Genomic DNA, 225323 nt, shown 5'->3' on the forward strand with positions numbered 1-225323 from the left:
CCGAGACGCTCGACCTGCTGCACTTCCGGCGGCTCGTGGAACGGGCCGGCAGTTCCGGTGACGAGTTGGAGCTCTGCACCCTGCGCCGGGCACTCGCGCTGTGGCAGGGTCCCCCGCTCGCCAACGTCCCCTCCGACCTGCTCCATCGCGACGAGGTACCACGGCTCGCGGAAGAGCGTCTGCGGGTGCTGGAACGGGTCTGCGACATCGAACTGGATCATGGTCGCTGCCGCGAGACGCTCGTAAATCTTTGGGAGGTTACGCGCGTATACCCGGGCCATGAAAGGTTCGCCGAGCAGCTCATGCTGGCGCTCTACCGCACCGGCCGGCAGAGCGAGGCCCTGGCGGAGTGCCGCCGCATCAAGGGGTACCTGCGGGACGAACTCGGTGTCGGCCCACGGGCCGGACTCCAGCGGCTCGAACTCGCGATCCTGCGCGGCGACGACCTCGGCGGCATCGATACGGGCCGCGCACCCGGGTCGCTCGCCCCGGACACTCCGGCCGGCGCCTCCCCGTCCGGGGGACACGCGGGTACCCACGCCGTGGAGCCGGTCCTCCCCGACGAGCGGGCAGGCGGCGCCGCGGCCGGGCCCGCGCCGCTCCCCACGGTGCCCTGCTTCACCGGACGCGAGCGTGAGGTCGACTTGCTCGCGCAGTTGTTGACGACCCGTCGGGAGCCGACGGACCGCGCGCCCCTCGCGGTGCTGTCGGGGGCTCCCGGCATCGGCAAGACCGCGCTCGCCCTGCACACCGCCCACACGGTCGCCGCCCACTACCCCGGCGGCTGTGTACTGCTCCCGCTCACCCGGCCCGACGGCACCCCCCAGCCCGTGCGCGAGGTCACCGATCAGCTGCGCCGGTCCCTCGCCGCACCGGCCACCGGGCGCGGCCGGGCCCTGCTGATCCTGGACGACGTCGTCCACCCCGACCAGGTACGCCCGCTGCTGACCGCCGACGCGGGGGTCGCCGCCATCGTCACCAGCCGGATGGGCCTCGCCGCACTCGTCGCCACGCACGGCGGCACCGTCCACCGGCTGGGCACCCTCGAACCGGGGGAGTCCGTCGCTCTGCTCACGGCGGTGCTCGGCCGGGAACGGGTCGAGGCCGAGCCCTCGGCCGCCCGGCTGCTCGCCTCCGTGTGCGGGCACCACCCGCTCGCCCTGCGCATCGCCGCCGCCCGCCTGCTCACCCGGCCCCGGCTGCCCCTGGCCGACTGCGCGGACTGGCTGCGCCGCGATCTGCCCGCCCGGCTCACCCTGGCGGACGACCCCCGCATGTCGGTGCCGCTGACCCTGGACGAGGCGCTGGAACGGCTGCCCCCGGCGCTCGCCGAGGCGCACCTGCGGCTCGGAGCAGGAGCACCGGGCCCGCTGACCGCCATGGGAGCGGCCGACGCACTCGGCGTCCCGGAGGAGGCGGCGGAGGAGGTGATGGAGCGGCTCCTGGACGCCGGGCTCCTGGAGGAGGGCCGGTCCGGCGCCTTCTGGATGCACGATCTGCTCCGGGCGCATGCCCGGCGCGCCGCGGCACCCGGCACGAGAGACGCGCCGACGGCCCCGGCACGCACGCCCCGGCGTGCGGAGATCCCCTCGGCGGGCGGCGCCGCGGTGCTGCGCTGACGCGGACCGGCCCGCGCAAGGGCGGCATCCCGCCCCGCTCCACCCGCCACGAGCCCGGTCCCCGCACCCGTCGGGCGCCCGGGACCCGTGTGCCCGGCACCACAACCGAAGACGTCCCGACCCCGGGCCGCTCCCGCCCCCGAACACGAGGTGTGACGCACGCATGGCAACCACAACGCCGTACGCACAGACCGCCGGAACCCGGCCGCGAGTCCGGCGCGACGTCCTGTTCACCGAGACACCCGACGGGGTGATCTTCCACAACGCTGACGGCGGGTTCCAGCTCACCGCCAAGTCCGGTTACCGGTTCGCCACCCTCCTGGTGCCGTACCTGGACGGCAGCAGGACCGTGGAGGAGATCTGCCAAGGCTTCGGGGAGCGCCAGAAGACGATGGTGGGCGAACTCGTCACGGCGCTCTACGCGCGTGGCTTCGCGCGTCCGGTGCCGCCCCCGGCGGAGGAGCCGGCAGGCGGCCCGGCCGTCCCGCCGGCCGTCACCTCCCGCTTCGCCGAGCAGATCGCCTACATCGACCACTACGCCGACGACGCCGACGCCCGGTTCGCCCGCTACCGGGCCACCAGGGTCGCGGTCCTCGGCGACGGCCCGGTGGCCCGCTGGTGCGTGCTGTCCCTGATACGCAACGGCTGTGCCGCCGTGGCGGTCGCGCCCGGGCTGCTGGGCGGCTCCGGAGGCGCTCCGTCCGGGGAATTCGCGACGGCCGTCCGCGAGGCGGCCGAACTCACCGGCCTGGGCTGCCCCGTGGAGCTGGCGGCGCTGCCGGACACCACGGCCGGAGCGGCAGGCTGGAGGGCATACGAGGGGTACGACGTCGTGGTGGCCGCCGCCGGCCCCGACGCACCCGCGACCGTGCTCGCCCTCCTGCGGGAAGGCGTCCCCGAGGGCCGGACGCTGCTGCCCGCCTGGACGTTCGGGCCCCGGGCCGTGGTCGGCCCGGTGATGACGGCCGGGTCGACGGGCTGCTGGTCGTGCGCCGCCCTGCGTCTCGGCGCCGCCGGCGGCCCTGCCGGGGCGGCTGCCGACGTGTGGAGCGGGCTCGCCCTGGGCACCGGCACGACGGGTGCCCAGCCGGCCGGGCCGCTCGCGGCGATGCTCGGCAACCTGCTGGGATACGAGGTGTTCCGACTGGTCACCGACGCGCTTGTGGCCGAGACCCGGAACAAGCTGCTCGTCCAGGACATGGCGTCGTTCGACGTCGCCTCGGAGCCCCTGCTGCCCCACCCCCGCTGCCCCTTCTGCGCTCACGCCCCGGCATCCCCGGAGCCGGTCGACCTGTCCTCCGCCCCGGCGCGTCCGGCCTTCCTGCCCACGGTGGCCACCGCCCCGGACGACGACGCCGCCCAGGGCCCGCTGGCCGAACTGGACCGCCGCTCCGCACTGGTCGCCCCGCACGCCGGGATCTTCACCCGCTATGCGGACGAGCCCCTGACACAGACCCCGTTGAAGGCCGGCTCCGTCGCCCTCGGCCTGGGCCCTCACGGCCTTCGCACCGTGACCGCCTTCGACGTCCACCACACCGCCGGAGCCCGGCTGCGCGCGCTGAACGCCGCGGCTGCCGTCTACGCCGAACACGTGGTGCCGGCGACGCCCGCGGTGGACGACACGGTGCCCGCCGTGGACCCGGCGGCCCTCACCATCGCCTCCGGAACCGACCCCGGCGCCCCCGTCGCATGGACCTCCGCCACCTCGCTCGTCACCAAGGAGCAGGTGCGTGTCCCCGCGGGGGCCGTGCGCCCCTTCGGCCGCGACAACGCCGACCTGAGCTTCGAACCCACCCGGGCGGGCGCCGGAGCCGGGGCCGACCTGCCGGAGGCGGCCGGCTGCGGGCTGCTCTCCGCGCTCGCCCACGACGCCCTGGTCCGGGCCGTCAGACAGGCGGGTGAGGTGGCCGTGATTCCGCACGAGGCGCTCGGCGACGACCCCGAGGCGAGGTTCCTCCTCCGCTCCGCCGCTCACCTGGGGCCGGCCGTGGAGCTCCTCGACCTCGGCGAAACCGGCCACTCGGGCGCCCATGTCGTCCTGGCCCGGACAGCGGGACCCGCCCGATGGGCCGTAGGCGCCGCCCTCGACCGCGCGGGCGCCGTCATCGACGCCGTCCGGGACCTGCTCGGCGAGGCGCAGTACGAGGCCGACGCCGAGGGCGGGGCCACTCCCGACACCGGTGACCCCCTGCTGTGCGACCTGGACGCGGCCCTGATCGCGGTCACGCGTTCCGAACCGGCGCCGCCCGGCCCGGCCACGGACTGGACGCGCGTCCTGGACCGCCTGCGCGCCGCCGGCCGGGACGCCCTGGTCGTGCCCACCCACGCGGCCGACCTGCCCACCGCCGGCATCTTCACCGTGCGCGTCCTGCTCACCCGGGCTGTCACCGATGCGGGCTGACACCTCCGCGCCGGCGGAGGCCCCCGGCGCTGACACCTCCGCGCCTGCGGAGACACCCGGGCTCGGGCGTCCCGAAACCACCGCACGTGCCGAATCCGCGCGCCGCTTCGCCGAGGCGCTGAACGGTGCCCTCCGCGAGGTCGCCCCCATCGCGCCCGCCGTGGCGGTGGTTCCGCTCGGTGTCCGCGACGCGTACACCGCGGAGGACGACCCCCCGGTGCGACGGGGAGATGTGCCCGTGCATCTGTACGGACGGCAGGTGCTCGTCGGCCCCTGGCCCCGCGAGGGCAGGGCGGCCGGCTGCGGGACGTGTCTGGCCCGCCGGTGGCAGGGCGTACGGTCGGTGCCGCTGCGCGAGGGGCTCGAACTGCGCAGCGGCACACGGTCGGTGGGAGCGTGGCCGTACGCCACACCGTTCGCCGCGGCTGCCGTCGCCGGGCTCCTGGCCGGCCTCGCGTTCGCGGACCCGGATCCGGGTCCGTACCCCAGGGTGCACCTGGTGGACCTGGACGGCATGACCGTGCGCAGCCACCCCCTGGTGCCCGACCCGGAGTGCCCCGACTGCGGGACGCCCGGGCCGGACACCGCCGAGGGTGCCGCGCTCACCCCCCAGCCCGCCCCCAAGTACCGTCACGGCGCCTTCCGGGTACGGCGGATCGAGGACTATCCGCTGCCCCTGGACGCCTACGCCAATCCGTACTGGGGAGCGCTCGGCCCCTCCGTCGTCTGCGACGTGGCCTCCACCACCACCTCCGCCACCGTCGGCTGCTTCTCCACCCGGTCCGGGGAGTACCTGCGCGAGACCTTCTGGGGCGGCCACGCGGGCACTTTCGCGCACAGTCAGCGCATCGGCGTGCTGGAGGGACTGGAGCGCTACGCCGGGATGCGGGCCCGGGCCAGGACCACCCGGCTCACCGCGGCCCTGGACGACCTCGGCCCCGACGCGGTCGACCCCCGCGAAACCGGCCTGTACTCCGAGGAGTTCCACCGTGCCAACCCCCGCGTCCGCCCCTTCGCCCCGGACCGGGAGATCCCCTGGGTGTGGGGCTGGTCCCTGCGTGACGCCAAGCCGCGCCCCGTCCCGGAGATCCTGGCCTACTACCACGCCCCCGGCCTGGAGAACCGCTTCGTCCAGGAGAGCTCCAACGGCTGCGCCTCCGGCGGCAGTACGGAGGAGGCGGCCTACTTCGGCCTGATGGAGGTCGTCGAGCGCGACGCCTTCCTGATCGCCTGGTACGGGCAGGTACCGCTCCGGGAGATCGACCCCGCCACCAGTGCCCGCCCCGCCACCCGGCACATGACGGACCGGCTGGCCATGTACGGGTACCGGGCCCGCTTCTTCGACACCCGGATCAGCTTCCCCGTCCCCGTCGTCACCGCCGTCGCCGAGCGCTTCGACGGGGGAGTCGGCCGGATGTGCTTCGGGGCCGGCGCGGGGCTCGACCCGGAGTCCGCGCTGGACTCCGCGCTCTGCGAGATCGCGACCGACTCGGTCAACCTGGTCGGCCGCACCCGGCGCGACGAGTCCCGGCTGCGCGCCATGGCGGCCGACTTCGACCGCGTCACCACCCTGCACGACCACCCGCTCGCCTACGGCGTCCCGGAGATGGGGCGGCACGCGGACTTCCTGCTGCGCCAGGAATCCCCGCAACCCGCACTCGCCGTCGCCGACCTGGTGTGGCCGGACGCCGACGGGGCCCCCGCGTCCATGGACCTGCGAGAGGACCTGCTGCGTGCGGTCGGCGCCGTCGCCGCCGCCGGATACGACGTCGTCGTGGTCGACCAGACCCTGCCCGAACAGCGCGCGGTCGGTCTGCACACGGTGAAGGTCCTGGTGCCCGGCCTCATCCCCATCGACTTCGGCTGGTCCCGGCAGCGCGCCCGGCACATGCCCCGGATGAGCACCGTCCTCGGGCCCGCCGGCCTCAATCCCGCCCCGCATCCGTTCCCGTGACGGCCCGTCCGCACCGCACGCCGATTCGAAAGGGGGCAGGCCCCATGGGGTACGCCCACGAGTACGCCGACGCCGTCCTGCACCGGGGCCGCGTCCCGATGGAACCCGCGGACTTCGTGCCCGACTGGTCCGACGGGCCACGCAAGGGCAAGTTCTATCCGGGCGTGCGGCCCTGCGCCCTGCCCGACGGCGACGGCCTTCCCGACGCGCCCGTGGCCCGCGGCCTGCTTCCGGCCCGCACGCCCGCGCCGGAACCCGAGGCACCCGGCCCGGCAGGCTTCGACCTGCCGCTGCTCTCCGCCATGCTCAAGGACTCCTACGGTCTGACCGGCCGCCGCCTCGGCATCCAGGCCAACAGCGACCTGTCCGGCCTGCCCTTCTACACCCACGCCAACTGGTCGCGGGGCACGGCGGGCGGTGGCGGCCTCTATCCGGTCAGCGTCTACTGGGCCGCCGGCCCGTCCGGCCCGCTGACCCCCGGCATCCACTACTACGACGTCCACCGGCACGCCGTGCAGCGGCTGCTGACCGGTGACGTCTCGGCCCGGATCCGTGAGGCGCTCGGTCCGGACGCACCCGCCGACGCGCTGGAGACCGACCAGTACCTGGTCCTCGGCGTCAAGTACTGGCAGAACACGTTCAAGTACAACAGCTTCTCCTACCACGTGGTCTCCACCGATCTCGGCACGCTCGTGCAGACCTGGCGGATCTGGGCCGGCGCCCGAGGGCTGCGGACCGCACCGGTCCTGTGGTTCGACGAGCCCCGGCTGAACGGGCTGCTCGGCACCGCGGGGGAGGAGGAGGCCGTCTTCGCCGTCGTCCCGCTGCGCTGGGGCGGCACGTCGGGGGCCATGGCGGCGGTCGCGGCTCCCGGGCCCGACCCCGCGGTCCGGCACAGGGACGTCGAACGGTCGCGGACCGTCCTCGACTTCCCGACCGTGCGGGCCATGCACGAGGCGACCACCAGCCACGCGGCGGTGCGTCCCGCTCCCGGCGCGCTCGCCCCGGCCGCCGCCCTCCCGGTGCCCGCCGGGGGCACCCGCGTCGCCCTGCCCGCCGCGTCCTTCCCCGACGTACCCGTGCGCCGCGCACTGCGCGAGCGGCGCAGCAGCTTCGGCCGCTTCGACGCGGCCCGGCCGCTCACCCCCGCCCAGCTCTCGTCCGTCCTGGCGGCCTGCGCGGCGACCTCGCTGGAGAGCGACGCCGACCCCGGCGGTGCCGTGCGGCAGGCGCGGCTCTACGCCTTCGTCAACCACGTGGAGGGCATCGAGCCGGGCGCGTACGCCTACGACCCGGACACGGCCGAACTGAGGCTCGTCGAGGCCGGCCACCAGGGGGCCTTCCTCCAGGAGAACTACTTCCTGGCCAACTACAACCTGGAGCAGGCGGGTGCCGTCCTCGTGCCCACCGTCCGGACCACCGCCGTCCTGGACGCGGTCGGGGACCGCGGCTACCGGCTCGCCGTCGGCACGGCGGGCGCCGTGGCCCAGACGTTCTACGTCGCCGCGGCGGCCCTCGGGATCGGCGCGGGCGTGGCGCTGGGCTTCGACAACGTCTCCTTCATCGAGAAGCTCGGCCTGACCGGAGGCGACGAGGCCCCCCTGCTGATCATGCCGATGGGAAACGAACGGCCCCGGCCCGCCGGCTTCCGCCACGAGATCGCCTGACGGGGAGACCTGATGACCCTCATGACGTCCGACACCACCTCCCCCGGGACCGCCCGGTGGGAGCCCGGCCGGCGTTTCGTGCTCCGGGCCGCCGGACTGCCCGTGGAGGCCGTCCGCGGACTGCGCTGCCCCCGCACCCGCCGGTGGGCCGACGAGATCCTCACCCGGGAGGAACGCCTCGCCCGCGAGGGGGCAGCTCTGAGCGACCTCCTGCACGGGCTGGTCCCGGCCGCCGACGCGGTGGGCGGCACCGCCCGCCGGGCCCTGCTCGCCCTTCGGCGGCAGGTGTACAACAACCGTCTGCCCGCCGACTCCACGGCCGCCGTACGCCTGGTCACCGGCCTCGACCCGGCTGCCGGCGACCGCGCCTCGGCGTGGCTCGCCGAGCGGGCGCGCCACGCCGGACGGCTGGAACAGGGAGCGGCGGTGCTGGCCGACGAAATGCAGTGTGCCCGCGCCGAGTTGCGTAACCATCTGTCCCACGACCACTTCCGCAAGGGGCTGTTGCTCGCCTCGCCCGCTCTGGACGCCCGCATCGACGGCTACCTGAACGACACGCGGGCCGAACCCGGCGGGCGGATGCGGAAGATCGAGCGGTCCGCGCTCACCTACCTCTACCGCACCGCCTGCAAGACAAGCCCCTTCTCCACGCTCACCGCCGTGGCCGCCGGAACCTTCGACGGGGACCCGTCGGACACCACCACAGCCCTGCGGATCGGTGAGGAGTGGACCAGTCACGTCCGTCTCAGCGTCGTCGCCCTGAACCGGATCGCCGATCTGATCCTGGCCGACCCGGAGCGCCGCCAGGACCTGCCCGTCGTGCTCTCCCCGGGCTGGGCCCGCGACGCGGACCGTGTGCGCTACGTACGGCAGTGGGTGACCGCCGGGGACGACAGCGCCGCCGTGACCTTCGACGCCGTGCGGGACAGGCTGTTCTACCTGCGCACCAGCGGCACCCTGGACCGGCTGCTCAGCTTCTTCGCCGGCCGCGACGGGCTGCGCCACCGCGACCTGGTCGACTGGCTCCACGCCGAGCACGGTGCCGAGCGCCCCGAGTGCGAGCGGTATGCCACGGCCCTGCACCAGCTCGGCATGGTCCGGGTGCCGGGGCTGCGCACCGACGTGCACAGCACGGACCCGCTGCGCTCCTTCCGGGCGGCCCTGACGCGGCTCGGCGTGGCCTGGGCCGACTCCGCCGCCGCCGGCCTGGACGGCCCGGCAGCGTGCCTCGCGGCGTACCCGGCCGCCGACGTCCGCACCCGCCGGACGTTGCTGCGCACCCTGCGCGAAGGCCTCCTCCAGGTGCAGAGCGATCTCGGTGCCGCCGAACCGTCCCTCCCGCAGACCCTGTTGTACGAGGACGTCAGCGCGGGCGGCGACCTGGTCTGTGCGCCGGGCCTGCTGGCCGGGGAGACCGGGCGGGCCCTGCGGGCGGTCGAGGGCATCCTGCCGCTGTTCGACATCACCCTGCCCCAGCGCATCACCCTGCGCGGCTTCTTCACGGCCCGCTACGGGCGCGGCGGACGCTGCGACGACCTGCTCGGACTGGTCCACGACTTCCATGAGGACTTCTTCGACCAGTACATCTCGTTCACCTCCAAGCGCACCGCCTTCGACGACGACGGCGCCTACGTCCCGGAGGAGAACTGGCTCGGCCAGAGCGCGCTGCGGACCCTGGACGACGCCCGCCGCGACTTCGTGGCCGGCATGGGGAAGCTGTGGGAGGGGAAGGGGGCGGCGGACGAGGTGCAGCTGCCGGACGGCCTCCTCGCCCCGGTGGCCGGCCGTCTCTCCGCCCTGACCGCCGACTTCACGCCGCAGAGCCACCACATCCAGGTGTCGGGCCCCGTCCCCGGCCACCCGGACGGCCCCCTGGTCGTCCTCAACCGCTCGTACGGCGGGCTCGCCTTCCCCTTCAGCCGCTTCACCCACGTCTACGACAGCCCGGACGATCCCGCCGAGCCCGGCCTCTCCGCCCGGCTCCGGGGAGAGCTGCGCGAACGGCAGCCCCAGGGCGCGGTGTTCGCCGAGGTGACGGGCGGGACGGTCACCAGCAACCTGAATCTGCACGGCCGTATGACGGACTATCAGATCGTGTGCCCGGGAGAGACGTCCACCGTCCCCGAGGCCGACCGGCTCGACCTCGACGATCTCTACCTCGTCCACGACGACGCGGCCGACCGCCTCGTGCTGCGCTCGCGCCGGCTGGACCGCGAGGTCATTCCCGTCTACCTCGGCTACCTCGTCCCGGTCGCCCTGCCCGAGATCCCCCGCACGCTGCTGCTGATGTCGCCCAGCACCATGACGCCGAGCGACGTCTGGGGCGGGGTGCCGGAGGGCCCCGCGGTGGAAGGCGTCACCCGCCGACCGCGCGTGGCCCACGGAGACGTGGTCGTCAGCCGCCGCAGCTGGACGGCCGACGCCGCCACCCTCCCGGTCCGCCGACCCGAGGCGGACGAGGCGCTGTGGTACCTGGACTGGCAGCGCTGGCGCCGCCGCCACGGACTGCCCGGCCAGGTCTTCGCCACCGTCCTCGGGGCCGGCCGCCGCGCCCCGGGCGCCAAGCCCCTGTACGTGGACTTCGACAGCCCCCTCTCCCTGACCGCCTTCGACGCCCTCGTGGACCGGGCACCGGGTGCCGCGGTGATCCTGCGCGAGATGCTGCCCACCGAGGACGGGCTGCACCTGACCTCCGCGCACGGCCGCCACGTGGCCGAACTGGCCGTGGAGACCTTCACCTCCCGCCCCTCCCGCCCCTCCCACACCGAGGACGGCCCCGCATGCCCGAACTGACCGCCCCCCGTTCAGCCGTCCCAGGCCCGGCCGCCGAACCGCCGGGGGAGTGGATCGCACTCCACGTCTTCTACGCCGCCAGCCCCCAGCCGATGCTGGTCAACTGCGTGCGCCCGCTGGTGGACCGGCTGACCGCCGACGGACTTCTCGCGGGTCACTTCTTCATCAACTACTGGCTGGAGGGCCCGCACGTCCGCCTCCGGCTGCGCCCGGCCCGCGCCGAGGCCGCTCCCGAGGTCAGGCGCCGGGCGGAGGAGGCACTCACCGGCTTCCTCCGCAGCCGCCCCGCCCTGTACGAGGTCGACTCCGGCTTCCTGAAGGACTTCTACAACGCGCTGTTCGACATCGAGTTCCCCGGCGGGGACCGCGACCGCTTCATGGGCGCGGACGGCCGGATGAACCTGCGGCCGAACAACTCGTTCACGTACGAGCCCTACGCCCCCGAGTACGCGAAGTACGGCGGCCCGGCCGGCGTCGAGCTCGCCGAATGGCACTTCCGGCACTCCAGCGACCTGGTCATCGACGCCTTCCGCACCATGAACCTGCACCTGCGGACGGTGCTGCTCGGCACCTCCGCCCAGCTGATGATGGTGATGGCGGGCTGCTTCCTGCCCGAGGAGGACCGCCTCGCGGACTACCTGGACGGCTACTACGCCTTCTGGCACCGCGCGTTCCCCGGCACCGGCTTCATCGGCTCCGCGGAGTACGAGGCCACGTACGCGCGGATGGCTCCCCAGCTGGGACGCCGGTTCGCCGAGATCCGGGCCGCCGTCCGGAGCGGCGAAACGGGGCGGCTGCCGCGCTTCCTGCGCGGCTGGGCGGAACACTGCCTCGAACTGCGGGGCCGCATCGAGGACCTCACCGCCCGGGGAGACCTTGCCTTCCCGGTCCAGGAGGGACCGGCCCGGGAGGACGCCGGGCAGGAGCGCGCAGAGCCCGAGGGCACCCTTCCGCTGGAGGTGGTCACCCACGTGCCCGCCGTGCTGCCCCGGCTCCTGTCCCCCTACATGCACATGACCAACAACAGGCTCCACGTGACGATCCGCGACGAGGCATACCTCTCCTTCATGCTCGGCCAGGTCCTGCGCGAGCCCGTCCCGGCGGTCGCACCGAAGGCGGCCGGAGCATGAGCGGCACTCCCGGTGCGCCGGTACCCGCTGCGCAGAGCGCCGCCCGGGCCTATCGTCCCCTGCTGCGGGCCGGTGTCCGGATCGGACCGCCCCTGCTGCGCGGTCCCCGCACCGTGTACCTCATCCGGCACCCCGCCACCGGAGCCGTGTCCGAGGTCGGGACGAGGGAGCACTTCGTGATCTCCCGGCTCGACGGCACCAGGAACCTGGACGACCTGGCCCCCGCATACGCCGCTCGCTTCGGCCGCCGCCTCGCCGAGGAGAGCTGGAACCGGCTCCTTGGCCTCCTCGGCGCGCGCGGCCTGCTGGACGGCGCCCCCGACCCGCCGGCGCCCGCATCCGCCCCCGCTCCTGCCGACACCCTCTGGCGCGGCACACGCCGCATGGTCGCCGACGCCGACGCGGCCACCGCCCGGCTGCACCGGGCACTGCGCCCCCTGCTGCATCGCGCGATCCAGCTGCCGCTGCTGGCCGCCGTGCTGGCCATGGTGCTGGTCCTCGCGCTTCACACGGGAGAACTCGGCGACGGAGCAGCCGAGTTGATACGGCAACCCGTCGTCCTGGGTGCCGTCGCGCTGTTCCTGTGGTTCAGCATCACCGTCCACGAACTGGCCCACGGCGTCGCCGCCCAGCACTTCGGCGGGCACGTCGCGGAGATCGGCCTGCGGTGGCGGTTCCCGGCCGCGATGCTGTACTGCACCGTCGACGACTACCTCTTCATCCCCGGGCGCCGCGCCAAACTCGTGATCGCCGGGGCCGGCGCGTACGTCAACCTGGCCCTGCTGCTGCCGTTCGCCCTGTGGTGGTCCGCGCTCCCCGGCGGCGACCCGGCCCGGCCCCTGCTCGCCGGACTGCTGCTGCTCGGCAGCGTCCAGGCGCTGAGCAACCTCGTCCCGCTCCCCCCGCTGGACGGCTACCGCATGCTGGGCCACCTCCTCGGCACCGCCCACCTGGCCCCCGAGGCACGCGCCTACCTGGCGCTGCGCCGGACGGGCTCCGAGGCGGCCTCCGCCTATCCCCGCCGCGCCCGGCTGATCTACACGGCGTACGGCATCGGGTCGGTCCTCCTGCTCCTGCTCGCCGTGGCCGGCACCTGCGCGGTGGCGCTCGTGCTGCTCGCCTGACCCGCCCGCGCGACCGCCCGCGAACCGAAGGAACCACGCACCACATGAGTGAGGAAGAGGCCATGCGACCCACACCCGCCACCGTCCACGTGCAGGGGGTCTCCAAACGGTACGGGGACCGGCAGGCCGTCGACGACGTGTCCCTCGACATCGGCCGGGGCGAGTTCTTCGGCCTCCTCGGCCCCAACGGAGCAGGAAAATCCACCCTGGTGGAGATCATGGAAGGACTGCGCCACGCCGACACGGGCTCCGTCTCCCTCTTCGGCCAGTCCCCATGGCCCCGCAACACCGCCCTGCTGCCCCGCATCGGCATACAGACCCAGTCCTCGGCCTTCTTCGTGCGGCAGACCGCCCGCGAGCACCTGCGCACCGTCGCCGCGCTCTACGGAGCGTCGCGGGAGGCGGCCGGGGCGGCCCTCGACTCCGTGGGGCTCACCGGGCAGGGCGACGTCCAGGTGGAGAAGCTCTCCGGCGGCCAGCGCCAGCGCCTCGCCATCGCCTCCGCGCTGGTGCACGGTCCCGAACTGATCTTCCTGGACGAACCGACCGCCGCACTCGACCCGCAGGCCCGGCGTGACCTCTGGGACGTGCTGCGCGCCCTGAAGGCACAAGGCCGCACCATCGTCTACACCACGCACCACCTGGACGAGGCGGAGGAACTCTGCGACCGCATCGCCATCCTCGTCGACGGCCGGATCGTCGTCACCGACAGTCCGCACAACCTCGTCGACGCCTCCCGGGCCCCGAGCCGGCTGCTGCTGCCGCTCGGCCGGCTGGACGAGCGCGAGGCGGCGGCCGTCGCCGGCGTCGACCGGGTCACCGTCCAGGGCGGCTCCCTGGTCCTGGAGACCCGCACCACCGGCCGGGTGCTCAGCGCCCTCGACCGGCTCACGGGTCTGGACGGGGTGCAGACCCGCACCCCCAGCCTGGAGGACGTCTACCTCGACCTCACGGCGGGAATCGTCCGGAGCCCGCACACATCCCGCCGCACCCCCGAGACCACCCCGGAGCGCCAGGCATGAGCGCCTACGCCGCACTGACCGCAGCGGGCTACCGCGCCCAGGTCCGCGACAGGACCACCCTGTTCTTCACGTTCGCCTTCCCGCTCCTCTTCCTCGTCGTCTTCGGCCTGATCTTCCGGGGCCGGGCCGTCGAGCAGAGCGGCCTGTCCTACATGTCGTACACGGCCGCCGGGGTCCTGTCCTGGGGTGTCGCCAACGCCGCCGTGTTCGGCATCGCGTTCACCCTGATGCAGTGGCGCTCCGACGACATCCTGCGGCTGATCCGGATGTCCCCGACCCCTCTGTCCGCCGTGATCGGCTCCCGCTACGTCCTCGCCCTGGCGGTGGGCCTGGTGCAGTCGCTGCTGTTCGTCGGGGTGGCGAAGCTCCCGCTGTTCGGTCTCGAACCCGCCTCCGGATGGCCGTTGCTGATCCCGGTGATGGTGCTCGGCATCACCACCTTCCTGCTGCTCGGTGTGATCATCGGCTCGTTCGCCGACACACCCGAGTCGGTCGCGGCTGTGGCCAACTTCCTGATGCTGCCCATGGCGTTCCTGTCGGGATCGTTCTTCCCGCTGGACGCCATGCCCACCTGGCTGCAGAAGATCTCCCTGGTCATGCCCCTGCGCTATCTCAACGACGCGGTGTCCCACGCGCTGACGGGCCGGGGCGACGGCTCCGACGTCGCCGTCGGCTGCGCCGGACTCGCGGTCTTCGCGCTCGTCCTCGGCGTCATCGCCGTCAGGACGTTCCGCTGGACGAGGTCCTCGTGAGTGCCCCCGCGCGGCCCCTGAGCCGGCCGATGGAGAAGGCCCGCGACGCGCTCCACGCGGCACTGAACGACCGCCTCGGCCGGGACGTCGCCGTCGTCCCGGTCGGAGCCACCGACGCGGCGGCCACGCTCGGCCACCGCGGCGCCGCCGACCCCTGGGCGCCCCTGCGGGCAGCCGCGCGCGTCCACCTCACCGCCTCCGCCGTGCTGATAGGCCCCTGGGGCGGCGACGGCACCGCCCCCGCGTGCGGACGCTGCCTCGCCCTGCGGTGGCAGCGGCTCCGCAGCCGTTCCGAACGTGACGCCCTGGAGACGGGCGGCCCGGACGGCCCCCGTCCGGTGGGTGCCTGGCCCCTGTTCAGCGGGCACACGTACGACGCCGTCGCCGCCCTGTGCGCCGCGCTGCTGGACGACGGCCCGGCCCCGGCACCACCCGCCTCCGATGCCGCCGACCGAGCCCTTCCGCAGGTGTCCAGACTCGACCTGATGACGCTTCAGGTGCGGACGTATCCGCTCCTGGCCGATCCCCTCTGCCCGGACTGCGCGCCGTGTCCCACCCCGGAGCGTCCGCGCCCGCTCACCCTGGAGACCCGCCTCAAACCGGACCCCGGCACCTACCGGCTGCGGGCCGCCTCCTCCTACCCGATCCCGGAGACGGCCCTCGCCAACCCGGTCTGCGGCGCCCTCGGCGGCGGCACCTGGCTGAACGTCACCTCCCCGACCACCGCCCCGGTCGCCGGCAGTGTCTTCGTACGCGGCTACGCCGGGCTCAACGACGTGACCTGGAGCGGCCAGGAGAACGCCTTCTCCACCAGCCGCAGACTGGCCTTCCTGGAAGGCTTGGAGCGCTACGCCGGAACTCACCGGAGAGGCCGCGCCACGCCCGTCACCGGCTCCTGGAACGACCTCAAGGCCGACGCCGTGGACCCCGCGGACTGCGGGTTCTACGATCCGCGGACGTACCGCGACGACCCCCTGGTCGACCCCTTCGACCCGGATCGGGCCATCCCCTGGGAGTGGGGCTGGTCCCTGCGCGACGACCGCCCGGTCCTCGTCCCCTCCCGCCTCGTCTACTACAGCGCCGGACTGGCGGCCGACAACTTCGTCTTCGAGTGCTCCAACGGCTGTGCGATCGGCGGCTGCCTGGAGGAGGCGCTGCTCGGCGGCCTGCTCGAACTCGTGGAACGGGACGCGTTCCTGAACGCCTGGTACGGGGACGCCCGTCTCACCGGGATCGACCTGGCGACCGTCGGCGGCCGTACCGCCGCCGCCATGGCCGAACGAGCCGCGCTCCAGGGCTACGACGTCCACGTCCTGGACAACCGGATCGACCTGGAGATCCCGGTCGCCACCGCCGTCGCCGTACGCCGCGACGGCGGCCCCGGGACCCTGTCCTTCGCGGCGGCTGCCTCGCTCGACCCCCGGTCCGCCGTCGAGGGCGCCCTCTCGGAGGTCCTCACCTACATCCCGCACCTGGCCCGCCAGACCGAGGAGCGCCGCGGTGAACTGGAGGCCATGGCCGACGACTTCCACCTCGTCCGCCACCTCAAGGACCACGCCCAGCTGTACGGGCTGCCCCGGATGGCCGCCCACGCACGCAGCTACCTGGAACCGACGGCGGTACGCCCCTTCGACGACGTCTACCGGCGCTGGGAGACCTCGCGGCGCCCTCGCACCCGCGATCTGCGCGACGACGTGCGCGCGGTCGTGGACGAACTCGTGGGGGCCGGTCACGACGTGATCGCGGTCGACCAGACCACCCCGGAGCAGGCGGGCATGGGCCTGCGCACCGTCAGCACCCTGGTGCCCGGACTCCTGCCGATCGACTTCGGCTGGAACCGTCAGCGCGCCCCGCTGATGCCCCGGCTGCGCACGGCGCTGAGGCGCGGCGGGCACCGAACGACGGACCTGACGGACGCCGAGATCCGCAGGGTGCCGCATCCGTTCCCGTGAACCCGGGCGAACACGGCGAAGCCCGGGATCCGTCGAGCGGGCGGATCCCGGGCTTCTCCTGCGACCTGACGTCCGGTCAGGCGGAGCAGGAGGTGGTGCTGGTGGTGGAGCTGCACGTCGACGTGGAGCTGGTGCTGGTCGAACCGGCGAGCACGACCTCGCTCGCGTCCGAGTAGTCGGAGATCTCGAAGGTCTCGGCCTCGAGCTCCAGGATCTCGTCGGCGAGGGTGCTCAGGTCCTTGTCCATGGGTGTCTCCTCCGGATCGGGGCCCTCCGGGATGGGGAAGGCCGCCTGCCTGGTGTGCGACCCCATTCCACCGCCGGCCGCTCACCGTTCGGCATGCCCCGCACTCACACATCGCTGGCACGCGACGCCAGCGCCCGCAGCGCACCGCCCCGGAGGATCCCCGTGACCGCGAACCACCCCGCCCTCACCCACCTCGCGCCGGTGGTCCGCCCGGCACTCACCCTGTACCTGGACGTCCACCGCACACCGGAACTCTCGGGCCGGGAGAGCCGCACGGCCGGCCTCTTCGCGGACCGGCTCACCGCCACCGGGTTCGAGGTACTGCGCGGCATGGGCGGCCACGGGGTCGTGGGCCTCCTGCGCAACGGCGAGGGCCCGCGGGTGTATCTGCGCACCGAGCTGGACGCCCTGCCCCTGGCCGAGCGGACCGGTCTGCCGTACGCCAGCGGGAACGGAGCCATGCACGCCTGCGGCCACGACCTTCACCTGGCCGCCGCGACGGGCGCGGCCGATCTGCTGGCCCGTACCACCGCCCACTGGAGCGGCACCCTGGTCGTCGTCGGCCAGCCGGCCGAGGAGACGCTCACGGGCGCCCGCGCGATGCTCGCGGACGGACTGTACGCACGCTGCGGCCGCCCGGACATCGTGCTCGCCCAGCACGCGGCGCCCCTGCCCGCCGGAATGATCGCCCACGGCGGCCCGCACACCCCGATGGCAGCGGCGAGCGCCGCGCTGAGCGTGGTCCTGCACGGGCGGGGCGGCCACGCCGCGACCCCGCACCTCACGGTCGACCCGGTGGTCACGGCGGCGGCCGTGATCAGCCGTCTGCAGACGATCGCGTCCCGCGAGACCGCCCCGTCGGACCGGCTCACGCTCACCGTCGGCACCGTGCGGGCGGGCACCGCGGTCAACGTCGTCCCGGACACGGCGGAACTCGGCATCGGCCTGCGCGCGCTCACCGACGCGACCCTGGACCGGGCGCTGGGGGCCCTGGACCGCATCGTGCGGGCCGAGTGCGCTGCCTCCGCGTGCCCGCGCGACCCGGACCTGACCACCCTGTCCCGCTCCCCGGCCCTCCGGGTCGACCCGGACGCCACGCAGGCGATCCGGTCCGCGCACACGACCCTGTACGGCCCGGAACGCGTCGCGACCTGGCCCTCCTCCATGGCTGCCGAGGACTTCCCCTTCTACGGGGACGCGGGGCTGGCCGTACACGGTGAAGCCGGAATCCCCCTGTCCTACTGGATGCTGGGTACGACCGGCCGCCGGCAGTGGGCGGACTCACCGGCCCACGTGCCGCCCAACCACTCACCGCGATTCGCCCCCGACGTCCGCACCGCCCTGCCGGCGGCGATCACGGCGCTGACCGCGGCGGCGCTGAACCGGCTGGGCGACGCGCGGCAATGAACCTGATCGGCGACGTTCCGCGCACCGGCCGGGACACAGCGTGAGACGGCCCCCCCGGCGGCGACGGCGACATCGCCGCCGACACGGGAACGCGCGACACGGTGGTCAGGTCTGCGGGCGACGTAAGCGTCCGCCCTACGCTGGCGAGGCAGAAGCCCGCCGGACGCACCCTTCGCCGCGGACACCCGGCGCGTCGGGAAGAGGCCACCGGCGGTGCACCGGCCACCGAAGTCAGGACTCGCCCTCCCCGTGCCCACCCCTCCCAGCCGCCGTGCCGCGCTCTCAGCACTGGCCGGCCTCGTGGCCCTCCCTCTGTCGGCGTGCGATCCGCCCGCGCCGGCCGCCGCACCGCCCTTCCCGTCCGGGACCGGGTCCTCACGGTCCGAACCACACGCACACCGTGCCGTACGCGCCTTCCGGGAGCTGGAGCGGAACTTCGGCGCGCGGCTGGGCCTGTACGCGATCGCCACAGGAAGCGGCCGCACCGTCACGCACCGCCCCGACCAGCGCTTCGCCTACGCCTCGACCTGCAAGGCACTCCTGGCGGGCGCACTGCTCAGGGCCCGTTCGCTCCAGCAGCTCGACCGGCGGGTGCGCTACGGTCCCGGTGACCTCGTCGCCAACTCCCCGGTCACCGAACGGCACCTGCACACCGGTCTCAGCTTGCGGGCGCTGTGCGACGCGGCTGTCCGCCACAGTGACAACACCGCGGCCAATCTCCTCTTCCGGGAACTCGGCGGCCCCGCCGGCCTGCAGAGCGCACTGGCCGCCCTCGGCGACCGGACAACCCGGTGCGACCGTTACGAGACCGCCCTCAGCGAGGCGGCACCCGGAGATCCCCGCGACACCAGCACACCGCGCGCCCTCGCCGCCGGACTGCGCGCCTACGCGCTCGGTGACGTCCGCGGCGATGTCCTCGGCGCGGACAAACGGGCGGTGCTGACCGACTGGCTCAGGCGCAACACGACGGGCGACGCGCTGATCCGCGCCGGCGCCCCGGACGGCTGGGCGGTGGGCGACAAGACGGGCACGGGCGGCTACGGCACGCGCAACGACATCGCCGTCGTCTGGCCTCCGGACTCGCCACCGGTCACCATCGCCGTGCTCTCCCGGCGGGCCACCCGTGAAGCGGAGCCGCAGGACGCGCTCATCGCGGAAGCGGCCCGCGTCGCGCTCACGGAGCTCGCCGCGCAAGGGCTGTGACCGGGGAATCCGCGGCCCGTGCCGTCAGAAGGCGCGGTCCGCCGCTTCGGCGGGCGCCGCCGGCGGCAACCTCGTCGCCGGCGGGGTGGACATGTCGCGCTGTGGGGACGCCGGCGCTCGTCACGCATGCGGCCGAACGAGCACCCGCCTAGGCTAAAGGTAGTCAAATCACCCCAAAGGGCCCGAGCGGAGGCGCATGAGTGATGGCGAAGATCCTGTTCATAGTGAGCGGAGCGACGTACTGGGTGCTCAAGGACGGCACGAGGTACGCCACCGGATACTGGGCCGAGGAGTTTGCCAGCCCGTACAAGGAGCTGACGGATGCCGGCCATGAGGTAGTGGTCGCGACACCGGGCGGCGTGACCCCGAACGTCGACATGATGAGCCTGCGTCCGTCCATGACGGGCGGCGAGCAGGTGTCCCTCGACCTGGAGGCCATCATCCGCGACGCCGAGGCGATGCGCCGGCCGCTCCAGCTGTCCGACGTCCGGCTCGAGGACTACGACGCGGTGTACCTGCCGGGCGGTCACGGTCCGATGTCGGACCTCGCGTACGACGCGGACGCGGGGCGGCTCCTGACCGCGCAGCTCGCCTCCGGCAACCCCCTCTTCATCGTGTGCCACGCTCCCGCGGCGCTGCTGGCCACGAGGATCCACGGTGTGTCCCCCTTCAAGGGGTACAAGGTCACGGGATTCTCCGACGAGGAGGAGGAGGGCGTCGGCCTGGCCTCCAAGGCGCCGTGGCTGCTGGAGACGGAGCTCAAGGAGAAGATCGGCGTCCAGTACAGCCGTGGACCGATGTGGGAGCCGTACATGGTGGAGGACCGCAACCTGGTCACCGGGCAGAACCCGGCCTCCGCCTCCGTGCTGGGGGAGCGGATGCTGAGGATTCTCGGCTGATCACCTCGGCGGCGGCGGAGCGCGCGCCTCGTCAGTGCCCCGCGCTCTGCCCGCCGTCGACGTGCGAGATCTCACCGGTGACGAACGGTGCCTGCTCGAGGTACAGCACGGCCCGGACCACGTCGTCCACCTCACCCATTCGGCGGACCGGGTGGCGCGCCGCCTGGAAGCCGTCGGGATCGGTCGGGTGCATGGGGGTCCGGATGACACCGAGTGCGACCGTGTTCACCCGGATCCCCCGGGTGGCGTACTCGATCGCCAGCGACTTCGTGACGCCGTTGAGGCCCCCCTTGGTCAGTGACGCGAGCGCCGAGGGGACCTCGACGTCCGCGTTGTCGACGAGGCTGGTCGAAACGTTCACGATGTGGCCGCCGTCGTCACGGGAGAGCATCGCGGCGATCACGCTGCGCGACACCTCGAAGAAGCCGCGCACGTTCGCCCCGGTCACCAGCTCGTAGTCCGCGTCGGTGTACTCGGTGAACGGCTTCGACACGAAGACCCCGGCGCAGTTGACCAGTGTGTCGATGCGCCCGAACCGGTCGACGGTAGCCTCGACCAGCCGCGCGCCGGTACCCGGCTCAGCCACGTCGGCGGCCAGGGCGAGCACTCCGGGGTCGCTCGACGTCGGGGCGGAACGGCCGCCGGTCGCGGTCACCGCGTATCCCATCGCGCGGTAGGCCTTCACCAGGGCGGCTCCGATGCCCCCTGACGCACCCGTGATGATGGCGACTTTCCGTGTGGCGTTCATCAAGCACTCCTGTCGATTCCGAACTCCACGACCGCGACCGTGAGTTCGACATGCCTCGGAGATCAGGCCCGGGACTGCCAGGCCACGATAAGTCCGCCGGTCGGCGTCCGCACGGCGGGGAGTGAGCCGGGACGACGGGGGGTGCCGGGCGCAGGTGGGCGCGATGGCGCTTCGAGTGGTGGTCGCCGGGGTTCCGTGCCGGCGCGGGCGGTGGAGCCGCTGCCCCGGACCGTCGTGGAGCCGCGCGATCCTGCGACGGCGGGGGAGCGCCGGTCGCCGCCGCTCCCGACGGCATCGAGCCGGGACCTCACCCCAATGGCCGGGCCTTCCGCCGAGAGACGGACAGTTACTCGCTGCACCGGAAAGGGATCCACACCCCGTGGGGCGTGGATCCCTTTCCGGTCTGCGGGGGCGGTGCGGTGTCAGGCGTGACGGGAGTGCCGGTTGCCCGTGATGACCCGGTACAGGGCCAGGAGGATGATCGAGCCGACGATGGCGGCTATCCAGGTGGAGAGATCGAAGAACCCGTCGATGGAGTCGACACCGAATACGGCCTTGCCGAGCCAGCCGCCGAGGAGCCCTCCCGCGATGCCGATGAGCATCGTGATGATGATGCCGCCGGGGTCCTTGCCCGGCATCAGCGCCTTGGCGATGAGGCCGGCGAGCAGTCCGATGATGATCCAGGCGAGGATGCCCATGATGCGTCTCCTACCTCTCGTACAAAGGTTGTGTCAACGCACCGTCTTTACCGCTTCGGCGTTTCCAAACACATCGTTCACAACCGCCTGCCGCGTACGCGACGGGTCTCTCGTCTGCGCCCGTCAGTGGAACTGACCCACCTCGTAGTCCCCGGCGGGCTGCCTCGCGATGATGTTCAGCCGGTTCGCCGTGTTCATGAAGGAGATCAGGACGACCAGCGCAGTGAGCTGGTCCTCGTCGTAGTGCTTCGCGCCTCGCGCCCAGACCTCGTCGCTGATCCCGCCGGGCGCGTCCGTGATCCGGGTTCCCTGCTCCGCCAGTTCCAGGGCGGCGCGCTCGGCCTCGGTGAAGACCGTGGCCTCCCGCCATGCCGCCACCAGATGCAGCCGCACCGAGGTCTCGCCGGCCGCGGTGGCCTCCTTGGTGTGCATGTCGATGCAGACGGCGCAGCCGTTGATCTGACTCACGCGCAGTGCCACGAGCTCCTGCGTCGTGGCCGGCAGCCGCGATTCCTTGAGCGCCTTGCCGGCTGACATCAGGTGCTTGAGGGCCTTGGCGGCGACCGGGTCGGCGAAGTAGTTCAGTCGCGTGTCCATCGGGTTCTCCTCCGTGCTCGTCGGTGGCTTCCACACCCTGGGACGAGACAGCCCGACGTCCTGTGACACGGATGCGTGCACCTGCCGATGAGCTGCGAGGACATGCGCTCGATCTTCGCTCCCGTCACCGGCCGTCCGTCAGGCCATCCGTCACCGGCCGCCCGCCACCGAGGGAGCGGGCAACCGGTGGCGGCATCGGGCGGGCGGGTCAGCAGAACCAGCCGTTCTGCACCCAGCCGCGGCGGTTGATGTCCCCGTAGGCGAATCCGTACACCCAATCTCCGCCACCCTGCTCGACCAGGAACGTCTGGCCCCGGCACAGCGTGCCCATCCATGCCCCGTGGGGGGCGGTGACCCGCACGAAGAGGTCCTGGGCGCAGACCGTTTCACGCTGTCCCACCGTGCCGTCGGCGGAAGCTGCCGGGCTCACCGTCATGGCTGTCACCGCGGCCGTCAGGGCCAGGGTCAGGGCACCGAGCCTGCTCGTGCGGGTCATCGAGAAGTCCTCTCGTCGTCGAGGCGTCCGGTCACCAGGATCCGTACCCACCGAGGCATTCCTGCCGGACGAAGCCCCAGTCGTTGGGCCCGAAGTCGAACGTGGCGGCCCATCCGTTGTAGACGGGGTGGGCGCCACGGGTGTGCCCGACCTTGTCGCCACGCGGCAGGATCCGTTTCAGGGTGGCAGGTCCGGACGAACTGTCGTAGTTCGCGTAGAAACTCGCACTGTCACAGACGATGACCGCGTGTTCGGGCACCGTCGGTTCCGCGTGTGCGGTACCGGAGGTCACGAGGGTGAAGGCAACGGCGGCGGACAGGGCGAAGCCGAAGGTGCGAGGCGTGTCCATGACATACATCATGAACCGTGATCGCCACCGCGTCGAGACGGCCGCCTGCTGGGTGACTCGACGTCAGGCGGGCGTGGCCGCCTGACGAACTCGGGCCGGTCGCGGCGACCAGTGGTGAAGGGCTCGACCCTGGAGGCCAGGTCCTTTGACCACGCCGCACGCGCTCCGAAGCGGCTCGGGACGAATCCCGGTGCGCCGAACTGCGCCGAACTCCGTAGGGGCGTCGGGCGAGAAGTGCGACCAGCTGAATTCTTCCGGCCTCCATCGGGCCGCCTTCGTGAACTCGGCTGTCTCTCAGGTGGTCGGCCTGCGCCCGATCAGGTTGATTCTCCGCCCGGTGTGTGCGGCGTGATCTCCCTCGCACCACCTGAGGTAGAGCCTGGTGCCTCGCCACATTCGTTGCGCACTTCCTGAGAGGGAGCCCCATGCTTCGTCGTATTGCGATCACCCTTGCCACCGTCGCCGCCGCCGGGTTCGTGGCTGCAGCGCCCGCGGCCGCCAATGACTGGGAGGGCGTGACCGAAGGCGCCGGCTACCAGAAGATCGAGGGCGCTCGCGAGGCCGGGGAGTACCTGAACCTCGGTGGCCCGTACGGGATCACCTACGGCAAGGAGAAGAGGGCGCACTTCGAGGGCGAGGGCGGCTACTACTACACCCAGTACCTGCACGGAAGCTGACCTGCACGGAAGCTGACCGGCTGACCCGGTACTCGCAGGCGTCCGGACAGGGCCAAGGCCCTTGTCGCACCGCCGCGGTCCCGAGGTTGTCTGACCGGCGGCCGAACCGCCAGGCCCGGACCCGTGGGCGCATGCCCGGGGTCCGGGCCTTCGGCATGCGTGCGATCGGAAATCTGACCGACGTGAGGAAGCGGTTCCGCTCGCATTTCCTCCGCCTGCGCGCGTATCCGGCGCACCGCGCACAATGGAGGGGGGCCACCGGTGCACAGGCACGCGGGTGAAGCCCTCGGAATCGAATACGTGCAGGCTGAAACATCGCCGTCGCACGTGTGTGAGGCGCACCGCTATGGACACCACCACAAGGGCAACTCTCGTGGCCGCGCTCGCGGCCGGATACATCATCGGCAGGACAGGGCAGGGGAAACTCGCTCTGGGTCTTGTCGCCCTCGCCACCGGCAAATCACTCGACCCGAAAAGTCTCATCGAGGCGGGGGCGCGGAAACTCGGCGAGAATCCGCAGTTCGCTCAGCTCGGCGAACAAGTGCGGGAGGAGCTGCTCACCCCCGGGCGAGGAGCGCTTTCCGAGGCGACCGGTCGAGGTGTGTCGTCCCTGAGCGAGAACCTGCAACAGCGGCTGCTCGCCCTGACCGGCGCGCCGGACGACGAGTATGCCGACGACGAGGACGAGTACACCGACGAGGAGGAGGACGAGTACACCGACGAGGAGGAGGACGGGTACACCGACGAGGAGCAGGACGGGTACACCGACGAGGAGCAGGACGGGTACACCGACGAGGAGCAGGACGAGGAACCGCCGGACGAGCGCCCGCGTCGCCGTCGGACGACGAGGGTGACCCCTGAGCAGCCCACCGACAGGAAACCCGGGCCGAAGAACCCTCCTGCGAAGAGGGCAATGGCTCGGAAGGCGGCGCAAAGGAAGCCGGGGCCCCGAAACCCCCCTGCCAGGAAGGCCATGAGGCGCAAGGCGGCGGACGACCGGGCGGCCGGGAGGACGTCGCCGGGCAGGCGAGGAGCGGGCCGGACAACCCGCGGCCGGAGTGGGTGACCCGAGACGACCGTCGCTGCGCGGGAGGCACCCGGAACGGCCCTGACGGATCCGACCGCACGGCCGCGCGGCGCCGTCGAGCGCGCGTCGCTCCGCAGTCGAAAATGTTCGGCCGTCATGCAACCGATCCCCCGCCCGGACGGTCGTAGTTGGCGTCAGAACCTCTCGGAAGCAGAACCTCTCGGACGGGGGAATCCGGGGGCCGCGGGGTTCCGATACGGAGGGGGAGTGGAGCAGACGGGTCGCACGACCGGGTTGCTCGAAAGCCGAAGCCCCCTGCGCGGTGCGCGCTCAGCCCTCTGCCGCCGGCCTCCGCCCGGGCAGCAGTGACGCGTCCGCAACGACAGAGCGAGGAAGCAGCCTGTACCTGCACAGTCCCCGTGACGGTGCGGTTCGGGCCTGCTCCCGGGGTCTGCTGTCCAGGGAGGCGGAGCCCGAGCATCGACCGGCAGCTCGAGCAGGAGGACTGCCGAACTGGGGGAGACGTCCTTGCTGCGTATCCACTTCACGTCCGGCGACCTGACCCGCATCCAGGTGGCGAGCACACCCGACCCCCTGTGGGAGATCGTCTTCAGCCTCCAGCGGCTCCAGACCTCGCAGGGCCGCTGGGCCTACGCCGACTGGCACCACAGCACCCGCGCCACGCTCGCGGGCACCCGGCTCGGCGCGGCCGTACGCCGCTTGCTCACGCCGATGCTGCCCAGGGCTCCCTATCTGCCCGACTTCCTCACTCCGCACGAGTCCGCGCACGGACTGGAGCCGGGACTCGCCGCGATCCTCGACACCCCGCCCGCCCGGGTCGCCCACGAGATGGACCTGCTGGCCAGGAGAAGCGGCGCCCCGGACTGGGCGCCCAGGATCGTCGAACGCGACAGCCGGGAGGAACTGGTCCGGGTACTGCGGGCGTACCACGAAGCCGTCGTCGCGCCCCATCACGACCGCATGTGCGAGTCGCTCGCGGGCGAGCGAGGGCTGGCCGCACGCGCGACCCTCGACACCGGCGTCGGCGGACTGCTCGCGGGCCTCTCGCCCTCCATGCGATGGCGCCCGCCCGTGCTGCACGTCGACTACGTCGAGGACCGCGACCTCCATCTCGAAGGCCGCGGACTGCGTCTGGTGCCCTCCCACTTCTGCTGGAAGCTGCCGATGTCCCTGGCCGACGGCGCCCTGAGGCCCGTACTGGTCTACCCCGTGCACGGCGCCAGGCCTCCCGAGCCGGCCCGCCCCGATCTCGCCCTGTGCGCGCTGCTGGGCAGGACCAGGGCCACCGCGCTGCGCACACTCGCCCTCGGCGCGACGACCTCGGAGCTCGCCCGGTCCCTCGGCGTGACTCCCGCCACGGCCACGCACCACACCACGATCCTCCGTGACGCCGGGCTGATCACGAGCCGCCGCGTGCAGAACACCGTCCTGCACGTCCTCACGCCCCTCGGCGCGGCGATGCTCCGCGGGCCCGCTCCGGCGCCGTGCGCGGAGACCTCCGGTCGTCGGTAGTCGGCCCCGCCACGGTCCACAAAGGAATCTGCTGCCTCAGCGGACCCAGCCGTCACCACAGCCCCACGGGAACTGGGCATTCCACCGCCTGGCTCGGCACTTTCGACCCTCCTCGAAGGTCGTGGTGGGGGCGGGGCCGCGATGCGAGTGTTTCCCGCGACACCACACGGGCCCCGGCGCACGCCGAGCGCCCGTCACGATCCGACAGGGGAGACAGACATGCTGAAGAGGCCAGGCATCAACCGCACCGTCGCCGCCGGAGCACTCGCGCTCGTCACCGCCGCGACCGGTGTGGCACTCGCCCCCGTCGCGTCGGCCTCCGCGCAGGCCTGCGTCGCCTCGTCGCTGACCACCGGCGGCCCCAACGGCGTCGGCACGGTCCGCAACAAGTCCGCCAGCAGCACCTGCGGCGACCTCAACCTGACGTACTCCTACAACAACGCGGCCCCGATCTACGACTTCTACGCGGGCCGCCTGCGCCGCTCCAACGGAACCTGGCTCACCTGTGCCGCCGGGTACGTCTACGCCGAGGACGGCTCCCACAGCCTGAACGACTCCGACTACTGGCTGTGCACCGACGTCGGCGACAACACGCCGTTCACCGTGGCCAGCTACAACGGCGGCGGCGACACGGTCACGATCACTCACTGACCCACTGACCCACTGACTTACTCATCCCGAGCTCCCGGGGTGCCGCCGGTGCACGGACACCTGCGGCACCCCGGGGGCGTCGCCTCCCAGAAGGGACGGACGTGCCTCACAGGTCCCTCGCGCGTGCCGCCGTCGCTGCGGCAACCGCGCTGCTCACCGCCGCGTGCAGTACGGCCGTCGGCGCGTCCGACGGACAACAGTCCGTCGCGGAGGCGCCCGGGCGCCTCACTCAAGCCCTGCCGGACGACCCCGTGCGCATGGTCCTGCCCACGACCGGCGCCGAAACACGTTGGACCCAGGGTCTGAACGTGTTCGGGCAACAGCTCGCCCGGGCTGCCGCCGCCGAGTGTGCCCGTGCCGGCGGATTCCGGCTGACCGAGGAAGTCCCGGTGGCGTTCATCCCGTTCGGCGACCTGCCTGATCTCGGCTTTCTCGGCCGGCACGGGTTCGGGCGCAGCGCCGAGGTCCCCACGGGTCCGCGGGCATCCGCCTCGGCCCGCGCGGGCGGAGCCACCGAGACACACCGCTGCCGGGCGGTGGGAGCGACCGCCGCCGAGCAGGTGGCGAAGCGCTACCAGCCCCTGCAGAAGGCGTGGTTCGGCGCGCTGGACAATGCGGTGAAGGGGGACTCCGCCGCCCGGCGCGCACTGCGCGACCTGCCGGGCTGTCTCGCGCGTGAGGGGTACGCCGCAGCCGACCAGAGGGCCTTCTTCGCACTGGTCGACCGCCGTCTGATGAGCACCCCCGCAGCCGACCTGGCCCGTGTGAACACCGGACTCGGTGGCGCCTACGCCCACTGCATGCGCCCCGTCGAGGCCGTCCGCGAACCGGTCCGCCGGAAGGTCCGGGAGCGCTTCCTGACCGACCACGCGGCCGAGGTCCGTGGCCTTCGCACCGCACTCTTCCCCGCCCTCCACCGCGCGGGAGAACGCTACGGCGTGCCGCTCGTCTTTCCGGCACCCTGACCCGTGGCACGGCGAGCGACGCCTCCGGCCAGCACACTCCTGACCTCCCGCTGCCCGGTCAGCTCATCGGACGAAGACGAGGACGAGGACGAGGACGAGGGCGAGGGCGAGGGCGAGGGCGAGGGCGAGGGCGAGCACGTTGCGCGACGAAGGTGTGACGGGGCGGCGGGCTCGGTGGGCTCGCCCAGGTGACGGGCAGCCGTTCGCCAGGCGGCCGTCACCGCGGTGCGCGCCGTCGATGTCCGGAGAACGCGGCCTCCGGTCAGTTCGAGCGGCGCACCGATGTGCACATGAAGGTCCGGACGGCGCAGCGGCGCTGTGACCAGGCCGCCGAGCTGCTTGAGCGTACTGCCCGAGACGACTCGGCGGGCGCCGGCCTGGCCCACGGGCACCACGGGAGCGCCGGTGCGCTCGGCGAGCCGGGCCAGGCCGCTTCGGAAGGGCCCTGGTGCCGCTTCCGCGACGTCCTCGCGGCGGGGCAGGCCGCCCTCGGCGTAGATGAGGACGAGCCGTCCCCGCTCCAGGGCCTCTGCCGCGGCGTCCAGCGAAGCGGCGGCGCGGCGTTCCCCGCGGACGACGGGGATGTGTCCTTCGCGTGCGAGCGCGCGACCCAGGAGCGGGATGCGCCACAGACCCGCGGCAGCCATGACGACCGGCTCGGCTCCGAGGCGGCGCAGGGCCGCGACCACGATGGCGGGGTCGGCGAGAGAGGTGTGGTTGGCGGCGATGATGCTGCCCGGCGCGAGGTGGGCGCCGGGGTCGGAGGTCACCGACAGGCGGCCGACGACCGGCACCAGGACGTCGGCGATACGGCTGAGCATGAGTGGCCCCCGGGTCTCGGTAGTGTTGGTCACCATCGTCCTGGGCTGGCGCCGGTCGGTCATGAGTCCTGCTACTCATCCCGGCCGGGTTGCCGAGTACGGGATGTGCACGACGTGGGACATGTGATGTCACCTCCTCGCTCCGGACGGGCGGGGCCGATCGGAAGGTGTGCCGAAGATGACCGGGCAACGTGACCGTTGGGCGGAACTGACCGGCGGACAGGCCGGGGAGGAGTACGCCCGGCGTTTCGCCCGGCTCGCGGAATCCGGTCAGGACGTGCACGGCGAGGCCGCCTTCTGCGACGCGCTGCTGAAACCCGGCTCGCGGGTACTCGACGCCGGATGCGGCACCGGTCGCATCGCGATCAGGCTCGCCGAGCTGGGTCACCACTGCACGGGTGTGGACCTCGATCCGTCGATGCTCGCCGTCGCCCGCCGCCGCGCACCCGGACAGGACTGGCTTCTCGGTGATCTGGCCCGCCTGGACGCCCTGGAGCTGAAGCCGGGATTCGACCTCGTGCTCGCCGCCGGCAACGTCATCCCCCTGCTGGCCCCCGGCACCGAATCAGCCGTGATCCGGCAACTGGCGGCCGCCTTGAGGCCCGGTGGTCTGCTGGTCACAGGCATGGGGCTGGATGCCGCGCACCTGCCGCTGCCCGAGCCCCCGGTGACGATCGAAGAGGTCGACCGCTGGTGCTCCGAGGCCGGACTCACCCTGCGCCGGCGCTGCGCGACCTGGGACGGCGATCCCTACCACCCGGACTGCGGCTATGCCGTCAGCGTGCATGTGCGTCCCGCCGTGTGAAGGGCCGGAGGATCCTGTTCCCTCAGGTGGCGCGGTCCTTCGCGGGCAGCAGCGCCAGTACCGCGACGACCGCCCTGTGGTCCGTACCCGGCACGGTGCGCTCGCCCACGGAGACCCCCGCGAGGTCGGGGCCGTGCAGGACGTGGTCCAACTGGATGAGAGGCGGCACGAATCCGAGGCCGACGGGCCACGTGCGGCTCCATCCGCGGCCGAGTTCGGCATGGACGTCGGTGAGCCCGGCCGCGAGCAGGGCCCGCATCGAGGCGTGATCGAGGGAGGCGTTGAAGTCGCCCAGGAACACGGTGTCCGGGCCGCTTCGCCGGGCCACGGCGGTCAGAGCAGACATGTCCCGAGCCCAGCGCTCTGTGTCCCCCAACGGGTAGTAGGTGTGAACGGCGACGAGCCGCGTCCTCCGCCCGCCCACCGAGACCTCGGCGGTGGTCTGGGGCCACGCGGTATCGACGTGTGTCGTGCCGCCGTCCGACAGCGGGTACCGCGAATAGATCGAGGAGTCGTACTCGGGGTGGAGTTCCCGGTACGGCATCAACTCGTCCAGTCCTGCCCTGCGGAGAGCCCTCACGCCCGCGGAAGGCATCTGCTCCACGGCCAGCACATCGATCCGCTCGGTGCGGACCAACTCGACCACCGCGCGGGCATCAGCGCCGCCGCCGTCCGCGTTGAGGGTGGCGACACGCAACTCCGTTGAATCCGGGGGCACGTCCCGGTACTCGGATATGAACCGTGGTGCCAGCAACGCCACGTGCGCGATGACGAGGGCTGCGGAGACGACCACGACCCATCGGGACCGAAGCGCCGGAACCATCGCCGTCACGCCCAGCACGACCACGCCGAGGACGGTCGTGCAGGGAAAGAAGACCATCGGCACTGCGAGCGGTGTGGTCGCATCGAGCCCCGTCAGCCGTACGAGGAGCAGGGCAGCGGGTGCGCCGAGCGCGATGGCACAGGCCGCCGTGCCGAATGACCGTCCGCGTCGGCCGGGTGGACGACGTCGATTCGATCCGGGCGGTGTGTCGGCAGGCGCGCCCGTCATACGTCCCCGTTCCTGCGCCGTGGGCGGCGAGTTGATCGTGATCGTTGGTTCGAGTACGGGGACGTCCGCACGGCGCGCATGGTTCCGTGGTCGAGCCGCGCGCCGCACGCGCAGGTCCACGGGACCGGGCCGGTCGCCCGGACGGTCCTGGCAGGCGGTGGCCGGGGCGGTAGCGCGGCGCCGGGCCGCGACGGCGCCGACCCTCAGCACGTGTGCCCGGCCGGGAAGTCCGGCCGGGCACACACCCTTCATCCGGTCGGCGGGACTGCCCGCAGACCTGGTCCCGCTACTCGGCCCGCAGAGCGAAGTCGGCCGTTGTCCGGCCGCCGCCGACGGTCTTCACCTCCTGGCTGCTGGAGGCGTAACCGACGTTCGCCGCCGTGACCAGCGTCTTGTCCGCGGAGCTCTTCACCCACACGTGGTAAACGCCCTCGGCGTTCGTGGTGGTGGTGACGAGTTCCTTGCCGCCACGGGACAGGCTGATCTTCGCGCCGGCGAGCTTGGTGCGACTTCCCGCGGTGACCGTGCCCGTGATCTCCGTGTACGAAGCGGGAGCGGTCGCCTTCAGAGTGACCGGCACCGGTGCGTTGCGGTAGGGCGAGTCGTCGATCATCGACAGGGTGGCGGCGTAGCCGCCCGGAGCGGTGAGCGTCCGGGCGTCGCCCGTGACGCGCACCCGGGTGGAGCGGCCCGGCGCCAGGGTCACCTTCGCCGTACTCGTGGACAGCCAGTGGACGTCGTCACCGGCGCACTGGTCGGTCCCGGTCAGGACGGCGGCACCTGTGGTGGTGGTTCCCGTCGGCGTGTCCTGGCCGCCGATGTCGACGAGTCCGCAGCCGGTGCTGTGTCCTCCCCGGTTCGTCCAGCGGGGCGTCTCGGGCAGGGCCGTCCAGGCATTCGTGACCGGGTCGTACTCGACGGTGCGGGGTCGCTTGGGGGCGCTGTCCCCCCAGATGTGACCTCCGACGACCTGCAGTCTGCCGCCGGTCGCCGAATAGGACGCCCCCGCCGTCCCGTAGGGCATGTCGGCGATCCGACGCCATACGTCCGCCGCGGGGCTGTAGGTGAAGGCGCGGGCCGTCATCTCGATGTGGGGACCGCTGTCGGTCTGCACGACGGAGCCGCCGGCCGAGCACACGAGAGCGTTCACCACGCCACCGCACCCGCCGTGCGTGAGCGCGATCGGATAGTCAGCGATCCGGCTCCACTTGTCGCGAGCGGCGTCGTAGCTGTAGGAGGCCTTCGTGTCGTCGAGCGAGCTGTCCTTCCCGCCTATGTAGTAGAGCTTCCCGTCGAGAACCGCGGCCGAACCGGAGCCGGACGCCTCCGGAAGGTCTGCCACCCGGGACCAGCTGTTGCTCCGAGGGTGGTACGCGTAGGTGGTCGACGAGGGGACGGACAGACCTCCGGCACCGAAGTGGTAGCCGCCGACGACGTAGAGCGTGCCGTCGAGGAACGCCCCTGTGGCGTCCGTGCGCGGTTCTGGAAGCGGCGCGATGCGCGACCAGGACCCGGCACCGGGAGCCAGGACGTACCCGCTCGGATAGATGGTCGAGCCGGAGTAGCCGCCCACCGAGTAGATGCTGCCCTCGTAGGAGCTGATGACGTTGTCCTTGACCGCCTTCGGGTGACCGGGAAGGTCGCGCCACGCGGCGCCCTCGGGTGTGGTCCTCGCCTTCGCGGCGGCGTTCCCGCTCTGCTCCCAGACGGCGACCGTGAGCGGCGCGCGCCCGGTGTTGGTGAGCGTGATGTCCTGACCGGCCTTGCCGTTCAGGGCCGCGCTCAGTCCCACCGTTCCGGGGGTCACCTTCAGATGCCCTGCGTTCAGAGCGGGGTTGTACTCACTCACCTTGCCGGAAGCGGGGACCCTGCCGACGCCTGTGGTGTAGCGAGGTGCCGAGGTGCTGATCGAGCCGCGTCCGGCATGCGGGCTGTACAGCCAGTAGGAGCCGTCGGACCCGTTGTCACCCGGAAGCCTCGCGCTGACGGCGGTGCGGTACGGGTCAGACTTCGGAGCCCAGGTAGCGGTCACTTCGGCACCGTTGAGGGGGCGCTGGGTGTTCGCGTCCCTGACGACGCCGGTGATCAGCCCGCCGCCGAGTCGTCGGCACTTGCCGACCCCCACGTTGTCGAGCTGGACCTGGGACCAGCCCTTGCCCTTGAAGCGGAAGCGCAGCCGGACTTCGCTGTGGCCGAGGGCCGAAGCGAGCGGAACGGTCACGTGGTGCGGCAGCACGATCGGGCTGGCCTCGTTGAACACGCTCTTCCACGTCTGACCGTCGTCGACGCTGACGGCGGCGTCGAAGGTGGCGCCGTTCTCGAACGCGTCGTACATGGTCGTGTCGAAGTGGAGGTCGGCGTCGGTGCTCCCGCTCAGATCGAACACCGGTGAGGTCAGGGAGGTGTCCTCAACGGCGTCCATGTCCCCGTCGATTCCCGGAGACGCCGTCGCGAAGCCGCCCGCGCCGCCGGTCTGGTTGGCCGTGGCGGGCTGGTCGAACCGCCAGCCGGCGGCGGTGCCGTCGGCGTTCGAGACGCTCCACCCGTTGCGGGGTCCCGCGCTCCAGCCCTCGAAGGCGGCCTGCGTGGAGTAGCCGTAGCCGGGCGCCACACATGACGTCATGTCGGCCTTGACGGAGATGTCGTGCCGCACGTCCTTCGTGCCGAGCGCGACCCTTGCGTCGGACGGCTTCTCGTAGCCGGGATAGACCGGCGTGGCGTGCAGGGTGTACATGGTTCCGCTCGGCAGATCCGCAGAGTAGACGCCGGTCCTGGGGTCGGTGTAGAACACCCCGTCCGGCACCTCGTCGAACGTGATCTTCGCGTGGAGCGGCCAGCCCTGACCGGAGCCGTCGACGATCTTGCCGGACACTCTCCGCGTGGGGAGCTTCACGAGTGCGAGGTCGGCCTTGGCGGTCTTGCCCGCGGCGACGAGGGCGGTGCCCGTGGCGGTCTTGTGTCCGAAGAGGGACGCGGACGCCTTGTACGTCCCGGGCGAGACGTTGAGCCGGTACACGCCGTCGCTGTCGGTCTTCGTGGAGTAGACGAGCCGTCCGGCGCCGTCGGCCAGCGTCACGCGTCGACCCGACAGCGGCTTGTGCGCCCCGTCGGTGACCTTGCCGCTCAGCGCGCCGGTCGGTCCCTGGCGGAAGGCCGCGGTTCCGTTGGGCGTGCCGAGACCGGTGGGACCGTCGTAACCCACGGCGCCGTTGCACAGATAGGCGGGGGAGCAGGAGCCGTTCGAACCCGACGTGATGTCGTTGAGGCGGGGGTTCGCATAGGGGTAGCCGGCGGGCCGGGTCCCTTCCGCCACCGGACCGGCCAGTGCGTAGGTCGCCGCGATGATCGGAGCCGCGGCGCTGGTGCCGCCGTACTGACTCCAGCCCCCGCCGTACTCACCGTACGTGTTGTAGACGGCCACGCCGGTCTCCGGGTCGGCGACCGCCGAGACGTCGGAGACCGAACGCCGGTCGCAACCGGTGTCCTTCTGGTAGGCGGGCTTCGGCGCGAAGGCGGAGCAGCCCGATCCGGTACCTGTCCAGACCGTCTCGTTCCAGCCGCGCGCGGTGGACCCGTCCCGTACCAGGGAGGTACCGCCGACGGACGTGACAGTGGAGGCGGAAGCGGGGAACGTGACACCGTGGCCGCTGTCACCACTGCTTGCGACCACTGCCACCCCGGGGTGGTCGTAGTACTGCTCCGCGAGGTCCGTGAACTCGGCGGCCTCGCCGGTGCCCGACGTCGCGGAGTAGGGCAGTCCGTAGCTGTTGGACACGTAGGTCGCACCCAGCTCGACCGCGGTGTTCACGCTCGCACCGAGGTCGGTGTACCTGGAGCTGTCGGCCACGACAAGGATGATCTTGGCCTTCGGCGCGACGGCCGACACCATGTCCAGGTCGAGGGCGATCTCCGAGGCCCACCCGCTCTCGGGCGAGGGGTAATCGCCCTGGTCGCCGCGCTGGTTGACCTTGACGAACTGGCCTTCTTCGAGAGGCGGAAGGCCGAACTGCTCCCGGTACAGGGCGAGGTCGGCGGCGGCCTTCGGATTGTCGTAGGCCGCGACGACGGCGATGGTCGCGCCGGCGCCGCCACCGGCGGGCAGGTTGTAGGCGCTCAGCAGGTCACCGGGCGCCAGACCCGCGGGAGTGTCGGAGGCCGCGCGGAGCCCCTTCCCGCCGTGCACGTCCTTGACCCGCATCGCGAAGCAGACCGCCTCGTCCGCCGACTTCGGGACGTCGCAGGCCGCGTCCACGTTGGCCGGCGTCCGGTCGGCCGAGGCGGCCGCCATCTTCCGCGCGCGCTTCTGGTCGGCGATCATTTTGTCGATCTTGGCCCGGTCGCCGGGGGACAGCGAACTTCCGGCATGTGCTGCCGGGCCGGCGCCCAGGGCGGGCGTCGGAGCTGCGGCGAGGATCCCGAGACAGGCGGCGGCTATCAGCGCCGGCAGGGCGCGAGAACGCCCACGTCTTTCCATGAACAAGTTGACCCTTCGAATCCAGGCGGGGCGGATCGAGCCGTTTCCGGAAGGCTCCCGGCGTGTGGCACCACTCGGTCGCGGTGCCAACCCGTCTCGCGGCTTCGAAGGCGCTCGTCCAGCCGGACGAGCTTCCTGCGCGCGAACACTCCTCGGTGCGACGTTGTCCCGGCGCCCCGTACGAACGTGTTGCCAGCCGTGAGTATGCAGGTCATGTCAGCACACTTGATAGAGCAAGCATGGCAATGATCGCGTAATGGCTGGAAAGCTCCCTGTGGCGCGGAAGTTGCTAGTGATCGGTGACATGGTGTCACGTCAAGTGCTGCCAAATACGGAGATTGTTCATCGATTGATATACGCAACGTAATCGACGAGGGGCGAGTTTCAGCCGAAGTGATCATGGCTAGATGACACCAACCAGCAGAAGATGTCACTCTGTGCCCGTTTCAAAGCCATGTGGTTTCCCTACACACGCCATCCGGGCGGTACACAGGCACATGGCGATCTGCCCGGACCGCCCCGGCCACCCTCGTCGGAGGCCGCAGAGAGAGTGATACGTGCGCACACCCAGATTCACCGCAGGCGCCCTCATATCGGGAATGGCTGTGATCGCCGTCAGCCTTCCCGTCGGCCCGGCCTCGGCCGACGGCCACACCGCTGTGACGGCAGGACGGACGGACGCCCGCCCCGCAGCCGCTCCCGCACCCCGTGCGGGAGCGCTGCCGGCCGCGCTGTCCTCGACCGAGCGGGCGGCTCTGCTGACCCGCGCGCGGTCCCAAAGGGCCGACACGGCTTCCCAGTTGCGCCTCGGGGCCAAGGAGCAACTGGTCGTCAAGTCGGTCGGCAAGGACCGGGACGGAACCACCCACACGCATTACGAACGCACGTATTCCGGAATGCCGGTCCTCGGTGGTGACCTGATCGTCCACCGGAACCCGGGCGGCGCCGTCACCGGCACCGACATGGCCACCAGGACCTCGATCGCGGCGACCGGGACAAAGGCCGTCAAGACCGCTGCCTCGGCCAGGCGTTACGCACTGTGGGCCGCGAGGAAGGACGGTGTCGTCCGCCCGTCCGCAGCCACGCCCCGCGCCGTCGTCTGGGCGGCGAAGGGGAAGCCGAAGCTCGCCTGGGAGTCGGTGGTCGAGGGGACGCAGCACGACGGCACCCCGAGCCGTCTGCACGTGATCACCGACGCCGCGACCGGCGCCGAGATACGCCACTACCAGGACATCCAGACCGGCACGGGCCACAGCCAGTACAGTGGCCAGGTCGACCTGACCACGACACCCTCGGGGCAGACGTTCACCTTGAGCGACGCCAGTCGTGGCGGCCATGAGACGTTCGACCTGAACCACGGTGACACCCTCAATCAGTACCGCGACGACGACGACGTCTGGGGAGACGGCAACGGCGCCAGTGTGCAGACCGCCGGTGTCGACGCCGCCTACGGCGCCCAGAAGACCTGGGACTTCTACAAGGACACGTTCGGGCGCCGGGGGATCCGTGACGACGGTGTCGGTGCGACCTCCCGCACCCACTTCGGCACCTCGTACGCCAACGCCTTCTGGGACGACGACTGCTTCTGCATGACCTACGGCGACGGGGAGAACGACTCCCGTCCGCTGACCGAACTGGACGTGGCGGGCCACGAGATGACCCACGGCGTCACCTCCAACACCGCCGGCCTGATCTACGAGGGAGAGTCCGGCGGTCTGAACGAGGCCACCTCGGACATCCTGGGTACCGGGGTGGAGTTCTACGCCGACAACCAGGCCGACGTCGGCGACTACCTGATCGGCGAGAACCTCTTCGGCAATGGCTCGCCACTGCGCTACATGGACAGGCCGAGCAAGGACGGGGCGTCATACGACAACTGGACCAGCGGTCTTGAGCACGAAGACGTGCATTTCTCCTCCGGTCCCGCCAACCACTTCTTCTATCTGCTGGCCGAGGGCAGCGGCGAGAAGACGATCAACGGCGTGACCTACAACAGTCCCACAGCCGACGGTCTCCCCGTGCCCGGCATCGGGCGGGAGAACGCCCTCAAGCTCTGGTACAAGGCGCTCACCGAGCGCTTCACGTCCACCACCGGTTACGCCGCCGCCCGCGTGCAGTCGCTCCAGGCCGCGGCCGACCTCTGGGGCGAGGGCAGCGCCACCTACGCCACCGTCGCCGACACCTGGGCGGCGGTCGGCGTCGGCAGCCGTCCCAACGGCGCCTACGTCACCAACCCCGGTGACCAGCACGGTGTGGTCGGCACTCCCGTCTCGCTGCAGCCGCGTACGGGCAGCACCAACCCCGGCGTGACCCACTCTGCGACCGGTCTCCCGACCGGCCTGTCGATCAACGCCACCACCGGGCTGATCTCGGGCACCCCGAGCAAGGCGGGGACCTTCCACGCGATCGTGACCGTGCGCGACTCGAAGAACACCGTGGCCAACGCGCGCTTCACCTGGACCGTCCAGCCCCAGGGCAGCGGCTGCGGTGTGAGCCAGCTGTTCGCGAACCCCGGCTTCGAGAGCGGGGCCACGGCCTGGTCGCAGAGCTCCGGCGTGATCGACGACAGTTCCGAGACCCCGGCCCGCACCGGCCGTTACAAGGCGTGGCTCGGTGGCTACGGCACCACCCACACCGACACGCTGTCCCAGAAGGTCACCGTCCCGGCCTCCTGCACCTTCGCCACTCTTTCCTTCCACCTCTTCGTCACGACGGACGAGGCCCCGAAGTCGGCCGCATACGACAAGCTGACCGTCAAGGCGGGCACTTCCACCCTGGGCACATGGTCCAACCTGGACAAGAGCACCGGATACGTCCAGCGGACGGTCGACCTGACCCCGTACGTGGGCAAGACCGTCACCCTCACCTTCACGGGCACCGAGGACTCCGTCTCCCAGACCACCTTCCTGATCGACGACACCACGGTCAGCGCCATCTGAGCCGTGTTCCGACCGGAGGCCCGGGGCGACGTGACGTCGTCCCGGGCCTCCGGTGTGCCGGAAGCCCGGGTGACCGCGCGATCCGCCCGCCGGTCCCGACCGTTGTCGTTACGTCAGAGCACGGCGAGCCGGTCCACCAGCAGCTCCGTCCTGGCCTCGGCGTCGCCCGCCGGCAGCCGTCCTTCCCGGGTCAGGGTCGCCAGCCCGTGCAGGGCCGCCCAGAACACCTCGGTGAACAGCCCGGGGTGCACGCCGTCCCCGGCGACCTCTTCGAGGCACTCCATCAGCGCGGCAAAGGCGTCCTTCAAGGGCTCCGGGGTGTCCTCCCGTGCGAACGCAAGGCCGCCGTCGAGCTGGAACATGGCGTCGTAAACCGCCGGGTTGGAGACGGCGAAGCCGAGGTATGCGCGGGCGAGGGCGATGACCCGGGCGCGCGCGCCGTCCGCGACGGAGACCGCGGCCCGCAGGCTCGCCGCCAGCTCGGCGGCGCCCTCCAGGGCGACGGCGCCGATGATCTCGCGCTTGCCGCGGAAGTGGCTGTAGAGCACGGGCTGGCTGTATTCGATGCGCTCGGCGAGCCGACGGGTGGTGACCGCGTCCCAGCCCTGCTGCTCGGCGAGTTCGCGGGCCGTCGTCACGATGAGCCGCTCACGGCCCGCCCGTTCGCGCTCCTTGCGTTCCTGTAGCGACATGATCCGATCCTAGCACTGCTAGACAACCGAGCGACGGAAGTGCTAGCGTTGACCCGTCATCTAGCGGCACTAGATTCCGGGAAGGTCATCATGCTCGATGCACTCGAGGTCTTCACCACCGTGGTCGTCGGTCTCATGGTGGGGGTGGAGTTCTCCGTCGCCTTCGTCATCAACCGGATCCTCGACGCGCTCCCCGGCGACAGCGGCCAGCTCGGGCGAGCCCACGGGGGCCGCATGCTCGGCGCCGTGATGCCGGTCTGGTACATCGGCTCGCTCGTCCTCGTCGGGGTCTGGGCCGTCGTGGAACGGCACCAGAGCGGCACCGGTCTCGTCGTGACCGCCGGGGCACTGCTCGCCGTCAGTGTGATCATGTCGATTCTGCTGCTCGTCCCGATCAACAACCGGGGCAGGACGTGGACCCCCGACAACCGGCCCGCCGACTGGGAGCAGCAGATGGGCCGCTGGGACCGCCTCCACTACGTCCGCGTCGCCGTCGTCGTCGCCGCCTTCACCTTCCTGGTCGCCGCTCTCGTGTGACCGGGTCCGAGGCGAGGGCTCACTCTCGCTGATCTCGGCCCGGCATGCGTGCGGGTTCGTGCGCGAGGCCATGTCGCACCGGGACCCGTGCGGTGCGGGTGCCGCACCTGCGAGGGTGCCCGTCGTGCGACATCGGACATCCCCGCGACAGTGCCGGGTCCCGCCGGGCGGCGCGAACGAAGCGCGGTGTCCGGGGCCGGCCGATCACCCTGGGGCGGTCCTCCCGAGCGGAGCGGACTCCATCAGTCGGTGTGATGCCCGGACGAGACAGGGCGAGGTGCCCGGCGTGCCATCGCGCCGACCGACGCACGGATACGCGAACCGGTCCGATTCGTGATGTTCTGTCCTGAGTGTTGCGCGGATGCGGCGCGGCGGCACAGGTCAACCGGTCCCCTGCGAAGGAAGACGTCGATGAGCGAACCGTCGATCCCCCACCCGCCCGGCGGGACGCAGAGCGGCAGACCGGGCGACCCGCGGACCGGAACCTTCGAATCCGAGGCGGACGAACCCGATCCGCACCGCTGGTGGGCGCTGGCCGTCATCGCGACGGCGCAGCTGATGGTGGTGCTCGACGCGACGATCGTCAACATCGCCCTCCCCTCCGCACAGCGCGCTCTGGGCATCAGTAACGGGAACCGACAGTGGGTGATCACCGCGTACACCCTGGCATTCGGCGGTCTCCTGCTGCTGGGCGGAAGGGTCGCCGACCTCGTGGGCCGCAGGCGTACGTTCATCATCGGGCTCATCGGCTTCGCCGGCGCCTCGGCGATCGGCGGTGCGTCCGGTGGGCAGGAGATGCTCTACCTCTCCCGTGCTCTCCAGGGAGTGTTCGCCGCGCTCCTGGCACCCTCCGCGCTCTCCCTGCTCACCACGACCTTCCCCGCCGGCAAGGAACGCGCCCAGGCCTTCGGCATCTTCAGCGCCATCGCGGGCGGCGGCTCGGCCATCGGGCTGCTCCTCGGTGGCATCCTCACCGAATGGCTCAGTTGGCGGTGGTGTCTGTACGTGAACGTGCCCATCGCCGTCCTCACCGTCATCGGCGCACTGACGCTGCTCAGGGACCGCAGGGGAACCACGGGCGCGCATCTCGACATCCTGGGCGCGTTCCTCGGAAGCGGGGGCCTCGTCGCGATCGTGTACGGATTCAGCCGGGCCGAGGCGCTGGGATGGACTTCCACGGAGGTCCTCACCGTGTTGAGCATCGGCGTCGCGCTGCTCGTCACGTTCGCCTGGTGGCAGACGAAGTCGTCCGGCCCACTGCTGCCCCTGCGGATCGTCCGGGACCGCAACCGCGGCGGCTCGATGATCGTGATGGCGATGACGACGATCGGCCTGTTCGGGGCGTTCCTCTTCCTCACCTACTTCCTGCAGAACATCCTCGGGTACTCACCGCTCAGTGCCGGTCTGGCGTTCCTGCCGCTGTCCGCCGGGATCATCATCGGCTCCACCCAGATCTCCGCCCGGCTGCTCCCGCTGGTGGCGCCACGCCTGCTGCTGGTGCCCGGTCTGCTGCTGAGCGCCGGCGGCATGTTCTCGCTGACGTTCCTCGACATCGACTCCACGTACGCCGGGCACATTCTGCCGGGCACCATCCTGCTGGGCTTCGGGCTCGGACTGACCTTCCTGCCCATCATCTCGACGGCCACGAGCGGGGTTCCGGCGAAGGACTCCGGCGTCACGTCGGCCACCGTCAACACCGCCCAGCAGGTGGGCGGTTCCATCGGCACCTCTCTCCTGAACACGATCGCGACCACGGTGACGGCCGCGTATCTGACCAGTCACCTCGCCGCAGCGGCCCGCGAGGGCGGCCTGACCCCGGCCGAGCGGACGACGATCGTGAACACCGGCACCGTCCACGGCTTCACGGTGGCCATCGCCTGGGCTGCGATCATTCTTCTCGCCGCCGCACTCCTCGGTGCGGTCATGATCAACGGCAAGTCGCCCAGAGCCCGCGCGGCGGAGGAGGAGCCCGCACTTCGAGGCATGCCGGGGGCGTAGCGGAACGGTCCGTCGCACCGCGGGTGCGGAGCGCCGCGCGGCGATCGCCCGATCCCGGCCGGGCGATCGCGCGATTCCCCGCGTCCGGCTGGACGGGCTGGACAGGGGAGGGCGGCGGATGAACCGGCCCCGTGCGGCGAGTATCCCGGCGGGCGGGAATCCGTGCACACCGCTGTACGGGGTGGGGAGGAGCCGTCAGCCTGCGTCGGTCAGTGCTCTGCGCGCGGCGGTGAGGATGTCCTCTGACAGCGGCGAGCCCTCAGTCGCCCGGGCCAGGACGAGCGCGCCGAACATCGTGCACAGCCGGGCGATGCCGTCCTGGTCATCAGTGGCGAGCTGCTCGGCGAACGCCCCCACCCCCTCGGTGAAGACGCGGCCCGCCTCGCGGTCCTCGGGTTCGCGGGCCATGTCGATCGCGAGAGCGGCGACGGGGCACCCCTCCGCCGGATTGTCGCGGTGCTCGACGGAGAGGTAGTTGTCGATCAAGGCCCGCTGTGCGGCGTCACGCTTACCGGCCTGCTGCTCCACCGTGTCCTGCTGGATCCGGGTGAACTCGTTGAAGGCGTGGGCGGTGGCCTCGTTGATCAGTGCTTCCTTCGAGACGAACTGCTTGTAGAAACCGCCGTGGGTCAGGCCGGACGCCTTCATGAGGTCGGCGACGCTGACCTGGGTCCCGTGCTCCCGGAACAGCCGTGAGGCGGTTTCCACGACTCGTCGACGGTTCTCCTCGGCCTGCGCCTGCGATACGCGGCCCATGAGCCACCTCCGTTCGGATGTCGATTGGCATCTATCGTAGACCAGTGTTTAGATTGTGAATGTAATCTAATTTCCCGGGCGGACGGATCGGTCCGCAGGACAAGGAACCGACATGGAACTCAAGAACGCAGTCGTCGTCGTCACCGGTGCCAACCGCGGCCTCGGGCGCCACCTGGCCGCCCAGCTCGTGGAGCGCGGCGCGAAGGTGTACGGGACGGCCCGCCGCCCCGAGACGATCGATGTCCCTGGCGTCATCCCCCTGCGAGTGGACGTCACGGACGAGCGATCCGTTCAGGCGGCGGCCCGCGCCGCGGCCGACGCGACGTTGTTGATCAACAATGCCGGCATGTCCACCGGTGCCTCGCTGGCTGCGGGTGACCTGGATGCCGTCCGGCTGGAGATGGAGACGAACTTCTTCGGCCCGCTCGCCGCGACCAGGGCTTTCGCCCCCGTCATCGAGGGCAACGGCGGAGGCGCCGTGCTCAATGTCCTGTCGGTGCTGTCCTGGCTGCACCCCGCAGCCCTCGGGTCCTACGCCGCGACCAAGGCGGCGGCATGGGCGCTGACCAACGCGACCCGGCAGGAGCTGGAGCCCCGTGGCATCGCCGTCTCGGCGTTGCACGTCGCCTACATGGACACCGACATGGCCGCAGACGTGCCCGCCGACCGGAAGACCGACCCCGCGGGTGTGGCCAGGCAGGCTCTGGACGGCATCGAAGCAGGCCTGTCCGAGATCTTGGCGGACGAGACGACCCGCGCCGTCAAGGGGAACCTGTCCGCGTCGCTGAATGCGACTGCCTGACACATATCGGCCCCGCCCTCGCGCTGGTCACCCCGGGTGGCAGCCGGGATTCGAGGTGGGTGGACGGCCCCGCTCTACAGGGTGCGCCCTTCTCGCACCGCTGCGCCGACCCCGTCCTGCCGGCGGGGTCGGCGTCGCGCCGGGCCTCGGGGAGGCGCGGTGTGGACGCCGAAGGGGGTGATGCGAGGGCTCGTGGGCCGTTGTGTCGGTTCTCGGTCGGGGGGTGGGTGGTGGTGTCCGTGTGGGAGGGGTGGGGTGACGGCTGTCACATGTTGTGTGGGTGTTTGGGGGGAATGGCGGGGAGGGGTGGAAGGTTGACAGGTAAACCAAATGCAATCCCTCTGAAGGAGTTCGTCATGGGTCTGTTCAACCGTAAGAGCGCTGCCACCTCGACCGCTGCGCCTGCCGCTCCTGCGGCTGTGGCGGTGTCGTCGGGTGAGAGTCTGTCGCATCTGTCGGGTGACTGGGTGATCGATTCGACGCACAGCGAGATCGGGTTCTCGTTGAAGTATGCGAAGGTCACGACGATGCGTGGGCGTTTCACGGAGTATGACGGGCGGCTGCACCTGGATGCTGCGACGCCGTCGGCGTCGACTGCGGAGGTCGTGATCAAGATTGCGAGCATCGACACGGCGCTGGCGGGTCGGGACGAGCATCTTCTGAACGGTGACTTCTTCGCGGTGGAGGAGTTCCCGGAGATGACGTTCCGCAGCACGGGTGCGGAGCAGGTCGATGAGGACACGTTCCGGATGAACGGTGATCTGACGATCAAGGGTGTGAGCCGTCCGGTGGCGCTGGATCTGACGCTGAACGGTGAGGTCGTGGACCCGATGGGCACGGTTCGTGTCGGGTTCGAGGGTTCCGCGACGATCAACCGCAGTGACTGGGGTCTGACGTACAACGCTGCTCTGGAGGGTGGCGGTGTCCTGATCAGTGACAAGGTGAAGCTGACCTTCGACATCTCCGCGGTCCGTCCGGCCTGAACCGGCCGCCGTCCGGCCTGAACCGGCCGCCGTCCGGCCTGAACCGGCCGCCGTCCGGCCTGAGCCGGCCGCCGTATCCATCGGCCCGGAGACCACAGCCGGGCCGTGCTCCCCGAGGGTGGTGGCACCCACCACCACCCCAGGAAACCGCCGCTACCCGCTGCCCAGCAGAGGACCTACCCGGCTCGGGCGGCGGGAACTGCTTGCGAGAGTTGCCGGATCGTTCAGACGTCGTGTCAGAACCGGCGATCTGTGACGATCCATGGCGTGCGCCGACAGTGACGGGGTTCCACGAATAGAGCCACCCCGTGACCGGCTCCGCCTGAGGGCGGCTCTACGCCCTCCTCCATTCCTCAGCGACATCGCGACTGCGCCGGTGCGGAGCTCCACATGTGAGGGACCGCCCGCCGACTCCCGCCTCGCCCGAGGCACTGCGGCCGAGCTGTCACGCGACCAGGCGCAGCCAGGCCGCCGCGAGCGCGGCGTGACCAGCCGGCGTCGGGTGCACGCCGTCCGCAGCCCAGTACTCCGGCCCGGTCGTCGCGGCGAGTTCGGCGAACATGTCGTCGGCGGCGAGCAGATGCGCGCCGTACGTGCGGGCGAGCTTGCGCACGACCTGGATCTTCGGGTCCAGGTCGGTGCGCCACTGCTTTCGCTCGTCGTCTCCGATGAGCGCGTAACCGGCGCCGGCCTCGACGACACCGTGGATCGGCAGAAGGAACGGCTCGATGAGGATCAGTTGCGTGCCCGCCTCGGCGAGGGGTGCGAGCAGGCGGTCATAGCCCGCTTCGAACTCCTCCGCGGGAATCACGCGCCCCTTCGGGTCCAGCGTCTGCCAACCCATGTCGTTGACACCGACGAGGATCGACACCACGTCCGGGCGTGCGTCCAGTACGTCTGTCTGCCAGCGGGCTTCGAGGTCCATCACCCTGTGGCCCCCGATCCCGGTGTTCAGCCAGGTCACGGGCCGGTCCGGGTGCTTGAGTCCCCATTCTCCCGCGACGCGCAGCGGGTAACCGAACCCGAGGCCGTCCTCGCTCTCCAGTCGTTGGCAGTCGGTGATCGAATCGCCGGTGAACATCACGGTGCTTCCCGGTCGGACGGTGATGGTCATGTGCGCTCCTTGAACTCGGCTGAGGAAGATGACCTGTCGAAAAGTGCCAGTCCCCACCGACATCGGACCTGCAGTCCCCCGACATGGCGCCGACACCGCGGCACCCCGTGATGCGACCTTGCGGGCACCCGGCTCCACCGACCGGTACACGAACCACGGAGCGTCACAGATCACCGGTGACGGCGGGCGCCTGTGCCTGCTCGACCGACTCCCCGAATCGACCGAGTCCACGAACTGCCCCCGATGCCGCTGGCGTTGACCGGTCGCGTTGCCGTCGGCCTCACGCCGCTCACAGCAAGCCGGGCCGCGCCGGACGAGGACGCGTGGCAGGATGCAGCCCCGGGACCGGAGTTGCGGCGGTGCGCTTCGGCTACCGTGCGGGTGGGCCGGTGCAAGCACGACGCTATGCGGGGAAACAACTTTGAACGTCGGTGTGCAGCGCGGCGCGATCGCCACCGTGCAGGTGCTGGGTCTCGCCGTGTGGTTCTCGATGTCGGCTGTCGTGCCGAGTCTGCGGAACGAATGGGGGCTCACTTCCGGCGGCGCCGTATGGCTGACCGCCTCCGTGCAGTTCGGGTTCGTCGCGGGGGCACTCACGTCGACCCTCCTGAACCTGGCGGACCGGATTCCGGCTCCACGTCTGCTGTCCGCCTGCGCCGCCGCGGCAGCCGCCTGCACCGTCGTGCTGGCCGCAGCCGTCCACGGTCTCGCGCTCGCCGTCCCGCTCCGCTTCCTGACCGGAGTCTTCCTGGCCGGGGTCTACCCCGTGGGCATGAAGCTCATGGCCTCCTGGGCCGGACGCTCGGGCCGCGGGCTCACCATGGGCATCCTGATCGCCGCGCTCACTCTCGGCTCCACCCTTCCCCACCTCATCGCCGGGGTGGGTTCGCTGCCGTGGCGCGGTGTCCTGCTCGCTGCGGCGGCAGCCGGTCTGCTGGGCTCCGCGATCTGCCTCCTCCTCGTCCGGCCCGGTCCCCACGTGGCGCCTGCAACCACCATCCGCAACGCCCGGTACGCGCTGACGATGTTCACCGAGCGCGGGCCGCGCCTGACGAACCTCGGCTACTTCGGGCACATGTGGGAGCTGTACGCCCTGTGGACCTGGATCCCCTCGTTCCTCCTGGCCACCGGGACCGCCGAGGAACTGCCCGGCTCGGTCGAGATCGCGGTGTTCCTCACCATGGGCATCGGCGGAGTGATCGGCTGTCTGCTCGGCGGCTGGGGCGCCGACCGGTACGGCCGCCCGCCCGCAGCCTTGGTCGCGCTCCTGGTCAGCGGTGGGTGCTGTCTGCTCTCCCCGTTCCTCTTCCACTCCTCGCCGGTGGTCCTCCTGGCCTTCTGCACGGTCTGGGGCGCCGCGGTGATCGCTGACTCAGGGGTCTTCTCGACGACCCTCAGCGAAGTCGCGGATCAGCGTTACGTGGGAACCGCGCTCACCGCCCAGACGGCGATCGGGTTCGCCCTCACCGTCGTCACCATCCAGCTCACCCCCCTCCTGGCCGAAGCCCTCGACTGGCAGTACGCCTTCCTCCTGCTCGCGCCCGGTCCTCTCGCCGGTGCCCTCGCGATGCGCGCTCTGCGCAGCGGCGTCGCGTCCACCGCACCATCGCCGTGAACGAAGCAGTTCCTGTGTCGCTGTCGCTGTCGCTGTCGCTGTCGCTGTCGCTGTCGCGTTTCCTGTAGCCCGCTCGTGTCACCGCGTTCCGATCCGGCGCGGCCCGGTGCAGGCCGACTTCGACGTCCCGGGCATGCGGCGGCCCGTACAGCATGGACAGCCTCCACGTGCTGGATGTCAGGGAATGTTCATGTCGTGCCTCCCCGGTGACCATGCGAGGCGCGGCGCGGGGACATGAACCGCACATTCACTGGGAGTGACCTGTCCACAACCAGTTTCAAAGGAAGTCACCCTGTGCCTTTCCCTCTTGACCCCGGCCTTCGCCGAGCGCGACCGGCGGTGCGGCGCAGCGCCGTCGTCCTCGCCCTGGCGACCTCGCTCAGCATCGGCGCGGGAATGATGACGACCGCTCAGGCGCTCAGCCCCGATCTGCCGAGGCCGGTTCCCGCGCCCGTGCCCGAGCGGGGCCACGGCCTGATACCCAGCACGCCCGGCCAGTCGATCGTGACCGACGAGACCCGCACCCCCGTCGCCCCCGGCCTCGACCTCACCCGGTTCGACCGCTTCGGCTCCGGGGGATGGGTCCGGGGGCAGGTGCTGGTCGCCGACCTCGGCGAGAGCCGCCTCCGGGTGGACCACATCTCCTCCGGTACGGTCACCGGCAAGTCCCAGGTGACCGAACAGGCCGCCAGGACCGGGGCGATCGCCGCGGTCAACGGCGACTACTTCGACATGAACGACACCGAGGCTCCCATCGGGGCGGCTGTGTCCCGCAAGGGCGGCCTGGTCAACTCGGCGACCGAGGGCCGTACCCAGTCCGTCGCCATCGGGGCGGACGGGCTCGGCAGACTGGCCCAGGTGTTCCTCGAGGGAGAGGTCACAGTCCCGGGAGCCGAGCCACTGAAGCTCTCCGGCGTCAACTCCCCGCAACTCACGGCCGGTGGGCTCGGCCTGTTCACCGACGCGTGGGGTCCGGCCCCGCGCACCAAGCCGGTGGCCGGTGCGGATCGCGTCACCGAAGTCAGGCTGCGCGGCGGCAGGGTCACCGAGGTGCGCCCCTCGGCCGGCGCGGATCCGGTCCCGGCGGGAACCAGCGTGCTGCTCGGCCGCGAGGCCGGTGCCGACACCCTGGCTCGCCTGCGGGTGGGTGACGCCGTGTCCGTCGCGTACCGGCCGAGAGCCGACTTCGGGAAGGTGGCCGTCGCGGTCGGCGGCGGACAGGTGCTGGTCGACAACGGCACCGTCCGGCGCTTCACCGAGGGCGATACGGTCACGGCGACGTCCCGCACGGCCGTCGGCTTCTCCGCGGACGGCCGGACGATGTACCTGGTCGCCATCGACGGCAAGCAGACCGACAGCCGGGGCATGGACCTCAACGAACTCGGCGACCTCATGAAGGGCCTCGGTGCCGCCAACGCCCTGAACATGGACGGCGGCGGTTCGACCACGATGGCCGCCCGGCTTCCAGGCGAAACCGCCACGGGCCTGATAAGCAGCCCGTCGGACGGTTCGGAGCGCCAGGTCGCCAACGGCCTCGGCCTGTTCGCCGCTCCCGGCTCCGGCACGGTCCGCGGCTTCCGAGTCCGGCCCGCACTCACGGCAGACGGCTCCGACAAGCTGTTCCCCCACCTGCACCGCACCGTACGCGCGCTCGCCCACGACGAGACGTACGCTCCGCTGCCGGTGGGCCGAGTGAGGTGGAAGGACTCCGGAAAGGTGTCGATCACGCCTTCCGGGGGCGGAACCGCCCTGGTCACCGGACGGCGTCCAGGCGTCACCCGCGTGGAGGCATCCGGCGACCACGGAGCTGCGGGAGGGACCGCCCTGACCGTACTCGCCCCCGCCGTGCGCATCGCGCCGAGCAGGAGCGTGGTCGCCCTCGACGGCATCCAGGACACCGCCCCGCTCACCATCACCGGATACGACGCCCTCGGGGACTCCGCCCCGATCGACGCCTCCGACGTCAAGATCACCGGTGGCGACGGTGTGGTGTCCCTGCAACCCTCCGGCGACGCGACCTTCACCCTGCGAGGCCTCAAGGACGCGGCGTCGACCACCCTGCACCTCACCGTGGGCACGCTGACGACCCAGGTGGCCGTCACGGTGGGCCTGGCCGAGAACACGGTCGCCGACCTCGCCGACGCAGACTCCTGGACATCGGCCGACGACCGCGCCCCCGGCGGATCGGTCGCCCCGGCCCCCGGGCACGACGGCACACCCGGACTGCGCCTGAGCTACGACTTCACCAAGTCGACGGCCACCCGCGGGCAGTACGCGGTGCCGCCGCAGGCGATTCCGCTCCCGGGACAGCCGCAGGCGGTCACGATGTGGATCAACGGCGACGGCAACGGCGCCTGGCCACGCCTGCAGTACCGCACGGCCGCCGGCGTGACCGCCAACCTCGACGGGCCCGTGATCACCTGGACCGGCTGGCGGAAGGTCGAGTTCCCCGTGCCCGTCGGCACTCCCTACCCCCTGACGCTGCAGCGCGTGCGTCTGCTGGAGACCAGCGCCGCCCGCTCCTACACGGGTGAGGTGACCATCAGCGATCTGCGCGTCAAGGTCGCACCCGATGTGGAACTGCCCGCCGGTCCGAAGATCACCGACCCCGTGGTGGTCACCGACGGCACCGTCGACGGGAGGCCCCTGCGGGTCGCGGTGATGTCGGACGCCCAGTTCGTCGCTCGCGACCCGAACAGTCCGCTCGTCGAGGCCGCGCGCCGCACGCTCGCCGAGATAGCCAGGGCCGAGCCCGACATGCTGGTCATCAACGGTGACTTCGTCGACGAAGGATCGCCGGCCGACTTCGCGCTCGCCCGCACTCTGCTCGACGAGTTCGACGGACTGACCGGCGGGAAGGTCCCGTGGCACTACGTTCCGGGCAACCACGAGGCGATGGGCCCCGGGTCCACCGTCAACTTCAGGGCCGCCTTCGGCGACACCACCTCCGTGTTCGACGCCGAGCACACCCGCTTCATCACCCTCGACACCTCCAGCGGCACCCTGCGCGGCGGCGGGTTCGCCCAACTCCAGCTTCTGCACGACCAGTTGGAGGCGGCCCGGAGTGACCGCTCAGTGAGCGGCGTCGTGGTCTTCGAGCACCACCCCACCCAGGACCCGCTGCCGGACAAGGCCAGCCAACTCGGAGACCGCAAGGAAGCGGAACTGGTCGAGAAGTGGCTGGCCGACTTCCGGGTCGAAGCCCACAAGTCCGCTGCCTTCATCAGTGGCCATGTGGGGGCGTTCGCGGCTACCACGGTCGACGGTGTGCCCTATCTCGTGAACGGCAACTCCGGTAAGAATCCGGCCAGTACGCCCGACAACGGAGGCTTCACCGGCTGGACGATGCTGGGCATCGACCCGCGGAAGGGGCGCGTCGACGACCGGTTCGATGTCCCCGCGCGCGACTCCCAGCGGTGGCTCCGGGCCGAGATGCACGCACGTACCGACTCCGTGAACCTGACCGCTCCCGACCGGCTCGCGGCGGGTGACCGGGCTCATGCGGCGGCCACCCTCACTCAGGACGGCACTCGCACGGTTCCGGTCGCCTGGCCGGTCGGGGCGGACTGGTCCGGAATCCGCGCCGAGATCAGCGGTTCGACCCCTGAAGCGGTCACGCCACGGGGAGCTGCGCCCGTTATCTCCTACGAGCCCGCCACCGGCCTGATCACCGCACTGCGTCCGGGCACTGCGGTGCTGCGTGTGACGGTCAACGGCGTCACCGCCCAGAGGACCATCACGGTGCCTCGCCGCTGAAGCGCACGGCGCCGGGTCAGGCGAGACGCGGCGCCGCCGCGGGGGAGGGCCGTGTGTCTCATCGCAGGGCGTCGACCAGCAGGCCGGCGGCCACCGCCGCTCCGTCGGTACGCATCCGGCTTCCCAGAGCCTCCGCCCGCGCCCGGGTCTCCGGTGCCAGGGCCGCCTTGAACGCGACGTCCAGCGATGCGGCAGTGAGAGTCGGGCCGTCCAGTGTCGCACCGAGGTCCAGGTCTGCCACCCGCCCGGCCCAGTACGGATTGTCGGACAGCTGGAGAGGTATCACCACCTGCGGCGCGCCCGCCCGGGCCGCCGTCAACGTCGTACCCGCGCCGCCGTGGTGCACCACGGCGGCCACCCTGGTGAACAGACGCTGGTGGTTGGCCTCGGCGACGGCGAAGCAGTCGTCCCGGTCGCCGTGCGCGGCCAGGTCCGCCCGTCCGGACAGGAGTACGCGGTGTCCCCGCCCACGGATCGCCTCGGTGGCCATGCGGACGACGTCCGCTGACGGACGCATGCTGCCGAACCCCACGTAGACGGGCGGCGCGCCCGCGTCCAGGAAGGCCGTCAGGTCGTCCGGGAGCGGGCGTTCGTCCGGCAGGGTCCACGCACCCGTGTGCACGACGTCGAGGCCCGGCGTGGGCCGCCACGGTCCAAGCACCGGATCGGCCGCCAGCCACGGCCGGCCGGTGAGGACATGGTCGCGGACGTTGTCCACCGGCGGCAGACCGATCGCCGCCCGGTGGCTGTCGAGCGTCTCGCTGAACTGCGCGTTCACATGGCCGGCGTCCAGCTCCCACAGCGTCCCGTTGTCGTGTGCCTCCGGCTCCGGCCAGCCCGGCCGCGGGGGAGGCGCATGATGCGCGGAGGGCAGGTGTACCGCCGCGTAGCTGGCGTACACGTAGCGGATGCCCGCTGCCTCGGCCACGGACCGCGCGCCGATCTGGGCCAGCCCGGCGGCCACCAACGCGTCACAGCCGTCGGCCGCCGCGGGGAGGACGTCGAACTGCGCGGCGACCATCTCGGTTCTGTACCGGGACAGGTCCGCCGCCGACGGCAGACTCGTACCGCGCATCAACTCTCCCACCGGCGGTCCGAGCGGCACGAGTCGCACCCCGATCTCCGCGAGCCGGTCGGCGAACTCCTCGTCCGGCGGGGCACACATCCGCACCTCCGCACCGAGCTCCCGCAGTCGCACCGCGAGTGCCATCAGCGGCTGGACATCGCCACGCGTTCCGTATGTGGACAACAACACCCGCATTGCGCGCCCTCTTTCGCTACGTCATCCCAGGCGTTGGAGGCCCTGCCGGCCCACGTCGTGGGCACGGCGGCCCTCCGACGGTGATGCGTCGGTCGTCACGACTGTGCGGCAGCAGTGTAGGCCGCGTGTGTTGCTGAAGGGCCAGGTGTCGACACACCGTCAGACCGGTGGACCGCCTAGCCGGGTCCGAGTCACTGCGCGGACGAAATCAGCCCGCCGGATTCGGAGTTGTCCGCGTCCGACATGGGTAGGCCGCTCCTGTCCTTGCCCCACCGTGGCGGTGGTGCCCGCATCGCACCCGGGCCAACCCACCCGATCCGCAGTAGGGTTGCACGTCGTCGACGCGTCGGTGCACCTCCGGCGACCTGACGCCGAAGGCCCGGGCGGTCGCCGCAGCGTGTTTCCAGCGGCGGCGGTCTCAGCGACGACGGTGTGTGCCGCGCTGTCTCAGGGGTCGAAAGTGTGGCCTCGGACCGCCGGTGTCCGGCAAGGCGTGCAAGGTTTTCGATCGCCGACACAGACGGAGAACTACCCAATGCCTGGTTCGTCCGTGCCCGTCCCTGATGTTTCGGTCATCCTGCCGTGCGCGGGATTCGGAACACGTTTCGGGGCGCCCTACCCGAAGGAGCTGCACTGTCTGGCTCCCGGGGTCACCATTCTGGACCGCAGCCTGGAAGCAGTGGTCGAGCTCGCGAAGAGCGGCCTTCATGTGCGCCTCGTCGTCGTCTTCGGCACACACAAGCTCGACACGGTGCGCTATCTCACACGCTACTCCGAAACCTTCCAGATGGTCTTCGTCCACCAGGACGACTCGATCGAGCCGGGTCTCGACGGAGCGGTCAGGTCGGCTCTGCCGATGACGCAGGGGCCAGTGGCTCTCGTACTGCCCGACATCGTTCTCACCGGGCCCGACACGGCCGGCAGCCTCGTCGCCGCACTGCGACACACCGAGGTGACGGGGTGGAGCGTGGTGGCGGCCGAGGAGCACGATCCCGGCACGCTGCGGCAGATGGGTGCGCTCGCCCTCTCCGAAGCGGGCGGAGTCATGACGGTGGCTGTGGCCACCGACAAGCCGAGGGATCCTTCGGGCTTCAACGCCTTCTGGGGCATGGTCGCGGTCACCGAGGCCGAGGCGCACCGGCTTCCCGATGTGGTGGGCAGCGGAGTGGCCAGTCCGCTGACCGGGGCGGTCGCTCACATGGTGGAGGGAATCGTCAACCACAACACCCTCGCGGACTGACACCCTCACCGCCGCACCGACGCGGATCGAGCCGCCCCGCTCCCTGAGCGGATACGCGTGCGGCGTCGCGCGGAGCCCGCCGGGTCTCCGTGCGACGCCGCACGCGCGTTCGTTCGTGTCGTCAGCCCTTCACGGGCCCGCCGTTGATGGCCACGCGCCGGCCGTAGCGGGCGTAGGGGTAGTAGTCGTACGTGGCGTGGTGCTGCACGCAGCGGTTGTCCCAGAGCACGAGAGTGCCCGGTGTCCATCGGACGCGGCAGTGCAGGACGGGCGTGCGGGCGATGGTGTCGAAGAGCATCCCGAGCAGGGCCCGGCTCTCCTGGTCGGAGAGCTGGGGGACGCGACTGGTGTACGCCTTGTTGACGTAGAGCAGCTTTCGGTCGGTCTCGGGGTGCCGGGCGACGAGCGGATGCTCGCTCCGGGGGATGACGTAGTCCGCGGGCGGGGTGTAACCCGCCAGTGCGTGGGCGCCGTCGTGTACGGCCGTGAGCTGGTCCAGCAGGGAGCGCATGGCGGGGGAGAGCAGGTCGTAGGCCAGGTGCATGTTGGCGAAGAGGGTGTCTCCACCGCAGCCCGGCTCGGGGATCTCGGTGATGTAGAGCATCGACCCGAGCGACGGTTCGGCGTCGGCGGTGCCGTCGGCGTGCCAGCCGTTCCCCGCCACGTTGGCCGCCGCCGACGTGGTGCGGATCTCCAGGATGTAGGGGTCGCCCTCCTCGGGCGGCGGGTTCACCGGTCGCAGCTCACCGAAGGCGCCGGCGAACCGCTTGTGGTCCTCGACGGTGATCTCCTGATCGCGGAAGACCAGGACGTGGTGATCGCGGAACGCGGTGCGTATCTCGTCCAGTTGCTCCGCGGGCAGCTCCTTCGACAGGTCGACGCCCGAGACCTCCGCGCCCAGCACGGGGGTGATCCGCTCCACCGTGAGCGTGCGGTACGGGTGCACGGGACGTGTGGTCACCGCTTCCAGCGCTTCGCGTTCGTATGACTCCATGGGACATCCTCCAGAGGGGTTCAGAGGCCTCGGCCGAGCATTTCGGCGAGGGTGGTGCGGCGGCCCGGGGCGAGGTCGCCGTGGATCTCGTGGGGCGGGACGGGGCAGGCGCTCACCGGGCGCGCCCCGGCTGTTGGCCGTGGTGCACGCCGGTGACCGGTTCCGTCAGCATCGCTGCGACGGCCTCGGCCACGGTGCCCACGTGCGGTGCCGCGACGATGCCGTAGTGGTCGGTGGGCAGTGACCGGCGAACGGCGGAGTGGGGCAGGCACGCGCTCCACTGACGGTCCGTCTCCTCCTTGTCCTCGGGTGCGGGCAAACCCGCCGTGGACCGTTCGGCCAGCCACAGGGAGGTGGGAGTGACCGACAGCGGCCGCACGCGGTGCTCGGCCAGGCTGTGCAGGTTCGCCCGGCAGCAGCGGGCCAGACCCTCGGCGTACGCCTGGACGCGCTCGGCCGGCACCGATGCCGAGCCGGAACCGAGCTCCGCGGCGAACAGCTTCTCGAGGTCGTCCTTGTCGTAGGAAGCGACCAGCCCGGCTGCCCGCGGCGGCGGCGGGTCCAGCAGGTGGAGCGCTTCGAAGGGCCGCCCGTCGGACTCGGCCAGGCCGGCCATCTCCATGGCCACCCGGGCGCCGAAGGACCAACCGGCCAGGTGGACCGAGTGGTCCGGGCCTCCGAAGCGGTCGCGCAGCGCCGCCTCGTAGTGACGGGCGCGTTCGGCGAGTGACCACGGGGGCAGCGTGGCGTCCCGGAGTGCCGGATCGGCGATCAGGCACACGGTCGGCTCGGGTCCCAGGGCTGCGACCAGCGACCGGTAGGCCTGGATGTCCCCGCCCACGGGGTGCACCAGGCACAGGACGGCCGAGCTCGTCCCCTCCTGCCAGACGTCGAGGGCGACCCGCGGGCCGGTGCCCGTGGCGGCCACGTCGACGGGACCCGCGGAGCTGACGGCCGCCTCGACGTGTTTGAGGATCTCGGTCAGGCTGACCCGGTAGCTGAAGGAGGACAGGTCGAACGCGACGCCGTAGTCGTCCTCGATCTGGGCGATGAGCGTGATCAGGGTGAGCGAGTCGGCTCCGAGGTCGTAAAGGGAGTCGTCCGGGTCCAGTTCGTCGACGCCGAGCAGGTCCTGGATCAGGCGGGTCATGGTGTCGGCCCGCTCCGCGGCACCGTCCGGGCCGGGCGAGTCCGTCGCGCCTTCCGCGCGGATCTCCTCGTCGGCACGCGAGCCGAGCGGCTCCGCCGGATCGCCGCCGGACGGGGCGTAGAACGCGCGGGAGACCTCGATGCCGGTCGTGGAGACGAGGAGCTGCGGCAGCTGCAGGGCGAGGGCGTGCCCGAAGACCGCCTTGCCCTCCTCGACCGTCATGCCGACCTCCAGGTGGGCCCGGTGGCGGCTGTCCGGGTTCGGGACCCGGGTCGCCATGCCGGTCTCGCTCCAGATGTCCCAGTCGATGCCGATCCTGACCGTCCTCTCGGTCTCCGCGGCGCGGTGGTGGGCGAAGGCGTCGAGGAGGCTCGCGCCGGCCGCGTAGTCGCTCTGGCCGACACCGCCGAGCAGAGCGGACATCGAGGAGCAGTAGACCGCGATCTCCGGCCGCATGGTCTCGATCAGGTGTTCCAGGACGAGCGCGCCCGTCTCCCTGGCCTTGGCGGCCTCGCGCATCGCCTGGGCGTCGCGTCGTACGAGCAGCCCTCCGTATCCGAGGCCGGCGGCATGGACCACGCTGTCCAGCCGCTGAGTGCGGCGCGCCACGGCCGCCACCACTTCGTGCACGGTCATGACCGCCAGATCGGCCGGGAGGAGGCCCACACGGTCGGCCCATGGTTTCAGCTCCCCGGGCAGCCGTGGATTCCTCGACAGCAGCAGGACCCGGCCGCCGGTGTGCTCCAGCAGCCAGGCGGCGATGGCGCGGCCTATACCACCCGTGCCGCCCAGTACCAGGTGGACCGTCTCCTCACCGGACGGTGCGAGGGGTTCCGGGCCGGACGGTGTTTCCACGGGCGCGGTGTGCTGCCGCCACCAGTAGCCCTCCCGGAGCGCGATCTGCCTGGGCAGCGCCGTACCGCCGGGCCGCCCGGCCCGCCGTGTTCCGGCGAGGAGCGAGGCCACCTGTCCGCCCCACCGGGTGAGGTCGTGATCGGGGAGATCCAGCCAGTGGCCGTCCAGGACGGCCTCCTGGGCGCCGACCTCGACCGGCCCGGCCAGGAGTGCCAGTTCAGGCCTGCGGACCGTGCCGGCCACGGGCCGCGCGCCATGGGACAGCCACCACACGCGTGGCGAACCGGTCCGCCCGGACAGCGCCTCGGCCAGGGCCGCGCCGGTGTCCAGACAGGCGTGCCGGGCCCGTCGCAGCGCGCCGGCACCGACCGGTCCCGTCACGTCCAGGGGCAGCGCGTGCACCCATTCCGTGTCGTCCAGGGCCAGGGTGCCGTCCGCGGACAGCGCGTCGAGGAGCAGGCCCAGGGAGGCCGCGTCGGCCGGGTCGGCGTCGAAGAGGTCTGGTCCCCTGCGTGCGAACCCGTCGGACGGACGCACCCGTACCACGCGTGACGCCACGTCCCGGAACGGTGCGAGCGCTTCCTGCGGAGTGCTCTCGAAGGCCACGACGACCACGACGGACGCACGGTCGGCCCGCGCGGCGCTGCCCGCGACGGCGGCACGGCGGAGCCTCACCCAGTGCGGCTGGTGCAGCCACTCGGCCCCGGGCAGCCGCCGGGGCGCCGCGGCCGCGGTCCGGGGCGTGCGGTCGAAGTCGTACTCCGCGAGCGCGAAGGAAGGGGGCGGGAAGTCCCAGGGGGCCGGGGCGGGGCCCGTCCGCCAGTCGACGGAAGCCCCCGCCGTCCACGCATCGGCGAGTGCGCGCGCCGTGCGGCCGGCGGAGGAGACCATGGGGGCGTCCGGGTCCGCGGCGCCGTGCGCGACCTCGCCCGCGGCCACCGCGCGAAGCCACCGTACGGCGGACGGAGCGTCCGTGAGGGGTGACGCGACCCGAAGGGCACGGACCGCCCGCCCGGTCTGCAGATGGCGCAGCACCGACGCGTAGCGTTCGGGCCGCAGATGCAGGTAGTCGGCGATCCGCGCCGCGTCGGCTGCCAGCGCCTCCGCGCTGGACGCGGACAGCACCAGGCACAGGGGCGTCGCGCCCGTCACGGCCGAGCCGTTCCGGGTGTCCTGCTCCACGATGACATGGGCGTTGGTGCCGCCGATCCCGAAACTGCTCACCGCGGCCACCCGTTCGCGGCCCGCCGGCCAGGGGAGGGCGCGTTCCGGGACGAAGAAGGGGGTCGGGTCGGAGCCGATCTCCGGGTTGAAGGCGCGGAAGTTGAGGTTCGGCGGGACGGTGCCGTGGTGCACGGCGAGGACGGCCCGCACGAGGCCCACCACACCGGCCGCCGCTCCCATGTGGCCCAGCTGGCTCTTGACGGAGCTGAGGGCGCAACGCCCGGACTCGTCCACGCCGAACGCCTGGCGCAGCGCGCTGACTTCGATCGGGTCACCCAGCCGGGTGCCGGTCCCGTGGGCCTCCACGTAGCCGAGGTCCGCGCCGGTCCGGCCGGCCCTGGCCAGCGCGGTCCGGATCACCTCGCGCTGCCCGGCCAGCGAAGGTGCTGTGTAACTCATCTTCGCCGCGCCGTCGTTGTTGATCGCGGAGCCCTTGATGACCCCGTATACGGTGTCGCCGTCCCGATGCGCCCGCCGCAGGGGCTTGAGGACCACGACGCCGACGCCGCTCGCGCCGATCGTCCCGGTCGCGTCGTCGCTGAAGGGGCGGCAGTCGCCGTCCGCGGAGAAGATGTGCTGCGGGCGGTAGCGGTAGCCGCCGCTGAGGCCCGGGTCGACGAGTACGCCTCCGGCGAGCATCACGTCGGCGTCTCCCTGCCGGAGCATGCCGGCCGCGAGATGCACGGCCACGAGTGAACTGGAGCACGCCGTCTGCGCGCTGAAGGCGGGGCCGGTCAGTCCGAGGTGGTAGGCCACCTTGGTGGCCAGGAAGTCCTTCTCGTGGTGCAGGGCGAGCTGGAAACCGTCGGGCAGGCGACCGGGGTCGGCTTCGCGGAGCAGGGACTGGAAGTAGGTGTTCTCCCCGGCGCCGGCGACCAGGCCCACACGTTGGGCGGAGGTGTCCGCGACTCCGGCGTGTGCCAGCGCCTGGACGCACGCCATCAGCAGGTGACGTTGCTGAGGGTCCATCAGGCGGGCTTCCTGCGGGCTGATGCCGAAGTGACCCGGGTCGAAGTCGAGCATCCCGTCGAGCGTGCTGTGCGCGCCGATGACCCCCTCCGGGGCGTCGACGCGCCGGATGCCGGTACCGCCGGAGACCACCAGGTCCCAGAACGACGCCAGGTCCGGGGCGCCGGGCAGCCGTACCGCCATACCGACGACCGCGATCGGTTCGCCCGGCTCCGGCGGCGCGGTGGGCCCGGCCGGTGCGGCGGGCGTCATGGTGCCGGGGAGGTCGCGGGCGGAGAGATACCGTGCCAGGGACCGGACGGTGACGTGCTCGAACAGATCCGCCACGCCGAAGCGCAGACCGAGCACTGTGGTGCAGCGGAGGTGGAAGCGCATGAGAGTGAGACTGGAGGCACCCGCGTCGAAGAAGGTCTGGTCCGGTCCGATCGCGGCGCCGGTGACTTCCTCGAAGGCGACAGCGAGAAGTTCCTCCTCGGCGGAGAGTCCGGTGCGGGCCACGGCTGAGCGGCCCAGCTCCTCGCCCGGTGCCCGAAGCGCGGCCCGCCGGTCCAGTTTGCCGCTCGGAGTGCGCGGGAGCTTCCGCAGTCTTCTGAAGCGGTCCACACGGACGTAGGCGGGCAGGAGCGAGGAGAGGTGTGCGGTCAGGTCGTCCGAGGGCGGGCAGTCGTCCCCGAGCTCCAGACAGGCGGTCAACCGGTCGCCTTCGGACACGACGACGGCGTTGACCACCGTCGGATGCCGCAGCAGAGCCGCCTCGACCGAGCCGAGTTCCAGCCGGTGCCCGCTCAGCTTGATCTGCTGGTCGTCCCGGCCCGCGTAGTGCAGCAGGCCCTCGCGGTCGAACCACGCCCGGTCGCCGCTGCGGTAGAACAGGCCCTCACCCGGCACCTCGACGAAGCGTGTGTCGTCGGCGGGTTCGCCGAGGTAGCAGCGGGTGGTCATGGTGCCCCCGATGAGCAGCTCACCGGTGCACGTGGGCGGCACCGGATCGCCCTCGGCGTCCACCACGCGCAGGTCGGCGCCGGCCACCGGGCGGCCGATGGCGGGCCGTTCGGGCCAGCTGCCCGGGTCTCCCTCCAGGCACAGGGCGCTGACGACATGCGTCTCGGTCGGCCCGTAGTGGTTGAACAGGCGGGCGCCGGTCAGTCCGGCGAACCAGCGACGGATGGTGTCGGTGCACACCAGCTGCTCGCCCGCGGTGACCACCTCGCGCAGCCGGGAGGGGAACCGGCCCAGGCGCACCGCGTAGTCCGCGAGCAACTGCAGGGCGACATAGGGCATGAAGATCCGCTCGGTGCCCGCGGACTCCAGCCGCTCCAGCAGCGAGGGCACGTCCTGGCGCCACTCGGGGCGTACGAGCTGGAGGCTGCCGCCCGTGCACAGCGTCCCGAAGATCTCCTGGAAGGACACGTCGAACGCCAGCGCCGAGAACTGCTGGGTCGCCGCCGGTGCGGTCAGGCCGCCGGGGCCGGACTGCCACCTGATCAGGTCGCACAGCGTGCGGTCGGAGATCTGGACGCCCTTGGGCACGCCGGTGGAGCCGGACGTGAACAGGGTGTACAGCGGCCGCGCGCCGTCGTGCGCGCGCCCGTCGTACGCCGTCCCCGGGACCTCACCCGCGCCCGGTCCCGGGACGGCCAGGACGACGGGGTGGCGCACCACGCCGTCGTCGAGCAGCGTGTCCAGGACCGGAGCGCCGTCCCCCGGCACCAGGACGCACAGGGGGTCGGTCCGCTCCACGACGTGGCGCAGCGCTTCGAGCGGGTACGAGGGGTCGAGGGGGACGGCGGTGATGTTCAGCCGCGCCAGGGCCAGCAGGGCCACCACGTGCTCGACGGAGGGTTCCAGGTACAGGGCCGCCCGGCAGGCGCTGCCGTCGGCCGGAATCGGGTGGCGGCCCGCCAGTTCCGAGGCGAGGACCGAGGCGAGGGCATCGAGCGTCGCGTAGTCCAGGACGCTTCCGTCCGCCGCGATGACGGCGGGGGAGTCCGGGATCCGGGCGACCTGCCGGGCGAAGCCCTCGGCGACCGTGGTGAAGCCCGGTTCCCGGGCGGGCCCGCGACCGGGCGCCGGCAGGGACCGCCGGTACGGCGCGATCAGCTGCTGCGGGGTGGAGCGGCCACCGGACGCGAGCGCGTCCACGCACCGCCGGAACAACTCGGCCATCGCCTCGACGGCGTCGTCGCTGAACCGGTCATCGGCGTACTCCCACAGCAGGTCGAGGCCGTCCGGGTGCTCGACCACGGACACCGTCATCGGGCACTTGGCCTCCGCCGGAGCCCACCACAGGGGGCGCTGGACGCAGCCGGGCAGCCGCAGCGCCCCGAAATCGGTGTTCTCCAGGACGAACAGCAGATCGAAGGGGGTGCCGTCACCGACCCCCTCCCAACCGGTCAGCACGTCGGCCAGCGCCACCTCGTGGTGTCGCAGCACCTCACCGGCGGCGGCCGCTGTGCGGGCGAGGTGCGAGCGCAGGTCCTTCCGAGGCGAGACGGTCACGGGCAGCAGCACGGTGTTCGCCATCATGCCGACGCTGTTCTCGAACTCGCGTACCGGGCGGTTGGCGACCGGGGCGGCGATGCGGGGGCGTACCAGGCCGGTCACGCCGTACACGCTCACGGAGAACAGGCTCAGCAGCACCTGGAAGCGGGTCGCTCCGAGTTCGGTGCAGAGCAGGTCGAGCGTGGCCCGCCGGGCGACGTCCAGGGAGGTGTGCAGCAGCCGCGCCCGCGGCGCCGGGGCCGCGTCCCGGACAGGCAGCGCTTCCTGTGCTTCCTCCCGTTCCCGGTAGTGGGCCAGGAGCCGGTCGCGCTGCGCCCCGTAGGCGGGCGTCGCGAACCAGTCGCTCTGCCAGGCGGCGTAGTCGAGCGGGGTCGGAGCCGGTGCCGGTTCCTCGGGCCGGCCGCCCGGGACGCCGGTGGCGTCGGCGTACCGGGCGGACAGGTCCCGCAGGAGGATGCTCAGCGACCAGCCGTCGACGGCGATGTGGTGCAGGTGCAGCAGAAGCGTTCCACCACCCTCATGGGGCAGCCAGCAGGCACGGAGCATCCGCGGGACGGCGAGGTCGAACGGTTCGGCGAAGAAGGTGCCGCCGAAGGCCTCCGCCGCGTCCGCGTCCCCCATCCGGTCCGTATCCGGCTCGTGCCAGGGGTCGTACGGTTCGCCGACGGCCTGGCACAGGCCCTCCGGACCGAGGGCGAAGCCCGTCCGCAGCGCCGCGTGGTCGGTCACGAGGGTCCGCAGCGCGCCGCGGAGGGCGACGACGTCCACGGGCCCGTCCACCCGGAAGGCCTGGTTGACGGAGTACGCCAGGGAGCCCGGCGCCCGGCGCTGCAGGAGCCACAGCCGCTGCTGCTCACTCGTGGCCGGCGCCGAGCGGGCCCCTGCGACGACCGGTGCCGGACAGCCGCTCTCCCCGGACGGGCCGGCCGAGGTGACGGCCCGGGCCACAGCGGCGAGGTCACCGTGGAGGACCACCGCCTGCGCCAGGTCGCGGCCCCACCGCTTCCGGACGGCGAAGCGGAGTCGCAAGGCCTTCAACGAGTCGCCGCCACTGGCGATCCACCGGTCGCCGAGCCCGAGGCCGGTGGTCCCCAGAACCTCCTCCGCGAGCGCGAGGACCTCACGCTCCGTCTCCGTCGTCGCCGGTCCGTCGGTGGCGGCAGGCCGCCAGGGACGTCCGGCCCGCCCGAGCAGCGCGGCCTGGTCGACCTTGCCGTTGGCGTTGAGCGGCAGGTCCTCCACGAGATGGATCCGGTGCGGGCGCATGTAGGCCGGCAGCTGGGCCGCGAGGTGTCCCTCGAACTCCTCGTAGGTCAGCTCCTGTCGCAGGACGACGAACGCCAGCAGCTCGTTCGGCCCCGCCTCGCCCGCACGGCGCGTGCACACGTGTGCCCGTTCGACCGCCGGGTGGGCGAGAACGCGCCGTTCCACCTCGCCGGGTTCGATCCTGAAGCCGCGGACCTTCACCTGGCGGTCGGTGCGTCCGACGTACTCCACCCGGCCGTCCGCGTCGGTGCGCACGAGGTCACCGGTGCGGTAGTACCGCGCCTCGCCGCCGTCGAGCCACGCGAGCCGCACGAAGCGGCGCCCGGTCTCGTCGGGGAGGTTGCGGTAGCCGGCCGCGAGCCCGGCACCGCTCAAAAGGAGTTCGGCGACCTCACCGGGCGCGGCAACCCTCTCCTGGCCCGGCACGACCAGGACGGAGCCGGTCCGCGGAAGGGGCCTGCCGATCGGCACCACGTCCTCGTCGAAGTCCCGGGGTATCGGATGGCACAGGGCGAAGGTGGTGCACTCCGTGGGGCCGTAGATGTTGAACAGACGTGTACCGCTGCCGGGGTTGTCCCGATACCAGCGGCGCATCACGCGCGAGTCGAGCTGCTCACCGCCCACCAGGACCTCGCCGGCCGCGGCGAAGCAGTCCGGCACGGCCGTGACCACGGCGTTGAACAGCGCGGTCGTGATGAAGACGGTGTCCACCCGCTCGCGTCGAAGCGCCGCGGCGAGACTCTCGGGGGTCTGCACCTCCGCGTCACGCAGGACCACACAGCAGCCGCCGGTCAGCAGCGGCACCCAGACCTCGAAACTCAGCGCGTCGAACGCGGGATTCGCGAGACACGAGTAGCGCAGGCCGGGCCCGACGCGGACGTAGCCGGGCTGCGCCAGCCGGATGATCCCGGCGTCGCGGACCTCGACGCCCTTGGGCCGCCCGGTCGTCCCGGAGGTGTAGAACAGGAAGGACACATCGCCGGTGGCGGCGGGTTCCCGCAGCGTGACCGCCGCGTCGGGGAGTTCGGGCAGCAATGTGTCCACGCCGAACGCCCGTACACCCTCCGGGAGTCCGGTGAGGTCCTCGGGGGCGGCGCACACCACGGCGGCCGCGGCGGAATCACGCAGCACGAAGAGACGGCGCTCGCCGGGACTCTGTGTATCCAGCGGCACCACGCGCGCACCCAGCCGAAGGATGCCCAGCATCACGCAGACCAGCTGCCACGAGCGCGGCAGCGCCACCGCGACAGCCTGTCCGGCGGTCACGCCGCGGCGGCCCAACTCCGAGGCCACCGCGGCCGCTGAGGCGTTCAGCGTCGCGTAGTCCAGCCGTACGTCGCCGTCGGCGACCGCGTCCGCCCGCGGTGTGCGCAGAGCCTGGCGGTGCACCCCGAGGGCGATCCCGGCCGGTGTGCTCATGTCCTCCGCCAGGTCGGCGGGGGACGTGTTGAGGGGTTCCATCATGCCTCCGACGTACCAGAAAGTGTCGTGCGCTCCGTCCCGGTCACGCCCGGTCCGGACCCCGGCCGCTCCAGTTCGGCGGCGAGGACGGCGGCGACGCGCGGCAGTTCGCCGCTCTCCAACATGTCCCAGTGGCCGCAGGCCACGGGCTCGACGACGAACTCACCGCTGACGCGCCGCTGCCAGAACGCGCGCATCCGGTCGGCCGCACCGCCCGCGTCCTCGTCCTCCACGGCCGTCGCCTGCAACAGCACGACGCGGGCCGGCGACGCGGGCACGGCGTAGTCGCGCGCCGTCTCGCGGTGGTGGTTGTAGACGGTCAGGTACCGGGCCACCTGGTCGTCGTCGATGCCCGGGTACATGCCGTTGAACCGCACCAGCTTGTCCCGGAACTCGTCCATGCCGACCGGTGCGATCGCGGCACGCCGCGCCGCGTCCTCCGCGCCGTGGGTGTCGAGCAGGACCACACTCACCCTCTCGTGTCCGGCGGCCACCAGGCGACGGCCCATCTCGTACGCGATCAGTCCGCCGTACGAGAGTCCGCACAGCACCAGCACCTCGTCGTCGCGGGGACCGACGAGCCGCAGATACTCCTCGGCCATCGCCTCGACACCGGGCAGGGTGGACTCGCCCGGATTGATGCCGGGCGCCTGGAGGCCCACCACGCCGACGTCGTCGGGCAGTGCCGAGGACAACGGCAGATAGCAGAAGGCCGTGCCGCCGGCGGGATGCACGCACACCAACCGCCGGCGGCCACCTCCGGCGCGGAACTCCACCAGGCTGCCGGCCTCCGCGGACCGTGAGGCATCGGCGCTTTCACCGCGCACCCGCGCGGCGAGCGCCTCGATCGTGGGGTGCAGCATGACGTCCCGGACCGGCAGCGTCACACCGAGTTCCTCCTGGACGGCGGCCGCCATCTTGATCGCCGAGATCGACGTGCCGCCGAGCTCGAAGAAGTTGTCGTCGATCCCGACGTCCGCGTGCAGCAGCACCCCCCGCCAGATCCGGTACAGCGCCATCTCGACGTCGTCGCGGGGCGCGAGCGTGTTGACCCGGCCCGAGTGGGCCCGTGCCACGGCACTCAGCACCTCGGTCCGGTCCACCTTGCCGCTGCGGTTGAGCGGCAGACACGGGAACTCGGCGACCACGACGGGGATCATGTAGTCCGGCAGGCGGTCCCCGAGGGCCACGCGCCACTCGTACGCCGTCCGCGAGGCCTCGGGGTCACAGCCCACTCCGGCGACCAGGCGGGGCCCGCCCGGAGCGTCACGGTCGGCCATGACCACGGCCTCCCGCACGCCGGGGACCGCCAGCAGCGCCGCCTCGATCTCGCCCGGTTCGATGCGGAAGCCGCGCAGCTTGAGCTGGTCGTCACCGCGTCCGGCGTATGCGGCGTTGCCGTCCGGCAGCCAGCGCGCCAGATCGCCGGTGCGGTAGACGCGTTCGCCGGGCAGGAACGGGTCGGGTCCGAAACGCTCGTCGGTGAGGTCGGGCCGGTTCAGGTATCCGCGGGCCAGGCTCGCTCCACCGATGTAGACCTCACCGGGAACCCCGACCGGAACCGGACGCATGCGCCCGTCGAGCAGGTACAGCCGCGTGCCCCGCAGCGGCCGCCCGATGGGGCACGACCGCTCGTACGGCCGCGGGTCGGTGTAGGCGGTGGAATACAGCGTCGCCTCGGTCGGACCGTAGCCGAAGCAGACGCGCAGGCCGGGCAGCAGCTCGCGCATGCGGTGCAGGGCGCTCTCGGGCAGTGACTCCACTCCGGTCAGGAGCTGACGCAGACTCAGCCCGGCCAGTCGTACGGCCGGATCCTCGTCGATCCACAGGACGTAGGACGGAGGCAGGAAGGCCTGGGTCACATTGCGGTCCCGCAGCCAGGCCATCAGGGCCCCGGGGTCACCCCGGATGACGTCCGGGACCATGTGCAGCACCGCTCCGGTGGTCAGCGGCACGAGGAGTTCGTGCACCGACGCGTCGAAACCGATGTTCGACCAGGCGGAGGACGCCTCACCCGGGGCGTCTCCCATGAGTTCACGCCAGTGGTCGAAGAGGTTGACGACGCTGCCGTGCGTCACCGCCACGCCTTTGGGGCGACCGGTCGAGCCCGAGGTGTAGATGACGTAGGCGAGCCGCTCGGGGTCCGCGTCGCAGCTCAGCGACCCGTCGTCCGCCCCCTCGGCCTCCACCGCGGCCAGGGTCTCCCAGAGCTGTCCGTCGCCCCCCGGAGTGTCCACCTGATCGGTCAGTACGAGTACGGGTGCGGCGTCGCTCACCATGGCCCCGAGCCGTTCCGGGGGCTGCCCGGGGTCGAGGGGCAGATAGGCGGCCCCGGCCTTGAGGATGCCGAGCACGCCGACGACGAGCCCCACCGTGCGTCCGGCGTGCAGGCCCACCACACGGTCCGGTCCGGCACCGCGGGCGATCAGCGCACGGGCCAGCCGGCTCGCCCGTCGGTCCAGCGTCGCGTAGTCGGCTTCCTCGTCGCCGGCCACCACCGCGAGCTGACGCGGCCGTTCGCGTACCTGCGCCGCGAACCGCTCCAGCAGACCCGCCGGGGCCGGATCGCCGGGTAGGGCCGTGAGGCGTCCGGTACTGAACGTGGCCAGGATCTCGCGCCGCTCGTCCTCGTCCAGCAGCGTCAGATCGGCGATCTCGGCTTCGGGGCGCTCGGTCATCAGGCGCAGCACGCGCAGGAACTGGCGTACGTGGCGCTCGACGGTCGCACGGTCGAAGAGTGCCACCGAGTAGTCGATCTCCCCGGCGAGGTGGCCGCCCTCGTCGGCCAGGGCGAGGACCATGTCGAACTTCGCCGGGACGTGAGCGGCGTCCTCGCGCAACTCCACCTTCACGTCGGGGAGTTCCAGTTCACTCCGCATGGAGGGGACCCAGGCGAACATGACCTGGAACAGCGCCGTGTACGCAGGGCTTCGCGGTGGGTTGACCAGCTCCACGACCCGCTCGAAAGGCAGGTCGACATGCGTGAGGGCGTCGCGGATGCGCTGGTTGACCTGCGCCAGGACATCGCTGACGCTGGGAGAGCCGGAGAGGTCCGTGCGCAGGGCGAGGGTGTTGACGAAGAAGCCGATCAGGCCCTCGACGTCCCCGCGGCGACGGTTCGACGTAGGGGCACCGACAACGATGTCGTCCTGCCCGGAGAGGAGCGACAGGAACAGAGTCCAGCCGGTCAGGACGGTTGCGTACAGGGAGACACCGCTGTCGGCGGCGAGTGCGCGCAGGGCCCGGGTCAGGTCCTCCTCCACGATCACCGGCACCCGGTCGCCCTCGAAGGCCTGCTCCGGCGGACGGGGACGGTCCGTGGGCAGGGAGAGCACGGCGGGAGCACCGGCCAGCGTGGAGGCCCAGTAGTCGGCGTGCGCGGTGGGCTCCTCGCCGGACATCCAGTCCCACTGCCAGCGGGTGTAGTCGCTGTACTGCCAGGTGAGCTCCGGCAGCGACGCGTCCCGCCCTTGCTGGAGCGCGGTGTACACCAGGCCCAGCTCCCGCAGCAGCAAGGTGCGGGACCAGCCGTCGAAGATTATGTGATGTGCAGTCAGAAGTAGTACGTGGTGGTCGGGTTCGAGTGCGATGAGGCAACCGCGCACCATGGGCTGCTCGCCCGGGCGGAATGGACTGCCTTCCACCTCCTGCCGGATCCGCGCGAAATGCCCGGCCGCATCCGGCAGTCCTGTCAGATCCTCGAACGTCACCGGGAACCCGGTGTCCGGCGGATCGACGACCTGGAGTGCCGAACCCCCGGAGGGCACCAGCCGGGTCCGCAGGGCTTCGTGGCGAGCGGCCAGCAGGTGCAGTGAGTGGAGGAGCAGGTCGCGATCCAGAGGTCCGCGGATATCGAAGGGCATCGGTTCGTTGTACGCGGCACCGGCGGCACCGCCCATGCGCGCCATGACCCACAGGCGCTCCTGCGACAGTGAAAGGGGTGCGGGTAATGCTTCGCTGCCGCGGTGGTGGGTGACGGTGATTCGGGAGGAAGGCATGGATTACCCCTCACTAGAAAAGGGCGCGGTGGAATCTACCTTGTGTTCCGGAAGGGCCGGCATTCCGGAAATCGCGCAGGCGCATGCGCGGTGTACCCGATTTCGAACGATTCAGCGTGGTGCCAGGAATTTCTTCTGTACGCGAAGTGCATGGCGGAGGCTGCGCGTTCCTGTCGCAGCGAAGGTGGGCGACCGTCTGGCGTGACCGATTCCCCTGGTGAGCCGATTTTCGACCGAAATGGCAGGTCGCTGCGGGTCCCGAACGAATTGCTTCACCGGTTGGGCAGCCCTCGGCGTGAGATTTTGGGTGTTGTCATTTCGTACCGAGACTCCATGAAATTGTGTCAGATGCGCGCGAGGGAGGGGCCGGTCGATGAAATGTCTGTTTTCCGACTGTCCGGGTGTCGAGCAATTTCCGCTGATATTAAATGGGTGTCGATTGGATGGTCAACAGTGACCCACGCCACATCGCCCGGGCGCTGGAATCGCGGCGGCGGACGGCGGGTGATTGTTTTCGCCTGTCCGGCATCGGTCCATTAAGTGCGCAATGGATATACATGTCGTTACGTGAAGGGGTGTGAGGTGCTGGTCGCGGCCTCCCGCGTAAGCCCTGCAAGAGGAATAATGCATTCCGTTTGTGGTTTTTTCCAGGGGTCCGCGCCTCGCCCGAGGCGGTATGTAACGAATTGAGGCAGAAAAAGATTCCTGATGCGAAGGCGAAGGCGGTTCCCGCGACGGCGGTGATCGGGCCGGCCCTTGGGGAGAACCGGTGCCGGGACCACTCGCAGCGTCACGCCACGGTGCTCACCGTCGGCGTGGCCCTGCTGTTCGTCGTCGTACTCGGGGGACCCCCCGACTGAAGAACGGAACCGGACGGGTGGAGCGTTCAGCTCGGCATGCTCATGGCGGGCATTGGCTCATGGGCGGTCAGGGGCCGCAGCGGCCTCCGGACGGCCGGTCGGGGCTCGGTGATGGCCCACCCGTCGGATGTGGGTGCCACGACGAAAGCAGTGCGGGCGCCCTGCGCTTGCGCAGGGCGCCCGCACGGGGCAGGGGGCGGGCAAGCCTCCCTGACGGTGCCCGGGCGGACCCGGCCACCGAACTGCTCCGCATAGCGGGTGAGTGACTGCGGGCCCCGGCTGTTGGCGACAGTGATGTCCTCTGTGCCTGCGGCCGTCAGGCGCGTGATCGGCGCCTGTCCGATCGCGCCGGCACCGATGATTCCGACGTGCATGTTCCTTGTCTCCTCCGGGAATGCGTTCCGACTCGTACTGCTGCCTCCGGCTGCGTCCCGGGACCCACGCCGGGTCGACCTCCGTCCGCCGGTCGACGCACCACGGTGTGTGCGGTGTGCTGCGCCGAGTCCGTGTCTGTTCCGGGCCCGCGGGGAGGTCCCCCTCCGCGCACCGGTACTCACGCTCTGGAGGCCGGCCCTGCAAACGGAGCGCCGCTCCAGTGACCGGTTCACACCGTAACGGAGCAGTGCTCCGCCAGTCAACGCCCCGTCCGGGCGCGGTGCCTCCTGACGGTCGGTGACGGTTGGCGCCCTCGGGGGAGCGTCGTGCCGGTGCGCCTCGCGTGCGACCGGCGTGAGGGTCAAGTCGACTGCGTGACAACGCTTTCGGCCAAGCCGGCTGTGGTCGGGTGTGCGGGCGCCCGGGCGTGTGGTGTGGGGATCGGTGGACTCGGCGCTATAGTTGCGGCGTCAAGTAATGGACCCTCTGCGTCTGGGGAGGGCCGCGGGCTGCGGTCAGGAGGAGTGGTGTCAGCCTCCGAACGGCCGGTCAGAAAGCAAGAGGCAAGTTCAGTGAACGTGCGCAAATGGGGAGTAAGTGCCCCGGTCGGGGCCGGCCTCGCGGTGGTCCTGCTGGGTGGCTGCGGCATCCAGACCGACGGAGGCTCTGCCGGAAACGGCGACTCCATCGTCGTCGGGATGTCGGACGAGGTCCTGGCGGTGGATCCGGCCTCGGGGTACGACCCCGGCTCGTGGCTGCTCTTCAACAACGTTTTCCAGTCGCTGCTCAGTTTCCCGCGGGGTGGCTCGACGCCCGAGCCGGAGGCGGCGAAGTCCTGCGTGTTCGAGAGCGGCAACACGGTGTACCGGTGCACGCTCCGTGACGGTCTGACCTTCAGTAACGGCAACAGCCTGACCTCCGAGGACGTCAAGTACTCCTTCGAGCGTGCGATCAGGATCAACGACCCCTCGGGGCCCGCGCCGCTGCTCACCGTGATCAACAAGATCAGTGCTCCGGACCCGGAGGCGGTCGTGTTCCAGCTCAAGGCTCCCGACGCCACTTTCCCCAGCAAGATCGCCTCGGGCGCCGGGTCCATCGTGGACCACAGCGAGTATCCGGCGGACAGCCTCCGCAAGGATGGCAAGGCCGTGGGGTCGGGGCCCTACGAGCTCAAGTCCTTCGGTAAGTCGAAGGCCGTCTTCTCCGTCAACTCCGACTACCGCGGCACGGCGCGGGCGAAGAACTCGGGTATCACCCTGAACTTCTTCCGGGGCGACCAGAAGGGACTGGCGTCGGCGCTGCAGAAGGGCGACGTCGACGTGGCCTACCGTGGGCTGGCCGCGCAGGACATCGCCCAGCTGGAGGAATCCAGCAGCGCGGCCGACAACGGTATCCATGTCGTCGAAGGCTCGAGTGCCGAGGTGCAGCACCTCGTCTTCAACGTGAACGACCCGGTGGCCGGGAACCTCTCGGTGCGCAAGGCCATCGCGTACCTGGTGAACCGCGACGCCCTCGTCAGCGAGGTCTACCACTCGACGGCCACCCCGCTCTACTCGATCGTTCCGGCCGGTATCACGGCCCACAACACCGCGTTCTTCGACGTCTACGGCGGAAGCCCGCAGCCGGCCAAGGCCGAACAGGTGCTGCGCGGCGCGGGCATCACCAAGAAGGTGGAGCTCACGCTGTGGTCCACGCCGAGCCGTTACGGCCCCGCCACCGACAACGAACTGCGGGCGATCGCCCAGCAGCTCAACGGCAGCGGGCTGTTCGCCGCGAAGGTCGAGTCCCTGCCCTTCGAGCAGTACGAGAAGCGGATCGAAGCCGGTGAGCTCGGCATATACGTGAAGGGCTGGGTCCCCGACTATCCCGACCCGGACAACTTCACCCAGCCGTTCTTCGGTAAGGACAACGTCCTGCAGAACGGCTACGCGAGTGGGGACATCGCGAGGCGCATCATCCCCGGCACCGCCGCCCAGGCGGACCGGGGCAGCACCCAGGAGGCCTTTGGCGAGCTCCAGGACAAGGTGGCGGAGGACCTGCCGATCCTGCCGTTGTGGCAGGGCAAGCAGTACGCGGTGGCGAACGACGACGTCTCCGGTCTGGAGTGGACCCTGGACGCCTCGACCGTCTTCCGCTTCTGGGAGATCAGCAAGTTCTCGTAGCACCTGACGGCTCGGCCGGGTCGTCGGCTCGTGTGGAGGTCCAGGAGCCGGGATCCGGGGGCGTCGAAGGGCGAGGGCCGCTGTCCGCGGCGGCCCGGCGCCTTTCCCCGGGCGGCCGCCTGACGCGGTCCGCCCGGGGGTGCGGGCGTGTGACGCCGGTCCGGACCCGTCCGTGTGCCCGCCCGTGGTGCGGGCGTCTTCAGCCCAACAGGACGTCAGCCCAACAGGACGTCGTCATCACCGAGGCGCTTGAGCTCGCGGTAGAGGATCGCCAGGCCGGTGACGACCTTGGCGGTCGAGACCACGGCGTCGACCAGTCGCAGGGTGTCGTTCTCCGCGCGGGCGATCTTGGCCTGCTTGACCACGCCCAGTGCACCGAAGGCGGTGGTGGCGAGCGACACGTAGATCCTGGACCGGGACTTCTTCTTGGCTGCTGCACTCATGGTTGTGAACCTCCTCGGGCAGCGGCTACCCCGAGATCGCCGCACTGATCACCTGGCTCCGCTGCGCCTGTGGGCTGTTGTGTCGGTTCTCGGTCGGGGGGTGGGTGGTGGTGTCCGTGTGGGAGGGGTGGGGTGACGGCTGTCACATGTTGTGTGGGTGTTTGGGGGGAATGGTGGGGAGGGGTGGAAGGTTGACAGGTAAACCAAATGCAATCCCTCTGAAGGAGTTCGTCATGGGTCTGTTCAACCGTAAGAGCGCTGCCACCTCGACCGCTGCGCCTGCTGCTCCTGCGGCTGTGGCGGTGTCGTCGGGTGAGAGTCTGTCGCATCTGTCGGGTGACTGGGTGATCGATTCGACGCACAGCGAGATCGGGTTCTCGTTGAAGTATGCGAAGGTCACGACGATGCGTGGGCGTTTCACGGAGTATGACGGGCGGCTGCACCTGGATGCTGCGACGCCGTCGGCGTCGACTGCGGAGGTCGTGATCAAGATTGCGAGCATCGACACGGCGCTGGCGGGTCGGGATGAGCATCTTCTGAACGGTGACTTCTTCGCGGTGGAGGAGTTCCCGGAGATGACGTTCCGCAGCACGGGTGCGGAGCAGGTCGATGAGGACACGTTCCGGATGAACGGTGATCTGACGATCAAGGGTGTGAGCCGTCCGGTGGCGCTGGATCTGACGCTGAACGGTGAGGTCGTGGACCCGATGGGCACGGTTCGTGTCGGGTTCGAGGGTTCCGCGACGATCAACCGCAGTGACTGGGGTCTGACGTACAACGCTGCTCTGGAGGGTGGCGGTGTCCTGATCAGTGACAAGGTGAAGCTGACCTTCGACATCTCCGCGATCCGTCCGGCCTGAACCGGCCGCCGTCCGGCCTGAGCCGGCTGCCGTCCGGCCTGAGCCGGCTGCCGTATCCATCGGCCCGGAGACCACAGCCGGGCCGTGCTCCCCGAGGGTGGTGGCACCCACCACCACCCCAGGATCGGATCGTGCACCTGGCCGAGCGGCGCACGGTCCCCATCACGTAGTGGCAGAGTGACGGCCGATGTCCCGGACGTCCACCCGAACCTCACCCGCTCTGCCAGGCCCCTTCCAGGGCATCGCCCATGGCTATGGCCCGAATGGTTGCCGCTGTGCAACCATGAACGGACACGAGACCGTCCGTCGACCCGGTGGCGGACTTCGGGTTCTGGGCGTTGCCCCCACCACGGGCATCCAGCTCCCGCCAACGTCGTCCGCCCCGCGGGGGCGCCTCGTCTTTGGGCTCACCACCCCCGGAACGGGGACACGCCCACCATGTACACCACCACCAGGATCGACGGCACGACCGCCCGTATCACCCCTCACGGCGAGATCGACTACGACAGCCTCCCCCCTCTCCGGGCGGCCGCCGCCGCACTGCCGCCCGTTGTGACCGAGGTGATCTGGGATCTGCGCGACACCCACTTCATGGACGTCGCCGGTGTGCACCTGCTCCTCGAACAGCAAGCCGATCCGCTGCGTGAGACGTCAGTGACGAACCTGGCGCGCCAGCCCCTCAGCCTGCTCGGCCTGGCCGAGGAGATCGCCCCCGGCCTCGGCCTTGCACGCCTGCGTTCGACACGGGACTCCGGCATCGCTGTCAGATGATCGGCACCAGCGCCGTCCCTGTCCTCTCGGACAGGGCGGTGGAAGGAGCGCGCGACACACCGCGGCCGTGTCTCCTGCCCTGAAGTGAGCCCGGACAGATGCCTGTTGCGCCCGGCGACATCCACGCTCAGCGGAATGCAGGCCGGGCGCCCGGAAGTCCGAAGGGGCCCCGGGGCGCTCGCGGCCCGCGCGTCATCGTGCTCCGGACGGAAACCGCAGGCGGAGTCCCCTTGCCGAGAAGCCGTCCGGCCTGCTCTTGTGTACCGCAGGCAGGCAGCCCAGGTGGACGGGTACGGCGTTTCGGGAGCGGCATCGGCATGAGCGCAACGGCAGAACAGGGGCGGGAAGTCCCGGACACGGATACCGAGGTCCTGCCTGCCGGGCTGGCCGATGCGGTGCGCGCCACGGCCGAGGAGATCGCGGAACTGCTGCGCAGCGCCTCCGACATGGGCGCTCCCGTGCCGGGTTCGGAGTGGACGGTGGGGGAGGTGGCCGCGCATCTCGCGCAGGCGAACGAACTGATGGCACAGGTGGCCGCCGGGCTGCCCCGCAGTCACGGTGACGGAACTCCGCAGAGCATCGCAGCGGCCAACGAGCAGGCTCTCGCCGCATTCACCGAGCGGGGAGCGGAACCGCTGGCCGCGACGATCGTGACGCAAGCGGACGCGTACGTCGACGCCGTGGCTCAACGCCCCGCGAGCGAGACGCTGATGACGCCCATGGGGCCGATGGACCGGGCTGTCCTCGGCTCGTACCTGCTGACGCACATGCTGGGCCACGGCTACGACCTCGCGCGCGCACTCGGGCGCCCGCACGGGGTGACCCGGGCCAGGGTCGCCCTGACGCTCCCCTTCATGATCGAGGCCATGCCACGCGTGACGGACGCCGCGGCCACGACGGGCCTGCATGCCCGCTACGCGGTCCGGCTGTGGGGCGGCGGACGGTTCGGTGTGACGTTCACCGACGGTGCGGCGACGGTGTCCCAGGAGCATCCGGACAGGCCGGACTGCACGATATCCATCGAGCCGGTCACCTTCCTGCTCATGGCCCTCGGCCGTTGCTCCCCGGTGGGTTCCATGGCCCGGGGACGGGTCTTCGCGTGGGGCCGCAAGCCGTGGTTGGGGCCGCGGTTTCCCCGGTACTTCAAGGCTCCCTAGAACCGGACGGCCCAGCCGCCGCGCCCACCCCGCTGAGCGGACGGGAACGACCTGTGGCCGTCTTGCCCGGCCGGTTTTCGGGCGGCCCGCAGCAGGCGTCACCAGCTGAGCCGCGCCCCCACCGGCAGATGATCGCTGCCTGTCGACGGCAGTACCCACGAGCTCCGGGGCTCCACACCCCGGACGAGGATCTGGTCGATCCGCGCCATCGGGAACGACGCCGGCCAGGTGAAGCCGAAACCCTGCCCGACTGCTTCCTGCGCCGAGCGGAGATGCGCGGTGAGGCCGTCGAACACGCGGTCGTCGGTGGTCCCGTTCATGTCGCCGAGCACCACCACCCGCTCGTTGGGCTCGCCGGCGACGGCCTTGGCGAGCGCTGCGGCGCCGACGTCCCGTGAGTCCGTCCAGAATCCGTGCCGGGGCATCAGCCGAACCGACCCCAGGTGTGCCACGAACACCACCAGCGGCCCCCGGTCCGTGGCCACCGTCGCGCGCAGCGCCCGGGGTGGGTCCACAGGGAGGTCCTGGCCCCCTCTGCTCTCCGCGAGCGGTCCGACGTTACCCCGGAGGACGTTGACCGACCGGGGGTCCGACAGGGGCAGCTTGCTCCACAGACCCACCGTGCCCTGCACCGTGCGGTACGGGTACGACTTCTCCAGCTCCTTCCCGTACGCGACCGTGGCGCGCGGAGTGAGCTCTTCGAGCGCCAGCAGGACCGCCCCGGACGCCGCCAGGTCACGGGCGGTACGTACCGGGTCGGGGTTCTCCGCGCCGACGTTGTGGCTGACCACCGTGAGGTCCCCGCCCGGCGTGGACTTGTCGAGGAGCAGTCCTCCGAACAGGCCCGACCACGCCACGGCCGGCAGCACCAGCGCCGCCGTCGCCGCGGCGGACCTGCGCCACAGGGCCCCCGCGAGTATCACCGGGATGAACAGGCCGAACCACGGCAGCAGCGACTCCACGAGGCTTCCGGCGCCGCCCCGGTCGGTGATCTCCGCATGCAGCAGCATGAGCAGGCCGAGCGCCAGTGCCGACGCGGTGAGCCACGGGCCGCGCTTCCACCGGTCAGGCCTGAACAGACCCCGTATCGCCGGAAGGCCGCGACGGGCTGCCCGGGCACCGGAGCGGGCAACGGATCCGGAGCCCCGGCGGCCGGCGGGGGAGCGGCGCGCCCGGGCCGTGTCCGGGCCGGCGGCGCGCCCACTCGCGTCGCCCTGCGCCGCTGCACCCTCGATGTCTCGTACAGCTTCACTCACTGGTCGTGTCCTTCGGGGAACGGGCCGGGGGTTCGGGCAGTCGGACGACGACCCGGAGTCCGCCGTCGGCCCGTGCGGTGAGGGTGAGGGACGCGTCGTGCACCTCGGCGATCCGCCGGACGATGGCCAGTCCGAGTCCGACCCCCGCGTGGTCGTTGCGTACCCGCCCGGTGGCCCGCTGGAAGGGCTCGGTGAGAGTCGAGACCGACTGGGGGGAGAGCTTCTCGCCGGAGTTCTCGACCGTGAGCACCCCCGTACCGGGGCTCACGTCCGTCCTGACCCACACCCTGCCTCCAGCGGGCAGGTTGTGCACGATCGCGTTGTGTACGAGGTTCGTCGTCAACTGCAGCAGGAGCGCCCGTGAGCCGAAGGCCGGGGCGATCTCCCCGAAGGTCTCGACGGTGACACCGCGCTTCTCGGCGAGCGGGAGCAGCGTCTCGGTGGCCTCTTCCGCGAACAGGGAGAGGTCGACGGTTTCCGGTGTGAATGACCTCCGGTCGGCGCGGCTGAGCACCAGCAGCGCCTCGGTCAGGTCGATGGCCCGGGCGTTGACAGCGTGCAGACGGTCGATGATCTCGCTCAGGTCCCGGGACGGATCCTTGCGGGCCACGTCGAGCAGCGCCTGCGAGACGGCCAGTGGGGTGCGCAGTTCGTGCGAGGCGTTGGCCGCGAACCTCTGCTGTTCGGCCACGTGATCCTCCAGGCGGGCGAGCATGGTGTCGAACGCATCGGCGAGTTCACGGAATTCGTCCTTGCGCCCGGCCAGTCGGATCCGGTGCGAGAGCGAGCCCTTCGTGACCATGCCGGTGGCGTCCGTGATGCGGGTCAGCGGAGCGAGCATGCGGCCGGAGAGAATCCACCCGCCCACGAGACCGAACACCAGCAGGAACGCCAGCACTGCCGCGGCTCTCGGAGCGAAGACGTCGAGGAGGGCGGACCGGACGGGAAAGACACCCCGGAGTTTGTCGTCGGGGTTGATGAGCATCGCGCGGTCGGGGACGTAGCGCAGGAGGAAGACCCACACGGCCGCGAGCAGCAGCAGACCGGCGATCATGAGGAAACCGGCGTAGCTGAGGGTGAGCTTGAAGCGGACGCTGAGCCCGGACCGCCTATCCACGGTTGCCTCCCTCGTCGGCGGGAGCCGGATGCACGTCGATGCGGTACCCGGCGCCGGGCACCGTGGTGATGACCCAGGGTTCGCCGAGGCGTTTGCGCAGGGCCGAGACCGTGATGCGTACGGCGTTGGTGAAGGGGTCGGCGTTCACGTCCCAGGCCCGCTCGAGGAGTTCCTCGGCGCTGACGACACCGCCCTCGGCGGCGACGAGCACTTCGAGCACCGCGAACTGCTTCCGGGTCAGTGCGACGTGCCTGCCGTCGCGGTGGACCTCGCGGCGGAACGGATCGAGTCGCAGGCCCCCTATCTCCCGCACGGGCGGCCTGCTGTGCGCACGCCTGCGGTCGAGTGCTCTGAGTCTGAGCACGAGCTCCTGGAGCTCGAACGGCTTGGTGAGGTAGTCGTCAGCGCCGAGTCCGAACCCTGAGGCCTTGTCGTCGAGCCGGTCGGCGGCGGTGAGCATGAGGATCGGGATGCCGCTGCCCGAGGTCACGATACGTTCGGCGATCTCGTCGCCGGAAGGGCCCGGGATGTCGCGGTCGAGGACGGCGATGTCGTAGGCGTTGGTGTTGAGCAGCTCCCAGGCGGTGTCGCCGTCACCCGCGATGTCGGACGCGATCGCCTCCAGGCGCAGGCCGTCGCGGATGGCTTCGGCCATGTAGGGCTCGTCCTCGACGATCAGCACTCGCATGCCCCGAGGTTACGAGCCGCCACATATCGTCCGCGTATCGAAAGCTCCGGGGGAGTCGCCGGGACAGGCTCCGGGGAGTCGCCGAACCACCGACAAAATATTTTGTCTTGACAATAATTATTGTCCAGGCGACCCTGGAGGAGTGCTGGATGTAGCTGTGATCGAAGAGCCCGCCGCGGCGGTGGCCTCCCTGGACCCGATGCGGTCCCGGATCCTTGCCGCTCTGACCGAGCCCGGGTCCGCCGCCATGCTGGCCGCCCGACTGGGACTGCCTCGGCAGAAGGTCAACTACCACCTGAAGGAGCTGGAGCGTCACGCGCTGGTCGAGCTTGCCGAGGAGCGGCGCAAGGGCAACGTCACCGAGCGGGTGTACCGCGCCACCGCCTCCTCCTACGTGATCTCGCCCAGTGCCCTGGCCGCTGTCAGCCCGGATCCGTCGCGGTCCCCCGACCAGCTCTCCGGCCATTGGCTGCTGGCGCTGGGGGCCAGGCTGGTGCGGGAGGTCGGCACGCTGCTGACCGGAGCCGCCCGGGCCGAGCGGAGGGTCGCGACCTTCGGCATCGACGCCGAGGTGCGCTTCGCGTCCGCGGCGGACCGGGCGGCCTTCGCCGAGGAGCTCACTCGGGTGATGGCCGCCCTGGTCGGCCGTTACCACGACGAATCCGCCCCGGGAGGCCGGCGCAACCGCGTGATCGTCGGCGTGCACCAGATTCCCGATGCCCGTCCGGACACTCCGAAGGCTGGGCCAGGCCCACTGCCGGGAGCAACGGGGGGACAAGAACAAGAACCGTCAGCAGAACAGGAAGAGCGATCATGACGCACCCATTCGAGATCGAGCTGGAGACGACCCTGCCGGTGAGCCCGGACGAGGTCTGGCAGGCCATCGCCACAGGCCCCGGTATCGACTCCTGGTTCATGGGCCGTAACGAGGTAAAGCCCCGGGAGGGAGGTGTCGCATCGATGGACATCGCGGGTCACCGCGAGCAGGCCGTGATCACGGCCTACGAACCCGGCAGACGCCTCGCGACCCGTACCTCTCCCGGCGAGGACGGCCGCTTCATGGCCTTCGAGTACCTGATCGAGGGGCGTGCGCACGGCAGTACCGTTCTCCGCGTGGTCCACAGCGGCCTGCTCGGTGACGACTGGCAGGACGAGTACGACGCGCTGCGCCGCGGCTGGCCCTTCCACCTCCATACGCTCGGCGAATACCTGACCCGTTTCCCCGCGATGGCCGGCTTCCCCGTCTTCGCCATGGCTCCGACGCCGGGCAGGACGGCGCAGGACGTCGGTGCGGCCCTTGTCCGTGGGCTGGGGCTGTCCGCCCCGGTCGCCGTCGGTGCGCGAGCGCACGCCGAGCCGTCCGGCCTGGCGCCCATGGACGGCGAGGTCGTCTGGGCGGACGACGAGCGCTTCGCCGTCCGTACATCTGACGGGATCTACACCTTCCACTTCGGCTCGGGTGCGCTGCTCGTGTTCCATCACCTCTTCGGGCCGGACACTCAGGGGGCCGAGGCCGCCTGGCAGGAGTGGCTGAACGGGCTCATGGCCTGATGGCCGTAGGGAGTTGCCGCTTCTGGTTCGGACTGCGGTGACCGGAGACCAGGGGTGCGTCGCCGGCCCGAGGGGGGCCGGCGGTCACGGCGTGACGGTGACGTCCGGACGGCTCGCCGGTCACCGCACGCCGTGTGTGGCGGACGCCGCACCGGGTTGAGCCCGGAGCCGCCGCCGGTATCGGCATGAAGACGGACCGGCGGCCCGGCCGTGACCGACGGCTGCTGCACAGCGCCCCCGCGGCCTCAGCGGCCGTGAGCGCCCCGGCCGTTGCGGCGGTGGTCGTCTGCGATCCCGCATTCCGCCGGCCGTGGCTCAGGCCCCGCGTGCCCGCAGGATTCCCTCGACCCCCTGCAGGAAACTCTCGGAGATCAGTTCCGGGTCGAAGAGGCAGCCACCGGCCATGGCGCCGTCCCGGAGCATGACGAGGTGCCGGCCGGCTTCGACGGCGGGGGCGTCGCCGACCCGCGCCAGCACTTCGGTGACCGTGTCCAGGAACCACTGGCGGTGGGCCAGGACGGCTCGGTGGATGGGGTGGGCGGGATCGGGGTACTCGGCTGCCGCGTTGAGGAAGGCGCAGCCGCGGAAACCGGGACTCCGAATGCCTTCGGTGATGAACCGGCCGATCGCACGGACCTCGTCGGCTGCTGACCCCTCGCCCGCCCGAGCGGCCTCGACGCCCGCTCGGATTCCCTGGTCGGCTCGATCCAGGTAGGCGAGGACGAGGTCGTCCTTCCCCGCGAAGTGCCGGTACAGCGTGGCTCGGGTGACCTGTGCCTCCGCGATGACCCGGTCGACGCCGACGGAGTGGATCCCCTCCGCGTAGAAGACCCTGGTCGCCGTGTCGAGCAGTCGCGCCCGCGCGGCCGACGTGCTGCCGCCTCCTGTGCCCTCACTCATGCGGTCAGGCTACCGCACGCGTGAGGGAGAACGTTCGGTCTTGACGGCAGGAACCCCGTCCACTTGAATGCCTCACGAGACCGAACGTTCTCCCTCACCTGGGCGGAGTCCTGGTGCGTCCGGTCGGGAGGCGGGCACGAGTCCGCCGCGTCCCGGCCGACCGGCTGCGACACGCCCTGCCCGAAAGGAACTCCCATGGACACCCTCGTCGGCGCCGCTCGTCCCCACGTCCCCGTTGCCCTGCGCAAGCTCTACTTCCTGCGCTTCGCCTTCGCCGCGGTCTGGGCCGCCCTTCTGTTCGCGTCCGCCGGCACGCTGGGCGCGGTCACCTTCACGCTGCTGGTGATCTACCCGCTGTTCGACGTGGCGTGCGCGGTCATCGACATCAGGTCTGCCCGGGCCCGCGGTGCATCGGTGCGAGGCCTGTACGTGAACGTCGTGCTCAGCACCCTCACCGGCATCGGTCTGGCCGTCGCCGCGACCTCCGGTGTCCCCGCGGTCCTGCGGGTCTGGGGTGCCTGGGCGATCACCGCGGGCTTGACCCAACTCGTCGTCGGCGCCGCCCGACGCGCGCTCGGAGGTCAGTGGGCGATGATCGCCAGCGGTTTCATCTCCACACTCGCCGGAGCTTCGTTCATCGCCCAGGCGGGTGGTGACGGTGCCTCTCTGAGCAGCCTGGCCGGATACGCGTTCCTCGGCGGCGTGTTCTTCCTCGTTTCCGCGCTCCGCCTGGGGCGCAGCGGAGCGGGGGTGTGACTTCGTCCCCGTGCAGCCGATCGACGGGAACCGTGTGATCGATTTCGGTGTCTTCGCCGGCATGACCTCGGACCGCGGGAGCCTCCCGGTCCGAGGCATGTCAGGACCGCGCCGGTATCAGCGTCGGGCGTTCAGCTTCCCTGGTCGGACGGCTGGACCGCTGCGTGGTCAGCCGAGGGAAGCAGTGAAAGGCCGATTCAGCGATGAGTAGGAATTCGGGCGCCGCGGCGCATTCCACGTCCACAGCCGGTGTGAGGAACCGGCGCAACACCGAGCTCGCACTGCTGGCGTTGGCGGTTGCCGTTCCCGTCCTCGCCTACGCCAACGCGGGCCTCGCCCTCGACGGCGGACTCCCCGCGGGTCTGCTCGCCTACGGACTCGGAATCGGCCTCCTGGCAGGTGTCGGCCATCTCGTGGTCCGCCGGTTCGCGCCGTTCGCCGACCCGCTCCTGTTACCCCTCGCCGCGCTGCTGAACGGACTCGGCCTCGTGCTGATCTGGCGACTGGACCAGTCCGAACGACTCCAGGCGCGCGGCGAGTTCTTCGAGGCGTCCCCCCGGCAGCTGCTCAACTCGGCACTCGGCATGGCGCTCTTCGTGGCAGTGGTCATCCTCCTGAAGGATCACCGTGTCCTGCAGCGCTACACCTACATCTCCATGGTCCTCTCCATGGTCCTGCTGGTGCTCCCCCTTGTGCCCGGTCTGAGCGCCGACAGCTACGGGGCGAAGATCTGGATCCGGATTCCCGGGCTCGGCACTCTGCAGCCGGGGGAGTTCGTGAAGATCGTCATTGCCGTCTTCTTCGCCGGGTACCTCATGGTGAAGAGGGACGCGATGGCGCTGGCCAGCCGTCGGTTCATGGGCTTGTACCTGCCCCGTGGCCGCGACCTCGGGCCGATTCTCGTGGTCTGGGCGATGTCCGTCCTGATCCTGGTCTTCGAGACCGACCTCGGCACCTCGTTGCTGTTCTTCGGGATGTTCGTCGTCATGGTGTACGTGGCCACCGAGCGGACCAGCTGGATCGTCTTCGGCCTGGGCATGGCCGCGGGTGGCGCGGTGGGGGTCGCCTCCTTCGAGTCGCACGTCCAGCAGCGTGTCCAGGCGTGGCTGGATCCGATGCGTGAATACACCCTCAGCAGGCAGGGACTCGGGGGTCACTCCGAACAGTCCATGGAGGCGTTGTGGGCGTTCGGCTCGGGAGGCGTCCTCGGCACCGGACTGGGCCAGGGCAACTCCGACCTCATCGGATTCGCCGCCAACTCCGACTTCATCCTCGCCACGTTCGCCGAGGAGCTGGGTCTTGCCGGAGTGATGGCGATCCTGCTGGTGTACGGCCTCATCGTGGAGCGGGGGATACGCACGGCGCTGGCCGCGCGCGACCCGTTCGGGAAACTGCTCGCGGCCGGCCTGTCGGGCGCTTTCGGGCTTCAGGTCTTCGTGGTCGCGGGCGGCGTCATGGGCCTGATCCCGCTGACCGGAATGACGTTGCCGTTCGTGGCGTACGGGGGTTCCTCCGTCATCGCCAACTGGGCTCTCGTGGGCATCCTGATCCGGATCAGTGACGCCGCGCGCCGCCCCGCACCGGCTCTGCCGCCGGACCTGGACGCCGAGTCGGCCGAGGCGCCCGCCCCGGAACTGTCCGGCAGGACATGAGGTGATTGCTCCGGCCCGGACCACCCGTGCCCGCTGGGTCTGCTCGGATCGTCCGTGCCCACTCGGTCTGCTCGGACCACCCGGGTCCCCGGACGTCCACACGGCCGCGCCCTCGCCCTCGGCCGGAGAGGGGGGCGGGGGCGGCGGCTTCACGTTGCCGCGGCGGGGCGCGGCGGTGCGGTTCGGCCGGCTATGCGGGCGTCACGGTGAGTACACCGACCATTCCCGCGCCACGATGGGGCTCGCTGCAGAAGTGGTAGTCACCGGGGGGCGCATCACGGGGGACGACGGTTGCCTGGATGTCACCGGGCTTCGTCATGGGCGTGCTGTGGCTGAGGGTCTTGGCGATCCTGCTGTCGCCGTTCGGATTCTTGGCGGGGTCGAAGACGATGTTGTGCGGGGGCTCCGAGTTGCACACCCACTCAATGGTGTCCCCGGGTGCCACGGTCAGTGTCCCGGGCTGGAAGGCGAGCCGGCCCGCGTCCGAGCCGACTTTGACGGTGTAGGTCCTCATGCCTGCTGGAACGAGCGATCCACGTACCTGGTCACGGCCGTGAGCACCACCTCGCGCTCAGGGTGTGCGTCCCGCCGACGTCGCCGTGGGGTCGGGCGGACGCGCGCGGATCGGCCGCACCTCCGCAGCCCGCGGTGGCCGTGGCGCCGTCACAGACGTCTCGCCACGTCCGTCGCGGCCGGTCGCACCGCGTCGGCGAAGGAGGGCGAGTTGGTCCCGGCTGACGAGGAAGGAGAGCGTCGCGGGCAGACACGGACGGTCCCTCGTACGCGCGTTACCCGTGTGCGATCCCCTGCCGATCATGACAAGCTCCATGCATGCCGATCGTCGACGTGTCCTCCGAGGTAGCCATTGCGTACGAGACCTTCGGTGACGTCGGAGACCCGCCTGTCCTGCTCGTGATGGGTTTCGGCGCGCAGATGCTGGCGTGGCACGAGGACTTCTGCCGCGCGCTGGCCGACCGCGGCCGATACGTGATCCGATACGACAACCGCGACAGCGGGCTCTCCACGAAGTTCCACGATCACCCCGTGGACACGCGCGAGTTCATCGCCGCCGTGAGCTCCGGTGACATCCCCGCCGCGCGTGCGATGGCCCCCTACGGGCTTCACGACATGGCCGGTGACGGTCTCGGCCTGCTCACCGCGCTCGGTGTCCGAGGCGCCCACGTGGTCGGCAGCTCGATGGGAGGAATGATCGCCCAGACGATGGCACTCTCCTTCCCGGAGAGAGTGCTCACCCTGACGTCGATGATGTCCTCGACCGGCGAGAGCGAATACGGACAGGCGAGCCCGGAAGCCCAAGCGGTCCTGTCCACACCCAAGCCCGCCGATCGAGAGGGGTACGTCGCCGCCGCCGAGCGGGAACTGGTCTGGTCCTCCAGGCGGTACGGCAGTGCTGCCGTACTCCGTGACCTGGCCGGCCGAAGCTACGACCGCTCCTTCTACCCGGCGGGGGCCGGACGGCAACTCGCCGCGATGATCCTCGGGGGTTCACGCGCGGACGCGCTCCGCGAACTCCGTGTGCCGACACTGGTGATCCACGGCCTGGACGACACCCTCATCGACCCCAGTGGAGGGGAACGGACCGCGGAACTGGTCCCCGGCGCGGAGCTCCTGCTGATGCCTGACATGGGCCACGACCGTCCACGCGAACTCTGGCCCCGGCTCGTCGACGCCCTCGCGGCCCACACCGCCTGAGCCCGGCGCGCCCGGAGAAGCCCAGGCGCTGCCGACCGCGCCGGCCTTTTCACCGGGTGGGATGGCTCTTGGGCGGCTCCCCGGGAATTCCAGCAGGAGGGCCCGGACGTCTGATCGGGCAGGCGCCGTCATGGCCGCACCTCTGTGCCGGCGATCGACCAGCTGCGCCCGGGGATCGACGGGCGGTCACCAGTGCGCGCGTCCTCGGACCTCTCCTCCGGCGCGCCCCGCCTTCTTTCGCACGAAGCCCGCGCGGCGACACGGCAGCCTGGGTCGGACATCCTCGGATCCGGGATGACCGCGTGCTAGAGATAGCGGGCAAAGAGCCCCGATACAGGAGGTATGCGACGATGCGTGCAATTCTGCTCCGTGTGACGGCGACGCTGGGTGCGGCGGCTGCGCTGGCTGTTGGCGGCGCCGGTGCGGCCGGTGCTGATCACGGGCCGGCCGGCAGTGTGGGCAGCTCGGGCTTCGGTAACACCGGCATCGGTAACGCGGGAGTCTTCAACGACGGCATCGGGAACGCGGGCGCTTTCAACGACGGCGTCGGCAATGCCGGAGCCTTCAACGACGGCATCGGCAACGCGGGTGTCGCCAACTGGGGCCTGGGCAATGCGGGCCTGGGCAACACGGGTATCGGCAGCTCGGGCATCGGAAACTCAGGCATCGGCAGCTCCGGTATCGGCAACTGAGACCCTTCGCGCAACGCGCCGAGTCCGACTGCCCTCCCCGTCCGGGCCGGCCGCTCCATGAGCGGCCGGCCCGGACGGGTGCTGTCGGGCCGAGGTTCGCCGGGGAGGGGAACCGAGCGCGGAATCGGCGTCACACCCGGAGCGGTTGTCGGCAGTACCGCTGACGTGGTGTCACCTTGGTGCGGAATTCGGAGGAAGCCCGTCGCGCCGGCCCCCGAAGGACGCCGTACGCGTACGCGTAGGCGTCGGCTCGGTCGGTCGCGCGCCCCACGCCGGTGACCGCGGCGGAGCCGGCCGACGACGTGCCGGGCGCTCCGCACGTGATCTCCGCATCCTTCAGTTTCCGGTCGTTCCGTCGAGGATCTCGCGCAGGATGTCCAGATGGCCGTTGTGGCGGGCCGTCTCCTCGGTGAGGTGGAGCAGGATCCAGCGCAGGTCGACGTGGAGGCCGTCACGGATGGTTCCCTTGGCCTGCTCGTCCAGGCCGTTGTCTGCGACCAGGCCGCGGTAGCGGGCACTCTGTTCGGCGTAATCGTCGAGCAACCGGGTGAGCGGGAAGTCGACGGCGATGCGCATCTCGCGGTCCGGGTCCTCGTCGGTCCAGGGGCCGAGATCCTCCTCGCCGAGGAAGACCACCTGGAACCAGTAGTACTCGACCCAGCGGAGGTGGTTGATCAGTCCGCTCATGGTCATCAGCGGTGAGCCCGGCAGGGGCGCCCTGCGTGCGTTCTCCGCGGAGACTCCTTCGCACTTGGCGCGGGCGGTGTCACGTGCGTAGTCGAGGAACGTGGTGAGCTGGGTGCGCTCGTCCCACGCGGTCGGTGTGTCGTCGATTCTGTTCATTGCGCGAAGCGTCCCCGATCACCGAGCCGGATGTCGAGACGTTTTCGCGGTTCGGGTTCGTCGTCCACTGATCTAACAGGCGCCCGAACGGGGGATCCGGGCGCCGTGGCGAGGTCGCCGACGCGGGCCGGCTCGCGCTCGTGGGCGCCTGCCGCAACCCCGGCGCACGTATGACGCAATAGACTTGATGCCCAATCAAGTCCGTAAGGCTCCTGTCGTATCGCATCCAGAGGAAACGTTATCTTTACCGACACTCCCCTTGACTCGTAAAGCAAATGGCGAGGCAATGGGACGTGAAGGAACCAGACGTTCCTCCTCCGGCCCGCCCATCGGGCGGATCGGGCCCCGCCCGTCGAGGCGGATCGGGCGTGACGAGTCGGGACGGAACGGGGTGACGGGATGCGTGCGTCTGCGGAACACCCGTCATCTTCTGAGCAGTTAATCCCGTCCGCAGATGTGTGCGCAGGCAGGGTCTCCCGGCACTGTGCGCGCCTGGAGAATCCCGGTTCTCCGTCCTCCCCGTGCCCGGTGTGCGCAGTCGGAGTCGGTAGAGGGCCTGCTCCAGCGGTAGTTGAGGGATCTGTCGCACATCGGTTACCTGAACCGCCGCATACCTGAACGGTTTCGAGAGAACCGTCCGCTGATTGCCGACGTGCGCGACGAGTCCGTCCGCACCGGGTCCTGACCGAGCCCGCACGCCCGGAAGAGGAAGCCGTCCGGCCGCCGAAACACCTGGTGTGAGTTCGCATGTCACTGCGACTGCCACCGATCCCAACCGAAGGATTCACCTCGTGATGAGACACGGGCGCCAGCGCGCCCTGACAGCGATTGTCCTGTCGTTCTGCGCCGGTATATGGCTTGCCGTCCAGACCCCGGCCGGAGCAACGGCGCTGACGGCGCAGGCCCGTCAGGCCGCCACCGTCTCGGCGGCGTCAGCACTGCCGGCCGAGCCGGCAGCAGGACAGGGGGAGTCGCGGACGACGGCCGAGGCGGACACCCGGCATACCGTGCAGACGTCGTCGACCGGGCTGATCGCGGGCCCGGCCCCGAAGGGTGCCTCGCGGCAGGCGGCCGGGCAGACCGGCGACTACGAGCCGGCGGGCTGCAACGACCCCACCCCCGAGCAGGGGGAGGCCAGTTGCCTCGCGATGGTGCGGACTTCCAACCACCGGGTGCTGGTCGACGACGAGCCACCGGCCGGCGCGCTGAGCCCGTCGGACATCCAGTCCGCCTACAACCTGCCCGCCACCGGCCAGGGCCAGACCGTCGCCATAGTCGACGCGTACGGATACGCCGCCGCCGAGGCCGACCTCGCGGTGTACCGGAAGCACTACGGGCTGCCCGCCTGCACCGTGGAGAACGGCTGCTTCCGCAAGGTCGACCAGCGCGGGGGCACCGACTACCCGGCTGACGACGTGGACTGGACCCAGGAGACCGCGCTCGATCTGGACGCTGTCTCCGCCGCCTGCCCGGCCTGCAGCATCCTGCTGGTCCAGGCGGACTCGTCCGCGGTCACGGACCTGGGGGACGCGGTCGAGACCGCGGCGTCGCTCGGCGCCAAGTTCGTGTCCAACTCCTACGGTGCGTTCGACACGGACATCGACATCCCGGCAGAGCTGGACGCCAAGTTCGACCGTCCGGGAGTCGTGGTCACCGCCGCGAGCGGTGACACCGGCAACCGGGTCCTCTGGCCGTCGTCCAACCCGAAGGTGGTCGCCGTCGGAGGTACGACGCTGACCTCGGCGCCCGGCAGCGCGCGGGGATGGTCCGAGAGCGTGTGGACCCAGGGCGGCAGCGGCTGCGCGGTGTCCGCGCCGAAGCCGCTGTACCAGAGCGCCCTGAAGACCGGCTGCGAGAAGAGGGCGACCGCTGACATCGCCGCGGACGCGGACCCGAACACCGGGCTGGCGGAGTACAACTCCCTCACCGGCGGCTGGCTCCAGATCGGCGGCACCAGTCTGGCGTCTCCGCTGGTCGCCGCGATGTACGCGCTGGCCGGGACTCCGGCCGAGGGGACCGACGCGGCGACGTACCCCTACGTCCACGCCTCCGGAGAGTTCTTCGACATCACGTCGGGTTCCAACGGCACCTGCGGTGACCTGCTGTGCACCGCCGGCCCCGGCTGGGACGGGCCCACCGGACTCGGTACACCGAACGGTGTCGGAGGTCTCGGCATGGGTCCTCAGGGGACCGTCAGCGGAGAGATCACGAGCAAGTCGGGCGGCACGCCCTTCGCCGGAGTGCCCGTCCTGCTGACGGACTCCGCACACCACCTCGGCTTCCGGACGGTCACGGACAGCGCGGGCCGGTTCCGGACCAGCGTGTCCGCTGGCACGTACGACGTGACCGCATCTGTGTTCGACTACGGGAACAACACGGTCCACGGTCTCACGGTGCCCGCGGGCGGGAAGGCGACGGCCGACCTGGCTCTGACGAAGACACCGCTGCGGACGGTGACCGGCAAGGTCACCGACACGGGCTACGGCTGGCCGCTCTACGCGAAGATCACCGTCGACGGCAAGCCGGGCGGACCGGTGTACACGGACCCCGCCACCGGTGTCTACACCATGGCCCTTCCCGAGAACGGCACGTACACCCTGCACACCGTGCCGGTCTACCCGGGATACGCGGCGAAGGACGCGACGGTTGCGCTCGGCAGGAGCGCCCTGCGCCACGACGTCGCCGTCACCGCTGACAAGACGCTCTGCACCGCGCCCGGGTACGGCTACGCGGCGCAGGCCGACTTCTCCGGGTGGACGACGGCCGCGAAGTACGGCTGGACCGTCACCGAGCGTGGCACGTCCACGACCGGCTGGCAGTTCGGCAAGCTCGGTGCCGCAGCCAACATCACCGGAGGTAGGGGCAGTTACGCGACGGCCAACCCCATGGCCGCCGGCGGACCCGAGGACACGGACCTGATATCACCCCCGTTCGACCTGACCGGAGTCAGCAGCGCGGACCTCAGGTTCGACGTCGGCGTGGCACTCACCGACGGCTCGGCGGCCGACGCCTCCGTCACCACCGACGGCGGAAGGACGTGGCAGAAGGTCTACGAGGGCGTCCACGACACCAGCGGACCCGTCACCGTCCCCCTCACACGGGCGGTCGGACACCGTAAGGTCCAGGTCCGCTTCCACTTCGACGGGGAGGGCCAGTCGCTCTTCCAGCTGTCGAACGTGTCGGTGGGACGGTGCGGAGCGCTCGGCGGCGGGCTCACGGTCGGCCGCATCACCGACGCCAACACCCACAAGGGTGTCAACGGTGCCTCGGTCCGTGACACGTCGGCTCCGGTGACGGACGCCTACGCCACGGGAACGAGCACGTCCTACCCGGAGAACCCGAAGCTGCACGACGGCTTCTACTGGCTGTACAGCCCGAAGGCCGGCAGAAACACGCTCCTCGCGTCAGGCCCCAGGTATGCGGACACGCGTACCTCTGTCAGCCTCTCGCGGTCCGTACACACGTACAACCCGGTCCTCAAGGCAGGCAGGCTGAAGGTGTCGGCCGCCAGGCTTTCGCTGAAGGCTGCCCTCGGGAGCAAGGCGACCCAGGACGTCACGCTCACCAACACCGGGACCGCACCTCTGAAGGTCGACCTCTACGAACAGAGCGCGGACCCGGGCCACGTGCCGTCGACCGGCTTGGACAACTCGTGGAAGGCGCTGCCCGACTACCCGGTGAGGGCCGTCAACACCGTCGTCGCCTCGTACGAGGGCAGGACGTACTCGGTGGGCGGAGTGGGCAACCGGCTCGGCGGCCACGCCGGGCCCGCTCTCATCGCACACAACTACGTCCACGACCCGGCGGTCGGTTCGTGGACACAGATCGCGGACATGCCCGCGCTGCGCAAGGACGCCACCGGCGCCTTCCTGAACGGCGTCCTGTACGTGGTCGGCGGCCTGGACTACTCTGCCGGACCCAGTCCCCGGACGGCGTCCACCACCTACGCCTACCACCCGGCGAGTGACACCTGGACGCGGGTCGCGGACCTGCCGCAGGCCGTCTCCCTCGCCGCCACCGCTGTCCTCGACGGCCACCTGTACGTGATCGGAGGCCAGACGAGCACGGGAGGCACGGCGGCGTCCTACCGCTACGACCCCGCCGCCGACTCCTGGACCCGGATCGCCGACTACCCGATGCCGGTGACGTCCAGCGGTTGTGGTGGCGTCGTCGCAGCGGTCGTCTGCGCGGGCGGGGCGTACCAGCCGCAGACGGCGGCCACGCCCTCGGCGCGCACCTACGCGTACCACCCGCGGACCGGTGTGTGGACCCGCGGTGCCGACATGCCGTACGCCGTTCTGCTCGGCTCGTACGGCTCTGCGAACGGACGACTGCAGGTCGCGGGCGGCCTGAACGTCCCCGGCCCCAACCAGGCACCTCTGACGATGACCAAGGCCGTCCAGTACGACCCGGTGGGTGACGTCTGGACGGACCTGCCGGAAGCTCCCTCGGCGGTCTTCGGCGGGGGCCGGGCCACGGGCTGCGGACTGTCCCAGATCGGGGGCTCGTTCGGGGCGTCGCCCGAAGGATCCGTCGGTTCCCGGGCCCTGCCCGGATTCGACCAGTGCGATGGCGACGACGTGAACTGGTTGTCCAGGAGCCGCACCACGGTGACTCTGGCGCCGGGCCGTACCGCACGCGTCCGGGTCACGGCCGATACTCGGGTGCTCACGGCTCCGGGGTCCTACGCGTCGACCCTGTCCGTGCTCACCGACTCGCCCTATGCCAACGGCCCCGTACCGGTCACCCTCAAGACCACTGCTCCCACGTCATGGGTGCATGTCACCGGTACGGTGAGGGACAGGGCGACCGCGGCCGGCGTACCCGGAGCCACGGTCTCGCTGCACCCCGCGGGCGGGAATCCCGCCACGGTCTCGACCGACAGCCGAGGCGGGTACGAGGCGTGGGTGCGAGGACCGGCGATGAGGATCAGCGTGGTCGCCGACGGATACGCCCGCGCCTCCCGGCAGGTGTGGGCCCGGCCGCAGGGTGTGACAGAGGTCGACTTCACGCTGGAGGCCGCCCGCTGATCCTGGTACCCGCCACGTAATCAGCACTGCCACGTGTCGAAGGAGCCTCCGCCCCAGCCGGACCGATCCGGCGGGGCGGAGGCTCCCACATGCCGGCCTTCACGGTTCCACGTGTCTGGCCGTGGTGGCGCCGCGGATGCCGGGACCCGGGCGACATCATGCACGTGGCATCCCGGACGAATGATCGGCCGGACCGGCCTGGACGCCCGTCTCCCGGACCACGTGAAAGCGAAGCGACCGGGTAGCGCCCGCACACCGGTGCAACGGCTTCACCATGCGCACGTGCTCTTCACTGTTCACCCAGCCCAGGAAGGCCGGGGCGCTCTCCCACTCACTGGTGATGAGCCACTGGGAAGGGTTCTCGATGGACTGGCACAGCTGCTCACTGATGTGGCCGGGGATGGCCTGGACGTGCTTGCGCAGCTCCTCGTACGTCTCGAGGAACTGCTCCTGTGCCCCGTCGTTCACGTCCAGCATGAGGATGACGCGAAGGGCGGAGCCGTCGAAGACGGACTGGGAGACACGGCCCGACGTCCGTGCCGTGTGCGGTTCCGAAGCGGGGCTGGAGATGGTGCTCATCGACCGGAATCTCCTTCAATGGCAGTGTGTGCGTCGGCCGCTCGACGGTGCGACCACGGCCTTGATCCTGCTTCAAGGCCGGGAGCCGCGCGACCGGTCCGCACTGCTCGGGTGACCGGGCCGGACGGCGCTGCCCGCATGCCCGTGATCGAACCGGTCGCGCTCCCCCTCATCGCAGGCCGAGGGGGAGCGGCTCGTCCCGTTGACCGGGCAGCGGGGTCCGCGCTCGCGCCAGCAGAGCGCCGGGTTCCGGATCCGACTGCAGCGCGTGCAGCATGAGCATCCACCATCGCCGTAGCCGGTCGTCCCAATCCAGTCCGCCGGGCACGTCCTCGGCCAGGGCACACACTCCGAAGAAGGCGCACACGAGGGTCACGGCCGTTCCTGACGGCTCGATCCCCTTCGCGAGTTCGCCCCGTCCCTTGGCCTCCGCCAGGAGCCGGGTCACCGCGGGCACCCAGGCATCGAAAGGGGCGGGGACGGCGGCGTCGATGCTGCGGCGTTCCGCCCAGAGTCGTGCTCCCGCCCTGGCCACGGTGTCCTCGCTCAACGCCCTGGCGATGTCGAAGCTCAGTGCCACGAGCTTCTCCAGAGGTGGAGTGCCCGGAGCCGAGTACGGAGCGACGAGTTGCGGCCAGGTGGCGAACTGCTCGCGCACGACGGCCAGTGCCAGTTTCTCCTTGCTGGAGTAATGGAAATAGATGGCTCCGCTGGTCCTTCCCGAGTGCTCGCTTATGTCGTTGACGCTTGTCCCGACGTAGCCCTGTTCGAGGAAAAGATGCGCTGCTGATTCCAGTAGAACCCTGCGGGTCGTGCGTGCCCTGTCCTGCACGTACGTTCTCCTTTCGAGGATATATTCGATAATTTTGCGCAGTCGAGTTGCGCCGCCTTCCGGGGGCTCGGACGAGGCGCGCGAGGATTTTATTATTCTTCGACCGTGTGCCCGGGCGGATGGTTTCGCGCAACCCGCCCGTTCAGTGCACAGAAACGTTCCTGGTGTCGAGGTGGCGAACCGGGCCGGATCGTGTCCTGTCGCCGGGAACGTGCAGCCAGGCAGGGATTCTTGGAACTGGATTCCGTCGGCCGCACACCCTTTCACGCTCTGCGGGCTCGGTGGGGCGGCCGCTGATCCGATCGTGCAGGTGCACTCGAATTGGTGATTGCGGGAATCTTCGCCGCCTAATTAACGTAACGGTCACGATGTTTTCGGAGTCGACGAACGACATCGTGCGGATGCGCCGCAGGGCGAGGCCCAAGAGCGTCCGGCATCCCCGATATCCGCGGTCCGGCCATTGGGTCGCTCCCGCCCTCGCGCGCCCGCGACCCGAACCAATGGCGTCATCACTGAGAACGGCAGAGACATGACAGCCCAACACATTCTCGACTGGTCCCCGTCCGCAATCGTGTTCGACTGCGACGGCACGCTCATGGACACCGAGCGGCATTGGCAGGAGGCCCGCAGTGTCACCTTCCGGGCGTTCGGTCTCAAGCCGCCCGCAGGTTTCGCCGAACGGGCGAAAGGCGTGCACTACGCCGAGTGCGGCACCCTCATGGCCGAGGAGACGGGGAAACCCGACCTCGCCGAGGATCTGACCGACGCACTGCTCAACAACTTCACGGCGCTCGTCCACGAGGAACCGGTAACCATGCCGGGAGCGGCGGCGCTGGTCAGACTGGCCGCCGAGCACCTGCCCCTCGCCGTCGCGAGCAACTGCCCACGCACGATGGTGGAGTCCTGCCTCGACCGTGCCGGGCTGCTCTCCTGCTTCGGCCACGTGGTCGTGGCCGGTGACGACGCACGCCCCAAACCCCAGCCTGACGTGTACCGGATCGCCGCCACGTTGTGCGGCGTTCCCCCACAGGAGGCCCTCGCCGTCGAGGACTCGCTCACCGGAATGGATTCGGCCCGGCGCGCGGGACTGAGAGTGCTGGGTGTCGGGGTCAGACCGACCGGTCCCGAGGGCAGGTACGCCGATCTCTGGGTGGAGAGCCTGGCCGCCCCGGAGCTGACCACCTGGGCGGGCAGCCACATCGGTTCGTAGGGGGCGTCAGTCCCCTGCAGCGTGTACGCGTGCAACCGGCGCGGGAGGCAGCGCTGACGGGCACAATGCGTGCTCGTCAGCGCGGTCACGGAGGGGTTCGCGTCGCGGGGCCCCGGGCGATGGCGCACGGCTTCCGGTGCTTCTGCGACGATGCCGGGGGAAGCAGGCTTCTCGGAGCCTATTCGGAGTTCGGTGGTCTGCGGATGTCGAGAACGTGTCGCCGGCTCCGTCCCCGGAATGTCAGCGGCCACCAGCGGCCGCACCAGGAGGAGGAGAGGCCGGCATGGCGATTCAGCGGATGGACAACGTCGGCATCGTCGTCGAGGACTTGAACGCCGCCATCGCGTTCTTCGAGGAGCTCGGCATGGAGCTGGAGGGGAGGGCCGAGGTCAAGGGCCTGGTCGCCGACCAGTGCACCGGACTCGACGGTGTGCACTGCGACATCGCGATGCTCCGGACCCCGGACGGGCACAGTCGCCTGGAGCTCGCGAAGTACCGGAGCCCCGCGGCGGTCGATGCCGGGCAGCGCGACCGGCCGCACAACATTCTGGGCACGCACCGGGTGATGTTCGCCGTGGACGACATCGAGGACACCGTAACGCGCCTGCGCCCTCACGGCGGCGAACTCGTGGGTGAGATCGCGCGGTTCGAGGACAGCTACCTGCTCTGCTACGTCCGCGGCCCGGAGGGCATCATCGTGGGACTCGCCGAGCAACTGGGCTGAGACCGTGACTCCGAGCCGCGTGGTGCCGCCGGCACGTTCTCCGCGGCACGTGTTCTCAGCGGCCGGCTCGGTCGGGCCGCCTGGTGAAGCGTCGTAGGCCCCTCCGGGTGGGCTTGAGCGGCTCGTCCTCGGGGGCGGCCACGCCCGGAGCCGCGGGAAGCGACGGCGCGGGCGTGGCGGCCCGCTCTCCCGCGTGTCCGACGCCCCGTGCCAGTCGGCTCCGGACAGCCCGTGCCATGGCGTGGTGGGACTCCTCGTGCAACAGCCCTCCTGCGGCCAACCGCTCCCACATGTGGAGCAGTTCCCTTCCACGAGTCGCCACCTGCCCCTCGTCCCGCAGCCGCTGCCACGCCGCGGTGGCGCGGGCGACCTCGGGCGCGGCTCGGCTCAGATCCGTGCTGCAGCGGATGCGCGCGACCGTCAGAGCGAGCACGGTGGAGATCAGGTGGTCGCCGCGCAGATAGGCGATGTACGCCTCGATCGCCCTGGCCTCCAGAGACAGTTCGTCCTCCGCGCCCCGACGGAGCGTCAGGTGCTCCCGCAATGCGCCGGCCAGCACGAACGCCGCGTGCAGCTCCCCGCGTCGGGCGTGCTCGATGATCCGCTCGACGCGGGCGAGCGGAGGAAACGCCTCCTCCTCCGCCATGGTTCGCTCGCGCCCGGGTGGCAGGTCCTCGTCGTCGGCGATGGTCCGGCTGGACCCGTCGGGGTGCACCCGGAGGCGCGCGATCTGCCGCGCGCCGCGGTCGATGACCGTCGCCGCCACCGGTGCGCCGAGGGTGCGGGCGAACATGGCTACGGCATCCAGAATCGCCTCGTTCGGCGGCCGTGTGCCGCCCATCGCCAGCAGGTGGCCATTGACGACTGTCGACCCGTCCTCGGCGACGTACGCGTCGAGGCGAATCAGCGGCGGTGCGCTGACGGCGGGCAGGTTCCTCTTATCGCGGGGTGTCAGTGCGTGAGACACCGTTCAGACTCCGGGTCGCCGGGGGCGGGCAGGGAAGCAGTCGGGAGGTCGATTCGCGGCGTCCGGCCGTGGCAGGTGGGTGACCTCCCCGCCTCGGAGGACGTGTCCACCTCTGTAGCGTCAGCCTAATAGATGATCAGGTACCCGGGTCGCGCCGTTCCGCGAGCTGACGGGATCGGGCCGTCTCCGGGAGCCGGACGACCGGAGGGGAGTCGGGCGGCCTCGCGGCCGGGAGCCCGTCTCCCTCTTCCGATTCCTGGCGGAGAGGCCCTGGATCAACGGACGCTCCCCGGCCTACGGTGGCGCCATGAGCGATCATCAGGAAGTGCCTGTGGCGCCCGTCGGGGCCCATGAACCCCCCTACTACGTCGCTGTCTTCACTGCGGTGAGAACCCACGACCAGAGCGGCTACGGCGAGACTGCCGCACGCATGGAAGAGCTCGTGCGACATGTCCCCGGGTTCCTGGGGATGGACCATGCGCAGACTCCCGGCGGACTCGGCATCACTGTCGGCTATTTCCGCGACCCCGATGCCCTGACGGAGTGGCGGGCCAACAGCGAGCACCGCGCGGCGCAGAAGCGGGGGATCGGCGAGTGGTACGAGAGCTACACGCTGCACGTGGCGAAAGTGGAACGGAGCCACGGGTTCAGGCGGCCGTAGGTTCCGGGAGCGCTGCGCCCGGCTCTTCTCTGCCCGGATGCTGTGGCGCACCGTCGGCGGGAGGTCGATGACGAGGAGTGCCGAGGCCTCACTCGATCAGGGTGTCCGCGATGATGACCGCCAGACCGATGAGCATGTCCATGGCCCCAGCCCGGCACGAAGCCGGCCATCCGTACCCGGCCGTGCGGGCGGCCCAGGCGCCCCAGCCGAACAGGGCGATGGTGTTGAGCAGGAGGGCCGTGTCTGCGGCCATGGCTTCCGACCACCACCCGGCTTCCGCGGCAAGCAGTATCGCCACTGTGGGCAGTACGGCGGCGACCAGCGGCCACTCGGCGAGAACCAGCCGCAGCCTGCCGGGGGTGGGTGCCCCGTCCGCGGACGCGCGCTGGGCGATGACGTGCGCGTATCCATGGGCGGCGCCCGCCGCCAGTGCGGTGAGCAGGACCCACAGCGCGTCCGGTCCGGGATCGGCCTCCTCGCCCGTCCCGTCGAGAGCGGCCACCAGGGCACTGGCCAGCACCAGGCCGTAGATGCCGCTGAACAGCGACTGTTCCGCCGGCCGGCGCAGGAGGGCCGACGACGGCAGAAGACCCCTTGGGCGGGCATGGTCGGCGCGGTCGGGCATGGCATCGCCTCGTGCGGGGGAGAGGGCTGTGTCCGCACATAATCACCCGCGTGACGTCCGCGAGGACGGCGCCACGCGCGAAGGACGTCGGGGTGCCCGGCCAGTACGTGTTCCTTCCCACGGCACCCGGTGCTCCTCGGTCCGGGGGCACCGTCGCGGTGTGCGTGGCTCCAACGCTCCCGCGGCGAGGGCTGGAAGCCCGGCCGGCCCTGGCGGGCCCTGTCCCGTCCCACCTGGCGCCCGGACATCCGAGCCGCGGTCATCTCCAAGGCGCGCATCAACATGCACCGCAAGATGCTGAAACTCGCCGACGCCACCGGCCAGTATCCGGTCGCGATCCTCTACGACTGCGCCGTCTACGCCTGCGACGGACCCAGCCCTCTCGACTTCCTCCCGTACAGGGACGGCCGACAGCTGCCGGGAGGCTTCCGCCTCGGGGTCAGCCCCGGCATGGTCAAGCACGAGGGCACCCAGACCACCCTGTGGGCGGAGGGCGTTCGTGAGGAACACGGCCCGGACGAGAACATCGCCCGGTACATCAAGGACGGCCACGTCAGCCGCACGGACACCGGGGAGTAAAACCGATGGGACAGCTCGCCGACGGGCTCGACAAGGCCGTCCACAAGGCGTTCACCAGGCCGATCCCCACCTCGGCCGGGGCACTCATGCGCTACCTCGTCCGACAGCTGAAGTCCACCAAGGCCGCAGCCCAGGAACTGGGAATCAGCCGGCGTACCGTCGAACGCTACGTCAAGGACCAGATCAGAACCCCTCGCAAAGACCTCGCCGCGCGCCTGGAACAAGAGGTCACCCAGCGATGGCAGCCCCAGATCCGCGCCCGGGCGAAACGCAGGGCCGGGACCACCCACGGCATCATCATCGACACCCGCGCACGCTTCGGCTGCACCGCAGCCCCCGGCTCCACGGACGACGCCCGACTGCGTCACCTCACCGTCGCCCTTCCGCCCGCCTACGCCGCTCGGCTCTTCGATGCCCGCGACCAGGGCGCCACCGACCGGCAGCTCCAGAACATCGCAGCCGAGGCGCTGCAGGAGACCTACTTCAAGGACAACGGCCGCCGCGCCTCCGGACTCCTGGTGGAGTACACCGACGTCGAGCACATCGAGTTCGACCTTTAGCCCGACCGGAGCGCCGCCACCGTCGCCCCGGGCAACGGCTTCGGGGCCTGGAACGTGCCGTGGGACCGGTGGCGGGCGATGAGCGCGCTGCGCTGACCGCCCGCCACCGTCCTCCTGTGGCATGGAAGCGGGAGGACGTCACCACATCCCGGTCACCACATCCCGGTCAGCGGCGCTCCGCCCTGGTGAGCAGCGACACCGCCGTCGTCCCGAGACGGGGCACAGATACCCGCAGGGAGCCGTCGGCCTCGGCGTGCAGCGGTGCGATCACCGCGCCGAGATAGTCGGCGGACATGGCCTCGGAGGCGGGGAAGCCCGGGGTCAGCCGGCAGGTGACCGGTTCCTCCGCGAAGGACTGCAACCGTACGAGCAGACGTCCGGGTTCCGGCACGGTCAGACCGACGACGCGCAGGCGCGGATCGTCGAGATCCAGGAACCCGTAGGAGCTGCGCGGACCGGCTTCGGCCGTCCCCCCGGCCCGCACTGCGAGCAGGGGGCGGCTGCCGACGGCCGCCGTGCGCATGCCGGTCACCTCACCGGTGACGTCCGGTGCGTCGTCCCATCCGACGCTGTAGCGGAAGACGTGGTCAAAAGCCTGCTCGGAGGGGAAGTTGGTGTCCCAGATGTTGTTGTGCACCCAGGAGAACACGGTCGCCGGCTCGTCCTGGGCGAGCGACTGGGGGTAGGGCACATAGGGAATCGCGATCCCGCCCAACTGGATCAGGGGTGCGTCCTGCGTGGCCAGCGCCGCGCTCGTCGTACCTTCCTGGAGGCTGACCCAGCGGCGGACCGCCCGCATGTGCCGGGCCGAACCGGGCACCGTGGGCAGCCCGGTCCCGGTGACTCCGCCGGTGGCCTCCATGCGGACGTGCGGGGAGCTCATCGCGAACGGGAAGGCGAAGAAGGCGCTCTCCTTCGTCAGTGTCGCCGCTTTGTCGATCCGGTTCTCCAGGTCTATCCGGGCGCTCGCCCTCGGCAGATGGACCCGCACGCGCAGCCGCCGGGTGCCGGCCGGGGCGCACTCGTAGACCAGTGTCTCGCCGGTCGCGTCCGAGGTGCGTTCCACCAGCGCGGCCGGAGGCGCGGTCCTGCGAGTGGCCAGCAGGTGCATGGAGTCGTCGGCCGTGGTCTTGCTGGACTGGTGGTTGAAACCGCCCGCTGTGGCGTACTCGTCGTACAGGTATCCGTTGAAGCCGACGGTGGCGTCCTGCCGGACCAGTTCGCGTCCCGTCCGCTTGTCCAGGACCGAGCCGATGCACGCGGACGCCAGGTCGACCCGGACGCGAAGGAACTCGTTCTCCAGCACCGCCGAGTCGTGGGCCGGGGAACCGGCCCGTGCGGGCGGGCCGGCCGCGGGAGTGGCAGCGGGCTCGATGTCCACCCGGACCGTTCCGTGTGCCGGGACGCCCGCCAGCCGGAACAGCAGGAACCGGCCGGCCGCGCGGTGGAGTTCGTTGCTCTGCGGCTCCTGTGCCACCTCCAGCTCCGTGCCGTCGCGGGAGTCCACGACCCGAACCGCGTCCGCGAGCGGCACGGTGCTCTCGGGGAGGAAGAGCCGGACCGTCTCGGAACGTTCCCAGCTGCAGGTGTTGACGACGTAGTAGCCGGCGAGCGTGCCCTCGCGCGGAGCCAGGCACTCTCCCAGCGCCGCAGTCGCGGCGTCCAGCAGGGTGTGCGCCCCGTCGTGGGCCCGCAGCGCCTGGGCGTACTTCCAGTGCCATTGGCGCTCGCCCGAGGCGTGCCCGTGGTCGCCGTGCGTCCAGGGGTCACCCGCACCCCAGGTGTGCTCGTTGAACAGGGACGCGGCTCGGTACACGTCCGGTGCCGCGCGCACGATCTCCGGCCCGCCCGCGGCCCCCAGTATCTCGGCGTAGCCGGCGAGGGTCTGGGCGTCCGCCAGGGCCGCCTGCCCGTCACGGGTGGCGGCCAGCGGCACGGCTCCGGCACCTACACCGTCGACCCACCAGTCGGTCCAGTCGCCCTCGTAGGTTTCGATCCGGTCGCCGAGCCGCTCCTCCGCGTCGACGAAGAAGTCCTCGTTGCGCGAGGTGCGCAGCGCGGGGAAGGCCCACTCCTCGTTCCAGCGGTGGACGGTGTCGGCGATGACGCGGCGCGGCGGCCCGTTGTCGGCGAACTTGCCCAGGACCCGCAGATGCAGGATGTCCCAGGGGTAGGGGTCGCCCTTGAACTCCTCGTCCAGGACGGGGAATCCCGGGATGCCCTTGCCCTCGTGCGGGTACTGGTGGTTCGCCATGGCCGAGAGGTAGTGCGGCAGCAGGTCGTCGACGCGGTCGAAGGATTCGTCGAAGCCGAGGATCGAGCCCTCCATGTACGCAAGGCCGTGAGGTGTGTCGGTACGCCACACCAGGACCTCACGGCCGCTCGGCGCCCGCCAGCGGAACAGACGAGGCAGGTCCTGGCCGCCGACGTGGTGCGGCACCGCGCGTCCGGCCCAGTTGTGCGCGACCGACAGGTAGCGGATGCCGCTGTCCACGAGGACGTCGGGCAGGCCCACGACCTGGCCCGGGACGTCCGTCTGCATGGCCGTGGTGACCTCGATCCCTTCGCGGTCCCGCAACTCTCGTATCGGGCGCAGGAGTTCGTGCAGTTCATCGGTGGAGCAGGTCTCGGTGTGCAGATTGAAGGGCATCGCCGTCAGTTCGATGCGGCCCTCGCGCACCCGGTCCAGGAACTCCGCCACCATTCGCTCAGGGCGGTTCTGCGCCCAGTTCTCGAAGCTGAAGTGGCCTTCCACCGCCCAGCGGAACTTCGACGCGTCGGGCCTGTCGTCGGTCGTCCGGCACAGTTCGAGCAGGGAGTCGAGGTACTTGCGTCCTTCGGCCAGCACGGTTCCCTGCGGATCCGTGTAGCCGATGTCGAGGTGGGCGTGCTGGACCAGGTGCAGTGTCCAGTGGCGCTGCGGGGTGAGCAGGAGTTCGACGCTCTCCCCGTCGGAGAGCTCCGGCAGTTCGATCAGGACGGGTGTGGGAGCGTTCACCTCCGGAACCAGCAGCCTGGTGTCCGTGCCCGGCCCCGCGACGATGTCACAGCGCAGCACGCTGCCGGTGACGGTGGTGACGCGGGCCCGGGTGAGCGTCCTGTCCGCGGTCACGCGGACGGACTGGAGAAGCCCGCCCGCGCCGTCGTGGCGCAGGAGCGGTTCGCAGGAGAGCTGGACCCGGTGTCCGCCGAGGGCACCCTCGGCGGACACCGCGCGCCGGCGCAGGATGTCTCGGGCCATGTTCGAGTCCCACCAGGAGGGACGGGCAAGTTCGGGGCGGGGCATGGGAGAGGTCTCCACTCGTGTGTGGTGCCGGGACGTTCTGCTCGGGGCGGGGGTGGTTCAGGACGGGTCTGAGGCGAGACCGGCGAAGATCTGCACCATCGCGGACTGTTCGAGTGTCTCGGCCGGTGCTGCAGGGGCGTGGTCACCGCCGCCGGAGGGCTGGAAGCGGAAGAGCCCGTCGGACGGTGTCCGGTTCTCCTGCCAGGTCCGGTCGGCGTACGCGGCGGCCGCCGCCCGGTAGGCGGGGTCGGGCCGCTCCTCGTCCAGGATGCGGAGGTTGTCGAAGTAGAAGGCGTTGAAGATCGCCGGCTGGTCGTGCAGCCGGTCGTCCTGCTCCCAGTACGCGAGGGAGCCCTTCGCGTCGTCGACGGCCCGGTCGAGGTAGCGGCGGTCCCCGGTCGCCCGGTAGAGCGTCGTGGCGGTGCCGATCATCGCGCCGGAGTTGTACGACCACAGGGCTTCGTTCACGGTGCCGTCGTCGTCACGGCTGTTGTTGTAGAGGCCCGGTGAGCGCCGCAGGCAGGACCAGTTCCACTCGTACCACCGCTTCGCGCTCTCCAGCACCCGGTCGTCGCGGCCTATGGCATACAGCTCGGCGGCGAGCTGGGCGGAGAGCCCGGTGACGTTGGCGGCCCTCATGGTGTTGCCCGGCGAGTCGACCCAGTGCATGCCGCCCGGGCACGGCTTGGCGGGGTCCTCGTCCCATCCACGGCTGACGACCGCGTAGGTCTCCCGCGCGCGGTCGAGGTAGAGCCGCTTGCCGGTCGCGCGGTACTGGTCGAGGAAGGAGAGCCCGACGACGGCGTTGTCGTCGTAGAAGACGTCACCGCCCTGACCCAGGGGGGCGGGCAGGTAGGAGTCGTATCCGGGCCTGCCGTCACGGGGGTCGAAGTACAGCCGAAGAGCGTCGAAACGCTCGGCGGCATCGCGGGCGTAGCGGGGGCCGACGTGCGGCAGTTCCGACATGTCGACCGTCGCGGCGGCAGCCTCACGCAGCGGCCAGAGGTAGGAGTGGGGGTTCTCCCCCTCCGCGCGGGGTGTCTTCTCCTGGTAGAGGCCGTGCTCCTGCGGGCCCTGGTAGAGGTGCTGCTGCAACGCACCGTAGGCGGCCTCGGCACGGTGGGACCAGGTGGCGGGTGTGGTGTGCGGGGCGGTGCCGGCGGCGGAGGCGGGTCCGGCCCACAGGGCGCCGGAGAGGACGGCGAGGGCCAGCGCGGCGCGTACGGGTGTCTTCACCGTGGTCTGCCTTTCGAGCGGAGTGTGAAGGTGAGGGTGCGGGGTGCCGTCAGCCGTTCAGCTTGAGGCTGCTGACGAAGAAGCGCTGTGCGGAGAAGAACAGGACGACGGTCGGCAGGGAGACCAGCAGGGCACCGCCGAGAACGACCGGCGGCCCCACGTTCGAGTAGTTGCCCTGCAGCTCGGCCAGTGCGGCCATGACCGGACGGATGTTCCTACTGGTGGACAGGGTGATGCCGAACAGCAGGTCGTTCCAGACGGCGACGAACTGGAAGACGAAGGCGGCCACCATGGCGGACCTGGACAGGGGGACGTGAATCTGCCAGAAGACCCTCCACCAGGACGCGCCGTCCATCCTCGCCGCCTCGATGATCTCCGGTGCGAGGGTCAGGGCGAAGTTGCGCATGATGAAGTACGCGAACGGGATGGCGATCGCCACGTAGACCAGGAACAGCCCGAACTGGGCGTCGTAGAGCCCCGTGCCGGCGTAGGCGAGGAACAGGGGGCGCAGGAAGACCTGGAGCGGCAGCAGGGTTCCCGAGTAGATCAGCCAGAACCAGAGGGTCTTGCGCCTGACCGGCATGACGACGGTCGCGAAGGCGGCGGTGGTCGCCACGACGATGGCGACGGCGGCGCTGGTCACGGCGTAGAGAAGGCTGTTGCCCATGGACGGGCCGAGCTCGGCCTTCGTCCACGCTTGCGCCATGTTGTCGAAGAGGCCGAAGCCCTGCGGCCACCAGTGGGGTGTTCCGCCGTAGTCGGCCGCCGGAACGAAGGCGTTGACGAGCAGCAGCCAGGTGGGCAGGGCCCAGACGAGGGAGATGACCGTCAGGGTCACGTTGCGCAGGATCCGGCCGGGTGTGAGCCGTGCCCGCCGGGCACGACGGGGCGCGTCGGGGAAGGTGGGCATGATCAGTTGCCTTTCGGGGTCAGCTGACGCCGCAGATACAGCCAGGAGGTGAGGAGCACGATCACGGTGAGGACGACCGCCACCGCCGCGCCGGCTCCGGGGTGGAGGGCGAGGAACGTCTCCTGGTACATCGAGACCGCGAGGGTCTCCGACTGCCTGCCGGGTCCGCCCTGGGTGAGCACCCAGATCAGGTCGAAGGACTTGAGCCCGTTGACGAGGCTCGTGCCGACGACGATGACCGAGACGGTGCGCAGCTGCGGCAGCACCACGAACCAGAACTTCCGCCAGCCGGCCGCACCGTCCAGGGAGGCCGCCTCGAGGGTCTCGGGCGGGATGGTCTGGAGGCCGACCAGGAACAGGATGACCGCGACGCCCGCCGACTGCCAGGTATTGGCGATGATCATCACGATGGTGTTCCCCGGCCATTCCAGCAGCCAGCCCTGGGCCAGGGAACCCATGCCGAACGCCTTGAGGACCTGGTTCGCGGCGCCGTCGGTGTTGAGGACGAAGTTCCACACCACCGCGACGGCCGAGCCCGACAGGGCGTAGGGAAGCACGACGAGCAGCCGGGCGGCGCGGGACCAGCCGGTGCCCTGGGTCAGTACGGCGATGGCGAGGCCGAGGACGAGCGGGAGCGCGACCGTGCCGGCCACCCACATCAACGTGTTCTCGATCGAGCGGGTCAGCACCGGGTCGTCGAGGAAGAGGGCGTAGTTGTCGAGTCCGGCGAAGCCCGAGACGCGCCGGTCGTCGAAGAGGCTCCGGTAGACGGTCGTGGCGAAAGGGACGAGGAGCAGTGCGCTCACGAGCAGCACGGCGGGGGCGAGGAAGCCGGCGGCCGCGAAACGGTCACGTGTGCGCCGGGCGTCACGCCGCGCCGGTCCGGAGCTGCCGGGGCGGCCGGGCCCCGACGGTGTGCGGGGCCCGGGGGACCGGGCAGGGCGCTGGTCGAGAGAAGAACTCATGCCTCGTCCCTCTCCCATGCCGCCCACTCCTCGGCCGCTCGGCCCGCCATGCTGCGCAGCGTGCTCTCGGGTGATGACGCCCCGGTCATGAAGCTCCCCAGGTCGTCGGTGTTCCCCTGGATGAGGTTCGGCGGACCTGACTCGCCGTAGCGCGGCAGCAGGGTCCAGTGCTCTCGCAGCGCCTGGTCCTTGAGGCCGGCTATCACCGGGTTGCCGGGCCGGGAGCGTGGATTGGCCGAGGCATCCTGGAGGAAGTCGGTCCACACCTTCTGGACCTTCGGGTCGAGCCAGTTCGCGGCGTTGGCCATCGCGGCCTCGTGCGAGGCCGCCTTGCGCGGAACGGCGAGCACTCCGGACTCCGTGATGACGGAGCGACGCGTGGAGGACTGGACCGGCGGCATGACGAAGGCGTCGAAGTCGACACCCGGCTTCATGCCGGTGGCGGCGATTCCCTGCGACTGCCATGACCCGTGCAGGAACATGCCGACGCGACCCGCCTTCAGCGCCGCGGGGCCGTTGTTCTGGTCGAAGTCCGCCGCCGTCATCCAGCCCTTGCGCATGAAGTCCTGCCAGATCTGAAGGGCCTTCCTCGCCTGCGGGTCGGTGTACAGGGCCTTTCCGCTGGTCAGCCGCGTGTAGAAATCCGGGTCCACCTTGCTGACGAGTTCCTGGAACCACTCGTAGGCGGGCCAGTTGCCGTTCTGGGTGGCAACGAACGGGATGACGCCCGCCTTCTTCAGCACTTCGGCGTTGTGCAGCATCTCCTCCCAGGTCCCGGGCGCCCGGAGGCCGTGCTTGCGGAAGACGGCGGTGTTGTAGAAGAGCACGTAGTACGACTCGTAGAGCGGTATCCCGTACACGGAGCCGCGGTAGGACATGGCCTCGCGGGTCTGCGGCGTGATCCAGCCCCTGCGCTCGTAGTCGGCCCAGACGGTGGAGAGGTCGCTGAGTTCTCCGGTGCGGGCCAGTGACTTGAGGAAGTAGCCCGAAGCCCACTTGATCATGTCGGAGGCCTTGGTCGTCTGCAGCGAGATCTGCGTGACCTGCCTGTACGACGTGGGGCTGGGGTTGGACAACGGCCGCAGGGAGTGACCGGTGAGCTTCTTCAGCTCCCGCCCGGCCGCGACGTAGCCCTGGTCCCAGGTGGCGTTGTCGTTGGCGAGCGAGGTGGTGCCGGGCTCGACCGCGGTGCTGTCGCCCCGGGCGCAGCCGGTCAGAGCGGCGGCACCGCCGGCCGCGACGCCCGCCAGGACGCTGCGGCGGCCGAGCGGGTGGGACGACCATCGGGTCGCCCCGCCGATTGATCTCATGGATTCCCTTCCCTCCGGATCCCGGCAGGGATCCCTGGCTCTGGGGTGTGATGGGTGAGGGGCTGTGCGGCCCTCTGCGAGATCGCGCCGCACCGCGCACTTCGGCGGTCCGGATTGCCAGGATGTTAACGACACCATGGGGTCAATACAAGACTCCGTGACGAGATGACGCCTACAAGAGCCGCCTAGCTGCGGCTATGACTGTGTTCCGGGTACACGCCTTGCTCTCCATAAATGTTATCGATACCATCCTGCCGGTCGCCTGATCGTCTGCCCTGGAGGACCTGTGCACTCGGAGCCCCGCCCCTACGAACGCAACCCCCGCTACCCGGCCGCCGGGCCCGTGGCCACCGGCTGGGACGAAGCAGTCGCGACCCTGCCCACCGGGCCGGTCGTGCTCGCCCTGGACGGACCGCCCGCCCTTGACTGGGAACGGACCGCCCGCGAGCTCGCCGCGGCGCTGCGGGCACGCGCCGTCGACGTCTCCGCCCTCGACGTACGGGAGCACTGGTCACCCGCGGCCGTCGAGCGTCTGTGCGTTCCCGACGCCGGGGCGGACGCCTTCTTCCTCCCGCTCGCGGAGTTCACGATGGCCGACCTCTTCGAGGGGCCGCTGACCGTCGAGCGCCCCACCGGCGGCGTCCTGCTCGTGTACGGCCCCGGCGCCGCCCTCTGCGCACCGGATCTGCTCTGGTGGGCGGACCTTCCCAAGCGCTACGCCGAGAGCGCCGTCGCCTCCGGGACACTTCCCGTGGGCGCCAACCTCGGGCGCCCCGGCGTGCCCGGCGAACTCCGCAGCCTCTTCTACACCGACTGGCCGGTCTCCGACCGCCACCGCGACGCGCTCGCCCCCGTCATGGACCGGTGGATCGACGTACAGGACTCCCGGACTCCCGTCTCCCTGGACGGCGAGACGTTCCGCGCCACCCTCGCGGGTCTCGCGCGGCAGCCCGTACGCACCCGTCCCTACTTCAACTCCACTCCCTGGGGCGGCCGGTGGGCCTCGGACAACCTCGGGTTCGAGCCCGTCGACGGCAACACGGCCCTCGGATACGAACTCATCGCGCCCGAAGCGGGAGTCCTCGTCGGTCCCGACGCCGGCACGGTGGTGGAGCTGCCCTTCCAGCTCCTCTGCGTCCTCCACCCGGAACAGTTCCTCGGGACGGAGGTGCACCGGAGCCACGGGACCTCCTTCCCCATCCGCTTCGACTACCTCGACACCGTCGGCGGCGGCGATCTCTCCCTGCACTGCCACCCGCAGGAGCGGTACATGCGGGACACCTTCGGCTGGCCCTACACGCAGCACGAGACCTACTACGTCACCGCGAGCGAACCCGGGTCCCGGGTCCTCCTCGGGCTGCGGCAGAGTACGGACGTGGACATCCTGCGGAAAGAAGTCGAGGCGTCGGCGACGCACGGCACACCTCTGCGCGTCGAGGACCACATCCAGGCCTTCCCCGCCGAACCCGGTCAGCTGTACATGATCCCGGCCGGCACCCCGCACGCCTCCGGTGCGGGGAACCTCGTACTGGAGATCAGCGCCACGCCCTACCTCTACTCACTGCGCCTCTACGACTGGCTGCGCCGCACCGGCTCCGGGGTGCCCAGGCCGCTGTCGCACCGCCACGCCTTCGCGAACCTCGACGCCGGGCGACGCGGGCGTGAGGTCGTCGAGGACCTCGTCCAGCAGCCGCGCGTCAGGCGTGAGGGCACCGGCTGGCGCGAAGAAGTCCTGGGCGCCCTCCCCGAGATGTTCTACGCGGTCCACCGATTCGTACTCGACGGGACGGAAGCGGCCCACGACGACACCGAGGGCCGCTTCCACATCCTCAACGTCGCGGCCGGTGACGGCGTGGTGGTGGAGACAGCCGACGGCCGCCGCCACGACCTGGCGTTCGCCGAGACCCTCACCGTCCCGGCGTCCGTGGGCGGCTATCGGCTCCACCCGGTCGGACCGCACCCCGTGCAGGTCATCAAGTCCCTGGTGACACCGTCGTGACGCGGATCCCCGTGCTGGAGATCGGCGGCACCCACGTCACCGCCGCCCTCGTGGACACGCTCACCGGGCTTCCGGTCGCCGGCTCGGTCGTCCGCAGGCCGGTGGCCGCCGACGCCGCTGCTCCTGAGATCCTCGACTCGTTCGCCGAAGCCGCCCGGGGCACGGCCGTGCCCGGCCCGGCCCACTGGGGCGTAGCCGTACCCGGCCCCTTCGACTACGCCTCCGGCGTCGGCAGATTCCGGGGCATCGGCAAGTTCGAGTCCCTGGACGGCGTGGACGTACGGGCGGAGCTGCTGGCCCGGCTCCCGCACGCCGAGGCCGTCAGTTTCCTCAACGACGCGGACGCCTTCGCCATCGGGGAGCACCACAACGGGGCCGCCGCCCAGCATCGCCGGGCCGTCTGCATCACGCTGGGCACCGGCGTCGGATCGTCCTTCCTGCAGGACGGGCAGCCTGTCACCGAGGGACCCGAGGTACCGCCCGAGGGCCGGGCCCACCGCGTCGACGCCGACGGGCTGCCGCTGGAAGAAGTCGTCTCACGCAAGGCCATACGGGCGCGGTACGCGAGAGCCGCGGGCCTCGGCGAAACCTCGGGGGCCCCGGACGTCCGGACCATCGCGGAGCTCGCCCGCGCGGCGGACCCGAACGCCGCAGCGGCGATCGACGGCTGCTTCACCACGCTGGGACGCGCCCTGGCTCCCTGGTGCGCCGCCTTCCGGCCGGAGGTGATGGTCGTCGGCGGCTCCATGGCGGCGTCCTGGGACCTCATCGGCCCCGCGCTGCGCGCCGGGCTCACCGCCGGGGCCGCAGCCGAAGGACCGCGCGCCGGTGCCGTGGTCGCGGCGATGGCACTGCGAACCGCCCTGCGGCCCGACGACGCACCCCTGACCGGCGCCGCCCGGTGGGTCCTGACGCGCGGTGCGGAACACCGTTCCCCCGCATACGGGCCTGCGCCGGCCGGAGCACCAACGGCCGGAGTCCAGCGCGTGGTTCGCCCGTGAGTGCGGGGCCGTCCCAGCGTCCGGAACGCCTGCCGACCGCCGGGTCGGACGGCGCGACGGGCCGGGCACTCTCTACAATGGCGGCGCCTGCGGCTCGGGCAGCCGACCGGAGGCACAGAACCCCTGAGGGCACGAAGGAAGGAACGGCTGTGGCGCAGCACCGACCGAGCGACGCCGCCATGCCGACGATGCGTGACGTCGCCGCCCGTGCCGATGTCAGCGCGATGACCGTCTCGCGGGTGCTCAAGGACGATCCCCGGGTCAGCGAGACCACCCGGGAACGGGTGCTCAGCGCCGTCGACGCGCTCGGCTACCGCCGCAACGAGACCGCCCGCCGGCTGCGGGTCGGCGGCAGCGGCATGATCGGGCTGGTCGTCACCAACCTGGCCAACCCCTTCTACTCACGGCTGGCGCTCGGTGTGCAGGAGGTCGCCGACGAGCACGGACTGGGGGTCCTGCTGGGCAACACGGGCGAGAAGGCGGACCGGGAGCGCGGACTCGTGGAGGACCTGGCGTCCCGTCAGGTGGACGGCATGATCGTGGTCCCGGCGGGCGGCAGCCACCGTCACCTGACACCTGCCGCGCTTCGCGGTACCCCGATCGTCCTCGCCTCACGGCCGCCGGCGGGAATGGACGCGGACTGCGTGCTGGTGGACGACTTCGGCGGTGCCGAGGCGGCCACCGGCCGTCTGATCGAGGACGGGCACCGGCGCATCGGGTTCCTGGGCAACCCTCCCGCCCTCTACACCGGTGCCGAACGCTTCCGCGGCTACTGGGCCGCGCACGAGGCGGCCGGCCTGGAGCCGGACGACCGCCACATCCGCCGCGGACTGACCGACGTGACGACGGCGCAACGTGCCGCCGACGCCCTGCTGCGCGAGCCGGATGCCCCCACCGCCCTCTTCTGCACCAACAACCGTCTCACCCAGGGCGCCATCCGGGCCGTGCGCACGCTCGAAGTCCCCGTGGCCCTGGCGGGCTTCGACGACTTCGACCTCGCGGACGTCCTCGGGCTCCCGCTGACGATCGCGTCCTACGACGCCGACGAGATCGGCCGCAGAGCGGGCCGGATGCTCATCGACCGGATGAAGGCCGATCCCGCCTCCGGCCTGCCCGCCCGGCGCTCCGTGGTCCCCACCGAAGTCATCCGGTACGGGACCGACCGACCGTAAGTCCCGCACGCCGTCCGCCCGTCCCGGCCGTCGAGCCACCTGACGGACCGCCGGACGGACTCCGCGCAGCTCGCGCGGAACTCTCTATGGAGTCCCCATGCACGACGACCGTACGCTGACCGAACGCAGGCTCGCCCGGGTACTCGACCAGCGCCTCAGGCCCGCGGTCCACACCCTCTCCCTCCCGCTCGAAGTGAGCGTCCACCACGTCGAGGGCGAACCCATCCCCGTGAGCGAGGGAATCGCCGGCCCCTACAAGCCGGTCGCGACCGGTGAGCCCTGGGGCCCCGCCTGGTCCACCAGCTGGTTCAGGATCCGCGGAACCGTCCCCGCCGAGTGGGCGGGACGACGGGTCGAAGCGGTGCTCGACCTCGGCTTCGGCACCACCCAGCCCGGGTTCTCCGCCGAAGGGCTCGTCCACCGTCCCGACGGCACCCCGGTGAAGGCCCTGAACCCGCGCAACACCTGGCTTCTCGTCGCGGAGCACGCCCGGGGAGGCGAGGACTTCGAATTCCACATCGAGGCAGCCGCCAACCCGCTTATCTTCGACTTCGACTCCTCGGGCGATCCGTTCGTTCCCACCCGCGCCGGCGAAGTCGCGCCCTGGTTGCGTGCCGACGGCCGGGCGGCACCCGCCGGTGAACCGCTGTACCGGCTGACGCGCATGGACCTCGCTGTCTTCGACCAGACCGTATGGGAACTCGTTCAGGATCTCGATGTCCTCTCAGGACTCATGCACCAGCTGCCCGAGGACTCCACCCGCCGCAGCCAGATCCGGTACGCGATCAGCGCGGCGCTCGACGCGATCGACCTCCAGGACATCGGAGGCACGGCGGGACGGGCCAGGGCGGTGCTGGCCCCGGCGCTCTCCGCCCCGGCCCACGCCGGCGCCCACCGCATCTCGGCCATCGGCCACGCGCACATCGACACGGCCTGGCTGTGGCCGGTACGCGAGACCGTGCGCAAGGCGGCCCGTACCGTCTCGAACGTGACCGCGCTGATGGACGACCACCCCGACTTCCGGTTCGTCATGTCGCAGGCACAGCAGCTTGCCTGGCTCAAGGAACACCGCCCGGAGGTCTATGCGCGGGTGCTGCAGAAGGTGGCGACCGGGCAGTTCCTCCCGACCGGCAGCCTGTGGGTCGAGCCCGACACCAATCTGTCCGGTGGCGAGTCCCTGGTCCGGCAGTTCGTCCACGGCAAGAGGTTCTACCTCGAGGAGTTCGGTGTCGAGACGCGCGACATGTGGCTCCCCGACACCTTCGGCTACAACGCGGCGCTGCCCCAGCTCATGAAGCTCGCGGGCATCGACTGGTTCCTCACGCAGAAGATCTCCTGGAACACCACGAACGCGTTCCCGCACCACACCTTCTGGTGGGAGGGGATCGACGGTTCCCGCGTCTTCAGTCACTTCCCGCCCGTCGACTCCTACAACGGTGACCTGTCCGGTGCCGACATCGGTCACACCGAACGCAACTTCCGGGACAAGGGGGCGGCCAACCGTTCCCTGGTGCCGTTCGGGTACGGCGACGGCGGAGGCGGCCCCACACGCGAGATGCTGGCGCGAGCCGACCGGCTCGCGAACCTGGAGGGTTCCGCGCGGGTCGAGATGGAAGGACCCGCTGACTTCTTCGCCAAGGCGCACGAGGAATACCCCGACGCGCCGGTCTGGGTCGGAGAGCTCTACCTGGAACTCCACCGCGGCACGCTCACCAGCCAGCTCGCCACCAAGCAGGGGAACCGGCGCAGCGAACACCTGCTGCGAGAGGCGGAACTGTGGTCGGCCACCGCGGCGCTGCGGACCGGGGAACCGTATCCGTACGCCGCGCTCGACCGGATCTGGAAGACGGTCCTCCTGCACCAGTTCCACGACATCCTGCCCGGCTCCTCGATCGCCTGGGTGCACCGTGAGACGGAGGAGGCCCATCGGGAAGTCGCGCGCGAACTCGACGCGATCATCGGGGACGCCCAGCGCGCCCTGGCCGGTCCGGCCGGGCCCGACGGCGGCAGTGTCGTCTTCAACGCCGCCCCGCACAGCCGCGACGGCGTGCCCGCCCTGGCCGCAGCCCCCCGCGCCGCACCCCCGCGGATGACGCCCGTCCGACCGGGACACGACGGCAGCCTGGTCCTGGACAACGGGCTCGTGCGGATCACCGTCGACACGCGTGGACTGATCACATCCGCCTATGATCTGACAGCTGAACGCGAAGCCCTGGCCCCTGGGATGCCGGGCAACCTGCTCCAGCTTCACCAGGACTTCCCCAACCAGTGGGACGCCTGGGACATCGACGCCTTCTACCGCAACACCGTGCGGGACCTGACCCAGGCGGACGAGGTCACGGCACACGACGACGCCGTCGAGATCGTATGGACCTTCAACCGGTCGCGCGTCCGTCAGCTTCTCACCCTGCGGCACGGCGCGCGCCGAGTCGACATCGAGACCACCATCGACTGGCGGGAGCGCGAGAAGATCCTCAAGGCGGCATTCCCCCTGGACATCCGGGCCGCGGCCTCCACCAGCGAGATCCCCTTCGGCCACGTCCAGCGGCCCACCCACTCCAACACCAGCTGGGACGCGGCCCGCTTCGAGATCTGCGCCCACCGCTTCCTGCACATCGAGGAGCGGGGCTGGGGAGCGGCGCTCGTCAACGACTCCACCTACGGCCACGACGTCACCCACGACGTCCGCCCCGACGGCGGCACCACGACCACGGCCAGGCTCTCACTCCTGCGCGCACCCCTCTTCCCCGACCCGGACACCGACCAGGGCGAGCACAGGCTGCGCTACGGTCTGGTGATCGGCGCGGACATCGGGGACGCCGTCCGCGAGGGCTACCACTTCAACCTCGCCGAGCGCGCCGTCGCCGGTACGGCCGTCGTCTCCCCCTTGGCCGAAGTCGACCACGGCGGTGTCGTGATCGAGGCGGTCAAACTCGCGGACGACCGCTCGGGCGACGTGATCGTGCGACTCTACGAGTCCCTCGGCGGGCGGACCGCTACGGTCCTGAAGGCCGGATTCCCGTGCACCACGGCCATGTTGACCGACCTGCTCGAACGGCCCTTGGCGGACGGCCCGTCGCTCTCCGCTGCCGCCGACGGTATTCCACTGGTTCTGCGTCCCTTCCAGATCGTGACCGTGCGACTGACCCCGGAGGCCTAGCACTCCTCGCGCGCACCGCCCGGACGCAGTGCGGGCGGTGGATCCTGCCGGAGCGCTGCCCGTCACCTGCGCCCGGAGCGGCCGCCCGAGGGCCCGCGGGGACAGGAAGTCCCGCGGGCCCCCGTGCGGCGCCACCGCACATTGCCCTATCTGGTGCGGTAGGCGTCGATGATCGTCTGGGTCGTGGTGCCCTTCCGGTCCCTGACCTCCGCCCGGAAGGAGACCGAGCCACCGGCCGGCGGGTTATGCACGGTGATCCGGCCCTTCCGTACCGTGCTGCCGGCCCAGGTCGCACCACCGTCGTACGAGACGGACACCCGGAGGGAGACGTGCCCGGCGCCCGCGGAGGCACCCTCGACCGTGACCGGCACCGCCAGGTCGGTTCCACCGGGCGAGGTCGAGTCGGCGGCGAGCGCGGGGGAGTAGCGCACCGCGCGTGCCGGGAGGGCGACGGCCCGGTCGGTCCGGGACGAGGTGAACGTGTACTCGGCGCTGATCCGCGAGCTCACCTTCTCGCCGCCCAGCTCCTCACTCCGGCCGACGGTGGTGACCAGGCGGTACTCCGCCCTGCCGGGCGGGAGCGTGAAGCTCACGGCGTCCAGGACGTCGTCGGCCGCGGCGTACTTCTCCCCGTCGCGGAAGAGCGTGGTGGACGCGGTCTCCGGGTCGTACCTGCCGCGGCCGGTGTTCCCCGCGCCGTCGGTGAAGGGACTGATCCGGCCCGTCAGCACGTCACCGTCACGGACCAGGCCCGCGCCTTCCCTCGCCGTCGGGCCGAACACCCCGATGTTGACGTCCTGGTGATAGGTCCGGCCCGCGGCGTACTCGCGGAACGGTGTGGTCAGGGTGTTCTGGATCCAGCCGCTGCTCGCGTACTGGGAGCTCCGTCGCCAGCTGTAGCCGCCCATCAGATACGCCCTGGTCTCACCCCGCGCGGGCGACACGTAGGTGTAGCCGGTCGTGGCGCCCCTGGCCGGGATCGTCTCGTTGCGCAGCATGGCGCCCTCGACCGACGAGCCGTGCCTGACGATCAGTTCGGCGAGGTCGGACCGCTTCACGCGCTGGGTGTGGCCGGTGTAGAAGGAGCCCTTTCTGGTGTGCGCGATCTGGTACTCCGCCCCCGGCGCGTTCCACTGCTCGTTCAGATACGACGTCAGCTCACCCGGCGGCACGGGCGGACCGACCTGCTTGGTGCGGTTGCCCAGTTCCCAGTTGCCCAGGCTCAGGTAGAGCGACCGCTCCACCCCGTTCGTCGTGGTGGTCACCGCGATCGCACCCGTGGTGAAGGAGGCCGTGGGGGCGTCCGGCAGGGCGACGTCGATCTCCTTGGCCTCGCGCGCGTCGAAGGTCAGCGTGGTGTCCTCCCGCAGGCGCAGTTTCGGAGCGCTGAACCAGTCATGACCCCGGTAGCGCTCCGCCGGCATGGTGGTGGTGATGGAGTAGTCCCCCTGCGGGAGCCGTATCCTGCCGCTGCCGCCGTCGCCGCTGACGATCTTGAGGAGCATCCCGGTATCGGCGTCGCTCACCCAGGTCGACCACGCGTACAGCCCGGGCCTCTGCCCCTCGCGGCCTATGGCCTTCAGGTCGAGGTCGAACATCGGGGGCTCGTACGTCACCGCGCCCGCCGTGCGGACCGGAGCTCCGGAGCCGGTGGCGGTGACGGCCAGGTCGTAGCCGCCGTAGGAGGAGCCGCCCGCTGAGGTGTGGGCGGTGACCTCGGTGGAAGCGGTGCCGCCGGCGGGGACCGTGAGCCGCGTGGTGCCGAGGGTGAAGAAGCCGGCCGGGGCGGGCACACCGCCGGGGCCGGTACCGGAGACCGCGAGGTCCAGCGTCGCGTCCTCACTGCCGGTGTTCCGGTAGGTGACGGTCCTGGTGATCGGAGCTTCGCCTGCCTCGTGCGGCCAGGCCTGGGTACCGAAGTCCAGCGAGACGGGTTCGGCCAGTACGCTCTGCCGGATCGCCGCGGCGACGTCCACCCGGCCGCCACCGCCTTCCATGACCCGGTAGGCGCCCGGTGCGACCGAGCCGACGAGTGCGGCCTTGAGCTGCCGGCCCGTCCAGTCCGGATGCTGCTGCGCCAGCACGGCCGCGGCTCCCGCGACATGCGGGGTCGCCATGGAGGTGCCGGAGATCTGGAGGTAGCCCGGAGCGGGATGGACGGCCCCGGGGCGGGTGTCGAGCACACTGCCGGGGGAGTTCGCCGCCGCGATGTCGACACCGGGGGCGGTCAGGTCGGGCTTGAGCACACCCTCGTCGAGGCGTGGTCCGCGCGAGGAGAAGTCGGCCAGGGCGTCCGTCCTGTTCACCGCGCCCACGGTGAGGGCGTCGTCCGCCGAGCCGGGCGAGCTGATGGTGGACGCGTCCGGCCCCATGTTGCCGGCGGCGATGACGAAGAGCGCGTCGTCGGACAGCCGGTTCACGGCTTCTTCGAGCGGGTCGAGTCCCGGCGCGTCGTCACCGCCCAACGACATGTTGACGACGGTGGCGCCCTGTTCTACCGCCCACTCCATACCGGCGATGATCCCGGACTCCTCGCCGGAGCCCCTGTCGTCGAGGACCTTCCCACTGATGAGTTCGGCTCCGGGAGCCACACCGCGGTACTTCCCCTGCGACTGCGCACCGGTGCCCGCGGCGATCGAGGCGACATGTGTTCCGTGCCCGTAGTGGTCGAGAGCGTCGGGGGACTCGGTGAAGTCCCGCACCTGCGTCACCTTGGGGCCCACGTCGGGGTGCCCGGTATCGATGCCGGTGTCCAGGACCGCGATCTTGACGCCCTTGCCGTCGTAACCGGCCTGCCAGGCAGTCGGCGCTCCGATCTGCGGGACGCTGATGTCCAGGGAGGGACGCACCAGTCCGTCGAGACCGACCCTCCGCACGCCGGGCGCCAGTAACCGCTGGGTCCCGCCCTCGGCGGTGAGGGAACGCCAGATGCCGGCGGCGCCCTCCTTACCCACGGTGAGCGCGTCGCCGTTGACGCTGTCGAGCGTGGCCCGCACGGTCGCGCCGGAGGCGTCGGCCATCCGGGCGCGGGCCGCCGGACGCGCGCCCGTGTACGTGACGATGAGCGGCAGCCCGTCGCCCGCCAGGCGCCGGTAGGCGGGACGGCTCAGCTCCGTCACGTCGAAGAGCCGCAGGTCCAGCCGCTCGGAGGCGACCAGGCCGGCGATGTCGGTGGGGAGCACGTAGGTGTGCCCCTTCATGTTCTGAATCTGGGTGGGGATCTTCTCCCGTCCCTTGGCGGGGATCAGCCCGGCGTACGTCCCCCCGGCGGTCAGCCGGACCCGGTCGCCGGTGATCAGAGTGATCTCCCGCTCCACCGGCTGCTGGGCCGCGACCCGTGCGTGCCCCGTGGGTGCGTCCGCCGCCGAGGGGGTCGCCCCGGGCAGACCGACGCACAGGCCCAGGAGCGTGGCAGTGGCCACGAGCGCGGGCAGTGGTGCTCTCCGTCGTTTTCGCAATGTCGTCCTCACCCGGTCCGTCGCGGGGAACGCGGTGGGTTCCCCGCTGTGCTGGAGGTGTGCGCAGGCCGTGATCCAGCCGATGCGCGCGTCAAGGTAGGGCGAGATGAACGGGCCGGTCAACGGGCCGATTCCTGCGAAATACATGACAACTGTGGTGGGTGGGACGGGTGAATCCGCTTCCGTGTGACCCGGCCCCACGAACACGGCCCGCGCGACACCCTTTCCGGGGGTCGCGCGGGCCGCGTTCACCTGCGTACGGTGCCGTCCGCATCCGCACGGGAAGCGGTCAGGTGCGGACGGTCAGCAGCTGTCCGTCCACTCGTGCGAGGCGATGTTGTCGTTCACCGACTCGCCGTAGCCGTCCCACCACGACCAGCCGTGGCTGAAGACCTCACGTCCGAGCGTGAGGTCCAGCCACATGTCACCGTTGCCGAGGCACGCGTACACGCCGCTCTGGTCCTCGTTGTAGTACAGGTTGACGTCGTCGTAGTCACCGGCGTACCCCCTGTTCTCCACCGAGGAGACGAGGTTGCGCAGCGGCGGGCAACCAGGGCCCGGATAGTCCCAGTTGCGGTTGGCCCCGCTCCAGGCGCAGTGACCGCCGCTCCGGTAGGGGTGCTCCCAGACGTGGAGTTTGCCGTCGGCTGCGGCCGCGGCGAGGGTGCGGGACTCCTTCGGCGCCGGCTCGGAGGCCTGCGCCGTGGGAATCGCGAACGCGACCGCCACCAGGGCGACCGCACCGGCCAGTGAAGCGAGCTTCCTCATGTCGTGTTCCTCTCGTTGACTGCTTTCGGGTTGATCAGCCGCGGCGGACGATGTCGCGGGCCCGGCTGAGCGCCGCGTGCTCGAGCACGGCGCGATCCTCGACCTCGGTGCGATGGTGTGATTCCAGTTCCTCCTGATGTGCACGGCTCACCTTGCGGACTGCCGCGGCCAGGCCCGATGCCTGTGCACACGCGGCCTCGGCCCGAGCCGTGGCGAACTCACCGGCCCCGGGGCCACGCGTGAAGCGGTCACGTGCCTCCTGAGGCATGTCGTACGGGTGGCCCCGCTCCCGCATGCAGACGGCCCACTGCCGGGTGGCGGGAACGAGCCCGGGGTCGCCGGCGGCCACTGTCATGGCCGACCGGTGCAGGGCGTCGGTGACCTTCTTGGCGCGATACCAGGCGCGGAGATCGGAATACAGCACGCGCTGGGCTTCCGAGGCACAACCCCTGTCGCTGTGCCGGACCTTGCCCATGCCGGGGATGTCGGCTTCCAGCCCTTCCGCGGTCGGTCCGTTGAGCGCCGTGACCGCGGCGGCCTTGCGGTCTTTCGTGAGCCCGTCGAAGTAGCTGCGGTTGGGATCGCCGCCGGCCAATTCGTCCCGGCGTTCCCGGATCGCGCGGCCGTAGCCATTCGCGGCGGCCCACTGCTTGTCGTCGATGACGTACGGGAACAAACGCTCCACGGGCTCGGGGAGTTCTGGGGTGACCCAGAAAGAGAAGCCCTCCTTTCGCATGCAGTCGCGGGTGAGAATCTTCTCCGCCTGGGCCAGTACTTTTCGCTCCGTGACGGTGAGCTCCCGTGGCGGCTGCCCCCGCCGAGGTGCCTCCGATCCGCTCGGTGCGCATGCCGTGGTCCACAGAGTGACCGCGGACAGGAGAGCGGCGAGGACGGGAGTGGACGCCGCACGGCGGGAGCACCGTCGGCGATCAACGCGTGAGGAGCTACCGCTGCTGTTGCCGACGGCCTGCCGCACCGTGCGGTGATGGGCTCTGAGCAGGCGAAGACGCGCGGGCATGCGTGGTGGTCCCCCTCTGTGTCACCATCCCCGGTCCACCCGGGACTCTCGCTTCACGGCGGGAACCGGCAGCACTTCGGCAACCGTCTTCCGACCGGTGACAGAGCACTGCGCTTTCCCCCGTGTGAACCGTCACTCTGATCAGGACGGCCCATTGACTGTCACATGGTCGACGCAGGTATGTCACTCAAGTCGGAGCATGTGATGTCTGCTGATCGATAAGTTGTTGATTATGGCTGCATGTTGAACGGCGAAAGGGTTCATGGGAATGAGAGCACCCCGCTCCAAAGAACCGAGCATTCATCAGCTTCGACTCTATCTCGCATTGAGCGAAGAGCTCCATTTCGGACAAGCCGCCGCGCGTTTGTTCATTACTCAACCGGCGCTGAGTCAGCAGATCAGAGAGCTGGAGAAGCGTCTGGGAGTACGTGTGGTCGAACGGACCAGTAGGGCACTCACGTTGACGGAGGAAGGGCGGGCCCTGCTCCCCGAAGCCCGTGCGGCGGTCGCGGCCGTGGATCGGCTCAGGCGCGTCGCCGACGCACAGCTGCGGCAGACGGCCAGGCGACTCGTCGTCGGAACCATCGGAGCCGAGGCCGCCATGGCACACACCCGTGCCGTCCTTCGTCTGGTCAAGGAGCGCCACCCGACAACGACCCTGGATCTGGTGAACCTCAGTTTCGGCGACCACATGGGTGCGCTGGTTCAACAGGAGGTCGACGTGGTCTTCCTCCGCCCTCCGGTGGCGGACGACATCGAAATGCACCACCTGGCCACCGAACCACGCGTGGCCTGCCTGGCAGCCGACCATCCCTTGGCGGCTCTGCCCCGGCTCACCCTGGCCCAGCTCTCCGGCATCCCGGTGGTCGACGTTCCCGAGCAGGTCCCGAGGATGTGGTGGGACTTCTGGGCGGTCGACCCCCGCCCCGACGGCAGCCGTGTCCGATACGGTCCAGTGGTCACCGACATGGAGTCGTTGCTGCACACGGTGGCCACCGGGGAGGCGATGTGCTTTCTCCCGGCCGCAGCCTGCGAGTACTTCCCGCGCCCTGGGATCAGATACATCGAGGTGACCGACCTCTCACCCTCCACGTCAGCTCTCGCCTGGCTGCGTCGACGGCGTTGCGAATCCACCATCGAGGCCGTCCGGGAGGCCGCGCATGAGGTCACCCTCATGGCCGGCACCGGCACGTGAGCACGCATACGAGCACGATCGGCTCTCGCCCGGGGGCATGGCGACGGCCTGTCGGGAGTGGTGACGCGCACGCCACGGCGGATGCAGACGCGCGGCCGCCCTCTGCGCAACCCCTCTTGCACGGCCTACGAGCGAGGCATCCGCGAAGTGGTGCGCTGTCATGGGCGGGTGGGACTCTGAGCCCGTGCTGATAGAGGGATTCGAGGATGCTCCGGTCGTCGCCGGGGAGGAACTGCTGGAACTGCCGGGGTTCTGGGCGGCCTACCTGATGTGGTTGAGCCAGACGGAGGAGGACGACGACACCACTCCGGACTGGTTCGGTGCCGACGGGGCCGATGCCGACGCGGCCTGGGAGGCGCTGAGCGACGAAGACCGGTGGCCTGTGTTCCGGATACCGTGCGCGGGCAGTCACACCGTGGTGGTCCTCGGCTGCAACTATCCGGAGGACCCGGCGACGGAGTACCTCGTCACCCATCCCGAGTGGGGCCGCCACGGCAGTCTGGCCACCGTGAGCGGCCATCAGGCCGGCCCGGGACTCTCCTGGCAGGAGCTTCACCACATCGCTCACGAGCCGGACCTCGGAGCCCCGGGAGTCCACGCCGCGTACGCCCGCCTTCTCCTCCTGCTCCCCGCTCTCGGTGACTGCGATCTACCCGAGGACGCAGCGGACGTCGTCGGCAACGCCTTGGTGCTCGCGGGAGTCCCCGCGACGCTGTCACCGCATCTCGCGGCAGCACTCCTCACCGACCACCCCTTGTGGGAGCCGGCCGAGTGGACGCTCCCTGCTCTCTCCCCACTCTCCGGCAGCCAGGAACCGTTCCGAGGCATCCTGCACTGCGACGGTTTCATGAGCCCACGGTGCGGGACACATCTCGCTCAGGGCATCACCCGGGAGCAGAGTGACCGACTGGCCCAGTCCCTCGGCACCTGGCCCGTGCCGGCGGCGCGCGCCCTATGTCCGGAAGCAGGTTCCGGGCGTCCTGGGTGACCAGGAGTTCTCGGCCCCGACGGGGCCGCTGCTCCTCTCCACGCCCACGACGTTCCCAGCACGGCTCGTCTCCGTAGCGCCATACGTACGTTGAGGGTGGGTGACACGACGACCGTCTGCACGGGCCGAGTCGGGCACGCCAGTTCGCTCGCGCGCGAGGTGACCGTGCCCTGCTGGATACTGTCAGGCGTGGACTTCACCTCTGGCGGCACGGACGGGCCGCGTCTTGACGCCGCCGCCCTGGCACTGTCCGATCTCGGTCACAACGTATTGGGCTCTCTGACCGGGACCGCAGACGCCCACGGCGCGGCGGAGTTGTTCGTCCGTGCCGGCTGGAGGGTCCGCCGATCGTCCTGGACCGAGTTCCAGGTCGAGAACGAGTGCGCGGAGCTTGAGCTGATCCCCTGTGACCCCGTCCTGATCAGCGGATTCGTGGACCCCGATCGCATCACCGTCCTGCTGGCGGCCCTGCGCCGGATGGGCTTCACCTTCAGCGTCGAGTTCGAGGACCGCGAAGGGCGAGAGCACATCCACCGATCGGCCGACCGGAGTGGCTGACAGTCGCCGGGGCATCGCTCCAGCCTCCACCACGGGTTCCGGTGCCCGCACCACCACGGCGGAGTCCTCGGGTGCGCGAACGCTCCTGGCCCCGGGTGGCACGTACGGGGTGAGACTGTCGTCCGGCAGTCGGAGAGGGATTTTCCGTGACTTCGGAGCACGACGGCACACGGTGACCGTGCCGGTGATGCCCAACTGTCCAGGGCCGTCGAGTACGTCTCGACCAGCGGCGTGAACGCCGCGGGGTCCTCGGCGGCCCTGCACGGCTACTTCGCCCGTCGGGTCCCGGGCGCGGCGGACGATCTGCCGGCCGAGCCGTGGTTGCAGGCATTCGCCGCGCGGCGCACGTTCGACGCCTCGCGCGGATCCGCGCGAGGCCGGCTGCTCGGGGTCGCCCCACGTATGGAGAGTCCCCGGCTCGTACTCGCCGGGGCAGCCTTTCCTCACACACCGAGCCAGTGAATAATGAGCCGACTCAGTACGAAGCCGACAACATACAGCGCGGTCTTCAACACGAGGTGCCTCGCAGTCTCTCCACCCTCAACAGGCTTCACGACCATGAAGATTCCTCACTTTCCCTAAGGTGAGCCCTCCGGGATCGGAGGGCCCCAGCTTGAGGAAAGGCCGAGAGAGAGACTACGGGACGCGATCAGCAGTCGTCGCCCGTACGGGCAAACCACCAGCCGTTGCCCGTACGGCCGAACCACCATCCGTTGCCCAGACGGGCGAACCACCAGTCGTCGTGCGCCCGGCCGCCGACATCCGGGATCGCTCACGGCGGCAGCGAGGGATGCCCGAGGCCTCCCTGAAAGCCGCTGCTCTCCTTGAACGCCCATGGCAGGACCTACGCCGCCAGCCACCCGGAGACCGTGAGGCTCGCGGGCGTAGGCTCTCAAGGATGCGGATAGGCGAGCTTGCCAAGCGCACGGGCGTGAGTCCGCGCTCACTGCGCTACTACGAAGACCAGGGACTGCTGACCAGCGCACGCTCCGACGCGGGGCAGCGTCACTATTCCGATGCCGCGGTCCAGCGCGTGTCGCTCATCCGGCAGCTGTTCGACGCGGGAATGCCCAGCCGGGTGATCGCGACTGTGCTGCCGTGTGTGGACATCCCCGGTGACCTGGGCGTCGCCGAGGAGACGTTCACGGCGATGATGCGCGAGCGCGACCGGATCGACTCCGACATCGCGCACCTGACCGAGACCCGGGACGCACTCGACGTGCTGATCATGGCCAACAGCCGGCACCGGGCGAAGCTTTCCACGGGCCAGGAAGCGGCAGCGCGGTCGACCTGATGCTGTGATGTGCGTCTCAGCCGGTTGCCTCTGACATCAATGTCAGCGGTGAGGATGACGACAGCGCCCGGAACCACCGGGAGGGTCGTACGAGAGGCGGCGGAAGATGGGGCAGGCATGGGGTTTCAGCAGGTACGGCGGGCCCGAGGTGCAGGAGTTCTTCGATCGTCCCGATCCCGGACCCGGTCGCGGTGAGGTGCTGATCCGGGTCGACGTCGCCGGCGTGAATCCCCTCGACCACCTTCTGCGCTCAGGTTTGGTCGACGGGCTCGACGGCGGGCGCCCGTTTCCCCGCGTGCTCGGCATGGAGGCCGCCGGAACCGTGCTCGCCCGGGGCGAGGACGTCAACGGGCTCGAGGTGGGCGACGCGGTCTTCGGCTTCGCACTGACCGGTGGCGGCACCTACGCCGAGACGACTGTGCTGGCCGCACCGAACACCGCGCGCATCCCGGCGGGTCTGTCCGCAACCGCGGCGGCAACGCTGCCGGTGGCCGGGACGACCGCCGTGGACGTGCTCGACCAGCTCGGCCTCCCCGCCGGTGCCACGGTCCTGGTCAACGGGGTCGGGGGAGGGGTCGGCCTCGCCGTCGCCCGGCTGGCCAAGGGGCGGGAACTGCGCGTGATCGGCACCGGGAGCACCGCCAAACGCGAGCACGCCGAGGGCATCGGGGTGCGGTTCATCGACTACACCGCCGAGGACGTCGCCGCCGCGGCACGCGAGCTGGTTCCGGCCGGCTTCGACGGCATCATCGACCTGGTCGGGGGCACCTCACTGCGGACGGTCGCTCCGCTGGCCCGGGACCCCCGCAACGTCATCGCGGTCGGTGATACGTCCGTGACCGACCTCGGTGGGCGTTTCGTCGAGCGTCGCCTCGACCGCGGGAACCTGGAGCGGTCGGCCCGGCTGGCCCTCGACGGAGTCCTCGCACCCGTCATCACCGCGGTCCATCCGCTCTCCGAAGCCCCGGCCGCCCTCGCCGCCGTCGAGAACGGCCATACCTCGGGCAAGGTCGTCATCAAGGTGGCATGAGTTGGGTGCAGCGCCCACGTGCCGCTGCGTGCAGATCGGACGGGTCCCCGGCTGTACGGACCCGGGGCGGCACACAGGCGAACCGACTCGCCGCCACCCTCATGAAGCGCCTCCGGGGTGAGACACGGAGGATGGGCAACCGAGGCGGCACCCGCGAGCCGTCGTCGCCTTCGGTTGCCCGCCCGTCTCGTGACGGCTCACAGAGCGTCATCCTGATGACGAAGGTGAGAGCGTGACTGCCTACGGCGAGACCTTCCGCTCGTCGGCTGTGAGGACGCGGAGTTTCCAAAGCCCGTAGAGAGCCAACAGCGGCTTACCGGCCACCCACTCGCCCGGGCGGTAGTCATCCGCTCTCACAAGCCTCGCAGCAAGATCCGGGCGCTGCCTCCGCAAGTACGCGCGGGCCTTGAGTGCGTGGGCTGGTTGGGACGCGATCTTGATACGGTCGACAGTTTCGAGCAGCGGGATCACGTTGGCGATGTTCTCCCAGGTTGTCGCACTCTCGCCCTCGAGGAGCACCGTGCCTTCGAAACCAAGCACCGACCTCGCATAGTCGGCCATCAGCCGGGCCTCCGAAGCGCTGCCGCTCGTGACTCCACCGCTGAAGATCACGCGAGTGTCATGCGCATCGCCGGCGGCGGCGGAGCGAAGGCCAGCTCGGACTCGCCAGCGGTTGATGTAGTTCGCCGTTGGCTGAGGGTTCCGGTAACCCAACACGACCACGGCCTCGGACGCACCCGTGCTGCGCCCCACGAGAGCCCGAGACCAGCGCCAGTTCAACCACTCACCCCACGCCAGAGCCGCAGCCCCGGCAGTCGCGAGCCCAGTTCCTCGTCGCATGCGGGTGACTCTAGGCCGTGTATCGAAAATGGATCTTGAGTAGTGGATGATCCCGGTTCATGGGGCGTGGAGATCTCACGGACGAGCAGTGGACGGTGCTGGAGCCGTTGTTGCCGAAGGGCACGAGAGCGGGGCGGCCACCTGTTTGGTCTCGGCGGCAGTTGATCGACGGCATAAGGTTCCGGGTTCGGACGGGTGTTCCATGGCGGGACGTCCCCTCCGAGTACGGGCCGTGGGGTCGGGTCTACGACCTGTTCCGCCGGTGGCAGCGGGAAGGCAATTGGCACCGGATCTTTACTCAGCTTCAGTCCCAGGCCGACCTGAAGGGTTCGATTACGTGGGACCTGAGCGTTGACTCCACGGTATGTCGCGCCCATCAGCATGCGGCCGGGGCCCGGAAGCGGGGCGATCTGCAGAAGGAGCCGCCGGGCGGTGTCTTCACTGACCCTCGTGATCACGGACTGGGACGTTCGCGCGGCGGATTCACTACCAAGCTGCACTTGGCCGTCGAGCAGGGCCAGAAACTGATGTCGATCGTGGTCACAGCTGGGCAGCGTGGAGACTCTCCGCAGTTCGAGCCTGTGCTGAAGAGAGTCCGTGTGCCTCGTGCAGGGCCGGGACGGCCACGTGTCCGCCCCGATCGCGTGCGCGCTGACAAGGCGTACGCCTCCCGCGCGAACCGCGCCTACCTACGCCGCCGCGGCATCCGCTGCACCATCCCTGACAAGGCCGACCAGGCGCGCAACCGAAGAAAACGCGGCTCCCGTGGCGGCCAGCCGCCACGTTTCGACCCGGTCGACTACCGTGAGCGCCACGCTGTCGAGTGCGGTATCAACCGCCTCAAGAGACACCGAGCTGTGGCCACGAGGTACGACAAGCTCGCGGTCCGCTACGAGGCGACCGTCCTCATCGCGGCCGTCAACGAGTGGCTGTGACCCTCGGCTGTCACGCGATGGGATCCAGGTTTCATGCCGCAGAACACACAGCCGAAGTCGTCCTCGCGCACGACGTTGCGCTTCTGGGGCGCTTCGCTGCCGGGCCGTAGGGTGCGCCGTCAGGCCGTGAGGTAGACGTTCAGAGAAAGGAATGACCATGGGGGACGTGCAGTTGGCGTGGCAGCGATTGGTGGACTGGCTGGAGACGAATGCACCGACGACTGCGTCGTCGATCCTTGCTCCCGCTCCGCCGGCAGCGATCACTGCGGCTGAGGAGCGCATGGGCATCGGTTTCCCGGTCGAGCTTCGGACGTGGCTCCAGGCATCCGGGGCCGACAATGACCCTGAGGGTGTCACGGAAGGGGTCGTGCCCGGCAACCGCGATTTGCTGGGACTCGCGGCCATGGAGCGGACCTACCACTTCAAGATGGAGATCGAGCGCGACGACCCGTCCGACGAACCGGAGTTTCCCTTCTGGCATGAGCAGTGGATTCCGATCATCTCGGACGATGATGCTTGTTACGGCAAGTTCCTGGATGTGCGTAGCGGTCAGATCGGTTCATTCGGCGATGGGGATGCGCCATCCTTCGGAGTTCACGAGTCACTGACCGCTCTGTTCAGCGAGACGGTCGTCCTCATGGAGCAGATTTCTGCGGGGGTGCAGGGCGCAACTGGACGTGTTCAGGGCGGCAGGCTGATCTGGGACTGATGATCGGCGTACGCACGTAGGCCCACGGTGCCGACCGACATCACGGGCCCACTGCTGTTTCTGCTGTGCTACTGCGGCTTGGCTACGTCGATCCGGTCCTGGTCGCCGTCAATGACTGCACTGCTTTGGATCCCACCGCGATTTGAACCTTCGCCGCACCGTTCGAGATCCACTTCCGATACACGGCCTAGGGCACCGCGGCCGTGGGGCAGCGAACGCGTCGGCGGACGGCAGCCGTTACGAACGACGGCCAGAGAGTCAGACGGTCGCGCTTACGACCTTCGAGTACGTGCGGGGCCGGTGGCGCGGGGTCGTGGCATGTGTGCCTACAGGCGCCACTCCGGCCGGTAGTCCGGGTGGTCGGCGTACGCATGCGCGAGGTGCTGTGCTGCCATGCCGACGGCCATGCGGTGCATGTCGGCAGTGTCGCGATGGGACGCGTCCGCAGTCCCGGCACTCGTCTTGAGCGCCGTGTACTGATTCAGCAGCCCCCGTATGGCCACTACCTCACGCAACACCTGTGCGGGGTCGTGCAGGGCGATGTGCTCGGCGCGGGCGGCGTCTTCGTCGGACCCACCGATCTCCGGACCGGCCGTGACCAGAGGTGCGACATCGTCGTCGAAGGCGGCTGTGGAGTAAACGCCGGTCCCTACGGCCTGCCAGTCCTTACCCGTGACGCCGGCGGCAACAGCGACTGCCTCCCGCTCGTCGAGACGGGCTTGAAGGAAGGCCACCAGACCGGCGGTCATGCCAGACCCCCGGGCCGGAGGACGGATTCGTCGTCGTGCGGGTAGTCCTGATGCTCGACGTAGGGCGCGGCGAGCAGCCGAAGCTGAAATTCGGCGTTCCGGCCGCCCGGTCCCGCAGTTCCCAGGTACGGCACCACGGTGTCGTCGAGCAACGCGAGGCGTGCCTCAGCGGCGGCCACGGAGAAGCGAGCGTGCTTGGCGGCGTCCTCGGGTGCGACGCCGAAGCGTTCGGGCTGCGTGACCACCACGTTGCCGGCGAAGCGAGCCTTTTCCAGCTCCTCGTCGAAACGAGCCCGGACAAAGGTCACCAGATCGGCGGTCATGCGGAGCTCCTAGAAACGTTGAGCCTGGCCCGTGCACGACAGGCCAGCTCCCTGTGGACGGTGACTTCAGGGCCGACACCAGTGTTGTCCGCTGGTGCGTTCCGTCCTTCAGCAGCAGGATACGACCTTCCTCTGGTGGGGTCGGCCCGAACAGGTCGGCGTCGGCGACGGCATCCTGATCATCGGTGACACAGGCTTCGTCAAGAAGGGCATCGTCTCCGCCACTGCGCTACGGGAGTGCCACGCCACCGCCGGCCGAACCATCCGGCCGTGCCGACGCCACCGGCCGGGCGCCGTTGCGGTGCCGCCGGAATCACCGACACCGCCAGGGCTGGCCCTGGCGATGCGTATCGTGCGGCCAACGGCGCCAACGGCGCCAACGGCACCAACGATCGCGGTCGAGCCCGCGATGCTCAGCCCACAGGCTGTCCGACCAGGTGGTCCGAGATCCCCGCCGCATCGGGGTTGTAGTACTCCCTGATGCTCTCGGCCCAGGCCGACACCGACACCTGCTCCGTACCCATCGGCTCGAGGGCGTCGAACAGGGCGTGAATGTTCGGCGTCGCGAAGCCGATGGCGGTCATGGTCGCTACGAACAGCGGCCGCTCGACCAGCCCGTCACCGTTCGGGTCCGCCACAGCCGTGAGCGCCTGGGCGAACTCCGTGAGCGCCGAGTCGAACCGCTCCGGGGCCAGGACGACCGCCCGGAACTCCTCGAAGTCGACCCTGCCATCGCGGTTGTCGTCCAGTTGCTCCGACAGTGCCCCCCAGAACGTCCGGAAAGCAGTCGTCAACGCGCTGCGCCTACCCGCATCCGCTTCGTGCGCCGCCGCGACGACCCTCGACGCCATCAGCTCGAAATCTTCGGCTTCGATGACCCCGTTCCCGTCGGCGTCGAACAACGTGAACACCAACCGAACTCGGTCTACCGCTTCAGCGCGCACGGATACCACACCCTTCTATATGGACTCATTTGGCGCTCCGTACCTTATGGGGGATGACAAGGTGGATCACCCGAACCGCATACCTTTCATACGAATGAGTGGCAGTGGCGTGGAGGTCGAAGGGGTGTCGGATGTGCGCTCAAGGCTCGCCAGGCAGTGCGGTGCTGCTTCCGGCTGACTGACCACTTCTTCGGCCGCCGTCCGCGAACCTGACCGTCTGCAGCGCTGCGGGCTGCCGGAGCACGAGGGCGCGCAACTTTTCGGCCGGGTTCACGCGTCCACCAGGTATGGCGCATCCAGTATCTGAAACCCCCGCCGCTCCGCCCTCCTGGCCGCACTGCGGTCGCGGTGCCACTGCCGGCGATCCGGTCGGCTGCCGGGGTGTTCACATCCCCCGCAACACATCGTGCCTCGCCCACCTGCCGGAGGCCGAGCGCAAGGTGTACCTGACGGGGTTGAGCGCCGGGGCGGACATCGATCTTCGCGGCACCACCTTCCCCGACCGCTTGTTCCACTCCGTCCTCGACGCCCTGCGCGACCAGTCCGCCGGGGGGCTTCCCCGCATCGGCACGGCCCGTTTCGAGGCAGCGGTCTTCGAGGGCACCGCCTGGTTCGAGGAGGCGACCTTCACCGGGTCCGCCCTGTTCACGTCGGCGACCTTCCGCGACGACGCCTGGTTCGAGGTGGCTGTGTTCGAGGACACCGCGTCGTTCGAGAACGTGGCCTTCGAGAAGTACGCCGGGTTCCAGGACGCGGTCTTCGAGAGCACGGCGAGGTTCACCTCGGCGACCGTCGACGGCAAGGCCGGATTCATGAAAGCGGCCTTCGAGGGCGCAGCCGAACTGACGTCGGCGACCTTCAACGACATCGCCTTGTTCGAAGAGGCGGTGTTCCGGGACAGCGTCCGTTTCGAGAGGGCCACCTTCAAGAGCACGGCTTCCTTCGCGGCGGCCGTATTCGAGCGTGACGCCCTGTTCGGAGCAGCGGCCTTCCAGGGCCACACCTGGTTCGACGAGGCGACCCTGAAGGGGGCGCCCGTCACCGCTGCGGCCTTCGAGGGCTACCCCGGTTTCGAGGCACCGGCCTTCCGGTTCGACGCTCACCTCTGAACGGGGCCAGGAGGCCAGGACGCGGATGTCGGTCCGTCGGCGATCCGTGTCCTGGCGACCCGTGCTCCCACGCCCGGGGGACTCTTCCCCGCCCTGCCTCCGGCTCAGCCGGACGTGGAGCGAGCGGCTCTGGATCAGGTGGCCCCCTGCTCAGCCCGTCCGGTCCCCGCCGTCCGCCCATCGCGGTATGTACTCGACGCGGATCACAGCGCACGTGACGGACACCCCGCCCCCGTGCGCCATGATCAGCACATGGTCGCCGGCGGAGACCGCCCTGGTCTCGACGAGATGAGCGAGGCCGACCACCTGGTCGTTGACTGTCATGTGACCCACCTTCCGCCCGAACTCCAGCAACCCTTGATCAATGCTGAGGCCCACCGGGTCGAGAATGCTCCGGAGATGGCTCTTCCGGCCGGTGAAGATGTGTGCGACCCGCGTGATCTCGCTGACGTCCAGATCGGCCTCGGCCATCGCGCGCAGAGCGAGTTCTGTCCGCAGCTCCGCCTGGCGGCCCACGGCCTCGGAGACCGCCTCGTCCTGCACCCGCTCTGCCGCGGAGCGGTTCTCGTCCACCGCGCCGCCGCCGGGAACGGTGACGGGAGGGAACTCCTCGTCGCGGAAGTGCTCCTCGACCTCGGCGGTGGAGCCGCTGACGACCGACAGGACTCTGGCGAACCCCGGCTCCTTGGTCAGCACGACGGCACTCGCGCCGTCGCCGAGCACCCCGTTGTCGAGGGAGGCCCATCGGTTGAAACCCGGAGCGCCCACGTTGTCGGCGCCGGTGACGAGGGCCGCCTTGCGTTCGGGAACGGCCTGGAGATAGCACGCGGCGAGTTCGATCGAGCCGATCAGACCGTTGCACCCCTGCTCGATCCGGTACGCGGGGATGTCCCGGTCCGTGAGGTGCCGCAGGATGTAGTGCTGCGCCGACCAGGCGCCGGGTCCTTGTCTGTACAGACAGGCGTGGATGTGGAGGGCGAGGTCGTGGGGGTGGGTGCCGGCGCGCTCGCGTGCCTGACGCGCCGCCTGCACCGCCATGTCCGGCGCCGTCATGTCCCCCGCCACGGCGGTGCCGGTCCATCCGTGGTGCTCGTGGTCCTCGGCGTCGTAGAGGCCTAGTTCCACCGCCTTCCGGGCGTCCATGACAGGAGGGACGTACACGCCGAGTCCGGCGATGTAGAGGTCGGGGGTCTTCACTTCGAGTTCGGTCCTTCCGGTGCGGGTACGGCCTCGGAGGCCGTACTGGAGTCGGCAACTGCCTGGGCGAGGACACGGACCGAGCTGCCCCGCAGGATCGTGGACATCGGCAGCTTGACGTGAAATCTCCGGTCGATGGCGTTCCTCAACCGCACGGCCATCATCGAATCCATTCCCATCCTGTCCAGGGGACGGTTCAGGTTGAGTCGTTCCGGTGCTGTCCCCAGAATCTCCGAGGTCAGAGCCTTGAGCCCCTCGACGACTTCAGTGCCCACCGCACTCCGCGAGGGCGGCGGCACGGAGGTCGCGGGACGCATCGGTCCGGTGGCCATCGGCACCGCACCGGACTGTTCGTGGTCCGTCCGATGGGCCCGGGGTGAAGCCGCGGGGTGCGACTCCGTGCGCACGCGAGGACGGGGGCCGACCTCGGGGAGCAGGCGAGACTGCCGGCGGGTCTCGGCGAGCACGCGGGGCTGCGAACGGTCGGTTTCCTGCTGAAGCTGCAGTGACGTCAGTTCCCTGAGCAGCGGCACTCGTGCGGAGTCCTCGTAGGTGCGCGACCACGCCATCCAGTCGGCCCGGAGAACGACCGTGTGCGAGGCGTCATCGGCGAGGAGCGAGTCCAGGACGTCGAGCCCTTCGGCGGGCGAGAAACCCGACATGCCGTGGGGGAGGAGCTGTCGTCCGTATTGCTCCTCCTTGCGGGGAACCATGCCGACGCCGTCCCAGTAACCCCAGTTGACGCATGTGGCCGGCGCGCCCTGGGCGCGACGCACGTGGGCCAGAGCGTCCAGGAACGCGTTTCCGGCGGCGTAACCGCCGAGGAAGGGGGCGGACAGGACGGAGTAGCACGAGGAGAACAGGACGAACCGGTCCAGGGGTACGTCGCGCGTGAGCCGGTGAAGGTTCCAGGCCCCCGAGACCTTGGCCCGCAGATGGGCGGAGAGCTGCCCCGCCGTCATGTCACGCACCAGCACGTCGTCGAAGGCACCTGCTGCGTGGAAGATCCCTCGCAGTCCCGGCTTGCCTGCGCCGGTCCGGGCGTCGAGCAGGGCACGCATGGCCCGGTGGTCGGCCACGTCGACGGCCGCGTACTCGACGTCCACGCCTCGCCGGGCGAGATCGCGCAGCACCGCCAGCTGAGCCGCCAGCGGGTGGTCGGGAGCGGCGGTGGCCGGGTCGGGCAGCGGGGTACGACCGGTCAGGAGGAGGGTACGGGCGCCCTGTTCCACGAGCCGGATGGCAAGACGCGCTCCGATGCCCCCGGTGCCGCCCGTGATGAGGTAGGTACCGACGGCGTGCACGGGCGGGGCGGCCGGCGCCGTCCGACGGTCCGGTGCGGCCTTGAGGCATTCGTCGGTGAATGCGAGGACGGTGTCGCCGAGACGTTCCCTCCGGCCGGTCGGGGATACAGCGCTCCCGGCTTTCGGAGCACCGAGTTCTTCATGGGGCAGTGGGGCGAGCATGCCGGTGCCGACCAGGTCGGCAACCGCCCGAAGCACGGCACCGGCTCTGTGCGGGCGATGGCGGATCATCTGGACGACATCGATCGCGTGGAAGGAGCGGTTGGGCACGAGAAGACCCCGGTCCAGGGCGGTGTCACCGCTCGTGCCGGGCTCGATCAGGCCGAGGTAGTGGCCGTGAGGCGCCATCGACGAGAAATCCGCGGGGACGGCTCCGCCCGTCAGCGTGTTCAGGATGGCGTCGTACCCCGCCTCGCCCGTGGCCTCCCGGAGCGTCGAGGAGAAGACGGACGGACGGGAGTCGACGACGTGTCCTATGCCCTGTTCGGCCGGCCACCGCCGTTCCTCCGTGCCCTCGCCCGTTACGTGGACGTCCGCGCCGAGCCACCTGGCCACGTTGACGGCCGCCAGGCCGTTCCCGTCGGTCGCCCCATGGACCAGGACACGGTCGCCCTCGCCGACACGGGCGAGTTCGTGGAACGCGTGGTACGCGGTGAGATACGCCTTGGGCAGGGTGGCCGCCTCGGCAAACGTGATGCCGTTCGGCTTCGGCGCCGTGAGAACCGCCTTGGTGACGACGTGTGTCGCCGTCGCGCCCTCGGCGAGCGCGATGACGTCGTCACCGACGGCCACGCCGTGATCGCCGGCCCCCACGGCGATCACGGTCCCGGAACACGCGGCGCCCGTCGGCCGGTCGCCGGGCAGCAGGGTCCCCGGACGGTCGAGTACGGCGTGGGAGACACGGATGGCGACTTCGTCCCGGGCGAGTTCGGGGAGTGTCGTCGGGGTCAGCCGCGGGTCCTCGCCCGCACCCGGGGACGGGAGCGACAGGCGCGCCACGGCCGACGGCCACGCTTCACTCGTGGATGCCGTCCGGCGGGGCACCAGGCGGGCTACTCGGCGTGAGCCGTCGCGCAGCGCGATCTGGTCCTCGTCGTCGGGGGCGAGAAGGCCGTCGACCAGGGCATCGACGCTCCGGGGGCTGCGGTCCAGATCGACCAGGCGGGTGCACCAATCGGGATGCTCCGCGGCGAGAGTGCGTCCCAGCCCCCACAGGGGCGCCTGGAAGGGGGCGATGTGCCGGTCCTCCGAGGTGACGCGCTGCGCGTTCCGGCTGATCAGCCACAGTCCGGGGCTGTCGGACGGTTCCCGGGCGTCGAGGGCCTGGGTCAGGTGGACGACACTGCCGCAGGACAGCAGTTGGGCTCTCTCGATCTCCTTCCCGGTGGCGTCCAGTCCCGCTTCCGCGTCCAGGGACCACAGGTGCACGATGCCGCGGAGCCGTCCCCGGCCCGCGACTTCGTCGAGTGCTTTGGTGTAGTGCGCGGGGTCCGCGGCGTCGATGCGGATGCGGTCGCCGGAGTCCTGGTAGCTCGCGCCGGTGGTCACGACGACGACGTCCTGCCCGTTGGCCCGGAGCGCTCCGACGGCCGCTCTGCCGACGGGCCCGCTGTCGCTGAGGACCAACCAGGTGCCGCGTACGTCCGGTGCACCAGGAACTTCCCGGCGCGGCAGCGCCTTCCACCGGAGGTCGTACAGCCAGCCCTTCGGGTCGTCGCCGAGGTGTCGTGCTGCGGGGACACCGGATTCGGGAATGCTGGTCGCCGCGTTCTCCTCATGGGCGAGGGCACGACCGCCGAGATACCGCATGCGCGCACCTCGCAGTTGTGCCAGGAGCCGGCCGGACGCGTCACGTACGTCGATGTCGGCGGCGAACGAGTCAGTGCGCCCGGCCGGGGTGAGGCGGACGTGGCTGAACACCTCGGGTCCGGGCCGGTGGTGGGCGCGGTACTCGTCGACTCCTTCGAAGACGAAGACACCCTCCTCGTGCTCCGCCACGTGGGCGCGGGCCGCTGCCATGGCATGACAGCTCGCGTCGAGCAGGGCGGGGTGGAAATGGTGGTCGGAGAGGCCGGTGCGGACCTCTTCCGGGAGCACGAGGCGCGCAAGGGTGTCTGCGCCCCCGCTCCACATCTCCTCCAGGCAACGGAAGGCGCCGTTCCACTGGTTGCCCTGTTCCGCGTGGCGCAGATAGAAGCCGGTGGCGCTCCGGTGTTCCGGAAGGCGGTCACGGAGGGCTGTGAGGTCCGCCGGGGCAGGATCTCCGGGCTCGTGAAGGACGTGTCCTTCCGCCTGCGCGTGCAGGACCCAGGCGGCGTCGCGGGCGGACCTGCTGTGGATCTGGAGCGTCAGCCGCCCGGCGGCGGGGGTGGCGCTCACCCGCAGGGTCGGCGCGGTTCCGTCTTCGTCGAGGCGGAGTGCCTGCTGGTAGTGGACGTCGGCCAGGGTCACGGGTCCGTCGCCGAGAATCCGGCGGACGGCTTCCGTGAGCAGTTCCAGGTGGACGGTGCCGGGCACGACGACGGTGTCCCGGACCCTGTGGCCGGCCAGGTACGGATGGCGGACCAGGTCGAGAGGGCCCTCCCATACACGGGTGTCGCCGTCGGAGGCGGTGAGTTCTCCCAGGAGCGGGTGCGTCGGCGTGGCGCTGGTCCAGGTCGACGGCGCCCGGTCCGCAGAGGCCGGAGCGTTCCGAGAGACCACCGCGCCCGGCGGAGCCACGGTGTCCACGGGAGCCGCCCCGCCCGCGGGAGCCCAGGTGCCCGGTGCCGGTGCCGGTGCCGAGGCGGGCAGGGGCAGCCAGTGCCGGGTGCGCTGCCAGGGGTAGCCGGGCAGCGGAACGTAACGGCCACCGTCGACGAGTGCGGCGAGGTCCAGCGGCACCCCCGCGGTGTGGAGGTACCCGGCCGCCGTCAGCAGGGCGGTGCGTCCGCCCTCACCGCGGCGGAGTGAACCCACGGCCGTCGTGTCGTCCCGTCCCGCCGCCCGGCCGGTCTCCTTGATGCCACTGATCAGTACGGGGTGAGGGCTCATCTCGATGAACACGGTGTCACCCGTACCGATCTGGTCCCGGACCGCTCCGGCGAAGTCGACGGGCTCGCGGATGTTCCGGGCCCAGTAGCCGGCGTCCATGCCCGAACCGTCGACGACCTCTCCGAGGAGGGTGGAGCGGATCGCCACGCGCGCCCGGCGCGGAACCAGGTCCTTCAAGGCTTCCAGCAGGTCGTCACGCAGCGCGTCCATCTGCGGGGAGTGCGAGGCGAAGTCGGTCCTGACCCGGCGGTTCGGGACGCCTCGGGCATCGAGGACCGCGAGGACGCGGCTCAGAGCCCCCGCCTCGCCCGAAAGCAGGGTGGATGTCGGGCTGTTGACGGCGGCGACAGCGACGCTTTCCCCGTGACCGGTGAGAACACGGGCAGCCTCGGCGGCGGGCAGCGCGACGGAGGCCATGGCACCGTGGCCGGCCAGTCGCTTGGCGATCCGGCTTCGCCGGCAGATGACGGCTGCCGCGTCCTCGATACTCAGGGCTCCGGCGATGTACGCCGCCGCCGCTTCACCCATGCTGTGGCCTATGACGACATCCGGTTCGACCCCCCATGAGCGCCACACCTCCGCCAGCGCGATCTCCATCGCCCACAACACGGGCTGAATGACGTCGAGTTCGGCGAGGCGGGCCTCGGATCCCTGCCGCAGCAGTCCGATGACCGACCATCCGGTCTCCGCGCGCACGGCTTCGTCACACATGTGCATGGCGCGGGCGAAGGCGGGCTCGTCGTCGAGGAGTTCGCGTCCCATCCCGATCCACTGGGAGCCCTGCCCGGGGAAGACGAACGCGACCTTGGGGCGCCTGGTGGGATCGGTGTAGGGGGAGAAGGACAGTTCGGGTCCGGGGTCGTCACCCACGAACTCGGTGAGTGCCCGTGCGGCCTGTTCGCGGGAAGTGACCGGCAGGGACAGCCGTACGTCGAGGTGGGAACGGTGCAGAGCGGCGCTGTGGCAGATGTCGCGCAGGCTGCCGGAGGCGTTCGCCCCGGTGGCGAGGAACCGTGCGTACGACGCGGCGAGTTCGGTGAGGGCCTCGGGTGTCGCGGCGGAGAGGGTGAGCAGTTCCGTACGGTGAGCCGCGCGCTCCCGGCCGGTTGGCGGTCCGGGCACGTGCTCTTCGAGGACGACATGGGCGTCGGTGCCCGAGAGGCCGAAGCTGCTGACTCCCATCAGAGCGGGCCTGCCTCGGTCGGGCAGCGGTGTGTTCCGGGTGACGACCTCCAGCGGAAGGGAGGCCCACGGCACCGCCGGGTTGGGCTCCTCGAGGTGCAGGCTCGCGGGGACGACGCGGTGTTCCAGGCAGAGCACCGCCTTGATGAGACCGGCTATGCCGGCGGCCGCCTCGGCGTGGCCGATGTTGGTCTTGACCGACCCCACGAGCGCCGGGCGGCCGGCGGGACGGCCCTCGCCGAGGACGTGCGCGAGTGCTTCGAGCTCGACGGGATCGCCGGCAACGGTCCCCGAACCGTGCGCCTCCACGTAGTCCACGTCCGCCGGATCGACCCCCGCGTCCGCGTAGGCGCGCGTGACCACCCGGCGCTGGCCCTCGACCCCCGGTGTGACCAGGTATCCGCTGGAGCGGCCGTCGTTGCCCAGGGCTGAGCCGCGCAGGACGGCCCGGATCCGGTTCCCGTCCGCCAGCGCCAGGGAGAGGGGCTTGAGGATCACGGTGCCGACGCCCTCGCTGCGGACGAATCCGTCCCCGGAGGCGTCGCCGAACTTGCAGCGCCCGTCCTCGGCGAGCATGGCGGCACTGGAGTACGCGATGCCCTCCTCCGGCCGCAGCACGAGGTTGACGGCTCCCGCGATCGCCAGCCGGCATTCCCCCAGGCGCAGGGCCTGCACGGCGTTGTGCACGGCGGCCAGCGAGGAGGAACAGGCCGTGTCGACGGTGCAGCTGGGGCCCCGCAGGTCGAAGGCGTAGGACAGCCGTCCCGAGGTGGTCGCGCGAAGAGCCGCTCCCGTCATGGCGTACAGGTCGAACCGTTCGCGTGCGGCGTACTGCATGTGCAGGTAGTCGCCGCCGGCCTGGCCCACGTAGACCCCCGTATCGGAACCGGCCAGGTCGGACAGCGGCAGGCCCGCGTCCTCCAGTGCCTCGTAGGCGACCTCGAGCAGCAGGCGCTGCTGCGGGTCCGTCTTGTCGGCCTCGTGCGGGGTGATGCCGAAGAAGTCCGCGTCGAAGTCCGCTATCCGCCTCAGGAATCCACCCCACCTGCTCACGGTCCGGCCGGGAGTGCGTGGGGTGGGGTCGTAGACCACATCGATGTCGAAGCGGTCCGAGGGGATCTCGGTGATCGCGTCGGTGCCGTTGTGCAGCAGCGTCCACAGTTCATCGGCGCTGTCGGCACCGGCGAACCGGCCTGCCAGGCCGATGACGGCGACGGCTTCGGCAGGCCCCCTCTCGGACGCGTGGCTGGCTTGATCGTGCACGGTGGTTCCTCATGTCTGGGTGGGTGGTCGGGTGAGCGGCTTGTTGCTTGTTGCGGGGTGGGGGCGTGGTGTTCACGATCCGGCTGGAGTCATGGCCGGAGGCGTGCGGCGGCGTACCGCCGATCCGCGTGCTCCTGCACTGCGTCCAGGTCACGGTCGGTCTCGGCGGCGGGTGTCGCGTCGGGCAGCGCGTCCTCGAGCCGACGCAGCGGCCGGTACAGCAGGCCGAGCGTGCCCCAGGCGACGATGCACAGCCCGCACACGATCAGCAGGAGTGCCGTGCCCCGCCCGGGACCGCTGCCGAGCAGGGCGCCGAGCACGGGGTGCCCGCGCAGGGCGGGGGCGAACACGTCGTCGGCGAGTGGGCCCGCCGCGAGGAAGCCGACCGGTTGGGTGGCGAGCGCGAGCATGACGTTGGTCGCCAGGACCCGGCCCTGCAGCTCCTGCCCCACCTTGACCTGGATGATCGACAGCCAGTGCGCGTTCATCACGGCCATGGCGCCCATCCGGACCGCCAGACCGACCGCCACCAGGGGCAGGGACGCGTGCAGGCCCATCAGGACGGTGCCCGCTCCCACCCCGAGGGTGGCTCCGATCATGCCGACGGCCCGGCGCCGCGTCCCGCCCCACGGAACCATCAGCAGTCCCCCGGCCACCCCGCCCAGACCGCCCACGGTCGTCACGAGGCCGAGCTGAGGCACCCCGGCGAACGACAGGACGAGTGGCTGTACCGCGACGAACACCACCGAGGCGAAGAGGTTGAGGACCGCGGCGAAGGCGGTCAGCAGCAGAAGGGGCCTGCGCAGTGCGATGAAGCGCCAGCCCCCCGTCAGGGCCTGGCCGAACGACTCGCGCTGCCGGCGGAACGACCGGTCCGGGAAGCGGACGGTCAGCAACGGGACGATGCCCGCGGCGAAGGCGCACACGCCCGCGCCGACCACACCCGTCACCCCCACCAGGGCGACGAGTGCGCTGCCGAGGAGTGGTCCGACGACGGTCGCGAAGCCGAGTCCGAGGCCCACCAGGGCGTTCGCCTGGGGAAGGTAGGGCTTGGGGACCAGCTGGGCGGTGGCGGCCAGGTACGCCGGCCGGTGGAAGGCCGTCGCGATCGATGTGACCGTCACGATGAGGCAGACGGCCGCGAGTGACGGCGGGCCACCGGCCAGCAGCACCGCCAGGACCGCCATCGCGAGCCCGCTGGTGACGTCGGCGGCGAGCATGACCCGGCGGCGGTCCACCCGGTCGGCGACCGTTCCACCGATCGGAGTGACCAGTACGGCGGGGAGCGTGGCGAGCATGGTGACGAGGGCCAGATCGAGGACGCGGCCGCTGCGCTGGTAGGCCCACACACCGAGCGCGAACATGCTGAGGCTGCCGCCCAGCATGGACAGGAACTGTCCGGCGGCCACCGTGTAGAAGGGCCGCAGGCCCGAGGTCCTCGCCGGGAGCGTCGCGACCGGCTCGGGCAGACGCCCCGACATCCAGTCCGTGACGCGTTCCCCGAGCAGGGCCGCCAGGACGGTCGCCTGGTGCCGGAGGAAGTAGTGGCCCGCCCTGGGGATGGTGGCGAGTTCGACCCGGTCGGCGAGGAACCCCCATTCGCGGAACCGCTCCTGGTAGTGCTCCGTGGAGTGGTCCGCCTCACCCACCACGCAGAGGACCGGCGCGGTCAGGCGGGAGCGCGGCGCTGCCAGTTCTCGTGCGTACCAGGCCCGGGCCTCGGCCGAGTCGTGCCGCATGGCCCGGAGCGCGGTCTCGGTGGCCGTCTCGTCCATGTCGTCGTGGATTCCGCCCGTGGTCCTGAGGGCGTCGCGGTAGTGGCGGTTGGACGCCCATCGCTCCAGTGGCAGGACGCGGTTGGCCCAGGCGGCCACCCGCCCGGGCAGCCTGGCCGAGGGGAAGTTGCCCGCCACGACCACGCCGAGCACCTCGCGTCCGCCGGCCTCCAGCCTGCGGGCCAGCGCGACGGCGGCGGCCGATCCGACGGAGTGCCCGTAGACGAGGACGGGGCCGGTCACCGTTTCCTCGATCTCCCGGGCGAGCCGTTCCGCCAGCTCTTCGAGCGGCAGGAACTCCTCGGCGGGGCGCGCTGGATCGTGCCCCGGAAGTTCCACGGCGAGCAGGGCGACGTCATCCGGCAGTGCCGCGGCCAGCGGCTGGTAGACGGCCGCCGACCCGCCGCCGTACGGGACGCAGACGACGGTCGCCGTGGGCTTCAGGGTCCCGCTCAGTCGGTGGAGGAGCCTGCTCTCCCCGGTGCCGGACGCCTTCGGCCGGGTGGGGGACGGGCCCGGTCCCATGCCGGGTGTGTCCGTTCCGGTGCCGGACGGATGCAGGTGGGCGGCGAGTTCGCGGACGGTGGGGCGGGTGAACAGATCGATCACCCGCACCCCGGGCCCGCAGGCGCGTGCCGCACGGACGGCGGTGAACGAGTCCCCTCCGAGCGCGAAGAAGTCGTCGTCGATCCCGATGCGGGAGAGCCCGAGGAACCGCGCCCACACCTCGGCGAGGTGGTGTTCGGTGGTGGTGCGCGGCATCACCCCCCGCTCGGCTCCGTCGGACTCCGGGCGGGGGAGCGCGGCCCTGTCGATCTTGCCGTTCGGCGTCAGGGGGAACCGGTCGAGCAGGACCAGCGAAGCCGGCACCATGTATTCCGGCAGGCGCTCCCGGAGTCCTGAACGGATGCCCGTGGCGTCCGTCCCGCTCCCCGGCTCCGGCACGATCCAGGCCGCGAGACCCCGGCGCTGCCCCTCACCGACGGGCAGCACGACCGCTTCGACCACCCCCGGCAGCTGTCGCAGGGCTTCGGCGACATCGCCCGGTTCCACCCTGTACCCGCGTATCTTGACCTGGTCGTCGACCCGTCCGCGGAACTCCACCCAGCCGTCCCGGCGCATCCGCAGCACGTCCCCCGAGCGGTACAGTCGCTGACCGTCCACGGTCACGAACCGTTGTGCGGTCAGGTCCGGTGCGCCGATGTAGCCGCGCGCGACTCCGGGGCCCCCGACCAGGAACTCCCCCGGAATCCCGGCGGGCAGCGGGCGGCCGTCGCGGTCGGCGAGGAAGCCGGTCGTGTTGGGAACCGGACGGCCGAGCGGGACGATGCCGGTGCGCAGGGCAGGGGGTACGTCGTCGACGTCGCAGACCATGCGGACCATGGTGGATTCGGTGTGCCCGTAGTGGTTCTGCACCCGCAGTCCGGGGCGGGCGGCCCGGGCGCGTTCGACGATCGACCAGGGCAGTGCCTCACCCGCGAACATCAGCAGCTTCCGGGGCAGGACGGCCCCGATGTCGCCGTGCGCGGCCAGCAGTTCGAAGTGACTCGGGACGAGCTTGATGACGTCCATGGGATGACCGGCCAGGTAGCCGGCCAGCGCCACGGGATCCATCGCCGTCTCACGCGCCACGAGGTGGAGGATGCCGCCGGTGGTGAGGGCCGCGTGGAAGCAGGTGTGCGCGAAATCGGCCGCGATCGTCGACATCACGGCGAACACGCCGCCGTGGACGTCGGCGCCCAGCCGGTCGAGGACACCGTCCAGGTAGTCCGTCGCACTGGCGTGCTCGACGGCGACGCCCTTGGGGGTTCCGGTCGACCCGGAGGTGAAGATGACGTGCAGCAGGTGGCCGGGGCTCACGCGCACCTGTGGCCGGTGCTCGGGCAGGCCGCGCAGCACGGCGGGGTCGTCGAGGACCACGGCCTTCCTGCCCGCTGACGCGACCACCGCGGCGAACTCCCGCACGGTCACGACCGTGCGCACGCCGGCGGCGTCGAGGATGGCGGCCACCCGGTTCGGGGGGTACATGGCGTCCAGGGGGACGTAGCCGGCCCCGGCCTTGAGGACGCCGTGCAGGGCGGCGGGGAGCGCCACCGAGTGCTCGAGCAGGACCCCGACGGGCTCGTCGGGGACCACGCCGGCGGCGATCAGCGCGTGCGCGACGCGGTTGGCCGTACGGTCGAGTTCCCCGTAGGTGAGGCTTCCGTCGGGCGCCACGACGGCGAGCGCGTCGGGGGTGCGGTCCGCCCACCTCTCCACGAGCGGGTGGAGTGTGCGGGGAGCCGCGTCGCGTACGGGACCGCGCAGCGCGGACTCTGCTCCGGGCTCCAGCACCGCGGCGCGCACCGGCTCCTCGGGATCGTCCAGCATCCGCGCCAGCAGGTTCTGGTACCAGGTGGCGATGGCTCGTACGGTCTCCTCGTCGAAGAGGTCGCCGCGGTAGTTGAGACTGCCGGTGAAACCGTCGGGTCCCTCCGCCAGGGTGAGGTGGAGATCGGACTTGGCGGACAGCACCGGCCGGCTCAGGGCCTCCGCCTCCAGTCCGGGGAAGGCCGGAGCCTCGTCGTCCAGGACGACGAAGTTGAAGAGCGTCTGGACGATGGGGGCCGTGGTGGCGCTGCGGTCGGGGCGTACCCGCGCCACCACCTGCTCGAAGGGCACGTCGGCGTGGCCGAACGCGTCCAGCGCCACCTCGCGTACCCGCTGCAGGAGTTGGACCCAGGTCGGGTCGCCCGAGAGGTCCGTCCGCATCACGACGGTGTTGACGAAGCAGCCCACCATGGCGTCCGTGCCGGGGTGGCGACGCCCGGACTCGACCACGCCCACCGGTACGTCCTCGGTGGCGCACATGCGCGACAGCAGCGCCTGCCAGATCGTGAGGCAGACCATGAACGGGGTGCAGCCGGTGCGCGCGGCGAGCGCCCTGACACGCACGGCGTGGTCGGGGGCGATCACCAGGGAGACCTCGCTGCCCTCGGAGCCCGCAACCGCGGGCCGGGCCCGGTCGGCCGGCAGGTTCAGCTGCGGCGCGAGACCGGCGAGCCTCTCCTCCCACCAGTCGACGTCCTCGGACCGCTCCGGCCGGGAGGCCAGCCAGGGGGCGTAGTCGGTGTGCTGCGCCGGGACGGGCGGAGCTTCCCGGAGCCCGAGCCGTGCGGCGTACAGGACCGGCAGTTCCGCGCGGATCAACCCCATGGACGTGCCGTCGGTGGCCATGTGATGGAACGTCAGGGCAAGCACGGAGGAGGCGCCGCACCGGAACAGGGCGGCGCGCATGGGCGGGCGGCGGGCCAGGTCGAAGGGCCGCTCGGACTCCTCCGCGAGCACCGCGTCCAAGTCGCCCGGCAGGACGTCCTCGACGAGTACGGGCACGTCCTCGGCACGGCCGACGACGGTGACGGGACCGTCACCGCCCTCCTCGATCCGCCCCCGCAGTACCTCGTGACGCTCCGCCAGGTCCCGGACGGCGCTGATCAGGGCCGACTCGTCCAGGGAGCCGCGCAGTCGCAGGACGACCCTGGCGTGGAACGCTGAGCCGCTGGTGCCCAGTTGTTCCTGGAACCAGAGCCGGGTCTGTGCGGAGGTGAGCGGGATCGGCGAGGCCGGGTCCGGGCGGCGTGGCAGGGTGTGGGCGGGTTCGGCGAGCGCGGCCGCGAGGCGCCGTTCCAGCAGCTCGCGGGAGCGGTCCCGGATGTCGGTCGTGGTGGCGTGCGTGTCTTCTCCGAGAGCCCCGGCTCCCATGGCGTTCATCTCTTTTCGAGCGTTCTCGTGTGCGAGGGGTCTCCGGTCCGGGACCCCGGTGGTCGAGGCGACGGCCTCATGGCCGCGGCGTGCCGGAGGGCGGACGGGTCGTGATCTTCAGCCGGCCGACAGCCTCCTCGGCCCGGTGCACGGCTTCGGAGGGGGTCGTCGCACAACTGATGGCGAAGGCGGAGCGGTCCAGGGAACTGCGCAACGGCCCGATGACCGAGCCGGGGCGCACCAGTACCTCGCAGTGGACGACGTCCGGCACGGCGCACGCCCGGTCCACGCCCTCGACCCGTTCCACCACTCCGGCCGGGGTCCGGGTGAACCGGATCGCCGCGGCACGGCCGGCGCGTCGCCGCAGCGGCGCGGGGGACTCGCCCTTGAGGAGGGCCCAGTAGTCGCGTACGAGCTCGATGTCGTAGGCCCATTCGATGAGGTCGACGATGCTGTCCCCCGGCAGGCGGCCGGCGCATTCGATCAGGTAGGGCGTCCCGTCCTCGACGATCCACTGGCAGTGGACCGCGCCCGTACCGAAGCCCGTCGCGGCCACGACCCGCTCGGTCTGCTCCCGCAGGAGCGCGTCGAGGTCCGCGGGGATGTCGGCCGGGACCAGCTGGCCGCGCTCGACCGGCCTGGCCCCCGGGAAGACGGCCTCCTCGGTCACGTTCCCGAACAGCACGCGACCCTCGGACACCAGCATCTCCACGCTGAAGAGCCGGCCGGTGACGTAACGCTCCACCAGCATGCGCGAGGGCACCGCGCGGTCGGGCACCCAGACCCCGTCCTTCTGGGCCGCGCACTCCGCGAGGCTGCCGGTCCAGGCGTCGTCCGCCTCGTCGGCGGAGCGCAGGATCCGCACGCCGACGGCCCCCTGGAAAGTGGCCGGCTTGAGCACGGCGGCCCCGGGGTGGGCCTCCATGAACGCCCTCACCTCCCGGGGACCTTCGACGGCCCGCGACGCGGGATTCGGAAGGCCGGCCGCGCGGGCCACCTCCCGCAGCAGTGCCTTGTCGCGCAGCAGCCGTGCCGCGAGGCGGCCGCTGCCGGGCAGCCCGTAGTCCTCCGCGAGGCACGCGGCGAAGTACGTCGCGTATTCGCCCGTGGGCCCGATCGCCGCGGGAGCGAGACCTGGGTGGGATTCGAAGAACGCGCGTGCGGAACCGTCGAGTTGGTAGGGCCACTCGATCAGTTCGCGGATGACGGGAATCCTTGCCGCCTGGTTGCGCAGCCCGCGCTTGCGCACCACGTCGGGCTCCTCGATGACGATCACCGAACCGTCGGGCTGGAAGTCTCCGGCCGCGAGCAGGGACGCGTAGGTGAAGCCCACCAGGACCACGGGGGGCGGAGCTGTCGTGCCGGCGGTCCGGGCCGCGTTCATGACTGGTCTCCGTCCGGCTCGGCCGCGAGACGTTCGAGCATCGTCCGCTCCACGTGGCCGGCGAAGTCGGCGAGGACGGGCCGGTCGAACAGCGCCCGGACCGGAATCCGCCGGCCGAGGGCCTCACGCAGCCTGCCCATGACCCGGGTCGCGGAGAACGAGTCGCCGCCGAGGCCGAAGAAGTGGTCCTCCCGCCCGATCCCGCCCGATCCGAGCACGTCGCCCCACACTCTGGCCACCAGCTGTTCCGTCATCGACTCGGGCGGAGCGGCCGTCCGGCCGGCCTCCACGGGTGCCGGGAGGGCGGCGCGGTCCGTCTTGCCGCTCTGCGTGGTGGGAAGGGCGTCCAGCACGACCCATCGGCGCGGGACCATGTAGTCGGGCAGCCGCCCGGCGAGATGCTCCTCGAAGGGTGCGTGCCGGTTCGCCGGCGGCGAGGTCCGGGGCCCACGGGGCACCACGTAGCCCACCAGCTGCTCGCCGGCCGGCCCGGCGACGGTCACGGCCGCCTCGGCGACGTCCGGGTGTTCGCGCAGCACGGACTCGATCTCGCCGAGCTCGACGCGATGGCCGCGGACCTTCACCTGAAGGTCGCTCCTGCCCAGGTGTTCGAGGTGCCGGCCGCGCCACCGCACGAGGTCCCCCGTGCGGTAGCAGCGCTCGCCGCCGGGCCCGGTGACGAAGCGCTCAGCGGTGAGTTCCGGCCGGTCGAGGTATCCCAGGGCCACGCCCGCGCCCTCGATCCACAGCTCCCCGACGCTGCCCGGCAGGGCCGCCCTGCCCCAGCGGTCGACCACGTGGACGTTCGTCCCGGCGATCGGACCACCGATGGGCACGACGTGACCGGTGGCCGTCGCGTCCACCCGGCCGATCGTGGAGTAGACCGTGGTCTCGGTGGGCCCGTAGGCGTTCCACAGGGCGCCGACGCGCCGTGAGAGACCCTGGGCCAGGGCGGGGTCGAGGAGTTCACCGATGCTGATCACCCGCATCGCGGGCCGGTCGGACCAGTCCGCGCTCTGCAACAGGCGCAGGGCGGTCGGTGTCGCCGTGGCGACCGTCACCCCGCAGCGCTCCACCCACTCGGCCAGTGCGTGGCCGTCCATGGTCGTGCTCCGGTCCGCGAGCGCGATCCGCGCGCCGCCTGCGAGGGTCACCCACAGCTCGTAGCCGAACACGTCGAAGGTGAACGGCACCACGCCGAGGGTGACATCGTCCTCCGCCAACCCCGGACTCGCCGACAGCGCGGCCACGAAGGCCGCCAGGTTCGCGTGGGTCACCTGCACGCCCTTCGGCCGCCCGGTCGAGCCGGAGGTGAACAGGACGTACGCCACCTGGTGCGGATCGGGCTCCGGCAGCTGTGCCGAGCGGGGCCGGGACGCGGCCTCGTCGACGTCGATCACCGTCACCCCCGGTACGGCACGTGCCGCGGCGAGAGCCGTGCCGCCGGAGAGGACCACGCGCGTCCCGGCTTCCTCGGTGAGGAGGGACAGCCGGCCCGGCGGGTGCTCGGGATCGAGCGGCAGATAGGCCGCCCGCGCCCGGAGCACGGCGAGCAGCGCCGCCGGCAATCGGCGGTCGCGGGGGAGGCAGACACCGACCGGCTCCCCGGGCGGGAGCCCCAGCCCGGCGAGCACGGCCGCGATCCGGCCGGACGCCTCGGCCAGCTCGGCGTAGCTCGTCGCACCGTCGGCGGCCAGCACCGCGACGGCGTCCGGCCGGCGGCGCGCCTGGTCCAGGACGGCGGCGACGACCGTGGCGGGCCGGTCCGGCGGCAGATCCTCGCCGGTGGCGGCCGAGCGCAGTTCCGCGCGCTCTCCGGAGGACAGCGGGTCGATCGCGAGCACCGGGCGGTCGGGATCGCCGAGGGCTGCGTCGAGCAGCGCGATGTACCAGCGCGCCCAGCGCCGTACGGTCGCTCGGTCGAACAGGCCCGTCCGGTAGGTGAGGGTGCCCGTGAAGCCCGTGCCGTCGTCGGCCAGGGCGAGCGCCAGATCCACCTGGGCCGTCTCCCGGGGCATGTCGACGCGCGTCGCGGTCAGGTCGGCGAACCGGTGCGTGGCGGCGGGCAGGCCGATGACGTTGAGCATCGTCCGGAAGAGCGGTGTGGAGTCCGGGTCCCGTTCGGGGTGGAGTTCCCTCACGACGGCTTCGAACGGCGTCTCGGCGTGGTCGAGGGCTTCCAGGACCTCCGTCCGGGTCCTCCGCAGCGCGTCCCTGAACGTGGGATCACCGGACAGATCGCCGCGCATCACGAGGGTGTTGGCGAAGCAGCCCACCATGCGCTCGGTGCCGGCCCGCGTGCGCCCCGACACCGGCACACCGACCGCCACGTCCTCGGTGCCGGAGAGCCGGGCGAGCAGCGCCTGCCAGGCGGTGAGCAGCACCACGAACGGCGTACAGCCCAGTCGTGCCGCGCCCTCCCTCAAGCGTGCGGCCAGTCCGGCCGGGAGAACCACCGGCTCGACGGCGGCAGACCACCCGGTCATCGGGCCGTGCGGCCGGTCCACGGGCAGCACGAGCGGCGGCATGCCGCCCAGGCGGGCCTTCCACCAGTCCACGTACGGCGCACCCGACGTCTCGGCCTCGTGCTCGGCACGCTGCAACTCGGCCACGTCGGCGTACTGGACGGTCAGCGGCCGCGGAGCCGGTCCCTTGCCGAGGTGAGCCCGGTACAGCGCCGCGAGGTCGTCGAGGACCGTCGTCCAGGACCAGGCGTCCACGGCGATGTGATGGACCGCCAGGACGAGGACGTGCTCCGCCTCGGAGCTCCGCAGGAGCAGGGCCCGCAGGGGTGGCTCGCGGTCCAGTGCGAACGGGCGTGAGGCGGCGGCTCGCACGGCGGCGTCGGTACCGTCCGCCCCGGTCTCCACGACGGGCATCGAGAGCGTGTCGGCAGCGACCGGCACGGCCATCGGACCGGCCTCCGTCTCCGCCACGACGGAGCGGAGCACGTCGTGGCGGGCACCGAGACCGCGCACCGCGGAGCGCAGTGCCGCCACGTCGAGCGGGCCGTTCAGCCTCAGCGCCACACCGGTGTTGTACGCGTCGCTGTCCGGACGCAGCCGCCACAGGAACCACAGCCGTTCCTGCGCCGGCGACAGCCGCACGGGGGCGCCCGGGGCCGCCCGTCGCGGCGCGGGGCCCGGCCCGGCCTCCAGCGCCGTGCGCCGGTCCAGTTCGGCGGCCAGGTCGCGTAGTACCGGCCGTTCGAAGACGGTGCGGACGGGCAGCCTGCAGCCGGTGGCCTCGGCCAGCATTCCCACCATCCGGGTGGCGGCGAAGGAGTGGCCGCCGAGCACGAAGAAGTCGTCGGCCCGGCCGACCCGGGGCAGGCCGAGGAGGTCCGTCCACACCCGGGCGACCGCCTGCTCGGCGGGGGTCGTGGGCACGGCCGAGGTGTCGGCCGCTTCCGCGGGCCTCGGCATCTCCCGCAGGGCGGCCCGGTCGGGCTTGCCGTTGGGGGTGAGCGGGATGCGGCCCACCACGGTGATCGCGTCCGGCACCATGTGGCCGGCGAGCGACTCCCGAAGCCGAGAGCGGATCGCGCCCGGCTGCGGCCTGTGACCGGGCGCGGGCACGACCCAGCAGGCCAGCCGCCGCCGGTCACCGTCCCCGTCGGGCAGGACGACGGCGTCGGCCACGTCCGGCAGCGCCCGCAACCCGGCCGTCACCTCGCCGAGTTCCACACGGTGGCCGCGGACCTTCACCTGGTCGTCGCTGCGGCCGAGGAACTCCACCACCCCTTCGGGACGCAGCCGGACCAGATCGCCGGTGCGGTACCAGCGTCCGCCCTCGGGGCGTGCCGGAAAGCGCTGGGCGGTCAGATCCGGGCGCCCGACGTAGCCACGGGTCACGCCCGGCCCCCCGAGCAGCAGTTCACCGGGGACACCGGCGGGCGCGGGCCGCCCCGAACGGTCGACGACGAGCCCCGTCACACCGGGCAGTGGACGGCCCAGTGGCACCAGTCCCGTCCGCGCCCCCTCGGGGACCTCGTCGACGTCGCAGACCAGCGACATCATCGTGGCCTCGGTGGGCCCGTAGTGGGTGTGCACGGCCAGGTCGGGCCGCAGCCGCCGCACCTCTTCCATCAGGGACCACGGGCAGCCCTCCCCGCCGAGGATCAGCAGCCTGCCGGGCAGGACCGCGGCCAGGTCGCCGTGGCGGGCGAGCATGCCGAGATGGCTCGGGACGAGTTTGACGACGTCGACCCGGTGTCGTGCGAGGTAGGCGGCGAAGGCCCGGGGATCGGTCGCGGTCTCCCGGTCCGGCATGTGGAGGGTGCCGCCGGTGAGCCAGGCCCCGTACAGGCAGGCGAGACCCAGATCCGCCGCCACGGTGGACACCACGGCGAAGGATCCCCCCGCGACCTCGGGCATCCGGGCCGTCAGCCCCGCCATGCGGTACGCCAGGTTTCCGTGGCGCACGGCAACGCCCTTGGGAGCTCCGGTCGAGCCGGAGGTGAAGATGACGTGGGCCAGGTGCTCGGGCCGGACGCGCACGTCCGGCCTCACCCTGGAGCCGCGGTCCCGGACGGTCACGGGTGCGACGACCCCGGCGGCACCGCCGACACGGTGTGCGGCGTCGCCCGCCGTCACCACCAGCCGGGCCCCGGCGGAGCGGAGCATGTCACCGATGCGCGAGGCGGGGTCGGCCGTGTCCATCGGCAGATACGCACCGCCCGCCTTGAGGATGCCGAGGACGGCCGTGGCGAAGCCGGGTCCGGGTTCCAGGAGGATGCCGACGGGCTGGTCCGGACCGACGCCCAGAGCGACCAGCCGGTGCGCCAGCCGGTTGGCGTGCTCGTCCAGCTCGCGGTAGCTGAGGGCGCCTTCGGCACCTGACACGGCGGTCACGTCGGGTCGCTCGTCCGCCCACCGTTCGAACTGCGTGTGCACCGGGACGGGAGAGGGCTCTGCGGCCGGACCCACGAGCGCGGGGCCGGAGGACGGTTCGAGGGGTATCCCGGTGACCGGACGGTCCGGTTCGGCGACCATCCCCTCCAACAGGGCGAGGAACCACCGCACCAGGTTCGCGGCCGTGGCCGGATCGAACAGGTCCCGCCGGTACTCCAGCCTGCCGGTGAGCCCCGAGCCGGGGCCGCCGTCGGCGAGCTCCAGGCTCAGGTCGAACTTGGCCGTCCGGGGCGGGACATGCCGCCACACCGCGCGGACGCCGGGCAGGCTCGGCGCCTCCACCTCGTCGTACAGATTGACCAGCGCCTGGAACACCGGCGTGGCCGACAGGGTCCGCTCCGGGCGCAGCCGTTCCACCACGCGATCGAACGGGACGCGGGAGTGGCCGAAGGCGTCCAGCGCGCCGGCCCGTACCCGCGCGACCAGGTCGCGCCCGGACGGCTCCCCGCTGAGGTCGGTGCGCACCACGACCGTGTCGAGGAAGCAGCCGACCGCTCCCTCGGCCGCCTCCGCGTGCCGGCCGGCGTGCGGGACGCCCACCGCCACGTCCTCGGTGTCGGCGAGGCGTCCGAGGAGAGCCTGCCAGGCGGCCGTGAGCACCATGAACGGGGAGGCGCCCGTCTCCTTGGCCACCGCCTGCACCCGGGCCGCGACCGCGAGAGGCACCGTGACGGGTGCGACCGCCCCCGGCCAGGCGGAGTCCAGGGTCCGAGGCCGGTCCGTCGGCAGGTCGAGCACGTCGGCCAGACCGGCCAGGTGCCCGGCCCACCAGTCGAGCCCGGCCTCGTCCTCGGTCTCGTCCGTCACCACGTCCGCGTACTGCGGCGCCGCGGGCAACGGCTCGCCGTCGCCCACGCGGACCGCGTAGAGGGAGGCGAGATCGGCCATGAGGATTCGATTGGACCATCCGTCCGTCGCGATGTGATGAATCGTCAAAGCCAGCGTCCAGCTGTCCGGCGACCGGAACACCACGGCTCTCATGGGCGGTTCGGCCGTCAGCCGGAACGGCCGGCCGGTCTCCGTGGCCAGCACCCGGTCCAGCTCCCGCTCTCCGAGGTCCTCGGCGTGCACCGGCACCGCGTCGGCGGGGCCGTACCGCACGACTGGTTCGGAGCCGTCCGGATCGATGACGCCGCGAAGCACCCGGTGCCGCTCCGCCAGGTCCCGCAGGGCGCCGAGAAGCGCGTCCTCGTCGACCGGTCCGCTGAGCTCCAGCACCACGGGCACGTTGTACGCGGGGCTGTCCGGCTCCAGCTGTGCGAGGAACCACAGCCTGCGCTGTACGGGCGACAGGGGGGCCGGTCCGTCCTGAACGGTGTGCCCGGCACGTGCGGCAGGCAGCACCAGGGAATCCCGGCCGGCGGCGAATCGTGCTTTCAGCACGTCGTGCGCGCGGTCACCTGTGTTGTTCATGTTGCCCTTCTTCGAGATCCCTCGGCCGGCTCGGCGGGAACTCCCGCGACCTGATGAGCGAGCACATGTGTCCGCCGGTCTTGCTGCCGAAGGGCTGGGACGCCCCGCGGTCACTTTTCTCACCGAGCGGTGCCGGTCCGCTCGGGAGATCCCCGGGATCATGATGAATTGACCCGGGAACACCCGCCCGACGCTTTAACGCGTCCATGACGACGACCGCCCCCATCTTGACGGGATTTACACGTCGTGCGCCGTACGATCGGGTTCCGTCCGATCCGTTCCGCGGTATGTCCGCAGCGGGCCGACCGGCCCGGAACACTGTCACCAGCGCCCAGGGCCGCGGGATCGGAAGAGGCGAAATCCGACGCGATGCCGATGCGTCGAGAACGCGCATTTCAAGAGAGCTGAGAGACCCGTGATGATGAGCCTGGAGCCCGTGGAAGAGCTGGTCTCCGCCACCGACTCGCGCTATGTATGGACCTATCCGGTCGACCGTCCCGGTCCGGAAATCCGGGCGGAGAGGCACCGGACGGTCTGGTACGTGGGACTTCCGCTCACATCCGCGCACCGCGGCAGTCATTCAGGCGGCGGAGCCCTCATAGACGAGGCGGGGGACCAGTCCCGCTACGCGAACGAGGGCACGGTGTATCCGCATTCCGCGCTCGTCGAGATGATCACCTATCAGGACCGGTTCTTTCCCCATCTGGACTGGCACTACCTGGACATGAGCCATCTCGACTGGGAGGACGTGCGGGCCAGGATCCGGTCGGACCCGCCGGACGTGGCCGCGTTCACCGTCTATTCCTCGACCGCGATGTGGGCGTACATCGTCGCCGCCGAGATCAAGCGCGTGAACCCCGACGCCGTGATCGTCTTCGGCAACGACCACGCCGGCATCCTGCACCGCGAGGTCCTCACGGGCACCTACGGGTCGAAGATCGTGGACTTCGTCTGCACGGGCAACAACGGCCCCTTCACCATGATGGGACTGCTGTCGTGGCTCGAAGGGAGCCTGGACCTCGCCCGGATCCCGTCGCTGGCCCACCGGGACGGCTCCGGCGGCGTCGTCAACCAGCCGGCCCCCACCTATCCGCTGTCCGCGCGCATGCTCCCCGACTACCGGCTCATAGAGAACGAACTGAAAGCTCATTACGACGACGCGTTCAACGTCTGGTACGCGTCCCACTACGAATTGAAACGCATGGTCACCCTGCCCCTGGACGGCGGCTGCAACTGGGGGCGCCGGCCCACACGGCGATGCCTGCACTGCTCGATCCAGGGACTGACCCCGAAGACGACGGATGTCGGTACGGCGATAGCCACGCTGGAGGTCCTGGTCGGCCAACTGAAGTCGAATGTCTACGCGGCCGGTGACTCCACCCTGGGAATGTCGAAAGCCCAGTGGGGAGGGCACACGTCCTTCCTCGACGAACTGGCCCAGGGGTGCGCCGATTCGGATGTCCTCCGGGACCAGCGCTTCATGCTCGCCTACGGGCTGGTCTACGAATTCCTTCAGTCGGCTGATCTCTGCAAAGGGTTCGTCAAGACCTGGAACGTCGGAATCGAAGCCTTCGACCCCAAATTGCTGAAGGACAACTCCAAGGGCATCAACAAGGGACCGGACAGGGTTTTCGAGGCCCTGCAGCTCGCACAGGACCTCGACTACAAGATGTACCTCTCGGGAATCCTCGGTCTCCCGGGAACCACGCTGCGCCAGCTCCGCGAGGAAGTCGACAACTGGCTCTCCATAGCGGAGGCCTACAAGGGGTCCATCACGACGATATCGGTTGCCGCGCCGGCGATCATTCCCGGATCCCGCATGTACCGCGACGCCTTCAAACAGCACGCGGCCGTGCGCGAGTGGCACGGCGAGCTGCTTCCCATCCGAAAGCTCTCCGAGCTCTACATCCGGGAGAACACCGAGGTCGAGCTGGCGGACGTCGAAGCGGCCCTCACCGATCTCGGGCGGGGGGTCATCGCCCTGGACAACGCGGGCGCCAACATCAAGTTCGGCGGCTACATGCTGGGCGGAGTCGACCACGAGGAGACGTACGAGCGCACCCTGCTGCAGGAGATCGTCGCCGAGCTCCGCTGACCTGATCCTCGTCACCTCCCCGACCCCCCGACGGCCCGCAGGACTCCTGCGGGCCGTCTTCCTGCCGCGTACCCCGGAGCCCGGGAAAACCGGCCCCCGGCACGGAGCGGACGGCGTCGCCGCCGGACACACGGAAAGGCACCCGGTCGAGCACGGCCGACCGGGTGCCTCTCCGTACGTCGCGTCGGCCGGTGGTTCAGACACCGGCCTCGTCAGCCCGGCCGCTCACGTCGTCGAGGAGCAGTGCCTCGACGGCAGCCGCGAAGTCGGCCAGGAAGGGGCGGTCGAACAGCAGCTGCACCCTGACCGGGACACGCAGGGCGTCCCGCAGCCGGCCGACGACCCGGGTGGCGGCGAGCGAGTGACCGCCCAGGGCGAAGAAGTGGTCGTCCGACCAGATCCCGGAGACGCCGAGCACGTTCGACCACACCTCGGCGACGAACTCCTCGGCATCCCCCCGGGGCGGCACGCGGGAGCGGCCGGTGTCGTCGTCCGACGGCTCCGGGAGCGCCCTGCGGTCCACCTTGCCACTGGCCAGGGTCGGAAGCGCCGTCATCCTCACCCAGCGATGAGGGACCATGTGCTCCGGAAGCAGCGTGCGAAGCCGGTCCCGGACCGCCGTCGTGTCCGCACCGTCGGACACGAGGTACCCGACCAGGTGAGCGTCGCCACCCGTTCCGGACACCGTCACCGCGGCGTCGTCCACCAGCGGGTCGGCGCGCAACGCGGCCTCGACCTCGCCCGGCTCGACACGGTAGCCGCGCACCTTGACCTGGTCGTCACACCGGCCGAGGTATTCGAGCCTGCCGTCGCCGTTCCAGCGGGCCTTGTCCCCCGTCCGGTAACACCGTCCGCCGGGCGTGAACGGATCGTCCACGAACGCCGTCGACTCGATGTGCCGGTACCCCCGCGCCACCCCGGCGCCGGCCACCCACAACTCGCCGGCCACCCCGGGCGGAACGAGCCGGCCCAGTGGATCCATCACGTAGCAGCGCGCACCGGCCACGGGGCGGCCGATCGGAACCGGGGCGTCGTCAGCGGTCACACGGTGCATGGCGGCGGTGACGGTCGTCTCGGTGGGCCCGTAGGAGTTCCAGACCTGACCGACCCGGTCCAGCAGATCTCCCGCGAGCCCCGCGTCCAGCGTCTCCCCGCCGGTGACGGCCAGCAGGTCCGGGTGGCCGGGCCAGTCCGCCGCGAGGAGCATGCGCATCGACGTAGGAGTCAGGTGCAGCACGGTCACACCGCTGGAGGTGATCCGTTCGGCCAGGGCGTGACCGTCCGTCGCGCAGGCCCGTTCGACGACGACGCAGCGGCCTCCGGCCGTGAGCGGCGCCCACATCTCTTCGACGGACACGTCGAAGGACAGCGGGGCCACCGCTGCCATCGAGTCGTCGCAGCCGATCCCGGGCTCGGCACGGAATCCCTCGACGAACGCGATGACATTGGCGTGAGTGACCTCGACGCCCTTCGGCGTGCCGCTCGATCCCGAGGTGTACATGACGTAGGCAAGGCCTTCGGGGCGGGCTCCGGGCAGCGGAGAGCTGCGCGGATCCCGGTCCGCGTCGTGGGCGAGCAACTCGTCGATGTCCAGGGAATCGGGGCCTCCGGAGGCGGGATCCCCGGGCGCGCCCGGGCCCCGCACCAGCACCGTCCCGGCGCCGCCGTCGGCGGCGAGCCGCGCCGACCGCGCCGGTGGGTCGCCGGGGTCCAGGGGCAGATAGGCGGCCCCCGCCCGCCAGACCGCGAGCAGGGCCACCGGCAGCAGGTGATCACGGGGCACGCTGACCCCGACGACGTCGCCCGGTCGTATTCCGGCATCGAGGAGGCCCGAGGCCGCCCGGCCGGACAGATCCACCAGTTCGGCGTAGGTGAGGGATTTCTCCGGGCCCGTCACCGCGACGGCCTCCGGACGGTCGGCGGCCGCGGCGAGGACGGCGTCCAGGACGGTCGCCGACGCGGTGTCCGGCAGCGCGGGCCCTTCACCGAGTGCCAGCACCGACTCGATCTCCCGCCGGCTCAACAGCGCACAGGCCCGCAGGGGGAGACCGGGGTCGAGCAGCCCGCGACGCAGGGTGCTCAGCAGACGCTCGGCGAAGGCCGCCGCGTCCTGCCGCGCGAATCGGCCGGTGGCGTACTCGACCTGGAGCTCGGATCCGTCGGCCGTGCGGGCGATGAAGACCGAGAACTCGTTGGCCGAAGCACCGCTGCCCCGGTCCGACCGGAGGTCGAGTCGGAAGGATCCGCCGGACAGCGTGGCGGGTTCGTCCTGAGGCAGCATGGTGATGACGACCGGAGTGCGCGACGCGCCGGCCGACCGGTGAGCGGGCAGGCGATCCATCAGATCGCGAGCGGGGAGTTCCTGGTGCGCGAGCGCTGCGACGGTCGTCATGGCGCACTGCCGGACCAGCTCACCGAAGGTCAGGTCGCGCGTCATGCGCAGCCGCAGGGGCAGCGTGTCCACCAGCGGTCCCAGCAGGCGCTCCGTCCCGGCCCGGTGGCGACGGGCGGCGGCGGCTCCGATCACGACGTCCTCGTGCCCGCTGAGACCACCGGTCACGAGACCCAGGGCGGCCAGCCAGCCTGCGAACGGAGTCGTGCCCGTCTCGGCGGCGAAGGCCCCCAGCCGGGTCACCAGGGACTGCTCCAGCGGGACGGTCACCCGCGCCGTTTCCCAGCCCGGTGCCACGTGTCTCCCGGGAAGGTCGTCGGGGATGACCGCGCCCTCCAACGCCGTACTCCAGTAGGTCTCCAGACGCTTGCTGCGGGTGGCGTCCCCGTCCAGATCGCGCTCGTGCAGCGCGATGTCACCCACGTGTACGGGGGGATCGTCCACCGGATCACCCGCGAGCTCCGCCACGAGTTCGCGCAGGAACACGGCGACGGACGCGCCGTCGAAGGCCATGTGGTCCACGGACACGAACAGCTCACCCGCGTCGTCAGCGGTGCGGGCGAACGCCGCGCGCAGCAGGGGGCTTTCGGAGCCGAGGTCGAATATGTGCCGCGCCGCGTCCCGGTGCAGCACATCGAGCCGTCGCCGCCGTCCCTCGGCCGGCAGGGCTCGCAGGTCAGTCTCGTCGTACGGGGCAGCCACCGGAGGCCCGACCACCATGTACGGCTCGGTGCCGGGCCGCACGGTGCCGCGCAGCACCTCGTGGCGCCGCACGACGGCGTCCAGCGCCTCGCGCAGCGCCGGGCCGCCCACGGGGCCGGTCACACCGATGCGCATGGTCAGGGTCGTGACGGGCACGTCCGGGGCGAGCTGGCGCAGCAGCCAGAACTCCCGCTGCATGGAGGTGAGCGGGTAGCGGGCCAGGCCCGGTGTGCGGCGCAGCGGTGGTTCGTACGCGAGGGTGTCCAGCGCCCGCGTGAGCGATGCGGCGGTGGGATGGTCCAGGAACGTCGCGAGCGGCACCGGTGTCCCGCGCCTTCGTCCGAGCTCGCTCACGACCCGGGCCGCGGCCAGAGAGTGTCCGCCCAGGTCGGCGAAGCGGTCCTCGGCCCCGACCCGGGCGAGTCCCAGGACCTCGGCGATGACGTCGGCGACGAGCTGCTCGGTGTCGCCCCTCGGCGCCGTGTACGGGGTGTCGGGCCTGTGTCCCGCGGTGATCGCGGGCAGCGCCCCGCGGTCGACCTTCCCGGTGGGGTGGACGGGGATGCGGGAGAGTACGGCGACCCGCCAGGGCACCGCGTGTCGCGGGAGCCGTGCGGTGAGCCAGGCGCGCAGCTCCGTCTCGGTGGCCGAGTCCGACTCGGCGTATCCGACGAGGCGGTCCCCGGCGCTCAGGACGACGGCGTGCCGGACCGCGGGGTGAGCGGCGAGCGTGGCCTCGACCTCTCCCGGCTCGAGTCGGACACCGGCGACCTTCACCTGTTCGTCGGCGCGTCCGACGAAGTGATAGGTGTCTCCGAGGCGCCGCACCAGGTCGCCCGTCCGGTAACCCAGGGGACCGAACCGCTCGGCGGTCAGTTCCGGGCGGTTCAGGTAGCCCCGGGACACCCCCGGACCGGCGACCCACAGTTCGCCGGTCTCCCCGTCGGGGGCGACCGCGCCTTCGGGGGTCCTCACGGACAGCTCCGCTCCGGCGATCGGCCGTCCGATCGGGGGGTTTCCGGTCCCCTCCCGGTCGACCTCGGCCATGGTGCAGCAGACCGTGCATTCGGTGGGGCCGTAGAAGTTGAGCACACGCCGTACCTGGGGGTGGGCGTACACCCGGTCGCACAGGGCACGGGTGACCAGTTCCCCGCCGGTGATGACGGTGCGCACGCCCGGTGGCAGTCCCTCACGCATCAGGGCCGAGAGGGCGGAGGCCGCGGCGACGAGCACCGTCGCCTCGGAGCGGGCCGGAAGCGTCGGCACGGCGAAGACGTTCTCCGCCAGGATCACGGTCCCCCCGGCGACCAGGGGAGCGCATATCTCGACGGTGGAGGGATCGAAGCACACCGAAGACGTCGCGAGCATGCCGCTCAGCTCGTCGGCGGAGAGGTGGTCGGCGAACCAGCGGACCAGGTTGTCGAGGCTGCGGTGCTCGACCACCACTCCCTTGGGGGTGCCGGTGGAGCCCGAGGTGTAGATGACGTACGCCGGAGTGGTCGGATCGGCCCTGAGACCGAGGCTGTCGGCCGGTGGTGTGTTCTCGACCGGAACGGACAGGGCGGCAGGTGGCACCACGTGTTCCGTGCCGGGCGAGGTGAGGACCGCGGAGAGTGAGGCGTCCTCGGCGATGAACCTGATGCGCTCGTCGGGGTAGGCCGGATCCAGGGGCACGTATGTGGCACCTGCCTTCATCACGCCCAGGAGGGCGGGAACCAGCCACTCGTCCCGCTGGACACACAGACCGACGCGGTCACCGGCCCGCACTCCGTTGTCGTGCAGCCGCCGGGCGACGCCGTTCGCCAGCCGGTCGACCTCCGCGTACCCGAACCTGGTCTCACCGACCACCACCGCGGTGCGGTCCGGGCTTCTCCGCGCCTGCTCTTCGAAGGCCTCATGGACACATGACGCGTTCGGACGAAAATCAGTTCTCATGGGTTCTTTCTGCACATGGGAGTGCGCCGAAGCGCGGCATCGCCCCGGTTCGGTGGCCGCCTTCCGGCCGGAACGGGCTGATCGAGGGGCCCTGCCCGGGCGAGGGCGAGTGCGAGAGACGCCGTCGCGGGGGAGGCTGCGGCGTCAGGGTCTCGTCAAGAGGGTGCGGCAGCGGACAACGGCTGCCTGGCGCTCGCACGGATCGGCCCGACGGCACGGTCGGACGCCACTTGCCGGAACGGCCCGACAGCGAGCGCGGCGTCGGACTTGGGGGCGGCGAAGAGGGGATCGACGACGAGGTCGACCACGCCCAGAGGCGCCACAAGGGCACGTATCGCCGGTTCGGAGAGCCGGACCCAGGCCTGCCCGCCGCCGAGGGTATGGGCCAGCCGCCGCTCGTCGGTGAAGGCGACCGCGGTGCGGACACCGACGGGGGTGCGGAAGAGGCGGACGAGATAACCCGTGGGGCCCGGCCGGGCCGGCACGAACAGGGCCGCGGTCCGGTTCGGTTGAAGCGGGTCGGAGTCCTCAGCATGCCGGTCGTCGTTCATGGCACTCCTCAGGGAGACGAGTCTGACTCCGGACCACTGACGGACCGGGGCGTACGGACCACGCTAGGCCTGCTCCACCGGGGGAGAGGCGCCATTAGCGAAACCTTGATCGTGCGTGCCCGCCCCTTTACGCGTGATTGACGTGTCGAGCGCGCCGCAGTAGGGCACGGTTCGAGTTCGAGGTGCCGCGGCCGATTCCGAGGGACGGACTCCCGAGAAGTCGACTCTCTGCACCAGTACGCCTACGCGGCCGGCGCCCGGGGCGACGTGTCACTTCAGCGTCATTACCTGCATCAAGCGGCCCAGTTGGAGGCGTTGCCCAAGCCGTGGGAAGGCGGGGTCCCTCTCACCGAGGAGGAGTACAGCGCCGCAGTGCGTGTGCGGGGATGGGTGCTGCACGAGCAGCGCATCGCCGACGATCGGCGAGCGGCGACGATGCGAAGGATGAGCGAGGCGGACTGGGCGCGGCGGGAAGCCGAGCTCCGTGCCGAATGGCGCTACCACCGCACGCCGGACGGGCAGGTGCTGTGTGCCGCGCTGCGTGGCGACGGCAGAATCGCCGTCAACGGCGAGATTCTGGATCCTGAGGTGGCCGACCGGCTCCGGCGAAGGTTCCCGCCGCTGGCGCACCTGATCACCCTCTACCTCGACAACCAGGAAGCGGGTCGCGGGTTGCAAGGCGCACCCGTCGACCGAACCCCGCTGCCGGGCCCCGCGAGCCCGCCTCTCGGTCAGCCCGTGCCGGGCGATGGAACGACAGACCAAGCCGGTGTGCGTGCCGGCCCGCCTCGCCGCGCGGCGCCCCTGCCAAGGGTCGGCCATGGTGGCGGAGACGCTGCCCTTGAGGAGGACTGTCCGCCTTTCGCTGCCGGTCAGGGTGCGGAGTGGCCGATCCCGAAGAGGGCGGAGGCGTTCCCCGAGCGGACTTTGTGCCGGTCCGCGTCGGTGGCGAGGTGACCGAAGAACGCGTCGATCTCCGCTCGGGTGGGCTGCTGGAAGGGGTAGTCGGTGGAGAAGATCAATCGGTCGATGGTCGTCACCGTCAGGGCATGGTGCAGCAAGGCGGGGTTGAGCATTCCCGAAGTCGTGATGAAGACGTTGCTGCGGATGTAGTCCGAGACCGGGCGCTGGAGGCCGGCAAGGCGGGCGAGGCTGTCGGCCCGGTCGAGCCAGAACAGCAGCAGTTCACCCCAGTGACCCAGCACGATCTGCAGGTTCGTGTGGCGGTCGAAGGTGCCACGCAGAATGAGCCGCAGGGCCGCGGTGGCCGCTTCCAGGTGCCAGCCCCATCCGAAGGTGGCCAGCCCGAGGTCGGTCATGGGGTCGAATCCCCGGTAGCCGGCGTCGCGCAGCGCGTCGGAGGGGATCTGCGGGTGGATGAAGACCGGTTGGCTTAGCTCGGCTGCGGCGGCGAAGAAGTCGTCGTAGGCGGGGTCGTCGAGGAACCGGTTGCCGGACCTGCCGTAGACCATGGTGCCCACATGGCCCTGGCCTGCGGCTCGTTCGAGTTCGGCAGCGACGTCCCGCGGAGAGGACATCGGCAGGGTCGACAGGGACCGGAACCGTGTCGGGTGGGCACGGACCGCTTCGGTGGCGGTGTCGTTCGCGAGGCGGCTGAGCGCCACTGCTTCCCCGGGGGGAAGCGGCTGGGTTCCTGGCGGGGTGAGGGCGAGGACGGCCAGGTCTATGCCCTGGGCGTCCATGGCGGCGATCCGGCCGGCGCCGAGGTCTTCGAGTCGCCGGCCGGCGTCACCCCTCTCGTTGAAGGCGAGGCTCTCGTCCGGACTGGGTGCGGCTCTGAGGGCGGACGTCAGCTCCGGCAGCATCCAGTGTTCCTCGATACCGATGAGAGGCATGATCTGCGTCCTTCCATATCGCGAATACGCGCACCGTGGCGCTGATCGAAGGGAAGCGGTGGGAGCGTGCCGTCGCGTCCAGCAGTGGAGGCCTTCTCCGGAGCGCGCGCTCCTGGGGGAGGGGAAGTGCGTACGAGGTAGAGGGAGGGGTGACGGCGAGTGCGCCGCTCGCAGTCGCTCAGGGCCGCCGCCCGGGCTCCCGTCGAACGGTTCCGCCACGGCTTCCCACGCTAGGTGAGACCAGGTTACCTGTCAAAAGATAGCTATCAACAGGTAAGTAAAATACACTGGGGGCGTGGACGAGGAACACAAGGCCAGATTGTTCGAGCTCGCTGACCTGATCCTGGCGATCAGCCGGCATGTTCACTCCGCCAAGGTGGACACGGCGGAGCCGTGGACGCCACTCGAAGCCGCCGTCATGCGCTTCATCGATCATCAGCCGGGCGCCACGGCGACCCAGGCGGCCGAGGCGACCCGACTGATCTCCAGCAACTTCAGCCGGGCGCTGCGCAAGCTGGAGCAAAAGGGCCTGGTGCACCGTCAACCAGACCCCGACGACGCCCGGCGGGTGCGCCTGTATCCAACGCAGAAGGCGGCTGAGAACCTGACGCATCTCCAGGACGCCTGGAGCCGTCTCCTGGTCGGGGCCGTTCCCGATGTGGCCGAGGTGGATGCGGTGATCACCACGCTCCGACGCATCGAGTCGCAGCTCCTCGACCGGGCACGCGGCGGTTCTGGCCGCGGGTGAACATGCCACAGGGGTCCGAGAGCACTGGCCGAGAGCTGTGGGGCACGGCTGCTCGCCGAGGCCAGGGTTTCCTCTTGATGAAAGAGGAGAACATCGGTGCCCGGCCGGCGTGGACCCGAGTGATCCGGGAGGGCACCGTGAGGCTGCGTACACGAGGGCCGATCCCGCCTCATGAAGCGGTTCGCCTCCTCTGAGGCAGCACCCTCCACGAATCGAAAGCCGTCGAACCATTCGCCGGAACCGATGTCAGCCTGTTGCGTCGTCCGTCCAAACCAAGATCTCTGCGGCGCCCCGACGCACAGCCTTCTCCTTGCTCAGCGCGAGCTGCGCACAGGATGCCGAGACGTCAGTCACTCCGCTCTGCGTCCAGAGCACATCCTGCACCCCGGTCTGCAGCCAATCGGCGTGACCGGCGTCGGCTTCGGCGAGTGCCAGGGCGATGAGTCGCACCGCAGCCACCGTCCCCACCCGGGCCAGGGCCTCTGCCGTCCGTCGGGTCACTGCCGTGTCCGCGACGTCCAGCAGGAGGACCAACAGCATTTCCGCAGCCTCGGGGACAGCGGCGAAGGGCGCAAGGTCGCAGCCTGCGCGAACACGCCGTAACGAACAAGGAGACACCGCTCCGTCCAAGGCCGGCTGCAGACCGATCATCGACTCCGACACCCCCAAACAGTCCCATGGCCCACTTACCGAAACCAGCCGAACCCACCCCAAGTCATCCGGTGCTTGACGAAGAACATAGAGGCACCTCCCGGGCGCAGACCGGGCCGTTGCCACGCGCTACGACAAGCGCGGCTACGTCTTCCTTGGTACCGCCACCGCGGCGTCCGTTGCGACCTGGCTCCGAACGTGAACTCCTACGCGACCCAGCAATAGATGTTTTGGCCCTGGCGTCGGGCGCTGCTGACGAGAGCGGTCAGATCGCTCAGGATCACTTCGGCGATCTCCGTGTCGATGACCTCGCCGTCCTCCGCCCGCTGCAAGGACCATGCGGCAGCGGCATCCTTCAACTCGGACCACTCGGCCTCGGCGATTGCGGCGGACAGGCGAGGCGACATCGCGAAGACGACGCCCCTGTTATCGTCCTGGCCGGCGACGAGACGAGGCTCGCCGGCTTCGACGAGTTCCTCGAAGCTGCCGCCGGAAAGCAGGCACTCCCACTCGACCACAGCTTCCTCGGGATCGAAGTTGCCGAAGGAGAGCGACTCGAATGCGCCTCGTGGCCCGGTCTGAAGGGCCAGAGCCGCTGACGTGTCATCCGGAGCCGCGAAGAACTCGACGATGATGCTCACCCCGGCATCATGCCGGACTGCCCACGACCGTGATCGTGCCGGACAGCTCCTGGTGCGGCGCTATGTGGCGGAACCTCCGCCACCTGTCGTTGACCAGGTTCACCATGATCCGCCGCTTGGTAGTGCCCGAGGGTGGCACGCCGGTACAGAGAGCGCCGTAGACGGCGGCCCCGGGCGCCGCGCGCCGACGCCGCGGCTCGGTTGAGTAGACGGCGTCACTGTACGGAAAGGCCAGGCTCCGCTGACCCGCCCTGTGCGCGGCCACCAGCTTCCTGGCGAGCCTGTCCGAGCAGTCCCGCTCTCCCTTTCGACCTGCCAGGGCTGCGCGTCGGACGTCGAATGTGTGCTTCATTGGATGGGCTGCCTGAACGAGTTACGCAAAAGCGTTAAGGCAGCTGACGGTTCGGCGCAGCCCACGTAACGTTGGCGAGACCGATGGCTGCACGACGGGCTCCGGCATGGTGCTCATGGACGATGGCCTGACTCTCATCCGCCCGCTGGGGAACAGCATTCTGCAACGCCCCAAGGGACGGTTCTTCCGTGGGTACTGGCCTTCGGGGGAGTCCGAATGCTGGTCGGGACCGCTGACACTCAGCGCCGCACACGAGGTTGAGCCCATCAAACAAGGCATGGTCCGGTACCTGGACCGGCACGACAGGCCGACCAGGTGAGCATCCCTGGAACGGGTCGTGAGACAGGCGGCGAACCGGAGGCACTGCCGGAGGTGGCGCGCGCATGCCACGATCCCGCAACTCCGCCTGGACGGCGGGCTGATGTGTGCGCGTGACGTTCACCAGCCCAATGGCGAGTATGTGCGACCTTCGCTGATGCGGGTGATGGCTGTCCGCGTGCAGGCGACGAGGGGGTCCGGAAGCTCGTGCTTCGGCCACCACCGCCAGGCCAGACACTTGTCGGGTTTCCGTACCTCGGGGGAGCCCTCCCAGCGGTGCGCCCGGAACACCGGTTGCATCAAGGGCTGTCCGCCAGGGGTGTCCACGACGTGCACGACGTGGGCCAGCCCCACGTCCGCGTGATCGATGTACAGACCCGCTTCCTCCCGGGACTCGCGGATCAGACAGGCGGCCGCGGACTCCTGCACGCACCGCCCGGCAAGGTAGTGCCATGTGTTGCCCGCGTACCGGGACTCGGGATGGCGCAGGCCCAGGGGTACCGGGGCATCGGCGTCCTCCAGGTGCAGGTGGACGCCCACCCCGTTCAACACGGTCCGGCCACCTCCGTCCCACTGGACAGGACTGAGGCCGGCTGGACGTCGGCTGCGCTCTCGGCCGCGTGCCGGTAGATGAGGTCCCGTGTCTCGGGGCTGATACGCAGACGGTCGAGCTCCTCCGGGGCAAACCAGCGCAGCAGCACCCCCTCGTGCAGCCTGAGCCGGTCGGGGTTGCCGCGCCAGCGGCCGGTGAAGACCTGGATCGGGACGCTGAACCCGTCGATGCTGGTGGCCCGCTCCACGGCATACGGTCCCAGCTCCTCCAGGCAAAGGTCGGGTACCTCCTCCGACAGCTCACGCAGCAAGGTGCCTTTGAGGTTCTGGTCCTCTCGGGTGCGGCCGCCGCCTAGAAGGTCGAATGCGCCGGATCCCCAGATGACACCTGGTTTGTGGTCGCGCAGATGGAGCAGGTAGCGGCCGGCCCCGTCGTGAACCAGCACGGACGCGTTCACCGGCTCCGGATGCCCGTCCAGTTGGGCCTTGAGGAGTTTCGCGCGCAGCGTCGGCGAGGTGACGTCCGCGAGGGCCAGCCACATGGCGCCGGACACCTCCTCGTACTGAAGTGTGATCGTCGGTGGCTCCTCGTCCACGAGGTAGAAGACGTAGCGGAAGTCGTAGTGCTGGTGGGCTGGTTCGCCCTTGGCCGGATTGGCGCCGATGTCGTGGACATTGATGTCGATCGGAGATCCGAGCATCTGCCGGGACAGGCACAGGGCGCCCGGTGGGATCCCGGCCTCCTCCGATACCTCGCGCAGCGCCGCGGCAAGCAGCGTGCGGTCCTCGGGCTCGATGTGGCCGCCAGGGGTAAGCATCAGACCGCCGGTGGCCCGGTGCCCGATATGCAGGACCTGGCCATGTCGGTCGATGACGACGGCGCTGCAGGTGACATGCCCGGGCAGTGTCGTACGGGCGGTCACGTCGACGGGCCGGTCCAAGCCGGCGAGCAGCCCGGCCAGGGCGTCACGCTCGCAGGGATGCCGGTCGAGGTAGGCCTCGACAGTCCTGCGGGTCGCGGAGGATTTGGGTGGCATGAGCGTTGTCTCGCCTTCGACGGAGTGCGGCATGGGGCCCGGGCAGTGGAACTCGCACTGAGAGGTCTCAGCTCGCCGTCCCGTGACCGGGAGGCGGCGAACCACGGGAGTCGGCAGCGGCCTTCGGCAGTACTTCCCTGCCGCGGCCGCCTTGTTCGACGGACGCCATGAGTTCCCCTCGTGATGATGGTGTCGTCGTGCTCAACGACGCCGCCCCGCTTTCGAACACCTGCGCTTTCGGCCTGGTTGCGCACCCCTGAACTGAGGGGATCTGCGAAGGTGCGCGGTGCACCGACCGTTGCGACACAAGAGCCCACGCCCGATGGCCGATTGGCCGAAACGCCGACGCTCATGCAACCGTGCGGGTCAGATGGGCGAGATGCGGGCCGGTGGGCCGGCCGTAGACGGACGGTGCGCCAGACGGATGACGCGGTACGCGGTGGACCGCCGGTTCGCCGGTCGCCGGTCCGTCGCCGGTCCGCCGCCGGTCCGTCGCCGACTGCGTCGGCTTGCGGAGAGAGGGGGCGGCCGATCCGTACGAGAGTGGTCCTGCGCGCCGCGCGGGCGGGTAGCTTCGGAGCATGAAGACCTTCAGCGTGCCGTGCTACTTCGGTCCGGACCGGCAGGTGCCCTACGACGTGCACGTGGGAGAGCCCGCGCCGGACGCGCACCCGCTGGAGCAGCAGCTCGCCTGGCTGTCGCGTGAGCGAGGGGGCTCGATGCCCCTGGACGCGGCGGACGCGTTCGCCAAGCTGCACGCCATCGCGCTGGAGCACGGCGTGAGTACTGAGGAGCTGTGCGAGTACGCCATGGCGGAGGCCGCCAAGGTGCCCGCGGACCAGACCTCGGCCGAGGACGCGGGGCAAGCCCCGGGCAGTGCCCCGGAAGGATCTGGCTGAGCCGACCGCCGGGACCCTCCCGGGCCGCTCATCCCTCCTCGCCGGCGCGGGTGAGGACCTCGTGGAGCGGGATGCCCGCCGCGTGGGCCGCGGCCGCCGCGGCCGTCAGCGCGTACGAGGTGTTGTCGGCGAAGACGCGTCCTTCGACGTCCGCCAGGTAGCGCAACTGGTGTTCCAGGAAGGGCGCGGGGGGCGCGCTGTTCCCTCCGGCAGCCCACATCCGGGCCGGTGCACCCCGCTCGTCCGGCACGTACAGGACGAAACCGGTCTGCTCTCCCGCGTCGGGCGGCCGTTCTCGCTCCTCCTGGTCCAGCAGCCGCTGGAGCACCTGCCTGCAGAGGTCCCCGAACGTGCCGTGGTCGGACAGGGCGCCGTCGCGCTCCGAGAGCACGGACCTGTCGGCATCGGGTCGCCGAGCCGCCCGCTCCAGCGCGTCAAGGGCGAGCGCGTTTCCCTCCTCGTCGAGGACGTCGTGGGCGACCAGGGCAGCCAGCATGCGAACGGCGAGATGGGCCCGGGCGATCGACGGGGCGCGCACCGCCTCGACCAGCGCGGTCAGGCCGTCCGGTTCGATGCGGTCGAACCAGCGGAGTTCGGCGAAGAGCGCGCTGAGCACCGCCTCGGTGTCCCCGGCCGCCGTCAGCAGCGTCCCGACCGTCGCACGGTCGCCCCGGCCGAGGAGCACCAGCAGCCGCACGGCGGCCAGCCGCATCGTCCAGCCGGGCGCGTGGGCGGCGGAGCGCAGCAGGCCGGTGAACCGGCCGCCGTCCCCGCCGACCAGGACGCGCAGGCCGGCGGGATGACGGCTGCCGATCTCGGCGAGCACGTTCAGGCTGTACGTCCAGCCGGGGCGGCTCCCCGCCCGGCGGCGCGACTCCGGGCCGGACTCCTCCGCCAGTTCCAGCTCGGCGCGTCCTGCCAGCGCGCGGACCAGACGGTCGGTGTGGTCGACGGCGTCCGCCCCGGACAGTCCCGGCGGCCGGGTGACGAAGTCCGCCGTCCGCGCGATCGCCCGCTGGAAGTCCGGCCCGACGAAGAACTGGTCGATCGCCCTGCCCAGGCCCCACAGAAGGGTGGTCGCCTCCGGGCCCGGTTCGTCCGGGTCCTCGAAGGACGCCACGACCCGGTCGTCCCCGGACCGCAGCAGTGCCCCCACCGCTTCCGCCGCAAGGCCACCGTCGGCCTCACGGGCCAGGCGGGTCAGCTCGCGCCGGGCCGACTCGGCCGCGGCCCGGTCCTGCTCGGTCCCGTCGCGGCCGCACCGGAGGAGCAGGTAGCCGAGCCCGTTGCAGGCGTGGCGGGCGATCTCGCCCGGGTCGCCCACCACGGCCTCGTAGGCCAGGAGGATGCGCAGGAGGCGGCGGACACTGTCCTCGCCGGCCGGCGCCGCGATGCCCAGCAGCACGATCGCCCGTCCCAGCGAGCCGTCATCGAGGTCGTCCAGCAGGTCCTGGACCGCCGGGACGGCTCCCGCGACCTCCTCGGCGCTGAGTCCGGCGCGCTCCGGCGAGTACGCGATGTTCAGCAGCGCCCCGAGCAGCCTGCGCCGGTCCTCATCGGGCAGCGAGGGCAGCAGCGCGACCAATTCGCCGTGGACCTCCGGGGTGAGCTGGCCGAGGTGGCCCAAGAGGGACCCACGCGCGTCGTGGTTCGGCCCGAGCAGTCGCAGTGCCTCCGTGAGCACCGGGAGGGAGTCCTGGACGAGGTCGAGCATCATCCACATCAGCTCGGCGGTCAGTTCCGGCCGCTCGGCACTGCACCGCTCGTACAGCAGCGCCAGATCCGCCAGCGTGCGCGCGCCGGCCCGTGAGGCACGGAAGACTGGTGTCCCTCCGCGTCCCCGGGCCACTTGGGAGACGGCGAGCGCGGTGCGCAGCCGTACCCGGTCATCGGGGTCGGAGAGCAGACGGGGCAGGGCCTCGACGGCCGCCGGGTCCAGACCGCCGCTCTCCAGCTGGAGCAGGGTGGCCAGGCCCGAGACCCGTGGATCAGGGTGCGTGCGCCAGGCCCCCGTCTCGGGCCGGTGCGCGGAGAGTACGGACACCGCCAGCAGTTCCGCCGCCTCCTGGGCCACGTCGCACCTCAACAACTCGGTCACCGCCTCGCAGGCGTCCCGGTCGAGTTCCAGGCGCTCGGCCCGCCCACGTCGCAGCAGCTCGGCGACCGCACCCGCCCGCTCCTCGCCTTCCGTTCCGGGCCGGGCGAGCGACCGCCACAGAGCCGGAGTGCCCAGGCGTCGCCCGGCTCCTGCGCCCCGGAGTGCGTCCGTCGCGTCGGCGCAGGCGGCGGAGGCCGTCAGGATCGCCCAGGAGGCGGGGACGGTGAGGCCCAGCGCGCGGAGTTCGCGTTCGTAGGGGAGCAGGGAGGCCGCGAGCGTGGTGCTCTCCGGGTCCTCCGGCGGCAGATGGCGCAGGGCGAAGTCCCGCAGTGCGCGCGCCTCGTGGGGATCACAGCGCCGGGCCGTCCGCAGACAGGCCAGGCTCCGCTCGTGCCGGTCGTCGATCTCCATGACGCAGCCGATGGCGGCCCGCCGTAGATCGGGGGTCCAGCTCCCCGGTCCGCGGTCCGCGGCGAGTTCCATCAGCCGCAGTCGCTCGTGCGGAGCGCCGACCGTCGGCAGCAGGGCGCTCAGCAGACCCACCGGGTCACCGCCCGTCAGGGCCCCGAGAGCGACGTGGGCACGAGCGCGGGCATAGGGGTCCTCGATTCCGGCGGTCTCCTTCTCCAGCAGCTTCCGCAGTTCCCCGTCACCGCGTGGGATGCCCGCGCCCCCCGTGGCCACGGACCGCAGCAGCGGCAACAGCCGTCCGAGGGTACGTCCGGCGCTGATCCGGTCCACCGGCAGCACCTCGGCGGCCAGACAGGCGGCTTCCACGAGCAGGCCTCGTTCGGCCAGCAGCGGGGTCAGCCGGTCGAGCAGCCAACACCGCGCGAAGCCGAGCCGCGGGGCCATGCGGCTCAGATGTGTCAGGGCCTCGGTGACCGCGTCCGCGGTCCGCGGCGCAAGCGGGTCGAGGTCCCATTCCCAGGTGCGCAGGCCCGCCGACTCCGCGGCGAGGTGCAGGGTGGCGACCGCGGCGGCGAGACTCGCGGGTCCGTCACCGAGGATGGTCTTGCCGGCCGTGTCCAGCGTGACGGCGAGGTTGAAGGTCTTGTTCGGGCCGGGAGGGGCGCAGACCGCGAGCAGCAGCAGGGTGCGCACCTGGTCCCGGTCGATCTCGACGCCGTAGGAGGCGGGCGACGCGAGGGCCACTCCGGCGGTGCGCAGCACGGCGGAGACGAACCGGTCGCGAGCGCCGGGCTGCCGCAGCACGCGCTCGAAAGCGGTGATCAGCGGGCCCACGGCCAGCTCGCCCAGAGCCCCGCGCAACGTCAGCGCGGTCCGTCCCAGGCGCCATCGGGCGCGGCGCAGGACCGGGTCCGGCAGGCCCGACGCAGAGTCCTGCGGGGACCCGTCGAGGGCGCCCGTCATGAGGGCCCGCGCGGCGAGGGCGTCGCCGCGGGCATCGGCGCTCTCGTCCGGTGCCGCCGCGATGTCCCGAAGGAGGTCGGCGATGGTCTCGGCCGGGTGCCCGGCGGTCAGCCACGCCGTGAACCGGGGGGTGAGCGGGGTGTCGACGGTCACGAACTCCGGGACGAGCAACCGCGGGTCGGCGGCCCGGGCGAGGGCCGGAGCCACCACGGTGTCCAGCAGTACCGCCGCCCGGTGCCGAACGGCCGGCGGGTACGAGGAGGCGGCGAGCCGGGTACGCAGCTGGCCCTCCTCCTCCGCCCACCGCTCGCGGTCCACGGCGTCGACACCGCCGTAGAGGCAGATCACCGCCCGGGTGATACGCAGGTCGGAGATGATCCGGGCGGCCGTCGACTCGTTGAGTGCGGCGAGGAAGGGCGTCAGCGAGGAGGGCAGGAAAGCCCGGCGGAACTCCGAGGCGGGCCGCGGGATAGGTGCCTCCACCCGCACGCCGCCCAGGGTCTGCCGGACGACCTCCGGGAGTCCGCCCCACACCTCCGCGGCCTTCTCCGGGTCCGGTGGCGGCAGAGCCCGCCGGTGCGCCTCGTTCAGGGCGGCGAGAGCCCGTACCGCTGCCCAGCCCGTCTCCTCGGCGTCGCGTTCCTGTGCCCGGAACAGTGCCTCCACGATCGGACGGTCGGTCAGCGACAGCCGCTCCGCCGTACGGGCCGCCGACGCCGTACGGGCGGGATCGGGCGAGGCTATCGCTGCGGCCAGTTCGTCCAGCGCCACGGCGCTCGCCCGCTGCCCGTCACCGAGCAGCCACCGCTGGTCGCGCACCACGGTTTCCAGCGCGGCGGCGGCCTCGGGGACGGTCGCGGGATCGGCTCCCAGCAGCGCCGTCACGAGGGCCCGCAGATGGGCGGGCCGCAGCGCCCGCCCGGCGATCGGGCGCGGAGCGGCGCACAGCAGTACGGCCGCCCGGGAGCTGCCGTCGCCGCCGAGCAGCCCGGTGAGGACGGCGTCCAGCCGGTCCGGGTCGGTGCGGCTGAGGTGGCCGAGTCCGAGACGGATCGGCTCGGCCCAGCGCGGGTCGCCCAGATGCTCGCCCAGCCGCCCCGGCCCGTCGGACCACCGGGTGTCCACCAGCCAGCGTCCGGCCAGGTACTCCTCGATGCTGAGGTGGAGGAAGCCGTACAGGCCCTGGCCCCGTGCGGTGAGCAGGCCGAGGGACGCGGAGGCGGCCAGGGCCCGGTCGACCGGCGGGGCGTCGGGCGGTCCGGTGAGCGCCAAGGCCTCCCGCATACGTCTGGTGAGGTCGTCGGTGGCGAGAATGCCGGTCCGCGCGGTTCGGTGCACTTCGTATGCCAGCGCGGCCTGGGTGCGCAGCAGGCGGTCCGCGTCGAGTCCGGCCGTGCGAAGGGTGACGCGGGCGAGTGCGCTGTCGACGATCACGTCGTACAGGTCCGAGCGCGCCAGTCCGTCGTCGCCCAGTTCCGCGATCCGGCCGGCGGCGACCGCGGACACGAAGCAGGTGAGGAGGAAGGGGTTGGCGGCGAGGTCGCGGGCGGTGGCGCTGACCTTGCCGAGTTCGCGGTCGAGCTGCCCGGTCAGCGTCCGGGTGCCGGCCGTACCCCGCCCTGTGGCTGAGCAGTAGTGGCTGATCCAGTAGCGGCCGGTGGCCGCGACGGCGTCCTCGTCCATCGGGCGCAGGACGAACTGCTGCACGCCCCCGTCGAGCGGGGTGGCGTAGTAGCCGATGAGGCGGCTGGTGACGAGAAGCTGGTTGCCGGGCGCGCGGCCCGGCAGGTCGTAGCGCGGTCCGTCGTCCTCGACCAGTCCGTTGAGCGCGGCCACCAGGGCGGTCCGCTCGTCGCCGGTGGGCACCTCGTCCAGGCCGTCCACGATCAGCAGAAGCCGGCCCCGGCCGGAGGCCTGCCGGGCGAGTCGCTCCAGGGCCTCGGGGGCCACCGGGTCGCCGCTCAGCGGGTCGGCGGGCGCGGAGCCGTTCCAGCCGGCCCGGATCGCCCGGGTGATCAGGTGGTCGGGCGTCGCGACCGCCGGGGGCGCGCTCGCCGGCTCGGACGCGGCCTCGGGACGCCGGCCGGGCATCGCGAGGGCGGCCAGGTCGGCGGCCCGGCACAGCACCGGGAGGCGCCAGTGGGCGTCCCGCTCGCCGAGTCCGGTCGTCGCCTGCCGGAACGCCAGCGTGCGCGCGAGGGTGGTCTTACCGCCTCCGGGATCTCCGAGGATCACCGACCGCCATACGGAGCCCAGGAGCTCGGCGGGCGGGACGGGCACCCCGGCCGGCGCGGTGTGCCGGTCCACGTGCCCCGTCGCCGTCAGATAGGTGGGCAGCGGATGGTCGGCCAGGGAACCGGACACGGCATCCGAGCTCAGGTAGTCCACCTCGCGAAGCCGGGTGTGCTGGGTGGAGCGGTCCGTGACCGGCATCGGCAGCGCGGGGAGTCCGGCGAGCGGCGCGCGGACGGGGACGCCCGCGATCACGGACCTCAGGTGCCGGTGGGTGTCGGTCAACCAGCGCAGGTAGGCGTCGAGTTCGGGGACAGCGGCAGGGCCGGTGCCGTCGTCGCGCGGGGCGAAGGGGTCTACCATGCCGTCGCCCGCCAGCAGTTCGTCGGTCCGCACCGGGTCTCCGCCGGAGCGCAGCCTCAGCAGGACGGGCTGCCGGCTCCAGCCGTCGCGTGGGGCCTCCGCCTCCAGCTTCGCCACGAGGGCGGTCCGCAGGGCTTCGTAGTCGGGTACGGAATCGAGCCCGGTGCCGGTGTCCTCCAGGGTCTCCAGGAAGGCGTCGGTGAACCAGGACTTGGCCTCGCGCGCCGAGTAGCCGGCCAGTTCACCGGGGGACGCGGCAAGCCAGGCCAACTGGTCCCGGTCACGGGACGGACCGCCCGGGGAGGGCAGGCTCATCGGTTCGGGATAGCGGCCGGCGGCGAGGTCGGAGGCCGAGAGGTCGCGACGGCAGGCGTCGACGACGAACCTCTGGCGGGCGAAGCCGTCGAGGAAGGAGGACTGGTAGAGCCGGAGCACGCTGTCCATGTCGAGGTTCCGCAGGTTGCGGTCGGTCGCATTGGACAGGACGAGACGGGTGCGGCCCTGGGGGTCGATGAAGCCGTGGCCGCTCCAGTAGACCCAGAGCAGTTCACCGCGCCAGGAGGGCACGCGGTCGGTCAGCAGGTCCTCGACGGCTGTGGAGGTCGACTCGTCGTCGGGCCGGCGGCCGGCGGACGGCGGTGCCGTGGCCCCGCCCGGGGTGCCTGCCTCGGTGGACAGCAGGACGATGTTCTCGGGCGGGACCCCCTGCCTCTCCAGCCACCCCGCGAAGCGGCGTCCGCCCCCGCCGAGGCCGGGCAGGTCGGGCAGCACGCCGTTGCCGGCCCGGTAGCGCTCCGCGCACACGATCACCGCGTACGTCCGGGCGGGGTCCGCCGGAGCGGGCGTACGGCCGCCGCGGCCGGTCGCGGTCACCCGAGTATCTCCGCCAGGCCCCGGTAGAACGCGGGGTTGCCGAAGTAGTCGCCGTGGGCGGCGGGGAAGGCGTTGCCGCTGGGCACGGACACGTCGGTGACACGGCCGGGGAACACCCGCTCACCGACGTAACTCAGCAGGTCGCGGGGGTCGTAGAAGTTCGTCCAGGGCGGGACTGACGCGGGCAGCGGGGTGCCGTACGGCAGCGAGGGCAGCGCATCGAGTTCGTACAGCAACGGCCCCTGCGAGCCGACGGTCACCAGGGCGCGGACCTCCGGCAGATGACGGGTCGCCAGTAGGTCGAGAGCCGCTATCCCGCCGAGGCTGTGGCCCATGAGCACGATCGGCGGCTCCGCGTCCCGGCAGCAGGCGGCGATGAACTCGCGGATCCGCTCACCGCGGCTCAGATACAGCATGACGTCGCCGGCGAACGGGTACGCGGCGTCGGTGATCAGGCTGCGGCGGTTGCCGCCGCGCAGTTTCCAGGCGGTACGGGCGGCGGTCTTGGACAGCGCCCATATCCCGCCCAGCGGGCTGAGATGGCCCGCGCCGAGGAGTTCCGTCATGGCGGCCACGAGCCAGACACGGTCCTCGGCGAGGACCGGGACCGGTCCCCCCGGACCTGCCGCGGTGCGGCGCAGGGTCTGCGCGAGGATCGCGCGGGCCAGCGTGGGCGCCAGGTCAGCGGGCGGGTCCGGCAGCCGCAGCGCGTCCCGGGTGGCCCCGGCGCCCGTGACGTCTGCCACGGCCGGCTCGAACTCCGCCTGAATGCGCAGCACTTCGAGACGCTCGGCCAGCAGTGGATCCTCGGACAGCCTCGTGGCGCGTTCGGCGAGCCCCGCGTCCGGGTCGGGCGGTCCGAACAGGCCCTGTCCCAGGCTCGGCCCGGACGACGGGAGGCCGGTCGCCCCCGCGGCGACCGCGAGACGGAGCTCGTGCAGCGGGTCGGCCTCCAGCAACAGCCACTGGGACGAGCCCCACTCCGCCTCCGCCGCCCGCCCGTCGTCGGCCGAGCCGCCCGCGGGCTCGTAGACAGGGAGCGAGTCGCCTCCGGCGTTCAACGTGGCGCCGAGCCGGTCACCCCAACGACAGGGCAGCAGACGGACCTCCGGGGAACTCCGGGCCAGTGAGCCGCGCACCCGCTCGAACAGCGCGGCGTACTTGTCCCCCCGCGCACCGATTCCGTGGACGAACAGCACGCTGGTCATGAGTCCCCCGCTCACCGCCTGGCGAATTCGCCCCATCATGGCATCGGAGGGCTGTCTGTGACAGGTGATCAGGATATGTCGGGACCCGCCGGTGCGGCCCCGCCGCCGGGTGACGTCGTCCCTGGCCTGCGGGGCCGTCGTGACGGGCCGCAGTCGCCCGCGCCCACCGGCGAACGCCCTGTCCGGCGTGCCCCCGGCCGCCACCCAGGTCGCCGACGATGTCGCCGCGCTGGTCGTCGCCGCGGTCGGGACCGTGATCGCCGCTGGTCCGGGACACGAGGCGCCCCCGGCTCAAGGGGAGCCGGACGGCGAGGGCCCATGCCGTTTCGTGCGAGGCCGTCTCTCTCGGGCGGAGCGGCGCGGTGGTGTCAGCGGGTGGCAGCCTCCACCGCAATCGGCCCGCCCGCGCGGCAGCGGAGTGGCTGCCCGGCACGCCGGACGACAGGGGCGTGGCTGCCGGGGGCCGTCGCCTCACACTGAGAACCGGTTCCCGTCGCGGCGATGAGCTTGCGGGGTTCCGCAGGTCTACCACTTGAAGGACAGAACCGACTCAGCGGGAGCGAGCCATGGGCCTCATCCACATCGAGCTCTTCACCACCCTCGACCTCGTCGGACAGGCACCCGGCGGCCCTGATGAAGACCCCGGGGGGTTTCCCTACGGCGGCTGGCAGGCGCCGCTGCTGGACGAAGTCGCCGGAGCGCAGATCGGTGCCGCGTACGAGGACACAGACGCCCTGCTGCTCGGACGGCGGACATACGAGCTGTTCGCCGCCTACTGGCCCCACCAGGAAGGCGGCCAGGACAACGAGATCGCCACACTCTTCAACAGCGTCCCGAAGTACGTGGCCTCTCGCGGCACGCCCGATCTCTCGTGGGCCGGGTCCACACAGCTCGGCCCCCACCTCGCCGACTCGGTGCGCGAGATCCGCGACCGGCACGAGCACGTGAAAGTCGTCGGAAGCCTGAACCTCGTCCAGAGCCTCCTGCGCGAGAAACTCTTCGACCGCCTCGACGTCTGGCTTCACCCGATCATGCTCGGCGTCGGCAAGAAGGTGTTCGACGACGGCGTGGTGCCCACCAGCGTCACGCTCCTCGCGCCCCCCGCAGCCGGCCCGAAAGGCACCGTGCACCTGCGCTACGGGCTCGCGGACGGCATCCCCGCCACGGGGGACATGAGTGCACCCGATCGTGGCGCCGGAAGCGAATGATCCTGAAACGAGGAACGAGGCCATCCGGCGCCGACGGCGCGAGCCCCGCCGAACGGGCGCCGGAGTGCCCGACGCCGTCGACGCTCCCGCGGCCCATGACACGCAGCGCGGTGAGTGCGGCCGCGACTCCCTGAGGCCCACATCAGGCCCTCGTGCCCTCACCCCGCCCCCGCCCGCACAGCCTCCGGACCGGCCGGCCGCTCCCGCTGCTCAACGGTCGGGACGCAGGCCCGGAACCCCTCCGGCACGCCTTCAGGCGAGCAGTCCGCTCAGCCGGGCACGGAACACCGTGGTGCCGTCCTGCGTCCCTGAGACGAGAACCGAGGTCTCGCCGCAGTCGGTGGCGGGCACGACTTCTGTTTCTATCCAGCAGGGGCGGTCGAATTCCGTGTACCGCTCGAAGCTGGTGGTGACCGTGGTCGGCTCGAGGCACGCTGGATACAGGGTCGCGTGAGCCGCTTGGTAGGCGGCCTCCATCAGGACCAGTCCGGGGACGTGATCCACGGGGTGGTCGAACAGCAGCGTGTTGTCCACGTCGTTGCGCAGCTGCCATTGGCGGGGCCGGGTTCCGGGGGCCAGCACCACATCAGCATCCGTGGCCCGGCCGACCGTGGAGGGGGCCACCGGCTCGGGCAGTGGCCAGGTGGCCCACTCGGTCGTGAGGTGATCGCCGCGCAGCCGGTGATACGCGACCGGGGATATCCAGCCGAACTGACAGTCCGCCCTGGCCACCGTCGTTTCGTCGCGCAGTATGCGGATGTCCATTCCGAGGGAGCTGCCGGCCCGGCCGCGTCGCTTCTGCTTCGTGAGCGAGACCTTCACGGTCAGTGGGCATGATTCGGCGGAGCCGGCAATCCGGAGACCCGGTGCGACGGTGAAGTCGAATGAGTTGAGCAGAGTCTGGTGGGAGAGCGGGACCCCGTACTCTCCGTGCGCTATGGCCAGACCGCTCTGCCGGATGGTCTGCACGAGCACCCGGGGATCGTACGGCAACCCCTCCGGAGGAGCAGGCCAGCGGGCGGTGAGCGAGAACTCGCCGTCCTCCAGGCGGTCCCATCCGGTGATCAGAATCGCGTCCGTGTGCCTGAGGTGGACGTACTCGTTGGGTACGCCGCCTGCACCTCCCACCTCGACGTGTGGAGCCTGCGGGACAACGGGTACTTCGGGCACGGTCCCCCCGGACATGACTCAAAATGGGCAGTGGCGCGCTGATACGGTACCGGTTCACCGATCTTTTTAGAATGGCCGCCGGGCCGGGCCCAGGGGAGGGCGAGTTGGTACAGCAGCAACGGGCGATCCGCACCCGTCGGGTATTCCTGCAAGCGGCCGCCGAGGTCTTCGACGAGCACGGCTACGACGCCGCCACGATCTCTGCAATCCTCGAGCGGGCCGGCCTCACCCGGGGTGCGCTCTACTTCCACTTCACATCCAAGGAAGAGCTGGCACGGGGAGTCCTCGAGGAGGCGGTCACCTCGGACGGGGTCACCCCCCAAACCTTCAAGCTGCAGGAATGGGTGGACACAGCACTCCTGCTGGCCTACCGACTCCCCAGAGAGCCCCTGCTCAGCGCCTCCATACGACTGTCGGTCGACATGCGGGCGCGCAGCCTCTTCGGTACTCGTTGGCCGGACTGGATCGCCTACGGAGCCGACCTCCTCACCGAGGGCAAGGAGCGGGGCGAGTTGCTTCCGCACGTGGACCCGGTCGCCGCTTCACGTCTGCTGGTAGGTGCCTGGACGGGAGTCCAGGTGGTGCGGGAGTCGACCGCTGAGCCGCTGGACCTCGTCCGTGAAATCTCGGCCCTGTTCGAACTGGTCCTCCCCAACATCGCGGTGCCCGGTGTCCTGTCCCGCCTGGACACCTCCCCACACCGAGCTGAACGCCTCCTCGAGCAGAGCCGCGCAGCCGCCACCGCGTCCTGAAGCGACAACCGGCCTTAACGCGTGGGGACACACACGCACGTCGGGAGTTGCCCCTGCCCTCAGGTGTTTTCTGCCCTCACGGTCAGGCATTGTGCTCGCAATCCTGTTTGTGTGGTCCCAGCTCGATCCGAGACTGGTGGGACGGGGCGATCGACGAGGGAGATGTCAGGTATGCGAGATACGGGAGTCGCGCGACGTTCCAGCGGGAGGAGCAGGCAGGGGAGCGGGGCGAGTAGGAGCGCCGGATCAGGCGGACTCCCTGTGGGGCCGGCGATGTTTCTGCAGTTGCAGCAGACGGCGGGTAACGCTGCGCTGACCCGGGTACTGGCAGCTCAGCGTCGTGCCGCCGGCTCTGAGCAGGAGTGGGAGTTGCCGGGTGGTGGTGTGCAGCGCTCAGCGGTCCATCAGGTTCTGTCGCGCCCTGGTACACCGCTGACCGATGCCGAGCGTGCGGAGATGGAGGCCCGATTCGACGGGGCCGACTTCAGTACCGTACGCAAGCACGATGACGCGCTTGCAGCCCGGGCGGCCGAGGAGGTCGACGCGCACGCGTTGACGGCCGGCGAGCACATCGTGATCGGGAAGGGAGGCCGCGGGAAGCGCACCCTCGCTCACGAGCTGACGCACGTTCTTCAGCAACGTGAGGGCCCGGTCAGCGGCACGGACCGGGGCGACGGGGTGAAGGTGTCCCATGCGAGCGACCCGTTCGAGGTGGAGGCGGAGAACAAGTCCCGTGAAGTCATGGCCATGCCGGCGCCGCAGGCAGACGCGGTGCAGCGGTCGGCGGATGCCTCGGCCGGTGAGCACGGGTCGTGCAGCCACGCGACAGCAGGCTCACCCGAGGTGCAGCGCTCCGGCAGGGGAGGCCATGATTCGCGCGCCTACTACGAGGAAGGGGAGGAGTACGAACGCACGGACGTCAGCTACTACGACGAGCAGTACGCGAGGAACCGCCCCAGCCGGCGTGTCCCCTCGCAGAACACCGTCATGGGAGGTTCGGCCAACGATGAGCTGCGGAGGGCCGGCGTGCACCCCGGCGGTCGCACGTCCCATCTGCACCTGGCCGCTGCGTGGGCTCACGGAGACGCGGTCAACGGGACGCCCCAGCGACGTGACAACCTTGCTCCCGGGTCCGATGGCACGAATCTGTCCCACCGCCGCTACGAGTACGCGAACTCCGGTTACCAGATTCCGCACACGGATGTCGTCGGGCCTGTGCCGAGCTACCAGTCCGCGCGCGCGGCGCGGTATGCCTCTCCGGCCGATATGCACGGGATTCCCATCACACACGCCGGTCTGAGCAATCGGGTCGGCAACAGCTCGGTGTACCGCGATTTCGACTACGCGATGATGTCGCCGCATGAACCGCTGGCCAGCGAGCGGTTCGGGCGCAGGTTCGATCCTCTCGATCCCCGGGCTCCTGCGGTGCGTGAGCAGCAGGGTGATCTGCTGAGCCAGGACGAGATCCGGCGCCAGGCGATGCACGCCTCGGCTCGGCAGGTGATGGGCTACCTCCCTGAAGGTGAGGTTCCGGAGTACGACGAATGGGAACAGCGGCGGTTGCGGGACCGAGCCTCTCGCAGCCCTTCGGCCAGCTCGCACAGGTCGGCATCGCCCCGGGACGACGACCGGGACCGGTACCGGCGGCGGCGCTAGGACGACGACCGGCGGTTCGACGGCAGGCGGCATTGAACGACGGCTCGTCCGGTGACAGGGGGAGACCCCTGGGGCTTCGGTGCCGCACTGCTGAGCCGGTTGCTGCCGGAGGTGTTGTCGAGGCCCGGCCTGCTGGAGTGGGTCCGCCAGGATTCGAGTCATCGTGAATATGGCTGGAGGGGTGAGACCGTGTGACGGTCTCACCCCTCCAGCCATGCGTCATGGCGCGCTGTCGGCGGGCCCATCGTCCTCCATGTCGTCCTGGCGAGCGTGCGCTCGGTGATGCGGATGGGGCGGGAGCTACCAGGCGCTCGCACCTCCGTCGACGGCGTAGTTGGCGCCGGTGATGAAGGACGCCCGGTCGGAGGCGAGGAAGGCGGCGAGTTCTACGATTTCCTCGGGCTGCGCGAAGCGCTTGAGGAGGACTTTGCTGGTGACGGCGTCCCTCAGGGCCTGGTTGTCGCCGAGGTCGCGGTCGCTTGCGGGAGTCAGCACAGGGCCGGGGCTGATGGCCACGGCGCGGATTCCGTGGGGTGCGCCTTCGAGTGCGAGCTGTCGCGTCATTCCGATGACGCCCGCGTTCGCCGCGGTGTGGGCGACCATCGGGGGAGTGGAGCCCGCGATCAGCCCTGCCTCGGACGCGACGTTGATGATCACGCCGCCGCCACGCCGGAGGAGGTGCGGCCAGGTGTACTTCGATACGAAGAAGGGGATGTCGAGTTCCCCGGCTTCCGTCGCACGCCAGTCCTCGATCGAGAAGTCGGGCATGGGGCCGAAGCGCATCATGGCCGCGTTGTTGTAGACGGCATCGAGCCCGCCGTAAGCGGCTGCGGCCGCGTCGGCCATCCGGTGCACCTGGTCCGCGTCGGTCAGGTCGACCGGCGCGAGACTCGTCATCTCACCGCCGGCCTCGCGTACGAGGTCGAGGGTCTCCGCGTTTCCCTCGGCCTGGATGTCGACGCCGACGATTCTCGCGCCTTCACGGGCGAAGATCAGGGCGGCGACGCGGCCCATTCCTCCTCCGGTGCCGGTGACGAGTACTACCTTGCCGTCGAGGATTCCCATGAGCTTGTCTCCTGCTTCTTATCTGTCCGGCACCCGCTGCCGCACTGCGTTGTGCGCAAGCGGCAGCCGGGTGAATACGGTGATGGCCTGGCCCTCGGTGAAGGACGGGCCGTTGTACAGCGCTACTTGGAGCTGGAACCGGGGGTGGCGGAGCCGGGATCGGTCTCGCCCTGGAGAGCACTCAGGAACCTGCCGAAGTTTCCTTCCGACCAGTGCTCGACGGACTGGCCGTGAATCACGCGGTCGATGGACATGCCGCTGAGTGTCACGTGGCGGCCGGATGCGGGGATCCCGAAGATCGTCCCTGTGTGGTCGCCTTCGAAGCTCCAGCGTGTGACAACCCTGTTGCCCTCCACGATCTGGTCCAGGACTGTCATCTTGAAGCCCTTGAGCCCCGCCTTGATGTTGAGGTCGCCCTTGATCCAGTCTTCGCGCTGCTCGGGTCCGTTGAACCCGTGGAGCACCAGGTCCTTTGAGATGTAGCTGTCGAAGCCGGCAGCCAGGTCTCCGTTGTAGCTGGCGTAGTAGGCCGAGGTGACCTGTAGCGGCGACAGGTAGTGGGGGTGCTGCGGTGCCGAGTGCGCCGAAGGAGCCCGATGCGAGTCATAGTCCTGCGCCACGGCCGGGACGGCTGTAGCGAGAGGGGCGGCTACGGCGAAGCCGGTTGCGATTCCTGTCTCCCGGCGCCGCCGTCCTGCCGCGGAGAGAGGAGCCGTGGCGGCCGCGCGGCCATTCATGCTGGTCATAGAACACCCCTGAGGTGTGAGTCGGTGACTCCAACATTTGCTTGACGAAGCAAGCATGCATCTGTCCCTGGTAATCCGTCAAGCGGAAATCTGACAGTCGTCAAGCTCCTCGTCGAAGCCCGCGGGCACCCGCGTTCGGCGGGGGAAGGGCCGTCTCCAGAGGGGAAAGGCCGGCTCCCTGCCGCGGAGCACCAGCCGTTCCCGGAGGGAAGGCGGCCACGGCCATGAGCCGGCCCGGCGGTCGCAGCGACCCGGGCTCAAGGTGCGGGAGGCGGCTTCGAACCGATGGTTCAAGCAGTTGTGCGTGCGCCAGGCGAACGACGGGCCAAACACGGCCCGACACCCGTCGCGTCGCAGCCCGTCAGTGGTGGAACGCCCCCGGACCTGCTGGTGAAGCCAGATACCCGCCGCGTCTGACGTTCCGTCCGTCGGCACGTCATTGGTGGCTCGTTCCGGCCGGCTCGGCCCGGGGACGGCCCGGCGGTCATCGGCAGGCTTGGAGGCCCTGGACGGCCTGGGTGCGCTCGAGGGCGCCGACGGTCCTACCGCGGTGCCGGCCCCGCAGCCTGGCCTCGACCAGCTGCTGGTCGGGCGGATCCGGGACACCGGGCTGCCGGTCGAACTGACTGTGGCCGGCCCGCCCTGCTCCCTCCCGGCCGGGGTCGAACTCGCGGCCTATCGCATAGTGCAGGAAGCCCTGACCAACACGGTGAAGCACGCCGCGGGGGCCAGCGCTGCCGTGACCGTCGAGTACGGTCCCGGCCGGCTCCGCGTCGAAGTCACCGATACCGGAGGGCACCCGGGTGCGGGCGCAGCCGCCGGGAACGGCCGCGGTCTGATCGGGCTGCGCGAGCGCCTCGCCGTCTACGACGGGGCCTTGACCACCGGCCCACGCCTGACCGGCGGTTACCGTGTGGAAGCGCTCATACCCCTAGAGGCACGGTGACCGAGCCGTTGCGTATGCTTCTGGCCGACGACCAGACACTGGTCCGTACCGGATTCCGCATGATTCTCGGTGCCGACGGCATCGACGTCGTCGCCGAGGCGACGAACGGGGCCGAAGCCGTCGAAGCGGCCCGCCGCACTCGGTCCGACGTGGTCCTGATGGACATCCGGATGCCCGAGATGGACGGCCTCGAAGCCACCCGCCGCATCCTCACCGGTGCGCCGGGCGAACCGCGCGTCGTGATCCTGACCACCTTCGATCTCGACCGGTACGTCTACGCGGCGCTGTCCGCCGGGGCCAGCGGCTTCCTCCTCAAGGACGTCACTCCTGAGTACCTGGCCGCAGCCGTCCGCACGGTCCCTACCGGCGACGCGCTCCTGGCTCCGGCCATCACCCGGCGCCTCGTGCAGCGCTTCGCGGAGCGTCGCGCCGGCGCTGCCGCCCTCCACCGCAAGCTCGCCTCGCTCACGCCGCGCGAGCTGGAGGTCCTCGGCCTGCTGGGATTTCGCGGTGACGTTCCGGTGTGTACTGCGCGCCTCCGACCGTGCGCCGCAGTCACACCGCCGTCGCGTCTCGCGTGAGGGTCCGGTCGACCTGGGCGGGGGAGAGGGCGTGTTCGATGGCCAGGAGGCCGGCGCCGATCGAGCCCGCGTTCTCGCCGGTCCGGCTCGGCTCGATGCGCAGGACGTGGGTCGCCAGCGGGTTGGACCGGCGGTAGACCGCCTCACGGACCCCGGCGAGGAGTTGGTCGTGCACGGCGGCGAGGGCGCCGCCGACGACGACCGTCTCCGGGTTGAAGAAGTTCACCAGTCCGGACAACACCTCGCCGACCGCACGACCTGCCTCGCGCACCGCGCGGACGGCCTGTCGGTTTCCCTCTCTGACCAGCCGGACGATGTCGAGGCTTCCGCCGGCCTCCAGCCCCAGTCCCCGCAGCCGCTCCGCCAGCGCGGCTCCCCCTGCGATGGCCTCCAGGCAGCCGGAGTTGCCGCAGCGGCACGGATCGTCCCGCTCACCTACGCGAATGTGTCCGATGTCCCCGGCCGAGCCCTGAGCGCCCCGGTGGATGCGGCCGTCGGCGACGATGCCGCAGCCGATGCCCGTGCCGACCTTCAGGTAGAGCAGGTGCATCGCGTCCGGAAAGGCCCGTCGTTGCTCGGCCAGGGCCATGACGTTCACGTCGTTGTCCACCAGAGCCCGGACGCCGAAGCGATCGCCGAAGAACTCGGGAATCGGGTAGTGGTGCCAGCCCGGCATGATCGGCGGATCCACCGGACGCCCGGTGGAGTACTCCACCGGGCCCGGCACGCCGACGCCGATGGCCCGCAGCGTTCGCGGTGGCGTCCCGCCGTCCGCTTCGAGCAGGGCGTGCAGTGTCCGCTCGACGTGTCCGAGGACGGCCTCGGGCCCGTCCGCGATGGTCAGCGGATCCTCGCGGGCTTTGAGCAGAGTGCCGTTGATGTCCAGCAACCCGACACGGCAGTGCGAAGCCCCGATGTCTACCCCGGCGATGGCATGCCCGTGGGCCCGCAGGGAGAGCCGACGCGGAGGGCGGCCACCAGTCGAGGGCGCCTCGGTGCCCTCGACGACGAAGCCGTGGGCGATCAGGGCGTCGACGCGGTGGGAGACGGTGGAGCGGGCAAGTCCGGTGCGCCGGGCGATCTCGGCGCGGGTGACGGCTACGCCGGAACTGATCAGCGCCAACACCTCGCCGGGCGTCTGACCCGGGGGTGTCGGCCCCTGGACGGGGTCCGACGACAGGGACGGTGAGGAGAAGTGTGAGCTCACAGGAGCAACCATAAAGATCGCCGTATCCGCCGACCAGACTTTGTTCGATGAGCGGTTGAAGTCCAGGAAATCGCTGCGGTAATAGTCCCTGCTTCATGTATTGACAGGAAAAAGTTCGCTCGCCATCCTGCCGAACATGCTGACGATGAGCAGTGTCTCGAAGAGCTTCCTCGGGGCGAGGGTGTTACACGAGGTGTCACTCGACCTGTTACCGGGCGAGGTTCACGCCCTGGTCGGGGAGAACGGTGCGGGCAAGTCCACGTTGATGAAGGTGCTCGCCGGTGAACACGCCCCGGACGAGGGCACCATCACCCTCGACGGCACCCCCCGGGCCTTCTCCCACCCCGTACAGGCACAAGCCGCCGGAATCGCTCTCATCCATCAGGAGTTCGCCCTCCTCCCGTACCGCACTGTCGCGGAGAACGTCTTCCTGGGCCGCGAGCCGGTGCGCCGGGGACTGGTCGACAGGCGGGTGATGGAGCGGCGCACCGCCGAACTGCTCGCAGAGCTGGACGAGACCGGGATCGACCCGCGGACGCAGGTCAAGGAACTGTCGGTGGCTCGACAGCAGACCGTCGAGATCGTCAAGGCACTGGCCGCCTCCGAGGTCCGTGTCCTGGTCATGGACGAGCCGACCGCACCCCTCGCCGACCACGAGGTGGAACTGCTCTACGCGCTGATCCGCCGACTGGCCGCCCGCGGCATCGGGATCCTCTTCATCAGCCACCGTCTGCGGGAGGTCTTCGACCTCTCCCAGCGCATCACCGTACTGAAGGACGGCCGCAAGGTCGCCGCCCTCACCACCGCCGAGACCACCCCCGACGAGGTCGTGCGGGCCATGGTCGGCCGTGAACTGCGCTCCTACTACCCGCCCCGCGCCGAGCCGGGCGAGATCGGCGAGCCGCTCCTGACCGTCACCGGCGCCGGCAACGAGCGCCTCACGGACATCGGACTGACCCTGCGAGCCGGCGAGGTCACCGGGGTCGCCGGCTTACAGGGGTCGGGCCGCACCTCTCTGGTGAGGGCCCTGTTCGGCGCCGCGCCTTTCACCCGCGGCTCGATGACCGTGGCAGGCCGGCCACTGGTGCCCGGCAGCCCGCGGCAGGCGATTCGCTCCGGCATCGCGCTGGTCACCGAGGACCGCAAGGCCGAGGGCCTGGCGCTGCGTCAGTCCGTACGTGACAACGCCTCGCTCGTCACCCGGGCCGTGTCCGGCGTCGCGAGACACGACGTCGACGGCTTACTGGAGAGGGTCGCTCTGCGCTCCCGCGGCCTCGACCAGGAGGTGCGCTACCTCTCCGGCGGCAACCAGCAGAAGGTGGTCATCGCCAAGTGGCTCGCCGCCCGCCCCCGGGTGCTGCTGTTCGACGAACCGACCCGTGGCGTGGACGTCGGCGCGAAGTCCGCGATCCACACGCTCGTGCGCGAACTCGCCCAAGAGGGACTGGCCGTGCTCATCGTCTCCTCCGAACTGCCCGAGCTGATCGGCATGAGCGACCGGATCCTGGTGATGGCCGACGGAGCGCTGGTGGGCGAACTGCCCGCGGGCGCCACCGAGGAGGACGTCATGCGCCTGGCGACCGGGGACACCTCCGACCGCTTCGAGGGAAGTGCCGCATGACGGCCGTCCCCGGCCGAGCTGCGGCACCGGTCGCGCCCCGCCGACGGAACGCGCCGGGCCGCTTCCGACTCGGCGACCCCGTGGTCGCCGTGTGGCTGGCCGCCCTCGTGGTCACCCTCGTCGGCTGGCTCGTCGTGACCGCGGACGGCGGCGAGTTCATGACGCGGTCCACCGTCACGGGCATCCTCCAGAACTCGGTCGCCCTGGGCCTGGTCGCGGTCGGCCAGTCCGTGGTGATCGTCACCGGGTCCCTCGACCTCTCCGTCGCGTACCTCGTCAGCCTCGGGACCCTGGTCGCCGCGGAGATGATGGAGAGCGGCAGTGTCCTCACCGCGATCCTCGCGGTCCTCGCCCTGTCCGCCGCTGTCGGCGTCGCGAACGGGCTCATCGTCACCGGGCTGAGAGTCAACGCGTTCATCGCGACGCTCGGCATGGCGTTCATCCTGCGCGGCTACATCGAGGACACCTACACCGGCCCCGCCGGTCACGTACCCGCCTCCTTCCGGCGGCTGGGCTACGACCGCATCGGCTTCGTGCCCGTCTCCGTCCTCCTGCTGACCGCGGTCGCCGTCGTCGCCTGGCTGATCACCCGGCGCACGCGCGCGGGCCACCACATGTACGCCACCGGCGGCGACGAGCACGCCGCCCGGCTGTCCGGCGTGCGCACCGGACGCACCGTCGTCCTCGCACACATCCTGTGCTCGCTGTGCGTCGGCGCCGCAGCCCTGTTCCTCGCCGCCCGGCTCGGCGCGGGCGCCCCCTGGGCCGGTACGGACGCGCGCTACGACCTGGAGTCGATCGCCGCCGTCGTGCTCGGCGGCACGGCGCTCGCCGGCGGACGCGGCGGGGTGACCGGCACCCTGGGCGGCGTCCTGGTCCTCTCGGTGCTGGACAGCATCTTCAACCAGCTCTCCGTCGACCCGTTCTTCAAGAACGTCGTCCGCGGCGTCGTCATCATCGCCGCCGTCGCCCTCTACGCCCGGCCCCGCCCGGGCCGGGCCTCCGGACGGCCCCGCGACAGCGGGCGGGGACGGGCGAAACAGGTCGGGACGCCGGACGCCCCGGGGCAGGAGCAGTCCGCATGACCACCACCACGACCGAGACCCCCACTCCGAACACCGCCGTCCGGGCGGTCCGGCGCCTGGGCACCGGCGCCCCCGTCCACGGGCTCCTCGTCGTCCTGCTCGCCGCCCTGGCCTTCACCGACCCCGGCTTCTACGAGCCCGACAGCTTCCTCGCCTTCGTCAAACGCGCGGCCCCGCTGGTGATTCTCGCCGCGGGCCAGTACCTCGTCGTGGTCTCGGGTGGCTTCGACCTCTCCGTCGGCGCCGTGGTGACCGCCGGTGTGGTGGCCGGGGCCGAGTTCTACGGCTCCTACCCGGACGCCCCCTGGTTGCTCGTCACCGCCGGGATCCTGGCGGCCGGGGCGCTGGTGGGGCTGGCCAACGGGCTCATCACCACCAGGCTCCGGGTGCCGTCGTTCATCACCACCCTCGGCATGATGCTGATCCTCGAGGGTGCCGTCTTCTACTGGACCGGTGGCTCCCCGCAGGGTGTGCTGCCCCAGGACTTCCGGGAGTTCGGGCGTGGCACCGCCGGTGGCTGGCTGCCCTGGGCCGTACCCGCCTGCGTCGTGGTCGGCGCCGCCGCCGTGTGGCTGATGCGCTCCGACTTCGGCCGTACGCTCCTCGCCACCGGGGACAACGAACGCGCAGCGAACCTCGCGGGCGTACGCGTCCCTCGCGTCCGCACCCTCGCGTTCATGCTGTCGGGCACGGCCGCCGCTCTGGCGGCCGTGCTCGTCGCAGGCTTCTCCGGGGTATCCGCCCAGGCCGGCCGGGGCCTGGAGTTCGAGGCCATCACCGCGGTCGTGCTCGGAGGGGTCCTCCTCGGGGGCGGGCGCGGGTCCGTCGTGGCCGCCATGGCCGGGGCCTTCTCCCTCCAGGCACTGTTCACGCTGCTCAACCTCCAGGGCGTCTCCGGCGCGCTGGAGTCCACCGTCCAGGGCGTCATCGTCATCGCGGCCGTCGGCCTCGGAGCCACCGGGCGTCCGGGACTGGACCGCTTACGCCGTCACCGTTCACAACCCTCAGGAGGCACCTCCTCATGAGCCGCGCACTTCGCACCGGACTACCCGGCCGGCACGCCCGCTCAGCCATCCCCCTCGCCGTCCTGCTGGCCGCGGCACTGCTGTCGTCCTGCTCGTCCGACGTGCCACAGGACGAAGCGGCGGGCGGGGCCACCGCCTCGGCGCAGTCCCGGAGCGGTGGCGAGGAGTCGAAGTTCTTCGATCCGGCCGCCTACGAGCGTCAGCTCGCGCTCACCGGGACAACACCTCAGGGCCCGGCGGACAAGCCGTGGGAGCAGATGCTGAACCCGCGGATGACCGACACGTCGAAGTACGCCAAGAAGGGCGGTGCCAAGGACGTCCACCTCTGCTTCTCCAACGCGGGGGTCTTCAACCCCTGGCGGCAGGTGGGGCTCAAGAGCATGAAGGCGGAGGTGAAGCTGCACGACGAGATCACCGACTTCACCGTTCTGGACGCCCAGGGCAAGGACGACAAACAGATCTCCGACATCCAGGAGCTGTCCGGCCAGGACTGCGACGCGCTGATCGTCTCGCCCAACACCACCGCCACGCTCACCCCGGCGGTGCAGGAGGCATGCCGCAAGCTGCCGGTGATCGTCTTCGACCGGGGCGTGCAGACCGACTGCGGGGTCACCTTCATCAGCCCCATCGGAGGCTATGCCTACGGTGCCGCGGCAGCCGACTTCCTGGTCGACAAGGTGGACAAGGGCGGCAAGATCGTCGCGCTGCGCATCTCGCCCGGTGTGGACGTCCTGGAGAACCGCTGGACCGCCGCGGAGAAGGCCTTCGACAAAGCCGGACTCACGGTGGCCGAGGTGAAGTTCACCGACGGCGACCCCTCGAAGACCAAGGCGATCGTCTCCGACGCGCTCTCCCGGCACGGCACGATCGACGGGGTCTGGATGGACTCCGGCGCCACCAGCGTCGCGGCCGTCGAGGCCTTCGAGGACGCGGGCAATGACGTGCCACCGATCACCGGCGAGGACCAGCAGGACTTCCTCCAGGCGTGGAAGGACAAGGACCTCACCGCCATCGCGCCGGCGTACCCGACCTTCCAGTGGCGCACACCCGTGATCGCCGCACTGCGCATTCTGGCCGGTCAGGAGGTCCCGAAGCAGTGGACCCTGCCGCAGCCGGTTGTGACCGAGGACAACTTCGACCAGTACTACAAGGAAGGCATGCCACCCCTGCACTACGGCGCCTGCGGCTGCGAGAAGCTCCCCGGCTACCCCGGTGACTGGGGTGGGAAGTGAGGCCGGCCGTACGGCGTGCGATCGGTGCCAACCCCTGGATCTGGCACTCACCCGTCACCGGGGAGGCCCTCACCGAGGTGCTGCCGCGCCTGGCCGCGTGGGGCTTCGACTGCGCCGAGATCCCGCTGGAACAGCCCGGCGACTGGCAGCCCGCCACCGTCGCCGGACTCCTGGGCGACCAGGGCCTCACGCCCGCGGCGGTGCTCGCGGTGATGCCCCCGGGGCGCGATCTCGTCCGGGCCGAGCCCTCCGCGGTCCGCGCCACCCAGGACTACCTGCGGCAGTGCGTCGACGCGGCCGCGGGGATCGGTGCCCCGGTCGTGGCCGGCCCCGTGTACGCCGCCGTCGGCCGCACCTGGCAGATGGACGACGCCGAGCGGACAGCGGCGTACGAGCAGTGGCGGGACAACATCGCGCCGGTCGTCGCGCACGCCGCCGGGACGGGCGTCCGGATCGCCGTCGAGCCACTCAACCGGTATGAGACGAGTCTGTTCAACACCGTCGACCAGACGGTGGCGGCGATGGACGGACTGCCCGCCCGCACCATCGGGATCGCTCTCGACACGTACCACCAGAACATCGAGGAGCGATCACTGCCCGACGCCGTACGCCGGGCCACCGGCCGCCTCCTCCACGTCCAGGTGTGCGCCAACGACCGGGGCGCACCCGGCGACGACCACCTGGACTGGCCCGGATTCCTCGACGCGCTTGACGACGAAGGCCACCAAGGACCGCTGTGCATCGAGTCGTTCACCGCGCACAACGCGACCATCGCGGTCGCCGCCTCCGTGTGGCGGCCGCTCGCTCCCAGCCAGGACGCCCTCGCCACCCGGGGCCTGGCCTTCCTCCGGGAAGCCGAACGCCGCCCCGCCCGCCTCGCCCCTCTCGGCCCGCGGCCGGCCTGACACGCCGTCCCGCGCTCGTGTCCCACGCACCTCGTCCGGATTCACCTGGGATTTCCCCCGTCCGATCCACGACTGCAGGAGCCGCACATGAGATCAACGATGACGAGATGGCTGCTGAGCCTGGTCAGCTCCACCCTCCTCGTGACTGGGCTGGCCGCACCGGCCACCGCCCATCCGGAGGGCTTCCACGTCCTCCTGTTCACCAAGACCGCACCGGGCGCCTACCGGCACGACTCCATCCCGGCCGCCATCACGATGTTCGACCAGGCCGCCGCCGAACGCGGATGGGAGCTGACCAAGAGCGAGAACGCGGCAGTCTTCAACGACGCCGACCTCGCCGAGTACGACGTGATCGCCATGGTCCAGACCTCCGGCATGGTCTGGGAGACGGACGCCCAGCGCCAGGCCGTGCAGAAATACGTGCACGACGGCGGCGGCATCGCTGCGGTCCACAACACGCTCGACATGGGCATCGAGAACGACTTCCCCTGGTGGGACGAACTGGTCAACGGCGGCGCCCACATGCCCGCCCACTCACCCGGCAGCCTCCAGGGCACCGCCAAGGTCGCCGACCGGGTGCACGCCTCCACCTCGCACCTTCCCGACCGCTGGACACGCACGGAGGAGTGGTACAACTTCGACCCGAACCCGCGCGGTGATGTGCACGTACTGGTCACCGCCGATGAGACCACGTACAACCCGGGCAGCGAGGCCATGGGGTCCGACCACCCGATCTCCTGGTGCCGCGACGCCGAGGGCGGCAGCGTGTGGGCCACCGCCATGGGACACGACACGGCCAGTTACTCGGACCCGCAGTTCCGCAACCACGTGGTGGGCGGCGTCGAGACCGCCGGCGGCAAGGTCAAGGCGGACTGCGGCCCGACGACCTGGGACGCCTACGAGAAGGTCCCGCTGGACGAGAACACCACTGGCCCGGCGGCCCTGGACATCGCCGACGACGGCCGGGTGTTCTACGCCGAGTACGGCGGCAAGGTGAAGGTCCACAAGCCGGACAGCGGCGACGTGGTCACCGCCGCCACGATCGACGTCTACACCGGCGGCGAGGACGGACTGACCGGCCTCGCCCTGGACCCGGACTTCGCCACCAACCACTGGATCTACCTGATGTACTCGCCGGCCGGCGGTACCGAGGACATCGCCCGCGTGTCGCGCTTCACCGTCAACGGCGACAGCCTCGACAAGGCCAGCGAGAAAGTCGTCATGAAGGTCCCCTCGTCACGCCAGGCTCCGGAACCCGGGCACACCGGGGGCTACATCACCTTCGGGCCCAACGGCAACCTCTACATCGGGACCGGCGACGACACCGAGCCGTTCCGCTCCGACGGCTATGCCCCGATCGACGAGCGTGCCGGACGCGCCGACAACGACGCCCAGCGCACCTCGGCCAACACCAACGACCTGCGCGGCAAGATCCTCCGCATCCACCCGGAGGCCAACGGCACCTACACCGTCCCGGCGGGCAACATGTTCGCGCCGGGCACGGCGAAGACCAAGCCCGAGATCTACGCGATGGGTTTCCGCAACCCCTTCCGGTTCTCCGTCGACCCCGCCGACGGCACCCTGTACGCAGCCGACTACGGACCGGACGCCGGATCCGACAACGCCGCCCGCGGGCCCGCGGCGATCGTCGAGTGGAACATCATCAAGCAGCCCGGCTTCTACGGTTGGCCGTACTGCGTGGGCGACAACATCCCCTACCGGGACTACGACTACGCCACCGGCCAGTCCGGCGCCGCCTTCAACTGCGCAGCCCCGGTCAACAACTCGCCGAACAACACCGGCATCACCGAGCTCCCGGCGGTCAAGAAGGCCGACGTCTGGTACGGCAACGGCGCCAACGGCGGGAAGTTCCCGGAGATGGGCGACGGCGGAGAGGCGCCCGCCGCCTTCCCCGTATACCACTACGACCCCGACAACCCCTCGGAGACGAAGTTCCCGGCCTACTTCGACAAGACGCCGTTCTTCGGCGAGTGGTCGCGCAACAATCTGCACGAATTCCGGCTGGACGACGACGGGAAGCTACTCAAGATCAACGACTTCCTGCCGGACCTGAGCTTCAAGTCCCCGATGGACATGAAGTTCGGCCCGGACGGCGCGATGTACCTGCTGGAGTGGGGGAGCGGCTTCGGCCGGGACAACCCGGATGCCGGCCTCTACCGCATCGACTACAGCTCGGGTGACCGGCGCCCTCTCGCCGCGGCCACCGCGACCCCCACGTCCGGGCCCGCACCACTGACCGTGAAGTTCTCCGGTGAGGGCTCGCGCGACCCGGAGGGCGGCACGCTCACCTACCACTGGGACTTCGGCGACGGTGCCACCTCCGACCAGGCGTCCCCCACGCACACCTATACGGCGAAGGGGCAGTTCACCGCCCAGCTCACCGTGACCGACACCGGCGGCCGTGACGGCACCGCCAACCTCACCGTGACCTCCGGCAACACGGCGCCGACCGTGAAACTCTCCCTGCCGAACGGCGGCATGTACGGCTGGGGCGACCGGATTCCCTACACGGTGGACGTCACCGATCCGGAGGACGGCACGATCGACTGCACCAAGGTCAGGACCGTGCCCTCGCTCGGACATGACGAGCACGCGCACGACACCGACGCCATCACGGGCTGCTCGGGCACCATCATCCCGGAGACCGACACGGGCCACGCCGACCTGAACGTGTCCTACGTCGCCTCCTCCAGCTACACGGACAAGGGCGCCTCCGGAGCGCCCGCGCTGGCGGGAAGTGCCAAGGCGCTGCTCCAGCCCAAGCACAAGCAGGCCGAGTTCTACACCAGGCAGTCCGGAGTCCGGGTCGTCTCACAGGGCGGTGCGGAGTCCGGCGGCCGGCTCGGCGACATCAGCAACAACGACTGGGTCTCGTACTCGCCGGTCAACTTCACCGGCATCGACAAGGTCTCGCTGCGGCTGTCCTCACCCTCGGGCGGCGGCGGCACGGTCGAGCTGCGCGACGGCTCGCCGACCGGCGCGCTGCTCGCCACCGTGCCGGTCCCGAGCACGGGTGGCTGGGACAACTACCAGAGCACACCGGCGGTCGACGTCGTCAGGCCCGGCGGTACGACCGAGCTCTACCTGGTCTTCAAGACGGTGTCGGCCGGCTCGTACGACATCGACTCGATGACCTTCGTCGGGAAGGGCGTCGGTCAGGGCGGCCCGTCCGCCCCGGCACAGATAACCGGCCTCGGCGGAAAGTGTGTCGACGTCAACGGCCGGAGCACGGCGAACGGCGCCAAGGTCCAGTTGTGGGGCTGCAACGGCGGTGACAATCAGAAGTGGCAGGCCAACGGCGCCACACTGCGTTCGATGGGCAAGTGCCTCGACGTGGATGCCGAGGCCACGGCCGATGGGACGAAGGTCCAGCTGTGGGACTGCCACGGCCGCACCAATCAGGACTGGTCCGTGCAGTCGGACGGCACCATACGCAACCGCGGCATCTGCCTGGACACGGCGGGTGGCAGCGGGGCGGACGGAACCCAGCTGGTCATCAACCGGTGCGATGGACGTGCGTCGCAGAAGTGGACGGTGACATGACCAGCCGAGGGTGATCGACCGGCGCGGAACGGGGGACCGACGACCCTCGTTCCGCGCCTCCCGCAGTGCCTTGCCGCAGCCACCTTGCCCGGCTGGACGACATGGGATTCCTTGCCGAGCTTGCGGAGAGGTCGCGGGTGAGTCACGTCGATGTTCGATATGGATCCGTGAGAATCGGGAGGCATCAGGCCCACGAGACCGGGACACAAGGGTCACGACTTCTGTCATGGCCCGCTTTCGCGTATTGGTTACGGAGAGTCAGCTCTTTGCGGTCATACGAGGCCGGTTTGGATGAGCGCGATAGTCCAGGCGATGTTAGTTCCCAGGCCTGGTTGTCTCATCCAGCGCTCATGTGGTTGAGCCACCGTCGGGACCAGTCGAGGAAATCGGTGGTGGACGAGACGTTGGGGCCCCAGTACCCGTCGCCGTTGCCAGTGAGGAACCGACGGGTGAGGGGGCCGGTCTCAGTGCTGATGCACACGTTGGTGCAGCCCATCTCGATGATGTGGAGGAAGAGATCGCGTTCGGGGCCCTGGGCCCTGCGCCGTTGAAGGACTTGACTTCCTTCCGGGCTATGCCGCACGCCGTTCTTGCAATCAGGGGCTGCGGTGCACGTGGACGGTTGCACCGCAGCCCCTGCCCCTGAACAACCCCACACTCCGATATGATCGGAGAATGCCTGACCACGCTGGCCTGCTGCGGCTGATAGGTGCCAACCCGAACCTGGCGGTACTCCTGGCAGACGCTTTTGAGTTCGACACCACTCGCAATACCGCCACAGAATCTCCCAGGCTTATTTCCGGACTTCCGCTGACGGGAATCGCCGGAGATTTTGCGGGAGGAATGTTTTTTCTTTGCGGAGCGGGCGAAGTCAAGCCGGTGCTGTACGTAACTTCGGAGGGTGCCGCTGGAATTATTGGGGCCGACTTGGCGGAGGCCCTCACCCTCATCATTGGGTTTCCGTACTGGAGGGATTGTCTGACCCGCTCCGAGGGAGGTAAATTGAGTGCGATGGTGGCATCGGTAGATTTCCTCAATGCGAAAGCGAAGTCAGATCGCCCTACGATAGAAGCCGAGCAGAGGGTGGCTTCCCGGTTGCTCGAACTCTCTCGCGTCCCCACTGGAATTCTCGTGGCACGCCTCCATGCAGCCGTGCAGAGTACATCCCCAAATTTCTCTTTTATTGATGACACTGGTGAGTACGGCTCCTTGTTCGACTGAGGTGCAGTCGGCCCACATATTCCGGTTACCTGTAGGCCTTCGCCACCCACTCGCATATCTGCCGCTCACCGGAGCGAAACCGCTTTGTCTCGCGACCGTCATCGCTCTCGCCTCATGGCTTATGGCCGGGTGGACCATCGACGATCACATGCGTGGCGTGGGCGCTCGGATGCTTCCTCAGCTCGGGCCCGTTGGCGTTTCCGCAGTTCCAGGGTGGCGACAGCGGTTCACGGGCAGGAGGGCGGAAGCTCGTAGTCTTCACCGGTAGAAAACTTTCCTTGCGTCTGACCGAACCCTGGACAAGTTCGATCATTGCGGGTCAGATGCACTCCGCCCTGCTGGCCGCCCAGTGCGTCACGGCCAGCGTCAGTCGATGTAGGTGGGTACCGGGAACCACGTAGGGGGCAGTTCCTCGGCCGGACTCCCGGTTACGAGCCGCGGATAGCGGAACCGCCACCACCGTGCCTGTTGTGCGATCGCGCTCGGGCTCATACCCAACGGCTTGATCGGCGCCGTAGCCATGCGGAACCGCTCGTCCAGGGCATCCAGCTCGGATTGACGGAGCTGGCAGACACGTTCTGTCAGGATCGGCCAGGCTTCGTGGAGCCAGTCGCGATGAGCCGTGTCGTTGTCGAACTCCCAAGCCCACATGGTGTCGAAGCCCTCTTCCACGTCAGCGACGAACTCCGCCCACGCCTCCATGCGGGCGTTTAGTGTCATGTCGTGGAGGTAGCGACTGGACAGTAGTTGTGTGGCCTGAAGAACAGAAGCGTAGTCCCCTGAGTCCAGCCACTCGCTCTCCATGTCTGCAGCCTTGCAGAAGAGCTCTCTCTTGGTCACCCCCCTTCCTTGCGGATCCTCCGCAACGAGGCCGCCCTGCAGCTGCCAGGTGCAATACATCTGATCAGCTCATGAGGGTTTTGCGCGAACAATGGCGAGGTCAGGGGCACACTCCGGCACGTCCACCACGTCTGAACCCGCCAAACTCATGAAATGGCGAGATTAGTGCGCTTCTCCGCCGTGAAGGTCCGGTCGTCGATCCGGGCGGCCAGGACGAGAACGAACCGTCGGCGACGGTGATTCCCTGCACAAACCACAGGCGGAGATGACTGGGGCCCGCCGAGAGTGCCGAACCCGAGGCCAGGAGCGAAACCCGAAGCGAGGGCAAGGGACGTGCACTCCGGCCCTTGCCCTCGGGGGCACCGGTCACCCCTCACGGGTTACGCGTGCCGCCCCTGTCCTACGGCAGTACCCACTTCTGGTTGGAGCCGGCGTGACAGGTCCACAAATGGACCGGTGTGCCGTCGTTCCAGACGCCCCCGGAGGCGTCGAGGCACTTGCCGGACTGCGGGTTGCGTACAGAACCGTCGGCCTGGGGCTCCCAGGTCTGTGCCGCGGTGCCGTTGCAGGTCCACAGCTGCACCTTGGTGCCGTCAGCGGTGCCGGCGTTGTCGACGTCCAGGCACTTGTCCAGGGCGCGCACGTTTCCGTCTCCGGCAACCGTCCACCGTTGGGCCGCGGTGCCGTTGCACGTCCACAGCTGGATCTTCGTGCCGTCGGCGGTGCCGCTGTTGTCCACGTCCAGGCACTTGCCGGCGACTCCCTTCACCTCGCCCGTCCGGGAAGTCACTCCGGGCAACTGGTTCATCGTGTACCAGGCCTCGGTGCTCCAGAGCTGTTTGCCGTCGGTCGCGCTGAAAGGACGGGCCGAGCGCACATGGACGACTCGGTCGGCCTTGAGCCCCGGGACCGCCAGCGTGACCGTCTTGCGGTCGGCTGAGAGCGTGGCCGACTGAGCGGTGAGGCTCTCCTCGTCGACCTTGGGACCGCCGTACGCCGCCGTCGGCACGTAGCGCCACTGTTTGATCTTGTAGCGCCCGGCAAGGTTGGCCGCGGTCTCTGTCGACACCGGCTGGGTGTACTCCAGCTCGAAGCCGCCCGGCACCGCGCGCATGGCACGGATGTCGAAGGCGTCGGTGCCGTTCGGTGTCAGCTTCTGCAGACCGTAGCTGAGCTTGCCTTCCTGGCCCCAGTTGCCACCGGCACCCAGTCCGCCTGCGTAGAGGGCGCCGTCCGGGCCGACGCTGATCCGGGTGACGCCGGCCTCCAGCCCCTGAGTGAGACGGAAGACCGCGCCCTGGTACTCACCACCGACCTTCTCCAGGAACGCGCGCTGGATGCCGCCGTACGTCACGTCGCCGAACAGCATCTGTCCGGCGAAGGGGCCTTCCTTCAACTGCAGGGGCGTACTGGGCGAGTTGGCTATCTCGTTCTGCGGGAGCCACAGCACCGGTTTGCTCACCGGCCGCGAGTCGAAAGGACCGCTCGGGTTCATGTAGTGGTTGAAGAAGCGGTCTTGCTTGATGTGCACCAACTTCGACGAGGGCAGCCAGCCGCCCTGGTTGTCGGTGACGAACATGTCGCCGTCCGGGCCCCACCCAATGCCGTTGGGGGTGCGCAGACCGCCCGCGACGTAACTGACGGCTCCGGTCGCCTTGTTCACCTTGATCGTGGTACCGCGGTTCGGTGCCGGCTGGGGGTCCGTGGTTGCGCCGCCGTAGTTGATCGACACCGACAGGTTCAGGTAGAAGAACCCGTCCTTGTACAGCAGGCCGAAGGCGAACTCGTGGAAGTTGTTGCCGAACGGCCAGGTGGCGATCCGCTTGTACTCATCGGTGACGCCGTCGCCGTTGGTGTCGTTCAGTTCGGTCAGCTCGTGCTTCTGGGAGACGTAGAGCTTCCCGTCCACGTACTTGACGCCCATAGGCTCCTTCAGCCCACTCGCGATCTTCTTGTACGTCACCTTGTCGGGTCCGGTGGCCCCGGTCACGTTGCTCAGCAGGTATACCTCGCCCGTGCTGTTGTCCGTGCCGCCCCAGGTGGTCACCGCGAGGCGGCCGTCGGGCAGCCAGTCCATGGCGGAGACCTGCGGTTCGAAGCCGGCCGGCCGCAGGTTCGTCAGGGTGTAGTTCGGGTGTACCCCGGTCAGGGGCAGGCCGTCTCCAGGCGTGTCAAGAGCGCCTTCGCACTCCTTGCGTCCCGGCGATGTCACGCGTACGACGCCGGCGTCGGTGCTCAGCACCGAGTTCGGTACGACGCTGAAGCCGGAGGCGCCTGGAGGCTTCCAGGAGAGCGTGATCTGCTGGTCGCCGCCCGCCTCGAAATGCTCGATCCGCAGGGAGTGGTAGCCGGCCGTGAGCGAGACCGTGGCGTCCTTGGGCAGGTCGGAACCGTGCAGGCCGTCGTGGTCGATGACCAGCTTGTCATCGACATAGAGGCGGGAGCCGTCATCGCTGGCCAGCCGGAAGGTGTGACTGCCGGTCGTGACGACGTTGAGATTTCCGGTGACCTGGCTGACGAAGTTGGACGCAAGCCCGAAGTCTGCGTCGGAAGTCCAGTTGATCACCGACATCTTCTTGTCGATGTTCGGCGTCTGTCCCGGCTTGAGGGTGCAGATCGTCTTCAGCGACGCCTGTACGTCGAAGACGCGGAGCGTCACACCGGGTTCCTGCGGGGGAAGAGGCTCCGCCTGCGGGGCGGCCGCGATCGCGGGGCTGGACAGGCCGAGGGCCAGTAACGGAACGGTGAGCGCTACGGCCAGACGTCTGCCGAGTCGGTGGGAGAACAACCGTGGATACACGTGACCTCCTGTAGGTCCCCCGATGTCGGGGAACGCAAATGGGGCAAGGTGCAGGATCCACCGCCGCCGGAGCGCGCCGTCGTCCCGGATACGGAGTGATGCGGAGATGCGGACGGTGATGCCTGAGGCACGTACTGTCGCCTCACTGCCGCGTCGCACACAGTAGGGACTTCCCCTGAGTACGTCCATGCTTTGTCATGCGCGCGTACAAAGTTTCTGTGAAGTCCGCGGAGTGGGCCGAGACCACCGACGAGACCCGCCGCGCGTTCAACCGGACGGGCTGGGCCCTGCGCGACGCGGACGGGCATCGCCACCGCTTCGATGAGCGTCCGCCTCGCCGACCGCGCCACCGCCCGCGTCCACACGGGCATCGGCCGCGACACCCGCACCGCATCCCCCGCAGTATGGACAGCAGTTCGAGTCGGTGCACGGGGCTGTCCGGGACGACTCCGACGCCGTGATCACAACACCCATGGCTGTGATCATCCCGCCTCGGCACGGGTCGACCACGGGTTCCGTCACCCCCACTCCGACCTGTCGGCCAGGCGGCGGTACCACCAGAACTCCGTCCGCCACTGGCGCCGGTGCGCGATCGGGTCCGGCAGAGTACGGCGCAAGAACACCGCGTCCAAAGGCCTCACGAGCCGGCCGAGCTCGGCGCGGGCTGGATCCGGCAGCCGCTCCAGGACCTCCTCCAGTACGTCGCGTGCGTGCCGGACGTCGTCGAAGGAGCACCAGGTGCACGAGCAGTACGACTCCCGCGGGTACAGCGGACGTCTGCCCGGTGGATGCAGGAACCCGCGGTACCGCCGTAACGCACGGTCGGTTGCGCCTGGATGGATGTAGAAGCTGCCGCTCAGGTACTCCACCCGGCGCACGGCCATGCTCGCCCTGGCGGAAAGTCCATGAATACGGAACGGCGGGGTCGGCCCCCAGACGCGAGGGAGTGGCTGTTCAGCGCGCAACGCGCGTGGCCGTCTACGCGGCATCGGCCTTTCGGCGCATGATCATGGGAGCCATGATGCCAGGCGCCGGTCAGATCTCCGACAGAGTTTTTGGGACCCGCCGTCGGCACCCGCGTCATCTTGGCAGACATCGGCTATGACCTCGACCACCCCAACGAGCTGCCACCCCTCGTCCACTGCGCGCACAACCTGGACTGTTGGACGGCTGGAAGGCGAGTGGGGGAGTCTCCGTCGAGGAGCTCAGCGGCCAAGCGGTTGAGGTGACGCAATAGTTCCTGCGCAAGGGGTCAGCACTCGAGGCGGGGGCTGAGTACCCGATTCAATCTCGCCAACGGGATTGGTCGCCCGCCGATCCTGCGACCCGGAAGGTTTGCCGGGTTGGAGTGGCCTGAGCCTCTTGTCAGAGCCACTCGATAACGTGCCGGCAGCCAGATCCGACTCATCTCCGGGAGTACTTCCGTGGACATCTTGCTCATCGCCGGCCTGTGGTTCGGTGGATCCGCATGGGACGAGGTCGTGCCCGAACTCACTGCACTCGGCCACCGCCCCGTGCCGCTCACCCTCCCCGGCCAGGGCGACGGCACCGCTTCCGCGACGCTTGACGACCAGCTGGCAGTTGTACTCGCCGCCGTCGACGGAGCGGCGGGGAAGCCCTTGGTGGTGGGGCACTCCGCTGCGTCGAGCCTGGCCTGGCTGGCCGCCGACGCGCGACCGGAGAGGGTGGCCAAGGTCGTACTGATCGGCGGCTTCCCCGCAGCCGATGGGCGGACTTACGCCGATCACTTCGCGATTGAGGGCGGCACCATGCCGTTCCCGGGCTGGGGCCCCTTCGAGGGAGCGGACTCCGCCGACCTGGACGAGGAGACGCGGGACCGCCTTGCGTCCGCCGCTGTTCCTGTCCCCGAGGGGGTTGCCCGGGGAGTCATGCGCCCGACCGACGAGCGTCGCTTCGACGTCCCCGTCGTGCTCATCTGCCCAGAGTTCACCCCCGCCCAGGCCAAGGAGTGGATCGCCGCCGGCGAGAGCCCTGACCTCGCCCGCGCGACCCACCTTGAGTACGTGGACCTCGACTCGGGCCACTGGCCGATGGCCACCCGCCCCCACGAGCTCGCCCGCGTCCTGGCGGAGGCCGCGAACGCATAGTGCTTTGACGGGGTTGGGTCGTCAGGCCGCTGAACATGGAGTGGCGCTGCCTGGACTGCAACGCCACGCGCCGGATCCAGCAGGACTGGTACGCCCTGCCCGAGCAGACCCGCCACTACCGGGTCTACGCCTCCAACGCGCGCGCCCAGGCGTCCTCCGGACGCCGGCATTCGCGACCGCCCTCAAGAGCAGACAGCCCGCCCGCTTCCATGAAACGAACCCTCGACGAGGTCAGAGACGCTGTCGCCGCCCGGGTAACCCGCCCTCGATCCCTCCACGAAGGCGGCCACGTCTACGTCGTCCTCCTCAAGGAATCCGCCCTGCGCTACGGATCCGCCGATCCCGGCGCCGTACACGGTCGCTGCGCCACCTCCGGACCGCTCAGGCGCGGTTGTTGTAGTAGGTGACGTCCCAGTGGTTGCCCTCGCGAGCGTAGACGTTGCCGGCCGGGGACTTGTACAGGGCGGCGCCGTCGTTCCGCTTGCCCGTGTGCTTGAAGCGGCTGGTGATGTACCTGTTGACACAGTTGTTGAGCGCGATGTCGGCCTTGTAGCCGTTGTAGTGGCTGTAGGTGCCCGAGGCGTGACCGCGCTCGGTGCCGCCGGTGACACGGACGGCGCATCCGCCGGCCTTCTTGAACGCCACGAGGCCGGCGATCGTCGTCTTGTTGATCTTCGTGAACGAGGTGCAGCGGCTGTTCTCCCGGTTGGAGCAGCTACCGCTGGACGACCAGCTGATGCCGGCCTGCTTCAGCACGGCAGCCGCCTGGGCGTGGGTCTGGTACTTGGCCGGCGCGTGGGCGGCCTCCGCCGTGGCCGCGAGCGGTCCGCCGAGGACGGCCGCCGCGGCGAGAGTGGAGAGGAGGGCACGGTTCGGTGCGAGGAACTTCGTCTGCATGGTTGCTGCTCCTGGGTGGACGGGCGCCGGACGCCGTAGGGTGCCGGCGACGTGGGCGCGAGAGGGGAGGCGGGGGGTCGCATCGGACGAGCGGCCCCCGCCGAAGATCCGGTGGTGGTTGTACAGTCCGGCCGGGCAGCCGGTGGTGGGAGGCCTGCCCGGACCGGTGGCGTTGGGCCGGCTACCGCGTGGAGGCGAATCCGGCGAACTTCTTGCTGGGCAGGTAGGGGCCGCCGGTGGCGCGCTTGTCGTCCCAGGAATAGGTCCGGCGGGTGACACTGTCGGTGCCTGTACCGGCGTTGCCCTCGATGGTGGTGACGGACCGGCCCTTCACGGAGACGACCACACCCACGTGACCGAAGGCGCTGTTGGAGGTGTTGGTCCACACCAGGACGTCGCCGGGCTGTGGAAGCCTGTTGACCCGGTAGGGGTGGAACCGGTTGCCCATGTGGGTACGCCACCGCTGGGAGGCCTCGTACTTCGCCGGGACGCCCTGCTTGCCCCACGTCGCGGCGGCGAAGTGCCCGCACCAGGACTGACCGTTGTAGTTGTTGTAGACGTTGAGGTTGTGGCCGCCGAGGTAGTTGTTGTTGCCCTTCGGCGAGCTCAGCTTGATGGGGCCGTTCTTCGCCGTCCTGTACCTGGTGGGTGTCTTGAGCGCGTGCTCGGCCTTGGCGACGATCTGCTGGCGCGTGAGGACCAGGGGCGACGCGGAGGCGGCGTACCTCTCTCCGGTTGTCGCCGCCGTCGCGTGGGTGGGCCCGGCGGGTGTGGCCTGGGCCTGGGACACGGCGAGGCCGCCGGCGAGCAGCGCACTGAGAGCGATTGCGACGGTACTGGTGCTCCCGGACACGGGCATCGTGCTGGACTTGGTCATGATGTTCGCTCCTTCTGAGATGTTCGTCCCGCGCTGCCGGAGGCGACCGGCAGGGCGTTGGAGGACAGGTGGTCACACCGTGGTGGCCGGGGGTTCCCACGGCTTTCGGCGCAACTCGAGTCTCGGCACCGGCGGTGGGCGGGATCCAGCGTTCCGCGGTTTCCTCTTGCGTCAGGGTGGCCAGGAAACCGCCGCTGAACTGGCACGATGCACCTGCGAGTGACGGGCCGTCGGCGCAGGTCACCTGCAGCCCGGCTCGTAGGGAACCTGCGGGAGCTGCTGCCTCCACCGGCTTTCGCCGAGATCTCCGACGATCCGGCAGACCTTGCGGAGGACCTGCTGCGCGTCGAGGCTCCACCGGCGGATCGTGCCGTCCTCGGAGACGGACACGATCGGCCCGTCCTCCCCCATGAAGGCGAGGGAGCGGACGGTGCGGCGGTGACCCTCGAGGGTGTGGAGGAGCCGCCCGTCGGAGGTGTCCCAGACACGGATGGTGTTGTCCTGACCTGCGGTGGCGAGCCGCGTGCCGGACCGGTCGAAGGCGGCGGCGAAGACGCCGCCGGTATGGCTGGTGAGGACGCGTGTGCGGCTCTCCGGCCCGCGGTTCCAGAGCCTCACCGTGTCGTCCCAGCTGGCCGTGGCCAGCAGCCCCTTGGGTCCCGCGGCCACGTCGAGAACCGGCGCGCCGTGGGGGAGCCTGCGCCGCAGACGTGCGTCGGTGTAGTCCCAGACGTTGGCTGCGCTGTCGAGACCTGCCGTGATGACGGTGTCCTCGCCCAGGAAGGCGACATCCTGCACGCCGTCGGAGTGACCGTCGAGGACGTGGAGTCGGGTCGGCCTCTGCGCTCCGCCGTAGGCCAGGTTCCACAGCCCAGCCGTGTGATCGTCGCTGCCGGTGGCGAGGATATGGCGGTGCTGGGGGCGGAAGGCGAGCGACCTGACGGTACGTTTGTGCGCCCGCCATTGCGCGATGGGAAGCCCGGGCGAACGCCGTGGGTCGTCGGTGCGCCAGACGCGGACGCGGCCACTCTCGTCGGCGGCGGCGAACCGGGTTCCGTCGTCACTGAAGGCGACCGCGTGCACGGACGTGTCTCTGCCGTCCGTTCCCCGCAGACGGCGTGCCGTGCCCGTGCGCAGGTCGAGGATGCGTGCGGAGCCGTCCTGTCCGGCAAGGCCCAGATGACGGCCGTCCGGGGAGAGCGCCGCCTCCAGCCACGGCTCGCCGCCCCCGAGCAGCCCGAGCGTGCCAGTGGGTGTCCACAGCCTGACGAGCCGGTCGTCACCGCCGGTCGCGAGGGTACGGCCGTCGGGCGAGTACTCGGCTCCCCAGACGAAGCCCTGGTGACCCACCAAGGTGGTGAGCAGCCGGTGTGAGGCGAGGTCCCAGACGGCCACGACGTCCTCGTGACCGGAGGCTGCCACATAGAGCCCGTCGGGGGAGACCGTCACGTCGACCACCGAGTCCGTCAGCCCTGCGAAGGTCGCCTCCCTCTTCCTGCCTCCGATGTCCCAGAGGGAGACGTCGCCGTCCCACTCACCGGCCACCAGCCGGCGTCCGTCCGGGGTGAAGGAGAGGGCCCAGATGCTGTCAGTCCCGTCGTTGTCCAGTTCCACGGACGTGTCGCCCACCAGGTCCAACAGCCACAGACGGCCGTTTCTCCCCGCCACCGCGGCGCGCCTGCCGTCGGAGGCCAGGGCCACCGAGTAGAGCGGGTGACCGAGATCGACACGGAACGGCCGGGCGCGGGGGCGGGTCAGGTCATGACGCGCGACCGTGCCGTCCTCGGAGACGGAGAGCAGCGTTCGCCCGTCCCGGGAAGCGGCCAGCCCCGTCACCCGCCGGCCATGCAGGTACGGAAGCAGCGCCTGCTGTCCGCCCGGACCGGCGAGCGTCGTCAGCTCCCCCTGCGCGTCTCCCCAGACGATCCTCCCCGTCCCCTGTGCGACGGCGACGGCCTGAACCGCTTCACCGTGATCGATCTGCCTGACCTGCCGGTGCGAGCGGCTGTCCCAGATACGGACAGTGCCGTCCGCCCCTCCCGACACCACGTGCCGACCGTCGCCCGTCCACGCGACGGCGCGCACCCGGCTGGTGTGACCCTCCATGGATCCCTCGTACGGCTCGGCCTGCGTGCTCAGCAGCGCGCTACGGGAGGCGCGGGTCTGGGCGGTCGACCAGGCCGATGCGGCCAGGAGCATGGAGGCCTCGGAGTTCTCGCCGATGTCGGGCACACCGAGCAGAGCCAGCTTCTCCGCGAGACGTGCCATGCGCTGCCCGTTGACCGCCTCACGGCTGTTGTGCACGGCCAAGCCGGTACTGACGAGAGCCATCACGAGCAACGCCACGAGCGCTGCCAGCAACTGGTGGAGGCGGCGCGCGCGCCGTTGTTCGCGCTCCCGTTCGCCCTGCTCCTGAGCCTGTGCCGCGAGCAGGAACGCCCGCTCGGTCGCCCCCACCGCGACCAGAGGATGCCGGGCGGCCTCTTGAGCGGTGATCAGACGGCTGCCCCTCGGAAACAAGACGGGATCCTGGCCCTCCGCATGCCACTGCCGGGCGGTCTCCCGCAACTGGTGCCAGGCGCGCAGGGCAGCGGTGTCGGCGTCGATCCAGCGCCGCAGCCGAGGCCAGGCGCGCAGCACGGCCTCGTGGGCGAGAGTGATCCGGTCGTGGCCGGCGGTGAGGAGACGGGCGCGAGTGAACTCCTCGACGACGTCCTCCGCCTGCCCGCAGCCTCCGAGCGTGAGCTCCTCCGGAGTGGCGTGGCGGCGGATGGCACGGCCGTCCCCGTCGACCTGGACCAGGCGCAGCAGGACGGCACGGGCCGCCTCCTTCCGACCGGCGGACAGGCGCCCGTAAGCCTGCTCCGCGGTGGCAGCCACCGCGCCGAGAATGCCGCCGGTCCGCTCGTAACCCTGGACTGTCAGACGCTTCCCGTCGCGCTCCTGCCAGGTCGCGAGGAGAGCGTGCGAGAGCAGTGGCAACACACCCGGCCCGCCGGGACCCGGCACGCTCTCGCCGGCGCTCTGCTGTCCCGCGACGGTGCCGAGGTCCCGCAGAATCACCTCGACGAGTCCGGGTTCGGGCTCCAGCCCCGCGCCCTCGGCCGGCCCTGCCACGGCGGAACGGATCTCGTCGGGAGACATCGGCTGCAGCGGGAACTGCCCGTCCCGCAGCGCCTCGGCGAGCTCCGGATGGGCCAGACAGGGGCCGTAGAAGTCGGCGCGCATGCCCAGGACCACCAGAGCCGCCGGACCGCTCCGCTGTTCCGATCCGTCGTCGTTTCCTGTGCGCGGGTCGTCCGGCGTCGACAGGGCGTGCAGGGCACGGATGAACAGGTCGCGCTCGACGGCGTCCTGACACAAGGTGAAGATCTCCTCCAGCTGATCCACGACCAGCACGAGACGCGCCTCGTCCTCCCACGGGTCCTGACGGAGGAGACCGCGGACGAACCGGGCGAGACAGCGCGGACCGCTCTCCAGAGCGGACCGCAGCCCCGCCGGGTCGGCCCGGAGCGTGCGGGACAGTTCGGCCAGTAGGCCGTCCACGGGACGGCCGCCAGGATGCGTGACAAGAACCGGCCAGCGGTGCGAGCCCGGCACCGGGAGCGCTCCCCGGTGCAACGCCGGCAGCAGCCCGGCCCTCAGCAGCGAGGACTTTCCGGTGCCGGAGGCCGCCACCACCGTCGTCGGACCGCCCCCGTCCAGCCGCGCGGTCACCACCTGGACCAGGGCCGCCGTGGCTCGTTCCCGGCCGAAGAACCAGCACATGTCGGCAGTGTCGTACGCGGCGAGCCCTCGGTACGGGCACTCGCCCGCACGCACCCGTCGGCGCTGCTCCGGAACCGCCGCGGCCGTCAGACGATCCAGGATGCCACCGGTCTCCAGGACCATGTCGCAGGCCTGTGCCACGGCGGGTGTGAGGGCCTGGTTCCCGTTCTCGACGCGGGACAGGTAGCCCTTCGTGTAATGGATCCGCTCGGCGAGCCCCGCCAGGGAGAGACCCTTGCGCAGGCGTAGCCGTCGCAGCTCCTGCCCGGGGCCGACGGCCCGCTGCGTCGCATCGTCCTGCGGTCCACCATCTGCTGGAATGTTCACGCCCTGTTCATTGCGCGGGCGCGGCAAAGGTGTCTGCCAGATGGCAGGTACAGCCGAACGGGCGATGTCCCGTGCCTGCTCATAGCGGGGGAGGAGTTCGGTCCAGGTTCCCGAGTCGCCGGGGGTGCCGGCAGGGGAGGTTCAGTTCGTCATGTGTCGGACGAGCTCCCGGGACTGCTGCCGTAGTGCGGCTGTCCACTCCCTTGCATGCGGATCCGAAGCCGTCTTGAGACAGTCGCTCTCGGCGCGCTCGGCCGTCTGCCAGTTCACCTCGATGTTCGCTGTCTCAGCCAGGGCCAGCACCGTGGCCACGAACCCTTCGGACAGGGTGGCCATGACAGCGTGCCTGGTTCTGGCATGCCAGGCGAGCAGGGCATCGACGAACGTTGCGAATGCGATGGGGTCGATCCGGCACTCGTCGGCCTCCATGGGGCCGATACCCGATGGCAGCCCCACTTCGGCTTGATAGACGGTGACCTGACTCATGAACAGCCGAGACGCCCCGTTGGAGGGGTTCCACAGGGTTCGGTCACCCAAGGCGTAGTACTGGCTCAAGTCAGCCCCTTCACCGCTGGCAACAGGAGGTCGACATTACGTTCAGTCAGCCCTCCACGGGAAGTGATCCATGGCCGCTGCAAGTGAGCGAAGGCACCTGGAGGTTGATCGGGGCTGCTGTCCGGGTCGGCTGGTCCTGATGGCTCGCGCGGCGGCTGTCCTTCGGTTTACTCCGGCAGGTGCCCGGTCCGGCCGGGAGTGGATGCAGACATTTAATTGTAATCATGAACTAAAGGGTTCGCACGGTGCTATTCCGCCTCATGCCTGGCCCGCTGAGCCGATGAGCGTCCGGTGTCCAGAGGGGTTCCGCGAATTTGACCACGTGCTTGACAAATTAAGTCCACATTGCCAGCATGCAAAATCTCGCGAGTCTCCGCACGTACCCCGATGGCGCAACGAAAGCTCCTGCAGCTTCAGCACAGATCGGTACGGCTGCTTTCCGGGTGACGGGACATCACCCGAGCGCAGGTTCCTCCCTCAGTGACACGGCAGCGTGTTAGCCGCGCGCTCATGCCTGGCTCACTCCCCCCAAGGTCAGGAAGGACGCTCCATGTCAGGACTGTCAGGACGGTCTCGGCCGAGACGTATGTGGTTGAGGTGGCTCACGGTACTCGGCCTCGTGGTCAGCGGCGGTGCCCTCGTCGGCCCCGCCGCCTCGGCCCACCCCGGCCACCCCGAGCACGAGGCCGCCGCTGCGGCCATCCCGGCCGGTGACTACCAGCAAGTACAACTTGCACTGGGGGCATCCGAGTTGGGTGAGGCCATGTCGCTTGCGGTACTGCCTGACCGGGCTGTTGTGCACACGGCCAGGGACGGCACGGTCCGCTACACCGACGCCGCGGGCAACACCAAGACCGCCGGCAAACTGGACGTCTACACGCACGACGAGGAGGGTCTCCAGGGTATAGCCGCCGACCCGGGCTTCGCCTCCAACCGCTATCTGTACCTGTATTACTCACCCAGGCTCAGCACCCCGGGGGGTGACGCCCCCGTCACCGGCAGCGCCGCCACGTTCGAGACGTGGAAGGGGCACCTCAACCTGTCCCGCTTCACTCTCAAGACCGACGGCACCCTCGACCTGACCAGCGAGAAGGTCGTACTCGAAGTCCCCAATGACCGCGGCCAGTGCTGTCACGTGGGCGGCGACATCGACTTCGACGCCGCCGGGAACCTCTATCTGACGACCGGTGACGACACCAACCCCTTCGAGTCGAGTGGCTACTCGCCCGTCGACGAACGGACCGACCGCAACCCGCAGTTCGACGCCCAGCGCTCCTCGGGCAACACCAACGACCTGCGCGGCAAGGTGCTGCGGATCAAGCCCACCGCGGCCGGTGGCTACACCGTGCCCGCCGGGAACCTCTTCGCGCCCGGCACGGCGAGGACCCGCCCCGAGATCTACGCGATGGGATTCCGCAACCCGTTCCGGATGTCCGTCGACAAGGCCACCGGTGCCGTCTACCTCGGTGACTACGGCCCCGACGCCGGCGTCACCGACGGCAGCAGGGGCCCGAGCGGACAGGTCGAGTTCAACCGGATCGCCGCCCCGGGCAACTACGGCTGGCCCTACTGCACGGGCACGAACACCGCCACCGAGACGTACGGCGAGTACACCTTCCCGAGTGGTCCGTCCGCAGGGAAGTACAACTGTGGCTCCGGCCCGGCCAACAACTCCTTCCGCAACACGGGCCTGCCGACCCTCCCCGCCGCCAAGCCGGCGTGGATCCGGTACGCCGGGGACGCCGGCTCGCCGTCCGAGTTCGGCAGCGGCTCCGAATCCCCCATGGGCGGCCCGGTCTACCGCTACGACGCGGCGCTGAACTCCAGCGTCAAGTTCCCCCAGTCCCTCGACGGACGCTTCTTCGCGGGTGAGTACGGCCGTAAGTGGATCAAGGCCATCGAGGTCAAGTCCGACGGAACTCCGGGTGTCATCGAGGCCTTCCCCTGGACCGGTACGCAGGTGATGGACCAGGCCTTCGGGCCGGACGGAGCCCTCTACGTCCTCGATTACGGCACCGGTGGCAACAACCAGGCCCTCTACCGGGTCGAGTACGTCGGCGCCGCCAACCGCAACCCGGTCGCCAAGGCAGCCGCCGACAAGGTCTCGGGACCGACGCCGCTGACCGTCGCGTTCTCCTCGGCCGGCAGCTCCGACCCTGAGGGCCGAGCCCTCACGTACGCCTGGGACTTCGGTGACGGCACCAGCTCCACCGCGGCAAACCCGAGCCACACGTACACCACCAACGGCACCTTCCGTCCCACCCTCACGGTCAAGGACCCCGAAGGGCTGACGGGCTCGGCCAGTCTCGTGGTGACCGCGGGGAACACCGCACCGACGGTCACGCTCCAGTCCCCGAAGGACGGCCAGCTGTTCTCCTTCGGTGACACCGTGCCGTTCCAGGTGTCGGTCAGCGACCCCGAGGACGGCACCATCGACTGCTCGAAGGTCAAGGTCACCTACCTCCTCGGCCACGACGAGCACCGGCATCAGATCACCCAGACCACTGGATGCTCTGGCAACCTGACCGTGCCCGCCGACGGCGAGCACGACAGTGCGGCCAACATCTACGGAGTCTTCGACGCCGAGTACACCGACGCCGCCGGACTGACGACGCACAGTGCGCGCATCCTCCAGCCGCGCCACCGGCAGGGTGAGCACTTCGGTGCGCAGAACGGCATCCAGGTCGCCGCGCACAGCACGGCGGAGGGTGGCAGCACCGTCGGGTTCACCGACAACAACGACTGGGTGTCCTTCACGCCGTACAACCTCTCCAACGCCACCCGCTTCACCGCCCGGGTCTCCTCGGGAGGTGCCGGCGGCACGATCGAGGTGCGCGCGGGCTCCGCCACCGGCACGCTGCTGGGCAGCGCAGCCGTCGCACCGACCGGCGGCTGGGAGAACTTCGTCGACGTCTCGGCGAACCTCACCAACGTCCCCACGGCGAGCACGGAGTTGTTCCTCGTCTTCAAGGGCGCGACCGGACAGGGCAACCTCTTCGATCTCGACGCGTTCACCCTCGCCACGGGCAGCACTGGATCGAGTCAGACGGTCGAGGGCGAGTCGTTCAGTTCCGGGCAGGGTGTTCAGGCCGCCGACCACGCCCCGGCGAGCGGCGGCAGGACGCTCGGCTACATCGAGAACGGCGACTGGGCGGGTTACGCGGCGGTCCCGACGGCCGGGACCAAGACCTTCAGCGCGAAGGTGTCCTCGGCCGGCGCGGGCGGCACCGTCCAGATCCGCTCCGGTTCGGCGACCGGCGCCGTGCTCGGCTCGGTGGCGGTCGCCAACACCGGCGGCTGGGAGACCTTCACCACGGTCTCGACCACACTGACCGGTACGGCGTCCTCGGGCGCTCTGTTCCTCACCTTCGCCGGTGGTGCAGGGTCCCTGTTCGACATCGACACCCTCACCCTCACCAAGTGACGGACGGGAAAGGGACCATGATGTTTCCTCGACTCAGCCGGCTGTCGACGAGGGCGGCCTCGTCCCTCGTCGTGGCGCTCGGCCTCGCGGGCGCGCTCCTGACGCCTGCCTCGGCGGCGCCCGCCGCCGACCCCGCCTACAAGGTGCTGGTCTTCTCCAAGACGGCCGGCTTCCGCCACGACTCCATCCCGGCCGGCATCCAGACCATCCGTGACCTGGGAGCCTCCAACAACTTCACCGTCACCGCCACCGAGGACAGCAACACGTTCACGACGGCCAACCTGGCCGGCTTCAAGGCGGTGGTTTTCCTCTCGACCACCGGTGACGTCCTGAACACGACCCAGCAGTCGGCCCTCCAGTCCTACGTGGACGGGGGCGGCGGCTACCTCGGCATCCACGCCGCGGCCGACACCGAGTACGAATGGCCGCAGTACCAGCAGCTCGTCGGCGCCTGGTTCAAGAGCCACCCGGCGATCCAGCAGGCCACGGTACGGACCGAGGACCGGGCCAACCCGGCGACCTCCCACCTCGGCCAGACCTGGAGCCGCACCGACGAGTGGTACAACTACCGCACCAACCCGCGCCCCGACGTGCGGGTGCTCCAGAGCCTGGACGAGGGCAGCTACAACGGTGGCGAGATGAGCGGCGACCACCCCATCACGTGGTGCCACCCGCAGGGCAGCGGCCGTTCCTTCTACACGGGACTCGGCCACACCCAGGAGTCGTACGCCGACCCCGCCTTCCGTTCGCTGCTGCTCGGCGGCATCCGCTACGCGGCGGGCTTCGCCAAGGCGGACTGCCGCCCCGAGACCGGCTACACAAGCCTCTACAACGGCTCCACCACCGGCTGGTCGCAGGCGGGCCCCGGCAGCTTCACCAACACCGACGCCACCCTCACGTCGACGGGCGGCATGGGTCTGTACTGGTACCGTGCCAAGGAGTTCGCCTCGTACTCGCTCAAGCTGGACTGGCGGATGCCGGGGGACGACAACTCCGGCGTGTACGTCGGCTTCCCGGCCTCCGACGACCCCAACTCCGCTGTCAACCAGGGGTATGAGATCCAGATCGACGCCACCGACTCCGCCGACCGCACCACAGGGGCGATCTACGGCTTCAGATCGGCGGACATCGCGGCGCGCGACGCGGCGCTCAATCCGCCAGGCAGCTGGAACACGTACGAGATCCGGGTGGAGGGCGAACGGCTCCAGGTGTTCCTGAACGGCACGAGGATCAACGACTTCACCAACGCCGACCCCGTCCGCTCCCTCGCGCAGGGATACATCGGGATCCAGAACCACGGCACCGGCGACGACGTGGCCTTCCGCAACATCCGGATCAAGGAGCTGGGCGGCACGAACCCGCCCACCTCGACCACCTACGAGGGGGAGTCCTACACCTCCTCGCAGGGGGTCCAGGCAGCGGACCACGCCCCGGCCAGCGGCGGCAGGACGCTCGGCTACATCGAGAACGGCGACTGGGCGGGCTACGCCCAGGCTTCGCTGACGGGCGCGAAGACCTTCACCGCCAAGGTCTCCTCGGCCGGCGCGGGCGGCACCGTACAGGTCCGCTCCGGCTCGGCCACCGGAACGGTGATCGGAACGGTCTCCGTGCCCAACACCGGAGGCTGGGAGACCTTCAGAACGGTCTCCACAGCGCTCTCCGGCACACCGACCGGACCGGTGTTCCTCACCTTCACCGGCGGCGCGGGCTCCCTGTTCGACATCGACACCTTCACCCTCGGGAGGTAGGCGCCGACAGGCACACCTGGAGGATGCGACGGGGCGTCGGCGCCCCGGCCGGCGGGCGGTTCCGGACAGACCGGGGCCGTCCGCCGCCGTCTGCCGAAAGCAGTGGGAAGGGACCAGCGGGGACCCGGAAGGCGGGGAGGTCGATGCGCTGGCTGCTGTGCAGGAGGAGCCGGCTGCGCCATCGCGTCCGCTGCGCGACCCGGATGCGCCTCAGATGCTCACCGAGCGCCGGGGCGAACAGCTGCCGCAGTGGCTCGACGCCGTCGCCAGGACGACCTCCCCTCCCCAGCCTCCACACTCTCGCGGCAGGCATCGGCCGAGACCGCGACACCGCCTGCCTCACCCTGCCCTGGGGCTCCGGCGTCGTCGAGGGGCACGTCGGCCGGATCAGGTTGCTCAAGCGTCAGATGTTCGGCCGGGCCGGCTTCGCACTGCTCCGCAATCGAGTCCTGTTGGCGTCTTCGACGCTACCGGGACCGAGCTTCTGGCGTTCAGCGGCGTCAAGAACGAGCAGCCCTCGCGGGTGGGATGGTCAGAAGCTCCAGCTGTAGAGGCCGCCACCCGTATGCGCCGCAGACGCTGCGAGGCGGGCAATGCCCTGCAAGACCGCAAGGAGATCATCGTCGGTCATATCGTCGCCGCCCTCAGACCGGAGCCGCGCAATCCAGCGGCCTGCGAGCTCATCGAGTCCGGCAGAAGTCGCTTTGCCGAGCGCTCGGGTCAGCCGCTTCGGCAGAGCGAACACCTCAATGCCATCGTTCAAGGGCGCGGTGACCCACTCCGGCCACGGCCGCCACGCATAGAGCTGCTCAAGCGGCGGGGCCTCGGCCGAAGGCGCCTCGAAGTACATGTCCCACTCGGCGATGGCGCTGTCCGGCTCAATATAACGGCAGGTCACAGAATCAAAGTCCTTGCCGGGCCCCTGTAGGCGCGTCGAGGCGGCCGTCTCGACGTCAGGGGCGAGGAAGAAGATTATGTCGTGGGCCATTCGAGCATGATGGCAGCCCGCCGAGCAGACGCCGGTGCTGCTATATGGGTCTCAGCCGTCTGATCGAAGGGCCACTTCGGCTGCGTACGCGGTCCTGACGGCCCGCGGCTGACCAGCGCTGGGCAGCCGCGGGGCTGATCCGAGCAGAGGTCGGAGAACGCCCGGGGGGATCTGCGCGCAAAGGTCGAGCAGGGCAGCGCTTCGCTGGGCTTCGGAGGGGAGTCCGATGGTGCGGAGGCGGCGGCCGGGTTGCGTGCTGGTCGTGGGTCTTCCGGGCATCTGAAGCGTGGTCGCACGTGCGCCAGGGGGCACGATGTCCTTGGCTGCTTCGGCAAGGTGGTCGAAGGAGGGAGCCAGGTCATCGTGCCCGGAAGCCTTGCGACGGGCGGAGGTGGGCTACAGCGATGTCTCGGACGCCGGCAATGGCTTCGGGGGCAAGACAGGCGAGAGCAGGAATCGCGTGATACCAGCCAGCAGTGGTCAAGGCGTGGTGCAGGGACTTGATGGCCGTTTCGCCGGCTGGACGTGTGGTTGAGGTCGCTTTCAAGGCCAGGTGCTGGATGGTGTGGTGAAGCGATCTGTGCCGATCGGGTGGGGGACGGGGCAGGGCGGATAGGGATGCGGGCGAGGTGTGATGCCACTGCGGTCAGTGCAGCCGCCTGGCGCGCTTGGCCGAGGTTGAACCAGTGGACGCAGGGCGGGTCCGCTTCCACCGGGCCCGCGTTTGCGTAGGTATGCGGGTGGTGTGGGCGGGCCCGGTCGGCGGCGTGGGTGCCGCCGGCAGGTGCGTGCGCCCGGCGGGCTGGGGCGTGGAGCAATGGCGGTCATGCGGGCGGAGCCGATGCGCGGGGCCTGGGACAAGGCCGCGTCGATCACCTCGGGCCTATGTGGCCTCGTTGCAGTTCAGGGCCTCGATGCTGTGTGAGGGACGTAAGTTTCACATGGGGTGCCCTTGTGCCTCAGAACCCTGATCAGCCGCTTCTGCCGTCTCGCCATCAAGTTGGCAGCCTTCGTGACTTCCTCCATGGAAGGACGTACTCGGCCGCCTCAGTCACCATCCGGCTCGACGGAGCACCGTCTCATGCTGCGGGCCCGCCTGGAGATGACGTGAGCAGGGTCTCGAATGCCCTGTATGAGGTTGTCTACGGTTTTGCCCGGCGGGTGCTGGACGCGGTTTTTTCCGGGCAGTCGAACGCTGAGGCGCGTGACGGATGGGTTGCGCTCTTGCTGATCGCCCAGAACTGGCGGGACTCACCTGATTTGCCAGCAGACCTGAAGAGCCTGGTTGATGAGGCCCTTCCGCTCTGACAGGTGGTTGTGATGGGTGGCCCTCTCAAGATCCGTCCCATATCCCCAGGCGTTTGAGCCGGCGCTGCCGGAGCCGCTCTGAGAAGGCTGTGAGACCGAAAACATGCCCCATGAGCAGCCCGAACATCACAGCGAACAGCGGATCGTCGGGTTCCTCCTCACGCGACAGCATCAAGAGAAGGGGGAGCGTGAAGGGCCCAGCCACGCAGAGGCCCGTGCCGATCGGGTGTCGGGCCACCCACTTCTGGATCCGCGTCGGATGCCGCTGCCCCGCCCAGAGCCCGGTCCCAAGCCCAAAATCCATCCCGTAGACACCGCCGCCAGTTCGCCACGGCAAAAGGATATGGCAACCGATCGACTGCCCTTGGACGAGAGCTCACGGTGCCTGGCAACAGCCGGTCAGCCACCGTGTTCAGGCAATGACGTCATTTCTCGGGATCTAGCACAGATTTCATGATCGGTTACGGTGCGTGTCAGCCACTGGTACCCGGCAGTGGTGCGCTGATAGCCAGATCTTCGTCGAGTCTGGCTGCCAGGTCCGCGGCGAGAGTCGGAACGTGGCGCGTGGCCCACTGCTTGGTGAGGGAGAGAAAGCCTTGCAGTTCCTCCCGCACGGTATGCAGGATCCCCGGTAGGGCACTCACCACGATCTCGATGGGTTGCCCGGAAGGCGTTTCTTGGGCGTCCACGCTGTCCGGCCACAGCTGTACGACCTCGTCGGCATGCTCAAGCCTTGGCGAAGGGTCGTGGCCGAGCCACAGGGTCTCTCCGTCTGTGACGTCGAGCCATTCGCGCCAGTCCTCCAGGCCACAACAACACCCTGGCCGGACGGTGACGTTGGTTCGGGTGTCGTGGACGCGCAGCCCTCCTGGTGCGATGACCTTGTCTGTCTCCAGCAGGCGGCGAATGGCCTCGCTGGCGTCCATCAAGGGGCGATCATCGTGACCTGTCCGCGAGTTGTAGCCAGCCAGCATGGCCAGTGCGCTGCCCACTTCGAGCGGGGACATACTGCCCGACAGAGCCATGAACTGGTACGGAGGCAGGTCAGCCACCGGCCAGAAGGAGAAGTCAACGGTGTCGGGGGTCTCCAGGACGGCATTCACGATCAACACCGCGTCATTTTCGTCTCAGGCGGTCCAGCCCGCCAAGCATTTTCTACCGGGGCTCATCACGCCAGGAGAACGCACTTCCGGAGGAGGCCGAAGCCGGCGCGGCCGAACATCTGGCGTTTAGGCATCTTGATGCGGTTGACGTGCCCTTCCACGACTCCGGAGCTCCAGGGCAGGGTGAGGCCGGCGACGACGGTGTCACGGTTGCGGTCGATGCCCGCGGCGAGGGCGTGGAGACCGGTCAGAGCGCCTTGGCGGACGGCAGTGAGCCACTCGGGCAGCTGTTGGCCCTGTCGCTGGGTGAGGATCTGAGCGAACGAACGGACGTGTCTGGTGGGGGCGTTCTGTTCAGGGCAGTGGGCCAGGACGGCCTTCATCCGGCGGGCCCAAGCCGTAGAGTTTCCACCGACACCACCTCCTACAGCAGTATCGTGTTCGGCCTGTTCGCGATCTGCGGCCGAGCAGGTCGCCCCAGTGCGGGCGGATAGGGTCGAGGCGGACCGTGTGCCGGGATGTGTCCTGCAGTGGGCCGTGATCTGCGCTCGCGTGGGTGCGCCACAGTCTCGCATCGGAGATGTCGGCGATCCGCGGGGAAAACTGGTAGCCGCACCCTGCGTGACTCGTTGTTCATCCTCGACGCGCTGCACAACAGGGGGTGGCCGACTCCCTGACGCTCGATGAGGTCCGTGGGTCCGACCTGATCCGCATGCTCTCGCTGGGCGGGCGCCCGACCTGTCTGGGCGACTCCTTCGCCCACTACGGGCGGATCTTCAACACCCTGCACCTGCTGCAGTTCATCTCCGACGACGGCTACCGCCGTTGAGCGCCAAGCAGCTGAACATCACTGAGGCCCGCCACGGCCTGGCCTGCAGGATCTTCTTCGGACAGCGCGGCGAACCGCGGCAGAATTGCCGCGAGGGCATGGAGGACCAGCTCGGCGCGCTCGGCCTGGCGCTGAACGCCGTGGTGCTTTGGGACAGCCTCTACCTGGAACGGGCGGCACAGCAACTCGCCGCCGACGGATTCCCCGTCACCGACGACCTGCCGGCTCGTCTGTCCCCGCTGCGGTTCGACCACATCAACTTCCTCGGCCGGAACGCGTTCCTCCGTCCGCATGGCTTTGTCCACGAGCACGGGCTCTGGCATACATTCCGTGGTGGCCAACCTTCGATCACTGCGTCGGCTCGGCAAGCGCAGGAAACCAGCAGGCCAGAGGGTCGGCCCTACGTGGGCACGAGTGGGGACGGCGCCCCATCACAGAAGTTGCGCCAGAGCCCCAGTTTCAACAGCACGGAGCAGTCCGGAATCTTCGAACGACGGTGGCCTGATGACACCTGTCAGACCTCGGGCCTAAGGTGTGCCGGTGATCTTCAGAAGGAAGCAGAAGGCCGGGGGCCTGGCCGCCGTCATGTCAGAACTGGAGCAGGCAGTGGCCGCTTGCGACGGTAGCCGTACCGAGCGTGCGTTCAACGCGGCGCTGAGTGGCCTGCAATCGGCAACGGGCACCGAATGCGAGCAGGTAGGACCCCGGTTGTCCGCGCTACTCCCTGCCTTTCCGCCCACCGGTCCGCGCCCGATGCTGGCGACGATGGCCGGCTTCTGCGTGGAACGTGGTGCCGATCCGGCGGCGTGTGCGGAGCCGGTCCTCGACGGAACCCACCGGGACCTGCTCGATGCCCTGGAGTTCGCCCGCCACTGGGCCGCCGCCGGCGATGCCGGGGACGAACTGCCGGACGCCGATGAGAAAATCATCGACGACGCGCTGATGGCCCGGATGGGCGGCGAGGCGCACGAGGCGTTGCGGCTGGCGCTGGCCTGGTGCTCGGTCGAGCAATGGCAGCCGCCCGCCCTGGCGGTGCTGTGCCGCAGCGCCGAGGTGCGTCGTCATCACGCATCCGCACTCCTCCCCGCCTGCCGCGACCTGGCAGCCCTGGAGCGGCACGACCTCAAGTGCCTGGCCTACGCGCTGGCGATCCTGGACGACGAGCCCCTGGTCGTGTTGCACCGGCCCACCGGGACCGGGTTCGAAGTGCGCATCGGCGGCATTGGGGACAACTTCCAGTTGCACACGCTGCTCGCCCACGTCCTCGTCGGCGGCGGCCACGTGCCCGGCACCGCACCGTCGGCGGAGAGCGTCCGCCTGGCCACGGACCCCGAGCCCGCCCAGGGGCGCACCGGAGCCGTCGCGACCGGGGCCTTCGAACTCCTCGCCCCGGACGGGGAGCGGATCTGGAACGAGGGACTGCCCGACGACATCCCCGTTGTGGAGGGACGCCGCCTACTCGTGCTGGACGAGCCGATGTACACGCGCAGTTGGAACGCCGACCGGTTCTTCCCGATGCTCCCAGGGACGGCCGAGCTGACTCGTGTGCTGTCCGCCGACGAGGTCCAGACCTGGTTCGCCTACACCTGCTGGACGTCCTGACCCGGCCCCTTCTGCCAGCATGCGTTCGTGCTGTGTCAGGACGATGGCTGTGCTCGGCCCGAAGTACGCTGATTTGACCGGACATCGTGCTTCCTCGCAGGAGGGCACGCGGCATCCCGTTCGTGTGATGTGGTCCCGGCCGCGTACGTTCCGCGTATGACCAGAACAACACCGGCGAGGCCGGTTGCCGTGGAGGCAGTGTTCCCGGAGCTGGCGGAACATCGAGGGCGGACGACCCGCCTGCACCCGCGGCCGGGGCAACCCGGGCGGCACGACAGCCATGTCGGCGGGCCGCTGCTGTGGCCGAGCGACGAGCCATGGCCGGTCTGCCGCGAACTGCACGAGCCCGAGATCGAGGGGTATGCACCAGAGGGGATCCGCGCCGCCCGGTCCGCGGGCGTGTGGCCTCGGAGCTGCCCGTGGCCCGGCGCCGACAGTCCGGGGGAGGACGGGCCGACGCCCTTCGTGGGGCTCGCCCAGTTCTTTGGCCGGGACGTCCCCGGGCTGGCCGCTGGTCCCGGCGGCGCTGACCTGGTGCAGCTCTTTCGCTGCCCGCGCACCCACGGCCGGTACTTGGAGCGCCGATATCTCCTGCGGTGGAGGCTGGCCGCGCAGACGGAGAGCGCGGGCCGCTTCCTTGCTGCGGCACCTGAAGTGCCATTGCTCCGGCGGGAGGACGAGCTCCCCGAACCCTGTGTCGTGCACCCCGAGGAGGTGGACACCTATCCGTGGGCGGAGGACGACACGCTGCCTGCGGCTCTGATCGCCCGCATCGACGCCTGGGACGATGCCCAGACCGCGGAAGGCGGCCGGGACGCCCCGAACTACCAGGGCGCCCTCTCGATCCCGCCCGGATGGCGGGTCGGCGGCTTTCCCAGCTGGGCTTCGACGGGCCCGCTGGACATCGCGTGCGCGTCCTGCAGGGCCCCGATGCGGCTCCTGCTGACGGCTGGGGGCGACGAGATGGACCCCGACTCACGCAGTTGGATGCCCTGGAGGACCGCGATCCGTCCGAAGAGGGGATGGCTTCGATCAGGGGTGGCCAGTCCGTCGCCCAGCCCACCCGGCTCCGCTTCGGCCGTGACCGAGACCTGCACGTCTTCACCTGCCCGGCCGACCCGGGACACCCGCCCCAATGGATGCTCTCCTGACGCGTCTCAGGGGCGACAGAGTCGGCCGGCGCGCGAGGCGGCAAGCCACCGTCGCCCGGCACGCACTGAGCAGTACGCTCGAACGCCAGCGGGACGACACGGTGGCCAAGGGGCAGGTTGCCCGTGAGCAGATCCTCGACGAGCTCATCTCACGGCTGGATGAGCGGGCCAGTTACTTCAGTCTTCCGCCAGCCGCTTTAAAACTGGTCCCATCTCGGTGACTCAATGACGAACCAGTCAAGCAGCGCATCAGCCACGTCGCTGAGCGATCGGCCCTCGGCTACCGGCATGACCAGGATGAAATCGTCGAGCTCACCGGCCCCAGCGGGGCAGTGGGAAATCAGCGATCCGCAGCGGAGCCCCGCCCGATCAACCTGGGCACCCAACGTCACCCCGACGGAATTGCCCGTCCTGCAGACAAGATCGGTCCAGATCAGCAGACCGCCGGTCTCTTGACTCTCTGGGCACTCCATAGGATCCCAGACCCAGAAGTCTTCTGGCGTCGGAGTGACCATCGGCCATTCGTGAGCACGCTCGGCCAGGCGCTCGACAACAGGACGCCACCGCTTGGTGAACTCCCAGTCGGTCAGACAATCCTCGAAGACGTTCACGGGCTCATCCAAACAGGAGTGCCGACGGCCCCGCATCAAGGATCCACCAGACCTGGCCTCTTGACTTCGAGACCCGCACATTAGAGGTCCCGATGACGATCGTTTACGACCGCACCAAGACGGTCGTGCGCCGTCACGTGGCTCCGGGTGAGGCGGTGCCGCTGCATCCGGCGGCCGTCGGGTTCGCCGTCCACTACGACCTCGGCATCGATGTACTGGCCACCTACCGACCCCAGGGCAAGGGCCGCGTCGAACGCCAAGTCCTGATCGCGCGCGACCACGTTCTCGACGGCACCATCGCGTCCGGGCGCACGACCCCACCCCGGGCGCCCCTGCTAGATGCGGCGTGGAGGTGCTGCGGGCGGAGGCGGGTGCCGGTGTAACCGCCGTTCCGTCGCCCACGGCTCCGGGAGACGCCGGCCTCGTGCTGGACAGCCTGGAAAGCGATCGGCTCACCGCGTTTGACCAGGGTGCGGATCCCTTCTCTGCCGCGGCGGTCTTGGCCTGGGACTTGGCCTTCGCTGTGGTGGCGAGGGTCTGGGTGCGCCTGGCGCGAGCGTCGTCGGTCATGGCCGGGTCCTTCGGTGACGGTCGAGGGTGAGCGGAACGGGGCCGGTGAGGGCGCCGCCGCAGCCGGCGCCCTGGACGGCGCGTCCGGGTTTGGAGCGGAGGGTGTCCAGCAGCTGGAGGTTTTGCTACGCAGGCCTGCATGGGCCGCTGCCCCTGGCCGTGGTCCTCGTCGACGAGCCGCAGGCCGGGCCGGAGCAGCCGGCGACCGAGAGCGACCCGAGAGCGGCGCCCCCTACGGTTCTCCCCGGCCGCCCCACCGGCCCGGCCGGTGACGCCGGTACGGGCCCCCTCAGGGCTGCCCTCCCTCAGCCGCGCACGACACGAGAGGCAGGCCCGGGCATGGCCGACGACAAGGTCCTGGAGGCCCAGCAATGGGTCAACGCCACCTACGGAGGGGTGAGCGGTTACGCCCGCTGCCCGGAGGACGGCCGCACCGGCTGGTCCACCATGTACTCCCTGGTGATGGGGCTCCAGCACGAACTCGGCATCTCGCCGGTCGTGGCCAGCTTCGGCCCGACGACCCTGTCCAAGCTCGCCGCCCTCGGCGACATCGGGTTCGGCTGGAACGGCAACGCCAACATCGTCCGCATCATCCAGCACGGCCTCTTCTGCAAGGGCTACTGGGGCGCCAACGGCTACGGCGAGTTCGGCGCCGTCACCACCGAGGCCGTCGACGAGATGCGCGTCGACATGGGCCTGCCCGACGCCGGATCGGGCATCGACGGCGGCGTCGTCACCCCGCAGATCTTCAAGTGCATCCTCAACATGGACGCCTACGTCGTCGTCGCCGGCGGAACCGACAAGATCCGCTCCATCCAGCAGTGGCTCAACGGCCGTTACTGGCAGCGCAGCGCGTACTCCATAGGCCCGGCCGACGGCATCTACTCGCGGGACGTACAGAAGGCGCTGATGGTGGCGCTCCAGTACGAGCTGGGGCTCGAGCCCAACGGGAACTTCGGTCCCGGCACCCAGGCCGGACTGCGCAACCACACGCTGCGCGAGGGCGACTCCGGCATCTTCGTCCAACTCTTCACCGCCGCCTGCGTCTTCAACGAGCCGGTGATCGTACGGGGCCAGGACGACGTCGAGGTCCGCACCACTTTCAAGGACTCCTTCGACTCCAAAACCCGCGAATGGGTCGAGATCTTCCAGAACTTCTCCCAGCTCTACCGGGCGGGACAGGCCTCCTACGGTGTCGGCGAGTACGACACCTGGGCCCAGCTCCTGGTCTCCATGGGCAACCCCGACCGCGCCGCAACGGCCTCGGACACCCGCTTCGAAATCACGGCCTCCCGCGCCCGCTGGCTGTACGACAACGGCTACCGCATGGTAGGCCGCTACCTCTACGACCCGCCGGGCTCGACCCTGGACAAGGAGATCAAGCCGGGCGAACTCCAGACCATCTTCGGCGCCGGGCTACGCGTCTTCCCCATCTACCAGGACAACGCGCGCCAGCTGTCCGACTTCACGTACAGCGCCGGGTACCAGCACGCCCTCAACGCCCACGACCTGGCGACAAGCTACGGCTTCAACCGCGGCACCACCATCTACTTCGCGTGCGACTACGACGCCCAGCAGGCAGAGATCGACGGCTACCCGCAGGGCATCGTCACCTACTTCAACGGCGTCGTCGCCGGCCTCGCCAACCGCGGCAAGAAGTACTTCCACGGTGTCTACGGCTCCCGCAACGTCTGCGTCAACGTCACCGAGAAGACGGGCGCCCGCTTCTCCTTCGTCTCCGGCATGTCCTGGGGCTTCTCCGGCAACCTCGGCTTCCCCCTGCCGGCCAACTGGGCCATCAACCAGATCAAGGAGTTCAAGGTCACCAACGGTGCCGACACCTTCGACCTGGACCGCGACGTGTGGCGGAACAACGGGGAACCCGGCAGTAACTCGGTGAACCGGCCCTCCGGCCCCGCCGACGCCTTCCTCGCCTACGTCCAGCGAATCTACAACCACGCCGTCGCATACAAGGCGGACAACAACGTCGACACCAACGCCAGCCAACTGGTGATGGAGTACATCCGCCACGAGAAGTACGAAGGCCTCTCCTGGTGGTGGCTGGCCGGCAGCTACGACGACGACTTCGTCGCGTACTGCAACGACCGGGGCGAGGAGGTGATGGACTCCTTCACCGACACCATCACCGGCTACGCCCTCGACGCGACCCACCTCATGGCCACCGCCAACGGGTTCCTGGCCAACTCCGACCCCTCGGACAAGAGCAAGGCCACCGGCGGCGACATCGCCGGGTGGGGCGGCGACATCATGACCTTCTGGGCGGACTGGCGGAACTCCGAGCAGGAGTACGCCTCCCCGCTCACCTTCTGCCAGGCCAAGCTGGCGATCCCCGGCACCGTCTCCAGCTTCGGCTTCACCGACATGATCGAGGACGTCGACGGCTACCTGCTGGCCAAGCACGTGGCGGAGGGCGGGAACGTCGCGGAGTGGGTGACCTCCCACTACAACAGCGGCGGAGCCCTCACCCGCTTCCGCGCCCACTTCGACCGCCGCTTCCAGACCGCCTCCAACGCCAAGTCGGCGTGCAGCAACCTCCTCTACGGGGCCATCGACTCCAAGATCAGCCCGGCCCGGTTCGCGCTGATCACCGCGGCCGGCGCCGTCCTGCCCGGCGACTACATCCTGATCCCGGGCAACGGGGCCAAGTTCGACGACTTCTGCCAAGGCTTCACCGACCGGCAGCTCTCCCTCATAGGCCTGGAGAACAGCCGCCGGGCGCAGTACACGAAGAACCTGCGCACCTTCCAGGAACAGGCGGCGAAGAGGGCCGCCCGGCGCAGCACCGACTGAGACGTGCAGAGTTCAGCCCATGGGTCTTCTTCTTCTCCTCCTTCTGCTGCTCATCCTCCTGGCCGGCCCCGGACTGTTCCTCTGGGTCCGAACACTGACCCGGGGGCAGTGGCGCCACAGCCCCGGCTGGTTCGCCGGTTCCACCGTCCTGCTCCTTCTCGCCACCGGGGCCGTCTACCTCGTCGGCTCCCTCGCCGGCGGCCTGGACCCGGAGGAGGCCTGCCACGCCGACGGCGAACCGTACGACCGGGCCTACCGCCGAGCCCACTTCCGCGAGTACACCCGGTGGTTCCCGCTCCACGACAGGTGCCACGCGGGCCACGACCTCGTCCCGGCCTGGGTCAACCCGGCCCTGGTCGTCCTGCCCGCGCTGGCCCTGCTCTGCCTGGCCTGGGCCGTACGCCTGGCCGCCACCCACCGACACACCGAGAAAGACACTCCATGACCGAGCTGACCAGGCGCCACATCGTCGGCGGCACTGCCTCTCTGGCCGGTGCCGCCGCGCTCGGGATCCTCTCCGCCCTGCCCGCGACGGCCGCATCCACCCGCCCGAGCGCCCTGCCGGACACGACGCGCTGGACCGGTACCCGGTCGGCCAACGGCTGGCCGGTCCTGAAGAAGGCAGCCGCATACGACATCGAGGGCAGCGGGCGCTCCGTACACCTCGCCGCAGGAGACACCGCCACCCTGCTCCTGTACATCGCCCGCCGCTTCCACTACGAGGTGGACCAACTCCGCGAGGGGGACGTACGCGGCCACCACACCTCCCCGGCGAGGGCGGCGGAGTACGAGTCCAACCTCCTGTCCGGCACGGCAACATCAGGGGTCAAGGCCCGCCGGCGTGCACGAAGGGAAGGAGCCAGAGGCGACCCGCCCCGAGCTGGGCAAGCTGCTCACTCGGTGGTGTACCGAGTGCGGGCTGAGTCAGGCCCGGCTCGCCGGCAAGGTGCACTCGAATCAGCCCACGATCTCCCGATGGGAGAAGGGCCAGCTACTGCCCTCCGCTGAGGCGATCGAGGCGGTATGGCATGTCCGCTCGGCCTCCGAGCGCGCGCATCGATTGGACGAGGAAGAGCTTCAGGAGGCTCTGCTGCTGCACAGCCGCCGCCGCCGAGTGGGTCGAGATCGCCAACCAGACCCGCCGCGCCGTCAACCTCGACGGCTGGACCCTGCGCGATGCGGACGGACACCGCTACCGCTTCGACAACGTCCGCCTCGCCGGCCGCGCCACCGTCCGGATCCACACCGGCATCGGCCGCGACACCCGCACCGACCTCTTCCAGGACCGCCGCACCTACGTCTGGGACAACAACGGAGACACCGCGACCCTGCGCGACGCCCGCGGCCGCACCGTCGACACCGACTCCTGGGGCCGCAACCACCACCACCGCTGACCACACCCGCGGCGCGTCCTGTCGCCGACCCCCTGACTGTTGCGCCTCGACGCGGAGTGCGGGCAGGCGCGGCACCTATCGGGGCCGACTTCCGTCCACCCATCGAGATGCCCGCACCCAACCGGTGCGGGCATCTCAACCTTTCAGCCGCCGCGATCCCGCCGCGGACCGGCGGCGCGAGGCATACGCGGACGACCCGCCGTGTGGGGGGCCCGCTTCGTTGCCACCGTGGCCATCGGCGGTGTTCGGATCGAGCTGCGGCGATGCTTGACCGGCACGACCACATTCCGCTGACGAAGTCGTTCCCAGGCACCAAGGCAGGTGCTTGAAGGTCTACCGGCCGTCACCCGAGCCCGCCACAATCCCCCTATGACGATTACCACGGGCGCGCGGCCCACGCACAACATGCTCGCCTCTGTGGCCCGTGGGTTTCTGACGGGCGGTGTGATCGGGGCGTCGTTGGCCGCTTTCGTCGTCGGCGGCATCATCGAAAATGTGCTGCTGTTCGTCACGGGGTTGGTCCTGCCCGCGGTCTACGGCCTGCTCTTCTTCCTCTCCGCTGTGCCCAGGCGTGCCCATGAGGCAGCAGTCGCACCGTGTACGGCGCTCGCGCTAGTGGAGAGCCTGGAGGCTGTCGGTGGCGAGGCGACGAGCGATGTGGCGGTGCGGTTCGATCTCACCGTCGCGCCGGACGACATACCGGCGTTCCGCGTCACGTGCACGCAGAGCATTAACCTCGTCGACCTAGCTGGCTATCGGTCACGCGACGTCGTGGTCGTCCAGTACCCGCCGGACCGGCCCTGGCGAGTGAGGGTTGTGAAGCGGCCGACACCGCAATGGGAGGAGCGGGCAGCCGGTGCTCGCCTCGACTCGGCGCCCGGCCCGGCCATGCCGAGTGCGCCCCCCGAGGGCTCTACCGTCGGCTTCGTCACGCTGCTCGGTCTGCTGCTTGCCGCGGCCGCTGTGGTCCTGCTGTTCCGCGCCGACCTGTTCGACGAGGGCTCCTCCGCGCAGCCGCCCGCCTCCGCCGGGCCGGCGGTCACCTCCACATCGTCGACCTTGGTGGTGTCGTCGGCCTCCGCCACGGTCACCCTCGGCCCCGGCCAGTCCTTCCTTGACCACGGCGAACTGCGCAGAGCGGTCAGCGCGCTCAGCAAGGGCACGCAGGCGCGCGCGGCGCTCACCGTCGTCGTACAGGAGCGGCTGCTGTCGGTCGTTTACGCGCCCACCGGCACGCAGGCCCCGACGTTCGACCCGGATTCCCTGCCCTACGACCGCTTTTCCGCCCTGGTCGAGGAGGTCAGGAGCAGCCTGGGCGCCGGTTCCGCGCAGACCTGGCAGGTCGCCGTCGAGCACCTCACCGGCTCCCTGACCATCAGGGTCGGGGTGACGGGGCCGCAGGGGGCGGCCTCGCTGGAGGCGGATGCGGACGGCAGGGTGGTGCGGCGCACCCCGGCGCAGTGACGAACGCCGTGTCGGCCGCATCTCACGGAAGAAGAGGGAAGACACGTGGACCTGCAGGAATTTCTGGTGCTGTGGTGCGGGTTTTTCGGCACCGTCGCGCTGGTCGGCTATGCCCGGTCGCTGTTCGGGATGACGAAGGCGCAGAGAGCGGTGCGGGTGATGGGACGGATCGAGCAGGTCAGGGAACCGAAGCACGGGAGCTCGCAGAGGGACGGGATACCGGTGGCCGTGTCCTTCCAGGACCCGTTCACCGGCCAGGAGTTCACCGTGACGAACGACGCTGGCCACGGCGAGTGGATCACGGCGGCGTGGACGGGGCGCCAGGTCGGTGTCCGCTATCCGCGCGGTAGGCCGCACGACTACCGGTTCGTCAGTGACCTGTGGGCGAACCGGTATGGTCGCGCATGGCCGAACTTCGCGGTCTTCCTGCTCTACGTCGGTCTGGTGGTCTTCGCCGCGATCGACTGGGGCTGGCCGTGGGCCCTGATTGGCTTCGGCGTGCCCTGGACCGGCAGCGCCTTGTGGTACTTGCCCCAGAGCACCCGCGCGGTCGGCCGCCGGATCGACGCGCTGGCCTCCCGGCCCCCCGTTGAGGGCCGGGTCATCGCGGTGCTCACGGACACCAGCACCGACGGCGAAGGCTCCACCTTCACCACCCACACCCCGGTCATTGCCTTCACCACCCACGACGGCACAGTCGTCACCGCCTACTGCACCGCTGATCTGTGCAACCCTAAGAACTCCTACGGCCGCACCCTCACGATCCACTACACGCCCGACGACCCCGCCGTTTTCACCCCCGACATCGCGGCCCTACATCGTTCCCGTCCCCTTGATGTCATCTTCAACGTCGTGGCACTGCTCCTGGGGGTGGCGGCAGCCGTCATCGGGGTGCTGCTGCTATGACGCCCGAGGAGGACCGGTGTGCACGGGGGTATCTTCCTGGCATGGATCCGCTCACGTTCGACTACGAGGACCTGCATGTGCGCGTGGACCGGGGGGTGTTCGAGCTGTTCCCGTTGAGGGGCAGCGGCATGCCGCACACTCTCAGTGAGTGTCTGGAAACTGAAACTTGGTAATCAACAGGCTCGGGGGCGGGCGGCATGCCTGAGCGCAGGGTCGATATTGTGACTCGATGGCAACACCAGATTTCATCCTTGCGCTGCGCAAGAAAATTGGAAGCGATCCGCTGTGGCTCTCAGGCGTCACCGCGGTCGTCGTCAGGGATGACCAGGTCCTTTTGGCGAAGCGCGCAGATAACGGCAAGTGGACGGCAGTGACTGGGATCATCGATCCGGGGGAGCAACCGGCGGATGCCGCAGCCCGGGAGGTGCTTGAGGAGACCGGTATCGTGGCAGTTCCGGAGCGGCTGGCGATGGTTCACGTCACGGACCCTGTCGTCTATGACAACGGGGACCAGACGCAGTATCTCGACCTGGTGTTCCGCTTTGCTTGGCAGTCCGGCGTTCCGAGTCCCGACGACGGCGAGAACACGGCTGCCGAGTGGTTCGCGCTGGACGACCTGCCTCCGATGTCAGACGACATGTGCAAGCGAATCGCAGCTGCCGTGTCTAACGAGCGGGCAGCCCGGTACGTCTTCTCTCCGTCGTCGCCCGGCGGCGCCTGAGAACCCGGCTCCACCGCGCCGGGTGTGAAGCTTGGATCAGTCCTTCCTGGACCAGTCCTTGCGCGGGGCCACGGCGTGTGAGTCTGCGCGTCATGAGAGTGATGAATGCCCAGGTCAGGTGCGCTTCGGAGTGTTGAGGGAGGCGTTCTTAGTCGCGGACGTTGCGGCGGGCTTTCATGAGCCAGCCGATGCTCCGCGCCCACCTTGAGAACGGGCCAGAATTTGAAACCGTGGCTGACCGCGCTCTAGCCCGGCACGGAAACGGCGCCGGCCCCGGATGTTCTTCCGGGGCCGGCGCCGCGTTGAGTGGTCATGCTGCCCAGTCCAGCCCGAGTGCCGCGAGTGTGGTGAGTTTGTCGGGGGTGAGCTTGCTGCGGCGGGCCTTGTGGTTGCTGAGGAATACTCCGAGTTTCACCTCGCTCCCGTCCTCCAACCGCTCTACGTGGGCCCTGGGGACCTTCACGGTGCCTTCCCGGGCCTTGTACTGCGCGAGGGCCGCCACGCCCTTCTCGAAGGCACTCAGCGCTTTCGGGGGCGGGGTCGTCCCTGCCGTGGGCGGGAGCTCCGGGAGCACGGTCACGGGAAGCGGGGTGACGCCGACGGCCTCCAGGCGCTCGCGCTGTCCGGCGGTCAGGGCTGCCCACATCTCCGGCTTCCGCTGCCGGGTGTGAGTGGGCGTGTTAGTGGCAGGGGTTGTGCGTCAGCGGTGTTCGGTTGTTGATTGCCTGGTTATGCGCTGTGGATGTGTGCTGGTCTGCTGT

153 protein-coding genes and 7 pseudogenes (1 of these 160 cut by a window edge) are annotated in these 225323 nt (G+C 70.4%); 87 read left to right on the plus strand and 73 right to left on the minus strand.

Annotation, left to right across the window (positions count from 1 at the left end; all coding sequences use genetic code 11):
- The 10 genes from ACFYY2_RS10010 to ACFYY2_RS10055 all read left to right on the plus strand — a co-directional run.
- Positions 1–1619: the 3' portion of a BTAD domain-containing putative transcriptional regulator gene (locus ACFYY2_RS10010; RefSeq protein ID WP_388739630.1), read on the plus strand. 286 nt of this gene lie to the left of the window's left edge; 1619 of the gene's 1905 nt are visible here — the last part of the coding sequence; its start codon lies beyond the left edge, outside the window; its stop codon occupies positions 1617–1619.
- A 163-nt stretch (positions 1620–1782) separates the two neighbouring features.
- Positions 1783–4020 (plus strand): TOMM precursor leader peptide-binding protein, encoded by a 2238-nt coding sequence (locus ACFYY2_RS10015; RefSeq protein ID WP_388739632.1) that lies wholly within the window; start codon positions 1783–1785, stop codon positions 4018–4020.
- The gene (locus ACFYY2_RS10020) at positions 4010–5974 is read left to right on the plus strand and encodes a TOMM precursor leader peptide-binding protein (protein ID WP_388739635.1); all 1965 of its coding nucleotides are present in this window, start codon (positions 4010–4012) and stop codon (positions 5972–5974) included. The genes ACFYY2_RS10015 and ACFYY2_RS10020 overlap by 11 nt, the downstream gene beginning before the upstream one ends.
- A gap of 44 nt (positions 5975–6018) precedes the next feature.
- Positions 6019–7641, plus strand: coding sequence for a nitroreductase family protein (locus tag ACFYY2_RS10025; RefSeq protein ID WP_388739638.1), 1623 nt, complete (start codon positions 6019–6021; stop codon positions 7639–7641).
- A 12-nt stretch (positions 7642–7653) separates the two neighbouring features.
- Complete coding sequence (locus ACFYY2_RS10030; protein ID WP_388739641.1) at positions 7654–10434, plus strand: lantibiotic dehydratase; 2781 nt, start codon at positions 7654–7656, stop codon at positions 10432–10434.
- Entirely contained in the window at positions 10422–11564 is a 1143-nt protein-coding gene (locus ACFYY2_RS10035; protein ID WP_388739644.1) for a lantibiotic dehydratase C-terminal domain-containing protein, read from the plus strand. Before ACFYY2_RS10030 ends, ACFYY2_RS10035 begins: the two co-directional genes overlap by 13 nt.
- On the plus strand, positions 11561–12688 hold the full coding sequence (locus ACFYY2_RS10040; RefSeq protein WP_388739647.1) for a metalloprotease: 1128 nt from the start codon (positions 11561–11563) through the stop codon (positions 12686–12688). The genes ACFYY2_RS10035 and ACFYY2_RS10040 overlap by 4 nt, the downstream gene beginning before the upstream one ends.
- Before the next feature lie 44 nt (positions 12689–12732).
- Entirely contained in the window at positions 12733–13710 is a 978-nt protein-coding gene (locus ACFYY2_RS10045; protein WP_388739650.1) for an ABC transporter ATP-binding protein, read from the plus strand.
- A complete protein-coding gene (locus tag ACFYY2_RS10050) occupies positions 13707–14462 on the plus strand; it encodes an ABC transporter permease (protein ID WP_388739652.1) in 756 nt (251 codons plus the stop codon). Before ACFYY2_RS10045 ends, ACFYY2_RS10050 begins: the two co-directional genes overlap by 4 nt.
- 29 nt (positions 14463–14491) lie before the next feature.
- Positions 14492–16414: a TOMM precursor leader peptide-binding protein gene (locus ACFYY2_RS10055; RefSeq protein WP_388740055.1), complete on the plus strand. Its 1923-nt coding sequence runs from the start codon at positions 14492–14494 to the stop codon at positions 16412–16414.
- A 76-nt stretch (positions 16415–16490) separates the two neighbouring features.
- Here ACFYY2_RS10055 and ACFYY2_RS10060 read toward each other — a convergent pair whose 3' ends face one another.
- Positions 16491–16661 carry a thiazolylpeptide-type bacteriocin gene (locus ACFYY2_RS10060; RefSeq protein ID WP_327121942.1) on the minus strand — a complete coding sequence of 57 codons (171 nt, stop codon included), beginning with the start codon at positions 16659–16661 and terminating at the stop codon, positions 16491–16493.
- A gap of 162 nt (positions 16662–16823) precedes the next feature.
- Here ACFYY2_RS10060 and ACFYY2_RS10065 point away from each other — a divergent pair, with 162 nt between their 5' ends.
- From ACFYY2_RS10065 to ACFYY2_RS10075, 3 genes are all read left to right on the plus strand, one after another.
- Positions 16824–18068 (plus strand): amidohydrolase, encoded by a 1245-nt coding sequence (locus ACFYY2_RS10065; RefSeq protein ID WP_388739656.1) that lies wholly within the window; start codon positions 16824–16826, stop codon positions 18066–18068.
- Between the two features lie 249 nt (positions 18069–18317).
- Positions 18318–19271 carry a class A beta-lactamase gene (bla, locus tag ACFYY2_RS10070; RefSeq protein ID WP_388739659.1) on the plus strand — a complete coding sequence of 318 codons (954 nt, stop codon included), beginning with the start codon at positions 18318–18320 and terminating at the stop codon, positions 19269–19271.
- Between the two features lie 203 nt (positions 19272–19474).
- Complete coding sequence (locus ACFYY2_RS10075; RefSeq protein ID WP_388739662.1) at positions 19475–20170, plus strand: type 1 glutamine amidotransferase domain-containing protein; 696 nt, start codon at positions 19475–19477, stop codon at positions 20168–20170.
- Positions 20171–20201: 31 nt separating this feature from the next.
- Here ACFYY2_RS10075 and ACFYY2_RS10080 read toward each other — a convergent pair whose 3' ends face one another.
- The 5 genes from ACFYY2_RS10080 to ACFYY2_RS10100 form a co-directional block, all read right to left on the minus strand.
- Positions 20202–20918, minus strand: a complete 717-nt coding sequence (locus ACFYY2_RS10080; protein ID WP_388739665.1) for an SDR family NAD(P)-dependent oxidoreductase — start codon at positions 20916–20918, stop codon at positions 20202–20204.
- Between the two features lie 422 nt (positions 20919–21340).
- Entirely contained in the window at positions 21341–21616 is a 276-nt protein-coding gene (locus ACFYY2_RS10085; RefSeq protein WP_388739667.1) for a GlsB/YeaQ/YmgE family stress response membrane protein, read from the minus strand.
- A gap of 123 nt (positions 21617–21739) precedes the next feature.
- The gene (locus tag ACFYY2_RS10090; RefSeq protein WP_388739670.1) at positions 21740–22213 is read right to left on the minus strand and encodes a carboxymuconolactone decarboxylase family protein; all 474 of its coding nucleotides are present in this window, start codon (positions 22211–22213) and stop codon (positions 21740–21742) included.
- A gap of 208 nt (positions 22214–22421) precedes the next feature.
- Complete coding sequence (locus tag ACFYY2_RS10095) at positions 22422–22709, minus strand: hypothetical protein (RefSeq protein WP_388739673.1); 288 nt, start codon at positions 22707–22709, stop codon at positions 22422–22424.
- A 31-nt stretch (positions 22710–22740) separates the two neighbouring features.
- Complete coding sequence (locus tag ACFYY2_RS10100; RefSeq protein WP_388739675.1) at positions 22741–23058, minus strand: hypothetical protein; 318 nt, start codon at positions 23056–23058, stop codon at positions 22741–22743.
- A gap of 425 nt (positions 23059–23483) precedes the next feature.
- Here ACFYY2_RS10100 and ACFYY2_RS10105 point away from each other — a divergent pair, with 425 nt between their 5' ends.
- From ACFYY2_RS10105 to ACFYY2_RS10125, 5 genes are all read left to right on the plus strand, one after another.
- Positions 23484–23735 (plus strand): hypothetical protein, encoded by a 252-nt coding sequence (locus ACFYY2_RS10105; RefSeq protein WP_388739677.1) that lies wholly within the window; start codon positions 23484–23486, stop codon positions 23733–23735.
- A 346-nt stretch (positions 23736–24081) separates the two neighbouring features.
- Complete coding sequence (locus tag ACFYY2_RS10110) at positions 24082–24801, plus strand: hypothetical protein (protein WP_388739680.1); 720 nt, start codon at positions 24082–24084, stop codon at positions 24799–24801.
- Positions 24802–25290: 489 nt separating this feature from the next.
- A complete protein-coding gene (locus ACFYY2_RS10115) occupies positions 25291–26295 on the plus strand; it encodes a helix-turn-helix domain-containing protein (protein WP_388739682.1) in 1005 nt (334 codons plus the stop codon).
- Positions 26296–26514: 219 nt separating this feature from the next.
- On the plus strand, positions 26515–26946 hold the full coding sequence (locus ACFYY2_RS10120; RefSeq protein WP_388739685.1) for a hypothetical protein: 432 nt from the start codon (positions 26515–26517) through the stop codon (positions 26944–26946).
- 101 nt (positions 26947–27047) lie between these two features.
- Positions 27048–27911 carry a hypothetical protein gene (locus tag ACFYY2_RS10125; RefSeq protein ID WP_388739686.1) on the plus strand — a complete coding sequence of 288 codons (864 nt, stop codon included), beginning with the start codon at positions 27048–27050 and terminating at the stop codon, positions 27909–27911.
- A gap of 161 nt (positions 27912–28072) precedes the next feature.
- On the opposite strand, the pseudogene ACFYY2_RS10130 reads toward ACFYY2_RS10125, so the two are convergent.
- A pseudogene (locus tag ACFYY2_RS10130) lies at positions 28073–28732 on the minus strand (lysophospholipid acyltransferase family protein); the annotation flags it as partial.
- Positions 28733–28910: 178 nt separating this feature from the next.
- On the opposite strand from ACFYY2_RS10130, the gene ACFYY2_RS10135 reads away from it, so the two are divergent.
- Positions 28911–29537: a class I SAM-dependent methyltransferase gene (locus tag ACFYY2_RS10135; protein ID WP_388739690.1), complete on the plus strand. Its 627-nt coding sequence runs from the start codon at positions 28911–28913 to the stop codon at positions 29535–29537.
- Positions 29538–29559: 22 nt separating this feature from the next.
- Here ACFYY2_RS10135 and ACFYY2_RS10140 read toward each other — a convergent pair whose 3' ends face one another.
- Entirely contained in the window at positions 29560–30588 is a 1029-nt protein-coding gene (locus ACFYY2_RS10140) for an endonuclease/exonuclease/phosphatase family protein (RefSeq protein WP_388739692.1), read from the minus strand.
- Positions 30589–30874: 286 nt separating this feature from the next.
- The gene (locus ACFYY2_RS10145) at positions 30875–35062 is read right to left on the minus strand and encodes a carboxypeptidase regulatory-like domain-containing protein (RefSeq protein WP_388739695.1); all 4188 of its coding nucleotides are present in this window, start codon (positions 35060–35062) and stop codon (positions 30875–30877) included.
- Positions 35063–35661: 599 nt separating this feature from the next.
- On the opposite strand from ACFYY2_RS10145, the gene ACFYY2_RS10150 reads away from it, so the two are divergent.
- Complete coding sequence (locus tag ACFYY2_RS10150) at positions 35662–38001, plus strand: M4 family metallopeptidase (RefSeq protein ID WP_388740058.1); 2340 nt, start codon at positions 35662–35664, stop codon at positions 37999–38001.
- 113 nt (positions 38002–38114) lie between these two features.
- Here the strand turns inward: ACFYY2_RS10150 and ACFYY2_RS10155 are convergent, their stop codons facing one another.
- Positions 38115–38693, minus strand: a complete 579-nt coding sequence (locus tag ACFYY2_RS10155) for a TetR/AcrR family transcriptional regulator (protein ID WP_388739698.1) — start codon at positions 38691–38693, stop codon at positions 38115–38117.
- Positions 38694–38783: 90 nt separating this feature from the next.
- On the opposite strand from ACFYY2_RS10155, the gene ACFYY2_RS10160 reads away from it, so the two are divergent.
- Together ACFYY2_RS10160 and ACFYY2_RS10165 are read left to right on the plus strand one after the other, a co-directional pair.
- Positions 38784–39230 (plus strand): anthrone oxygenase family protein, encoded by a 447-nt coding sequence (locus ACFYY2_RS10160; RefSeq protein WP_388739700.1) that lies wholly within the window; start codon positions 38784–38786, stop codon positions 39228–39230.
- A gap of 411 nt (positions 39231–39641) precedes the next feature.
- Complete coding sequence (locus tag ACFYY2_RS10165) at positions 39642–41228, plus strand: MFS transporter (protein WP_388739703.1); 1587 nt, start codon at positions 39642–39644, stop codon at positions 41226–41228.
- Positions 41229–41423: 195 nt separating this feature from the next.
- On the opposite strand, the gene ACFYY2_RS10170 is transcribed toward ACFYY2_RS10165, so the two are convergent.
- Complete coding sequence (locus ACFYY2_RS10170) at positions 41424–41984, minus strand: TetR/AcrR family transcriptional regulator (RefSeq protein ID WP_388739705.1); 561 nt, start codon at positions 41982–41984, stop codon at positions 41424–41426.
- 112 nt (positions 41985–42096) lie between these two features.
- On the opposite strand from ACFYY2_RS10170, the gene ACFYY2_RS10175 reads away from it, so the two are divergent.
- A complete protein-coding gene (locus ACFYY2_RS10175; RefSeq protein WP_388739708.1) occupies positions 42097–42786 on the plus strand; it encodes an SDR family oxidoreductase in 690 nt (229 codons plus the stop codon).
- 356 nt (positions 42787–43142) lie between these two features.
- A complete protein-coding gene (locus ACFYY2_RS10180) occupies positions 43143–43769 on the plus strand; it encodes a YceI family protein (RefSeq protein WP_388739710.1) in 627 nt (208 codons plus the stop codon).
- 445 nt (positions 43770–44214) lie between these two features.
- Here ACFYY2_RS10180 and ACFYY2_RS10185 read toward each other — a convergent pair whose 3' ends face one another.
- Positions 44215–44883 carry an SGNH/GDSL hydrolase family protein gene (locus ACFYY2_RS10185; RefSeq protein WP_388739712.1) on the minus strand — a complete coding sequence of 223 codons (669 nt, stop codon included), beginning with the start codon at positions 44881–44883 and terminating at the stop codon, positions 44215–44217.
- Positions 44884–45304: 421 nt separating this feature from the next.
- Here ACFYY2_RS10185 and ACFYY2_RS10190 point away from each other — a divergent pair, with 421 nt between their 5' ends.
- Positions 45305–46498 (plus strand): MFS transporter, encoded by a 1194-nt coding sequence (locus ACFYY2_RS10190; protein WP_388739714.1) that lies wholly within the window; start codon positions 45305–45307, stop codon positions 46496–46498.
- Positions 46499–46792: 294 nt separating this feature from the next.
- Positions 46793–50254, plus strand: coding sequence for a phosphodiester glycosidase family protein (locus ACFYY2_RS10195; protein WP_388739717.1), 3462 nt, complete (start codon positions 46793–46795; stop codon positions 50252–50254).
- 58 nt (positions 50255–50312) lie between these two features.
- On the opposite strand, the gene ACFYY2_RS10200 is transcribed toward ACFYY2_RS10195, so the two are convergent.
- The gene (locus tag ACFYY2_RS10200) at positions 50313–51515 is read right to left on the minus strand and encodes a glycosyltransferase (protein ID WP_388739720.1); all 1203 of its coding nucleotides are present in this window, start codon (positions 51513–51515) and stop codon (positions 50313–50315) included.
- A gap of 535 nt (positions 51516–52050) precedes the next feature.
- Between ACFYY2_RS10200 and ACFYY2_RS10205 the strand changes: the two genes are divergently transcribed.
- Positions 52051–52755, plus strand: a complete 705-nt coding sequence (locus tag ACFYY2_RS10205; RefSeq protein WP_388739722.1) for an NTP transferase domain-containing protein — start codon at positions 52051–52053, stop codon at positions 52753–52755.
- 121 nt (positions 52756–52876) lie between these two features.
- On the opposite strand, the gene ACFYY2_RS10210 is transcribed toward ACFYY2_RS10205, so the two are convergent.
- From ACFYY2_RS10210 to ACFYY2_RS10220, 3 genes are all read right to left on the minus strand, one after another.
- Complete coding sequence (locus tag ACFYY2_RS10210; protein WP_388739725.1) at positions 52877–53749, minus strand: TauD/TfdA dioxygenase family protein; 873 nt, start codon at positions 53747–53749, stop codon at positions 52877–52879.
- 112 nt (positions 53750–53861) lie between these two features.
- Entirely contained in the window at positions 53862–63179 is a 9318-nt protein-coding gene (locus ACFYY2_RS10215; protein ID WP_388739728.1) for an amino acid adenylation domain-containing protein, read from the minus strand.
- Positions 63176–67174 carry an amino acid adenylation domain-containing protein gene (locus tag ACFYY2_RS10220; protein WP_388739730.1) on the minus strand — a complete coding sequence of 1333 codons (3999 nt, stop codon included), beginning with the start codon at positions 67172–67174 and terminating at the stop codon, positions 63176–63178. Before ACFYY2_RS10220 ends, ACFYY2_RS10215 begins: the two co-directional genes overlap by 4 nt.
- A gap of 686 nt (positions 67175–67860) precedes the next feature.
- Here ACFYY2_RS10220 and ACFYY2_RS10225 point away from each other — a divergent pair.
- On the plus strand, positions 67861–68034 hold the full coding sequence (locus ACFYY2_RS10225) for a hypothetical protein (RefSeq protein ID WP_388739733.1): 174 nt from the start codon (positions 67861–67863) through the stop codon (positions 68032–68034).
- A gap of 26 nt (positions 68035–68060) precedes the next feature.
- Here the strand turns inward: ACFYY2_RS10225 and ACFYY2_RS10230 are convergent, their stop codons facing one another.
- Entirely contained in the window at positions 68061–68408 is a 348-nt protein-coding gene (locus tag ACFYY2_RS10230) for an NAD(P)-binding domain-containing protein (protein ID WP_388739737.1), read from the minus strand.
- Between the two features lie 573 nt (positions 68409–68981).
- Between ACFYY2_RS10230 and ACFYY2_RS10235 the strand changes: the two genes are divergently transcribed.
- Positions 68982–70571, plus strand: a complete 1590-nt coding sequence (locus ACFYY2_RS10235) for an ABC transporter substrate-binding protein (protein WP_388739740.1) — start codon at positions 68982–68984, stop codon at positions 70569–70571.
- A gap of 215 nt (positions 70572–70786) precedes the next feature.
- Here ACFYY2_RS10235 and ACFYY2_RS10240 read toward each other — a convergent pair whose 3' ends face one another.
- A complete protein-coding gene (locus ACFYY2_RS10240) occupies positions 70787–71014 on the minus strand; it encodes a hypothetical protein (protein WP_388739743.1) in 228 nt (75 codons plus the stop codon).
- Between the two features lie 233 nt (positions 71015–71247).
- On the opposite strand from ACFYY2_RS10240, the gene ACFYY2_RS10245 reads away from it, so the two are divergent.
- The 3 genes from ACFYY2_RS10245 (at position 71248) to ACFYY2_RS10255 (ending at position 73802) form a co-directional block, all read left to right on the plus strand.
- On the plus strand, positions 71248–71874 hold the full coding sequence (locus ACFYY2_RS10245) for a YceI family protein (RefSeq protein ID WP_388739746.1): 627 nt from the start codon (positions 71248–71250) through the stop codon (positions 71872–71874).
- 438 nt (positions 71875–72312) lie between these two features.
- Positions 72313–72645 (plus strand): hypothetical protein, encoded by a 333-nt coding sequence (locus tag ACFYY2_RS10250; protein ID WP_388739749.1) that lies wholly within the window; start codon positions 72313–72315, stop codon positions 72643–72645.
- 317 nt (positions 72646–72962) lie between these two features.
- Entirely contained in the window at positions 72963–73802 is an 840-nt protein-coding gene (locus ACFYY2_RS10255) for a maleylpyruvate isomerase family mycothiol-dependent enzyme (RefSeq protein ID WP_388739751.1), read from the plus strand.
- Between the two features lie 98 nt (positions 73803–73900).
- Here ACFYY2_RS10255 and ACFYY2_RS10260 read toward each other — a convergent pair whose 3' ends face one another.
- The 3 genes from ACFYY2_RS10260 to ACFYY2_RS10270 are packed head-to-tail and all read right to left on the minus strand — an operon-like array spanning position 73901 to position 76863.
- A complete protein-coding gene (locus ACFYY2_RS10260; protein WP_388739754.1) occupies positions 73901–75058 on the minus strand; it encodes an endonuclease/exonuclease/phosphatase family protein in 1158 nt (385 codons plus the stop codon).
- Entirely contained in the window at positions 75051–76175 is a 1125-nt protein-coding gene (locus ACFYY2_RS10265; RefSeq protein WP_388739757.1) for a sensor histidine kinase, read from the minus strand. The genes ACFYY2_RS10260 and ACFYY2_RS10265 overlap by 8 nt, the downstream gene beginning before the upstream one ends.
- Entirely contained in the window at positions 76168–76863 is a 696-nt protein-coding gene (locus tag ACFYY2_RS10270; protein ID WP_388739759.1) for a response regulator transcription factor, read from the minus strand. Before ACFYY2_RS10270 ends, ACFYY2_RS10265 begins: the two co-directional genes overlap by 8 nt.
- 142 nt (positions 76864–77005) lie before the next feature.
- On the opposite strand from ACFYY2_RS10270, the gene ACFYY2_RS10275 reads away from it, so the two are divergent.
- Together ACFYY2_RS10275 and ACFYY2_RS10280 are read left to right on the plus strand one after the other, a co-directional pair.
- Entirely contained in the window at positions 77006–77680 is a 675-nt protein-coding gene (locus ACFYY2_RS10275; RefSeq protein ID WP_388739762.1) for an ArsR/SmtB family transcription factor, read from the plus strand.
- Positions 77677–78414: an SRPBCC domain-containing protein gene (locus ACFYY2_RS10280; RefSeq protein WP_388739765.1), complete on the plus strand. Its 738-nt coding sequence runs from the start codon at positions 77677–77679 to the stop codon at positions 78412–78414. Before ACFYY2_RS10275 ends, ACFYY2_RS10280 begins: the two co-directional genes overlap by 4 nt.
- A 315-nt stretch (positions 78415–78729) precedes the next feature.
- Here the strand turns inward: ACFYY2_RS10280 and ACFYY2_RS10285 are convergent, their stop codons facing one another.
- The gene (locus tag ACFYY2_RS10285; RefSeq protein ID WP_388739768.1) at positions 78730–79314 is read right to left on the minus strand and encodes a TetR/AcrR family transcriptional regulator; all 585 of its coding nucleotides are present in this window, start codon (positions 79312–79314) and stop codon (positions 78730–78732) included.
- 195 nt (positions 79315–79509) lie between these two features.
- On the opposite strand from ACFYY2_RS10285, the gene ACFYY2_RS10290 reads away from it, so the two are divergent.
- Positions 79510–80070 carry a hypothetical protein gene (locus ACFYY2_RS10290; RefSeq protein WP_388739771.1) on the plus strand — a complete coding sequence of 187 codons (561 nt, stop codon included), beginning with the start codon at positions 79510–79512 and terminating at the stop codon, positions 80068–80070.
- Positions 80071–80273: 203 nt separating this feature from the next.
- Positions 80274–81722, plus strand: a complete 1449-nt coding sequence (locus ACFYY2_RS10295; protein WP_388739774.1) for an FtsW/RodA/SpoVE family cell cycle protein — start codon at positions 80274–80276, stop codon at positions 81720–81722.
- Positions 81723–81912: 190 nt separating this feature from the next.
- Here the strand turns inward: ACFYY2_RS10295 and petE are convergent, their stop codons facing one another.
- Complete coding sequence (petE, locus tag ACFYY2_RS10300) at positions 81913–82236, minus strand: plastocyanin (protein WP_388739779.1); 324 nt, start codon at positions 82234–82236, stop codon at positions 81913–81915.
- 317 nt (positions 82237–82553) lie between these two features.
- Here petE and ACFYY2_RS10305 point away from each other — a divergent pair, with 317 nt between their 5' ends.
- Complete coding sequence (locus ACFYY2_RS10305; protein WP_388739781.1) at positions 82554–83435, plus strand: alpha/beta fold hydrolase; 882 nt, start codon at positions 82554–82556, stop codon at positions 83433–83435.
- A gap of 350 nt (positions 83436–83785) precedes the next feature.
- Positions 83786–84127 (plus strand): hypothetical protein, encoded by a 342-nt coding sequence (locus ACFYY2_RS10310; RefSeq protein WP_388739784.1) that lies wholly within the window; start codon positions 83786–83788, stop codon positions 84125–84127.
- A 336-nt stretch (positions 84128–84463) separates the two neighbouring features.
- On the opposite strand, the gene ACFYY2_RS10315 is transcribed toward ACFYY2_RS10310, so the two are convergent.
- The gene (locus ACFYY2_RS10315) at positions 84464–84970 is read right to left on the minus strand and encodes a DinB family protein (RefSeq protein WP_388739787.1); all 507 of its coding nucleotides are present in this window, start codon (positions 84968–84970) and stop codon (positions 84464–84466) included.
- Between the two features lie 794 nt (positions 84971–85764).
- Between ACFYY2_RS10315 and ACFYY2_RS10320 the strand changes: the two genes are divergently transcribed.
- Positions 85765–90000 (plus strand): carboxypeptidase regulatory-like domain-containing protein, encoded by a 4236-nt coding sequence (locus ACFYY2_RS10320; RefSeq protein WP_388739789.1) that lies wholly within the window; start codon positions 85765–85767, stop codon positions 89998–90000.
- 183 nt (positions 90001–90183) lie between these two features.
- Here ACFYY2_RS10320 and ACFYY2_RS10325 read toward each other — a convergent pair.
- Both ACFYY2_RS10325 and ACFYY2_RS10330 read right to left on the minus strand, forming a co-directional pair.
- Positions 90184–90579 (minus strand): annotated as a pseudogene (locus tag ACFYY2_RS10325) (antibiotic biosynthesis monooxygenase family protein); the annotation flags it as partial.
- A gap of 169 nt (positions 90580–90748) precedes the next feature.
- Positions 90749–91411 carry a ScbR family autoregulator-binding transcription factor gene (locus ACFYY2_RS10330; RefSeq protein ID WP_388739792.1) on the minus strand — a complete coding sequence of 221 codons (663 nt, stop codon included), beginning with the start codon at positions 91409–91411 and terminating at the stop codon, positions 90749–90751.
- A 529-nt stretch (positions 91412–91940) separates the two neighbouring features.
- On the opposite strand from ACFYY2_RS10330, the gene ACFYY2_RS10335 reads away from it, so the two are divergent.
- Together ACFYY2_RS10335 and ACFYY2_RS10340 are read left to right on the plus strand one after the other, a co-directional pair.
- A complete protein-coding gene (locus tag ACFYY2_RS10335) occupies positions 91941–92621 on the plus strand; it encodes an HAD family hydrolase (RefSeq protein WP_388739794.1) in 681 nt (226 codons plus the stop codon).
- Between the two features lie 283 nt (positions 92622–92904).
- Positions 92905–93345: a VOC family protein gene (locus ACFYY2_RS10340; protein ID WP_388739797.1), complete on the plus strand. Its 441-nt coding sequence runs from the start codon at positions 92905–92907 to the stop codon at positions 93343–93345.
- 55 nt (positions 93346–93400) lie between these two features.
- Here the strand turns inward: ACFYY2_RS10340 and ACFYY2_RS10345 are convergent, their stop codons facing one another.
- Positions 93401–94312 (minus strand): hypothetical protein, encoded by a 912-nt coding sequence (locus tag ACFYY2_RS10345; protein ID WP_388739800.1) that lies wholly within the window; start codon positions 94310–94312, stop codon positions 93401–93403.
- 307 nt (positions 94313–94619) lie between these two features.
- On the opposite strand from ACFYY2_RS10345, the gene ACFYY2_RS10350 reads away from it, so the two are divergent.
- Positions 94620–94973 carry an antibiotic biosynthesis monooxygenase family protein gene (locus tag ACFYY2_RS10350; protein WP_388739803.1) on the plus strand — a complete coding sequence of 118 codons (354 nt, stop codon included), beginning with the start codon at positions 94620–94622 and terminating at the stop codon, positions 94971–94973.
- 88 nt (positions 94974–95061) lie between these two features.
- On the opposite strand, the gene ACFYY2_RS10355 is transcribed toward ACFYY2_RS10350, so the two are convergent.
- Positions 95062–95598, minus strand: coding sequence for a hypothetical protein (locus ACFYY2_RS10355; RefSeq protein ID WP_388739804.1), 537 nt, complete (start codon positions 95596–95598; stop codon positions 95062–95064).
- A gap of 171 nt (positions 95599–95769) precedes the next feature.
- Here ACFYY2_RS10355 and ACFYY2_RS10360 point away from each other — a divergent pair.
- Together ACFYY2_RS10360 and tpg are read left to right on the plus strand one after the other, a co-directional pair.
- A pseudogene (locus tag ACFYY2_RS10360) lies at positions 95770–96177 on the plus strand (transcriptional regulator); the annotation flags it as partial.
- Positions 96178–96182: 5 nt separating this feature from the next.
- On the plus strand, positions 96183–96737 hold the full coding sequence (tpg, locus tag ACFYY2_RS10365) for a telomere-protecting terminal protein Tpg (RefSeq protein WP_388739806.1): 555 nt from the start codon (positions 96183–96185) through the stop codon (positions 96735–96737).
- A gap of 166 nt (positions 96738–96903) precedes the next feature.
- Here tpg and ACFYY2_RS10370 read toward each other — a convergent pair whose 3' ends face one another.
- The 5 genes from ACFYY2_RS10370 to ACFYY2_RS10390 are packed head-to-tail and all read right to left on the minus strand — an operon-like array spanning position 96904 to position 104444.
- Positions 96904–100023 (minus strand): alpha-mannosidase, encoded by a 3120-nt coding sequence (locus ACFYY2_RS10370; protein ID WP_388739809.1) that lies wholly within the window; start codon positions 100021–100023, stop codon positions 96904–96906.
- A 57-nt stretch (positions 100024–100080) separates the two neighbouring features.
- Positions 100081–101259, minus strand: coding sequence for a glycoside hydrolase family 76 protein (locus ACFYY2_RS10375; protein WP_388739811.1), 1179 nt, complete (start codon positions 101257–101259; stop codon positions 100081–100083).
- A gap of 49 nt (positions 101260–101308) precedes the next feature.
- Entirely contained in the window at positions 101309–102169 is an 861-nt protein-coding gene (locus ACFYY2_RS10380) for a carbohydrate ABC transporter permease (RefSeq protein WP_388739814.1), read from the minus strand.
- 2 nt (positions 102170–102171) lie between these two features.
- The gene (locus ACFYY2_RS10385) at positions 102172–103134 is read right to left on the minus strand and encodes a carbohydrate ABC transporter permease (RefSeq protein ID WP_388739817.1); all 963 of its coding nucleotides are present in this window, start codon (positions 103132–103134) and stop codon (positions 102172–102174) included.
- A complete protein-coding gene (locus ACFYY2_RS10390; RefSeq protein ID WP_388739819.1) occupies positions 103131–104444 on the minus strand; it encodes an ABC transporter substrate-binding protein in 1314 nt (437 codons plus the stop codon). Before ACFYY2_RS10390 ends, ACFYY2_RS10385 begins: the two co-directional genes overlap by 4 nt.
- Before the next feature lie 286 nt (positions 104445–104730).
- Here ACFYY2_RS10390 and ACFYY2_RS10395 point away from each other — a divergent pair, with 286 nt between their 5' ends.
- From ACFYY2_RS10395 to ACFYY2_RS10410, 4 genes are all read left to right on the plus strand, one after another.
- Positions 104731–106443, plus strand: coding sequence for a class I mannose-6-phosphate isomerase (locus tag ACFYY2_RS10395; RefSeq protein WP_388739821.1), 1713 nt, complete (start codon positions 104731–104733; stop codon positions 106441–106443).
- The gene (locus ACFYY2_RS10400) at positions 106440–107444 is read left to right on the plus strand and encodes an ROK family protein (RefSeq protein WP_388739824.1); all 1005 of its coding nucleotides are present in this window, start codon (positions 106440–106442) and stop codon (positions 107442–107444) included. The genes ACFYY2_RS10395 and ACFYY2_RS10400 overlap by 4 nt, the downstream gene beginning before the upstream one ends.
- Positions 107445–107632: 188 nt before the next feature.
- Complete coding sequence (locus ACFYY2_RS10405) at positions 107633–108616, plus strand: LacI family DNA-binding transcriptional regulator (protein ID WP_388740061.1); 984 nt, start codon at positions 107633–107635, stop codon at positions 108614–108616.
- 97 nt (positions 108617–108713) lie between these two features.
- Entirely contained in the window at positions 108714–111776 is a 3063-nt protein-coding gene (locus tag ACFYY2_RS10410) for an alpha-mannosidase (protein ID WP_388739827.1), read from the plus strand.
- Positions 111777–111922: 146 nt separating this feature from the next.
- Here the strand turns inward: ACFYY2_RS10410 and ACFYY2_RS10415 are convergent, their stop codons facing one another.
- The 3 genes from ACFYY2_RS10415 to ACFYY2_RS10425 all read right to left on the minus strand — a co-directional run bounded on the left by ACFYY2_RS10415 (position 111923) and on the right by ACFYY2_RS10425 (position 116738).
- Positions 111923–115381, minus strand: coding sequence for a S8 family peptidase (locus ACFYY2_RS10415; protein ID WP_388739829.1), 3459 nt, complete (start codon positions 115379–115381; stop codon positions 111923–111925).
- Between the two features lie 156 nt (positions 115382–115537).
- The gene (locus ACFYY2_RS10420; RefSeq protein WP_388739832.1) at positions 115538–116002 is read right to left on the minus strand and encodes a hypothetical protein; all 465 of its coding nucleotides are present in this window, start codon (positions 116000–116002) and stop codon (positions 115538–115540) included.
- A gap of 34 nt (positions 116003–116036) precedes the next feature.
- The gene (locus ACFYY2_RS10425; protein ID WP_388739834.1) at positions 116037–116738 is read right to left on the minus strand and encodes a hypothetical protein; all 702 of its coding nucleotides are present in this window, start codon (positions 116736–116738) and stop codon (positions 116037–116039) included.
- 550 nt (positions 116739–117288) lie between these two features.
- On the opposite strand from ACFYY2_RS10425, the gene ACFYY2_RS10430 reads away from it, so the two are divergent.
- The 5 genes from ACFYY2_RS10430 (at position 117289) to ACFYY2_RS10450 (ending at position 122085) form a co-directional block, all read left to right on the plus strand.
- Positions 117289–118215, plus strand: a complete 927-nt coding sequence (locus ACFYY2_RS10430; protein WP_388739837.1) for a LysR family transcriptional regulator — start codon at positions 117289–117291, stop codon at positions 118213–118215.
- Positions 118216–118399: 184 nt separating this feature from the next.
- Positions 118400–119203 carry a hypothetical protein gene (locus ACFYY2_RS10435; RefSeq protein WP_388739840.1) on the plus strand — a complete coding sequence of 268 codons (804 nt, stop codon included), beginning with the start codon at positions 118400–118402 and terminating at the stop codon, positions 119201–119203.
- Between the two features lie 189 nt (positions 119204–119392).
- Entirely contained in the window at positions 119393–119761 is a 369-nt protein-coding gene (locus ACFYY2_RS10440) for a hypothetical protein (RefSeq protein ID WP_388739843.1), read from the plus strand.
- Between the two features lie 898 nt (positions 119762–120659).
- On the plus strand, positions 120660–121055 hold the full coding sequence (locus ACFYY2_RS10445; RefSeq protein ID WP_388739846.1) for a MerR family transcriptional regulator: 396 nt from the start codon (positions 120660–120662) through the stop codon (positions 121053–121055).
- Between the two features lie 106 nt (positions 121056–121161).
- Positions 121162–122085 carry an NADP-dependent oxidoreductase gene (locus ACFYY2_RS10450; protein WP_388739849.1) on the plus strand — a complete coding sequence of 308 codons (924 nt, stop codon included), beginning with the start codon at positions 121162–121164 and terminating at the stop codon, positions 122083–122085.
- A 240-nt stretch (positions 122086–122325) separates the two neighbouring features.
- On the opposite strand, the gene ACFYY2_RS10455 is transcribed toward ACFYY2_RS10450, so the two are convergent.
- Entirely contained in the window at positions 122326–122925 is a 600-nt protein-coding gene (locus tag ACFYY2_RS10455) for a YdcF family protein (protein WP_388739852.1), read from the minus strand.
- A gap of 59 nt (positions 122926–122984) precedes the next feature.
- Here ACFYY2_RS10455 and ACFYY2_RS10460 point away from each other — a divergent pair, with 59 nt between their 5' ends.
- On the plus strand, positions 122985–123860 hold the full coding sequence (locus tag ACFYY2_RS10460; RefSeq protein WP_388739854.1) for an IS5 family transposase: 876 nt from the start codon (positions 122985–122987) through the stop codon (positions 123858–123860).
- A 157-nt stretch (positions 123861–124017) separates the two neighbouring features.
- Positions 124018–124569: an SMI1/KNR4 family protein gene (locus ACFYY2_RS10465; protein ID WP_388739857.1), complete on the plus strand. Its 552-nt coding sequence runs from the start codon at positions 124018–124020 to the stop codon at positions 124567–124569.
- Between the two features lie 326 nt (positions 124570–124895).
- Here the strand turns inward: ACFYY2_RS10465 and ACFYY2_RS10470 are convergent, their stop codons facing one another.
- The 3 genes from ACFYY2_RS10470 to ACFYY2_RS10480 all read right to left on the minus strand — a co-directional run bounded on the left by ACFYY2_RS10470 (position 124896) and on the right by ACFYY2_RS10480 (position 126585).
- On the minus strand, positions 124896–125318 hold the full coding sequence (locus tag ACFYY2_RS10470) for a DUF6221 family protein (protein WP_388739860.1): 423 nt from the start codon (positions 125316–125318) through the stop codon (positions 124896–124898).
- Entirely contained in the window at positions 125315–125641 is a 327-nt protein-coding gene (locus ACFYY2_RS10475) for a DUF6221 family protein (RefSeq protein WP_388739862.1), read from the minus strand. The genes ACFYY2_RS10470 and ACFYY2_RS10475 overlap by 4 nt, the downstream gene beginning before the upstream one ends.
- A 413-nt stretch (positions 125642–126054) precedes the next feature.
- Positions 126055–126585 carry an EF-hand domain-containing protein gene (locus ACFYY2_RS10480; RefSeq protein ID WP_388739864.1) on the minus strand — a complete coding sequence of 177 codons (531 nt, stop codon included), beginning with the start codon at positions 126583–126585 and terminating at the stop codon, positions 126055–126057.
- Positions 126586–127040: 455 nt separating this feature from the next.
- Here ACFYY2_RS10480 and ACFYY2_RS10485 point away from each other — a divergent pair, with 455 nt between their 5' ends.
- Positions 127041–127694, plus strand: a complete 654-nt coding sequence (locus tag ACFYY2_RS10485) for a pentapeptide repeat-containing protein (protein ID WP_388739866.1) — start codon at positions 127041–127043, stop codon at positions 127692–127694.
- 150 nt (positions 127695–127844) lie between these two features.
- Here the strand turns inward: ACFYY2_RS10485 and ACFYY2_RS10490 are convergent, their stop codons facing one another.
- The 5 genes from ACFYY2_RS10490 to ACFYY2_RS10510 form a co-directional block, all read right to left on the minus strand.
- The gene (locus ACFYY2_RS10490; RefSeq protein WP_388739868.1) at positions 127845–128891 is read right to left on the minus strand and encodes a ketoacyl-ACP synthase III family protein; all 1047 of its coding nucleotides are present in this window, start codon (positions 128889–128891) and stop codon (positions 127845–127847) included.
- Positions 128888–135673, minus strand: coding sequence for an acyltransferase domain-containing protein (locus tag ACFYY2_RS10495; RefSeq protein WP_388739871.1), 6786 nt, complete (start codon positions 135671–135673; stop codon positions 128888–128890). Before ACFYY2_RS10495 ends, ACFYY2_RS10490 begins: the two co-directional genes overlap by 4 nt.
- A gap of 89 nt (positions 135674–135762) precedes the next feature.
- Positions 135763–141189 (minus strand): amino acid adenylation domain-containing protein, encoded by a 5427-nt coding sequence (locus ACFYY2_RS10500; protein ID WP_388739874.1) that lies wholly within the window; start codon positions 141187–141189, stop codon positions 135763–135765.
- Positions 141190–141265: 76 nt separating this feature from the next.
- On the minus strand, positions 141266–142573 hold the full coding sequence (locus tag ACFYY2_RS10505) for an ATP-grasp domain-containing protein (RefSeq protein ID WP_388739877.1): 1308 nt from the start codon (positions 142571–142573) through the stop codon (positions 141266–141268).
- Entirely contained in the window at positions 142570–148899 is a 6330-nt protein-coding gene (locus ACFYY2_RS10510) for an amino acid adenylation domain-containing protein (RefSeq protein WP_388739879.1), read from the minus strand. Before ACFYY2_RS10510 ends, ACFYY2_RS10505 begins: the two co-directional genes overlap by 4 nt.
- 418 nt (positions 148900–149317) lie before the next feature.
- On the opposite strand from ACFYY2_RS10510, the gene ACFYY2_RS10515 reads away from it, so the two are divergent.
- Complete coding sequence (locus ACFYY2_RS10515; protein WP_388739882.1) at positions 149318–150994, plus strand: B12-binding domain-containing radical SAM protein; 1677 nt, start codon at positions 149318–149320, stop codon at positions 150992–150994.
- Between the two features lie 196 nt (positions 150995–151190).
- Here ACFYY2_RS10515 and ACFYY2_RS10520 read toward each other — a convergent pair whose 3' ends face one another.
- From ACFYY2_RS10520 to ACFYY2_RS10530, 3 genes are all read right to left on the minus strand, one after another.
- Positions 151191–156023 carry an amino acid adenylation domain-containing protein gene (locus tag ACFYY2_RS10520; RefSeq protein WP_388739884.1) on the minus strand — a complete coding sequence of 1611 codons (4833 nt, stop codon included), beginning with the start codon at positions 156021–156023 and terminating at the stop codon, positions 151191–151193.
- A 155-nt stretch (positions 156024–156178) separates the two neighbouring features.
- Positions 156179–156574 (minus strand): SAV_915 family protein, encoded by a 396-nt coding sequence (locus ACFYY2_RS10525; protein WP_388739887.1) that lies wholly within the window; start codon positions 156572–156574, stop codon positions 156179–156181.
- Between the two features lie 872 nt (positions 156575–157446).
- Positions 157447–158430, minus strand: a complete 984-nt coding sequence (locus ACFYY2_RS10530; RefSeq protein WP_388739891.1) for an amidohydrolase family protein — start codon at positions 158428–158430, stop codon at positions 157447–157449.
- A 295-nt stretch (positions 158431–158725) separates the two neighbouring features.
- Here ACFYY2_RS10530 and ACFYY2_RS10535 point away from each other — a divergent pair, with 295 nt between their 5' ends.
- Complete coding sequence (locus ACFYY2_RS10535; protein WP_388739894.1) at positions 158726–159178, plus strand: MarR family winged helix-turn-helix transcriptional regulator; 453 nt, start codon at positions 158726–158728, stop codon at positions 159176–159178.
- Between the two features lie 246 nt (positions 159179–159424).
- Here the strand turns inward: ACFYY2_RS10535 and ACFYY2_RS10540 are convergent, their stop codons facing one another.
- From ACFYY2_RS10540 to ACFYY2_RS10560, 5 genes are all read right to left on the minus strand, one after another.
- Complete coding sequence (locus ACFYY2_RS10540) at positions 159425–159718, minus strand: hypothetical protein (protein ID WP_388739896.1); 294 nt, start codon at positions 159716–159718, stop codon at positions 159425–159427.
- 317 nt (positions 159719–160035) lie between these two features.
- A complete protein-coding gene (locus ACFYY2_RS10545; RefSeq protein ID WP_388739898.1) occupies positions 160036–160470 on the minus strand; it encodes a hypothetical protein in 435 nt (144 codons plus the stop codon).
- Positions 160471–160477: 7 nt separating this feature from the next.
- On the minus strand, positions 160478–160822 hold the full coding sequence (locus ACFYY2_RS10550; RefSeq protein WP_388739901.1) for a hypothetical protein: 345 nt from the start codon (positions 160820–160822) through the stop codon (positions 160478–160480).
- A 438-nt stretch (positions 160823–161260) separates the two neighbouring features.
- Complete coding sequence (locus ACFYY2_RS10555) at positions 161261–161692, minus strand: NUDIX domain-containing protein (protein WP_388739904.1); 432 nt, start codon at positions 161690–161692, stop codon at positions 161261–161263.
- Entirely contained in the window at positions 161686–162729 is a 1044-nt protein-coding gene (locus tag ACFYY2_RS10560) for an NUDIX domain-containing protein (RefSeq protein WP_388739907.1), read from the minus strand. The genes ACFYY2_RS10555 and ACFYY2_RS10560 overlap by 7 nt, the downstream gene beginning before the upstream one ends.
- Before the next feature lie 581 nt (positions 162730–163310).
- Here ACFYY2_RS10560 and ACFYY2_RS10565 point away from each other — a divergent pair.
- Positions 163311–163628: a DUF2610 domain-containing protein gene (locus ACFYY2_RS10565; protein ID WP_388739909.1), complete on the plus strand. Its 318-nt coding sequence runs from the start codon at positions 163311–163313 to the stop codon at positions 163626–163628.
- Between the two features lie 28 nt (positions 163629–163656).
- Here ACFYY2_RS10565 and ACFYY2_RS10570 read toward each other — a convergent pair whose 3' ends face one another.
- Together ACFYY2_RS10570 and ACFYY2_RS10575 are read right to left on the minus strand one after the other, a co-directional pair.
- A complete protein-coding gene (locus tag ACFYY2_RS10570; protein WP_388739911.1) occupies positions 163657–170568 on the minus strand; it encodes a caspase family protein in 6912 nt (2303 codons plus the stop codon).
- Positions 170565–171776 (minus strand): hypothetical protein, encoded by a 1212-nt coding sequence (locus tag ACFYY2_RS10575; RefSeq protein ID WP_388739914.1) that lies wholly within the window; start codon positions 171774–171776, stop codon positions 170565–170567. Before ACFYY2_RS10575 ends, ACFYY2_RS10570 begins: the two co-directional genes overlap by 4 nt.
- Positions 171777–172342: 566 nt before the next feature.
- Between ACFYY2_RS10575 and ACFYY2_RS10580 the strand changes: the two genes are divergently transcribed.
- On the plus strand, positions 172343–172984 hold the full coding sequence (locus ACFYY2_RS10580) for a dihydrofolate reductase family protein (protein ID WP_388739917.1): 642 nt from the start codon (positions 172343–172345) through the stop codon (positions 172982–172984).
- 252 nt (positions 172985–173236) lie between these two features.
- On the opposite strand, the gene ACFYY2_RS10585 is transcribed toward ACFYY2_RS10580, so the two are convergent.
- Positions 173237–174112 carry a ScbA/BarX family gamma-butyrolactone biosynthesis protein gene (locus ACFYY2_RS10585; RefSeq protein ID WP_388739920.1) on the minus strand — a complete coding sequence of 292 codons (876 nt, stop codon included), beginning with the start codon at positions 174110–174112 and terminating at the stop codon, positions 173237–173239.
- A 146-nt stretch (positions 174113–174258) separates the two neighbouring features.
- On the opposite strand from ACFYY2_RS10585, the gene ACFYY2_RS10590 reads away from it, so the two are divergent.
- Positions 174259–174906, plus strand: a complete 648-nt coding sequence (locus ACFYY2_RS10590) for a ScbR family autoregulator-binding transcription factor (RefSeq protein WP_388739922.1) — start codon at positions 174259–174261, stop codon at positions 174904–174906.
- Between the two features lie 261 nt (positions 174907–175167).
- Entirely contained in the window at positions 175168–176562 is a 1395-nt protein-coding gene (locus tag ACFYY2_RS10595) for a DUF4157 domain-containing protein (protein WP_388739925.1), read from the plus strand.
- A 300-nt stretch (positions 176563–176862) separates the two neighbouring features.
- Here ACFYY2_RS10595 and ACFYY2_RS10600 read toward each other — a convergent pair whose 3' ends face one another.
- Positions 176863–177627: an SDR family NAD(P)-dependent oxidoreductase gene (locus ACFYY2_RS10600; protein WP_388739927.1), complete on the minus strand. Its 765-nt coding sequence runs from the start codon at positions 177625–177627 to the stop codon at positions 176863–176865.
- Positions 177628–177749: 122 nt separating this feature from the next.
- The gene (locus tag ACFYY2_RS10605; RefSeq protein ID WP_388739930.1) at positions 177750–178373 is read right to left on the minus strand and encodes an ester cyclase; all 624 of its coding nucleotides are present in this window, start codon (positions 178371–178373) and stop codon (positions 177750–177752) included.
- 547 nt (positions 178374–178920) lie between these two features.
- Here ACFYY2_RS10605 and ACFYY2_RS10610 point away from each other — a divergent pair.
- Together ACFYY2_RS10610 and ACFYY2_RS10615 are read left to right on the plus strand one after the other, a co-directional pair.
- A pseudogene (locus tag ACFYY2_RS10610) lies at positions 178921–179319 on the plus strand (sensor histidine kinase); the annotation flags it as partial.
- A gap of 14 nt (positions 179320–179333) precedes the next feature.
- Positions 179334–179900 carry a response regulator transcription factor gene (locus ACFYY2_RS10615; protein ID WP_388740063.1) on the plus strand — a complete coding sequence of 189 codons (567 nt, stop codon included), beginning with the start codon at positions 179334–179336 and terminating at the stop codon, positions 179898–179900.
- On the opposite strand, the gene ACFYY2_RS10620 is transcribed toward ACFYY2_RS10615, so the two are convergent.
- Entirely contained in the window at positions 179875–181107 is a 1233-nt protein-coding gene (locus ACFYY2_RS10620) for an ROK family protein (RefSeq protein WP_388739932.1), read from the minus strand. The genes ACFYY2_RS10615 and ACFYY2_RS10620 overlap by 26 nt on opposite strands.
- A gap of 136 nt (positions 181108–181243) precedes the next feature.
- Between ACFYY2_RS10620 and ACFYY2_RS10625 the strand changes: the two genes are divergently transcribed.
- From ACFYY2_RS10625 to ACFYY2_RS10655, 7 genes are all read left to right on the plus strand, one after another.
- A complete protein-coding gene (locus ACFYY2_RS10625) occupies positions 181244–182728 on the plus strand; it encodes a sugar ABC transporter ATP-binding protein (protein WP_388739935.1) in 1485 nt (494 codons plus the stop codon).
- Positions 182725–183813, plus strand: a complete 1089-nt coding sequence (locus ACFYY2_RS10630; protein ID WP_388739938.1) for an ABC transporter permease — start codon at positions 182725–182727, stop codon at positions 183811–183813. Before ACFYY2_RS10625 ends, ACFYY2_RS10630 begins: the two co-directional genes overlap by 4 nt.
- Positions 183810–184838, plus strand: a complete 1029-nt coding sequence (locus tag ACFYY2_RS10635) for an ABC transporter permease (protein ID WP_388739940.1) — start codon at positions 183810–183812, stop codon at positions 184836–184838. The genes ACFYY2_RS10630 and ACFYY2_RS10635 overlap by 4 nt, the downstream gene beginning before the upstream one ends.
- A complete protein-coding gene (locus ACFYY2_RS10640) occupies positions 184835–186070 on the plus strand; it encodes a substrate-binding domain-containing protein (protein ID WP_388739943.1) in 1236 nt (411 codons plus the stop codon). Before ACFYY2_RS10635 ends, ACFYY2_RS10640 begins: the two co-directional genes overlap by 4 nt.
- Positions 186067–186975, plus strand: a complete 909-nt coding sequence (locus ACFYY2_RS10645; protein ID WP_388739946.1) for a sugar phosphate isomerase/epimerase family protein — start codon at positions 186067–186069, stop codon at positions 186973–186975. The genes ACFYY2_RS10640 and ACFYY2_RS10645 overlap by 4 nt, the downstream gene beginning before the upstream one ends.
- An 87-nt stretch (positions 186976–187062) precedes the next feature.
- Complete coding sequence (locus ACFYY2_RS10650; protein WP_388739949.1) at positions 187063–190539, plus strand: ThuA domain-containing protein; 3477 nt, start codon at positions 187063–187065, stop codon at positions 190537–190539.
- A gap of 675 nt (positions 190540–191214) precedes the next feature.
- Positions 191215–191760 carry a hypothetical protein gene (locus tag ACFYY2_RS10655; protein ID WP_388739952.1) on the plus strand — a complete coding sequence of 182 codons (546 nt, stop codon included), beginning with the start codon at positions 191215–191217 and terminating at the stop codon, positions 191758–191760.
- A 366-nt stretch (positions 191761–192126) separates the two neighbouring features.
- Here ACFYY2_RS10655 and ACFYY2_RS10660 read toward each other — a convergent pair whose 3' ends face one another.
- The 3 genes from ACFYY2_RS10660 to ACFYY2_RS10670 all read right to left on the minus strand — a co-directional run bounded on the left by ACFYY2_RS10660 (position 192127) and on the right by ACFYY2_RS10670 (position 196284).
- Positions 192127–192600: a hypothetical protein gene (locus ACFYY2_RS10660; RefSeq protein WP_388739955.1), complete on the minus strand. Its 474-nt coding sequence runs from the start codon at positions 192598–192600 to the stop codon at positions 192127–192129.
- A gap of 400 nt (positions 192601–193000) precedes the next feature.
- Positions 193001–195400: a lectin gene (locus tag ACFYY2_RS10665; protein ID WP_388739958.1), complete on the minus strand. Its 2400-nt coding sequence runs from the start codon at positions 195398–195400 to the stop codon at positions 193001–193003.
- Between the two features lie 518 nt (positions 195401–195918).
- Positions 195919–196284, minus strand: a complete 366-nt coding sequence (locus ACFYY2_RS10670) for a hypothetical protein (protein ID WP_388739961.1) — start codon at positions 196282–196284, stop codon at positions 195919–195921.
- A 540-nt stretch (positions 196285–196824) separates the two neighbouring features.
- On the opposite strand from ACFYY2_RS10670, the gene ACFYY2_RS10675 reads away from it, so the two are divergent.
- Both ACFYY2_RS10675 and ACFYY2_RS10680 read left to right on the plus strand, forming a co-directional pair.
- Positions 196825–197508: an alpha/beta fold hydrolase gene (locus ACFYY2_RS10675; RefSeq protein ID WP_388739964.1), complete on the plus strand. Its 684-nt coding sequence runs from the start codon at positions 196825–196827 to the stop codon at positions 197506–197508.
- A 35-nt stretch (positions 197509–197543) separates the two neighbouring features.
- On the plus strand, positions 197544–197915 hold the full coding sequence (locus ACFYY2_RS10680; protein WP_388739966.1) for a hypothetical protein: 372 nt from the start codon (positions 197544–197546) through the stop codon (positions 197913–197915).
- On the opposite strand, the gene ACFYY2_RS10685 is transcribed toward ACFYY2_RS10680, so the two are convergent.
- The 4 genes from ACFYY2_RS10685 to ACFYY2_RS10700 form a co-directional block, all read right to left on the minus strand.
- A complete protein-coding gene (locus tag ACFYY2_RS10685; protein WP_388739969.1) occupies positions 197890–198405 on the minus strand; it encodes a hypothetical protein in 516 nt (171 codons plus the stop codon). The two genes, ACFYY2_RS10680 and ACFYY2_RS10685, sit on opposite strands and share 26 nt — an antisense overlap.
- Positions 198406–198586: 181 nt before the next feature.
- A complete protein-coding gene (locus tag ACFYY2_RS10690; RefSeq protein ID WP_388739972.1) occupies positions 198587–199282 on the minus strand; it encodes a CHAP domain-containing protein in 696 nt (231 codons plus the stop codon).
- Positions 199283–199522: 240 nt separating this feature from the next.
- On the minus strand, positions 199523–203377 hold the full coding sequence (locus ACFYY2_RS10695; RefSeq protein ID WP_388739975.1) for a helix-turn-helix domain-containing protein: 3855 nt from the start codon (positions 203375–203377) through the stop codon (positions 199523–199525).
- A 141-nt stretch (positions 203378–203518) separates the two neighbouring features.
- A complete protein-coding gene (locus ACFYY2_RS10700; protein WP_388739978.1) occupies positions 203519–203932 on the minus strand; it encodes a DUF6086 family protein in 414 nt (137 codons plus the stop codon).
- Positions 203933–204518: 586 nt separating this feature from the next.
- Here ACFYY2_RS10700 and ACFYY2_RS10705 point away from each other — a divergent pair.
- Together ACFYY2_RS10705 and ACFYY2_RS10710 are read left to right on the plus strand one after the other, a co-directional pair.
- Entirely contained in the window at positions 204519–207356 is a 2838-nt protein-coding gene (locus tag ACFYY2_RS10705) for a carbohydrate-binding protein (RefSeq protein WP_388739981.1), read from the plus strand.
- Positions 207357–207376: 20 nt separating this feature from the next.
- Positions 207377–209104: a ThuA domain-containing protein gene (locus ACFYY2_RS10710; RefSeq protein WP_388740066.1), complete on the plus strand. Its 1728-nt coding sequence runs from the start codon at positions 207377–207379 to the stop codon at positions 209102–209104.
- A gap of 532 nt (positions 209105–209636) precedes the next feature.
- Here the strand turns inward: ACFYY2_RS10710 and ACFYY2_RS10715 are convergent.
- Positions 209637–210092 carry a hypothetical protein gene (locus ACFYY2_RS10715; RefSeq protein ID WP_388739984.1) on the minus strand — a complete coding sequence of 152 codons (456 nt, stop codon included), beginning with the start codon at positions 210090–210092 and terminating at the stop codon, positions 209637–209639.
- A gap of 1107 nt (positions 210093–211199) precedes the next feature.
- On the opposite strand from ACFYY2_RS10715, the gene ACFYY2_RS10720 reads away from it, so the two are divergent.
- Positions 211200–211400, plus strand: coding sequence for a hypothetical protein (locus ACFYY2_RS10720; RefSeq protein ID WP_388739986.1), 201 nt, complete (start codon positions 211200–211202; stop codon positions 211398–211400).
- A 473-nt stretch (positions 211401–211873) separates the two neighbouring features.
- Here the strand turns inward: ACFYY2_RS10720 and ACFYY2_RS10725 are convergent, their stop codons facing one another.
- From ACFYY2_RS10725 to ACFYY2_RS10735, 3 genes and pseudogenes are all read right to left on the minus strand, one after another.
- The gene (locus ACFYY2_RS10725) at positions 211874–212512 is read right to left on the minus strand and encodes a hypothetical protein (protein WP_388739988.1); all 639 of its coding nucleotides are present in this window, start codon (positions 212510–212512) and stop codon (positions 211874–211876) included.
- 56 nt (positions 212513–212568) lie between these two features.
- Positions 212569–212886, minus strand: a complete 318-nt coding sequence (locus ACFYY2_RS10730) for a transposase (RefSeq protein ID WP_388740075.1) — start codon at positions 212884–212886, stop codon at positions 212569–212571.
- Positions 212858–213106: pseudogene (locus ACFYY2_RS10735) on the minus strand (Tn3 family transposase); the annotation flags it as partial. The gene ACFYY2_RS10730 and the pseudogene ACFYY2_RS10735, both read right to left, overlap by 29 nt.
- Before the next feature lie 58 nt (positions 213107–213164).
- Between ACFYY2_RS10735 and ACFYY2_RS10740 the strand changes: the two are divergent.
- The 3 genes from ACFYY2_RS10740 (at position 213165) to ACFYY2_RS10750 (ending at position 214934) form a co-directional block, all read left to right on the plus strand.
- Complete coding sequence (locus ACFYY2_RS10740) at positions 213165–213332, plus strand: Tn3 family transposase (RefSeq protein WP_388739990.1); 168 nt, start codon at positions 213165–213167, stop codon at positions 213330–213332.
- Positions 213329–213958 (plus strand): Tn3 family transposase, encoded by a 630-nt coding sequence (locus ACFYY2_RS10745; RefSeq protein WP_388739993.1) that lies wholly within the window; start codon positions 213329–213331, stop codon positions 213956–213958. The genes ACFYY2_RS10740 and ACFYY2_RS10745 overlap by 4 nt, the downstream gene beginning before the upstream one ends.
- A gap of 139 nt (positions 213959–214097) precedes the next feature.
- Positions 214098–214934, plus strand: coding sequence for a hypothetical protein (locus ACFYY2_RS10750; RefSeq protein WP_388739995.1), 837 nt, complete (start codon positions 214098–214100; stop codon positions 214932–214934).
- A gap of 824 nt (positions 214935–215758) precedes the next feature.
- On the opposite strand, the gene ACFYY2_RS10755 is transcribed toward ACFYY2_RS10750, so the two are convergent.
- Together ACFYY2_RS10755 and ACFYY2_RS10760 are read right to left on the minus strand one after the other, a co-directional pair.
- Entirely contained in the window at positions 215759–216031 is a 273-nt protein-coding gene (locus ACFYY2_RS10755; RefSeq protein WP_388739996.1) for a hypothetical protein, read from the minus strand.
- Positions 216032–216282: 251 nt separating this feature from the next.
- Entirely contained in the window at positions 216283–216696 is a 414-nt protein-coding gene (locus ACFYY2_RS10760; protein WP_388739999.1) for a hypothetical protein, read from the minus strand.
- An 86-nt stretch (positions 216697–216782) separates the two neighbouring features.
- Here ACFYY2_RS10760 and ACFYY2_RS10765 point away from each other — a divergent pair.
- From ACFYY2_RS10765 to ACFYY2_RS10800, 8 genes and pseudogenes are all read left to right on the plus strand, one after another.
- Positions 216783–216989, plus strand: a pseudogene (locus ACFYY2_RS10765) (IS21 family transposase); the annotation flags it as partial.
- 616 nt (positions 216990–217605) lie between these two features.
- Positions 217606–220077 carry a glycoside hydrolase domain-containing protein gene (locus ACFYY2_RS10770; RefSeq protein ID WP_388740002.1) on the plus strand — a complete coding sequence of 824 codons (2472 nt, stop codon included), beginning with the start codon at positions 217606–217608 and terminating at the stop codon, positions 220075–220077.
- A 19-nt stretch (positions 220078–220096) separates the two neighbouring features.
- Positions 220097–220522, plus strand: coding sequence for a hypothetical protein (locus ACFYY2_RS10775; RefSeq protein WP_388740006.1), 426 nt, complete (start codon positions 220097–220099; stop codon positions 220520–220522).
- A gap of 396 nt (positions 220523–220918) precedes the next feature.
- Positions 220919–221047, plus strand: a pseudogene (locus ACFYY2_RS10780) (hypothetical protein); the annotation flags it as partial.
- 58 nt (positions 221048–221105) lie between these two features.
- Entirely contained in the window at positions 221106–221471 is a 366-nt protein-coding gene (locus tag ACFYY2_RS10785) for a lamin tail domain-containing protein (RefSeq protein ID WP_388740008.1), read from the plus strand.
- A gap of 369 nt (positions 221472–221840) precedes the next feature.
- The gene (locus tag ACFYY2_RS10790; protein WP_388740011.1) at positions 221841–222935 is read left to right on the plus strand and encodes a hypothetical protein; all 1095 of its coding nucleotides are present in this window, start codon (positions 221841–221843) and stop codon (positions 222933–222935) included.
- A 45-nt stretch (positions 222936–222980) separates the two neighbouring features.
- The gene (locus ACFYY2_RS10795; protein WP_388740013.1) at positions 222981–223841 is read left to right on the plus strand and encodes a DUF3592 domain-containing protein; all 861 of its coding nucleotides are present in this window, start codon (positions 222981–222983) and stop codon (positions 223839–223841) included.
- A gap of 229 nt (positions 223842–224070) precedes the next feature.
- Positions 224071–224562, plus strand: coding sequence for an NUDIX domain-containing protein (locus tag ACFYY2_RS10800; RefSeq protein ID WP_388740016.1), 492 nt, complete (start codon positions 224071–224073; stop codon positions 224560–224562).
- 310 nt (positions 224563–224872) lie between these two features.
- On the opposite strand, the gene ACFYY2_RS10805 is transcribed toward ACFYY2_RS10800, so the two are convergent.
- Positions 224873–225208 carry a helicase associated domain-containing protein gene (locus ACFYY2_RS10805; RefSeq protein ID WP_388740018.1) on the minus strand — a complete coding sequence of 112 codons (336 nt, stop codon included), beginning with the start codon at positions 225206–225208 and terminating at the stop codon, positions 224873–224875.
- Between the last annotated feature and the right edge of the window lie 115 nt (positions 225209–225323).

Source organism: Streptomyces sp. NPDC001822 (genome assembly GCF_042892135.1).
Lineage (GTDB): Bacteria > Actinomycetota > Actinomycetes > Streptomycetales > Streptomycetaceae > Streptomyces.

Bases quoted from the DNA above. Each gene is read 5' to 3' on its own strand.
- ACFYY2_RS10015 (WP_388739632.1), top strand. From the start codon at position 1,783: ATGGCAACCACAACGCCGTACGCACAGACCGCCGGAACCCGGCCGCGA.
- ACFYY2_RS10020 (WP_388739635.1), top strand. From the start codon at position 4,010: ATGCGGGCTGACACCTCCGCGCCGGCGGAGGCCCCCGGCGCTGACACC.
- ACFYY2_RS10025 (WP_388739638.1), top strand. From the start codon at position 6,019: ATGGGGTACGCCCACGAGTACGCCGACGCCGTCCTGCACCGGGGCCGC.
- ACFYY2_RS10030 (WP_388739641.1), top strand. From the start codon at position 7,654: ATGACCCTCATGACGTCCGACACCACCTCCCCCGGGACCGCCCGGTGG.
- ACFYY2_RS10035 (WP_388739644.1), top strand. From the start codon at position 10,422: ATGCCCGAACTGACCGCCCCCCGTTCAGCCGTCCCAGGCCCGGCCGCC.
- ACFYY2_RS10040 (WP_388739647.1), top strand. From the start codon at position 11,561: ATGAGCGGCACTCCCGGTGCGCCGGTACCCGCTGCGCAGAGCGCCGCC.
- ACFYY2_RS10045 (WP_388739650.1), top strand. From the start codon at position 12,733: ATGAGTGAGGAAGAGGCCATGCGACCCACACCCGCCACCGTCCACGTG.
- ACFYY2_RS10050 (WP_388739652.1), top strand. From the start codon at position 13,707: ATGAGCGCCTACGCCGCACTGACCGCAGCGGGCTACCGCGCCCAGGTC.
- ACFYY2_RS10055 (WP_388740055.1), top strand. From the start codon at position 14,492: ATGGAGAAGGCCCGCGACGCGCTCCACGCGGCACTGAACGACCGCCTC.
- ACFYY2_RS10060 (WP_327121942.1), bottom strand. From the start codon at position 16,661: ATGGACAAGGACCTGAGCACCCTCGCCGACGAGATCCTGGAGCTCGAG.
- ACFYY2_RS10075 (WP_388739662.1), top strand. From the start codon at position 19,475: ATGGCGAAGATCCTGTTCATAGTGAGCGGAGCGACGTACTGGGTGCTC.
- ACFYY2_RS10080 (WP_388739665.1), bottom strand. From the start codon at position 20,918: ATGAACGCCACACGGAAAGTCGCCATCATCACGGGTGCGTCAGGGGGC.
- ACFYY2_RS10085 (WP_388739667.1), bottom strand. From the start codon at position 21,616: ATGGGCATCCTCGCCTGGATCATCATCGGACTGCTCGCCGGCCTCATC.
- ACFYY2_RS10090 (WP_388739670.1), bottom strand. From the start codon at position 22,213: ATGGACACGCGACTGAACTACTTCGCCGACCCGGTCGCCGCCAAGGCC.
- ACFYY2_RS10095 (WP_388739673.1), bottom strand. From the start codon at position 22,709: ATGACCCGCACGAGCAGGCTCGGTGCCCTGACCCTGGCCCTGACGGCC.
- ACFYY2_RS10100 (WP_388739675.1), bottom strand. From the start codon at position 23,058: ATGGACACGCCTCGCACCTTCGGCTTCGCCCTGTCCGCCGCCGTTGCC.
- ACFYY2_RS10105 (WP_388739677.1), top strand. From the start codon at position 23,484: ATGCTTCGTCGTATTGCGATCACCCTTGCCACCGTCGCCGCCGCCGGG.
- ACFYY2_RS10110 (WP_388739680.1), top strand. From the start codon at position 24,082: ATGGACACCACCACAAGGGCAACTCTCGTGGCCGCGCTCGCGGCCGGA.
- ACFYY2_RS10120 (WP_388739685.1), top strand. From the start codon at position 26,515: ATGCTGAAGAGGCCAGGCATCAACCGCACCGTCGCCGCCGGAGCACTC.
- ACFYY2_RS10135 (WP_388739690.1), top strand. From the start codon at position 28,911: ATGACCGGGCAACGTGACCGTTGGGCGGAACTGACCGGCGGACAGGCC.
- ACFYY2_RS10140 (WP_388739692.1), bottom strand. From the start codon at position 30,588: ATGACGGGCGCGCCTGCCGACACACCGCCCGGATCGAATCGACGTCGT.
- ACFYY2_RS10145 (WP_388739695.1), bottom strand. From the start codon at position 35,062: ATGGAAAGACGTGGGCGTTCTCGCGCCCTGCCGGCGCTGATAGCCGCC.
- ACFYY2_RS10150 (WP_388740058.1), top strand. From the start codon at position 35,662: ATGGCTGTGATCGCCGTCAGCCTTCCCGTCGGCCCGGCCTCGGCCGAC.
- ACFYY2_RS10155 (WP_388739698.1), bottom strand. From the start codon at position 38,693: ATGTCGCTACAGGAACGCAAGGAGCGCGAACGGGCGGGCCGTGAGCGG.
- ACFYY2_RS10160 (WP_388739700.1), top strand. From the start codon at position 38,784: ATGCTCGATGCACTCGAGGTCTTCACCACCGTGGTCGTCGGTCTCATG.
- ACFYY2_RS10165 (WP_388739703.1), top strand. From the start codon at position 39,642: ATGAGCGAACCGTCGATCCCCCACCCGCCCGGCGGGACGCAGAGCGGC.
- ACFYY2_RS10170 (WP_388739705.1), bottom strand. From the start codon at position 41,984: ATGGGCCGCGTATCGCAGGCGCAGGCCGAGGAGAACCGTCGACGAGTC.
- ACFYY2_RS10175 (WP_388739708.1), top strand. From the start codon at position 42,097: ATGGAACTCAAGAACGCAGTCGTCGTCGTCACCGGTGCCAACCGCGGC.
- ACFYY2_RS10180 (WP_388739710.1), top strand. From the start codon at position 43,143: ATGGGTCTGTTCAACCGTAAGAGCGCTGCCACCTCGACCGCTGCGCCT.
- ACFYY2_RS10185 (WP_388739712.1), bottom strand. From the start codon at position 44,883: ATGACCATCACCGTCCGACCGGGAAGCACCGTGATGTTCACCGGCGAT.
- ACFYY2_RS10200 (WP_388739720.1), bottom strand. From the start codon at position 51,515: ATGCGGGTGTTGTTGTCCACATACGGAACGCGTGGCGATGTCCAGCCG.
- ACFYY2_RS10205 (WP_388739722.1), top strand. From the start codon at position 52,051: ATGCCTGGTTCGTCCGTGCCCGTCCCTGATGTTTCGGTCATCCTGCCG.
- ACFYY2_RS10210 (WP_388739725.1), bottom strand. From the start codon at position 53,749: ATGGAGTCATACGAACGCGAAGCGCTGGAAGCGGTGACCACACGTCCC.
- ACFYY2_RS10215 (WP_388739728.1), bottom strand. From the start codon at position 63,179: ATGATGGAACCCCTCAACACGTCCCCCGCCGACCTGGCGGAGGACATG.
- ACFYY2_RS10220 (WP_388739730.1), bottom strand. From the start codon at position 67,174: ATGCCTTCCTCCCGAATCACCGTCACCCACCACCGCGGCAGCGAAGCA.
- ACFYY2_RS10230 (WP_388739737.1), bottom strand. From the start codon at position 68,408: ATGCACGTCGGAATCATCGGTGCCGGCGCGATCGGACAGGCGCCGATC.
- ACFYY2_RS10240 (WP_388739743.1), bottom strand. From the start codon at position 71,014: ATGAGTGCAGCAGCCAAGAAGAAGTCCCGGTCCAGGATCTACGTGTCG.
- ACFYY2_RS10245 (WP_388739746.1), top strand. From the start codon at position 71,248: ATGGGTCTGTTCAACCGTAAGAGCGCTGCCACCTCGACCGCTGCGCCT.
- ACFYY2_RS10250 (WP_388739749.1), top strand. From the start codon at position 72,313: ATGTACACCACCACCAGGATCGACGGCACGACCGCCCGTATCACCCCT.
- ACFYY2_RS10255 (WP_388739751.1), top strand. From the start codon at position 72,963: ATGAGCGCAACGGCAGAACAGGGGCGGGAAGTCCCGGACACGGATACC.
- ACFYY2_RS10270 (WP_388739759.1), bottom strand. From the start codon at position 76,863: ATGCGAGTGCTGATCGTCGAGGACGAGCCCTACATGGCCGAAGCCATC.
- ACFYY2_RS10280 (WP_388739765.1), top strand. From the start codon at position 77,677: ATGACGCACCCATTCGAGATCGAGCTGGAGACGACCCTGCCGGTGAGC.
- ACFYY2_RS10285 (WP_388739768.1), bottom strand. From the start codon at position 79,314: ATGAGTGAGGGCACAGGAGGCGGCAGCACGTCGGCCGCGCGGGCGCGA.
- ACFYY2_RS10290 (WP_388739771.1), top strand. From the start codon at position 79,510: ATGGACACCCTCGTCGGCGCCGCTCGTCCCCACGTCCCCGTTGCCCTG.
- ACFYY2_RS10295 (WP_388739774.1), top strand. From the start codon at position 80,274: ATGAGTAGGAATTCGGGCGCCGCGGCGCATTCCACGTCCACAGCCGGT.
- petE (WP_388739779.1), bottom strand. From the start codon at position 82,236: ATGAGGACCTACACCGTCAAAGTCGGCTCGGACGCGGGCCGGCTCGCC.
- ACFYY2_RS10305 (WP_388739781.1), top strand. From the start codon at position 82,554: ATGCCGATCGTCGACGTGTCCTCCGAGGTAGCCATTGCGTACGAGACC.
- ACFYY2_RS10310 (WP_388739784.1), top strand. From the start codon at position 83,786: ATGCGTGCAATTCTGCTCCGTGTGACGGCGACGCTGGGTGCGGCGGCT.
- ACFYY2_RS10315 (WP_388739787.1), bottom strand. From the start codon at position 84,970: ATGAACAGAATCGACGACACACCGACCGCGTGGGACGAGCGCACCCAG.
- ACFYY2_RS10320 (WP_388739789.1), top strand. From the start codon at position 85,765: ATGAGACACGGGCGCCAGCGCGCCCTGACAGCGATTGTCCTGTCGTTC.
- ACFYY2_RS10335 (WP_388739794.1), top strand. From the start codon at position 91,941: ATGACAGCCCAACACATTCTCGACTGGTCCCCGTCCGCAATCGTGTTC.
- ACFYY2_RS10340 (WP_388739797.1), top strand. From the start codon at position 92,905: ATGGCGATTCAGCGGATGGACAACGTCGGCATCGTCGTCGAGGACTTG.
- ACFYY2_RS10350 (WP_388739803.1), top strand. From the start codon at position 94,620: ATGAGCGATCATCAGGAAGTGCCTGTGGCGCCCGTCGGGGCCCATGAA.
- ACFYY2_RS10355 (WP_388739804.1), bottom strand. From the start codon at position 95,598: ATGCCCGACCGCGCCGACCATGCCCGCCCAAGGGGTCTTCTGCCGTCG.
- tpg (WP_388739806.1), top strand. From the start codon at position 96,183: ATGGGACAGCTCGCCGACGGGCTCGACAAGGCCGTCCACAAGGCGTTC.
- ACFYY2_RS10370 (WP_388739809.1), bottom strand. From the start codon at position 100,023: ATGCCCCGCCCCGAACTTGCCCGTCCCTCCTGGTGGGACTCGAACATG.
- ACFYY2_RS10380 (WP_388739814.1), bottom strand. From the start codon at position 102,169: ATGCCCACCTTCCCCGACGCGCCCCGTCGTGCCCGGCGGGCACGGCTC.
- ACFYY2_RS10385 (WP_388739817.1), bottom strand. From the start codon at position 103,134: ATGAGTTCTTCTCTCGACCAGCGCCCTGCCCGGTCCCCCGGGCCCCGC.
- ACFYY2_RS10390 (WP_388739819.1), bottom strand. From the start codon at position 104,444: ATGAGATCAATCGGCGGGGCGACCCGATGGTCGTCCCACCCGCTCGGC.
- ACFYY2_RS10405 (WP_388740061.1), top strand. From the start codon at position 107,633: ATGCGTGACGTCGCCGCCCGTGCCGATGTCAGCGCGATGACCGTCTCG.
- ACFYY2_RS10410 (WP_388739827.1), top strand. From the start codon at position 108,714: ATGCACGACGACCGTACGCTGACCGAACGCAGGCTCGCCCGGGTACTC.
- ACFYY2_RS10415 (WP_388739829.1), bottom strand. From the start codon at position 115,381: ATGTATTTCGCAGGAATCGGCCCGTTGACCGGCCCGTTCATCTCGCCC.
- ACFYY2_RS10420 (WP_388739832.1), bottom strand. From the start codon at position 116,002: ATGAGGAAGCTCGCTTCACTGGCCGGTGCGGTCGCCCTGGTGGCGGTC.
- ACFYY2_RS10425 (WP_388739834.1), bottom strand. From the start codon at position 116,738: ATGCGAAAGGAGGGCTTCTCTTTCTGGGTCACCCCAGAACTCCCCGAG.
- ACFYY2_RS10430 (WP_388739837.1), top strand. From the start codon at position 117,289: ATGAGAGCACCCCGCTCCAAAGAACCGAGCATTCATCAGCTTCGACTC.
- ACFYY2_RS10445 (WP_388739846.1), top strand. From the start codon at position 120,660: ATGCGGATAGGCGAGCTTGCCAAGCGCACGGGCGTGAGTCCGCGCTCA.
- ACFYY2_RS10450 (WP_388739849.1), top strand. From the start codon at position 121,162: ATGGGGCAGGCATGGGGTTTCAGCAGGTACGGCGGGCCCGAGGTGCAG.
- ACFYY2_RS10455 (WP_388739852.1), bottom strand. From the start codon at position 122,925: ATGCGACGAGGAACTGGGCTCGCGACTGCCGGGGCTGCGGCTCTGGCG.
- ACFYY2_RS10460 (WP_388739854.1), top strand. From the start codon at position 122,985: ATGGGGCGTGGAGATCTCACGGACGAGCAGTGGACGGTGCTGGAGCCG.
- ACFYY2_RS10465 (WP_388739857.1), top strand. From the start codon at position 124,018: ATGGGGGACGTGCAGTTGGCGTGGCAGCGATTGGTGGACTGGCTGGAG.
- ACFYY2_RS10470 (WP_388739860.1), bottom strand. From the start codon at position 125,318: ATGACCGCCGGTCTGGTGGCCTTCCTTCAAGCCCGTCTCGACGAGCGG.
- ACFYY2_RS10475 (WP_388739862.1), bottom strand. From the start codon at position 125,641: ATGACCGCCGATCTGGTGACCTTTGTCCGGGCTCGTTTCGACGAGGAG.
- ACFYY2_RS10500 (WP_388739874.1), bottom strand. From the start codon at position 141,189: ATGGGAGCCGGGGCTCTCGGAGAAGACACGCACGCCACCACGACCGAC.
- ACFYY2_RS10505 (WP_388739877.1), bottom strand. From the start codon at position 142,573: ATGAACGCGGCCCGGACCGCCGGCACGACAGCTCCGCCCCCCGTGGTC.
- ACFYY2_RS10510 (WP_388739879.1), bottom strand. From the start codon at position 148,899: ATGAACAACACAGGTGACCGCGCGCACGACGTGCTGAAAGCACGATTC.
- ACFYY2_RS10515 (WP_388739882.1), top strand. From the start codon at position 149,318: ATGATGAGCCTGGAGCCCGTGGAAGAGCTGGTCTCCGCCACCGACTCG.
- ACFYY2_RS10520 (WP_388739884.1), bottom strand. From the start codon at position 156,023: ATGAGAACTGATTTTCGTCCGAACGCGTCATGTGTCCATGAGGCCTTC.
- ACFYY2_RS10525 (WP_388739887.1), bottom strand. From the start codon at position 156,574: ATGAACGACGACCGGCATGCTGAGGACTCCGACCCGCTTCAACCGAAC.
- ACFYY2_RS10530 (WP_388739891.1), bottom strand. From the start codon at position 158,430: ATGCCTCTCATCGGTATCGAGGAACACTGGATGCTGCCGGAGCTGACG.
- ACFYY2_RS10540 (WP_388739896.1), bottom strand. From the start codon at position 159,718: ATGCTGTTGGTCCTCCTGCTGGACGTCGCGGACACGGCAGTGACCCGA.
- ACFYY2_RS10550 (WP_388739901.1), bottom strand. From the start codon at position 160,822: ATGAAGCACACATTCGACGTCCGACGCGCAGCCCTGGCAGGTCGAAAG.
- ACFYY2_RS10560 (WP_388739907.1), bottom strand. From the start codon at position 162,729: ATGCCACCCAAATCCTCCGCGACCCGCAGGACTGTCGAGGCCTACCTC.
- ACFYY2_RS10565 (WP_388739909.1), top strand. From the start codon at position 163,311: ATGAAGACCTTCAGCGTGCCGTGCTACTTCGGTCCGGACCGGCAGGTG.
- ACFYY2_RS10575 (WP_388739914.1), bottom strand. From the start codon at position 171,776: ATGACCAGCGTGCTGTTCGTCCACGGAATCGGTGCGCGGGGGGACAAG.
- ACFYY2_RS10580 (WP_388739917.1), top strand. From the start codon at position 172,343: ATGGGCCTCATCCACATCGAGCTCTTCACCACCCTCGACCTCGTCGGA.
- ACFYY2_RS10600 (WP_388739927.1), bottom strand. From the start codon at position 177,627: ATGGGAATCCTCGACGGCAAGGTAGTACTCGTCACCGGCACCGGAGGA.
- ACFYY2_RS10605 (WP_388739930.1), bottom strand. From the start codon at position 178,373: ATGACCAGCATGAATGGCCGCGCGGCCGCCACGGCTCCTCTCTCCGCG.
- ACFYY2_RS10615 (WP_388740063.1), top strand. From the start codon at position 179,334: ATGCTTCTGGCCGACGACCAGACACTGGTCCGTACCGGATTCCGCATG.
- ACFYY2_RS10625 (WP_388739935.1), top strand. From the start codon at position 181,244: ATGCTGACGATGAGCAGTGTCTCGAAGAGCTTCCTCGGGGCGAGGGTG.
- ACFYY2_RS10630 (WP_388739938.1), top strand. From the start codon at position 182,725: ATGACGGCCGTCCCCGGCCGAGCTGCGGCACCGGTCGCGCCCCGCCGA.
- ACFYY2_RS10635 (WP_388739940.1), top strand. From the start codon at position 183,810: ATGACCACCACCACGACCGAGACCCCCACTCCGAACACCGCCGTCCGG.
- ACFYY2_RS10640 (WP_388739943.1), top strand. From the start codon at position 184,835: ATGAGCCGCGCACTTCGCACCGGACTACCCGGCCGGCACGCCCGCTCA.
- ACFYY2_RS10650 (WP_388739949.1), top strand. From the start codon at position 187,063: ATGAGATCAACGATGACGAGATGGCTGCTGAGCCTGGTCAGCTCCACC.
- ACFYY2_RS10655 (WP_388739952.1), top strand. From the start codon at position 191,215: ATGCCTGACCACGCTGGCCTGCTGCGGCTGATAGGTGCCAACCCGAAC.
- ACFYY2_RS10670 (WP_388739961.1), bottom strand. From the start codon at position 196,284: ATGGCCGTGCGCCGGGTGGAGTACCTGAGCGGCAGCTTCTACATCCAT.
- ACFYY2_RS10680 (WP_388739966.1), top strand. From the start codon at position 197,544: ATGGAGTGGCGCTGCCTGGACTGCAACGCCACGCGCCGGATCCAGCAG.
- ACFYY2_RS10685 (WP_388739969.1), bottom strand. From the start codon at position 198,405: ATGCAGACGAAGTTCCTCGCACCGAACCGTGCCCTCCTCTCCACTCTC.
- ACFYY2_RS10690 (WP_388739972.1), bottom strand. From the start codon at position 199,282: ATGACCAAGTCCAGCACGATGCCCGTGTCCGGGAGCACCAGTACCGTC.
- ACFYY2_RS10705 (WP_388739981.1), top strand. From the start codon at position 204,519: ATGTGGTTGAGGTGGCTCACGGTACTCGGCCTCGTGGTCAGCGGCGGT.
- ACFYY2_RS10710 (WP_388740066.1), top strand. From the start codon at position 207,377: ATGTTTCCTCGACTCAGCCGGCTGTCGACGAGGGCGGCCTCGTCCCTC.
- ACFYY2_RS10715 (WP_388739984.1), bottom strand. From the start codon at position 210,092: ATGGCCCACGACATAATCTTCTTCCTCGCCCCTGACGTCGAGACGGCC.
- ACFYY2_RS10730 (WP_388740075.1), bottom strand. From the start codon at position 212,886: ATGAAGGCCGTCCTGGCCCACTGCCCTGAACAGAACGCCCCCACCAGA.
- ACFYY2_RS10750 (WP_388739995.1), top strand. From the start codon at position 214,098: ATGGCCGGCTTCTGCGTGGAACGTGGTGCCGATCCGGCGGCGTGTGCG.
- ACFYY2_RS10770 (WP_388740002.1), top strand. From the start codon at position 217,606: ATGGCCGACGACAAGGTCCTGGAGGCCCAGCAATGGGTCAACGCCACC.
- ACFYY2_RS10775 (WP_388740006.1), top strand. From the start codon at position 220,097: ATGGGTCTTCTTCTTCTCCTCCTTCTGCTGCTCATCCTCCTGGCCGGC.
- ACFYY2_RS10785 (WP_388740008.1), top strand. From the start codon at position 221,106: ATGTCCGCTCGGCCTCCGAGCGCGCGCATCGATTGGACGAGGAAGAGC.
- ACFYY2_RS10790 (WP_388740011.1), top strand. From the start codon at position 221,841: ATGACGATTACCACGGGCGCGCGGCCCACGCACAACATGCTCGCCTCT.
- ACFYY2_RS10800 (WP_388740016.1), top strand. From the start codon at position 224,071: ATGGCAACACCAGATTTCATCCTTGCGCTGCGCAAGAAAATTGGAAGC.
- ACFYY2_RS10805 (WP_388740018.1), bottom strand. From the start codon at position 225,208: ATGTGGGCAGCCCTGACCGCCGGACAGCGCGAGCGCCTGGAGGCCGTC.